This window comes from Mesoflavibacter zeaxanthinifaciens subsp. sabulilitoris (assembly GCF_014191595.1).
GTDB lineage: Bacteria > Bacteroidota > Bacteroidia > Flavobacteriales > Flavobacteriaceae > Mesoflavibacter > Mesoflavibacter zeaxanthinifaciens.
This window is the reverse complement of the sequence record NZ_JACHWV010000003.1, coordinates 1-230,686: the sequence shown is the minus strand read 5'-3', so window position 1 is coordinate 230,686 and position 230,686 is coordinate 1. Positions and strand designations below refer to the sequence as shown.

Annotated in this window: 201 protein-coding genes and 2 tRNA genes (1 of these 203 cut by a window edge); 113 read left to right on the top strand and 90 right to left on the bottom strand. The window is 31.2% G+C overall.

Annotation, left to right across the window (positions count from 1 at the left end; genetic code table 11):
* A protein-coding gene (gene sucC / locus FHS04_RS05775) for an ADP-forming succinate--CoA ligase subunit beta (RefSeq protein WP_106679278.1) crosses the window boundary here: on the top strand, positions 1-1,059 show its 3' portion. The gene continues 135 nt to the left of window position 1, outside the view; 1,059 of the gene's 1,194 nt are visible here — the last part of the coding sequence; its start codon lies off the left edge, out of view; the stop codon is at positions 1,057-1,059.
* A gap of 71 nt (positions 1,060-1,130) precedes the next feature.
* Here the strand turns inward: sucC and FHS04_RS05770 are convergent, their stop codons facing one another.
* Both FHS04_RS05770 and FHS04_RS05765 read right to left on the bottom strand, forming a co-directional pair.
* The gene (locus FHS04_RS05770) at positions 1,131-1,832 is read right to left on the bottom strand and encodes a phosphoadenylyl-sulfate reductase (protein WP_106679280.1); all 702 of its coding nucleotides are present in this window, start codon (positions 1,830-1,832) and stop codon (positions 1,131-1,133) included.
* Between the two features lie 149 nt (positions 1,833-1,981).
* A complete protein-coding gene (locus FHS04_RS05765; RefSeq protein ID WP_106679282.1) occupies positions 1,982-2,302 on the bottom strand; it encodes a DUF1456 family protein in 321 nt (106 codons plus the stop codon).
* Between the two features lie 165 nt (positions 2,303-2,467).
* On the opposite strand from FHS04_RS05765, the gene FHS04_RS05760 reads away from it, so the two are divergent.
* The gene (locus FHS04_RS05760) at positions 2,468-2,869 is read left to right on the top strand and encodes a hypothetical protein (RefSeq protein ID WP_106679284.1); all 402 of its coding nucleotides are present in this window, start codon (positions 2,468-2,470) and stop codon (positions 2,867-2,869) included.
* Here the strand turns inward: FHS04_RS05760 and uvrB are convergent.
* The 8 genes from uvrB to FHS04_RS05720 form a co-directional block, all read right to left on the bottom strand.
* Positions 2,866-4,869 (bottom strand): excinuclease ABC subunit UvrB, encoded by a 2,004-nt coding sequence (gene uvrB / locus FHS04_RS05755; protein WP_027880784.1) that lies wholly within the window; start codon positions 4,867-4,869, stop codon positions 2,866-2,868. The two genes, FHS04_RS05760 and uvrB, sit on opposite strands and share 4 nt — an antisense overlap.
* 46 nt (positions 4,870-4,915) lie before the next feature.
* Positions 4,916-8,254, bottom strand: coding sequence for a T9SS type B sorting domain-containing protein (locus FHS04_RS05750; protein ID WP_106679287.1), 3,339 nt, complete (start codon positions 8,252-8,254; stop codon positions 4,916-4,918).
* A 66-nt stretch (positions 8,255-8,320) separates the two neighbouring features.
* Positions 8,321-10,648: a T9SS type B sorting domain-containing protein gene (locus FHS04_RS05745; RefSeq protein WP_106679289.1), complete on the bottom strand. Its 2,328-nt coding sequence runs from the start codon at positions 10,646-10,648 to the stop codon at positions 8,321-8,323.
* Between the two features lie 60 nt (positions 10,649-10,708).
* A complete protein-coding gene (locus FHS04_RS05740) occupies positions 10,709-15,547 on the bottom strand; it encodes a T9SS type B sorting domain-containing protein (RefSeq protein ID WP_106679292.1) in 4,839 nt (1,612 codons plus the stop codon).
* Positions 15,548-15,651: 104 nt separating this feature from the next.
* Positions 15,652-17,493 (bottom strand): T9SS type B sorting domain-containing protein, encoded by a 1,842-nt coding sequence (locus FHS04_RS05735; protein ID WP_106679294.1) that lies wholly within the window; start codon positions 17,491-17,493, stop codon positions 15,652-15,654.
* A 33-nt stretch (positions 17,494-17,526) separates the two neighbouring features.
* Entirely contained in the window at positions 17,527-20,850 is a 3,324-nt protein-coding gene (locus FHS04_RS05730; RefSeq protein ID WP_106679296.1) for a T9SS type B sorting domain-containing protein, read from the bottom strand.
* A 70-nt stretch (positions 20,851-20,920) separates the two neighbouring features.
* Positions 20,921-21,757, bottom strand: a complete 837-nt coding sequence (locus FHS04_RS05725) for an ABC transporter permease (protein ID WP_106679298.1) — start codon at positions 21,755-21,757, stop codon at positions 20,921-20,923.
* 27 nt (positions 21,758-21,784) lie between these two features.
* Positions 21,785-22,684, bottom strand: coding sequence for an ABC transporter ATP-binding protein (locus FHS04_RS05720; protein ID WP_106679672.1), 900 nt, complete (start codon positions 22,682-22,684; stop codon positions 21,785-21,787).
* 98 nt (positions 22,685-22,782) lie between these two features.
* Here FHS04_RS05720 and FHS04_RS05715 point away from each other — a divergent pair, with 98 nt between their 5' ends.
* Complete coding sequence (locus tag FHS04_RS05715) at positions 22,783-23,841, top strand: hypothetical protein (protein ID WP_106679300.1); 1,059 nt, start codon at positions 22,783-22,785, stop codon at positions 23,839-23,841.
* Here the strand turns inward: FHS04_RS05715 and FHS04_RS05710 are convergent.
* The 5 genes from FHS04_RS05710 to FHS04_RS05690 are packed head-to-tail and all read right to left on the bottom strand — an operon-like array spanning position 23,838 to position 28,376.
* Positions 23,838-24,353 carry an IS1096 element passenger TnpR family protein gene (locus tag FHS04_RS05710; protein WP_106679302.1) on the bottom strand — a complete coding sequence of 172 codons (516 nt, stop codon included), beginning with the start codon at positions 24,351-24,353 and terminating at the stop codon, positions 23,838-23,840. The two genes, FHS04_RS05715 and FHS04_RS05710, sit on opposite strands and share 4 nt — an antisense overlap.
* A 39-nt stretch (positions 24,354-24,392) precedes the next feature.
* Positions 24,393-25,412, bottom strand: a complete 1,020-nt coding sequence (locus tag FHS04_RS05705) for a COX15/CtaA family protein (RefSeq protein WP_106679304.1) — start codon at positions 25,410-25,412, stop codon at positions 24,393-24,395.
* A gap of 2 nt (positions 25,413-25,414) precedes the next feature.
* Positions 25,415-26,830, bottom strand: coding sequence for a CCA tRNA nucleotidyltransferase (locus FHS04_RS05700; protein WP_106679307.1), 1,416 nt, complete (start codon positions 26,828-26,830; stop codon positions 25,415-25,417).
* A 9-nt stretch (positions 26,831-26,839) separates the two neighbouring features.
* Positions 26,840-27,400, bottom strand: coding sequence for an L-threonylcarbamoyladenylate synthase (locus FHS04_RS05695; protein WP_106679309.1), 561 nt, complete (start codon positions 27,398-27,400; stop codon positions 26,840-26,842).
* A 1-nt stretch (position 27,401) separates the two neighbouring features.
* The gene (locus tag FHS04_RS05690) at positions 27,402-28,376 is read right to left on the bottom strand and encodes a polysaccharide pyruvyl transferase family protein (RefSeq protein ID WP_106679312.1); all 975 of its coding nucleotides are present in this window, start codon (positions 28,374-28,376) and stop codon (positions 27,402-27,404) included.
* Between the two features lie 124 nt (positions 28,377-28,500).
* Between FHS04_RS05690 and FHS04_RS05685 the strand changes: the two genes are divergently transcribed.
* Complete coding sequence (locus tag FHS04_RS05685) at positions 28,501-29,283, top strand: glycosyltransferase (RefSeq protein WP_106679314.1); 783 nt, start codon at positions 28,501-28,503, stop codon at positions 29,281-29,283.
* Here the strand turns inward: FHS04_RS05685 and FHS04_RS05680 are convergent.
* Entirely contained in the window at positions 29,280-30,347 is a 1,068-nt protein-coding gene (locus FHS04_RS05680) for a glycosyltransferase family 2 protein (protein ID WP_106679316.1), read from the bottom strand. The two genes, FHS04_RS05685 and FHS04_RS05680, sit on opposite strands and share 4 nt — an antisense overlap.
* Before the next feature lie 108 nt (positions 30,348-30,455).
* On the opposite strand from FHS04_RS05680, the gene FHS04_RS05675 reads away from it, so the two are divergent.
* From FHS04_RS05675 to FHS04_RS05665, 3 genes are read left to right on the top strand one after another with little or no spacing between them, the layout of a single operon-like run.
* Entirely contained in the window at positions 30,456-31,580 is a 1,125-nt protein-coding gene (locus tag FHS04_RS05675) for a glycosyltransferase (RefSeq protein ID WP_106679319.1), read from the top strand.
* Between the two features lie 11 nt (positions 31,581-31,591).
* On the top strand, positions 31,592-32,506 hold the full coding sequence (locus FHS04_RS05670; protein WP_106679320.1) for a hypothetical protein: 915 nt from the start codon (positions 31,592-31,594) through the stop codon (positions 32,504-32,506).
* Positions 32,507-32,515: 9 nt separating this feature from the next.
* Positions 32,516-33,442, top strand: coding sequence for a glycosyltransferase family 2 protein (locus FHS04_RS05665; protein ID WP_106679322.1), 927 nt, complete (start codon positions 32,516-32,518; stop codon positions 33,440-33,442).
* Here the strand turns inward: FHS04_RS05665 and FHS04_RS05660 are convergent.
* Both FHS04_RS05660 and FHS04_RS05655 read right to left on the bottom strand, forming a co-directional pair.
* Positions 33,434-34,498, bottom strand: coding sequence for a glycosyltransferase family 4 protein (locus tag FHS04_RS05660; RefSeq protein WP_106679324.1), 1,065 nt, complete (start codon positions 34,496-34,498; stop codon positions 33,434-33,436). The two genes, FHS04_RS05665 and FHS04_RS05660, sit on opposite strands and share 9 nt — an antisense overlap.
* The gene (locus tag FHS04_RS05655) at positions 34,499-35,245 is read right to left on the bottom strand and encodes a glycosyltransferase family 2 protein (RefSeq protein ID WP_106679326.1); all 747 of its coding nucleotides are present in this window, start codon (positions 35,243-35,245) and stop codon (positions 34,499-34,501) included. It abuts the gene before it with no gap.
* 78 nt (positions 35,246-35,323) lie between these two features.
* Between FHS04_RS05655 and FHS04_RS05650 the strand changes: the two genes are divergently transcribed.
* Entirely contained in the window at positions 35,324-36,040 is a 717-nt protein-coding gene (locus tag FHS04_RS05650; RefSeq protein ID WP_106679328.1) for a polysaccharide deacetylase family protein, read from the top strand.
* Between the two features lies 1 nt (position 36,041).
* Here FHS04_RS05650 and FHS04_RS05645 read toward each other — a convergent pair whose 3' ends face one another.
* Entirely contained in the window at positions 36,042-36,779 is a 738-nt protein-coding gene (locus FHS04_RS05645) for a glycosyltransferase family 2 protein (protein ID WP_027880136.1), read from the bottom strand.
* A 115-nt stretch (positions 36,780-36,894) separates the two neighbouring features.
* On the opposite strand from FHS04_RS05645, the gene FHS04_RS05640 reads away from it, so the two are divergent.
* Both FHS04_RS05640 and FHS04_RS05635 read left to right on the top strand, forming a co-directional pair.
* The gene (locus tag FHS04_RS05640) at positions 36,895-37,716 is read left to right on the top strand and encodes a glycosyltransferase family 2 protein (protein ID WP_106679330.1); all 822 of its coding nucleotides are present in this window, start codon (positions 36,895-36,897) and stop codon (positions 37,714-37,716) included.
* 1 nt (position 37,717) lies between these two features.
* On the top strand, positions 37,718-38,536 hold the full coding sequence (locus FHS04_RS05635) for a glycosyltransferase family 2 protein (protein ID WP_106679674.1): 819 nt from the start codon (positions 37,718-37,720) through the stop codon (positions 38,534-38,536).
* Here FHS04_RS05635 and FHS04_RS05630 read toward each other — a convergent pair.
* Together FHS04_RS05630 and FHS04_RS05625 are read right to left on the bottom strand one after the other, a co-directional pair.
* Positions 38,529-39,119: a class I SAM-dependent methyltransferase gene (locus FHS04_RS05630; RefSeq protein ID WP_036227388.1), complete on the bottom strand. Its 591-nt coding sequence runs from the start codon at positions 39,117-39,119 to the stop codon at positions 38,529-38,531. The genes FHS04_RS05635 and FHS04_RS05630 overlap by 8 nt on opposite strands.
* Positions 39,120-39,134: 15 nt before the next feature.
* Positions 39,135-40,193 (bottom strand): glycosyltransferase family 9 protein, encoded by a 1,059-nt coding sequence (locus FHS04_RS05625; protein WP_106679332.1) that lies wholly within the window; start codon positions 40,191-40,193, stop codon positions 39,135-39,137.
* 90 nt (positions 40,194-40,283) lie between these two features.
* Here FHS04_RS05625 and FHS04_RS05620 point away from each other — a divergent pair, with 90 nt between their 5' ends.
* Positions 40,284-41,048 carry a lipopolysaccharide kinase InaA family protein gene (locus FHS04_RS05620; protein WP_106679335.1) on the top strand — a complete coding sequence of 255 codons (765 nt, stop codon included), beginning with the start codon at positions 40,284-40,286 and terminating at the stop codon, positions 41,046-41,048.
* 64 nt (positions 41,049-41,112) lie between these two features.
* On the opposite strand, the gene FHS04_RS05615 is transcribed toward FHS04_RS05620, so the two are convergent.
* A complete protein-coding gene (locus FHS04_RS05615; RefSeq protein ID WP_106679337.1) occupies positions 41,113-41,928 on the bottom strand; it encodes a 2,3,4,5-tetrahydropyridine-2,6-dicarboxylate N-succinyltransferase in 816 nt (271 codons plus the stop codon).
* 191 nt (positions 41,929-42,119) lie between these two features.
* On the opposite strand from FHS04_RS05615, the gene ruvX reads away from it, so the two are divergent.
* The 4 genes from ruvX (at position 42,120) to mazG (ending at position 44,487) form a co-directional block, all read left to right on the top strand.
* On the top strand, positions 42,120-42,530 hold the full coding sequence (ruvX, locus tag FHS04_RS05610; RefSeq protein WP_106679339.1) for a Holliday junction resolvase RuvX: 411 nt from the start codon (positions 42,120-42,122) through the stop codon (positions 42,528-42,530).
* A 6-nt stretch (positions 42,531-42,536) separates the two neighbouring features.
* Positions 42,537-43,127: a peptide deformylase gene (gene def, locus FHS04_RS05605; protein ID WP_106679341.1), complete on the top strand. Its 591-nt coding sequence runs from the start codon at positions 42,537-42,539 to the stop codon at positions 43,125-43,127.
* 55 nt (positions 43,128-43,182) lie between these two features.
* The gene (locus FHS04_RS05600; protein WP_106679344.1) at positions 43,183-43,608 is read left to right on the top strand and encodes a DUF5606 family protein; all 426 of its coding nucleotides are present in this window, start codon (positions 43,183-43,185) and stop codon (positions 43,606-43,608) included.
* 105 nt (positions 43,609-43,713) lie between these two features.
* A complete protein-coding gene (gene mazG, locus FHS04_RS05595; RefSeq protein WP_106679347.1) occupies positions 43,714-44,487 on the top strand; it encodes a nucleoside triphosphate pyrophosphohydrolase in 774 nt (257 codons plus the stop codon).
* Positions 44,488-45,125: 638 nt separating this feature from the next.
* Here mazG and FHS04_RS05590 read toward each other — a convergent pair.
* The 18 genes from FHS04_RS05590 to FHS04_RS05505 all read right to left on the bottom strand — a co-directional run bounded on the left by FHS04_RS05590 (position 45,126) and on the right by FHS04_RS05505 (position 68,092).
* Positions 45,126-47,018, bottom strand: coding sequence for a DUF349 domain-containing protein (locus tag FHS04_RS05590; RefSeq protein WP_106679349.1), 1,893 nt, complete (start codon positions 47,016-47,018; stop codon positions 45,126-45,128).
* Between the two features lie 77 nt (positions 47,019-47,095).
* A complete protein-coding gene (locus FHS04_RS05585; RefSeq protein ID WP_106679351.1) occupies positions 47,096-47,830 on the bottom strand; it encodes a shikimate dehydrogenase family protein in 735 nt (244 codons plus the stop codon).
* Positions 47,823-48,839 carry a DUF368 domain-containing protein gene (locus tag FHS04_RS05580; protein ID WP_106679353.1) on the bottom strand — a complete coding sequence of 339 codons (1,017 nt, stop codon included), beginning with the start codon at positions 48,837-48,839 and terminating at the stop codon, positions 47,823-47,825. Before FHS04_RS05580 ends, FHS04_RS05585 begins: the two co-directional genes overlap by 8 nt.
* Positions 48,839-49,846, bottom strand: a complete 1,008-nt coding sequence (locus tag FHS04_RS05575; protein WP_106679356.1) for a DUF368 domain-containing protein — start codon at positions 49,844-49,846, stop codon at positions 48,839-48,841. Before FHS04_RS05575 ends, FHS04_RS05580 begins: the two co-directional genes overlap by 1 nt.
* A gap of 51 nt (positions 49,847-49,897) precedes the next feature.
* On the bottom strand, positions 49,898-51,289 hold the full coding sequence (locus tag FHS04_RS05570; RefSeq protein WP_106679358.1) for a tetratricopeptide repeat protein: 1,392 nt from the start codon (positions 51,287-51,289) through the stop codon (positions 49,898-49,900).
* 146 nt (positions 51,290-51,435) lie between these two features.
* A complete protein-coding gene (locus FHS04_RS05565) occupies positions 51,436-52,617 on the bottom strand; it encodes an aspartate aminotransferase family protein (RefSeq protein ID WP_106679361.1) in 1,182 nt (393 codons plus the stop codon).
* 4 nt (positions 52,618-52,621) lie between these two features.
* Complete coding sequence (locus FHS04_RS05560; protein ID WP_106679363.1) at positions 52,622-54,445, bottom strand: OstA-like protein; 1,824 nt, start codon at positions 54,443-54,445, stop codon at positions 52,622-52,624.
* Between the two features lie 128 nt (positions 54,446-54,573).
* A complete protein-coding gene (locus FHS04_RS05555; RefSeq protein WP_106679365.1) occupies positions 54,574-55,845 on the bottom strand; it encodes an adenylosuccinate synthase in 1,272 nt (423 codons plus the stop codon).
* A gap of 5 nt (positions 55,846-55,850) precedes the next feature.
* A complete protein-coding gene (locus FHS04_RS05550) occupies positions 55,851-56,309 on the bottom strand; it encodes a Fur family transcriptional regulator (RefSeq protein ID WP_027880118.1) in 459 nt (152 codons plus the stop codon).
* Between the two features lie 95 nt (positions 56,310-56,404).
* Entirely contained in the window at positions 56,405-58,618 is a 2,214-nt protein-coding gene (locus FHS04_RS05545; RefSeq protein ID WP_106679367.1) for a RelA/SpoT family protein, read from the bottom strand.
* A gap of 128 nt (positions 58,619-58,746) precedes the next feature.
* Positions 58,747-59,724: a carboxypeptidase-like regulatory domain-containing protein gene (locus tag FHS04_RS05540; RefSeq protein ID WP_106679368.1), complete on the bottom strand. Its 978-nt coding sequence runs from the start codon at positions 59,722-59,724 to the stop codon at positions 58,747-58,749.
* A gap of 17 nt (positions 59,725-59,741) precedes the next feature.
* Complete coding sequence (locus FHS04_RS05535) at positions 59,742-60,980, bottom strand: DEAD/DEAH box helicase (protein ID WP_027880115.1); 1,239 nt, start codon at positions 60,978-60,980, stop codon at positions 59,742-59,744.
* Positions 60,981-61,163: 183 nt separating this feature from the next.
* Positions 61,164-62,462, bottom strand: coding sequence for an MFS transporter (locus tag FHS04_RS05530; RefSeq protein ID WP_106679370.1), 1,299 nt, complete (start codon positions 62,460-62,462; stop codon positions 61,164-61,166).
* Positions 62,463-62,562: 100 nt separating this feature from the next.
* Complete coding sequence (locus FHS04_RS05525; RefSeq protein ID WP_181256120.1) at positions 62,563-62,736, bottom strand: hypothetical protein; 174 nt, start codon at positions 62,734-62,736, stop codon at positions 62,563-62,565.
* Between the two features lie 24 nt (positions 62,737-62,760).
* Positions 62,761-63,192 (bottom strand): hypothetical protein, encoded by a 432-nt coding sequence (locus FHS04_RS05520; protein ID WP_027880111.1) that lies wholly within the window; start codon positions 63,190-63,192, stop codon positions 62,761-62,763.
* Complete coding sequence (locus FHS04_RS05515) at positions 63,189-63,557, bottom strand: PadR family transcriptional regulator (RefSeq protein WP_317173460.1); 369 nt, start codon at positions 63,555-63,557, stop codon at positions 63,189-63,191. The genes FHS04_RS05520 and FHS04_RS05515 overlap by 4 nt, the downstream gene beginning before the upstream one ends.
* A gap of 85 nt (positions 63,558-63,642) precedes the next feature.
* Positions 63,643-65,529: a molecular chaperone HtpG gene (gene htpG, locus FHS04_RS05510; RefSeq protein WP_106679372.1), complete on the bottom strand. Its 1,887-nt coding sequence runs from the start codon at positions 65,527-65,529 to the stop codon at positions 63,643-63,645.
* Positions 65,530-65,689: 160 nt separating this feature from the next.
* Positions 65,690-68,092 (bottom strand): alpha/beta hydrolase family protein, encoded by a 2,403-nt coding sequence (locus FHS04_RS05505; protein ID WP_106679374.1) that lies wholly within the window; start codon positions 68,090-68,092, stop codon positions 65,690-65,692.
* A gap of 168 nt (positions 68,093-68,260) precedes the next feature.
* Between FHS04_RS05505 and FHS04_RS05500 the strand changes: the two genes are divergently transcribed.
* Entirely contained in the window at positions 68,261-69,271 is a 1,011-nt protein-coding gene (locus FHS04_RS05500; protein WP_106679376.1) for a 3-oxoacyl-ACP synthase III family protein, read from the top strand.
* 356 nt (positions 69,272-69,627) lie between these two features.
* On the opposite strand, the gene FHS04_RS05495 is transcribed toward FHS04_RS05500, so the two are convergent.
* Positions 69,628-72,102 (bottom strand): outer membrane beta-barrel family protein, encoded by a 2,475-nt coding sequence (locus FHS04_RS05495; protein ID WP_106679379.1) that lies wholly within the window; start codon positions 72,100-72,102, stop codon positions 69,628-69,630.
* Positions 72,103-72,209: 107 nt separating this feature from the next.
* On the opposite strand from FHS04_RS05495, the gene FHS04_RS05490 reads away from it, so the two are divergent.
* Positions 72,210-72,572 carry a CoA-binding protein gene (locus tag FHS04_RS05490; RefSeq protein ID WP_106679382.1) on the top strand — a complete coding sequence of 121 codons (363 nt, stop codon included), beginning with the start codon at positions 72,210-72,212 and terminating at the stop codon, positions 72,570-72,572.
* A 2-nt stretch (positions 72,573-72,574) separates the two neighbouring features.
* Here the strand turns inward: FHS04_RS05490 and FHS04_RS05485 are convergent, their stop codons facing one another.
* The gene (locus FHS04_RS05485; protein WP_221184958.1) at positions 72,575-75,838 is read right to left on the bottom strand and encodes a VCBS repeat-containing protein; all 3,264 of its coding nucleotides are present in this window, start codon (positions 75,836-75,838) and stop codon (positions 72,575-72,577) included.
* 96 nt (positions 75,839-75,934) lie between these two features.
* Positions 75,935-77,380, bottom strand: coding sequence for a sodium:solute symporter (locus tag FHS04_RS05480; protein ID WP_106679384.1), 1,446 nt, complete (start codon positions 77,378-77,380; stop codon positions 75,935-75,937).
* Between the two features lie 190 nt (positions 77,381-77,570).
* Between FHS04_RS05480 and recR the strand changes: the two genes are divergently transcribed.
* From recR to FHS04_RS05465, 3 genes are all read left to right on the top strand, one after another.
* Entirely contained in the window at positions 77,571-78,188 is a 618-nt protein-coding gene (gene recR, locus FHS04_RS05475) for a recombination mediator RecR (RefSeq protein ID WP_027880102.1), read from the top strand.
* Positions 78,189-78,197: 9 nt separating this feature from the next.
* Positions 78,198-79,295 carry a glycosyltransferase family 2 protein gene (locus FHS04_RS05470; RefSeq protein WP_106679387.1) on the top strand — a complete coding sequence of 366 codons (1,098 nt, stop codon included), beginning with the start codon at positions 78,198-78,200 and terminating at the stop codon, positions 79,293-79,295.
* Between the two features lie 92 nt (positions 79,296-79,387).
* Positions 79,388-80,701, top strand: a complete 1,314-nt coding sequence (locus tag FHS04_RS05465; protein WP_106679389.1) for a dihydrolipoamide acetyltransferase family protein — start codon at positions 79,388-79,390, stop codon at positions 80,699-80,701.
* 109 nt (positions 80,702-80,810) lie between these two features.
* Here FHS04_RS05465 and FHS04_RS05460 read toward each other — a convergent pair whose 3' ends face one another.
* Both FHS04_RS05460 and FHS04_RS05455 read right to left on the bottom strand, forming a co-directional pair.
* Positions 80,811-81,371, bottom strand: coding sequence for a hypothetical protein (locus tag FHS04_RS05460; protein WP_106679391.1), 561 nt, complete (start codon positions 81,369-81,371; stop codon positions 80,811-80,813).
* A 64-nt stretch (positions 81,372-81,435) separates the two neighbouring features.
* Positions 81,436-82,074, bottom strand: coding sequence for a glutaredoxin family protein (locus FHS04_RS05455; RefSeq protein ID WP_106679394.1), 639 nt, complete (start codon positions 82,072-82,074; stop codon positions 81,436-81,438).
* 69 nt (positions 82,075-82,143) lie between these two features.
* Here FHS04_RS05455 and FHS04_RS05450 point away from each other — a divergent pair, with 69 nt between their 5' ends.
* The 9 genes from FHS04_RS05450 to FHS04_RS05410 all read left to right on the top strand — a co-directional run bounded on the left by FHS04_RS05450 (position 82,144) and on the right by FHS04_RS05410 (position 88,840).
* A complete protein-coding gene (locus FHS04_RS05450; protein WP_106679396.1) occupies positions 82,144-82,920 on the top strand; it encodes a 3'-5' exonuclease in 777 nt (258 codons plus the stop codon).
* Positions 82,921-83,048: 128 nt separating this feature from the next.
* Positions 83,049-83,660 carry a fumarylacetoacetate hydrolase family protein gene (locus FHS04_RS05445; RefSeq protein WP_106679399.1) on the top strand — a complete coding sequence of 204 codons (612 nt, stop codon included), beginning with the start codon at positions 83,049-83,051 and terminating at the stop codon, positions 83,658-83,660.
* Positions 83,661-84,002 (top strand): Hpt domain-containing protein, encoded by a 342-nt coding sequence (locus FHS04_RS05440; protein WP_106679401.1) that lies wholly within the window; start codon positions 83,661-83,663, stop codon positions 84,000-84,002.
* Positions 84,002-85,252, top strand: coding sequence for a competence/damage-inducible protein A (locus FHS04_RS05435; RefSeq protein WP_106679403.1), 1,251 nt, complete (start codon positions 84,002-84,004; stop codon positions 85,250-85,252). Before FHS04_RS05440 ends, FHS04_RS05435 begins: the two co-directional genes overlap by 1 nt.
* An 80-nt stretch (positions 85,253-85,332) precedes the next feature.
* On the top strand, positions 85,333-85,569 hold the full coding sequence (gene rpmB, locus FHS04_RS05430; protein ID WP_027880094.1) for a 50S ribosomal protein L28: 237 nt from the start codon (positions 85,333-85,335) through the stop codon (positions 85,567-85,569).
* A 30-nt stretch (positions 85,570-85,599) separates the two neighbouring features.
* Positions 85,600-85,782 carry a 50S ribosomal protein L33 gene (gene rpmG / locus FHS04_RS05425; RefSeq protein ID WP_027880093.1) on the top strand — a complete coding sequence of 61 codons (183 nt, stop codon included), beginning with the start codon at positions 85,600-85,602 and terminating at the stop codon, positions 85,780-85,782.
* Between the two features lie 36 nt (positions 85,783-85,818).
* Positions 85,819-85,968: a DUF4295 domain-containing protein gene (locus FHS04_RS05420; RefSeq protein ID WP_081653195.1), complete on the top strand. Its 150-nt coding sequence runs from the start codon at positions 85,819-85,821 to the stop codon at positions 85,966-85,968.
* Positions 85,969-86,132: 164 nt separating this feature from the next.
* A complete protein-coding gene (gene ftsY / locus FHS04_RS05415) occupies positions 86,133-87,107 on the top strand; it encodes a signal recognition particle-docking protein FtsY (protein WP_027880092.1) in 975 nt (324 codons plus the stop codon).
* Between the two features lie 80 nt (positions 87,108-87,187).
* Positions 87,188-88,840, top strand: a complete 1,653-nt coding sequence (locus tag FHS04_RS05410) for an amidase family protein (protein WP_106679406.1) — start codon at positions 87,188-87,190, stop codon at positions 88,838-88,840.
* Here FHS04_RS05410 and FHS04_RS05405 read toward each other — a convergent pair.
* Positions 88,833-89,918: a serine hydrolase domain-containing protein gene (locus FHS04_RS05405; protein WP_106679408.1), complete on the bottom strand. Its 1,086-nt coding sequence runs from the start codon at positions 89,916-89,918 to the stop codon at positions 88,833-88,835. The two genes, FHS04_RS05410 and FHS04_RS05405, sit on opposite strands and share 8 nt — an antisense overlap.
* A 123-nt stretch (positions 89,919-90,041) precedes the next feature.
* Between FHS04_RS05405 and rimO the strand changes: the two genes are divergently transcribed.
* Positions 90,042-91,346 (top strand): 30S ribosomal protein S12 methylthiotransferase RimO, encoded by a 1,305-nt coding sequence (rimO, locus tag FHS04_RS05400; protein ID WP_106679410.1) that lies wholly within the window; start codon positions 90,042-90,044, stop codon positions 91,344-91,346.
* A 1-nt stretch (position 91,347) separates the two neighbouring features.
* Here the strand turns inward: rimO and FHS04_RS05395 are convergent, their stop codons facing one another.
* The gene (locus tag FHS04_RS05395) at positions 91,348-92,604 is read right to left on the bottom strand and encodes a carboxypeptidase-like regulatory domain-containing protein (RefSeq protein WP_106679412.1); all 1,257 of its coding nucleotides are present in this window, start codon (positions 92,602-92,604) and stop codon (positions 91,348-91,350) included.
* A gap of 128 nt (positions 92,605-92,732) precedes the next feature.
* Here FHS04_RS05395 and bshC point away from each other — a divergent pair, with 128 nt between their 5' ends.
* The 9 genes from bshC (at position 92,733) to FHS04_RS05350 (ending at position 104,762) form a co-directional block, all read left to right on the top strand.
* Positions 92,733-94,346 (top strand): bacillithiol biosynthesis cysteine-adding enzyme BshC, encoded by a 1,614-nt coding sequence (gene bshC / locus FHS04_RS05390; RefSeq protein WP_106679414.1) that lies wholly within the window; start codon positions 92,733-92,735, stop codon positions 94,344-94,346.
* Positions 94,339-95,712: a pyridoxal phosphate-dependent decarboxylase family protein gene (locus FHS04_RS05385; RefSeq protein WP_106679416.1), complete on the top strand. Its 1,374-nt coding sequence runs from the start codon at positions 94,339-94,341 to the stop codon at positions 95,710-95,712. The genes bshC and FHS04_RS05385 overlap by 8 nt, the downstream gene beginning before the upstream one ends.
* A gap of 79 nt (positions 95,713-95,791) precedes the next feature.
* Positions 95,792-97,327 (top strand): glutamine-hydrolyzing GMP synthase, encoded by a 1,536-nt coding sequence (gene guaA / locus FHS04_RS05380; RefSeq protein ID WP_106679418.1) that lies wholly within the window; start codon positions 95,792-95,794, stop codon positions 97,325-97,327.
* Between the two features lie 143 nt (positions 97,328-97,470).
* A complete protein-coding gene (locus FHS04_RS05375; protein WP_106679420.1) occupies positions 97,471-99,414 on the top strand; it encodes a PBP1 and LysM peptidoglycan-binding domain-containing protein in 1,944 nt (647 codons plus the stop codon).
* Positions 99,415-99,443: 29 nt separating this feature from the next.
* Positions 99,444-99,986, top strand: coding sequence for a DUF922 domain-containing protein (locus tag FHS04_RS05370; protein WP_106679423.1), 543 nt, complete (start codon positions 99,444-99,446; stop codon positions 99,984-99,986).
* Positions 99,986-100,216: a DUF3820 family protein gene (locus tag FHS04_RS05365; protein WP_027880082.1), complete on the top strand. Its 231-nt coding sequence runs from the start codon at positions 99,986-99,988 to the stop codon at positions 100,214-100,216. Before FHS04_RS05370 ends, FHS04_RS05365 begins: the two co-directional genes overlap by 1 nt.
* Before the next feature lie 63 nt (positions 100,217-100,279).
* The gene (locus FHS04_RS05360; protein WP_106679425.1) at positions 100,280-101,896 is read left to right on the top strand and encodes a CTP synthase; all 1,617 of its coding nucleotides are present in this window, start codon (positions 100,280-100,282) and stop codon (positions 101,894-101,896) included.
* Between the two features lie 101 nt (positions 101,897-101,997).
* A complete protein-coding gene (gene yidC / locus FHS04_RS05355; protein WP_106679427.1) occupies positions 101,998-103,905 on the top strand; it encodes a membrane protein insertase YidC in 1,908 nt (635 codons plus the stop codon).
* 140 nt (positions 103,906-104,045) lie between these two features.
* The gene (locus FHS04_RS05350; RefSeq protein WP_106679429.1) at positions 104,046-104,762 is read left to right on the top strand and encodes a toxin-antitoxin system YwqK family antitoxin; all 717 of its coding nucleotides are present in this window, start codon (positions 104,046-104,048) and stop codon (positions 104,760-104,762) included.
* Positions 104,763-104,831: 69 nt separating this feature from the next.
* Here FHS04_RS05350 and FHS04_RS05345 read toward each other — a convergent pair whose 3' ends face one another.
* Complete coding sequence (locus FHS04_RS05345; RefSeq protein WP_244906287.1) at positions 104,832-106,232, bottom strand: fasciclin domain-containing protein; 1,401 nt, start codon at positions 106,230-106,232, stop codon at positions 104,832-104,834.
* Positions 106,233-106,422: 190 nt separating this feature from the next.
* Between FHS04_RS05345 and mnmA the strand changes: the two genes are divergently transcribed.
* From mnmA to FHS04_RS05310, 7 genes are all read left to right on the top strand, one after another.
* Positions 106,423-107,613 (top strand): tRNA 2-thiouridine(34) synthase MnmA, encoded by a 1,191-nt coding sequence (gene mnmA, locus FHS04_RS05340; protein WP_106679433.1) that lies wholly within the window; start codon positions 106,423-106,425, stop codon positions 107,611-107,613.
* Positions 107,614-107,641: 28 nt separating this feature from the next.
* Positions 107,642-109,252, top strand: coding sequence for a S8 family serine peptidase (locus FHS04_RS05335; protein ID WP_106679680.1), 1,611 nt, complete (start codon positions 107,642-107,644; stop codon positions 109,250-109,252).
* A 96-nt stretch (positions 109,253-109,348) separates the two neighbouring features.
* Positions 109,349-110,290, top strand: coding sequence for an NAD(P)H-dependent flavin oxidoreductase (locus FHS04_RS05330; protein WP_106679435.1), 942 nt, complete (start codon positions 109,349-109,351; stop codon positions 110,288-110,290).
* Positions 110,291-110,346: 56 nt separating this feature from the next.
* On the top strand, positions 110,347-111,723 hold the full coding sequence (locus FHS04_RS05325; protein ID WP_106679437.1) for an MATE family efflux transporter: 1,377 nt from the start codon (positions 110,347-110,349) through the stop codon (positions 111,721-111,723).
* A 167-nt stretch (positions 111,724-111,890) separates the two neighbouring features.
* Positions 111,891-112,175 (top strand): four helix bundle protein, encoded by a 285-nt coding sequence (locus tag FHS04_RS05320; RefSeq protein WP_106679440.1) that lies wholly within the window; start codon positions 111,891-111,893, stop codon positions 112,173-112,175.
* 92 nt (positions 112,176-112,267) lie between these two features.
* Entirely contained in the window at positions 112,268-112,495 is a 228-nt protein-coding gene (locus tag FHS04_RS05315; RefSeq protein WP_027880073.1) for a hypothetical protein, read from the top strand.
* Positions 112,496-112,499: 4 nt separating this feature from the next.
* Positions 112,500-113,072 (top strand): phosphatase PAP2 family protein, encoded by a 573-nt coding sequence (locus FHS04_RS05310; RefSeq protein WP_106679443.1) that lies wholly within the window; start codon positions 112,500-112,502, stop codon positions 113,070-113,072.
* A 3-nt stretch (positions 113,073-113,075) separates the two neighbouring features.
* Here FHS04_RS05310 and FHS04_RS05305 read toward each other — a convergent pair whose 3' ends face one another.
* Genes FHS04_RS05305 through FHS04_RS05295 form a run of 3 tightly spaced genes read right to left on the bottom strand, consistent with a single transcriptional unit; the run spans position 113,076 to position 116,040 of the window.
* Positions 113,076-114,710 carry an ArnT family glycosyltransferase gene (locus tag FHS04_RS05305; RefSeq protein WP_106679446.1) on the bottom strand — a complete coding sequence of 545 codons (1,635 nt, stop codon included), beginning with the start codon at positions 114,708-114,710 and terminating at the stop codon, positions 113,076-113,078.
* The gene (locus FHS04_RS05300; RefSeq protein WP_106679448.1) at positions 114,703-115,326 is read right to left on the bottom strand and encodes a lipid-A-disaccharide synthase N-terminal domain-containing protein; all 624 of its coding nucleotides are present in this window, start codon (positions 115,324-115,326) and stop codon (positions 114,703-114,705) included. Before FHS04_RS05300 ends, FHS04_RS05305 begins: the two co-directional genes overlap by 8 nt.
* The gene (locus tag FHS04_RS05295) at positions 115,327-116,040 is read right to left on the bottom strand and encodes a glycosyltransferase family 2 protein (RefSeq protein ID WP_106679450.1); all 714 of its coding nucleotides are present in this window, start codon (positions 116,038-116,040) and stop codon (positions 115,327-115,329) included.
* 98 nt (positions 116,041-116,138) lie between these two features.
* Between FHS04_RS05295 and FHS04_RS05290 the strand changes: the two genes are divergently transcribed.
* Positions 116,139-117,077, top strand: coding sequence for an NAD-dependent epimerase/dehydratase family protein (locus tag FHS04_RS05290; protein WP_106679452.1), 939 nt, complete (start codon positions 116,139-116,141; stop codon positions 117,075-117,077).
* Here FHS04_RS05290 and meaB read toward each other — a convergent pair.
* On the bottom strand, positions 117,074-118,156 hold the full coding sequence (gene meaB, locus FHS04_RS05285; RefSeq protein WP_106679454.1) for a methylmalonyl Co-A mutase-associated GTPase MeaB: 1,083 nt from the start codon (positions 118,154-118,156) through the stop codon (positions 117,074-117,076). The genes FHS04_RS05290 and meaB overlap by 4 nt on opposite strands.
* Positions 118,157-118,179: 23 nt before the next feature.
* Positions 118,180-118,740 carry a DUF2911 domain-containing protein gene (locus FHS04_RS05280; RefSeq protein WP_106679456.1) on the bottom strand — a complete coding sequence of 187 codons (561 nt, stop codon included), beginning with the start codon at positions 118,738-118,740 and terminating at the stop codon, positions 118,180-118,182.
* 111 nt (positions 118,741-118,851) lie between these two features.
* Between FHS04_RS05280 and FHS04_RS05275 the strand changes: the two genes are divergently transcribed.
* Positions 118,852-119,535 carry a peptidoglycan DD-metalloendopeptidase family protein gene (locus FHS04_RS05275; RefSeq protein ID WP_106679458.1) on the top strand — a complete coding sequence of 228 codons (684 nt, stop codon included), beginning with the start codon at positions 118,852-118,854 and terminating at the stop codon, positions 119,533-119,535.
* Here FHS04_RS05275 and FHS04_RS05270 read toward each other — a convergent pair.
* The 7 genes from FHS04_RS05270 to FHS04_RS05240 all read right to left on the bottom strand — a co-directional run bounded on the left by FHS04_RS05270 (position 119,532) and on the right by FHS04_RS05240 (position 128,390).
* Positions 119,532-119,942, bottom strand: coding sequence for an MFS transporter (locus FHS04_RS05270; RefSeq protein WP_106679460.1), 411 nt, complete (start codon positions 119,940-119,942; stop codon positions 119,532-119,534). The genes FHS04_RS05275 and FHS04_RS05270 overlap by 4 nt on opposite strands.
* A gap of 4 nt (positions 119,943-119,946) precedes the next feature.
* A complete protein-coding gene (locus FHS04_RS05265) occupies positions 119,947-120,372 on the bottom strand; it encodes a hypothetical protein (RefSeq protein ID WP_106679462.1) in 426 nt (141 codons plus the stop codon).
* 90 nt (positions 120,373-120,462) lie between these two features.
* On the bottom strand, positions 120,463-123,819 hold the full coding sequence (gene secA, locus FHS04_RS05260; RefSeq protein ID WP_106679464.1) for a preprotein translocase subunit SecA: 3,357 nt from the start codon (positions 123,817-123,819) through the stop codon (positions 120,463-120,465).
* Between the two features lie 221 nt (positions 123,820-124,040).
* Positions 124,041-124,262, bottom strand: a complete 222-nt coding sequence (locus FHS04_RS05255; RefSeq protein ID WP_006989959.1) for a DUF2795 domain-containing protein — start codon at positions 124,260-124,262, stop codon at positions 124,041-124,043.
* Between the two features lie 159 nt (positions 124,263-124,421).
* Positions 124,422-124,997: a cob(I)yrinic acid a,c-diamide adenosyltransferase gene (locus FHS04_RS05250; RefSeq protein ID WP_106679467.1), complete on the bottom strand. Its 576-nt coding sequence runs from the start codon at positions 124,995-124,997 to the stop codon at positions 124,422-124,424.
* Positions 124,998-125,475: 478 nt separating this feature from the next.
* On the bottom strand, positions 125,476-126,249 hold the full coding sequence (locus FHS04_RS05245; RefSeq protein WP_106679469.1) for an O-methyltransferase: 774 nt from the start codon (positions 126,247-126,249) through the stop codon (positions 125,476-125,478).
* Positions 126,250-126,527: 278 nt separating this feature from the next.
* Complete coding sequence (locus FHS04_RS05240) at positions 126,528-128,390, bottom strand: ABC-F family ATP-binding cassette domain-containing protein (RefSeq protein ID WP_106679471.1); 1,863 nt, start codon at positions 128,388-128,390, stop codon at positions 126,528-126,530.
* 911 nt (positions 128,391-129,301) lie between these two features.
* On the opposite strand from FHS04_RS05240, the gene FHS04_RS05235 reads away from it, so the two are divergent.
* Complete coding sequence (locus FHS04_RS05235) at positions 129,302-130,102, top strand: polysaccharide biosynthesis/export family protein (RefSeq protein WP_106679473.1); 801 nt, start codon at positions 129,302-129,304, stop codon at positions 130,100-130,102.
* A gap of 1 nt (position 130,103) precedes the next feature.
* On the top strand, positions 130,104-132,560 hold the full coding sequence (locus tag FHS04_RS05230; RefSeq protein ID WP_106679475.1) for an exopolysaccharide transport family protein: 2,457 nt from the start codon (positions 130,104-130,106) through the stop codon (positions 132,558-132,560).
* Positions 132,561-133,361: 801 nt separating this feature from the next.
* Here the strand turns inward: FHS04_RS05230 and FHS04_RS05225 are convergent.
* Positions 133,362-134,111: a hypothetical protein gene (locus FHS04_RS05225; protein ID WP_106679478.1), complete on the bottom strand. Its 750-nt coding sequence runs from the start codon at positions 134,109-134,111 to the stop codon at positions 133,362-133,364.
* 1,093 nt (positions 134,112-135,204) lie between these two features.
* Between FHS04_RS05225 and FHS04_RS05220 the strand changes: the two genes are divergently transcribed.
* The 34 genes from FHS04_RS05220 (at position 135,205) to FHS04_RS05055 (ending at position 170,197) form a co-directional block, all read left to right on the top strand.
* Positions 135,205-135,426 carry a hypothetical protein gene (locus FHS04_RS05220; RefSeq protein WP_106679480.1) on the top strand — a complete coding sequence of 74 codons (222 nt, stop codon included), beginning with the start codon at positions 135,205-135,207 and terminating at the stop codon, positions 135,424-135,426.
* Positions 135,427-135,650: 224 nt separating this feature from the next.
* On the top strand, positions 135,651-136,493 hold the full coding sequence (locus FHS04_RS05215; RefSeq protein ID WP_181256121.1) for an ABC transporter permease: 843 nt from the start codon (positions 135,651-135,653) through the stop codon (positions 136,491-136,493).
* A 165-nt stretch (positions 136,494-136,658) separates the two neighbouring features.
* Entirely contained in the window at positions 136,659-137,891 is a 1,233-nt protein-coding gene (locus FHS04_RS05210) for an ABC transporter ATP-binding protein (protein WP_106679484.1), read from the top strand.
* A 4-nt stretch (positions 137,892-137,895) separates the two neighbouring features.
* The gene (locus FHS04_RS05205) at positions 137,896-138,969 is read left to right on the top strand and encodes a DegT/DnrJ/EryC1/StrS family aminotransferase (protein ID WP_106679487.1); all 1,074 of its coding nucleotides are present in this window, start codon (positions 137,896-137,898) and stop codon (positions 138,967-138,969) included.
* Positions 138,966-139,670, top strand: coding sequence for a WbqC family protein (locus FHS04_RS05200; protein WP_106679489.1), 705 nt, complete (start codon positions 138,966-138,968; stop codon positions 139,668-139,670). Before FHS04_RS05205 ends, FHS04_RS05200 begins: the two co-directional genes overlap by 4 nt.
* Position 139,671: 1 nt before the next feature.
* Complete coding sequence (locus FHS04_RS05195; protein ID WP_106679492.1) at positions 139,672-140,331, top strand: acetyltransferase; 660 nt, start codon at positions 139,672-139,674, stop codon at positions 140,329-140,331.
* Between the two features lies 1 nt (position 140,332).
* Positions 140,333-141,268 (top strand): glycoside hydrolase family protein, encoded by a 936-nt coding sequence (locus FHS04_RS05190; protein ID WP_106679494.1) that lies wholly within the window; start codon positions 140,333-140,335, stop codon positions 141,266-141,268.
* Complete coding sequence (locus FHS04_RS05185) at positions 141,268-142,314, top strand: hypothetical protein (protein WP_106679497.1); 1,047 nt, start codon at positions 141,268-141,270, stop codon at positions 142,312-142,314. The genes FHS04_RS05190 and FHS04_RS05185 overlap by 1 nt, the downstream gene beginning before the upstream one ends.
* On the top strand, positions 142,315-143,232 hold the full coding sequence (locus FHS04_RS05180; protein ID WP_106679499.1) for a glycosyltransferase: 918 nt from the start codon (positions 142,315-142,317) through the stop codon (positions 143,230-143,232).
* Positions 143,225-144,361, top strand: a complete 1,137-nt coding sequence (locus tag FHS04_RS05175; protein WP_106679501.1) for a glycosyltransferase family 4 protein — start codon at positions 143,225-143,227, stop codon at positions 144,359-144,361. The genes FHS04_RS05180 and FHS04_RS05175 overlap by 8 nt, the downstream gene beginning before the upstream one ends.
* Before the next feature lie 5 nt (positions 144,362-144,366).
* Positions 144,367-145,266: a glycosyltransferase family 2 protein gene (locus FHS04_RS05170; protein ID WP_106679503.1), complete on the top strand. Its 900-nt coding sequence runs from the start codon at positions 144,367-144,369 to the stop codon at positions 145,264-145,266.
* Positions 145,260-146,150 carry a glycosyltransferase family A protein gene (locus tag FHS04_RS05165; protein ID WP_106679505.1) on the top strand — a complete coding sequence of 297 codons (891 nt, stop codon included), beginning with the start codon at positions 145,260-145,262 and terminating at the stop codon, positions 146,148-146,150. The genes FHS04_RS05170 and FHS04_RS05165 overlap by 7 nt, the downstream gene beginning before the upstream one ends.
* A 1-nt stretch (position 146,151) precedes the next feature.
* Positions 146,152-147,318, top strand: a complete 1,167-nt coding sequence (locus FHS04_RS05160) for a glycosyltransferase (protein WP_106679507.1) — start codon at positions 146,152-146,154, stop codon at positions 147,316-147,318.
* A gap of 4 nt (positions 147,319-147,322) precedes the next feature.
* Positions 147,323-148,351, top strand: a complete 1,029-nt coding sequence (locus FHS04_RS05155) for a glycosyltransferase family protein (protein WP_106679509.1) — start codon at positions 147,323-147,325, stop codon at positions 148,349-148,351.
* A gap of 4 nt (positions 148,352-148,355) precedes the next feature.
* On the top strand, positions 148,356-149,423 hold the full coding sequence (locus FHS04_RS05150) for a galactosyltransferase-related protein (RefSeq protein ID WP_106679511.1): 1,068 nt from the start codon (positions 148,356-148,358) through the stop codon (positions 149,421-149,423).
* Between the two features lie 3 nt (positions 149,424-149,426).
* The gene (locus FHS04_RS05145) at positions 149,427-150,581 is read left to right on the top strand and encodes a glycosyltransferase (RefSeq protein WP_106679513.1); all 1,155 of its coding nucleotides are present in this window, start codon (positions 149,427-149,429) and stop codon (positions 150,579-150,581) included.
* Positions 150,574-151,263, top strand: a complete 690-nt coding sequence (locus FHS04_RS05140) for a sulfotransferase family 2 domain-containing protein (protein ID WP_106679515.1) — start codon at positions 150,574-150,576, stop codon at positions 151,261-151,263. The genes FHS04_RS05145 and FHS04_RS05140 overlap by 8 nt, the downstream gene beginning before the upstream one ends.
* Complete coding sequence (locus FHS04_RS05135) at positions 151,263-152,174, top strand: glycosyltransferase (protein ID WP_106679517.1); 912 nt, start codon at positions 151,263-151,265, stop codon at positions 152,172-152,174. The genes FHS04_RS05140 and FHS04_RS05135 overlap by 1 nt, the downstream gene beginning before the upstream one ends.
* A 111-nt stretch (positions 152,175-152,285) precedes the next feature.
* On the top strand, positions 152,286-153,440 hold the full coding sequence (locus FHS04_RS05130; protein ID WP_106679519.1) for an acylneuraminate cytidylyltransferase: 1,155 nt from the start codon (positions 152,286-152,288) through the stop codon (positions 153,438-153,440).
* 10 nt (positions 153,441-153,450) lie between these two features.
* Complete coding sequence (locus FHS04_RS05125) at positions 153,451-154,326, top strand: N-acetylneuraminate synthase family protein (protein ID WP_106679522.1); 876 nt, start codon at positions 153,451-153,453, stop codon at positions 154,324-154,326.
* 10 nt (positions 154,327-154,336) lie between these two features.
* Positions 154,337-155,098 carry a sulfotransferase gene (locus tag FHS04_RS05120; protein WP_106679524.1) on the top strand — a complete coding sequence of 254 codons (762 nt, stop codon included), beginning with the start codon at positions 154,337-154,339 and terminating at the stop codon, positions 155,096-155,098.
* An 82-nt stretch (positions 155,099-155,180) separates the two neighbouring features.
* Positions 155,181-156,005 (top strand): polysaccharide pyruvyl transferase family protein, encoded by an 825-nt coding sequence (locus FHS04_RS05115; protein ID WP_106679526.1) that lies wholly within the window; start codon positions 155,181-155,183, stop codon positions 156,003-156,005.
* A gap of 303 nt (positions 156,006-156,308) precedes the next feature.
* Positions 156,309-157,709 carry a glycosyltransferase family protein gene (locus FHS04_RS05110; RefSeq protein ID WP_106679528.1) on the top strand — a complete coding sequence of 467 codons (1,401 nt, stop codon included), beginning with the start codon at positions 156,309-156,311 and terminating at the stop codon, positions 157,707-157,709.
* Positions 157,710-158,855: a glycosyltransferase family 4 protein gene (locus tag FHS04_RS05105; protein ID WP_106679530.1), complete on the top strand. Its 1,146-nt coding sequence runs from the start codon at positions 157,710-157,712 to the stop codon at positions 158,853-158,855.
* A complete protein-coding gene (locus tag FHS04_RS05100; RefSeq protein WP_106679532.1) occupies positions 158,852-160,414 on the top strand; it encodes a glycosyltransferase family 2 protein in 1,563 nt (520 codons plus the stop codon). The genes FHS04_RS05105 and FHS04_RS05100 overlap by 4 nt, the downstream gene beginning before the upstream one ends.
* Positions 160,407-161,432 (top strand): exostosin domain-containing protein, encoded by a 1,026-nt coding sequence (locus FHS04_RS05095; RefSeq protein WP_106679534.1) that lies wholly within the window; start codon positions 160,407-160,409, stop codon positions 161,430-161,432. The genes FHS04_RS05100 and FHS04_RS05095 overlap by 8 nt, the downstream gene beginning before the upstream one ends.
* A 2-nt stretch (positions 161,433-161,434) precedes the next feature.
* Positions 161,435-162,424 (top strand): glycosyltransferase family 2 protein, encoded by a 990-nt coding sequence (locus FHS04_RS05090; RefSeq protein ID WP_106679536.1) that lies wholly within the window; start codon positions 161,435-161,437, stop codon positions 162,422-162,424.
* Positions 162,421-163,224 (top strand): hypothetical protein, encoded by an 804-nt coding sequence (locus tag FHS04_RS05085; RefSeq protein WP_106679538.1) that lies wholly within the window; start codon positions 162,421-162,423, stop codon positions 163,222-163,224. Before FHS04_RS05090 ends, FHS04_RS05085 begins: the two co-directional genes overlap by 4 nt.
* Positions 163,208-164,035, top strand: a complete 828-nt coding sequence (locus tag FHS04_RS05080) for a class I SAM-dependent methyltransferase (protein ID WP_181256122.1) — start codon at positions 163,208-163,210, stop codon at positions 164,033-164,035. The genes FHS04_RS05085 and FHS04_RS05080 overlap by 17 nt, the downstream gene beginning before the upstream one ends.
* Positions 164,032-165,162 (top strand): glycosyltransferase family 4 protein, encoded by a 1,131-nt coding sequence (locus FHS04_RS05075; RefSeq protein WP_106679542.1) that lies wholly within the window; start codon positions 164,032-164,034, stop codon positions 165,160-165,162. Before FHS04_RS05080 ends, FHS04_RS05075 begins: the two co-directional genes overlap by 4 nt.
* Positions 165,163-165,328: 166 nt before the next feature.
* On the top strand, positions 165,329-166,408 hold the full coding sequence (locus FHS04_RS05070) for a glycosyltransferase (protein WP_106679544.1): 1,080 nt from the start codon (positions 165,329-165,331) through the stop codon (positions 166,406-166,408).
* Positions 166,408-167,757 carry an O-antigen ligase family protein gene (locus FHS04_RS05065; RefSeq protein WP_106679546.1) on the top strand — a complete coding sequence of 450 codons (1,350 nt, stop codon included), beginning with the start codon at positions 166,408-166,410 and terminating at the stop codon, positions 167,755-167,757. The genes FHS04_RS05070 and FHS04_RS05065 overlap by 1 nt, the downstream gene beginning before the upstream one ends.
* Positions 167,717-168,724 (top strand): glycosyltransferase family 4 protein, encoded by a 1,008-nt coding sequence (locus FHS04_RS05060; protein ID WP_106679548.1) that lies wholly within the window; start codon positions 167,717-167,719, stop codon positions 168,722-168,724. The genes FHS04_RS05065 and FHS04_RS05060 overlap by 41 nt, the downstream gene beginning before the upstream one ends.
* A gap of 78 nt (positions 168,725-168,802) precedes the next feature.
* A complete protein-coding gene (locus FHS04_RS05055) occupies positions 168,803-170,197 on the top strand; it encodes a sugar transferase (RefSeq protein ID WP_106679550.1) in 1,395 nt (464 codons plus the stop codon).
* Between the two features lie 125 nt (positions 170,198-170,322).
* Here the strand turns inward: FHS04_RS05055 and FHS04_RS05050 are convergent, their stop codons facing one another.
* Both FHS04_RS05050 and FHS04_RS05045 read right to left on the bottom strand, forming a co-directional pair.
* A complete protein-coding gene (locus FHS04_RS05050) occupies positions 170,323-171,474 on the bottom strand; it encodes a lipoprotein N-acyltransferase Lnb domain-containing protein (protein WP_106679552.1) in 1,152 nt (383 codons plus the stop codon).
* Positions 171,475-171,483: 9 nt separating this feature from the next.
* Positions 171,484-172,554, bottom strand: a complete 1,071-nt coding sequence (locus tag FHS04_RS05045; protein ID WP_106679554.1) for a putative type IX sorting system protein PorV2 — start codon at positions 172,552-172,554, stop codon at positions 171,484-171,486.
* Between the two features lie 122 nt (positions 172,555-172,676).
* Here FHS04_RS05045 and FHS04_RS05040 point away from each other — a divergent pair, with 122 nt between their 5' ends.
* Positions 172,677-173,426, top strand: coding sequence for a CDP-alcohol phosphatidyltransferase family protein (locus FHS04_RS05040; protein ID WP_036227347.1), 750 nt, complete (start codon positions 172,677-172,679; stop codon positions 173,424-173,426).
* A gap of 8 nt (positions 173,427-173,434) precedes the next feature.
* Complete coding sequence (locus FHS04_RS05035) at positions 173,435-174,256, top strand: TerC family protein (RefSeq protein WP_027880020.1); 822 nt, start codon at positions 173,435-173,437, stop codon at positions 174,254-174,256.
* 563 nt (positions 174,257-174,819) lie between these two features.
* On the opposite strand, the gene lptB is transcribed toward FHS04_RS05035, so the two are convergent.
* The 4 genes from lptB to FHS04_RS05015 form a co-directional block, all read right to left on the bottom strand.
* The gene (lptB, locus tag FHS04_RS05030) at positions 174,820-175,560 is read right to left on the bottom strand and encodes an LPS export ABC transporter ATP-binding protein (protein WP_027880018.1); all 741 of its coding nucleotides are present in this window, start codon (positions 175,558-175,560) and stop codon (positions 174,820-174,822) included.
* 74 nt (positions 175,561-175,634) lie between these two features.
* Positions 175,635-175,985, bottom strand: a complete 351-nt coding sequence (locus FHS04_RS05025) for a carboxymuconolactone decarboxylase family protein (protein WP_027880017.1) — start codon at positions 175,983-175,985, stop codon at positions 175,635-175,637.
* The gene (gene tatC / locus FHS04_RS05020) at positions 175,969-176,805 is read right to left on the bottom strand and encodes a twin-arginine translocase subunit TatC (RefSeq protein ID WP_106679558.1); all 837 of its coding nucleotides are present in this window, start codon (positions 176,803-176,805) and stop codon (positions 175,969-175,971) included. Before tatC ends, FHS04_RS05025 begins: the two co-directional genes overlap by 17 nt.
* The gene (locus FHS04_RS05015; RefSeq protein ID WP_106679560.1) at positions 176,805-177,770 is read right to left on the bottom strand and encodes a KpsF/GutQ family sugar-phosphate isomerase; all 966 of its coding nucleotides are present in this window, start codon (positions 177,768-177,770) and stop codon (positions 176,805-176,807) included. The genes tatC and FHS04_RS05015 overlap by 1 nt, the downstream gene beginning before the upstream one ends.
* Before the next feature lie 160 nt (positions 177,771-177,930).
* Here FHS04_RS05015 and recQ point away from each other — a divergent pair, with 160 nt between their 5' ends.
* Together recQ and FHS04_RS05005 are read left to right on the top strand one after the other, a co-directional pair.
* Positions 177,931-180,123: a DNA helicase RecQ gene (gene recQ, locus FHS04_RS05010; RefSeq protein ID WP_106679563.1), complete on the top strand. Its 2,193-nt coding sequence runs from the start codon at positions 177,931-177,933 to the stop codon at positions 180,121-180,123.
* A 336-nt stretch (positions 180,124-180,459) separates the two neighbouring features.
* A complete protein-coding gene (locus FHS04_RS05005) occupies positions 180,460-181,392 on the top strand; it encodes a peptidylprolyl isomerase (RefSeq protein WP_106679682.1) in 933 nt (310 codons plus the stop codon).
* 41 nt (positions 181,393-181,433) lie between these two features.
* On the opposite strand, the gene FHS04_RS05000 is transcribed toward FHS04_RS05005, so the two are convergent.
* Both FHS04_RS05000 and pepT read right to left on the bottom strand, forming a co-directional pair.
* Positions 181,434-182,264 (bottom strand): hypothetical protein, encoded by an 831-nt coding sequence (locus tag FHS04_RS05000; protein ID WP_106679566.1) that lies wholly within the window; start codon positions 182,262-182,264, stop codon positions 181,434-181,436.
* A 10-nt stretch (positions 182,265-182,274) separates the two neighbouring features.
* Positions 182,275-183,516 (bottom strand): peptidase T, encoded by a 1,242-nt coding sequence (gene pepT / locus FHS04_RS04995; protein ID WP_106679569.1) that lies wholly within the window; start codon positions 183,514-183,516, stop codon positions 182,275-182,277.
* 316 nt (positions 183,517-183,832) lie between these two features.
* Here pepT and FHS04_RS04990 point away from each other — a divergent pair, with 316 nt between their 5' ends.
* The 3 genes from FHS04_RS04990 to FHS04_RS04980 are packed head-to-tail and all read left to right on the top strand — an operon-like array spanning position 183,833 to position 186,416.
* On the top strand, positions 183,833-184,885 hold the full coding sequence (locus tag FHS04_RS04990; RefSeq protein WP_106679572.1) for a quinone-dependent dihydroorotate dehydrogenase: 1,053 nt from the start codon (positions 183,833-183,835) through the stop codon (positions 184,883-184,885).
* Entirely contained in the window at positions 184,886-185,512 is a 627-nt protein-coding gene (locus FHS04_RS04985) for a LysE family translocator (protein WP_106679575.1), read from the top strand.
* Between the two features lie 37 nt (positions 185,513-185,549).
* Positions 185,550-186,416 (top strand): hydroxymethylglutaryl-CoA lyase, encoded by an 867-nt coding sequence (locus tag FHS04_RS04980; RefSeq protein WP_106679578.1) that lies wholly within the window; start codon positions 185,550-185,552, stop codon positions 186,414-186,416.
* A gap of 54 nt (positions 186,417-186,470) precedes the next feature.
* On the opposite strand, the gene FHS04_RS04975 is transcribed toward FHS04_RS04980, so the two are convergent.
* Entirely contained in the window at positions 186,471-188,702 is a 2,232-nt protein-coding gene (locus FHS04_RS04975; protein ID WP_106679581.1) for a TonB-dependent receptor family protein, read from the bottom strand.
* Positions 188,703-188,884: 182 nt separating this feature from the next.
* Here FHS04_RS04975 and guaB point away from each other — a divergent pair, with 182 nt between their 5' ends.
* Positions 188,885-190,354 (top strand): IMP dehydrogenase, encoded by a 1,470-nt coding sequence (gene guaB / locus FHS04_RS04970; protein ID WP_106679583.1) that lies wholly within the window; start codon positions 188,885-188,887, stop codon positions 190,352-190,354.
* A 317-nt stretch (positions 190,355-190,671) separates the two neighbouring features.
* On the opposite strand, the gene FHS04_RS04965 is transcribed toward guaB, so the two are convergent.
* The 3 genes from FHS04_RS04965 to FHS04_RS04955 all read right to left on the bottom strand — a co-directional run bounded on the left by FHS04_RS04965 (position 190,672) and on the right by FHS04_RS04955 (position 192,201).
* Positions 190,672-190,908, bottom strand: coding sequence for a hypothetical protein (locus FHS04_RS04965; protein ID WP_036227340.1), 237 nt, complete (start codon positions 190,906-190,908; stop codon positions 190,672-190,674).
* Positions 190,908-191,366: an SRPBCC family protein gene (locus tag FHS04_RS04960; protein ID WP_106679586.1), complete on the bottom strand. Its 459-nt coding sequence runs from the start codon at positions 191,364-191,366 to the stop codon at positions 190,908-190,910. Before FHS04_RS04960 ends, FHS04_RS04965 begins: the two co-directional genes overlap by 1 nt.
* Positions 191,367-191,460: 94 nt before the next feature.
* Entirely contained in the window at positions 191,461-192,201 is a 741-nt protein-coding gene (locus FHS04_RS04955) for a T9SS type A sorting domain-containing protein (protein WP_106679589.1), read from the bottom strand.
* Between the two features lie 221 nt (positions 192,202-192,422).
* On the opposite strand from FHS04_RS04955, the gene FHS04_RS04950 reads away from it, so the two are divergent.
* From FHS04_RS04950 to FHS04_RS04910, 9 genes are all read left to right on the top strand, one after another.
* Entirely contained in the window at positions 192,423-194,369 is a 1,947-nt protein-coding gene (locus FHS04_RS04950) for a peptidylprolyl isomerase (RefSeq protein ID WP_106679591.1), read from the top strand.
* A gap of 7 nt (positions 194,370-194,376) precedes the next feature.
* A complete protein-coding gene (locus FHS04_RS04945; protein WP_106679594.1) occupies positions 194,377-195,228 on the top strand; it encodes a peptidylprolyl isomerase in 852 nt (283 codons plus the stop codon).
* On the top strand, positions 195,191-196,636 hold the full coding sequence (locus FHS04_RS04940) for a peptidylprolyl isomerase (RefSeq protein WP_106679596.1): 1,446 nt from the start codon (positions 195,191-195,193) through the stop codon (positions 196,634-196,636). The genes FHS04_RS04945 and FHS04_RS04940 overlap by 38 nt, the downstream gene beginning before the upstream one ends.
* Positions 196,637-196,643: 7 nt before the next feature.
* Complete coding sequence (locus tag FHS04_RS04935; RefSeq protein WP_106679598.1) at positions 196,644-197,597, top strand: AAA family ATPase; 954 nt, start codon at positions 196,644-196,646, stop codon at positions 197,595-197,597.
* A gap of 2 nt (positions 197,598-197,599) precedes the next feature.
* Entirely contained in the window at positions 197,600-197,794 is a 195-nt protein-coding gene (locus FHS04_RS04930) for a GldL-related protein (RefSeq protein ID WP_106679600.1), read from the top strand.
* A gap of 17 nt (positions 197,795-197,811) precedes the next feature.
* On the top strand, positions 197,812-198,933 hold the full coding sequence (locus tag FHS04_RS04925) for an acyltransferase family protein (protein ID WP_181256123.1): 1,122 nt from the start codon (positions 197,812-197,814) through the stop codon (positions 198,931-198,933).
* Between the two features lie 230 nt (positions 198,934-199,163).
* The gene (locus FHS04_RS04920) at positions 199,164-201,944 is read left to right on the top strand and encodes a bifunctional aconitate hydratase 2/2-methylisocitrate dehydratase (protein ID WP_106679605.1); all 2,781 of its coding nucleotides are present in this window, start codon (positions 199,164-199,166) and stop codon (positions 201,942-201,944) included.
* 224 nt (positions 201,945-202,168) lie between these two features.
* Positions 202,169-204,436 (top strand): aconitate hydratase, encoded by a 2,268-nt coding sequence (locus FHS04_RS04915; protein WP_106679607.1) that lies wholly within the window; start codon positions 202,169-202,171, stop codon positions 204,434-204,436.
* 65 nt (positions 204,437-204,501) lie between these two features.
* Positions 204,502-205,068: a TlpA family protein disulfide reductase gene (locus FHS04_RS04910; RefSeq protein WP_106679609.1), complete on the top strand. Its 567-nt coding sequence runs from the start codon at positions 204,502-204,504 to the stop codon at positions 205,066-205,068.
* On the opposite strand, the gene FHS04_RS04905 is transcribed toward FHS04_RS04910, so the two are convergent.
* From FHS04_RS04905 to FHS04_RS04875, 7 genes are all read right to left on the bottom strand, one after another.
* Positions 205,065-206,204 carry a lycopene cyclase family protein gene (locus tag FHS04_RS04905; protein ID WP_106679611.1) on the bottom strand — a complete coding sequence of 380 codons (1,140 nt, stop codon included), beginning with the start codon at positions 206,202-206,204 and terminating at the stop codon, positions 205,065-205,067. The two genes, FHS04_RS04910 and FHS04_RS04905, sit on opposite strands and share 4 nt — an antisense overlap.
* A gap of 5 nt (positions 206,205-206,209) precedes the next feature.
* The gene (locus tag FHS04_RS04900) at positions 206,210-206,659 is read right to left on the bottom strand and encodes a sterol desaturase family protein (RefSeq protein WP_027879994.1); all 450 of its coding nucleotides are present in this window, start codon (positions 206,657-206,659) and stop codon (positions 206,210-206,212) included.
* Between the two features lie 6 nt (positions 206,660-206,665).
* Entirely contained in the window at positions 206,666-207,505 is an 840-nt protein-coding gene (locus tag FHS04_RS04895; RefSeq protein WP_106679614.1) for a phytoene/squalene synthase family protein, read from the bottom strand.
* On the bottom strand, positions 207,502-208,968 hold the full coding sequence (locus FHS04_RS04890) for a phytoene desaturase family protein (RefSeq protein ID WP_106679617.1): 1,467 nt from the start codon (positions 208,966-208,968) through the stop codon (positions 207,502-207,504). The genes FHS04_RS04895 and FHS04_RS04890 overlap by 4 nt, the downstream gene beginning before the upstream one ends.
* Complete coding sequence (locus FHS04_RS04885; RefSeq protein WP_106679619.1) at positions 208,958-209,869, bottom strand: MerR family transcriptional regulator; 912 nt, start codon at positions 209,867-209,869, stop codon at positions 208,958-208,960. The genes FHS04_RS04890 and FHS04_RS04885 overlap by 11 nt, the downstream gene beginning before the upstream one ends.
* A gap of 117 nt (positions 209,870-209,986) precedes the next feature.
* A tRNA-Leu gene (locus FHS04_RS04880) sits at positions 209,987-210,072 on the bottom strand.
* A gap of 56 nt (positions 210,073-210,128) precedes the next feature.
* Positions 210,129-210,201 (bottom strand) — tRNA-Lys (locus FHS04_RS04875).
* A gap of 127 nt (positions 210,202-210,328) precedes the next feature.
* Here FHS04_RS04875 and FHS04_RS04870 point away from each other — a divergent pair.
* Positions 210,329-210,844 (top strand): shikimate kinase, encoded by a 516-nt coding sequence (locus FHS04_RS04870; RefSeq protein WP_027879990.1) that lies wholly within the window; start codon positions 210,329-210,331, stop codon positions 210,842-210,844.
* On the opposite strand, the gene FHS04_RS04865 is transcribed toward FHS04_RS04870, so the two are convergent.
* Both FHS04_RS04865 and FHS04_RS04860 read right to left on the bottom strand, forming a co-directional pair.
* Positions 210,836-211,339, bottom strand: a complete 504-nt coding sequence (locus FHS04_RS04865; protein WP_106679622.1) for a phosphoribosyltransferase family protein — start codon at positions 211,337-211,339, stop codon at positions 210,836-210,838. The two genes, FHS04_RS04870 and FHS04_RS04865, sit on opposite strands and share 9 nt — an antisense overlap.
* On the bottom strand, positions 211,340-211,714 hold the full coding sequence (locus FHS04_RS04860) for an RNA-binding S4 domain-containing protein (protein WP_027879988.1): 375 nt from the start codon (positions 211,712-211,714) through the stop codon (positions 211,340-211,342). It abuts the gene before it with no gap.
* Between the two features lie 80 nt (positions 211,715-211,794).
* On the opposite strand from FHS04_RS04860, the gene FHS04_RS04855 reads away from it, so the two are divergent.
* Positions 211,795-212,862 (top strand): FKBP-type peptidyl-prolyl cis-trans isomerase, encoded by a 1,068-nt coding sequence (locus tag FHS04_RS04855; protein ID WP_106679625.1) that lies wholly within the window; start codon positions 211,795-211,797, stop codon positions 212,860-212,862.
* A gap of 68 nt (positions 212,863-212,930) precedes the next feature.
* On the opposite strand, the gene FHS04_RS04850 is transcribed toward FHS04_RS04855, so the two are convergent.
* From FHS04_RS04850 to FHS04_RS04840, 3 genes are all read right to left on the bottom strand, one after another.
* On the bottom strand, positions 212,931-213,551 hold the full coding sequence (locus FHS04_RS04850; RefSeq protein ID WP_106679627.1) for a porin family protein: 621 nt from the start codon (positions 213,549-213,551) through the stop codon (positions 212,931-212,933).
* 126 nt (positions 213,552-213,677) lie between these two features.
* Positions 213,678-214,634 (bottom strand): transketolase family protein, encoded by a 957-nt coding sequence (locus FHS04_RS04845; protein WP_106679630.1) that lies wholly within the window; start codon positions 214,632-214,634, stop codon positions 213,678-213,680.
* A 13-nt stretch (positions 214,635-214,647) separates the two neighbouring features.
* The gene (locus FHS04_RS04840) at positions 214,648-215,499 is read right to left on the bottom strand and encodes a transketolase (protein ID WP_262497779.1); all 852 of its coding nucleotides are present in this window, start codon (positions 215,497-215,499) and stop codon (positions 214,648-214,650) included.
* Positions 215,500-215,714: 215 nt separating this feature from the next.
* Here FHS04_RS04840 and tgt point away from each other — a divergent pair, with 215 nt between their 5' ends.
* From tgt to FHS04_RS04790, 10 genes are all read left to right on the top strand, one after another.
* On the top strand, positions 215,715-216,845 hold the full coding sequence (gene tgt, locus FHS04_RS04835) for a tRNA guanosine(34) transglycosylase Tgt (RefSeq protein ID WP_106679634.1): 1,131 nt from the start codon (positions 215,715-215,717) through the stop codon (positions 216,843-216,845).
* A 3-nt stretch (positions 216,846-216,848) separates the two neighbouring features.
* Positions 216,849-217,922, top strand: coding sequence for an LptF/LptG family permease (locus FHS04_RS04830; protein WP_106679636.1), 1,074 nt, complete (start codon positions 216,849-216,851; stop codon positions 217,920-217,922).
* Entirely contained in the window at positions 217,909-218,817 is a 909-nt protein-coding gene (locus FHS04_RS04825) for a DMT family transporter (RefSeq protein ID WP_106679638.1), read from the top strand. The genes FHS04_RS04830 and FHS04_RS04825 overlap by 14 nt, the downstream gene beginning before the upstream one ends.
* Before the next feature lie 110 nt (positions 218,818-218,927).
* Entirely contained in the window at positions 218,928-219,881 is a 954-nt protein-coding gene (locus FHS04_RS04820; RefSeq protein ID WP_106679641.1) for an acetyl-CoA carboxylase carboxyltransferase subunit alpha, read from the top strand.
* A gap of 254 nt (positions 219,882-220,135) precedes the next feature.
* Entirely contained in the window at positions 220,136-221,665 is a 1,530-nt protein-coding gene (dnaB, locus tag FHS04_RS04815; RefSeq protein WP_027879980.1) for a replicative DNA helicase, read from the top strand.
* A gap of 30 nt (positions 221,666-221,695) precedes the next feature.
* Entirely contained in the window at positions 221,696-222,724 is a 1,029-nt protein-coding gene (locus FHS04_RS04810) for an AI-2E family transporter (RefSeq protein WP_106679643.1), read from the top strand.
* Positions 222,725-222,785: 61 nt separating this feature from the next.
* On the top strand, positions 222,786-224,045 hold the full coding sequence (locus FHS04_RS04805) for an asparagine synthetase B (RefSeq protein ID WP_181256124.1): 1,260 nt from the start codon (positions 222,786-222,788) through the stop codon (positions 224,043-224,045).
* Positions 224,046-224,052: 7 nt separating this feature from the next.
* Positions 224,053-224,478 (top strand): secondary thiamine-phosphate synthase enzyme YjbQ, encoded by a 426-nt coding sequence (locus FHS04_RS04800; protein WP_106679649.1) that lies wholly within the window; start codon positions 224,053-224,055, stop codon positions 224,476-224,478.
* A gap of 58 nt (positions 224,479-224,536) precedes the next feature.
* The gene (locus FHS04_RS04795; RefSeq protein ID WP_027879976.1) at positions 224,537-224,806 is read left to right on the top strand and encodes an EF-hand domain-containing protein; all 270 of its coding nucleotides are present in this window, start codon (positions 224,537-224,539) and stop codon (positions 224,804-224,806) included.
* A gap of 7 nt (positions 224,807-224,813) precedes the next feature.
* Positions 224,814-225,881, top strand: coding sequence for an adenylate/guanylate cyclase domain-containing protein (locus FHS04_RS04790; RefSeq protein WP_106679651.1), 1,068 nt, complete (start codon positions 224,814-224,816; stop codon positions 225,879-225,881).
* Here the strand turns inward: FHS04_RS04790 and FHS04_RS04785 are convergent.
* The 5 genes from FHS04_RS04785 to thrS all read right to left on the bottom strand — a co-directional run bounded on the left by FHS04_RS04785 (position 225,868) and on the right by thrS (position 230,006).
* Positions 225,868-226,689, bottom strand: coding sequence for an HAD family hydrolase (locus tag FHS04_RS04785; protein ID WP_106679654.1), 822 nt, complete (start codon positions 226,687-226,689; stop codon positions 225,868-225,870). The genes FHS04_RS04790 and FHS04_RS04785 overlap by 14 nt on opposite strands.
* Positions 226,690-226,791: 102 nt before the next feature.
* Entirely contained in the window at positions 226,792-227,136 is a 345-nt protein-coding gene (gene rplT, locus FHS04_RS04780) for a 50S ribosomal protein L20 (RefSeq protein WP_027879973.1), read from the bottom strand.
* 98 nt (positions 227,137-227,234) lie between these two features.
* Entirely contained in the window at positions 227,235-227,432 is a 198-nt protein-coding gene (gene rpmI / locus FHS04_RS04775) for a 50S ribosomal protein L35 (RefSeq protein WP_027879972.1), read from the bottom strand.
* A gap of 59 nt (positions 227,433-227,491) precedes the next feature.
* Positions 227,492-228,001: a translation initiation factor IF-3 gene (gene infC, locus FHS04_RS04770; protein WP_262497780.1), complete on the bottom strand. Its 510-nt coding sequence runs from the start codon at positions 227,999-228,001 to the stop codon at positions 227,492-227,494.
* A 70-nt stretch (positions 228,002-228,071) separates the two neighbouring features.
* A complete protein-coding gene (thrS, locus tag FHS04_RS04765; RefSeq protein WP_106679658.1) occupies positions 228,072-230,006 on the bottom strand; it encodes a threonine--tRNA ligase in 1,935 nt (644 codons plus the stop codon).
* Positions 230,007-230,686: the final 680 nt, after the last annotated feature.

Below are 230,686 nucleotides of genomic sequence, written 5' to 3'. Positions count from 1 at the left end.
TGGCACGTTATTAAAGCTCAAGTTCACGCTGGTGGACGTGGTAAAGGTGGCGGAGTTAAACTTGCTAAAAATCTAGACGAAGTTAAAGATATAGCTGGTCAAATTATAGGAATGGACCTTGTAACGCCTCAAACTTCTGCCGAAGGTAAACGTGTTCACCAAGTATTAGTAGCAGAAGATGTATACTATCCTGGAGATTCTGAACCAAACGAATTTTACATGTCTGTACTTTTAAATAGAGGTAATGGTCGTAACATGATTATGTACTCTACAGAAGGAGGAATGGATATAGAAGAAGTAGCAGAAAAAACACCTCATTTAATATTTACTGAAGAAATAGATCCAGCAACAGGAATTTTACCTTTCCAAGCACGTCGTGTAGCTTTTAACTTAGGTTTAAGCGGTACTGCGTTTAAAGAAATGACAAAATTTGTTACAGCATTATATACAGCTTACGACAAATCTGATGCTTCATTATTTGAAATTAATCCTGTATTAAAAACAAGTGATGATAAAATTATGGCAGTAGATGCCAAAGTAACTTTAGATGCTAACGCATTATACAGACATAAAGATTTAGCAGAATTACGTGACCTACGTGAAGAAAGCCCAATTGAAGTTGAAGCTGGAGAATTAGGATTAAACTATGTAGACCTTGACGGAAACGTTGGTTGTATGGTTAACGGTGCTGGTTTAGCAATGGCTACAATGGATTTAATTAAGCAAGCAGGTGGTGAGCCAGCTAACTTCTTAGATGTTGGTGGTACTGCAGATGCTGCTCGTGTAGAAGCTGCTTTTAGAATTATTTTAAAAGATCCAAACGTAAAAGCTATCTTAATTAATATATTTGGTGGTATTGTACGTTGTGACCGTGTAGCACAAGGTGTTGTAGATGCTTATAAAAATATGGGTGATGCAATACAAGTACCAATTATTGTAAGATTACAAGGTACTAACGCAGATATCGCTAAAGAATTAATTGACAACTCAGGATTAGATGTATTAAGTGCAACTGAATTCCAAGAAGCTGCAGATAAAGTACAAGAAGTATTATCTTAATACTTTAAATAGATATAAATTAAAAAGAGCAACTTAATAGTTGCTCTTTTTTTTTATTTGTTTTTATTGTCTTATAAATGTAAACCACATTCTGTTTTTGGGTTGTTATTCCATCGACCAGATCGGTCTTCTCCAGGAACAGTACAATGCTTGCAACCTATAGAGTGATACCCTTTAGATACTAAAGGATGAAAAGGAAGTTGATGCTCTTCAATATAAGCATCACGCTCTTCTTTTGTTACATCTAAAAGCGGATAAAATTTTAAAATATCACCTCTTAGTTCAAAAATATCCAAAGTAGCTCTGTGGTCACTTTGCCATTTCATTAAACCAGAAACCCAAACTTTATATTGGTTTTTAATAAGGTCTAAAGGCTTTACTTTGTTTATAGAGCAACAAAAGTCAGGGTTTTTTCGCCAAGTTTCGTCTTTGGTAGTAAACTCATGTTCTTCTTTTAAAGCACCTATAGAAGCAACATTTAAACCATATTTTTTAGTTAATGCTTCTTTATATTTTAAAGTATCTTCAAAATGATAACCTGTATCAATAAAATATACTTTTTGAGTTTTGTTTACATCAGAAACTAATTTTAATAAAAAAGCAGATGTTGCAGCAAAAGAGCTGGTTAACATCACGTCTTCTTGTTTAAAATCTTTATACAGTTCTGCTATTCTTTGAGTAACCGATAAGGTTTTGTACTTTATATTTAGCGCTTTTATTTCTTCTTCAGAAATGTTAGGCTTAACTATTGTTTTGGGAGTTGTCTCGAACATAATCAATCTTTACGAACTTGCAAGATAGCAATGATTTTTTGGATATGAAATTTGTCGAAAAATTTTTAAGTAATTACAATAAAAACTAAAGTTTAATTATTGAATTGTCTGTTTAATGGTGTTTTTAATACAATATAAAAACTTATTTATTAGTCTTTTTTTGACTTTGGCTTATTAAAGTTTTTCTTGTTATTAAATTTTTTTGGATTTGTTTTTGTTGTAGGATTACCTTTTGGTTGCTCTCCTTTTTTAGGCATTGGTCCACGTAAATGAATAATAAGACCGTTTAAAAAATTACGTAAGATTTGGTCGCCACATTCTACATAATTAGGATGATCTTCACGTCTAAAAAAAGCACTTAATTCAGACTTTGTAACTCTAAAATCAACAAGAGCTAAAATTTCAATTATATCAGTATCACGAAGCTTATGAGCGACTCTTAGTTTTTTGAAAATATCGTTGTTTGTCATGTTTAAGTATTTGAAAATCAATAATTAAAACTGTATTTTTATTGGGTTATAAAGATAAAATACGTTTAAATACGTTGTAAAACTACTCATTTTTCGATAAGTGGCACACTTTTAACGACTATAAAAAAAACATAATACGTAATTTTATAAAAGAAAAAAATAGTTATGTCTAACCGAGTTGAGAAATTAAGTCTTTTATCAGAAATGATTGCTTTTGCAAAAGAAGATGATACTTTAAAGCCTATTGAGTTTAATTTTTTATTAGGTGTATCTAAACAACTAAACATTTCTAGAGAAGATTTTGATTATTTAATTTCAAACCCGATAGGAGGTATTACTTTAAAATCTTATAGTGAACGTATTGTACAGTTTCATAGGTTAGTTTTATTAGCTCATTTAGATAGTAGTAAAAATCCAGCAGAAGAAGCTAAACTATTTAATTACGGACTTAAAATGGGCTTAAATCACGATTCTATATTGCGTGTTCTTTATCTTATGGACGGTTTTCCTGACCGTATGGTACCAGCAGCAGTTTTAATAGACATTTTTAGAACCCAGTATAACTAGCTTTTAATTGCCTCTAATTTTTCTTGATAGGCTTTAATCTCATCACGTAATTGTGCAGCAACAATAAAATCTAAAGCTTTTGCAGCTTGCTCCATAGTTTTTCGTTTTTCTCTAATTTTCTTTTCTAGTTCAGGTTTGCTTAAATATTCGCTTTCTGGTTCTGCAGCTTTAGCAGCTTCCAACTCATAACTATAAGTACTAACAGAGTTTTTAGCTAAAACACTATCTAAGTTTTTCTTTAAAGCTTTTGGTGTGATATTATTATCTGTATTGTAAGCAATTTGTTTTTGGCGTCTGTACTCAGTTTCGTCAATGGTTTGTTGCATGCTTTTGGTTATTTTGTCTGCATACATTATGGCTTTACCATTTAGGTTACGTGCAGCACGACCAACAGTTTGGGTTAAGGATCTGTTAGATCTTAAAAATCCTTCTTTATCGGCATCTAAAATAGCGACTAAAGATACTTCTGGTAAGTCTAAACCTTCACGAAGCAAGTTTACACCAACTAATACATCAAACAAACCTTTACGTAAGTCTTGCATAATTTCAACACGTTCTAAAGTATCTACATCACTATGTATGTAACGTACACGTATTTGAATTCGGCTTAGGTATTTTGTTAACTCTTCAGCCATTCGTTTTGTTAGGGTTGTAACTAATGTACGCTCGTCTTTTTCAACACGTTGCTGGATTTCTTCAATTAAATCATCTATTTGATTTAAGCTTGGTCTTACCTCGATAATTGGATCTAATAAACCTGTTGGTCTAATTACTTGCTCTACGTAAACACCATCTGTTTTTTCAAGTTCGTAATCTGCTGGCGTTGCAGATACATAAATCACTTGATTTTGTAATGCTTCAAACTCTTCAAATTTTAACGGTCTGTTATCCATTGCAGCAGGTAATCTAAACCCATATTCTACTAAATTTTCTTTACGACTTCTATCGCCACCATACATAGCGTGAACTTGAGAAATGGTCACATGACTCTCGTCTACGACCATTAAATAATCATCAGGAAAATAATCTAATAAACAGAATGGACGCGTACCAGGCTCGCGACCATCTAAGTATCTAGAGTAATTTTCTATACCAGAACAATAGCCTAATTCTCTAATCATTTCAAGATCAAATTCGGTACGTTCTTTTAGTCTTTTTGCTTCAAGATGTTTACCAATATCTTTAAAATAATCGTGTTGCTTAACTAAATCATCCTGAATTTGTCTTATTGCGCCTTGCAGTACATCTGGAGATGTCACAAACATATTGGCAGGATAAATGTTTAAGCGATCATAATGCTCTATGACTTCGTTAGTTTGGATGTTAAATTGCTCTATGTCTTCAATTTCGTCACCAAAAAAGTGAATTCTAAATGCATCATCAGCATAACTAGGAAATACATCTATGGTGTCTCCTTTAATTCTAAAATTACCATGTCTGAAATCTGCTTCGGTACGAGAGTACAAGCTTTGAACTAACATGTGAAGTAGTTTAGTGCGTGATATTTCTTGATCAACTTCTAAACTTATTACGTTTTTTTGAAATTCAATAGGGTTACCAATACCATATAAACATGAAACAGATGCAACTACTAAAACATCACGTCTACCAGAAAGTAAAGACGATGTTGTGCTAAGTCGCATTTTTTCGATTTCTTCATTAATTGATAAATCTTTTTCTATATAAACACCTGATGTTGGTATATAAGCTTCTGGTTGGTAATAATCATAGTACGATACAAAATACTCTACAGCATTATCAGGGAAAAACTGTTTGAATTCAGAATATAACTGAGCTGCTAAAGTCTTGTTATGTGCTAAAACTAACGTTGGTTTTTGTACTTCTTCTATAACATTAGCAACTGTAAATGTTTTACCAGATCCAGTAACACCAAGTAAGGTTTGGTATTTTTCATTATTATCTAAACCACTTGCTAATTGCTTAATAGCTTGTGGTTGATCACCTGTTGGCTTAAATTCTGATTTTATTTTGAATTTCATATTGTAAAATTACTGAATAAAAATCAGATATTTTCTTTTATAAAAGTTAACGTTTTAAGGTGAAGTGACCTTTAAGCTGTTCTCCAGATTTTAAGTTAATAAGATACCAATAATCGTTAGTAGGTAAAACGTTTCCGTTATACATACCATTCCAACTTAAATGAACAGTAGAAACTTGTTTTAATAATTTTCCATACCTATCAAAAATGTAAATTTCTTTTATGATTTGATTAGGATCTATAATTTGCCAAACTTGATTGTAAGCATCTCCGTTTGGAGTGAAATACTTAGGGATGAAAAGCTCATTTACAACAGAAACATTTATATCAAAATTTAACTGTCTAACTACACAGCCATTAATATCTCTTACAAATAATGTGTAAGTTCCGTTTGATAAGTTTGAAAAAATATTACTGTTTTGATAAGTTGTATTGTCTAAAGAATACTCATAAAATATAGTATTGTCTGACATAGAAACTGTTATAGTATCTTCAATAATTGTTATGTTGTTTTGATCTAAAGTGAAATCAATATTTAAAACTGTTACCGTAAAGCTAGACTCGTTGCTACAAGTATTTGGCGCAGTACCAATTTCATTATAAATATAGATAGTTTGTGATGTAGAAATAACATCTCCAGCGTTTAGCATGGTTCCGCTACCGTTAGCACCAGAAAAATAATTACCGTTAGTTAATGTTGGTAAAGTATAATCTTGACAAACGGTTTGGTCAGCAATCGTATCTACTGATGGATTACCAGATATTGTTACAGTAAAGCTAGACTCGTTGCTACAGGTATTTGGCGCAGTACCAATTTCATTATAAATATAGATAGTTTGTGATGTAGAAATAACATCGCCAGCGTTTAGCATCGTTCCGCTACCATTGGCACCAGAAAAATAATTACCGTTAGTTAAAGTAGGTAAAGTATAATCTTGACAAACGGTTTGATCTGAGATTGTATCAACAGGCGGATTACCGGATATTGTTACCGTAAAGCTAGACTCGTTGCTACAAGTATTTGGCGCAGTACCAATTTCATTATAAATATAGATAGTTTGCGATGTAGAAATGATATCGCCAGCGTTTAGCATCGTTCCGCTACCATTGGCACCAGAAAAATAATTACCGTTAGTTAGAGTAGGTAAGGTATAATCTTGGCAAACGGTTTGGTCTGAAAGAGTATCAACTTGTGGATTACCAGAAATTGTTACCGTAAAGCTAGACTCATTGCTACAAGTATTTGGCGCAGTACCAATTTCATTATAAATATAGATAGTTTGTGATGTAGAAATGACATCACCAGCGTTTAGCATGGTTCCGCTACCATTGGCACCAGAAAAATAATTACCGTTAGTTAAAGTAGGTAAGGTATAATCTTGGCAAACGGTTTGATCTGAAAGAGTATCAACTGGTGGATTACCAGAAACTGTTACAGTAAAGCTAGACTCGTTACTACAAGTATTTGGCGCAGTACCAATTTCATTATAAATATAGATAGTTTGCGATGTAGAAATGATATCGCCAGAGTTTAACATGGTTCCGCTACCATTGGCACCAGAAAAATAATTACCGTTAGTTAAAGTAGGTAAAGTATAATCTTGACAAACGGTTTGGTCTGAGATTGTATCAACAGGTGGATTACCAGAAATTGTTACCGTAAAGCTAGACTCGTTACTACAAGTATTTGGAGCAGTACCAATTTCATTATAAATATAGATAGTTTGTGATGTAGAAATAATATCTCCAGCGTTTAACATCGTTCCGCTACCATTGGCACCAGAAAAATAATTACCGTTAGTTAGAGTAGGTAAGGTATAATCTTGACAAACGGTTTGGTCTGAGATAGTATCAACTGGTGGATTCCCAGAAACTGTTACCGTAAAGCTAGACTCATTGCTACAAGTATTTGGCGCAGTACCAATTTCATTATAAATATAGATAGTTTGCGATGTAGCAATAACATCGCCAGCGTTTAGCATCGTTCCGCTACCATTGGCACCAGAAAAATAATTACCGTTAGTTAATGTTGGTAATGTATAATCTTGACAAACGGTTTGGTCTGAGATTGTATCAACATTTGGATTGCCTGAAACTGTTACCGTAAAGCTAGACTCGTTACTACAAGTATTTGGCGAAGTACCAATTTCATTATAAATATAGATAGTTTGTGATGTAGCAATAACATCGCCAGCGTTTAGCATGGTTCCGCTACCGTTGGAACCAGTAAAATAATTACCGTTAGTTAGAGTAGGTAAGGTATAATCTTGGCAAACGGTTTGGTCTGAAAGAGTATCAACTTGTGGATTTAAAATATAAAGTTGAGCGGTATTACTGTATAAATTGCAATCTGTAGAAACCATTTGACAGTAATATTGACTGTTATCTAAAGCAGTTGGTGCATTTGTAATCGATAAAGTATTAGTGTTAACTCCAGAAAAAATAGAGTCGTTATTTAATGGAACCCAAACACCAACAGAATTTAAAGTAAACCATTGGTAAGTATACGAACCTGTGTCTACATTTGTTGTAAAACTTATATTTGAATTATCACAAATTGTTTGAGAGTTTGGATGAGTTATCGTTGGGTTGCTATTATTAAAATTAGTTGTGTGGCTATCTAAATCACTACAATCTTCTGTTCCTGAGATAGACCAGTCTGATGCGTTAAAAATACTAATAGGAGCAATAGCGTTAGGGTTTCTTATAAAACTATAGCCTCTTTCGTTTAAAGCTTCAACAGCATCTATAACAACACCGTTTTTAAGTAATTTAAATTCATCATTATCGTTAAAACCAGAACCAACACTTTCGTCTGCAGAAACCGAACAGGTATTTCCATTGCTACCCATTTGCAAGATATAAGTTTGTTGTGGCCCAATGGTGTTAACTAAAGGAACAGTTATAGAAGGTGTAGCATTACCAATATCTCCGTAGCGTTCTATATCATAAATGCCATCTAAAGTTACAGTAGTGTTGGAAGGGTTGTAAAGTTCTATAACTCCATAACTTCCAGGTTCTGAGTCATATATTTCTGAAATATAAATTTCGCTAGTATTACAAGAAGAATCTAATACATTTATTTGCGTTGCTGCTGTTGTAGAACAACCACCAGAAGTATTTATTATTAAATCTGATAAACCATTAGTTCCTGTAGGAATAAAAACTTCTATATGAGTATTGTCAATAATGTTATAAGTCGCAGAAATGCCATCAATAGTAATTTGAGATGTTGTAGAAAAATTGCTGCCATTTATAGTAATTAACGTGTTTGCGGGACCAGAACTAGGGTTAATTGTATTAATTATTGGGTCTGGACAACTTGTAGCTAAAAGCGTATTACTAGAAAGAACTATTAATGCTAATAAAAAATAAATATGTTTCATTTGTATAAATTGGACGGCAAATAAAACAATATTTTATCTTATTTGTGTTAAGTAAAAGTTAGTTGTTTATCTTTTTAAAGCAAAATGACTTCTATATGTTCTACCATTGGTATCTGTAAGTAAAAACCAATAGTCATTTGCTGGCATTAACCTTCCTCTGTAAGTTCCGTCCCAGCCTTTTGTGTTTGGGTTAATAATATGTATAAGTTTACCGTAGCGATCAAAAATTTTAACATCAAGATTAGTGTTGTAACCATCTGTCATTCCGTATGGTTTCCAAAAATCATGTATTGTATCATTATTTGGTGTAAAGTATTTAGGAAAACCAATTATTGCTATTGTTTGCTCTACAGTTTGACAACCGTTAATTTCTGTAACATAAACAGTATGTAAACCAGCTGAAACATTAGTAAAAGTATTACTATCTTGATAAGGTTGACCGTCTATTGCGTAACTAAATTGACCAGTATTTTCTAAATTAATAGTTACTGTATTGTTATTAGAAAAGTCGGTGTAATCTATACTTTCTATTATTGGTGCTTCAATTGGATTTACAATTATATTTCTTGAGTTTGAGCAACCGTTAGGATCTGTAATAATTACGGTATAGGTACCAATTTCATTAATATCAATAAAACTTGTGTTAACTCCAGTGTCAACACCATTTAATAACCATTGGTAATAATAATTGCTTGGCGAGTCATTTAAAACACCACCATAAAGCGTGATAGTTTCAGGGTAACTATTTAAGCAGTAATCTAAAGATTGATCTGCTTCTATTTGTGGTGTGTATAACACAGATAAATCTACATTAGTAACTGCAAAACATTCATTACCATTACTAGTAACTTTAGCATATATAGTTTGAAAATTAACTTCGGTATTTTCAAAGCTTAAAGGTAAAGGGTTTGTTTCCGCGAAAGCGTTATCTAAATTTTGATAGAATGTTATTGTTGAATTTGCAGGAACAGCATTAGCAATTTGAGATTGTACTTGGGTTAAATCAAAGGTTGTAAAACCGTCTAATTCACCTTCATCGCAAGCGTCTAAAGAAAAACTTGGTAATGTATTATTTGAAATACTTAAGTTAACTTCTGCTATGCTAGAACAATTAGATTGAGTAGAGCTAACCAGTGCAAATACAGTTTGATTTATTTGTGTGTTATTAAAACTATCAGGTGTTTGTATTGGATTAATTTGTTGTTGCGCATCATTAAAATCAGTAAAATAATCTACTACAAATAAATTGCTATCATTGTTTATAATAGTCTGCTCTGCATAGTTTAGGTTAAATGTGGTATATCCATCTTGATCAATATCGCAATTTGTTAATGATGTGTTTTGAACAATAGGTTGTTGAAACTCTTCAATAACAACTTCACCATAAGAAATACATCCATTATTTAAAGTAACTTCTACACTGTAAGTTCCTGGAGAATCTACTAAAAAATCAGAAGTAATTTCGGGCTGTAAAACATTATCTTTAAACCATGTGTAAGTTGTTGCGTTTGGTTGTGAGGCGTCTAATGTTGTGGTGTCATTTTCGCATAATGCATTATTAGTGTCTTGCAATAGATTAGGACCTAAGTCTGTGTATAATTCAAAACTACTTGCTTCCAAAAATACTGCTGAATCATAACGGAAATTTTGCTCGTCTGCGATAACTAATTTAACCTCATAAGTAACATTAGGAGTTGTATTTGCAATAGCAGTAAGTACAGCTGTTTGACCATTAAAATTTATTGGTGCATTACTGTTATTCCAACTACCAAAGTAAGCTTGGTTTTCTTCTTGACAAGCACCAGGTATTCCTGGATGAACAGTCGTTACCTTTACCGGAGTATTGGTTTCCGGTACTAAAGCGATGTTTTCGTACTGTTGTGTTCCACTTTGCCTAATTAAAAATCCAAATAAATCTGAATATTGACAGGTGTTGGGATTACCTTCTTGATATTCTTCTGATGCAAATAAATATCTAAAGCTTATTTGGTTTGCAGGTGCAGTAAATTCAAACTCTATAATGGTAGCATTAATTGTATTGTTTTCATTTAAAATTTGTTCTAAATCTGTGTCTCCTTGCCAATTACTAGCATTATCATCGCTTAGTGAAGTGTTTGGTCCGTTTACGTTAGAGAGTTTACCTGTACTTAAAACAACACCTTCTTGAAATGGAAATGAAGATCCGTTTGCATTAAAATAACCGTAACTTAAATCGTTTGTGTTAAAATTACCACCAACAACATTAGTGACTTGAACATTAGATATACACGCATTACCTATTAAAACATCCTCAATTAATTGTTGTGGTGTGTAAGATGTCCAATCTGTAGTTACATTTTGTGATACAGCTAAATTTATACTTAGTAAAATAAATAAAATAAATGCTTGTCTCATACATTTTAAACTGGCATGCAAATGTACGTAACAAATCTAATTATTAGGACTATAAAAATGTTAAAGCTTTAAAGTGAAATGTCCTTTAATTTCAAATTCTATAGCGCCTTTTTTAACATTAGCAACATACCAATAATCTGTTGCAGGTAGTAGATTTCCGTTATAAGTTCCGTCCCAACCTTGAGAGGTATGACTTAGTGTTTTTAAAAGTTTACCGTAACGATCAAAGATATGTACTATTGTTCCTTCTAACTGCTCTACACCTGTAATATGCCAAGTATCAAAATAGCCATCATTATTTGGTGTTACAAATTTAGGTACATCAATAATTACTATGTCTTTTGAAGTCGAATTACATCCGTTTAAATCTATTACAGTTATTGTATGAGGACCAATTGGTACGTTGTTAAAGAAATTAGATTCTTGTGGATCTTCATCATCAAATTGATATAAATAATCACCAATCCCTGAAACTTCTACAGTAACATTGTTTGGGTCTGAAAAATCTATAGTTTCTGTAAAGTCAATAGTAGCAGCTTCAGATTGAGAAACAGAAAAACTTGTAGAAGTAGAACAACCAAATTGTGTTGTAACAGTTACAGAATATGTTCCAGTTTGATTAATTTCTATATAAGAATTTGTACTTCCGTTAGACCATAAATAGCTGTCTGTTGGTGCGTTGGTTTCAGCAGAAACTAACAAAGGTAAATTATCTAAGCAAAGTACTTGGTCTTCAATATCTAATTCTGGTTTTCTATGTACAATTGTATTAAAACTTGTTGTGTTATAGCAGCCTGTAGTGTTGTTTTCTATACGGATAAAATATGTTGTTCCATCTTCACTAAATACATTTAAATCTGTTAAGGCGTTTTCATTATTATTAGCATCTAATTGAGATGTATAATAGTTTACCGTAAAGTTTGAAGAGTTTTGATTACCCAATACAACCGGAGTTTGCTCGCCTAGATCAAAATTAGCAAACAAGTCGTAATCATCATCACAAGTTTCTAAATCTTGAATATTATTTGCTGTAGGTAAAGGGTTTACGCGTAGTGTAAAAGACTCTATGTTAAAACAGTTACTTCCAGTAAAATTAGCTCTTACAAAAATTGTCTGATTACCAACGTTGTAATTGTAATTTGAGTCTAAATTATTTTGTTGAAGTTGAGCATCGTTTAAAGATAAATAAAACTCAGTCTCTATAGCTTGTGTTGTGTCTACTAAATCTGGTAATGTATTGTTTAAATTATAAGAGAAAGTACTTTCTTCACAAATTTGAGTAGTTACATTTGGATTAATAACAGGTGGTACTTCAACAATTAAATCTAAAGGAATTTCTGCATAACAATTAGAAATAGTATTTACAACTTTAATAAACACTGTTTGCGGATTTACTGTGTTTGTAAAGTTTTCTGGGTTAGAAATCTGGTTTGTACCTTGCTCTAAATCTGTAAGGTTTGTGTAATATTCAATCTCTGTATTATTCTGTCTAATTGGCAATACTTCAATTTCTGAAACGGTTAAGTCAAAAGTTGTAAAACCGTCTGTATCATTATCGCAAGTCTCTAAACTATTTGGTGTGTTTGTTAACGGAACTTGTATAACATTAAACTCAAAGCTAGAAATACCTTTACAATAAGTACCATTATCTACAACAGCAAAAATCTGTTGAGGATTTACTGTATTTGTAAAAGAATTTGGTAAAGGATTAGTTTGCGCTTCAGCTTCAGCTAGAGATAAATGATAAGTAACCGTTAAATTTTCTAATGAACCTTGAGTGATTTCTGAAGTAATATCATCTAGATTAAAAGTTTCTGACCCATCATTAGAGTTGTCGTCACAAACAAATATATCTGTTGGAGTATTGTAAATTGGGTAAGCGCCTACTTCTATATCAAAAGAAGTTGTATCGTAACAGCTTTGATCTGTAATATTATGTACTCTAACAAAAATAGTTTGAGGCGAAGATGTATTTTGATACGCAACAGTTTTATCAATAGGAGCTACGTTGTTTATAGCATTTTGAGCAGTTTCAAAATATAAAACTTCTTTTCCTGATTGACCGTTTAAAATTTCTGCATCTTTTTCTTGAAAGATAAAGTCTGCGGTTTGATTACCATCATTTTCACAATTGGTATAAGTTTCTATTGGTGTAAATATAGGTAATGTGTTTACTATTATAGTAATAGATTGCACAGCGTAACAACCGGTATTAGTATTTTCTATACGGCAATATACAGTTTGTGTATTAGCATTATAATTTTGCGTATCTGTAATCGGACTGCTATTAGTTTCTGCATCAGTTAATGAGGTATGAAAACTAAAAGCTCTATCTGTAGTGGTATTAACAATTTCTGGAATTTTTGCGTCTAAATCTACTATAAAAAAGCCATCTTGATCATCATCACAAATTATAATATCTGAAGGTTGGTTAATGGTTGGAGCAGGTAATACTTCAATATCTAAAGAAGACGTTGCGTAACAACCAGTCATAGTATTTTGTACACGTACATATAATGTTAAAGGATTTGTCGTGTTAGTATAAAATGCAGGCAAGCTATTAGTATTATTATCTGCATCTGCTTGTGTTAAGAAGTAATCTACAGATGGATTAGGTATACCATTACCAGAATATGCATCAAAAGAGGTTAAGTCTATACTTGTAAATCCGTCGTCATCTGTATCGCAGTAAGTTTGTGTATCTGTTAAAATTACTTCAAAACCTTCGTTTATTAATAGTTGAATATTTGAAAAATGACTACAGCTACTACTATTTAAGGTTATGTATAATAGAGTAGGACTAGCATTAATTGTATATGGTACAGATTGATTAATAGCATTGGTATTATTGATTTGATCAGTTTCTGTTTCATAAAAATCAATAGTGACGTTTTCTAAATCATTAATAATTTCTAATCCAATATGATATAAATCAAAATCTACAATTTGATCATTTGATGTATCATCACACTCATAAAAATCGGTAATATTTGTGCCTGTTTCTAAAAGAAATGCGTGAAGCTCCATAGGTACAACAGAAGCACAACCAGTTGTATTGTCTTCCACACGCACAAAAACAGTTTGTACATCTTGGTCTATATTATCATAGCTTGTTGGATTAGCTATTGGGTTTGTTCCATTATTAGCATCTTCTTGAGACTCGTGATAAGTCACAGTTACGTTTGTTAACCCTTGTAGTATTTGATCAATTTCTTGAGTAAGATCAAATGTGTCAAAACCATCGCCATCTTGCTCGCAAGCATCTAATTGAATAGTTTCTGGGTTAATTTGCGGATTTGTATTAACCTCTATATCTAATGTTGTAGTTGTAAAACAGCCTGTAGTTATATCTACAACACGTACAAAAACAGTTTCGGTTGGGTTAGAAGGTGTATAAGGTTGAGGTATTGGATTGTCTCCTGTTAAAGCATCTGCATTAGAAAAATGATAAGACACTACATAATTGGTATTTGAAGACGTTATTTCATCATCTTTAACAGTCATATCTACATTGCCTCCACCATCAGAACAAACAAATAAGGCTGAAGGATTAATTATTATAGGAAAAGGATTAATTATTAAATTGAAAGTACCTATGTAAATACAACCAGACGTGGTATCTTGAGCATTGTAGAAGATAGGTTGAACAGTTGTAGTACTAGTTACAGATGTTGTTGGGTTTTGGTCATTAGTTGCATCATTTTGAGAGGTATGAAACGTAATGTCGTAAGTTGAAGGCGGAAGCGTAGCATCGATTTCAGAAGTTTTTGGTGTTAAATCAAATATTTCTGTACCATCATTTGAAGCATCATCACACACTTCAATATCAGAAATTGTTGGTCCATTTTGAACGGTGTTTAATACAACATTAATACTATCTTGAAAAGAACAAAAATCTGAGCTTAAAGGTACTGTAACTTCAACAGTGTAATTACCGTCTGTAGTAACATTTAAAGTACTACTAGTTTCGTTATTAATTATATTTCCGTCTAAAAACCATTGGTATGTAGCTTGTGGATTGTTAGTATTTGCATCTAAAGTTATAGATGCATCACAAGTTGTAATATCTTCACCTAAATCTACAGAGTCTGTAAAGCTGTTTCCTTCTATAAATACTGCAGTGTCAAAGTTTCTGTCTGTTTGATCGGCTACTATTAGTTTTATGCTATATTGTACGTTAGGTGTAATATTTGCAGAAGCTGTCATTACAGTAGTGCGACCATTAAAGTTAGTGTCTCCAATATTATAACCTTCAAAATAATTACTATTTTCTTCTGGGCAAAAACCAACTATTTCATCATGGATAGTGTTAGTGTTTACAGGTGTTGATGTACCTGGTACCAATGCAATATTTTGATACGGATTATTACTTCCTGTTTCTCTAATTAAAAAAGCAAACCCATCGGAGTATTGACAAGGGTAATCTGCAAAATATTCTTCTGATGCTAATATGTAATTAAAAGAAATTGTACTAGAGGTTGAAATAAAATCAAACTCAATAGATGTTGCATTTAGCGTGTTATTTATTCCAAGTGCAGCTTCTAAATCAGGATCTGTAGTCCAATTATCACTACCTTCGTTTAAGGCACTAGTGTTAGTTGTATTTCCAGCAGAAGTTACTTGTCCTGTAGATAAAACAATACCATTTTCAAATGGAAAGTTTGAGTTAGCTCTTTCAAAATATCCAAAACTTTGAAAACCATCAACTTGACCATTAAAGTTAGAATTTATGTTGCTAACCTCTACACAACCTTGTACTAAATTATTTTCAATAAGTTGTTGTGAGGTAAAACTTTCATTTACAGTTATTTGTTGTCCAAAAGATAAGTAACCAATAAGAAAATGAGTTATTGTTAGCCAAAATATTAGACTATTTTTGTAGGTTTTATGCGCTTTCATGCTATGTATCAGTCAATTAAATAAACTTGGGGTATGTTTATGTTGCGAACAAACGTATTTAAATAATCGATAAAATGCAAATTTTAGCGTTAAAATGTTATTAACTATTTATTAAGATATACCCAGCCAACCAAATCATCGTATTTAGGATCATGAAGTTTTAATACGTAAAAATATGTTCCTGTTGGTACAACATCACTAAAAGCTAATATGCCTTGATTGGTTTGACCATGCCACTTTAGATTATTATTGCCTTTAAAAATTAGCTTTCCATAGCGATTGTATATTAAAAGCTCGTGATTTTCAAATATATCATATAATCCTTGTATGTTGAAGAAATCGTTTTTTGAGTCTCCATTAGGAGAAAACCCTTGTGGAACAAAAGGTGGACAGTTTTCAGTTTGTAATTCAAATTGAAAAATATCAAAACACTCTTCTGTTTCTGCAGTTATATATATTGTTTGAGGCGTAGAGTTTGAAGCGTAATTTGCTGGTGAAAGAATTGGGTAATCTTCATTTATATCTTCTAAACTTTCAAAAAAACTAAAGCTGTTATATTCTGTTTCATTTATTTGGCTAAACACTTGTGTTAAATCAAAATTGGCTTTCTTTTTTCCTTGGTTACAAGCAGATATAGGGTTTAGTAATATCGTCTCTGGTAATGGGATTAATTGAATATTTTGAAACGTATTATTATTGTTTTCATTGGTTTCAGTAACAATTCCGTTGCCAGATCCATTATCATCTACTACGATTTCTAAAATAAAATTATCGGGATAATTAGGCGGTATTGTTAAGGTTGTTTGGTTATTTTCTGAAGCATTGATTGGTATGTCATTTTGTGTTGTACTTTGCCCAATTAGTGTATTGTTTATGTAGAATGAAATTGGTGTATTAACAGGTAAAATATCTGTGCTGTTAGTGTTATAAACGGTGTAATTTATATCTATTTCCCGATTTGCACAAAACACATCATAATTGTTTATTGCAATTGTGGCGTCTGGTAATTGACTGTTTAAAACCGTAATTATGTTGTTAAGAATAATTAAATCTGCTCTAAAAATTCCAAATTGGTCCACACCGCCAGTAGTCATTTTAATGGTAACCTGTGTGTCGCCTATAGATATGTTGTTTTCAATATTATAAACATCTAAATCTGCATTATGAAAGTTTGTCGAATTTGCAAAAGTGTTTGTGCCATTAAAAGCATTGTCTGGTAGGTTTAAAGGAGGATTGGATAGAATGTTTCCGTTAATAGAAAGACTTTCTCCGTAGTTTAAAGCATTGTCACCTTCCCAAGCTAAAAAACCAATTTTAGCATTGTCATTATCTAAAACATCAATGTTGTCTAGAATAATTGTTTTTTCTTGAACTTCAGAATTTATAATTTCTAAACCTTGAAAAAGATTAATTTGATTAAGAGGTAAGTTATTATCCTCGTAGATAACGTATAAACTCCAACCTGCATAATTAGTACGATTATTACAAAAGCCAGGTGTATTTATTAGGACCGAATTGACATCTAAATTAGAAAGGTTATATATTGTGTTACCTTCGTTAATTATTTGATTTGTCACATCTGCATAGCAGGCAAAGTAAGTGAGTTGTCCATTACTACCAGCATCATAATTTACGTTATAAGTGTCTTGAGCATTAATAGTTATATTGTTTAAGGAAACTTGAGTGTCTCCATTACCAGAGCCAGACCAGAACAGGTAAGCCGCAATTATATTAACATTATTTGGTAAGTTTAAATTAGCTGAAGCAGAAGTAGGCAACGTACAAAAACTATTGTCAAGGTTATTCTCTGCAGGATTTAAAGTATTACCAATAGCGGTATAATCATAACTACCATTAAATTGCTGAAATAATGTAATATCCTGAGCTTTTAAAGTATTAAAAAAGCAAAGTAAAATTACTAAGTATAAGAAAGTAAAGTTTTTCATATTTAGGACATTACTTTCTAAAATTACAAAAAACTACCTTTTTAAAGTAAAATGACTTTTAAAAACACGACCATCTTGTAGTGTTACAGAAAACCAGTAATCATTACTTGGCATTGGTTGTCCGTTATAAGTACCGTCCCAACCTTTACTTTTAGGATCTATTTGGGTTAATAATTTACCGTACCTATCAAAAATATATATTTTAGAATTTTGTTGAAATTGACTTGATACACCATAAACTTGCCAATAATCATTAATTGCATCGTTATTAGGTGTAAAAAATTGAGGGAAACCTATAACAGATAATGTGTCAGAAATTAATCCGCAATCATTTTTTACGTCAATTATATTAACAGTATATATTCCTGGTGTTACTTGAGTGAAAACAGAGTCACTTTGGAAGCCTGTACTTTCTCCTTCACTATTGATTAATTCGTATTCATAAGTACCTTCTCCAGAGGTTAAAATACTAACTTGATTATTTGTTGTATTTCCGTCTAAAATATCGATATTTTCAATTGTAGCTATGTTAGATGCTTCTACAGTAAAAGTTTTTACTTTTTCGCAACCATCAACCGTTGTTACAGTTACGGTATAAATACCTGGTTGGTTTACTTCTATGCTATTTGTGTTTTGTCCTGTTGACCAATTAAAATAATAGTTGTTATTAATAGGTGAAGTAGCACTTAGTGTAACAGTTTCTGGGAAGAAATTAAGACAGTAAAAAACTGTTTCGTCTTCATCTAAATCTGGTCTCTCATTAATAATTAAATCGACTTCGCTAATACCATAACAATTGTTATTATTTTCTGCACGAGCGTAGATAGTTTGAAAATAAGCAGAAGTATTGGTGAAAGTTGAAGGTAAGGCATTACTTTCTGTTAACGCATCATTGTAGTTCTCGTAAAAATTAATTGTAATATTTCCTGGTAATGCCGATGTCATGTTTGTGCTTATTTCATTTAAATCGAAAGTGTTAAGACCATCTTCAGAGCCTAACTCGTCACATACTTCAAATTCATAATTATTAATTTGAGTGGTACTAACTTCTAGTGTTAGTTCTGTAATGTTTACACAATCAGTATTACTGTCTTTTGAAACCGCATAAACTATTTGTGGGTTACTTAAGTTGTTATAAGATGTTGGGTTAGTAATTGGTGTAACTTCATTATTAGCATCGTTTAAAGTATCATAAAAAACAACAGTTAAATTAGCATTGTTGTTAGTTATGTTAGTTATTGCTTCTTCTAAATTAAAAATAGTGTACCCATCAGGTATACCATCTTCGTCACATTGTAATAACGTATGGTCAAAAGATGCTGGTACTGGATTGATAATTAAATTGAAGCTATTAACTGCATAGCAGTCTGTGTTATTACTGTTTTCTAGTCTTACATATACTTCTTCTTGAAAAGGTGTGTTGTTATAGTAGTTTAGGTTTAATGGACTTAAATTATTTTCTGCATCATTTAAATTAGCGTGATAACTAATATTGAATAAAGTAGTGTTTTGTCCGTTGTAAACTTGACTATTATAACTTGATAAGTCTACAGTTGTTTGACCGTTTGTATCATCACCATCAGATAAATCATCACAAACTTCAAAGTCATTTAAGCTATCTATTACCGGTGTTTGAAATACTGAAATATCAAAATTAGTTGTAGCATAACAGTTAGGGTTATTAATGTTTTCTACGCGAGCAATAATTGTTTCTTGAGGTAATGTGTTTTGGTAATTACCGGTAATTTCGTTTTGGTTATTATCTGCATCTGCTTGGTTTTTGAAGTATTTAACTTCGTAAACTGCAGCATCTTGACCATTTAATATTTCTGTGTTTAGAGAAGATAAGTTAAAGTCCCAAATATTGTCGTTATTATCATCACAAATTACAATGTTATTTGGTGTTGTTGCAGTAGGAATATCATAATAGGTTACAATTGCTTGTCCTTCTTTTGTATCACAATCACCATTATTTAAGTCTATTATAACTTCGTAATTTCCGTTTTGTGTCACTAATAATTCATTAGGAATTGCTGGTGTTGCTATCGCATTACCATCTTGAGTCCAAGTATATGTTGCACCAGGAATATCTTCTGCAATAAGTGTGTAGTCGTCTCCAGTGCATAATGGTAAATCTACAGTATTAGTATTGTCGGTTGGGATAATATCAATTTTTTCAACAAAAAAGGATGCGATAAATGGTGGTAAGCCTTGTCTAGAAACTAGTCCATTTAGATCTACAGATTGGTGTTGATAATCTGCTGCTTGCCCTAAGCTGTTAGGAGAATTTATTGTACTTAAAAAAGGCGTGCCTTGATTATAAGTAGCACTTAATGATCTATAAATTTTACCATCAGGTCCAAGTTGTAATGCACTTCTATACATAATTCTTTGGTCCAATACTTCTTGAGAATCACTTATGTTATTAGCGCTTAAATCGTATTGAAGTAAGGCTCCATATTGTGCATTAGCATTATTAAAGTCATCTTGAGGAGTTTCAAAATAGGTTGAAACATATAAGATTTGACTATTTGGAGAAAATTCTACACCGTAAGGTCTTTGCGTTTTTCCATTTGGATTTAAATTAATATTTATTTGTTGAGCATTAGAAGCTTGACCACTATTGGTGTCAAAATCAAAAAGATATAAGCCGGAAGCAATATTAGCACATGCTATTTTTGTCCCGTCTGGAGAAATTTTAAGATAACCTCTTCTTTCTGGAACAAGTATATTTAGGTCTGAAATTACAGGTGTAGTATTTACTCCTGTAGCAGTTACTTCGTAAGCAAATATAGAGTTGTTTAACTCGTCACCATTAATATCTGCAAATGTTATTACCCAAATATTTTCTGTTTGACAGTCTTTTAAGACAGCGCTTAGTTTTTCTGAAGTATTGTTTAAAAGATTAATATTTTTATTTGCAGTAACAGTGCCTAATCCACCATTAACTGTCATGTCTACTTCGGAATAATGAAAACCTTCGTCAGGATTTCCTTGAAACTCTGTATCTACAGTAAAAATATAATAGATATCAGCATCTTGAGGTTTTGGTATTATAATAGCAGATTGCGTACTAGAAGGGTTTCCTTTTAAACCATTTCCATTAGTCATTACCTGATGGTTTTTATTGTATACAGTTATTCCGTCTGTGTAAAATAATAAATCACCATTTCCATCAGAAATACTTGTACAGCCTTCATCTGTTGCTAGTTGTCCATCGGTAAGTGCTGTTACGGTATTTGTTGAAAGATCAAAATTTATTCCTGCATTGTTACCAAAGTACCAGTTGGAAGCTTCATTTTGAGAATGAACAAATGACACTAACAGCAAAAATGTTAGTAGTAATATCTTTTTCATAATCTAGTATAGCCAGATTTGTAAAGATATTACAAAAATGAAAAACGAAAAGATATAAAATGTTAAATACCTATAAATCTCTTTTTTGCAGTAGCTTGTATGAACCGTAAATAAATAAAGATGTCCATGCTAAAACAATAACAATTTGATACCAATGTACAGAGTAATCAAAATTAAAATCTTCGCCAACTTGTTTGGCTAGTTCTTTAGCTGCGCCAAGTCTTGAACCTGGTTCTACTATTAAATTAGACATGCTTTCTAAAGGAAAAAACTGTGTAATTGTTCTCCAAGAGTTTTCGGTTAACTCTATTTCCCAACGTAATAATCCGTATGCTATTTTTTCTATAATAAACCACACAAATAAAAAGCCTAACGCAAATGCAGATCGTCTTATTAAAATACCTAAAAACAAGCAGAAAGAAAAGAAACCTACTAATTTAACAAAGAATGCTAAAAGGTATTCTGTGTCCGAAAACACATGGTAAAGCTCTGTAATATCAGAAAATGCAAATCCTAATATTAGTGTAATTATAAATACGAAAACGGTTGATACTAGAGCAAAAACACTTACGGTTACAAACTTAGAGGCAATAAACTCTTTTTTGCTTAAACCATCTATTAAGTTTTGCTTAATGGTCTTGTTACTATACTCGTTAGCCATCATAGACACAATAACAATTGCTAAGAAAAATTTTAACGATGCAGCAACATAAGTATTAAAATGCCAAATGTAAGGAAAGTCAAAAATTCCTTGTTCTGCTAAATGAAACTTAACAGGTCCAATATCAAATTTGATTGAAGCTATTAATGCTATTGATGTTAATAATATAAAGTATGCTAAAATAAGCACCTTACTTGATCGGTTATTCCAAAGTTTGATTAATTCTATATTTAAAAGTCGTAACATTATTGTCTGTTTTTTGGTTGGGTTTGTTTAAGATAATTGGTCTGTAAGTTGTAAAAATTGTTCTTCTAAACTTTCTTTACGTAAAACTAAATGAGATAGGTTGATGCCATTATCAAAACACAGTTTGTTTAAAGTACTAGATAACATAGGTTGATCTAAAAACGCAGTTATTAGATCGCCATTAACTTTTACATCTTTAATGTTTGGATTGGTGTTTAAAAAGTTAATTAAATTGTTAGTGTTTTCAGCTTTTAATTCAAAAAAACCATTGCTAGTAATCATTTGGTCTACAGGACCTTCATATAGTTTTTCGCCTTTTCTTAAAACGACAACGTGAGTACAAACTTTTTCAACTTCGTCTAATAAATGAGATGCTAAAAGTATAGTTGTACCTTTACTTGCAATCTCTTTTATTAATGATCTAATTTGATGTATTCCTTGTGGATCAAGCCCATTTGTAGGCTCGTCTAAGATTAAAATTTCAGGATCATTAAGCAGCGCACTAGCTATAGCAAGACGTTGTTTCATCCCTAAAGAAAATGTTTTAAACTTACTATGTTTTCTTTCAATAAGTCCAACAAGTTCTAGTTTTTCGTCTATTTTTTCTTCAGCAATGTCTTTAATTTTACAAACTAGTTTAAGGTTTTTATAAGCAGACATATAAGGATAAAAATTTGGTCGCTCTATAATAGCTCCAACTTTTTTTAATGCTTCGTGTGTAGATAAATCTCCGTTAAACCATTGAAAAGTTCCTGAAGTTTTATTTACAACATTAAGTGTAATGCCTAAAGTAGTAGATTTACCACTTCCGTTAGGTCCTAAAATTCCGTAAACATTTCCTTTTTCAATAGTGAAAGAAAGATTGTTAACTGCGGTTAAATATCCGTACTTTTTTGTAAGGTTTGAGATGGTTAAAATTGTGCTCAAAATATTTTTGGTTTTTGATTGATATAAGTAAGACGATTGTAGCTTGGTTTTGTTACAATTTATAAAATTTGTCACTAAATTTGAGTAAATTAGGGGCTATGCAAGATTTAAAAATTTCTAAAAAGAAGCCATCATATCCTGTAAACGAAAAATTACATGAGTATTTAAATGAATATAATAGAAATTTAAAAATTTCGATTTTATATGAAGATTTGTTGCGTTTTCAAGGTTCTGTGACAGTTTATGATAAAGACGATAATGATACGCTTTGGATACGTGTGTATTATAACGAATTTGATCGCGCAGAAATTGATCTTAACCTAAAAAAAGTCTACACACAATTACACTCTGACGGAAACGAAAAAACCATTCCGTTTTTAAATGTAGATGCTGTAGATTATTGCACCTTTGGTAATAGTAAACCGTTTAGAGTAAAAGTTAGAAATATTTTAAATGATAATTACACTTATTTTTATGTAAAAAAAGCAGATGCTTCTAGAATCTATGGATTAGAATTAGAACATATGCTTTCGCCATACAATTTAAATTTTTTAGTCTATAAAAATACCTTAATAGAAGAGCATATTGCAGGTATACCAGGCGATGAGTTTATTCAAAATAAATTATCAGAGTGTTTACCTTCAGAAAAATCTCAAATTGCAAAAGAGTTTGTAAAGTTTAACGAGCGTTGCATGATTAGATTACTTGGTGATATGCGCGCATACAATTATGTAATTGTAACAACGCACGATTTTGATCACGTGGTGTTTAAAATTAGAGCTATAGATTTTGATCAGCAATGTTATGAAGGTAAGTTTAATGTTTACCGACCGCAATTTTTTAAAGAGAATAATAAAATGGTAGCATTAGTTGCAGAAAAACTTACTAAAGACTCTATTGATCAATATAAAATAGAAGAACGGTCTACCATAGCAAAACGTATGATTAGTTATCAAGATAGAATAGGAGAGTTGTTAGATTGTATGACTAACGATACTATTTCTATTGAAAAACATATCGAATTGCTTAAATCTAAAATCTATGAATATACTATGGATATAGAGTTTAAGCGCAGCAAAAATATGGGCGAAATCTTAAAAAATGCATTAGATTTTGTAAAACGAAATTATCAAGATGTTAATACCAAAGGGTATTAATTCCAGTTTTCGTCAAAATCTAAACTTTCATAATCATCAACATCATAGTCGTCGTCAAATTCATTAAAGTCGTCATCACTATCGGCTTCAAAAACTTTTTCTGGCGCTTCTGTAGGAACTTGACCTTGCACATACATTAGATTAGGATAATCTGTGCCTTGCGCTTCTTCAACAATTTCAGCTAATTCAACAAAAAATGTCCACATACTTAAAAAGTCGTAAACATAGATAAGTTTTGTTTGTGCTTCGTGTACGATGTCTGCAATGGTAGTTTCATTCATTAATTTAACTTGATTTAAACCATCGCTCATGTCAAAAAGGCTAATTTCTTCACCTTGATTCCATTCGTCATCACTAATATAAAAAGACGCCATTTCTGTACCATCAAACCCAAAAGATTGAGTGATAACATTGTGTAGATCTTCCATAGTATCGTTTTCACGAATTTCAAAATCTCTAAAGATATCTTCTTCTGTATCGTTGTCTAAAATAGCTCTAAAACGGTAAATCATAATTAAAAAAATAAGTTTACAAAGATAAGGTTTTAATCCTTATTTGCTAAATCTATGTAAAGTAAATGTCATTGCTGTTAATAAGAAAAATGCACCAACTTGATGTGCAACACCTAACCAAACCGGAACTTGTAATAATAGGGTCAATACACCTAAAACAAATTGTAAAAAGACTAAGCCTACAAGACTATTTAAAGCTAGTTTTTGGTATTTGGTTTCTATAAATTTTTGTCCTTTAAAAAATACGATTAGTATTAATGCAACTACAAAATAAGCAAGTGTACGATGTACAAACTGTACACCACTTTTACCTTCGGTTAGGTTTAATAAAAGCGAGTTTTGTTCGGTATACACAGTTTCATGAATAAATTTACCTTCACTCATCATTGGCCAATGGTTATGTATCCAACCTGCATCTAAACCAGCAACAAAAGCACCATAAATTATCTGTACTAATAGCACAAATGTAGTTACTCGTAACAAGTTTTTAAAAGCAGAATCTGTAACCTTGTTAAAAGGAAATATTAAATCTAATGCAACCCAAAAGGTTAAAGCAAAAGTGATAAATGCAGTGGTTAAATGCGCAGCCAATCTAAAATGACTAACATCTGGTCGATCTACCAAACCGCTTTTTACCATGTACCAACCCAAAAATCCTTGAAAAGCACCAAGACACATCAAGCCTATTGCTTTTTTTATAGTTTGTTTGGTGAGTTGTTTTGTAATTAAAAAGTATACAAAAGGAAAGAAAAATACTAATCCAATAACACGACCAATAACACGATGAATCCATTCCCAAAAGTAGATGTCTTTAAAATCTTCTAAAGTGAAATGGTTATTAAGTTTTTGATATTCTGGATATTGCTTGTAAAGGTCAAAAGCAGCATTCCATTCGGCGTCATTCATTGGAGGAATTGTACCAGAAATTAATTTGTAATTAGAAATTGATAAACCAGAATGGGTTAAACGTGTGATACCTCCAACAATAACCATTATAAAAATTAATAAACAGCCTGTTAGTAGCCAATAAATTACTTTTTTGTTGTCTTTCTTTTTCATAACTATTCAGTTTTTAAACCTAAAGCTTTACCTTTTTCAAGCATTAAATTAAAAGCAGCTTGATGTTCATTAGGAATGTCGCCTTCTAAAATTGCTTCTTTTATAGCTTCTTTTATTAATCCAACTTCTCTTGAAGGTTTTAAGTTGAAAGTCTCCATGATTTCTTCTCCAGAAACTGGTGGCTGAAAGTTTCTTACAGAGTCTTTTTCTTCAACTTCAACTAATTTTTCTCTTACAATTTTAAAGTTGTTATGATATTTTTTAAATTTTTTAGGATTTTTTGTCGTGATGTCTGCTTCACAAAGCGTCATTAAATCATCCACATAATCTCCAGCATCAAATAATAAACGTCTAACAGCCGAATCTGTTACGATGTCCTGAGCTAAAACAATTGGTCTAGAGCTCATAAAGACTAGTTTTTGGACGTATTTCATCTTATCATTTAAAGGCATTTTTAAGCGTTTAAATAAGTGATATACCATTTTAGAACCTTCAAATTCATGACCATGAAACGTCCAACCTACTTTTTTGTTAAACTTTTTTGTTGGTGCTTTACCAATATCGTGCAATAATGCAGCCCAACGCAACCAAACATTATCTGTATGTTTTGCGATATTATCAACAACTTCTAAAGTGTGATAAAAATTATCTTTGTGACGTTGTCCATCTTTTTCGTCAATACCTTTTAAAGCGGTTAACTCTGGTAAAATTATTTGTAAAAGTCCAGTTTTTTCAAGAAGTAAAAACCCTATTGAAGGTGTTGGACTTTCTAAAATTTTATTTAGTTCTACTACAATACGCTCTTTAGTGATAATTTTAATGCGTTCACTATTTTTAGAAATGGCTCTTAACGATTGATTTTCGATTTTAAAATCTAATTGTGTAGCAAATCGTATTGCGCGCATCATGCGCAATGGATCGTCACTATACGTGATGTCTGGATCTAATGGCGTACGTATTATTTTTTGTTCTAAATCTTCAATACCGTTAAATGGATCTAATAGGTCTCCAAAATTAGCTTCAGAAAGATTTAAAGCTAATGCGTTTATAGTAAAATCACGACGGTTTTGATCGTCTTCTAACGTACCATTTTCTACAACAGGATTACGACTATCTTCGTTGTAGGATTCTTTACGTGCACCAACAAATTCTATTTCGATATCTTCATACCGTAGCATTGCTGTTCCGTAGGTTTTAAATACTTGAACTTTTGGTTTGTTTGGTAATAATTTAGACACTTCTTTTGCAAGTGCTATACCACTACCAATTGCAACCACATCTATATCTTTTGCATTACCACGTTTTAAAATAAAATCTCTTACAAAACCACCTATTACATAACTATCTAAGTTAAGGTTTTTAGAGGCTTGAGAGATTATTTTAAATATTGGGTTTTGTAGTGCTTGTTTGTAATTCATCAGGTAAATTTACTCACGAATAATCTTTACTTCACCATTACTAGATAACTTGATAATTGTAGATGGTTTGGTATTGTTTTTTTCGTTTTGCAAATTTACAACATAATCCACACCTTTTAAAATAGGCGTGCTTATTTCTTTAAAGGAATTTGGTGTTGGTTCTCCAGCTATATTTGCTGAGGTAGAGACAATTGGTTTTCTAAATTGCTGGATTAGTTTTTGACAGAATTCGTCTTTAGGAATTCTAATAGCCAACGTGTTGTCTTCTGCAATTAGATTAGTAGCTAAACCAATTGGGTTGTCATAAATAATAGTTGTTGGTTTGTTACTAAATTCTATTATTTGGTAAGCAACTTCTGGTACCTCTTGAATATATTTTTCTAACATTTTTAAATCACTAACCAAGCATATTAATGCTTTAGAGGCTTCACGCAGCTTTAATTGATAGATTTTTTTTACTGCTTCAAAATTTGTGGCATCACAACCAATTCCCCAAACCGTATCTGTTGGGTAAAGTATGGTATTACCTTGTTTAAGGTGCTGTATTGTAGTAGCTATTAGCTGCTCCATTTTAAGAATTAATAAATTGACTAACGTCTTTTATAAGTTGTTCTCTGTATTTTAAATGTTCTGTTTTTACTATTTTACTTGAATTTGTAAATTGTTGTTGTAATTCTGTTTTTTCGGTATTTAAGATTTGGTCTATAGTAAAGGTGTTAAAAAAGTCTGTAATACCTTCAAATCTACTGGTATCTCTATCTGGTCTTACAAAAATTACAGGTGTACCAAAAGCTAAACATGGTAATGCAACATGAATTCTAGAAGTAACTACAAGTTTTGCTGATGCATAAAGGCTTAATAGCTGCTCTGCTTTTTTAAATTTTTCTTCATGCGTTGTTGCATTAAAATCTTGATTAGAAACGGTTATACTTTGCTCTAATATTGATTTAGGAATTAATTTTTCTATAATTTTTTTAGCCTCTTTTTTTTCTTTGTATTCTTTTAAAAAAGATTTAGTAGCATTTATAATAGGCTTGTGTGGATTTCTAATGGTTTTCCAAAGACTTTTTTTGTTAGTATCGGACACGTCGTTTTTATGTGATAAAATATCGCATAAAACAATAGCATTTGGTGTTGTTGTATTTTGATATTTTTCTTTCTCTAAAGTAAGTGTTAAACAACCAGAAAAGTAGGCTTCTACACCATTTTCTTCTAATTTTTGAAGTGTAAATTTATCACGACAACCAATAGGTTGATGCTTTTTGTAATAGGCTATAGCTTCTGGACTTGTTAATGGTTTTTTAGCAAAATCGTTGATATGAAACGAAACAAATTTAGGAAGTAAAGTCTCACTTGGTGGCCAATGTTCTGGGTGATGCATAAACCAACCGTTTAAAATAATTTTAGCATTTTCAGTGGTTTCATCCAATGCTTCACGACTAATCAACGCATCTACTTGTGGTAAAAAACGCTTTGCAGCTAGACTTTGTATGTAATCGCCAATGTTTGTTTCTTGATCTCTATATTTTAATAGTGCGTATTTCATTAACCTATTTATTTTGGTGTAAAATTATGGTAATAAAGCTTAAACGCCAATAATCTTAAAAAACAATTCTTTAAATTTTAATCTTAAAGTTTAAAAATTGTAATTTTGAACTTTAAAATTTTATATGGCTTTACCTATTATTCAATCTTTATGGATTGGCGGTTCTTTATCAAAAATAGAACAGCTTTGCATTAATTCTTTTTTAAAAAATAATCATGAGTTTCATTTATATACTTATGGAGAAGTGCAAAATATTCCTGAAGGAACAACAGTAAAAGATGCAAATGAAATTATTAATTCATCTGAAATTTTCACCTACAACGGTGGAAGTTATGCTGGTTTTGCCGATTGGTTTAGATGGGAATTGTTATATAAAAAAGGAGGTTTTTGGGTAGATACAGATGTGATATGTATTAAACCTTTTAATTTTGATGAAGATGAAGTGTTTGGCTCAGAATCTATAGATCTTGTTTGTCCTGCTGTTTTAGGATTTAAACCAGGACATGAGATGTGCAAATTTTTAAGTCATAATTGCGAATTCCCAAATACTATTTTACCTTACGATAGTAAACACCAAAAAAAGGTAAAGCGTAAACGTAAATTTTGGGGTAAAGGTAGAGAGCATATAGAATGGGGCGAATCAGGAGGACCAGAAGGTTTTACTAAAGCTTTAGATTATTTCAAAATAAAGGACAAAGCCAAACCATTTACCTATTTTTTTCCAATACATTTTTCTAACTGGCATACAGTTTACGATAACACTTTTAAAAATAGTGCGGATTTATTTAAAGATACTTACGCAATTCATCTTTGGAATGAAATGACTAGACGCGAGCCTAATTTTGATAAAAATGCAGATTTTGATTCGCAATCTTTAATAGAACAACTTAAAAGAAAATATCTTTAAGCCATCTTAGCTTGTATTAAGATTAATTGTCGTTTTATTATTTTTTTTAGACTTTTAGATTTATACCAACGCAAATAGTTAAGCGTTTTATCTAAGCCTAAAGGCAATACTGTTTTAAAATTTTGGTGCAATTGTTTTAAGCTGTTACTTAGATTATTGTAACTAGCTTCTGGTAGTTTTACAGCTTTAAAAGCATTTGTAATTAACGTGTTAACGTCTTCTTTATCTTGATTTGGCGTGTTAAAATAACAATGTGTTATTATGGTCATTTTAAAATAATTAAGATATAGATTTGTAACGTTTTTTGCTTCAGTTGATTCTGCGTTTAGATAATATTTTTGATAGATAGTATCTAAAATATCTAAATATGCTTTGGTGTTTTTAATGCTAAAATTATTGGTAATAGAGTTTTGATTTCCAGTATTGTAATAATATGTTGTTTGATCACTTAATATAATAGATTGGCAGTTAATTAAGGTTTCAAAAAACCATAATTCGTCTTCATGTAATAATCGGTCTTTAAAAGCAAGGTTATGCTTAGTAATAAAGGTTTTTTTGTATAATCTATTATGTGCAACACAACTTATTTTATCATTTAATACCATTGGTATTAACTTGTAATTGGTATTTGATAACTTATGGTTTACTGGTAGAAAATGTTCTAAATAACCAATAATGTTTTTGTTATGTCCATCTGTTAATGCAGTCTTGCCAAAGATAATATCTGTGTTGTGAGGTATTAAATTAACAAAATTTTGAAGCGTGTTTTTATCAATCAAATCGTCTGCATCCAAATAATAGATGTATTTTCCTTTGCTAATTTTTGTTCCAGAATTTCTAGAACCAGAAAGTCCTTGGTTATCTTGATAATAATAAATAATTCTATTGTCTAGATTTTCAAAAGCAGTAATAATTTCTTTAGAATTATCCGAGCTACCATCATCAACAACAATACATTCCCAATTTGTAAACGTTTGATTTATTATATGTTGAAGAGTTTTTTCAATATATTGTTCTCCATTATAACACGGAATTATTACTGAAATTAAAGGCGTTTCTTGCATGAAAATTAAAATAGATTGTAAAATTAAGTTGCAAATCTTCAAAAATAAAATATAATGGCTAATAAATTATAAAATGCTATTTTTGGAGCTGTTTCTGTAAGTAATTTAATGAAAGTATTATATTTTTTTCCAGGTAATCCGTTGGTGCGTTCACAAGGTAACCACGTAAGAGCTTTTACGCTTTTACAGTATTTTAAGGCTAAAAATATAACCTTAGATTTAGTAGCAGAAGCCGATAAACACTTTACAGAACAAGATGTAGAAGCACTTAAATCTGAAAAATTAGTTAATCAAGTACATTTTTTGCCAAAGCAAAAAAAAGGAGGTTTAAGTTATTTTTTTAAAGTCTCTATACCCAAATTGTTTAGTAAAATACCTAAACCTTTTGATCGTAGACAATTAAATCAACAACAAGCCTTTAATAAGGTGTTGCAAAATAACACATACGATAAAATAATTGTTAGTTATTCTTGTTGGGTACCTTTGGTTTTAGATAATCCATACTTAAAAGGAGCAACGACAATTGTAGATACACACGATTTTTTAACATCTCAATTTAAAAGCCGAAAAGATTTTAAGCTAGGTGAATTTTTTGAAGGCGAAATGAAACTTTTAAATAGTGTAGATCAAGTTTGGGCAATTTCTGTAGAAGAAAAATATCTGTTTGAGCAATTTATAAAAACACCAGTGCATTTAGTGCCACATTTAACAACTAGTAAAATACAAAACACAACAAAAACTATAGATGTTTTATACGTAGCTAGTGAAAACGAACATAATATAGCAGCAGCACAATGGTTTTTTAATAAAGTTTATCCTTTATTAGAGACTAAAATATCTATAACCGTAGTTGGAAAAATAAATAAGCATATTAAGGATTATCCAAACGTAATTAAAATTAATTATGTTGAAGATTTATCAGCAACTTACAATGCTTCAAAAGTTGTAATTTGTCCAATGCTAAGCGGTACAGGATTAAAAATTAAAGTCGTAGAAGCGTTATCCTTTAATTTGCCAGTTGTATGTAATACAAGAGGCGTAGATGGATTAATTAATAAAGTAGATAATGGTTGTTTAGTAACAGATAATGCAACTAAATTTGCGTCTTACACAACGCAATTACTTAATGATTCTAGTTTTTATGAAACCAACAAGCAAAAGGCAAATCTATTTTACGAAGAGTTTTTAAGTGAAAAAGCTGTGTATAGTACGTTAGACCAAATTTTAAATTAATCGACTGTTTTATGAACTCTGAAATATTAAAATTCTGGTATAAAATTACCAACAATAAAAGCAAATATTTAGAAGTTAAACATGCAAAACGCGAGCAGAAAAAACGTACTACTTTAAATCCTGAAGTTTTAAAAACTTTAAAACAGTTTAAAGATAATATCGATTCTAAAACCGAAATTAATTTATCACATTCTGGTCATTTAGGAGATTTGATTTATGCTTTACCCATTATAAAAGAGTTGTCAAAAACCAAAACTTGCAATTTAATAGTTAAAGTTAATCAGCCATATAACGGACAATATTTTAAACATCCATCAGGAAATATTATGATTTCCGAAAGATCTTTTAATATGCTTTTACCATTATTAAAAGAACAATCGTACTTAAATAGCGTGACAGTTTACACCAACCAAACTATAGATGTTGATTTAGATTTTTTTAGAGCTTTACCAATTTCAAATCAATTTCATTCATTTAGATGGTATTATCATCTTGTAGGAAAACAAGCAGATATGACATTACCTTATTTAGATGTAAAACCACATAACACTATTAAAGATAAAATTGTAATTGTACGTACCTTTAGAGCACGTAATGTGTTTATAGATTATTCATTTTTAAAACACTACGACAACTTATTGTTTTTGGGCACAAAAGATGAATATGAGGATTTAAAGCAAAGCGTACCAAATCTAGAATTTTATGATGTTAAAGACTTTCTAGAACTAGCACAAATAATAAAATCATGTAAGTTTTATTTAAGTAATCAAACTTTTGCTTATGCAATTGCAGAAGGATTAAAAGTGCCAAGACTATTGGAAGCATATCCAGATTATCCTGTAATGTTTCCAACAACACCTAATGGAGCAGACTTTTATTTTCAAGAGCATTTTGAAGCTTATTTTAAAACCATGTATAACGCTTAATATTTTTTAATGACTACGGTAGATGTATCTATAATTACAGTAAATTATAATAATGCAAAATTGACTTTAGATTTTGTAAACTCATTAGTAGCTAAGTTTCCTAAAAATTATACTTATGAAGTTATTGTAATTGATAATGCCTCTACAGAACCTTTAAGTTTACAATTAGAAACTACTTTTAAAGCTATAAATTATCCTGTAATATTTCATAAAAGCGCTATAAATTTAGGTTTTGGTGCAGGGAATATGTTAGGTGTTCAGTTTGCAAAGGGTAAATATTTAGCTTTTATAAATAACGATGTAATAATTACAGAAGATTGTTTTTCTCCTTTAATAGACTATTTAAAAGTAAACGATGATGTTGCAGTCTGTTCACCACAACAATTAAATATTGATAATAAACCTGTAATTGGGTTTGATTATTTTCAAGGGTTTAGAAAAGAATTATTTGGTAGAAGTTTTATAGAAAAATTTATAAAAAATCATCCAAAACGAAAAGATTTACCATATAAAACACCTTTTCAAGTACCAGCTTTACAAGGTTGTTTTATGTTTTTTAAAGCTGAAGTTTTTGCAAATATTGGAGGTTTTGACACTAATTTGTTTTTATATTTTGAAGAAATGGATTTGTGTTTTAGGTTAAAACAATTGGGTTATAAAAGTGTTTTAGTACCAACATCTACTTTTAAACATTTAGAAAGTGCAACCGTAAAAGCTAATCCTTTAATTAAGCAAGAGTTAATGATTTCTAGGCTTTATATATACCGCAAAAATTACTCTTATTTAAAATATAAATGTTTACAATTTATTATTTTACTAAAGTTAGCTTTAAAAGCGTTGACCAGTAAGAATAGAGCAAAATTATTTTGGATAGTTTTTCAAGGTGCGCCTTTAAAATATTCTTTAAAGCAGAAACAACAAATTGTTTTAAAATAAGCTTCTGTAGACGTCTGCATAGTGTAATGCAGCAGTATTCCAATTAAAACTTTTAGCACGGTTTTGATATGCATTTATATAAAAGTCTTTGTTGGTTTCATACTTATGTAATCCTTCTATCAAGACGTTAGCCATGTATTTTGAATCAAAATTATCCCAGTAAAAAGCATGTTTACCACCAATTTCTGGTAACGATGTAAGGTTGGATAAAAATACAGGTTTACCATAAGACATCGCTTCTATTGGTGGTAACCCAAAACCTTCTAATAATGAAGGAAACACCAACGCTTCACAATGTTTATAGTAATAATGTTTCTCGGTAGAACTAATTTTACCTAGAATATGGATTTGGCTTTTTGTATTAGTTTTTGCAATTGCAGTTTCTAAAACATTGGTTGTATAATCGTCTTTTTTTGATCCTGCAAGTACCAAATCAAAATCTGGTAAATGCTCTAACATTTGCACTAAAGTATGTGGATTTTTACGTGCTGTTAATCCGCCAATAAAAAATAAAAATGGTCGTTGGGTTACTGGTGTAACCACTTTAAAATCGGTTTGGAGTTTGCTTATAGGATTACCGTTGTAAATTACATATTCAGGAATGTTTGGAACATCAAAATATTTGTGAGTAGATTGTTTAGCAAATTCAGATATGTAAGTAATGGCATTACTTCTTTTTAATTTTTCTTTAAACCTAAGATTAACTTTATGATCCATATCGTTAGAAACTTCATCTACAAAATTTACGTCATGAATTGTTAATACATACGGAATATTAAAAAATGGTTCTACTTTTATATTTTGATTTAAACTATGCCAAACATCGTACTTCTTTTTTATTCTGAATAAAGGTTTTCGGCTTAAAGATTTATAAGTTTTATAGTTAAAATAATTACCGTATTTATCTTTTAAAGGCGTTGTGTTTTTAGCATTAAGTGTTATTTTAAAATCTTCAATTTGCGCATTATAAAGCCCATTAATTAGATGATAATTAAATTGCCCAAAACCGTTAAATTGATTTTTTATGTTATGAGATTCTAAAAAAACGTGTTTCATCTATTCAATATTTCTGTACATAGTCCAAAGCTGAATATAACGCTTAAACACCATAAAACCACTAAGATAAGATACTATAAAACCTTCTTTTCCATCTAAAAAACCAAGTCTTAAAAAGTATTGGTGCATAAATCTGTACCAAGGTCTAAATAAAAAATGATATAGATTTGGACGTACATTTTTATTATATAATTCTTCTGCTTTTAATTTACTGTATTTGGTAAGTTTTAAATTATAATCGTCAAAAGATTTATACGTGTAATGATCTACTTTATTTTTTAATTTTTTAATAGTTGAAGCTGTTTCTATAGCTTCATGTACTAATTTACCGTTGTATTTGCTGTTGTTTTTATTAAATAGTCTAACAACATAATCCGTTTGAAATCCGCTATATTTCAATCGTTTACCCATAAAATAAAAGTTTCGTTTTACTTTAAAAGCTTCATTTTTAGGGTTTGTTTTTATGGTGTTTGTAATTTCTTCAGCCAATTCAGGAGTCACAATTTCATCTAAATCAAAAAAAGTAACCCAATCGTTATTAGCCAAACTTAGTGTATAGTTTTTTTGTGTTGAAAAATCATCAAATTTACGTTGTATTACTTTTGCACCAAGTTGTTTAGCAAGATTTACAGTATTATCTGTACTAAAAGAATCTACTATGATAATTTCGTCTGCAAAAGATAAGCTTTTAATGTAGCGTTCTACATTTTTTTCTTCGTTATAAGTTATAGCTAAAGCGCTTATCATGTTATAGAAAATAAGATTTTAGGCAAATATAACCAATAGGCTTTATATATTTGTGAGTAGTTAAAAATCATTTTTGTTATGGCAAAATTACCGGTATTAATGTATCATTCTGTGACTTCTAAAATAGATGAAGCTAAAGGTTTGACTATACATGTGGATAAGCTGGAAAAACAGTTGCTGTATCTAAAAAATAACGGTTATAAAATGCTTCATTTTAAAGATTTAGAGCGTTTTAAAACTGCAAAAGATTTACCGAAAAATTCTGTAATTATTACGTTTGACGATGTGTATGTTAATCAATTAGAATTAGCATATCCATTGTTTGAAAAACATAATCTTAAAGCTTGTTTTTATGTGCCTTTTAAATTTGTTGGTAATAAAAATAATTGGGATGAAGGTAAAAAACCAATAATGTCTGTAGCACAATTAAAGCAACTAGATCCATCTATTATCGAGCTTGGTTGGCATAGTTACGGTCATATTAATTACCAATTATCTTCTATAGATACGATAGGGTTAGACTTAAAATCATGTCAAGAATTTATTAAAAACAATGAGTTAGAGTTGTCCAATACAATTGCTTATCCTTACGGAAAATTCCCTAGAAAAAATCCAATTAATAAGCAATTTGAAACTTTGTTAAAAGCAAACCATTTAGATTACGGTTTACGCATAGGTAATAGAATTAATAAATTTCCTTTTAAAAATAAATATCAAGTACAACGCTTAGATATAAAAGGAGAAGATACTTTGCTTAAATTTATTTGGAAACTTAAAGTAGGTAAGTTGTTTTAAACTATTTAATCCCTTTTTTTAGTAACATTAATTTGGCATATCTGGAAAATACACCGTAAGCGTTAATGCTAGCAACAGCAAGTCCAGGAATACCATCCATAAAACCGCGTCTTAAAATATAGCTACTAAAAAAACGATAAAACGGTTTAAATGCTAAATGAAAATAAGTTGCTTTTTTTCCTTTTTTAAGCATTTGTTCTGCCTGAAACCAAGCATAACTGTCTTTTTTGCTAATGTAGTGTTCTAGACCTTTGTAAGTAAAATGAAGTACAGGATTTTTAAGTTGACCAATACTACCATCAATAATCAATTTTTCGTGTACTAAACCTTCAAATTTACAATTAGCACGTTTAACTAATCGTAGTACAGAATCGTAATGATGATACAGAAAACGATTCATATAAAAATGCGGAAAGTTTAGCTTGTATCCAGCATGTTTCGGGTTTTTAATAACCTCTAAAATTTCTTGTTTTAAAGCAAAAGGAATACGCTCGTCAGCATCAATAAATAGTACCCATTCACCAGTTGCATATTGTAAGGCAAAGTTTTTTTGATTAGAAAAATTATCAAATTGTCGTTGCACAACGGTGCAATTATTTTTCTTAGCAATATCTACTGTTTTATCAGAGCTAAAAGAATCTACAACAATAATCTCATCAGCAAAACGTACAGAACGCAAAGCTTTTTCTATATAATTTTCCTCGTTAAAGGTAGGAATGATGACGGATAATTTCTTCATTTAAAACAATAAATAAAAGACAAATTTACGTTTTTATATTCTTCTTAAACAAAACTAAAGCATGCAATATTTTAAATATGTCTATCTTTGCAATTCAATTTGAAACAATACATTAATGAGTGGTTTACCTATATCTGTAATAATTAGTACTTATAACGCTGAAGCTTGGTTAGAAAAAGTTTTAGAAAGCTATAAATATCAAGACTATGATAATTTTGAAGTTATTATAGCAGATGATGGCTCGCGTGAAACAACTAAGCAGTTAATAGATCGTTTTAAAGCAGATTACCCTGTAAATTTACGTCATATTTGGCATGAAGACAAAGGTTATAGACGCCAAGAATTATTAAATAAGTGTATCATGCAAACAGAGTATGATTATATTTTAATGACGGATGGAGATTGTATTGCTCGTAAAGATTTTGTGTCAACTCATGCAAAATATGCAGAGAAAGGCTACTTTCTTTCTGGTGGTTATTTAAAATTAGATATGCCAACAAGTGAAACCATTGAGTTGAAAGATATTGAAAACGAAAATTGTTTTGATACTAAATGGTTAAAAGAAAACGGAAGTGTAAGTTTTAAACAAGCTTTAAAACTAAACGCTAACGGACTTTGGGCAGATTTTTTAGATGCTACAACACCAACAGGAGCAACATTTAACAACTGTAACTCAAGTGCCTGGAAAGAAGATTTGATTGCTATAAATGGTTATGATGAACGTATGCAATATGGTGGACCAGATAGAGAACTAGGAGAGCGTTTATTTAATTATGGAATTAAATCTAAACAAATAAGACATAAAGCAATTGTTTTGCACTTAGATCATCCAAGAGGCTACAAAACAAAAGAGTCTTTAGAGCGAAATTTAAAAATTAGAAAAGCAGTTAAAGACGAAAATCGTACTTGGACAGATTACGGTATTGTTAAAAAATAGTATGCCAAAAATCTCTGTAATTATAAGTACTTATAATCAGCCTAAATGGCTGTATAATGTCTTAGTTGGATATAACCAGCAAACCTTTACAGATTTTGAAATTATTATAGCAGATGATGGATCTACGGATAATACAAAAACTGTAGTAGACAATTTTATTAGTAAATCAAACTTAAAAATTAAGCACGTTTGGCAAGAGGATAAAGGCTTTAGAAAAACAACAATTTTAAATAAAGCCATTTTAAAGTCAAATGCAGATTATTTGCTATTTACGGATGGTGATTGTATTCCTAGAAAAGACTTTGTGCAAACACATTATGATTTAAAAAAAGATAATTGCTTTTTATCTGGAGGTTACTTTAAATTACCAAAACACATCTCTGAAATTATTACTGAAAAAGATATCATCAAGCAATCATGTTTTGATAAACACTGGTTATTAGATCATGGTTTAAAATCTTCATTTAAGCTAAATAAATTAACTGCAAAAGGAACAAAACAGTTTCTATTAAATAAGTTAACGCCAACCAAAGCTACTTGGGATGGTATGAATGCATCAGGTTGGAAACAAGATATATTAGCTGTTAATGGGTTTGATCAGAGAATGGAATATGGAGGCGAAGATAGAGAGTTAGGAGAACGTTTAGTTAATAAAGGTGTAAAGCCCATACAGATAAGATATAGTGCTATATGCGTACATCTTTATCATGAAAGAGGTTATAAAAATGATAAAGCTATAGCCAAAAACTTAGCCATTAGAAAAGAGACAAAAGCTAAAAAGACAACATGGACAGAGTTTGGTATAAAACAAACTAGTTAACACGGTAAGCACCAACTTTCCAATAGGTTTGTTCTCTATCTGTTTCAACTTTGTTAAAGTCAAGTTTTTCTATACTTGTATTTGCATCAATAATTTCCCAACAATCTAAACCTTCTTTGTAGATAGAAACTACTAGTAATCCATTAGGTTTAAGTTTACCTATAAATCTATTTAGGACTTCTTTTTTTAAGTTATGATGTACGTAATAATAAGCTTCATTAAAAACAATTACATCATAAGTCTTATTTGGATTGTAATTATGGATATCTGCAACTAAACTAGTAGAATTTGGAAGTTGCTTTTGTTTTGCTTTGTCTATAGAGTTCTTAGAGAAGTCTACATTGTAAAAGTGAGAATAACTATTTTTATCAAACTTTCCGTTTAAAACAGCTTCTCCAGCACCAAGGTCTAGAATAGTAGGGTTTTTAGAAGCGTACTTAGAAATAAATTCAACAATTTTTTGATATCTTAAGTCCTCACGATCGTTATTTAGATAATCCCATTTTCCCTTTTTATATTGTCTATTCCATCTGTTTTTTCTTCTCCAGTGATGAAATCGATCAATTAAACTTAGTTTACTCATTATTAGGTTTTTTATTTATTGAAAGTGTTGCCTTAAAAAAGCATCTAATTTTGGGATAATAATATCTGGTGTTAATTGTTTGTAAAGAAAAGTAGGGTCTTCTTCAATTTTTTTACGCTGTTCTCTATCTGTAGAAAATAAATCTGGTTTTTCATCTAAAAGGTGAATAGATGTGTGTTTTTTACCGTCTTCAAAACTTGCCCAATGTTCTTTTAATACATAAGGAGAAAAAATAGTAAATGTTGGTTTGTTTAAAGCTTTTGCAATGTGTACTGTGCCGCCTTCATTTGCAATTAATAGATTGCATTTATTCATAAGTAACACAAATCCACGAATACTTTCTTCATAAATATCAAAAATAATTTGTTCTTTGTGTTTACACTGATTATAGATAGTTTGCGCATCTTCTTTTTGATGTGGTGCATAGTTAAATAAAGCATATACATCATAATTTTCGGTTACAAAATCTATCAGCTTTACGATATAATCATAAGGCATAGATTTTTGTGGCGTGCTACCCAAAATACCAAACATGATAACAGGCTTGTTGTATTGGTTAAGCTTATCGTATTGTTCTTCTTTATCTGTTAAAAATATTTTGGGTTCGTAAACAGGGTTTTTAATATCATAAACCGAAGTCACCAAATGTACTCTGTCTTCAATAGATTTTCCGCAAGGTTTAGACTTTTCTTTTAAAAACGAAATATTGTGTGTGTAAAACGGTAAAGGTGGATTTTTTTCTCGTTTTTTAAATCCTATTCTAGTATTTGCTCCCGATAATAAAGTAATTACACGACTTTGAAATTTTGCGTAAGGATCTACAACAATATCATACTTTTTGCGTCGTACATTAAAAGCTGTTTTAAGAAGAACGGGTATTTTTTTTAGTTCTTTTTCCTTAATTTCAATAATATTATCAATTGCTGGGTTTTGTTCGATAACACCAGTTGTGTAATCGTAAACCATGTAATCTATTACAGAATCAGGAAATACTTTTTTTAAATTTGTAGCAATTAAAGAGGCTAATAGCACATCTCCAATTCTTTTATTTTGAATGATTAAAATCTTCTTCATCTAAATTGGCTTTTGCCTAAGTGCAAAATATAATTTTATCGGCTTTTATTAAAATTTAGTTTAACATATCTTTGAAGCAACTTAAAATTAATTAAAATCATACACTGTCATCCAAAATATCAACATTTAAAATCTGAAATTGAAAATTTAATTAAGGATTTTGATAACAAAGGAGAAGCTGTAACTATTGGCCAACGTAACGTTATAAAATCTTTTCAGATTGATGGTTTAAAGCTAAATATAAAGTCCTTTAAAAAACCAAATGCTTTTAATAGTTTTATTTACAAATGGATAAGACCAAGTAAAGCTAAACGGTCTTTTGAATATGCAAGCAGGTTAATAGATTGTGAAATATCAACACCTTTTCCTATTGCCTATATAGAAGAAACATCTGTTTTTGGATTAAAAAACAGCTATTATGTGAGTGAACATATTGATTATGATTTTGAATTTAGAGCATTAATACACAATCCAAAATACCCTAAAAGAGAAGAAATATTAAAGCAATTTGCTCGATTTACCTTCAAATTACATGAAAATAATATTAATTTTTTAGATCATTCACCAGGAAACACTTTGGTTGTTAAAACAGAGCAAGGTTATAAATTCTACCTTATAGATTTAAACCGAATGCGTTTTGAAAACATGACCTTTGATAAGCGTATGCATAATTTTAGACGCTTGTGGCTATCTAAAACGATGATTAAAGTAATTGCAGAAAAGTATTCAGAATTATATAAAAAACCATACCAAGAAACCCATGATTTAATGTTAAAGCATAGTATGGCGTTTCAACATAAAATAAACCGAAAAAAATTGCGTAGATCTGGACGTAAAATGCAATTTAAGTCATAATATAAAAAATCCTAAACTTTAAAGTTTAGGATTTTTTATATTCATTTTGTTATGTGATTTTCATTTAAACAGCCACATCATATTCGCGTAACGCATCGTTAAGCGATGTTTTTTTGTTAGTACTTTCTTTACGCTTACCAATAATTAAAGCGCAAGGTACGTTGTAACTTCCAGCAGCAAACTCTTTAGTGTAACTTCCAGGGATTACTACAGAACGTTCTGGTACATAACCTTTCATTTCAACAGGTTCGTCACCAGTAACATCAATAATTTTAGTACTCATAGTTAAAACAACATTTGCACCTAATACAGCTTCTTTACCAACTCTAACACCTTCTACAACAATACATCTACTACCAATAAAGGCACCATCTTCAATAATTACAGGAGCAGCTTGTAAAGGCTCTAAAACACCACCAATACCAACACCACCAGAAAGATGTACGTTTTTACCAATTTGCGCACAACTACCAACAGTAGCCCAAGTATCTACCATAGTACCTTCGTCTACATAAGCGCCAATATTTACATAACTAGGCATTAAAATAGTACCTGCAGATATGTATGCACCATGACGTGCCACAGCATGAGGTACAACTCTAATACCTTTTTCTTTATATCCAGTTTTTAAAGGGATTTTATCATGATATTCAAAAATACCAACTTCTAAAGTTTCCATTTTTTGTATCGGGAAGTATAAAACAACAGCTTTTTTAACCCATTCGTTAACTTGCCAACCATCTGTAGTAGGTTCAGCAACACGAAGTGTACCTTCATCTAAAAGCGCTATCACTTTTCTAATTGCTTCAATAGTAGATGTTTCGGTTAAAAGCTCTCGGTTATCCCAAGCAGTTTCAATAATTTGTTGTAAATCTTTCATTTTTTGTAATTTCAATTTTTTGGCGTGCCCTAAAGGTCAGGCTTTACGCTATATCTTTTTTTGCCATATATGGCAGCAAAAAAAGGATGTCGCTTCAATCCTTCACGCAAATATAATTCCTATAAATTAAAATATGGCATAATATTTAAGGTGTTAATCTATAAAACCATAAATTTGCATAAAATTTTAAGATGGCTCAAATATTAGCAATAGATTACGGTAAAGTAAGAACAGGATTAGCAGTTACAGACGATATGCAAATTATAGCATCAGGACTAGCTACTGTAGCTACAAAAGAGCTTTTAGATTACTTAAAAACATATACAGAAAAAGAGAATGTAGAGCTTTTTTTAGTTGGAGAGCCAAAACAAATGGATAATACAGCTAGCGAAAGCGAAGCTTTAATTAAACCATTTATTTCTAAACTAAGATCTACATTTCCGCACATTCCTATTGAAAGAGTAGACGAGCGTTTTACCTCAAAAATGGCAGCGCAAACCTTAATTGATAGTGGATTAAAGAAAAAACAAAGACAAAACAAAGCTTTGTTAGATGAGGTTAGTGCAACTATCATCTTACAAAGTTACCTTTATAATAAATAATAATTTATGATATTACCTATAGTTGCTTACGGCGATCCCGTTTTAAAAAAGCAAGCCAAAGAAATAACAAAAGATTACCCAAATCTTGACACATTAATAGATAACATGTTTGAAACTATGTATGGTGCATACGGTGTTGGTCTTGCAGCACCACAAATTGGGTTATCAATTAGACTTTTTATAGTTGATGCATCACCTTTTGCAGAAGATGATGATTTGTCTAAGGAAGAGCAAGAACAATTAAAAGATTTTAAACGTGTTTTTATTAACCCAATTATACTAGAAGAAACTGGAGACGAATGGGCATTTAACGAAGGCTGTCTTAGTATACCAGATGTTAGAGAAGACGTGTTTAGACAACCAAATATAAAAATACAATATCAAGATCAAGATTTTAATACACATACAGAAGAGTTGTCAGGTCTTGCAGCACGAGTATTTCAACATGAGTATGACCATATAGAAGGCGTGTTATTTACAGATAAATTATCTGCACTTAAAAAACGCTTAATTAAAGGAAAGCTAACCAATATTTCTAAAGGAAAAATAAACGTAGATTACCGAATGAAGTTTCCGTTAATGAAAAAGAAACGTTAAACGTTTGGAAAACCCAAAGTAACATTAGATATTTGCGACCCTTAAAAATAAATTTATGGCTTTAGAAAAAGTTTTAGCAATTTCAGGTAAACCTGGATTATACAAATTAGTAACTCAAACAAGAACGGGCTTTATAGCAGAATCTTTAATAGATCAAAAAAGATTATCTATTGGTATACAACAAAATGTAAGTGTATTAAGCGAGATAGCAATATATACTTTAACCGAAGAAGTGCCTTTAGCAGATGTTTTTAGAAAAATAAGCGAAAAAGAAAACGGACAAGAAACAGCTATTAGCCATAAAGACTCTAAAGATAAGTTAGAAGAATACTTCTTTGAAGTATTACCAGATTATGATGAAGATAGAGTATATGTTAGTGATATTAAAAAAGTAATTCAGTGGTATAATTTACTTGTTAAAAATGATCTTTTAAATTTAGAAGAAGAAGAAGTAACAACAAGTGATGAAGAAGAAGAATAAACTTGTTTATTAAAATATAAAAAAATCCAGCCTTAAAGCTGGATTTTTTTGTGCCAATGTTTTACGCAATAATAAATCATTGTACTTTTACCAAAACCCTTTTTTATGAATAGTAGACCTGATCAATTAAAAGCATTTGACCGTTTGTTAACCATTATGGATGAGTTACGCGAGCAATGTCCTTGGGATAAAAAACAAACCATGCAAAGCTTACGCCATCTTACTATAGAAGAAACTTACGAACTAGGTGACGCTATTTTGGATAACGATTTAGAAGAAGTAAAAAAGGAACTAGGAGACCTAATGCTTCACTTAGTTTTTTATGCAAAAGTAGGAAGTGAAACTAATGATTTTGATATAGCCGATGTACTAAATACTGTTTGCGATAAACTAATACATAGGCATCCGCATATTTATGGAGATGTAAAAGTTGAAAATGAAGAAGACGTAAAACGTAATTGGGAAAACCTTAAACTAAAAGAAGGAAAAAAAAGTGTTTTAGAAGGCGTGCCAAAAAGTTTACCAGCACTTGTTAAAGCAAGTAGAATACAAGATAAAGTTGCAGGTGTTGGTTTTGATTGGGAACAACCAGAGCAAGTTTGGGAAAAAGTAGAAGAGGAGTTATCTGAATTTAAAGAAGAAGTACAAAACGGTAATCAAGATGCTATGGAAGCTGAGTTTGGAGATGTACTTTTTTCTATGGTGAATTATGCGCGGTTTTTAAAAATTAACCCAGAAAATGCATTAGAAAGGACAAATAAAAAGTTCTCAAAGCGTTTTGTTTATTTAGAAGAAAAAGCAAAATCTTTAAATAAAGACTTAAAAGACATGACTCTTACTGAAATGGATGTTTTTTGGGAAGAAGCCAAAAAACTGTAATTGGAAAAATCTACTGATTTTTTCAAATATTACAATTTGGGAAGAAGCCAAAAAACTGTAATTGGAAAAATCTACTGATTTTTTTAAATATTACAATTTGGGAAGAAGCCAAAAAACTGTAATTAGAAAAATCTACTGATTTTTTCAAACATTACAATTTTGGGAAGAAGCCAAAAAACTGTAATTGGAAAAATCTACTGATTTTTTTAAATGTTACAATTAGGGAAGAAGCCAAAAAACTGCTATAATTTTTTAAAAAAAATAATTTATAAAAAGTTAATTGTAATTTGGTTAAGGTTTTAACTACTTGATTTACTTAAAAATATGTTAAAATCAACTTTTGTGTAATCTATAAAAATCCAAAACAATAAATGTATCGTATATAAGGCATATGACATTTAATCTTACCTTATTATAGAATAAAGTTGATTAATAGCATACATCATATTAGGTGTCATAGAAAATAAAATTATTTCTTGTAAGCGAAGAGAAATAATTGGTTAGTTTAGTTAGGAGCCAAAACCCTATTTCCTCTCAGAAATAGGGTTTGGTTTTTTTTATTAGAAAATGTTTCCTATAATTTTAATGATTATGAGTAATAGATTAATTAAATACTATATCATAATCGTTATTTTTAATTAATATAGAGACTTAATTTTTTTAAGTTTAGTTAGCCAAATGTCTAATTCCTCTTTATGCTTTTTTATGTTTTTATGTACTTCTTTAACAAGAGGATTATCAGATTTAACATTAGTAAAAAACTGTAAATTGTTTTCTAGTTGGTTAATTTCTCCTTTTATTTCATCTACTTTTTTCTGAATGTAAAAACGTTCGTTATCAATTACTTTTTGGTTGTCTGTAGATGATAAATCTTGAAGTTTATTTTCAAACTTAATCATTTCAGCTTCAGATTTGTTTAAATCTAAGTTTTTAAACAAACCATCTAATACATTATTAAAGTCACCTTCAATATGTTTTTTATTTTTAGGTACGCGACCTATATTTTTCCAATTATTAATTTGTTCTTTTATAGTAGCTAAGTCTTCCTTTTGGTCTCCGGTTAATTTTAACTCTTTAACTTTGGCTAGTAATGCTTCTTTTTCTTTAAAAGCTTGCTCTTCTTCTGCAGACGCTGCATTACGTTGGTCTTTTATTCTATTAAAATAGTGGTTACATGCAGTCTTAAATTGTTTCCAGATTTTGTCGCTGTCCTTTCTTGGTACATGTCCAATTTTTTTCCAATCTGCTTGGATTTTTTTCATTAAAGGTGTAGTTACTTCAAAATCTTCGTTGTCTTTGTTTTCTTCTGCAATTTTAACAAGTTCTTGTTTTTTCTCTAGGTTAACGTATTGTTCCTTTTTTAAGTCTTTGTAGAACTGATTTTTCTTTCTGTTAAAGGTGCGAACGGCTTCTTTAAATTTAGCCCAAGTTGCTTCGTTAACTTTAATAGGTACTTTTCCTGCTTTAAAAAACTCTTCTCTTAAAGCTTCTACCTCTTTAATTTTATTTTGCCAACCTTTATGTGTGTTTATATTTTCTGAAGAAATTTGAGCAATCTTATCTATAATAGCTTGTTTGTTTACAAGATTTTGCTCGTATAGTTTATCTAAGCTTTTAAAGTAATCTTGTCTGTTTTCATTAATTTTTTTTGTAGCTTCTTTAAATCGATCCCAGATTGGTTCTCTGTGTTCTCTTGCTACAGGACCAAGCTCTTCTTTCCAGATTTTATGAAGGTTTTGAAGTTCTCTAAAGGCTCTGTTTATATTATCGTCTTTAGCTAGTGCTTCTGCTTGTTCTATGATTTTTGTTTTTTGCTCTAAATTATGTTCAAAATCTTTATCGCGTAAATCTCGATCTAAGTGTAATAAATCATAGAAACGTTCTACATTAAAATGGTAGCTGTTCCAAGCGTTATTATATTTATCTCTTGGTATTGGACCAGCATTTCTCCATTGGTCTTGTAAATCTTTAAATGTTTTATATTTAGAACTCATTGAGTCTTCTGCATCTTCGGTAAGTGCTTTTATTTGCTCAATAATTTCTAGCCTATTATTTAAATTTTGCTTTAAGTTTTTTTCTAAATTTTTGTAGTGTGCAGTTAGACGTTGTTTGTAGTCTTTATAAGTGTCTCTAAAGCTACGTTGTAACGGAGAGTTGTATCTAAAGTCCATCTCTACACCGCCATTACTTAAAAACTCTTCTTTCTTTTCTTCAAGTAAGTCATTAAATTGTTTATCAAACTCTTGTTTTAAGGCATTAACATGTTTGTTTATAGCTTGTACTTTTTCGTTTTTTACCAAACGTTCAAGTTCTATAACCAATTGTTCCATGTTTAAAGACTCATAATCTTTTTCTTCAATATTATGTCTGTCTTTATTGCCTTCATCTTCGGCATCTTCTGCGTTAGAGTCTTCAATTTCATTTAAGACTTTATCATCGTCGTTGTTTGAATTGTCTTCTGTTGTTGGTTGTACAGTTTCTTTTTGTTCTTCCGTTCCGTCTGCGTTTTGCAGGTTATCTAGCTCTGACATCTTTAAAATGTTTTAAAATTTAGATTTTAAAGATAGTAACAAGTTGAAAAACTACAAACAAAATTCTAAGCTATGCGCTATTTATTCCATATTTTCCAAGCTTTTTCTGCTTGAAATACCAACATATCGTAACCATTAATGATTTTTGCGCCTTTTAGTTTTCCGTTTTTTAAGAACGTAGTTTCTGAAGGATTATAAATTAAATCGAATAAAATATGTTTTTTAGAAATGAAATTATAAGGTATGTCAGGAGCGTTATCTATATTGGGATAGGTGCCTACAGGTGTGCAATTAATGATTATTTTGTGGTCGTTTATGATGTCTTCTGTTAAATCTAAATACGTATAATCTGCTTTTGTTGAAGATGTTCTTGAAACAAATTTGTATTTAATCCCTAATTTTTTAAGAACAAATGCTATAGCTTTACTTGCGCCACCAGTACCTAAAATAAGTGCTTTTTTATGTCTTTTTTTAAGATGAGGTTTAAGTGATTTTTTAAAACCATAACAATCGGTATTATAACCCTTTGTTTTTCCTTTTTTTGAGATTTTTATAGTGTTTACAGCTCCAATTTTTTTTGCTTTTTTATCTAAGCTATCCAATTGTGGAATAATTTCTTCTTTATAAGGAATTGTAACATTTAAACCTTTTATATCTTGATTTAATACTTCAGTTTTAAATTGATTTATGTTTTCTATATCAAAATTTTCGTAAGATGCATCTTTAATATCTTCATCTTTAAATTTTATTGAAAAATAATTTTGAGAAAATGAATAGGAGATATCTCTACCGATTAATCCAAATCTACGCATTGGCTTGCCTTGTTTTTTGTCCGTAAAACTCTAAAGCTAAAACTATAGCTATACCAATTATTGTAAAAGCAATAGCATAGTAGGTTTCTGGTGTTAGTTCTGGTAAATAACGTTTGTAATTTTCGATGATTTTTTCTCCTCTTGAGTCTAGTACAAAATTATTATTACTGGTTTTATATATGGTTTCTTTAAATGGCCAAACGACACCTAAAGAGCCAACGATAAAGCCAATTATTGATGCGATAGTTACACTTTTATAATGTTTTAAAATATAATTTAATGCGTGAGAAAACGTGATTAATCCAACTATAGAACCAAGCGTAAAAACAGCCAAAACCTTAAGCATTCTTATACGCTCTAAGTTAGATGTAAAGCTAAAGTCTCCAGTAATAATTTCGGTTACAGTGTCATACAAAGCATTTACAGAATCCACTAGAAGTAACACGTAATTACCTAAAAGTATTAAAATGAAGGAACCTGAAAAACCAGGTAAAGTCATACCTGATACACTAATTATTCCGCAAAAAAATACAAATAATAAATTGTCATTTTGTGTTGCAGGATCTAAAAAGCTAATACTTAAACCAATAGCAACACCAATAGTTAATGCTATGTATGTTGTAGGTTTCCAGTCTTTGAAATCTTTACTTATATAATAAATAGATCCAATAATCATCCCAAAAAACACACTCCATACATATAGCTGATAGTGAGTTATTAGATAGTCTAATATTTTAGAAACGCTAAAGTAACTAATTACCATTCCTAAAAATAAGAGACTTAAAAATCTACCATTTATATAATTGTAAAATGATTTAAAACGACCATTAAATAGTAGTTTAAACGCTTTTATATTTACTTTTTGAAGAGAATAAATAAACTCTTCATAAAACCCTGAAACAAAAGCAACCACACCACCAGAAACACCAGGCACTTTGTTTGCTGCGCCCATTCCTAAACCTTTAAGAACTAAAAAAATACGATCTTTTAATGTTCTGGTGCTTTGCATTATTCTGGTTTGTTACCTACTTTTTCAAGTATAAAAATAGTTAAAAATCCTACAACCATTAAGCCAATTGCTAGCGGTAGTTGCGCATTGACTTGATTTATTTCGGCGTAATATGAAGGAGAAATACTTTGCTCTATTACCATTTTGTAACTGTCAAAATTCTGAATAGATTTTTGATAGATACCTAATGTGCCAAAGTTTGATACCGTCTCAAAATCAATAATATTTCCTGTGGTATCTTCCATAACCTTCAAGGTTTTTTTGTAAGGCCAAACTTTGTTTAAAGAGCCTAAAATAAAACCAGTTAATAACGCCAATGTTAGATTATGATAATTTTTAAATAGCCATTTAAGAACACGACTAAAAGATAAAAGACCAACTACAGCACCAGATGCAAAAAGAGCTATTTTTTTGATGTCAAAATCATGAAATGCATCACTTAATGTCTTGTAAGCACCTAGAATAACTAAAATAAAGCTGCCAGAAATCCCTGGTAAAATCATTGCACAAATAGCTATAGCGCCAGCAATAAAAAGAAAATAAGAATTAGTATTACTAGCTAAGGACGGTAAACCTGTAATGTAAAAAGCTATTACAGCACCAGCAATAAGAGCAATAATAGTAGATGATGACCACTTTTTTATTTGTTTGCCAACAAAGTAAATGCTTGCAATAATTAATCCAAAAAAGAAAGACCAAATAAGTACAGGATGTTCTTCTAAAAGAAATTTAGCCAACCTCATAAAGGAAATAAAGCTAATTATAATACCTGTTAAAAGCGCTAATAAAAAATTACCGTTTAACTGTTTCCAGAAAGGAAGAATGCCCTCTTTTTTTAAGGTTTTAAATAAAGAAAAGTCTACATTACTTATAGTTGTTACTAATTCTTCGTAAATACCAGAAATAAATGCTATAGTTCCTCCAGAAACACCAGGAACAGCATCTGCTGCGCCCATTGCAACACCTTTTAAGCTAATAAAAAGATAGTCTTTTAAACGTCTTTGCATCTTTTTTGTTTTAAAGCTTCAAAGGTATGTAAAATTAGAAACAAGATTACGTTATTGTACCTTTTTTAACGCCTTTTGAAAAGTAATAGAGTGATATACTTCAGGAAATAGCTCTTCTATAATAAACAAGAATTCTTTATTAAAAGTCATAGCGTTTTTAAGATGATAACTGCCTTTTTCGGTTTCTAAAACTTTATAGTATATACCGGTTAGTCTAAATTCTATTTCGGCATTTTCAGGATAAAATTCTGTTGCTTGTATTAAATTTAAACTAGCTGCATCTAATTCTCCTATCTGAATAAGTATATCTGTTCTTGACAACCAAGTGTTTAGTTCGTAATTACCTAATTCTATTGCTTTTTTATAACCTTTTTCTGCTTCTTCTAAAAAGTTAAGTCTTTGATTTATTTGGGCATAAAGTTTCCAATAGATTACATTTTCTGCATCAATATTTATTGCTTTATTGATGTAATACAATGCTTTTTGGTAATTATGTTGCTTTAAATAAAACTTAGTAATTGCAATCCAACCTTTATCTAGTAACGGATCTTCTTTTACTGTTTTGTAATAGTATTGTTTAGCTAAATCTAATTGACCTAACTTTTCATAACAACAACCCATTCTTAATAAAGCAAAGCTAGTTGGGTCATCAAGCTCTAGTGTAAGTAAATAGTTTTCTATCGCTTCTTTGTAGCGTTTTAATTTTTCTAAAACCTTACCTTTTTCTAAGTAAGCACCTATAAAACGGTCATCAGAAATTATTGCAAAGTCAAATGCGCTAAGCGCCTTTTTATAATCTTTAACAGAGAAGTATTGTTTGCCTAATTGATGCCATGCAACTTCACAATAAGGATTAGAATTTAAGTATTTATTTAAAAATGTAATTGCTTCTTCATTTTCATTTAAAAAATCAAAGCAGTATATAATGTTATATAGTGAAGAATAGTCTTCTGGTTGTTCTTCTAAACAGCTCATAAAGCTTTGCTTGGCTTTTTCAAAGTCGTCTAAGAGCAAGTATTCCATGCCTATTAAAGCGTGTATTTCTGAAACTTCTTCAGAAAAGTTTAATGCTATTTTTAATACTTTAATAGCATCTTCATGTTTATCTTCTTTAGAAAGAATATTAGCTTTTTGAATGTACACTTCTTCATTAGATGGTTCTAATACATAAAGCGCATCTAATAGTTGATTAGCCTCTTTTAATTTGTTTTCAAAAACATAAACTTCAACTTTAAATAATTTTAAATTAGTTGAAGATGGATGTTGTTCTAAACCTAATTTTATTGCTTTTTTTGCAAGAGCAACTTTACCTTGATTAAGGTAATGATGTATAATGTTTTCAAATTCTTCTGAATCAAAAAACAATACATTGTTTGTTTTTAGCATTGATTCGAATCTATTTAAAGAAACATTATTGTTAGGTCTATCTTGACTGAATTCCATAGGCGTTTTTAATTTCCTCGTAATAAATGTAATGTTCTATTGTACTTTTTTTAAACTTTTAGATGATTTGTTTTTAACAAAGTAATGAACAATTACTATTTCAATTGTTTTTTAGTTGAGCTTTAGTCGGTTAGAAGATAACTTTATTACAGTAATTTATTAAGGATGTCAATAATAATGCCACAGCCTTTTTTAAGCTCGTCTTTACTGATTGTTAGTGGCGGTGTTATACGTATGGCTTTTGGTTCAAATAGTAACCAAAATAGAATTAGACCTTGTTTTTGAGCTTCTAAAACTACATGGTTAGTAACCTCTGCAGACTTTGTAATTGCAGCTAACATTAAACCACGACCACGCACTTCTTTAATTAAAGGATGTTGTAAAAGAAGGTCTTTTACCAATTTTTCTTTTTCTAAAGTTTCTTGCATTAAATTGCTATTAACTACTTCTTTTAATGTTGCTAAAGCAGAAGCAGCAATTAAAGGATTACCACCAAAAGTAGTGATGTGTCCCATTTTTGGGTTGTCTTGTAATAGTGACATATGCTTTTTTGAAGCTGTAAAAGCACCAATTGGTAAACCGCCACCAAGACCTTTACCGGTAACGACAATATCTGGGATAACATTATAGTTTTCGAAACCAAAAAGTTTACCTGTTCTACCAATACCTGGTTGAATTTCGTCTAAAATTAATAAAGCGCCAACGCTTTGGCATTTTGCTTTTAATTTAGCTAAGTAATTATTAGTTGGCTCTATAAAACCTGCACCACCTTGAATAGTTTCTGCTATAACAGCTGCAGTTTTTTTAGTAATAAAATCTAAGTCAGTTTCATTATTAAAGTTAATATGATGCACATCAGGTATTAATGGTCTAAAAGGTGCTTTTCTTTCTTCATAATTCATTAAACTTAAAGAACCCATTGTATTACCATGATATGCATTTTTCATAGCAATAATTTGACTTCTTCCAGTAACGCGACGTGCTAGTTTTAGTGCACCTTCAATAGCTTCTGTACCAGAATTTACTAAATAAGTTTGTTCTAACGGATCAGGTAAATGGTCTGCTATAAACTGGCATAAATCTACTGCAGGACCTTGAGCATACTCGCCATAAACCATGACATGTAAATATTGATCGGCTTGCTGTTTTATTGCTTCTATAACTTTTGGGTGACAATGCCCTAAAGTACATGCAGATACACCAGCTACAAAGTCTAAATGAGCATTGTTGTTGGTGTCATATATATAACTTCCTTTGGCATGAGAAACTTCCATACCTAAAGGAAATGGCGACGTTTGCGCTTGATATTTAAAGAATAAATCTTTCAATAGTTTAATCCTTTTTTAAATCAGGTATTTTATTTAGTTTTTTGCCCGTTTTTTCTTTTGAAGTGTCTTTTTTGTTTAAAAACTTATTAGGTACGTTTCTTGACGCTTTTGGTTTTTCGTCTTTTTTAATCAAGTTTTTATCTTCGGCTTCTTGATCTGCTTTTTTTACACGACCAATTAAATCGTCGTTAAAAAATTCTTCTTCGTCATTGTAGGGCTCTAAGCCTTTTATTACTGGTAAATTTAATGGTGGATCATCTACAAAAAGATCTTCTACAGATGCAGGTCGCTCGTCTTCACGCCAATCAAATCCTCTTAACTTTCTTGCGTTTGCAGGAAAATCTTCTTCGGTGTAAAGTTTTCCGTCAAATTGACGAAGTTTTCTTAGTTCTGTTAATTCTTTATTCTCAAAATACATTTCAATATCTGCAGATTTTGACTTTTCAATACCTATTAATTCGCCATTTTCATTTCTACTATAATTGATAGATTCTGCATTTTTAAGAATATCAACTTGCTTCAGATTATTTTCATCATCAAAAAGACCGATTAATCGCTTTCCAGAAATTTGGTTGTAACCATCGTCACTTAATGTGTCTTTACTGATGACAAATGCATTATAAAATACAATTAAAGAGTCTAGTTTTTCGGTTTTTGGGTTGGATTTAAGATGAATAGTATCTCCAGTCATTTGGTTTTTTACATTCCAAAGAATAGGCTTTCTTGCAGCTGAAAATGCATCGCCTTTATTCATTCTTGCTAAATTGATTAGCTGTGTTAATCCTGTTTTTTGATCTACGTGTACCGAATCTGCTTTACCGCTAATATCTGATTTGTAAATCTTGGCATTATAATAAGCTCTAGTAATACGGTGTTCTGGTTTGCCTGTTACCATTAATGTATCTGCATGCATAAATATGCTATCCTTTTCTTGAAGTGTGATCGCTAATGCACGTTTTGTAATAAAAACAGAGTCTTTTGCACGGTAGACTTCGGCATAGTGACCTTTAACAATACTATTGTTTAATGTATCTGTGACTTTAATATTGTTTGTTGCAGAAGCGAAGTTTTTATTACGGTCAAAATACATGCTATCACCTTCAAAAACACGGTTGTCGTAATCTATTCTTGATTTCTTTACAAAGTAACCGGTGTCAGATTCGGTGTCGTAAAAACCGCGTTCGCAATAAATTTTACTTGCTGCATCTTCAATAGTTGATGGTCCGTACATATATGCATGACCTGTATCTGTATAGTAATCTAATATTTTTGTTTTTAAAGTATATTCTGGATTAACAAGCTTAACGCTATCTTGAAATCTATACTTTTTTCTTGGCATAAAATAGCGTCCAATTTTACTGGTAATTGTTCCAGAAGAATCTCTTACAACTTTACCGCCTGTTTTATAATAAGCTTCTTGTTTAGCACGGTTAAAGTATAAAGTGTCTGTAGTTAGAATAGATTGTGGCTCGGTTAAAATAACATCTCCAGAAGCAAATGCTAATTGGGTTTTTCCTGAATATTCTGCGTATTTTGAATTTAAATTTATGGTGTCGCCTTGTACCATTTTTACATTTCCGTAGGCTTCAACAAAATCTTCTTTTCCGTAAAAAATGGCTTTGTCGCAATACATGTCTATACCATCATGAAAAATATGAATTTGTTGTGCATCATTTCTGGTTAATATTTGTGCACCAGGAAATTTTTCTTCGTCTTTTTCTCCAAAACCAGCGTATTTAATCTCAATAGTTTTGCGTTGTGCAGATGCAAAATAAGATATAAAAACTATTAGAAAGAGTAGGAGATATTTTGTTTTTATTGACTTCAATTTTAATGTGTTTGATGCAAAAATAACGATTTAACTTACTTCGTATTATCAATTAGTATTTATTTAAGACTGAAAAACCTGCTAATTAAATTGTTAGCAGGTTTTTAAATCTTTTTTAAAAGAAATTTTTATCTAAAAATAGTTTGTTTTCTGTCTGGTCCAACAGAAACTATTGTAATAGGAATTTCTAATTCTTTTTCTAAAAATGCGATGTATTCATTTAGTTCTTTAGGTAATGTAGAGGCTTCAGACATCTCAGTTAAATCTTCTGACCAACCTTTAAACTCTGTGTAAACTGGTTCTACATTTTCAGGTTCGATATTGTATGGTAAATGCTTAATCTCTTCACCTTTATATTTATATGCTGTAGCTACTTTTAAAGTTTTAAAACCAGATAAAACATCTGCTTTCATCATCATTAATTGTGTAACGCCATTAACTTGACAAGCGTATTTTAATGCTACTAGGTCTAACCAACCACAACGTCTTGGTCTACCTGTTGTTGCTCCAAACTCATGTCCAACGCGAGCCATAGTTGCGCCGTCTTCGTCAAATAATTCTGTTGGGAAAGGTCCAGAACCAACACGTGTTGTATAAGCTTTAAATATACCAAACACTTCTTTTATTTTGTTTGGTGCTACGCCTAAACCAGTACAAGCACCTGCAGCAGTGGTATTACTAGATGTTACAAAAGGATATGTTCCAAAATCGATATCTAATAATGATCCTTGAGCACCTTCTGCTAAAATACTTTTCCCAGATTTTTGAGCTTGAAAAACGTACTCTTCAGAATCTATAAATGTTAAGCTTTTTAAAACGTTTACAGCTTCAAAAAACTCGCTTTCTAATTCTTTTAAATCGTATTCTATTTTAGCGTCGTAAAAATCTATCATAGATTCGTGTTTGTCTGCTAAACTACGGTACTTTTCTTGCCAATTATCTAATTCTAAATCTCCTACACGTAAACCATTACGACCTGTTTTATCCATGTATGTTGGCCCAATTCCTTTTAAAGTAGAACCTATTTTTGCTTTTCCTTTAGAGGCTTCACTAGCGGCATCTAGTAAGCGATGCGTAGGTAAAATGATATGCGCTTTACGCGAAATTAATAATGACTTTTTATAATCTACGTCTTGCTCTGCTAACTTGTCCAATTCCTTTTTAAAAATAACAGGATCTATTACAACACCGTTACCAACTAGGTTAGTTGCGTTTTTATGAAATATACCTGAAGGGATTGTGTGTAATACGTGCTTTTTACCATTAAATACTAATGTGTGACCAGCGTTTGGTCCTCCTTGAAAACGCGCAATAATATTATATTTAGAGGTTAAAACGTCAACAATTTTTCCTTTGCCTTCGTCGCCCCATTGTAAACCAAGTAGTAAATCTACTGCCATTATATTTAGTTGTTTTGTGATTTTTTTCGGTTACCGTAAAAGTATAAAGAGTGTTTATTAATTTCTATATCAAACACTTCTTCTATGGTTTTTTTGATTGCTTGAATGCGTGGATCGCAAAATTCTATAACTTCTCCTGTGTCTTGTAAAATAACGTGGTCGTGTTGTTTATCAAAATATGATTTTTCGTAGTGTGCTTGATTTTTTCCAAACTGATGTTTTCTAACCAAACCACAATCTAATAAAAGATCTATCGTATTGTAAAGTGTTGCACGACTAACACGATATTTTTTGTTCTTCATATTTAGATATAAAGATTCGATATCAAAATGCTCATTACTAGAATATATTTCTTGAAGTATAGCATAACGTTCTGGTGTTTTACGGTGTCCTTTTTCTTCTAAAAAAGCTGTAAACACATTTTTAACGATTTCTTGATTTTTTATGTCCGTATTTGCACTCATAATTATCCGACAAATTTACATTTTTTTTTGTGGTTAAATGCTATTTTTTGTTGGATTAAAAGATGTGTTATTAATAGTTATTAACAACTTGAAGATTAAATTCTTGAAACCTTATCTATACCGTTAATTTTTTTTAGGTTTTCCATTAACTTTTTTAGCAGTGTATTGTTACGAACCACTACATTTATTTTTCCTGAAAACACGCCATCATCACTACTAAAGTTAATGCTTTTCATATTAACGTGCATGTTTGATGAAATGACTTTAGTAATCTCGTTAACTAATCCTAAATTATCGATTCCTGAAAGCTTTATTTGAGCTGCAAATTCGCGTTGAGAAGAGTCTATCCACTTGGCTTGCATAATTCTATACGCATAATTAGCCTGAAGACTAACAGCGTTAGGACATGATTTTTTGTGTACTTTAATACCATCGTTTATGGTTACAAAACCAAAAACAGGATCGCCAGGAATAGGATTGCAGCAGTTTGCAAATTTGTAATCAAGTTTTTCTTCTTCTTTACCAAAGACTAATAAATCGTATTTGTGTGTGATTTCGTCTTTATTAATGTCTTCTTGATTAACGGTTTGTTTTCTGTTAATTTTATTTTTTATAAAACTAACTAAAGCATTACTACGTGATGCAGCATATTCTTTTAATGCTTTACTATCTATGTTTCCTGTACCAACGCGATAAAAAAGGTCTAAACTTGTTTTTAGTTTAAAATGATTAACCATTTCGTTAACCGATTTTTCGTTTAGCTCAATTTTAAGTTGTTTTAATTTTCTTCTTAAAATTTCTTTACCTTCTTCACCAATTATCTTAGTGTCTTCTTTTAGAAGTGATTTAATTTTACTTCTTGCCTTACCTGTAGTAGCATAATCTAGCCAGTTTGGATTTGGTTTAGCATTTTCTGAAGTAATAATTTCTACACGATCACCACTGCTTAAAACATGGCTTAATGGGACTAATTTTCCGTTAACTTTTGCGCCTCTTGTTTTGCTGCCTACTTCGGTGTGAATGCTAAAAGCAAAGTCTAAAGGTGTTGCGCCTTTTGGTAAGGATTTTAATTCGCCTTTAGGTGTAAAAACAAATATTTCTTTAGAGTATAGGTTTAGTTTGAATTGCTCTACAAAGTCTACAGCGTTTGTAGAGGCGTTTTCTAAAGCATCTTGTAGACGGTTAATCCACATATCAAGATTATCGTCGTTATCATCTACATTTTTGTATTTGTAATGAGCGGCGTAACCTTTTTCGGCTATTTCGTTCATACGTTCACTACGAATTTGTACTTCTACCCATCTGCTTTTTGGTCCAACTACAGTGATGTGTAATGCTTCGTAACCTGTAGATTTTGGTGAAGATATCCAATCGCGTAAGCGCGTTGGGTTTGGTCTAAAGTGATCTGTTACAATCGAATATATTTTCCAAGCTAGGAATTTTTCGTTATCACGGTCTGATTTATAGATTATTCTTATGGCAAATTTGTCATAAACCTCGTCAAAAGAAACACCTTGTTTATCCATTTTTTTCTTTATTGAAAAAATAGATTTAGGTCGACCTTTTATAATATAATTTAGACCTTCTTTATCTAAAGATTTTTTTAATAGATCACTAAATTCGTTTATGTATGCATCTTGCTCTTCTTTGCTTTCTTTCATCTTTAATAAGATGCTGTTGTATACTTCTGGTTCTGTATACTTTAAGCCAAGGTCTTCAAGTTCTGTTTTGATGTTATAAAGTCCAATTCTATGCGCTAGAGGTGCGTAAATGTAAAGTGTTTCGCTAGCAATTTTTTCTTGCTTGTCTGGACGCATAGAGTCCATAGTTTGCATATTATGCAAACGGTCTGCAATTTTTATGATAATTACCCTAACATCATCATTAAGAGTAAGTAACATTTTTCTGAAGTTTTCTGCTTGCAGAGAAACATTCATGTCTTTTTTTAAAGACGAAATTTTGGTTAATCCATCAACAATTCTAGCAACTGTTTCTCCAAACAGATCTTCTATATCTTTTATGCTATAGTTTTCGTTATCTTCTACGACATCATGAAGTAAAGCTGCGGCGATAGAAGTAGCGTCTAGACCAATTTCTTGCGCTACAATTTTTGCAACAGCAATAGGATGGAAGATGTAAGCTTCTCCACTTTTACGGCGTTGATCGCTATGTGCTTCTACAGCAACATTAAAAGCTTTTCTAATTAGTTGTTTGTCTTCTTTAGAAAGTGTGCGGTAGCTAACTTTTAAAAGCTCTTTGTAGGCTTTGGCAATTGCTGCATTTTCTTTTTCAATATCAACCTCTGTCATATAACTATAGCCTTATATTATTAAATGAATGAATATTAAAAATACTACAAAATTGTTAATGTACAAGCTGTAATCGTGTAATTTTAATTGAAACTAAATAGCTTTATCCAAGTTAAAAAATTGAAGTTTTATTTTTCTTTATAAACTTCTACTTCTAATCCCATTCCGTAGTTGTTTAAACCAGCTTTTAAAAGGTTAGAGTTGTTAATATTTTTTAAGTCGAATAACACCCATTTTCCGTTATTATGAAAGATTCGTTTTACAAAGGTTTGTTTGCTAGCAATCTTGTCTGTAAATGGTAATAAAGGTCTAAATGTTGTAGAAACTCTAACAATACCTCGTTTTGTTTCGACTTCTTTATATTTTTTGTTAGGTAATAATTTTCCGTCTTTATCGGTATATCCTAATACTTGGATAGATACGAAAATACCATCTTTGGGAATTATTATGTTGCTTTCGGTAACGTCTAATTCGAATATAGGATCTGTATCTTGATTGGCTATGAATAAAATCTTTTCGTAAGTTAAAACATCGCCTGGCATACCTTTATTATTTTCATAAAAATGAACTCTAAAAAGTGTTGAAAACGGTCTTTTTTCGTGTTTGTCTTTATGGCGTTTGTCCCAATTTTTTGCTTCGGTTTTTATAGGAAGTAAAAGTTTTGAAATTCGTTTTGTGTTTGGCGAATTATTTGGGAAATATACAGCAATTTCACTTTCTATTGTTGGTAACCAGCATTTAAAATAATCTTCGTGACCATTGGGTTTTATAGTTATTATTTTAAATTTTCCTTTGGGTTTCGCTGTAACTATAACTTCTTCTAACATTGACGCCTCGTGAGGCAATTTAATGGTGTCTGTTAGTTTGTTAGTAGCAATTTTTTTCTTCTTATATCCTAATGCCGAAATTATTAAAGTGTCAATACCTTTATAAAGTTTTTCGCTGTAATAAAATTTGCCTTCTTCGTCTGCAAAAGTCCCGTAACCATTACCAAAATCTATGGTTGCAAAAGATACAGGTTGATTGTTTAAACTGTCTTTTACAAAGGTTTGGCTAAAGCCTAATTGTATTGAAATTATGCCAATTAAAAATGATAAGTATTTCATCTAAAAAGAATTCTATTTTAATACCAGCGTTTTTTCTTTTGTTTACTACCTTTTCCTTTTCGTCCTTTTTTGTGCTTACTTTTTTTATTAGACGTATGCACAATAGGTTTTGCTTTTGGGTCTAAAGGATATGGATGATCGTCTATAACATCAAGTTGTAAACTAATTAATTGTTGGATGGTTTTAATATAAGATTTTTCGTCTGCACTACAAAATGAATATGCTACACCAGTTTGACCAGCACGTGCTGTACGACCTATTCTATGGACATAAGTTTCTGGTATATTTGGTAAATCAAAATTGATTACTGCATCTAAACTATCAATATCTATACCACGTGCAGCAACATCTGTAGCTATTAAAATGTTAACTTCTTTTTTTGTGAATTTATTTAGCGCTTCTTGTCTTGCGCTTTGACTTTTATCACCATGTATACTATCTACTTTATAACCGTTTTTTAGTAGCGTTTGTTCTAATTTACTGACGCCAAATTTGGTACGTCTAAATATGATAATATGTCCTTTTATAGTGTTGCGTAGTAAGTGTAAACACAGTTCTATTTTGTTGCGTTTTGGTACGTAGTATAATAATTGTTCTAACTTTTTTGAAGTTGAAGCATTTGGAGCAACCAAAATACGCTCTGGATTATTTAAAATGGTTTTTGCTAAATCTTCAACTTTATGAGGTATTGTTGCTGAAAATAAAAGTGTTTGTTTTTCGGTAGGACATAGGCGTTCAATTTTTCTTACATCATCAATAAATCCCATGTCTAGCATTAAATCGGCTTCATCTAAAACCAATACTTCAACTTGATCTAAATGTAAAGCTGTTTGCTTATGTAAATCTAACAATCTACCTGGTGTAGCAATTAAAATATCTACACCTTTTTTTAGTATATCTTTTTGAGGCTCTACAGATGTACCACCAAAAACCACCGTTGTTCTTAGGTTGGTATAAGTAGAGTAGGTTTCGAAGTTTTTTGCGATTTGTACAGCTAATTCGCGTGTAGGACTTACAATAAGCGCTTTAATTTTTTTACCGCGTTTTGGTGCGTCTTGTTGATCAAAAAGTAATTGTAAAATTGGTAATGCAAATGCAGCTGTTTTACCAGTACCTGTTTGCGCAGAAACAACAACGTCTTTTTTATCTAAAATAGCAGGTATTGCTTTTTCTTGCACCAAAGTTGGGTTGTCGTAACCAGCTTCTGCAACAGCACGACGTAAAGGTTTGTTTAATTGTAAGTCTTTAAATGACATTTAGCTAATTTATTTGTACAAAGGTAGCTAAATTATTTACGATTATTTAGTGACCTTTACAGTATAGGTTGCAACAACATCATCACCAATAGCTAAATGTACATCGTAAAACCCTTTGTGTTTAAATGTCGTTGAAACAATTCATCTTAAAAATAAATTATGCTATGTGTTTTGTTTAGCTGTTTATTTTTCTACGTTAGGAAGTAAGTAACTTCTGTATGCACCAATTAACCCAAAAATAGAGAGAATTAGAATCACAATTTCTATAGAAAGTAAAGATACAAGCGCACTTAATCCGCCAGTTACTAATAAGATTAAGCCAATTATTGTATTACTAACCGAAACATAATCTGTTCTTTGGTTGCCTTTAGCCATATCTACAATATATGTTTTTCTGCCTAATCTAACGCCGCCATGTGCAATACCTAAAATAAAAAAGGATAGAGGATAAATCCAGTTTATTGTTCTAATCGTTTCAAAATAACTAATAATTATAAATATCATTATTCCTAAAACTGAAGCAATTAAAACAGCAATAGCCATTACATTTTTACTTGATTTATCGGCTAATTTTCCCCAAAAAGGCGAGCTGATTATTGATGCAACACCTTTTGCGATAATAAATAAGCCTAATAAATAACTTTCTTTACCAACGTACTTTTGTGCTAAAATTACGTAATACGGAGCAGTTAAAGCAGAGCAGAGAAGTAGTGATCTAGCAATCACAAAGTTTCTAAAATTAGTGTCTGTTTTTAAAAGTTTTAGTTTTGATATAAAATTAGATTTGTCTTTAGAGTCTTCGTCTACATCATTAGGAAATTCTTTAATTCTAGAATAAATAATAGCAGAAATCAACCAAGTTAGAGCCGCAAAAAAGATTAAATAACTGTAAAAATCTATGGTTGCATTGCTTTTGGATTTGTACATAATAAGCAAACCAGCAGCTAGAACTAAAACACCGGAAACAGAAACAGTGTAACCTTTTAGTCGTCCTCTTCTTGTTTTGGGAATGGTTTTTCCTATAATATCTTTAGAAGTTAAAGAGCTTAAGCTTCTAGCCAAACTAAAAATAATTACTGCAAGTATAATTAAATATCCAGCAGTTTCATTTTTAAAATTTAATACGATAATTCCAATAGAAGCAATTGCTAAAAACTGGATTATAGCACCAATAACCCAAAACCATTTTCTTGTAGAATGTTTGTTAATATAAGAAGCAATAAATATTTGCGGTACCATAGATCCAGATTCTCTAATAGGTACAATTAAGCTTATTAAAAAAACAGGAGCGTTAACATAACTCATTAACCAAGTAAGTACAGTTTTAGGATTACTAAGTGTATCACCAAGCTTGGTAAATACATTACTTAGTAAAATAATGAAGTAATTTTTTGGGACGTGTTTGCAAGCGTCCTCAGTAATATCTTTACAGGTTCGTTTTTCTTTTTCGTTATTTAAAAACTTGTAGAGTTTTTCTAACATGAAATAGGTTGGTTTGTCCTCTAAATTACATTATTTTAAATGATATTATGTTAGAAATTTCCTAAATGAAAAAGCCACTTGTTTTAAAGTGGCTTTTATTTTAATTGCTTTTGTATAATCTATAAAAAAGTGTTGGTAAGAACATAAAGTTGAAAAGGACAAATCCAATTACGGTAATAATACCAGCAAAAGGCCAATGCATACTTTTAAACATAAGTCCTGTACTTAAGATAAACAAGGCGATAAAGCCTAAAACATAAACTGATTTTTTCATTTTTTGATTGATTTATAATTAATATTAAGATTGATATTTTAAAATGGTGTCTTTATATTTCGTGTAGAAAAATAAAGGTAATGTGATGAAAATTAGAACAGCAAAGCCCGAAACCATAATGATACCCGCAAACGGAAAATGCATTATTTTGAAAATACTTCCTACCGAAATTAATACCGCTGTAATAAACCCAATGATAAACAAAAACTTAGTTCGGTTTTTAGCCGATTTAAAATATAATTGAGCATTGGTTTCTTTTTGTAATTGATTGATATTTAGATAACCACCAAATTGATTAATTGCATTTTGATAGGCAATATCAAAGTTGGTTTCTTCTGTGTTTTCAATATACGTACAGATATGGTCTAAAATATCTTCTTTAAGTGTTTGGTTTTTTAATCCATACAACTGTAAATTTTTATCTATATAGTTAATTTGTTGTTCTGTAAGTATCATTTTAATGTTGGTTTAGGATTAAAAATTAATGATAATGTGTTTATAAAATCATTGATTTGATTGGTTTGCTCGGCAATGACTTGTTTGCCACTATTGGTTACCGAATAATATTTTCTTACACGTTTGCCAATAAATACCTTTTCTGTAGTTAGTACATTATCCTTTTCTAATTTGTGTAAAATAGGGTATAATGCACCTTCAGAAATGTCTATTTTTCCTTTGGTAATGTCTTTTACTTTTTGTGTAATCTCATAACCATACATTTTATCGCTTTGGCTTAAAAGCTTTAAAATGATTGGTTTAAGTGTTCCTTTTGTGAGTTCTTTGCTATACATGTTGCTAATATACATATTTTTTAAATACATTTTAATAAAATGTATTTAATTTTTAAAAATAAAAAACCACTTCGGTTAAGAAGTGGTTTAAAATCTTCTGCAAAAGCAGAAATGATTATTTTATCATATCGTAGCTACGTTTTATAAAGTCGCTAAGTTCTTTTCCTTTTAAAAGTCCTTGCGATAAACGTGCTAAATCTAAGCTTTGATTTATTAAGCGTTCTTTATCCTCTTTTGTTTCGGTATTTAAAATGTCGCTAATTAAATTGTGATTAGTGTTTACAATTAAATTATACATTTCAGGCATATTGCCCATACCAAACATACCGCCGCCACCAGTTTGTTGCATCTCTTTCATACGACGCATAAATTCTGGTTGCGTGATCATAAATGGTGTTGCGTTACTATCCATAGCTTCTAATTGCACCATAAATTTTTCTGAAGGAATCACTTCTTTCAATAACTCGTCCAACTGTTTTTGTTGGTCTTCGTCTAATTTAGAAATTGTGTTTTCTTCTTTCTGAATTAACTTATCAATATGATCTGCATCTACACGAGCAAATGAGATATTTTCTTTAGAACCTTCTAATTTTTGCATTAAATGCGAAACAATAGGACTGTCTAATAAAAGGACTTCGTAACCTTTGTCCTTAGCAGCTTCAATATAACTGTGTTGCTCATCTTGATTACTTGCGTAAAGGATAATTAACTTATCGTCTTTATCGGTTTGTTTTGCTTTTATTGCATTGTAAAGCTCGTCGTAAGTGTAGTATTTACCGTCTACAGTTGGGTATAAGGCAAAAGCTTCTGCTTTTTCAAAGAATTTTTCTTCAGACAGCATTCCGTATTCAATAACAATTTTAATGTCATTCCATTTTGCTTCAAAATCTTCACGGTTACTATTAAATAACGACTTTAATTTATCGGCAACTTTACGGGTAATGTAAGAGCTAATTTTTTTAACTGCGCCATCTGCTTGTAAGTAAGAACGAGATACATTTAAAGGAATGTCTGGACTATCTATAACACCACGTAGCATTGTTAAAAATTCGGGAACAATACCTTCTACATTATCTGTTACAAATACTTGATTTTGATATAGTTGAATTTTATCCTTTTGTATTTGCATATCATTAGATAACTTAGGGAAATACAAGATTCCTGTTAAGTTAAATGGATAATCTACATTAAGATGAATGTTGAAAAGAGGCTCTTCAAACTGCATTGGATACAACTCACGATAGAAGTTTTTATAGTCGTCTTCTTCTAACTCGGTTGGTTGTTTGGTCCAAGCAGGATTTGGATTGTTTATAATATTGTCTACTTCTTTTGTAGGCGCAGGATCGTCTTCTTTAGCGTCTTCAGGTTTTGGTAAAGTTTCTGTTTTAGTGCCAAATTTAATTGGTATTGGCATAAACTTGTTATACTTCACTAAAAGCTCTCTAATTTTACTGTCTTCTAAAAATTCTTCTTCACCTTCAGAAATATGAAGAATAATTTCTGTACCTCTTTCGGTTTTATCGGCTTCTTCTAAAGTAAATTCTGGGCTACCATCGCAAACCCAATGTGCAGCAGGTTCGTCTTTAAAAGATTTTGTAATAATTTCTACTTTATCTGCTACCATAAAAGCCGAGTAAAAACCTAGTCCGAAGTGACCGATAATTCCGCTATCCTTAGCGCTGTCTTTGTATTTGTCTAAAAACTCTTCAGCACCAGAAAAAGCAACTTGGTTAATGTATTTTTCTACCTCTTCGGCAGTCATACCTAAACCTTGATCAATGATGTGTAATTTTTTTCCTTCTTTATCAATTTTTACTTCGATAATAGGATTACCATATTCGGTTTTTGCTTCACCAATGCTTGTTAAATGTTTTAATTTAAGCGTAGCATCTGTTGCGTTACTAATAAGCTCACGTAAAAAGATTTCGTGATCGCTGTACAAGAATTTTTTAATTAAAGGGAAAATGTTTTCTACCGAAACGTTAATATTTCCTTTTGCCATAATATTTTGTTTTATGTTTAGTTTCCGCGAAAGCGAAAAAATATTATTAATTATACGTGTTGCATTAGACAACAAAAATGCCAATTAAGGTTGTGTGACAATATGACATAAAAAAACCGTTTAATTTAATTAAACGGTTTTTTGTAATGATGTTGTAATGTTATTTTTTGTTTTTTACATGTTTTTCTAACCATTGATCTTGTTCCCAAAGCATGTGCATAATAGATTCTTTAGCTCTATAACCATGACTTTCTTTAGGTAACATTACTAATCTTACAGGCGCGCCTAATCCTTTTAAGGCATTAAAGTAACGTTCGCTTTGTAAAGGATAGGTACCAGAATTGTTATCTGCAACACCATGAATTAGTAATAATGGTGTTTTTATTTTATCGGCATTCATAAAAGGCGACATTGTGTTGTATATTTCTGGCGCTTCCCAATAACTACGCTCTTCACTTTGAAAACCAAAAGGCGTTAATGTTCTGTTATACGCACCACTTCTTGCAATTCCTGCAGCAAAAAGGTTAGAATGAGATAGTAAATTTGCTGTCATAAACGCACCATAACTGTGTCCGCCAACAGCAACTTTGTTAGGGTCTATATAACCAAGGTTATCTACTGCATCTATTGCTGCTTTTGCGTTAGCTACAAGTTGTGTTATAAATGTGTCGTTTGGTTCTTTGTTGCCTTCTCCAACAATTGGGAAAGCAGCATCGTCTAATACGACATAACCTTTAGTAACCCAATAAATAGGTGATCCCCAATATGGGTAAACAAACTCGTTAGGGTTTGCTGTGCTTTGGGATGCGCTTGCTTTATCTTTATACTCTCTTGGATAAGCCCATAAAATCATTGGATATTTTTCTCCTTCTTTGTAATCTAATGGCAGGTATAATGTGCCTTCTAAATCTAAGCCATCATTACGCTTATAATTAATAACGCGCTTATCTACGCTTTCTAAACTTTTAAAAGGATTATCAAAATCTGTAATTGCGGTAAGTTTATTCTTTTTAATATTTCTAATGTAATAATTAGGGTAATCTGTTTTAGATTCTATACGAACAAGGATGTCTCCTTTTTTCATATCAATAGCAAAGTTTAAACTTTCTAGTTTATCTGTGTATTTAGATTTGTATAAGCGTTTTGTTTTACCAGTTTTAATATTATACTCGTCTATAAAAGGAAATTGTCCTTCTTTAGAATAACCATCGCCCATTAGATAAAGATTGTCTCCATTAATGGTTAATGTGTAGCTGCCATATTTGTTTTTTGAAGAGACAAAATCGCCTGGATCACTGTATACATCTTGATAATTTCTATCAGAAATTATTTTAGCTTCAGCTGTAGTAGGATTAAATAAGTAAGTTTTTAAGTTTCTGGTATTCCACCAATAATCAAAAGCAATAGCAATATTATCATTACCCCATCTAATACCAGAAAAGCGTTGTTTTGTTTTAAGTATTTCTTTTGGTTGACCATTAAAAGGCGCATCTAATTGATACACTACATCTCTATAATCTACTTTTACTTCAGGATCACCTTTGTCTAATGCTTCTGCCCAAACTATAGTTGCAGGCTTGTCGCTTCTCCATTGCATACTGCGTTTACCTGTTCTTGTAGCCATAAAACCTTTTGGTCTTACTTCGTCTAACGGAACATTGTTTACTGTTTTTACAAATTTACCGTTAAGGTCATATATGTTACTTTCACTAGGGAATCTAGAATAAGTTACTAAATAAGAGAATGGACGTTTAATTTTTGTGACCATTATATAATTTCCGTCAGGAGAAAAACTTATACCACGATACATGTCTGCATCTAAAAAATCTGTAATTTCTCCATTTATAGATAGTTTTTTAATTTCAGAACGTGCTAATTGTTCAAAGTTAAACTCGTCATTAGGTGTTTTTAGTAGATCTTGATAAGTTCTGTTTTGTGCTTTTGCACCATTACTAACAGAAACGGTTGGACCAGAAGGAACAGCTGTAGCAGTATTTATAAGTTCTTTTCGGTCGTTTGGAAGCATTTTTACAAGAAGGTGTTTATTATCTTTAAACCAATTAATTGTACTTCTCATATTAGCGTTAACATTGGCGTTAGAAATTTTATATGCATTAGCGTTTTCTATGTTTACAATCCAAACTTCAACTCCTTTAGGTGTTGTATTTAAGCAAGCTATAAGACTTTCGTCAGGAGACCAACTAAAATTAGATAAACGCGCATTGTCTGGTAAGCCTTTAACTTGTTTAGCCTCTTTGTCTTTAACTTGTTTAACTTTTAAATTTGTATAGTAATTGGTACGACTTCCAATGTTAGTAACAGGATTAATTCTTAAACCAGCTAATCTTAGTTCGGTTTCAGAGAGTTCTTCAATAGATTTATATTGGTTACGATATAATAGTACCATATGCTCTCCTTTGCTATCTATTTGTACACCAGGAGCAAGATCTGCATCTGCTAGTTCTAAAATTTCTTTAGAAGGTTTTTGATACGTTAAGTTTTGTTGTGCATATCCGTATAGACACACAAAAATAAGTAGTAGTTTAATTAATGATTTTGCCATTTTATTTAAAATTAATTAGGACTTCAAGATACCTAAAAATGAAGTTTATGACTTAAAACGATTTGTTAAACTTGTGTGAAAGGCTTATTGGTAAAAATGGTTAATTATAGATTATTTTAATTATAATTTATTGAAATACTTTAAATTTGTACCATAAATATTAAGTATATGTACAATTCAAAAATTATAGGAATTGGTAAGTATGTGCCAGATAATGTGGTGACTAACCAGGATTTGTCCAAAATAATGGATACTAGCGACGAGTGGATAACAGAGCGCACAGGTATTAAAGAGCGACGTTGGGTCGTAGAAGGTAGCGATGATACTACAGCTACAATGGGTGTAAAAGCAGCAAAACAAGCTATAGAACGCTCTGGTTTAGATAAAGACGATATAGATTTTATCATTTTTGCAACATTAAGTCCTGATATGTATTTTCCTGGTCCAGGCGTACAGGTGCAACATGCTTTAGATATAAAAACTGTTGGTGCATTAGATGTGCGTAATCAATGTTCTGGATTTATTTATGCATTATCTGTTGCAGATAATTTTATAAAAACGGGTATGTATAAAAACATACTTGTTATTGGTAGCGAGTTACATTCTCACGGATTAGATAAAACCACACGAGGAAGAGGTGTTTCTGTTATTTTTGGTGACGGTGCAGGCGCAGTTGTAGTGAGTAGAGAAGAAGATAATAGTAAAGGAATATTATCTACACATTTACATAGTCAAGGTGAACATGCAGAAGAATTAGTGGTAAAAGCACCAGGTATGGGTACACGCTGGGTTACAGATATTATTGCAGATAATGATGAGAATGACGACAGTTATTTTCCGCATATGAATGGTCAATTTGTATTTAAAAATGCAGTTGTACGTTTTAGCGAAGTTATTATGGAAGGCTTGATAAAAAATAATCTTCAAAAGGAAAATATAGATATGTTAATTCCGCATCAAGCTAATTTGAGAATAGCTCAATTTATACAAAAGAAATTTGGCTTGACAGATGATAAAGTGTTTAATAACATTATGCGTTATGGTAATACAACCGCAGCTTCTATACCTTTAGCTTTATGTGAAGCTTGGGAAGAAGGAAAAATTAATGAAGGTGATACGGTAGTCTTAGCTGCTTTTGGAAGCGGATTTACTTGGGGAAGCGCTATTATTAAATGGTAGTTAAAATAATTTTATAACTGAAAAATCCGAAACTTACGTTTCGGATTTTTTTATAACTAAACTTAACTAACTAAACTTATGTTTTATAGGTTGAGGACTAATTCAAATAAATATAAAACTTTTGGTTTGCTTTGTTTATTACATGACGCTTAATTCTTGTTTTTATTACATTGATTATCAATGTTTAACGATTATTTAACAATGAAGATGTGTTAAACCAAAAAATATCTTAAAAAAATAGTTTTTAAAAATAGAAAACCCAAAGTCGATCAGGCTTTGGGTTTTCCTTTATTTAGCAAATTTACCTTAACACTAACCATCAACTATTAAGTAAACTGCTAAACTTCTAGAAGATTTTACATAAATCCGCCACCACCAGACGATTCGTTGTCATCACGTTGTTTACGTTGTAATGCTCGGTATTTTCCTCCTCCAAATCTATAAGATAGTGCAACATTCCAAGTGTTACTTTCCCAATTAAATTGTCCAGTAGAAGGATAAGGTGTGTCGGTATCAAACTCAAACCTCATTGTATTAAATATGTCGTTGTAATTAATGCTTAGAGTGGCTCTATTGTTTTCCATAAAAGAGTAGCGTATACCAGTGTTAACAAAATACATAGGTTTTCTTAAAAACTGAACGCCTTGTTCTTCACCACGATACATAGCAAATAAAGACAAGCTTAGGTTTTTAGTGGCTTTAAAGTTGTTAAACATTCTAAAGTTCCAAACTAAATTTTCGACTTCAGTTTTACGTGTTTCAATATCATCAACTGTTGCTGTACTTAAATCGTTAGCATCAATAAATTCTGTAATACCAGTTTGAGACTGAGAATATAAATCAAAACTTGCGTTAAAGTTCCACCATTTTGTTGGTCTATAGTTGCTAGAAAGTTCTATACCGTACGCAGATGTATTATCAAAATTATCATAAGATAAAATAGAGTTACCAGCAGAAATATTTGTTCTGTCAATTGCTACAAATCTGTTTATGTTATCTTCAATTATTCTGTAAAACACGCCTGTAGTAATGCTTCCTTTTTTTAATTGTCTTGTATAGTTTGCTTCTGCAGAGTTGGTGAATTGAGGTTGTAATTCAGTATTTCCAAAAGATGAAACTCTTGGTGTGCTCCATTCTCTAATTGGGTTAACTTGTTGTAATCCTGGTCTGTCAACACGTCTGCTTAGGCTAAATTGATATGAGTTTTTATCTGAAGCAGCATAAGTTAAAAATGCAGATGGATATATTTGAAAATATTCATTTGTAAAAGGTAACACTTGTGTTGTCCCATCTGTAAACATGTTTAAAGCTTCGGCTTCTACTTTTACTTGTTCTGCACGAGCGCCAACTTGATAGCTCCATTTTTCGTTAATAGTTTTTCCAAAAGTTATGTAAGCAGAAAAAATATCTCTTTTATAATCAAACGCTGTACTTGGTGTAGGTATAATTGTTCCAGTACTAGAAAATGTTTGACCAGTAGATTTGTATCCTAAATCGGTATTAAAAAGTCTTGCTTCTGCACCAATTTCTAATTTAGAGTCTTCGTTTATTGGTTTTACATAATCTACGTTTATTGTGGTTTGATCTCTTTCTGTATCAACAAAATCATTGTAATCTGGCGGAAAACTAAAATTGATGTAGTTAAAATCTGCTACTTCTGTATTAGTAAAATCGTTGTAATCTACTTCAATATCTAAAGTTTCGTTTTCGTCTTTAAAAAGGTGTTTGTAGACAAAGTTGTATTGACCTGAATTATTCTCTGAGTCACTACCAAAAATTTGTCTTTGATATAGATTTTGGTCAGGAAAACTTAAATTGGTAGTACCAACACCATTGCCTTCAAAAATATTTTGATTGGTAAAGAAAGATAATGTGTTGTTATCGTTTAAATAATAATCTACACCAACTTTAAATAAATGAGATTTATTATTGTTGAAAAATTGAAAATCTTGTCTAGAGTTGTCGTTAGATTGGTCGATATATCCAAAATTATCATATTTACCAATGTTATTACCGTAACTACCGTAAAAGTTGAATTTTCCGTTACGATAATTTAAGTCTATAGAGCTATTAAATTTTGCATAAACCTCATTAGTAAGACCAATGTTTAAATTACCATTAAAACCTAATTTGGTGTTTTTATGAAGTTTAATGTTAATAATTCCGCTCATTCCTTCTGGGTTATATTTTGCCGAAGGATTAGTAATTAACTCGATGCTTTTAATTGCTGTAGATGGTATTTGTTTTAATAATTGAGCAATTGGTACGTTAGATAATTTACCATCTACCATAACACGTACGTTTTCGTTTCCGCGTAAGCTAATATTACCTGTTTGTTGGTCTACGTTAACAGATGGTATATTATTCATAATATCACTTGCGTTAGCACCAGCGGTTTGTAAATCTTTACCAATAGTAATAACTTTTCTATCTATTTTTTGTTGAATGGTTGAGGTTTCTGCAACAACGGTTACTTCTTCTAAGCTTTCAGCAGATTCACTTAAATTAATAGTACCTAGGTTGATGTTTTTATTACTGTTAGTAATTTCGATAGTTTTACTTTCGGTTTTATAACCTAAAAATTCAATACTTACTATGCTTTTGCCTAATGGTATTTGATTAACATTAAAGCTTCCGTCTTCACTTGTAATTCCGCCAGTTATAATATTTTGATTTACATCTTTTATAACGACATTTACATACGGTAAGGGTTGTTGTAAATTTACGTCTAATACTTTACCGGTAACAGTTCCGATTTTGGGTAAAGTTTTGTCTTGGGCATTTATACTAAAGGCTACCAATAGCATAACAATGGAGAATAGTTTTTTCATTTTTGGTTGTAATGATTATTTGATTGATGAAATTGTTTATGCTATTAAGACTAAATTTTACTTGTATTGTTACGGATAAAATTTAATTTTAAGAATATTTAACATTTATGAATAAAAAAACTTTAGTGCTAGGAGCGTCATTAAATCCAGTGCGTTATTCTAATACAGCTATTAACAAATTGGTAGCTAATAATATACCAACTGTAGCATTTGGATTAAGAGAAGGAGAAGTGGCTGGTGTTAAAATTGATACAGATTTAAAAATGTATACTGATTTAGATACTGTAACATTATATTTAAATCCAACCAGGCAAAAAGAGTATTATGATTACATAGTAAGTTTAAATCCTAATCGTGTGATTTTTAACCCAGGAACTGAAAATCCTGAATTTTATAAAATTTTAGATAAAAACAATATTGCTTACGAGGTTGCTTGTACGTTAGTTTTATTGTCTATTAATCAGTATTAAATTTACTTAACCGCGTAACAGTCTACCTTATCATTGTTTGAAATTGTTAAAAGGTATTTGTTGTTTTTTGTGTTAATTTTCTCAAAAGATTTCACTTGTTTTTTAAAAGGTTTAATACCTAAATTAGATACAGGTGTTATGATATCTAAGGAATAAAAAGTATAACCTTGAAGCGAGTTGTATTGTCCATGATAGGTAGTTACATTTAGGTTGTTACCTCCAATTAGTATTTGTTCTTTGGTGTCTATAGAAATATTTTCGAAAGAAGTTATTGGAGATAACTGTAATTGAACTGGGAAAGGGACAAATTGATCAAAAGAGCCATTATTATTTTGTAAAATACCAGATTTTAAATTATCCACATAGAACAGTTGAGCGCTTTTTACAGATTTTGGCGTTAATACTTCCTCTACTGTTTTTAAAGAAAAATCACTATGTTGAACAAATCGTTTGCTTATTACATTCATTTGCGAAGCTAATTCATCTTTAGTATTTAAAGGGTAATATTGACCGTCAATATTATAAGCTATTATAGTTTCTTTAATATTGTTATTGTCAAAATCACCAAAATACATGTGTAATGGTTTTTCTTTTGTTGCCTTAAACCTTGTGTTTAATCCCCAATTACCTAAAAGTATATCTTTATCTCCGTCATGGTCATAATCGTAAGTTATAGCAGTTTGCCATAAGCCGTTTAGGTTTTCTGGAATTTTTATTAAATCTAGAGAACCGTTATTATTTAAATAAATTTTAGGAGTATCCCATTGACAAGTAACGATTAAATCTTTAACACCATCGTTATTGAAATCTTCCCAAATGGCATCTGTAACTTTTGAAGATAATTTAAAGTTTAGATCTTTTTTAAAATTACCTTTTCCGTCATTAATAAGTATGTAAGATTCAGTAGATTCTCCAAATACATCTGGGTTAGATAGATTGCCTATAAAAATATCTATATCACCATCATTATCATAGTCGTAGGTAACAACAGTAGATGTGTTTAAATAATTGTCTGGAAAGTTAGTAGATTTCTTAAATGTATTGTTTTCGTTTATGTAAAGTCTGTCGTTTTCGTATTTTTTTATTCTATTAGTATTAATTCCAGAACCTACATATAAATCTAAATCACCATCTCCGTCAGCGTCAAATAAAGATGCAGAGTTGTCTTCGCAATAAATATCTTCTTCAAAGACGTTATGGTTTTTAGGGTTTAGTTTATATCCATTATTTAAATATAATTTTGAAGATTTTCCTGAAGCGCCTCCTATAAAAATATCTTCATATTTGTTATTGTCTACGTCTGCAACAGCTACTGCAGGTCCTACTGTTGATACTTTATAAGGGATTAATTTTTGGTTGAAAAAGTCATTAAAATTATCTTCTTCATGTTTATAGTTAATTATGTCTTTGTTATTAAAGACTGTGTTTTCGGTTTTTCCTTTTAAGTAATAATTTTGTGATGTATTGCGGTTAGGAGAATAATTTATGTTTAAAACCGTGTTTATTTCAGGGTTTTCAATAGTTTGAACTTTTAAGTCTGGCCAAATTATTACTAAAGAGTCGACTTTATTTTCTTCGTTTAAACCAAAATGAAGTTTTTTTTCTGTTGAAGAAAGAAATCCTCTAGATTTAAATAGTTGTTTTAATTGTCTTGTTTTATTAGTGTATACAATTGCTTTGCTACCAATAGCTTCTTTATTTCCTTTTAAAAATTTTAAATCTAAGCTTACAGAGTTTTTTGATTGGTCTGTGTTATTTTTGTATATGTATGGATAGTCGTTTAAGTTGTTTGTAATAATGTCTAGATCACCGTCGTTATCTAAATCTGCATATATTGCACCGTTAGAAAGTGATGGTGTTTTGTCTATCCATTGACCTGTTTTGATGGTTAATTTTTCAGAATCTCCTTGGTAAATTTCATTTGCAACTTCACCTCTTGGCATTTCATTTATAGATTTAAAAAGCCATTCTAAGCCATCGCTTCTTGATCTGCTTTTAAAAGCATTAGCTACATATTTTCTAAAATCTAATCCGTTAGGTCTTCTTAAGATTCCGTTTGCAATAAATATATCTTGATGACTATCATTGTTAAAGTCTGCAATTAATGGTCCCCAACTCCAATCTGTATTTTCTATATTATTAACAATTGCTGCATCGTAAAAATAAGCACCATTTTGGTTGTTTATTTGAAGCATATTTCTGGAATACTGATTTGAATACCCTAGTCTTTTAAGCTGACTTTGTTTATTAAGCATAGCTTCGTCACCTTCAGTTTCTTTAATTACCTTTTCGTCTTTAGGTAACATATCTAATGTTATTATATCTTGAAGTCCATCTGCATTTATATCTGCAGCATCACTACCCATAGAAAATCTGCTTGTAGCAGTAAAAGCCGATTTTAAAGATTCTTTAAAAGTACCGTCCTTTTGGTTGATGTAATAATAATCATCTTCATGAAAATCGTTACAAATATATAAGTCATCCCAACCGTCATTGTTAAAATCTGCAAGAGAGGCGCTTAATCCGTAACTGTTAGCGCCACCATATATGTTAGCCTCTTCACTTACATCTATAAATTTACCGTTGTCATTTCTCAATAAAACATCTCCAACTAACGGTGTACGATTAGATCTTATGCTTGCTGGACCATGGGAGATTGATGTGTGTATTGCGTGATTAACTATATAGACGTCTAAGTCTAAGTCTTTGTCATAATCAAAAAAATACGCTTGAGTAGAATAACCTGTAAAGTCTAATCCGAATTCTTCAGCTTTTTCTGTAAAAGTTCCATCACCATTATTAATAAAAAGTTCATTTCGACCTGTAAAATCTAATAATCCAGAAACTGAACATAAATAGATATCTAAAAACCCATCATTATTAATATCTACCATAGTAACACCAGTATTCCAGCTAGAATTACTGTTAATATTAGCGCTTTCAGAGATGTCTTCAAATTTAAAGTTGCCTTTATTTAAATACAGTTTATTTCTGTTTTGGTTAGAAGCAAAATATAGATCAACTAATCCGTCATTATTTATGTCTCCAGCAGCTACACCGCTACCGTTATAAAAATAAATGTAATTAATAATGCTGTGATCGGTGTTTTCAGAAATAATATTTTTAAAGGTAATACCTGTGTTTTCTGGTTGTAATCTCTCTAATAAATATGTTTCTGCTGTGATGTTTTGTTTGTTCTGATCTGTTTTTTTATTACAAGAGAATAATGTAATAATCACTATAAATACTGAGATATATCTTTTCAAAGCTAAAAATCTGTTAATTTATGTTAAATTATTAACACAAACTTAACAAATTATTCTAAAAACAACTAAAACAACTGTGTTTTGTTTAATAAAATGTTAATTATTCTTCTTTTTAAGAATAAGCATTAAACCTAAAAACGTCAAAAAGCCATTAAGTATTAAAATGAAAAAGCCAAACTCAAAACCAAGCCATTTTAAGCTATTTACACTAATAATGTAAGATAGAATAGGAGATAGAATGGCGATTATTGGTATAAATTTATCCTTAACATTCCATTTTGTAAATAAACCAAAAGCATAAAGACCAAGTAAAGGACCATAAGTGTATCCAGCAAAGACAAACAGTTTAGAGATTACACTTTCGTCTTTAATAATGTATTTAAAAGCTATAATAACTAATATTAATAATAATGAAATTAAAACATGTATACGTTTTCTTATTTTTACTTGCTTGTTTTGGTTATGTTTTTTTTCGATGTCTAAAATGTCAATACTAAAAGATGTTGTTAAAGAAGTTAAAGCACTATCTGCACTGCTGTAAGCAGCAGCAATTAATCCTAGTAAGAAAAACATAAAAACACCAAAACCTAAATGATTTTTAGCAAGAATAGGGAACAAATCATCTTTATGTGCGTCAATTCCGTTTTGCTGTGCGTAAACAGTAAGTAGTAGTCCTAAACTTAAAAATACAAAGTTAACTACAGTTAGAACTAATGTAAACCAAAACATGTTTTTTTGTGCATCTTTTAAAGATCTACAAGTTAGGTTTTTTTGCATCATATCTTGATCTAATCCAGTCATTACAATAGCTATAAATGCACCAGAAATAAACTGTTTCCAAAAATAATCTCCGGATTTAATATCCTCAAAGAAAAATATTTTACTAAGCTCGTTATCGTTAACAAAAGCAAAAATACTTTTCCCGCTTAAATCCATTTCAGAACTTACAAAATAGATAGCGACACCAACAGCAATAAGCATAAAAAGCGTTTGTAAGGTATCTGTCCAGACAATTGTTTTTATACCAGATTTAAAAGTATATAACCAAATTAAAGCAACTGTTATACTTACTGTTTGCCAAAACTGAATACCTAAATCATCAAACAAAATAAGTTGTAAAACATTAGCTACTAAATACAGTCTAAAACTTGCGCCTACTATACGAGATATCAAAAAAAAGGAAGAGCCAGTTTTGTACGCATAATTACCAAAACGTCCTTCTAAATAGGTGTAAATAGAAGTTAAATTCATTTTATAATATAGTGGAAGCAACACCGTGCCAATAACCAAATAGCCCAGCATATACCCAAAAACTACTTGCATGTAGCTAAATTTAGAGGCTTCAATCCAACCAGGAACCGATATAAAAGTAACACCAGATAAGGAAGCACCAATCATCCCAAAAGCCACTACATACCAAGGTGATTGCTTATTGCCTTTAAAAAAAGCATCGTTGCCAGATTTTTTTCCGGTGAAATAAGAAATTAAAATTAGTACACCAAAATAGGCAGCGATTAATAAAATGATTTGAGTAGATGTCATAAATTAAATTTTCTGATTGCCAAAATACGAAATAAGTTTTGACTTCAGTTAGTGGTGATTAGTTAGTAGTAAGTAACAAGTGGTTTTGCGCTTTACTTAAAAAATAGTGTCAATTCGTGAAACTCATGTCTAACTATTAATTTATCCAAAAATGTAAAATAATATCTTGCAATGTCGTAAATTCGCAACTATGGAATTTTCTTCAAAATTATTAGAAAACGCAGTTAACGAAATCTCGCAATTACCAGGTATAGGCAAGCGTACCGCATTGCGTTTGGCACTACATTTATTGCGTCAACCTAAAGAAAATACCCATGGTTTAAGTAAAGCGTTAAACCAAATGGTGGACGATTTAAAGTTGTGTAAATCATGTCACAATATTAGTGATACCGAGCTATGTGATATTTGTGCAAACCCAATGCGTAAAACAGATGTAATTTGCGTAGTCGAAGATATTAGAGATGTTATGGCGATAGAAAATACAGCATCTCACAAAGGGTTGTATCATGTTTTAGGCGGAAAAATATCGCCAATGGATGGTGTTGGTCCACATGATTTAAACATTTCTAGTTTAGTAGAAAAAGTAAAAAGCGGAAGCGTAAAAGAGCTTATTTTTGCACTAAGCCCAACTATGGAAGGCGATACCACAAACTTCTATATTTACAAACAAATTAAAGAGTTTGAAGTAGAGACTTCTACCATTGCACGAGGTATTTCGGTTGGTGACGAGCTTGAATATGCAGACGAAATAACCCTTGGGAGAAGTATTTTAAACCGAATTCCTTTTGAAAACTCTTTAAAATTATAAACTCTACTTTTGAAGTTATCCATCATCATACTTAACTACAACGTGCGTTATTTTTTAGAGCTTTGTCTGCAAAGTGTAGAAGCAGCAATCCAAAATTTAGATGCCGAAATTATTGTGGTAGACAACAACTCTTCAGATGAAAGTTGTACGATGGTAAAGCAAAATTTTCCGAAGGTTAAATTAATCGAGAATAAAGAAAATCTAGGTTTTTCAAAAGGAAATAATATAGGTGTACAACATGCAAAAGGCGAGTATCTGTGTATTTTAAATCCAGATACCGTTGTGCCAGAAGATTGTTTTACAGAGTTATTTGAATTTTCCGAAATCAAAAATGATTTGGGTTTATTTGCTTGCCGATTAATTGACGGAACAGGCACATTTTTACCCGAAAGCAAACGCTATATTCCAACACCAAAAGTGGCAATTAAAAAAATGTTAGGCTTTACTAAAAGCTATTATGTAACAGACGTTGAAGAAGATTCTACGGGTATTGTACCAATTCTTGTTGGTGCATTTATGATGGTAAAAACATGTGTATATAAGCAAGTACAAGGTTTTGATGAAGACTATTTTATGTACGGAGAAGATATCGATTTGTCATATAAAGTCACTAAAGCAGGTTACGATAACATGTATTACGGACCAATACAAGTCATACATTTTAAAGGAGAAAGTACATTAAAAGACCGTATTTACGCTAAACGTTTTTACGGTGCTATGCAGATATTTTATCAAAAGCACTTTAAAAGCAGTGTGCTAACCAAGACTATAGTTAATTTGGGTATAAAATTGGCAAAACTCCTTAAAGATAACACTTCCGTAGAAAAAATGCCTGTAGATAGATATGTGTTAATTAGCGATAAAAATTATCCAAAATTGACAGAAATTTTTAAAAAACCATTCAGAGTTCAAACAAAAACAGAAGTGTTTGAAGTCAATACACAAGTTGTTCTAGATGCAAATTATTTAAGTTTCAAGCAGATAATAATATGTATGTCAACTTCAGAAAAAAACAGAAACATATCATTTAAAATTATCCCAAAAAACTCTAATTTTATACTCGGAAGTAATTCTTCAAAAAATAGAGGAGAAGTTATTCATTTTTAAAAATTCAAATTGATAAATAATAAACAGTAAATTAGGTTATTTTTTATTAATTTTGCAAAACAAAACAATAAAACTACATTTCAATTATTAATATGGCAAGATTTGAACTAAAATTACCAAAAATGGGAGAAAGTGTTGCAGAAGCAACAATTACCTCTTGGCTTAAAGAAGTTGGCGATACTATTGAAGCAGATGAAGCAGTCTTAGAGATTGCAACAGACAAAGTAGATAGCGAAGTACCAAGTGAAGTAGACGGTGTTTTAGTAGAAAAACTGTTTAACGTAGACGATGTTGTAAACGTTGGACAAACCATTGCAATTATAGAAGCCGATGGTGACGCATCAGAAACTGCTGCTGCACCAAAAGAAGAAAGCACACCAGAACCAGAAGCAGCTCAAGAAGTTGCAAAAATAGTTGAGGTTGCTAAAGAAACTGCTGAGCCAATCACATCTAACGGAGATCGTTTTTACTCGCCATTAGTTAAAAATATGGCTAAAACCGAAGGAATAAGTCAATCTGAGTTAGACGCTATTCCAGGAACAGGTAAAGATGGTCGTGTTACTAAAAACGACATGATGGCTTATCTTGATAATAGAGGTAATCAACCTGCAACAGCACAAGCTGCGCCAGCAACACCACAAAAAACAGAAGCGCCAAAAGCAGCACCAAAAACTGCTGCACCAGTTAGTGTAAATGGTGGTGATGAGATTATTGAGATGACCAGAATGGGCAAGTTAATTGCACATCACATGGTAGAATCGGTACAAACTAGTGCGCACGTACAAAGTTTTATAGAAGCCGATGTAACTAACATCTGGAACTGGCGTAAAAAAGTTAAAAACGACTTTGCGAAGCGAGAAGGAGAAAACTTAACATTTACACCAATTTTTATGGAAGCGGTAGCAAAAGCGTTACGTGATTTCCCGATGATGAACATCTCTGTTCAAGGTGATACAATTATTAAAAAGAAAAATATTAACCTTGGTATGGCAGCAGCTTTACCAGATGGTAATTTAATTGTACCAGTTATAAAAAATGCAGACCAATTAAACTTAGTTGGTATGGCAAAACAAGTTAATGATTTAGCAGGTAGAGCTAGAGAAAACAAGTTAAAACCAGACGATATACAAGGTGGAACATACACTGTAACTAATGTTGGTACTTTTGGTAGTGTTATGGGTACACCAATAATTAACCAACCACAAGTAGGTATTTTAGCTTTAGGCGCTATACGTAAAGTACCAGCAGTTATAGAAACACCAGATGGCGACTTTATAGGTATACGTTACAAAATGTTCTTATCACATAGTTACGACCATCGTGTAGTAAATGGTGCGCTTGGTGGACAATTTGTACAAGCAGTTAAAAATTATTTAGAAGCTTGGGATATTAATAGAGAGATTTAAAAAATACCTGCGCAGGCAGGTATCTCAATGATATAAAAAAAGCACAACTTTTGGGTTGTGCTTTTTTATTTGTTATATAAAGTAATTGTAATTAATATAAGAAAATTATTTATGGTGTTTGTTTAATTTTATGTCTATAAACTTCACAATTGTAAAAAAGAAATAGGTTTAATTCGTTTTTATAATTTTCTTTAAAATCAACACTATATTCCTTCATGATTTTTTCCTTATTTTCGATATTTATTTTTTCAATTATAGAGTTTATTTTTTCCTTTGAATATTCTTGTTTTAGTTCTGAACAAACTTGTATTCCTATTTCTTTTACAGTTGAATTTAATGAATTCGCACCTAATATTTCAGCCATTAAATTTCGGTATTCAGTACATTCATTAGTCATAGTGTAATCAAAAACATTTTGTAAATAATTAAAGACATCATTACCATCTATAGAATTTTTACCCGTAAATTTTTTTACTACTTTTTCTGTGTAACTTCTATTTTTTTTAAAAGCGTTCAGGCTACAGCTCATGATAGATTTTTTCTTTTGATCTATAGAAATGTTTTTTTCTATAGTTTTTACGCAGTTACAGTTGTCTTCTATTAGCTGTTCCTCATTTTGTGAATATGCAACAGTAGAGAAAAGTAATATAAAGCAAATCAATTTTTTCATAGTTTTTAAATCTTTTTTTGAAAGGTAAAACGAAGTTAGAATAAAAATTCATTCTAAACAAATCCTAATTAAACCCATCACGCAAAGCTTCAATAAAATCTTCCAAACTTTCAATTTGGTTATATACTTTATCGTCCACTTTTAAAATCGGGATATGGTTAACAGCGCTATTGGGTTTTAAGGCTTTAAATTCTTTAATTAATTTGTTGTAATGCGTTGTGTCTTGGTCTATGTTATACTCTTGGTAACCAATTTTATTTTTGGTTAAAATACGCTTGGCATCAGGACAGATACTGCAATCGTTTTGGGTATAAATTTCAACAGTTTTAAATGTTAATGCTTCGTCTAATTTGGTGTTTAACAGCTCAAAATCTTTATCAAATTTTAAGGCGTAAGCTACTTCGTTAATCACTAACGTGTATGTGTATTCACCTTCTTTTCCGTTTAAAATAACCATAGTTAGCACGCGTTGTTTGGACTTTGGTGGTATGGTTTTTAAAATAGGTCTTTCGCTACTGCGTCTAAAATCTTCTGTATCTACTTTTAAAAAAACATCATAAGAGATTGAGTCTGTATTTTCTATATACAACTCATAGCGTTTACCTTTAATTTCTTCAATAAGTCTAACGTGTTTATGGTCGTTTTGTGCTTTTGTTCCGATTACAAAAAAGATTAGAAGAGGAAGAAGTAAATAGTTTTTCATTATTTAAAAAGCTTTACAAAGTAAAAGTAACAGATTACATTTATATTTGCATAAATCAAAGCAAAATTCATGTCTTTAAATTTAACAAAACCACTTTGTTTTTTCGATTTAGAAACTACCGGAATCAATATTACAACCGATAGAATTGTCGAAATTTCAATTTTAAAAGTCTATCCAAACGGGAATAAAGAAAGCAAAACTTGGCTAGTTAATCCTGAAATGCCAATACCAGCAGAAGTCTCAGCAATACATGGTATAACTGACGATAAAGTAGCAAACGAGCCAACGTTTAAGCAACTAGCAACAGAGATTAACAACATGATTAAAGATGCAGATTTGGCAGGTTTTAACTCTAACCGTTTTGATATTCCGTTGTTAGCAGAAGAAATGTTACGTGCCGATATGGATTTTGATATGAAATCGCGCCTTGCGATAGACGTACAAACTATTTTTCATAAAATGGAACAACGTACACTTAGCGCAGCGTACAAATTTTACTGCGATAAAACTTTAGAAAATGCTCATACAGCAGCAGCAGATACGTTAGCAACTTATGAAGTATTAGAAGCACAAGTAGAACGTTACGAAGATTTAGAGAACAATGCTAAGTTTTTAGCCGAGTTTAGTTCGCGTAAGCGTTTTGCAGATTTTGCTGGTTTTATTGCGTTTAATAAAGAAGGACAAGAAGTGTTTAGTTTTGGTAAACATAAAGGCAAATTAGTAACCGATGTTTTAGAAACCGAACCAGGTTATTTTGGATGGTTGTTAAATGCAGATTTTCCGTTATATACTAAAAAAGTACTAACTGCAATTAAGTTAAGAGCGTTTAATAATAAGTTGGGTTAGATCAATAAACAATTAACAATAAACAGTTGTCAGGTCGAGTGCAGTCGAGACCTAATTTTAGCTAATAAAATATAAGTCTAAACAATCGTAAACAAAATCTAAAAATCCAATAATCTAGTAATCTAAATATGAAATTAATCTGCATAGGTCGTAATTACACCAAACATATAGAAGAATTACAAAACGAGCGTCCAACAGAACCAGTAGTCTTTATCAAACCAGATACAGCTATATTATTGAAAAAACAACCGTTTTTTATACCAGATTTTTCAGAAGATGTACACTACGAAGTTGAAGTATTGGTAAAAATAAATCGTGTAGGTAAACACATTGATAAAAAATTTGCCCACAAGTATTATGATAAAGTTGGATTAGGTATAGATTTTACTGCAAGAGATCTTCAGCAAAAACTAAAAGAAAAGGGATTACCTTGGGAAAAAGCTAAATCTTTTGATGGTGCAGCTGTAATTGGTAACTGGATAGATAAGTCAGAAATTTCAGATATTAACAACTTGAATTTCAGTCTGCAAAAAAATGAAATTACCGTACAAAAAGGTAACACTAGTCACATGCTCTATAAAATTGACGAGATTATCGAATATGTGTCTAAATATTTTACATTAAAAATAGGAGACATTATCTTTACGGGTACGCCTGCAGGAGTTGGCAAAGTTGTTGCTGATGACGCACTAAAAGGATATATAGAAGACAAAGAAATGTTTTCGATTAAAGTTAAATAAATGGAACAGCATTATAAATTAGAAAGAATAAAAGAGCTAGCAGATAATGACCAAGATTTTATCATGGCATTAGCACAAACATTTTTAGAAGAAGTCCCAGAAGATGCAGCTGTTTTAAAAACAGCGGTAGAAAATAAAAACTACAAGTTATCTTACCAAACAGCTCATAAAATGAAACCAACTGTAGATATGTTTGAGCTTGGCGTACTTAACGATTTAATCGAAGTGCAAGATTGGGGTAAATTTGAACAAACAGATAAAGATATTTCAAGTAAATTAACTGTTGTGCTTACAGCAATAGATAACGCAGTTAAAGAAATTAAAGAAGATTTTAATTTATAATGCAAGCCGAAATAATTACCATTGGAGACGAGATTCTCATTGGTCAAATTATAGATACAAATTCAGCTTTTATAGGTAAAGCATTAAACTCCATAGGTGTATCTGTATATCAAATAACGTCTATTCAAGATGAAAAAGATCACCTAATAAAAGCCTTTAAAGAAGCAGAAGAAAATGCCGATATCATTATTGTTACAGGCGGATTAGGACCAACTAAGGACGATATTACGAAGCATACTTTAGCTGAGTATTTTAATGATACTTTGGTGCAAAACGATTTAGTATTAGCACACGTAGAGCAACTTTTTGAAAAATATATTACAACTCCAATTTCAGATTTAAATCGAAAACAAGCATTAGTACCCTCAAAAAGTAAAGTGCTAATGAATAAGTATGGTACAGCGCCTGGAATTTGGATGGAAAAAGGAGATAAAGTTTTTATATCTCTACCAGGTGTTCCCTACGAAATGAAAGCGCTAGTAGAAGATGAAGTACTGCCAAAATTAGTGCGCAAATACAAAAGACCTTATATTTTACACAAAACCATTTTAACCTATGGTTTAGGTGAAAGCGCAATTGCACAACGTATAGAGCATATAGAAGACCAATTACCAAAACATATTAAACTGGCATATTTGCCTAGTTTAGGTCGTGTGCGTTTAAGATTGTCAGGTAAAGGCAACGATGAAGATGTTTTAAATAAAGACATCCAAACGCAAGTTGAGAATATCTTACCATTAATAAAAGATATTTTTGTTGGTTTTGAAGACAATAATAATAGTATAGAACAAATTATTGCCAATCAATTAGTAAAAACTAACCAGACATTGGCAATTGCCGAAAGTTGTACAGGCGGAAAATTAACCCAAACTTTTACACAACATTCTGGCGCATCGGCATATTTTAAAGGCGGATTAGTCACTTATGCTACACAAAGTAAAGTAGATATTTTAGGTGTAGATCAAGCTATTATAGAAAAACATTCTGTTGTTAGTGAAGCTGTTGCAAAAGCTATGGCTATTAATGTAAGAGAAAAGCTGAATGCAGATATTGGGATATCAACAACAGGTAATGCAGGACCAACAAAAGGCGATTCAGATGCAGAAGTAGGAACAGTTTTTATTGGATTTGCCACTAAAGAAGGCGCAAAAGCCTTTCAATTTAATATGGGTAATCATCGTGAGCGTGTAATAAATAAAACCGTAAATAAGGTTTTAGAGCTACTTCAAAAAGAAATTTTTGAAAATTAATTATTTAGCTATTGTCAAATAGTAAATAATTAGTATATTTGCACCTCGATTTTTAATAACACTTTTAAAGTTATATAGTAATGTCAAGAGTTTGTGAACTTACAGGAAAGAAGGCAATGGTTGGAAACAACGTGTCTCACGCAATGAATAAGACAAAGCGTACATTTGGAGCTAATTTAATTAAAAAACGTTTTTATATTCCTGAAGAAGATAAGTGGATAACTTTAAAAATATCTACATCAGCGTTAAAAACAATTAATAAAATCGGTATCTCTGCTGCATTAAAAAAAGCAAGAGCTAACGGATTTGTAAAATAATATTAGCCTAATAGGTAAATAATAGTAATTATGGCAAAGAAAGGTAACAGAGTACAAGTAATATTAGAGTGCACAGAGCACAAAGAGTCTGGTAAACCAGGAACATCTCGTTATATTACAACAAAAAATAAAAAGAACACGCCAGACAGAATGGAGTTAAAGAAATTTAACCCAATCTTAAAGCGTATGACAGTTCATAAAGAAATTAAGTAACATTCTTTATTGCAAAGAATTTAAAAAAGATAAAAGATGGCAAAGAAATCAGTAGCATCGTTACAGACAGGATCAAAAAGATTATCAAAAGCTATAAAGATGGTAAAATCTCCTAAAACAGGAGCTTACATGTTCGTAGAGTCTATTATGGCGCCAGACTTAGTAAACGACTGGTTAAAAAAATAAGAATTGCGCTTTCGCAATACTATTAAGCTACTTTCTGCCCGAAGGTGGCTTTTTTTATTTTAAAATATTGCGTTTCTTTACACTGTAATTATGACAATTTAGCAGTAAAACTATTTGGCTCTATTATTGTAATTGCATCGCTAACAAACAAATATTAAAACTATATGAGTTTTTTTAAAAGAATATTTTCTTCAGAAAAAAAAGAAACACTAGACAAAGGACTAGAAAAGTCTAGTACAAGCTTCTTAGGTAAGCTAAGTAAAGCAGTTGCAGGAAAATCTAAAGTAGATGATGATGTTTTAGATAACCTAGAAGAAGTTTTAGTGACTAGTGATGTTGGTGTTAATACGACATTAAAAGTTATAGAGCGTATTGAAGAGCGTGTAGCTAAAGACAAGTATTTAGGTACAGACGAATTAAACCGAATCCTACGTGAAGAAATTGCAGGATTACTATCCGAAACCAATTCTGGAGAAGAAACAGAATATACAATACCAAATTTACCAGCACAATCAAACGGACAAAAGACTCCATATGTGTTGATGGTAGTAGGTGTAAATGGTGTTGGTAAAACAACAACTATTGGTAAATTAGCTTATCAGTTTAAAAAGAAAGGACTTAAAGTTGTTCTTGGTGCAGCAGATACCTTTAGAGCAGCAGCGATAGATCAATTACAAGTTTGGGCAGATAGAGTAGATGTACCGATGGTAAGACAAGAAATGGGATCTGATCCTGCAAGTGTAGCTTTTGATGCTTTGCAATCTGGTGTATCTCAAGATGCAGATGTTATAATTATTGATACTGCTGGTCGTTTACACAACAAAATTAACTTAATGAACGAGTTAACTAAAGTAAAACGTGTCATGCAGAAAGTAGTTGGTGATGCGCCACACGATGTATTACTAGTTTTAGATGGTAGTACTGGTCAAAACGCTTTTGAGCAAGCAAAACAATTTACAGCAGCTACAGAAGTTACAAGTCTAGCAGTAACTAAATTAGATGGTACAGCAAAAGGTGGTGTTGTAATTGGTATAAGTGACCAATTTCAAATACCAGTAAAATATATTGGTGTTGGAGAAGGTATAGAAGATTTACAAGTGTTTAATAAATATGAATTTGTAGATTCTTTCTTTAAATAGAAATTTTTCAACATAAATTATTACAAAAAAAGCCTCTTATTTAAAGAGGCTTTTTTCGTATTTTTATTGAAAACAAAATCATGAAACTAGCTAAACTCCTAATTATATTTCTTTTTTTATTTAATAGTTGTAAAGAAAATAATAAAACTGTAAAAGAAGACGAAGTTGAAAATGATATGAGCTCCATTTCAACAAAAGATTTTAGAGAGTTTAAGGTTTTAGATTCTAAATACATATCTAATACTTCAATTTGGGAGCAATTAAATTCGCAATTAGAAGATTTTTCAGAAGAAAATTATGAACAATTAAAGCCATTAATTTTAGACCAAGATATACCGACGCTTCAGCAGCATATTATTGATGGCAAACTAACTTATGAAAGTCTTACAAAATTCTATTTATATCGAATTAGAAAATTTGACAGAGAAAATGATTTGGCATTAAATTCAGTAATAGCTGTCAATCCTAATGTGATAATGGAAGCTAAAAATAGAGATGAATCTTTTAAAAATATGGATGTTAACGTACGTGATTTATTGATGTCTGTTTATGGTATGCCAATTCTTTTAAAAGATAATATTAATACCTCAGATATGGTAACTACTGCTGGTGCTGTTGCTTTAAAAAATAATAAAACCGAAGACGCATCAATTGTTAAACGATTAAAAGAAAAAGGCGCGTTAATTATAGGTAAAGCTAATTTAAGCGAATGGGCATACTTTTTCTGCGGAGATTGTCCTAGCGGTTATAGTGCAATTGGTGGACAAACATTAAATCCATACGGAAGAAGAGTTATTGATACAGGTGGATCTAGTTCTGGTAGTGGCGTAGCGGTAGCGGCTAATTTTTGTGTTGCAGCTGTTGGCAGCGAAACTGCAGGGTCAATTTTATCGCCAGCAAGTCAAAACTCGGTTGTAGGTTTAAAACCTACTATTGGATTGGTAAGTAGAAGTGGTATTGTACCTATTTCATCTACACTAGATACAGCAGGACCAATGTCTAAAAATGTAATTGACAATGCTATACTTTTGGATGCTTTAGTTGGTTTTGATAATGCTGATAGTAAATCTATTGAAGCAGGTTCAAGCATTATAAATTATGATGAATTGAAAAATTTTTCTGTAGAAGGAAAACGTCTAGGAGCAATTAAATCTCTTATGAAAGATTCTTTATATCTAAGAGCAGTAAAGGATTTAAAAGCTATTGGTTTTGAAGTAGTAGAAATAGAAATGGAAAACGTTGAATTACCAGACTTTATAAGACTGCTAAATTTAGATATGCAAAAAGACTTACCAGAATATTTTAAAACATACGCTGATGCATCTTTAGGTTTTAAAACTATATATGATATTATCGAATTCAATAAAAAAGATTCATTAAATAGTATGCCTTACGGACAGAAGTTATTTGAAGGTGTAGTTGCAGATGAAGCTTCGGTTAATGAATTGGAGGCAATTAAAGAAAAATTAAAAGCCAATGGTAAACTATTTTTTGACAAACCAATGGAAGCAAGTAATGTAGATGTGGTTTTGTCAATTAATAATTATCATGCTGCACATGCTGCTGTAGCAGAGTATCCAGCTTTAACAGTTCCTATGGGATATGAAGAAAATGGAGCGCCTAAAGGACTAACTTTTATAGGAAAACCTCTAACAGAAAATAAGTTATTACAAATAGGTTTTTCTTTTGAAAACAAGACAAAGTATCGTCAGTCTCCAAAAGAACTTAATTAATTACCGCATTAATTTTTTGCCAAAGGTCGTTGTCAAAATTAGATAAACCAAAAGAAGAATTGTCAGTATTAGCAACTTCTCCCATTCTTATGACTACTAGGTTTTTACTAGGTACAACGTAAACTTTTTGATCGTTTTTACCTAAACCGGCAAACATATCTGCTGGTGCATTTGGTATTAATTCACCTGTAAATTCTGTTTGCGTTGTTGGTAATTGAAAGCTTGATTTACCATTTAACCACCATAAATATCCGTAAGCTAAATTAATGTTTTGAGATGTGTTAGTGGCTTGGTTGGTATAACTTTCACTAATAATTTGCTGGTCTTCCCATTTACCGTTAGCTAACGTCATTAAACCAAATCTAGCCATGCTTCGTGTGTTACTCCAATACACACTTAACGCATTTAAATTTACCCAGCTACCAGTCATTCCAATTTTGTTACGTAATTTTTCATTAAAATAGGTGTCCCAATCTTGTCCTGTAGCTTGCGCAACAACATCTTGCATTTTTACATATACATTATGATAGGCCCAACGTGATCCAGCATCTGCTAAATATTGAAGATTTTCAGGAGAAACATCATCTCCAGTTTCATCGTCTAAACCAGAAGTCATTGATAATAAATGTTTGCAAGTAATTAGGTTTTCTTTGTTTAATGTAGCGCTTGTCCAACCTGTACCAATATAATCAGAAACTTTATTTTCAATATTTAAAAAACCTTCGTCTTGAGCAATACCAGAAACAGTTGCGGTTAATGTTTTACCTGCGCTTGCCCAATACCAAATACTATTGGCGTTATGACCATTCATATAAGATTCTATAACTATTTTACCGTTGTGCAGCATAATAAAACCTTTTGTGTTTTTTTCATCTAAAAAATCTAATAAAGGTTGAAGTTGGCTTTCATTCCAACCTGCTTCTGCTAAAGTTTTAGTTTCCCAAGTGTCTGAATTTATAGGTGGAAAATATAAACTCTCTTCATTGGTAGTTGGTGTTTCATCAATTTGATTATTGTCATTACTGCTGCAATTCAGTATTAAAAAAGAAAATGAAAATAGAAAAAGCAGTTTTTTCATAACAGTTTGGTTTTCAACTTTAGACTAAAGTATATAAAAAAGGTTTAATGTCTGATTTTTAATATTATTTCGACACTTAAAAATCGTAAATCATTACGTATCTTTGCCATCCAAAATTAAGGTATGAGAACTAAATCACTTAAAAAAAATAAAATAAACGTTGTTACTTTAGGTTGCAGTAAAAATGTGTACGATAGTGAAGTATTAATGGGGCAACTTAAAGCAAATGGAAAAGAAGTTGTGCATGAGCAAGAAGGTAACGTTGTGGTTATTAATACCTGCGGATTTATTAACAACGCCAAAGAAGAAAGTGTAAATACTATTTTACATTATATGCAGAAAAAGGAAGATGGCGAAGTTGATAAAGTATTTGTAACTGGTTGTTTAAGTGAGCGTTATAAACCTGATTTAGAGAAAGAAATTCCTAATGTTGATCAATATTTTGGGACTACAGAATTACCTGGTTTACTAAAAGCTTTAGGTGCAGATTATAAACACGAATTAATTGGTGAACGCTTGACAACAACACCAAAAAACTACGCCTATTTAAAAATTGCTGAAGGTTGTGATAGACCTTGTAGTTTTTGTGCAATACCTTTAATGCGTGGTAAACACAAGTCTACACCAATTGAAGATTTAGTAGTTGAAGCTGAAAAGTTAGCAGCAAATGGCGTTAAAGAATTAATTTTAATAGCTCAAGATTTAACCTATTATGGATTAGATTTATATAAGAAAAGAAATCTTGCCGAATTACTTGAAAACCTTGTAAAAGTTGAAGGTATAGAATGGATAAGATTACACTATGCATTCCCAACTGGTTTCCCGATGGATGTTTTAGATGTTATGAATCGCGAGCCAAAAATTTGTAACTATTTAGATATTCCTTTACAGCATATTTCTGATAAGATTTTAAAAAGCATGCGTCGTGGTACAACACAAGAAAAAACAACTAAGTTGTTAAAAGAATTTAGAGCTGCTGTGCCTGAAATGACTATTCGTACCACTTTAATAGTTGGTTATCCTGGTGAAACAGAAGAAGACTTTGAAACCTTAAAACAATGGGTAACAGATATGCGTTTTGAACGTTTAGGTTGTTTTACATATTCTCACGAAGAAAATACACACGCGTATAATCTAGAAGATGATGTGCCTGAAGAAGTAAAGCAAGATCGTGCGAATCAAATTATGGAAATACAGTCGCAAATTTCTTGGGAACTAAACCAAGAAAAAATAGGACAGACCTTTAAAGTGGTTATAGACCGCAAAGAAGGTAATTACTTTGTTGGTCGTACCGAGTTTGATAGTCCAGATGTGGATAACGAAGTGCTAATCGACGCAACTACAACTTACCTTAAAACAGGAGATTTTTATAATGTAAAAGTTGTAGAAGCAGAAGATTTTGACTTGTATGCACAAGTTGTAGAATAGTTTAAGACTTGTCTAAGTGCCTACTAATTTTTCTAATGGCGCTTTCAATAGATTTTTCGGGTTCAATAATATTATATTCGCCCCAAAATTCTGGGTCAGTAAAACCAGAAACTTCATCTTGAAGGATACTAGATGGTCTTAATCTTTTATTTTCATTAGAGCTTATAGTATTGTTGTCTAAATTCCAATCTGTAATAGCCATTTCACTATTTAATGTGTATTTGCTATTAAAAAGTTTACCCTTCCAATCTACTATAAAAGTTAACAACATATTGGTGTAACTGTAATACCACTTTCCGTTTTTAACTCTGTAAGTTACTTTATAATTAGCTTCTGTAGGAGTTATCTCGACTCTATTAGGTTTTTTCTTTACAAAAAATGAAGATGCTTTAGCTTTGTTTTCAACATTTAAGTTGTAATCAGCACTTGTAAGTGCGTAAGTTTGAGAATCTATATATAGTTTGCCATAGTAAAGCGGCATGGTATAATTAGAGTTTTGTTTAAAGTTAACAACGTAAACCATTCTGCCATTTTTTTCAGTTGATTGTTCAAAACTAAAATCATAATATTTGATAGTTTCGTTATTAAAAACATAATCTGGGTATTTGATCATATCTGCGTATAAAGATCCAAATGGTCCACCTTGTAGCTTTAAAGCAAGAGTGTCTAATCTGTTATAGTTGGTCTGCTTTCTGGACTTTATTAAGGTTATTTTATCAGATTTATAATTAGTGTAAGGTTGTTTTTCTATGCTTACAATAGCTTCTGCTAGAGAAGCATTTCGGTTTCTCTTTTTTATCGATTCGCGATAAAAACCTGTCATATACGCGTTCTCGGTTAAATAATTTTCACCTTTTAAGGATAGTGTTTTTTTTACTAAATCATAAGCGTCTTTAGGTCTAACAATATCAACAGAAGCTAATATGGTTGCTGCTGGTGCTAGGTATATTTTAGCATTATCATTATCTATTTCAGATAGTTTTACTTTTTGCTGTTTATAACCTAAAAATGAAATTATTAAACTTTCATTTAGTTGATTTTTTGGAACTTTGATAGAAAATTCTCCCTCTTTATTAGTAATAGTACTAATATTACTGTTTGTAAGCGATACATCTGCTAGAGCTAATTCTTTTTTGTTGTTTTGGTCTAAAACAACACCTTTATACTCCATTAAATTTTGAGAATAACTTACCGAAAAAAAGAACGTAGCAAGTAATAAAAATAGAGCTTTTGAGGTGTTAAATTCAATCTTTTTCATAATATTTTTATTTAAAGTGCTATCTATAAATATACGTAAAAAAGAAACATGAATTATAAGGATTTATGTTAATTTTAAGACAAGTAATAGTCCTTTGTGTGTTATATTTGTAGTAGAATTTTTTACTTATGCCAACAGACTGTATTCCATTTAAAGACACAGGATATTTTTCTACTTTAATAACCGATTATCTCTCAGAAAAAGAAGAGTTAAAACCATTTTATAACCGCTTTCCAAATCTTAAAAATTTTAAGTTTCAAATAGAAGAAAAGAAAGCGTCATTTCCTTTACAAAACAGAAAGGTACTTGCAGAGACTTTAATAGATCAATATCAGTCTTTTGATGCGTCCTTACAAACTTTAAACAACATTGAAGCACTGCGTAAAGACAACACGTTTACGGTAACTACAGGACATCAACTTAACTTGTTTACAGGACCTTTATATTTTTTATATAAAATTATTTCAACCATAAATCTTACTAAAAATTTAAAAGCAACCTATCCAGAGTATAATTTTGTTCCTGTCTATTGGATGGCAACCGAAGATCATGATTTTGAAGAAATTAACTATTTTAATTTCAATGGAAAAAAAATAAGATGGAATAAAAAGGCATCAGGTGCAGTTGGCGAATTATCTACAGAAGGTTTGCAAGATGTTTTAGAGGTATTCTCTCAAGAGTTAGGACTTGGTAATAATGCAAATAAACTAAAGCAATGGTTTGAAAAAGCATATTTAAAACACAGTAATTTAGCCGAAGCAACCTTGTTTTTAGCAAACCAACTTTTTAAAGATTATGGATTAGTAATTGTTGATGCCAATCACAAAAAATTAAAGCAATTATTTGTTCCTTATATAGAAAAAGAACTTGTAGAGCAAACGTCTTTTAATAAAGTGATGCAGACCAATGCAGAAATTGAAAAAACGTCAGAAAACTATAAAATACAAGTAAATCCAAGAGAAATTAACCTGTTTTATATAGGCGAAAATCTAAGAGAACGTATTGTTTTTGAAGATGAAACTTATAGCGTATTAAACACAAATATTACGTGGACAACTCCTGAAATTAAAGAAGAAATTAAAAATCACCCAGAACGTTTTAGTCCAAATGTAATTTTACGTCCGTTATATCAAGAAGTTATTTTGCCAAATCTATGTTACATTGGTGGCGGCGGAGAATTAGCCTATTGGTTCCAATTAAAAGAAAATTTTAAGGCAAACAATGTAGTTTTTCCTATGCTGCTATTGCGTAATTCGGTACTGTTAAAAACCGAAAGGCAAGCCAAAAAACTAGACAAACTGAATATTAATAATGCTTCATTATTTTTAAAGCGTGATACATTCATAAACATACGTGTACGCGAAATTTCAAATATAGATATCGATTTTGCACCTCAAATAAAGCATTTAAAACAACAGTTTGAAGATTTATATGCATTGGCAGAACAAACCGATAAATCATTTATTGGCGCAGTAGATGCGCAAAGACGTAAGCAAGTAAAAGGTTTAGAACATCTTGAAAAACGCCTTCTTACAGCACAAAAAAGAAAGCTAAAAGACCATGTGCAGCGCATTACAGATTTGCAAAATCAACTATTTCCAAATCAAAGTTTGCAAGAGCGTAGCGTAAACTTTTCTCAATTTTATTTAGAGTATGGAGATAGCTTAATACCACAATTAATTAATAATTTAGAGCCTTTAAAAAGCGAATTTTTAGTTCTTCAATTACAAGATAATGCATAAGATAGATATAGATTTAGTAGAAATGACGCTAGACGTCATGAAATACACAATAGACCGAATCTCTAAAACAGAAGATGTTATCGGTAAACCTCAAAAAGCAGAAACTTTAAAAGCTTTAGTAGGAGAAACTATTACAGAAAAAGGAATTGGAGGCGAAACCGCATTTAATATGTGGAAAAAACATTTAATGCATGCTAATGTAAAAATTGATCATCCGCGTCATTTAGCTTTTGTACCAGCATCACCAACAAGAGCTGCAGTAATGTTTGATTTAGTAACATCAGCGTCAAGTATTCATGGTGCGTATTGGATGGAAGGTGCAGGAGGTATTTTTTGTGAAAACGAAGCTATGAAGTGGATCGTATCCTTAACGGGTTTACCAGAAGGAGCATTTGGTGTATTTACAAGTGGCGGTACTGCTGCTAATTTATCTGCAATAGTAACTGCGCGCGAATATTGGAGAAGCCTAAATGAGCAAAACAAAAACGAAAAAGGATTAATTATAACCTCTATTGGTGCTCACTCTTCAATAAAAGCTATGGCAAAAGTGGTGGATGTAGATGTTTTACTGGTAGAAACAGAAGATAGATTAGAAGGAGACGCTTTGCAAAGTACCATTAACAGTTTAACCCAGCACCAACGTCAACGTTTATTTGCAGTTGTTGCAACTGGTGGTACAACAAATGCGGGTATTATTGATAATTTAAGCGCAATTGCAGATATCTGTCAAAAAGAAAAGTTATGGTTTCATGTAGATGCTGCATATGGTGGAGGCGCTTTGGTGGCAGATTCTGTAAGACACTTATTTAACGGAATTGAACATGCAGATAGTATCACAATAGATCCCCATAAATGGATGTTTTCTCCGTATGATTGCGGAGCAGTAATCTACAAACAACCAGAATTAGCAAAAAAAGCACACTCTCAAGAAGGATCATATTTAGAAATATTTAAAGATGAAGGTGCGCATGGATTTAACCCAACAGATTATCAAATACAATTAACACGTCGTGTTAGAGGTTTACCACTTTGGTTTAGCTTGGCAACACACGGTACCGATAGATATAAAGAAGCTGTAGAGCGTGGTATAGAATTAGCCAATATAGCAGGAAAAATGATAGAAGATTATGATCATGTAGAGTTGGTTAGAGAACCAAGTTTATCGTGCGTATTGTATAGAAGAAAAGGTTGGAATCCAGAAGACTATCGTAATTGGACATTTACAAATCACGATAAAGGTTTTGCATTAGTCACTCCTACAAAATGGAAAACAGGCAATACTTTTGAAACCGTCTCACGTTTCTGCTTTATAAACCCAGATACTACAGAACAAGATATAAAAGCAATATTAGAATCGATGCTTTAGTTGATAGTTTTGTTAAAAAATAAGTTGAAATTTAATATCACATAAATAGTAATTTTCAACGCAATTATTATTTTTGTGCATGCAACACGACAAAGTACTTATTTTAGATTTCGGATCGCAATACACACAACTAATTGCGCGCAGAGTTAGAGAACTTAACATCTATTCCGAAATACACCCATTTAACAAGATTCCAAACAACTTAGAAGACTACAAAGCGGTAATACTTTCTGGTAGCCCAATGTCTGTAAGATCAGAAGACGCATATCATCCTGATTTGTCAGATATAAGAGGTAAAAAACCAATGCTAGCGGTATGCTACGGTGCACAATATTTAGCACATTTTTCTGGTGGCGAAGTAGCAGAATCCAATACGAGAGAATACGGTAGAGCAAACTTAAGTTACGTTGAAGAAAACGAAACTTTTTTAGAAGGCATACATATTGGTAGTCAAGTTTGGATGAGTCATAGTGATACAATCAAGATTTTGCCAGAAAATGGTGTGCTTTTAGCAAGTACAAACGATGTGCAAAATGCAGCTTATAAAATAGAAAATGAAACAACTTACGCTATTCAATTTCATCCAGAAGTATATCATTCAACAGATGGAAAATTACTGCTAGAAAATTTCTTAGTAAAAATAGCAAAAGTTAATCCAGATTGGACACCAAATGCTTTTATAGAAGAAACTGTAGAAGATTTAAAAACAAAGTTAGGTAACGATAAAGTAGTTTTAGGATTATCAGGTGGTGTAGATTCATCTGTAGCAGCAATGCTTTTACACAAAGCAATAGGTAAAAACCTATATTGCATCTTTGTAAATAATGGATTGTTACGTAAAAACGAATTTTCAGACGTATTAGAACAATACAAAGGAATGGGCTTAAACGTAAAAGGTGTAGATGCTTCGGCACGCTTTTTGGATGCCTTAAAAGATGAAAGTGATCCAGAAAAAAAACGTAAGGCTATTGGACGTGTATTTATCGAAGTTTTTGATGACGAAGCTCATTTAATAGAAGACGTAAAATGGTTAGCACAAGGTACAATTTATCCAGATGTGATAGAAAGTGTTAGTGCAACAGGCGGACCAAGTGCAACAATAAAAAGTCATCATAACGTTGGAGGATTACCAGACTTTATGAAACTTAAAGTTGTAGAACCATTAAAAGAATTGTTTAAAGACGAAGTAAGACGTGTTGGTGCATCAATGGGTATGGATAAAAACCTTTTAGGTCGTCATCCATTTCCAGGTCCAGGTTTAGCTATCAGAATTTTAGGAGACGTAACAGCAGAAAAAGTTCGTATCTTACAAGAAGTAGATGCTATTTTTATCAACGGATTAAAACAAGCAGGATTGTATGACAAAGTATGGCAAGCAGGCGCCATGTTGCTTCCAGTAAACAGTGTAGGAGTAATGGGAGATGAGCGTACTTACGAAAAATGCGTAGCATTACGTGCTGTAGAAAGTACAGACGGTATGACTGCAGATTGGGTAAATTTACCATACGAGTTTTTACAAAAAACAAGTAACGATATAATAAATAAAGTAAAAGGCGTTAATAGAGTAGTTTACGACATTAGTAGTAAACCACCAGCAACAATAGAGTGGGAATAAAATTTCTTTGTAAAAAGAAATCTAATAAAATTAGTGGCGTTACCACAAGGGTCGGGCTTTCACTACTCGCTTCCCAACAAAAGTTGGGAGAGCTCAAACAAACCGTTCAATCCCTAACGCACTTTTACAACGTATAATTAGATATGAGAAAATTACTATATATTTTAGGCTTATTAATGGTCTTTAGCTGTGCTTCCGCGAAAGCGCAAAATTACAAAACCCATAAAGTCCAAGCAGGAGAAACTTTAGAGCAGATAGCAAAGCAATACAACGTCTCAAAATCTTCTGTTTTAGCCTTAAATCCTGATGCAAGAAAAGGGTTAAAAGTAAGTTCTGTTTTAATAATACCAAAAAAAGGTGTAGTTGTAAAAGAACCAGAAACCAAAACAAAAGAAACAAAAACGCTGTTAGGGTTTAAAACTCATAAAGTAAAACGTAAAGAAACGCTTTATAGTTTATCTAAAGAGTATGACGTTACTCAAGAAGATATCAAAAAACACAATCCAGAATTGTATGCTAACAATTTGCGTAAAGGCGACCGTATAAAAATTCCAGAATATAAAATTGTAAAAGAAGTTGTTGAGACTAAATCGCCTTTAACAACATATACCGTTCAACCAAAAGAAGGTAAATGGCGTATTGCTTATAAATACGGAATTACGGTACAAGAACTTGAAGATTTAAATCCTGAAATGAATGATGTTTTACAACCAGGTGATGTTGTAAATGTACCAAACAAAGAAGCTGAAACCATAAAAGAAGTAGATGAAAAGTATAGCTACTATACAGTTTTGCCAAAAGAAGGTTTTTATCGTATTAAATTAAAAACTGGGTTAACCCAAGAAGACCTTGAGAAATTAAACCCTGAACTAGAAGAAACTGGATTAAAAGAAGGTATGGTTTTAAAAATACCTTTTAAAGGAAGTAACTCGACAATAGAAGGTGTTGTAAGTAGTATGACTACAAATGCAGGAAAAGTAGATCTAACAAAAAGTAATATAAATCCTGAAACTAAAAAGATAGCAATCATGCTTCCTTTTGGTTTAAATAAGGTAAATACAGATTCTATTTACGACACCAAAAAACAAATCGAAACAGATAGATATTTAAGTGTGTCTTTAGATTTTTATACAGGTGTAAAAGTAGCATTAGATTCTTTACAAGAATTAGGAGTAAACCTAAAAGTTGATGTGTTTGATACGCAAAATAGAGAAAGCGAAGTGGCTTCAATTTTAAGAAGTAATGATTTTTCAGAAACTAGCGCAGTCATTGGACCAATGATGAAAGATAATTTTAACACAGTAGCTTCACAATTAAGCAATCAAAAAATACCCGTAGTTTCACCATTAACAAAAACGGTAAATTTAGGAGACAATGTTTTTCAGTCAAGACCATCTGAAGATATGTTAGAAGACGCTATAATTAATTACTTTAAAAAAGACTCAACAGCACATGTTATTATTATTTCAGATAAAAAACATAAATCTATAAGTGATAAATTAAAAAGAGAGTTTACAAGAGCATCAATTTTATCTTCAAGAACAGAAAGAAAAACAGGAAAAGATGCGTATTATGTATTAGATCAAGATATAATTAACGTGTTAAAACCAGGAAAAAATGTGGTGTTTTTAGAAACAGATAATCCAGGTTTTGTATCTAATGTTTCAAGTCTTTTAAATTCAAAAATTGTAACAGGAACAAATATAATTTTAACTACTACAAAAATGGATAAGGCGTTTGAAGATGAAGAAGTAAGAAACACACACTTATCTAATCTTAGCTTTACGTATTCAGATATTAAAAAATCTTTTAACGAAGACGAAAACAATAGTTTCGCAAAACGCTACAAAAGTACTTATAATGAATTGCCAAATAGTTATGCAACAAGAGGCTTTGATATAACTATGGATATAGTGTTACGTTTAGTTACATCAGAAGATTTATATATGTCTGCAAACCAATACCCTTTAACAACCTATGTAGAAAATAAGTTTGCTTACAAGAAAAAGCTATTTGGCGGTTATTACAATGATGCTGTTTACTTAGTAAAATACAGTGATTTAAAAATAGTAGAAGTAACCGAGTAATTTTTTAATTAACTTAGCGTTAATTGGTTATGTTAAAATTTATTTCAATATTAAGTTTGTTTATTCTATTTCATAGCGATGTTATAGAAGAAGTTTCTTGGAATGAAAATTACAAATTAACTTGGTCAGATTTTAAAGGTGCACCAAATAATCAAACAGATGCTGTAGCTATCACAGCTTCAGGGATTACTTTTAGCTATTCTATAAAGAAAACATCAAATAAGGTGCATAGTTTTAAAACATTGGTTAAAGCTTATTTTTATCCAGAGCATTCGTGGTGTAAAAAAGAAATGGTAGATGATAATATTTTGAGACATGAACAACTTCATTTTGATATTACAGAGTTACATGCTAGATTATTTAGACAACAAATAGCCAAAATAAAGCCAAGTTTAGACATAGATAATCAGTTAGACCAATTACATCAAAGTATTAATAAGCAATTATCTTTAATGCAAAATTCTTATGATGAAGAAACTAATCATTCTATAAATACCGAAGCACAAATTAAATGGCAAGAAAGTGTTGCTAAACAATTAAAAACTTTAGAAAAATTTAAATCTAAATCTTAGTGCTAGAGCCAGACAAAGACTTTCTCATAAAATTAGCACATACTAAAATGCCTTTTGGTAAGTATAAAGATAGGTATTTAATAGACCTGCCAGAACATTATGTAGTTTGGTATTATAATAAAGGTTTTCCAAAAAATAAATTAGGGCAAATGCTAGAAACTGTTTATACATTAAAAGTAAATGGACTAGAATATTTGGTACGAGAGATACAGAAAAGATACTCAAAATAAATCCTAAATTCATCCTAAGTTTTCAACTAAAAATTGTAAATTTGCCCGCGTTAACAACGCAACATGACAACTAAAACTAAGTACATATTTGTAACCGGAGGTGTAACTTCTTCATTAGGAAAAGGTATAATCGCAGCATCTCTAGCCAAGTTACTTCAGGCGCAAGGTTATAAGACAACAATTCAAAAATTAGATCCTTACATTAACGTAGATCCAGGAACTTTAAACCCATACGAGCATGGCGAATGCTATGTAACCGATGATGGTGCAGAGACCGATTTAGATCTTGGGCACTACGAACGTTTTTTAAACGTACCAACAAGCCAAGCTAATAATGTAACTACTGGTCGTATTTACCAAAACGTAATAGAACGCGAACGTCGTGGCGAATTTTTGGGTAAAACCGTACAAGTAGTACCTCATATTACAGACGAAATTAAACACCGAATCCAGATTTTAGGTAATTCTGGAGACTACGATATAGTTATTACAGAAATAGGAGGAACTGTTGGTGATATAGAGTCTTTACCTTATGTAGAAGCAGTAAGACAATTAAAATGGGATTTAGGCGAAAACAATGCAATTGTAATACATTTAACATTAGTTCCTTTTTTATCTGCAGCAGGAGAGCTTAAAACAAAGCCAACACAGCACAGTGTTAAGACTTTAATGGAAAGTGGTGTGCAAGCAGACATATTGGTATGTCGTACAGAGCACGAATTACCAAGTGATTTAAGACGTAAGTTAGCATTATTCTGTAATGTACGTGAAGAGGCGATTATTCAATCTATAGATGCATCTACAATTTACGATGTACCAAACTTGATGTTAGAACAAGGTTTGGATAAAGTAGTGCTTAAAAAACTAGCATTAAAAAGCGATACGCCAGATTTAACAAAATGGAATAAGTTTTTACAACTTCATAAAAATCCAAAATCAGAAATTACAATAGGATTAATAGGTAAGTATGTAGAGTTACAAGATTCTTACAAATCTATTTTAGAAGCTTTTATCCATGCAGGTGCAGAAAATGAAGTTAAAGTAAATGTAGAATCTGTACACTCAGAATATCTAAACGAAGACAATATTAAGATGAAATTATCTCATCTTGATGGTGTACTTGTTGCACCAGGTTTTGGAGAACGTGGTATAGAAGGTAAAATAGACGCTATTAAATTTGTAAGAGAAAATAACATTCCGTTTTTAGGAATTTGTTTAGGAATGCAAATGGCTGTAATAGAGTTTTGTCGTAATGTACTAGGATTAAAAGATGCTAACTCAACAGAGATGGATCCTAAAACATCTAATCCAGTAATAGACATTATGGAAGACCAAAAAAACATCACCGATATGGGCGGAACAATGCGTCTTGGTGCTTGGGATTGCCACATAGAAAAAGATTCTATTGCATACAATGTGTATCAATCTCAAGATATAAAAGAGCGTCATAGACATAGATACGAGTTTAACAGCGATTATAAAGAAAAAATAGAAGCTGCTGGATTAAAAACTACAGGTTATAATCCAGAAACTAAATTGGTAGAAATTGTCGAAAACCCAAGCCATCCTTGGTTTGTTGCTGTACAGTATCATCCAGAATATAAAAGTACAGTTGCAAATCCACATCCATTATTTGTGGCATTTGTAAAAGCTAGCTTAAAACATCATAACACAAAATAGTGTCACTTTGACATTAAAATAAAAAGTGGTCGTATATTTGACCAAAATTTTAGACCTGCTAGATTTTATTAAATTTGGCAGGTCTTAAACTGAAGAACAGAATGGAAGAAAAAAAACTAGACATTAATTCGATAATTGGATTTATTTTAATTTTCGGAATTTTATTATTCATGATGTGGCAAAATGCACCATCTGAAGAAGAATTAAAAGCGCAAGAGGCAGAGAAGCAAGCGCAAATAGATGCTCAGAAAAAAGCTGAAGCTGAAAAAGAAGACACAAAAATAGTAACAGAAACAGATTTTACAGAAGCAAAAGATTCTGCACAGGTAGCTACATTACAATCTAAAATAGGTGCATTTGCTTATTCTGTAGCAACAGCAACATCTTCAGAAAAAGAAATTAATGTTCAAAACGAAGTTTTAGATTTAAAATTTAATACAAAAGGAGGACATCTTTCAGAAGTAAGATTAAAACAATTTGTAGATTTTGATTCTGTGCCAATTTACATCGTAAAAGACGGTAATTCGGTATTTAATCTTCAATTTCAAACAACAGATAACCGTACTTTAAATACTAAAGATTTATACTTTCAACCAACAGTTACAAAAAGTGGAGCCAACACTATTGTATCTATGAAGCTTAAAACTGCTCAAAATAAGTTTTTAGAATACAATTACGTTATTAAGCCAAACGAGTACATGGTAGATTTTACTATCAAATCTCAAGGTATAGAGACAGATATTAATACATCTAACCCAATTACTTTAGATTGGTCTCAAAAATTATACAGACACGATCAAAGTATTTCTTACGAGAATAGATACACACGTTTAACTTACCAAAACGATGGTGATGTAGATAAATTATCACAAATGAGTGATGATGATGAAACTGTAGACGAGCTAGAATGGTTAAGTTACAGACAGCACTTTTTTAGCACAATTCTAGTAGCAGATCAACCTTTTAATAATGTTGCATTACGATCTAAAAATCTTGTAGAAGACGAAGAAGTAGATTCTATTTACACAAAGCAATTTTCAACAAAATTAGATTTACCGTTAAGCGGAGCAAACTTAAACAGTAATTTAAAATTATATTACGGTCCAACAGATAGTCAAATACTTAAACAATACGAAGGAAATATTGTAGAAAGTATACCATTTGGATGGGGAATTTTTGGATGGATTAACAAGTTTTTATTCATACCATTATTTAGTGGTTTAAGTAGCTTCTTACCTTACGGTATAGCAATTATTGTAATGACGGTTTTAATCAAATTAGCCATGTCTTTTGTGCAATACAAGCAGTATTTATCACAAATGAAAATGAAAATTTTAAAGCCAGAATTAGATGCTATTCGCGAGAAGTACAAAGACAACAAGTTAAAAGCGCAACAAGAAACTATGGCGCTTCAAAGCAAAGCAGGCGCTAGTCCTTTAGCAGGTTGTTTACCAGCATTAATCCAAATGCCAGTGTTTTATGCCTTGTTTATGTTTTTCCCAACAGCATTTGCTTTAAGACAGAAAAAGTTTTTATGGGCAGACGATTTATCATCGTATGATGTAATAGCAGAATTACCTTTTAACATTCCATTATATGGTGATCACGTAAGTTTATTCCCGATTTTGGCAGCAATTGCTATTTTCTTCTACATGAAGTTAACTACTGGGCAAAACCAAATGTCTGCGCCACAACAAGAAGGCATGCCAGACATGACAAAGATGATGAAGTACATGATTTACTTTGCACCAATTATGATGCTTATTTTCTTTAACCAATATGCATCTGGTTTAAGTTTGTACTACTTCATTTCTAACTTAATTAGTATTGGTATTTTATTAGTCATCAAGAATTTTATTTTAGATGAAGACAAAATCCATGCTAATATCCAAGTGAAAAAAGCACAGCCTAAAAAGGAAAGTAAATTCCAAAGAAAAATGAAAGAAATGATGGAGCAGGCTGAAAAGCAAAAACAAATGCAAGAGCAACAAAAGAAGAAACGTAAATAGTATTTATAATTTCAAAAAATAAAAGCTGTCAAAAAATAAATTAAATTTGGCAGCTTTTTTGTTATAACAAAAACAGACTATAGTACGTTAACAACTAATAAGATTAATTCAATTTCAGCGAAAGCGAAACAATATTAAAAATGAAATACATATTAACTTTTTTCATATTTACATTATCTGCAACAGTAATGTTTGCACAACAGCTTAATCAATTTGATAGTAATGGTAAACGTCACGGAAAATGGAAAAAAAACTTTGAAGGTACAGAAGTATTAAGGTACGAAGGACAATTTGAACATGGTAAAGAAGTTGGTGTGTTTAAATTTTACCAAAATCTTGAGAATAAAGCTGTTTTAGCAGCAACACGTACGTTTAAAAAAGATACAGACATTGCTCAAGTTGTATTTTATACATCTACAGGAAACAAGGTTAGTGAAGGTGCAATGCGAGGAAAAACTTATGTAGGTAAATGGTTATACTATCATAAAAATAGTGATCAATTAATGACTTCAGAATTTTATAATAATAAAGGAAAATTAGAAGGCTTAAGAACAACATATTACCTTAACGGAAATGTGGCAGAAAAAGCAAACTACAAAAACGGAAAACTAGATGGATTATCGCAATGGTTTTCTGGAGAAGGCGTTTTAATTAGAGAATATACTTATAAGGACAATATGTTACATGGTGCTTACAAATCTTATGACGAAAAAGGAAACTTAATATTAGAAGGACAATACCAAAATGATTACAGACATGGTATCTGGAAAACTTACAAAGACGGAAAGCTTATTGAAGAAAACGATTTTACTAGACGCAGTAAAAATCCATATAAGAACAATAAAAAAACGCCTTAATTAAGGCGTTTTTTTTAAGAATAAACTGTTTATTTCAATTTATTCAACTTAACATCAATCATCTAAAAACTATTGTGGCGGTAAAATAACGTTATTGTCAATTACGTGAACAACTCCATTTACTGCTTGTATGTCAACTAAGCTAGTAACTATATCACTTACTCTTCCATTAGCATCTGTTAAAGTAAAGTTTGTAGCGTCTGCTGTAATATTTCCTCCTAGTGTAGTAACAGTTCCGCTAGTTAACATAGAAGACTGTATATTACCACTTACAATGTGATAAGTTAGAACAGCATCAACAGTAGATGTTGATATATCTGTTAAAGCAGACACATTTAATTCGATTAATAAATTTCCAAAAGCATTATCTGTAGGAGCAAAAACTGTAAAAGGACCAGCTTCTGCATCAGAAACAGTGTTTATGTATGGTACGGTAGGCATACCTGTATCTGCATATTGTAAAGCAGCTACAAGATTAGATAATGCAGGATTAGTAGTAGCAAATGTTGCTATAGTAGGTAAATCAATTACAGTGTCTACTGTGTGAATAATTCCGTTTGTACCTACAATATCTGCTGTTTCTACTGTAGACGCACCATTAAACATAACACCATTAGAAGTGCTAAAGTAGATGCTTAAGTTATTCATGTTAGGTCCAGAAGCGTTTGTATTGGAATAACCTTCACCTAAAGCTACTAAATCTGTAGAAGTGATTGCGCCACTAATAACATGATTTAATAAGATTTGAGATAATATAGCTGTATCAACATCGGCAAGAGCCGCACCATCTAAAAATGTTGCAAATGCTGTATCATCTGGAGCTAAGACAGTAAAAGGTCCTGTTCCTGATAATACATTTACTAAGTCTCCGTCTGCAGCTCCTAAAGCAGCAACAAGATTTGAATAATTTGTGTTATTAACAGCATGATCAACAACAGTAGGTAATGTAATTACTTCATCAACAACATGAACAATTCCATTAGATGCTTCTACATCTGCAACTGTAACTTCTGCACTATTATTAAAAACAACACCGTTATTTGTGTCAAATAGAAGGCTAATTTTATTGTTAGAAGGACCATCAGCTAAAGTATTAGTATAACCTCTACCCATACCAGTTAAATCTGTAGATGTTACAGTTCCAGAAATAACGTGGTTAAGAAGTGTTTGTGTTAACGCTTCGTCAGGTATGTCTTGTACAGTAGCCCAACCGTTATCAGACAAAAATTCTGCAAAAGCTTCGTCTGTAGGAGCTAAAACAGTAAAAGGTCCTGGTCCACTAAGTGTTGCAGCTAGATTAGCTTCAACAACAGCATCAACTAAACTTGATAAATTAGGATTAGATTGTGCTAATTCTACAATGTTTAGAGATTGTTCATCAATAATAATAGTTCCGTCATCGTCATCACTACATGACCAGAAAACGATAGTTGTTAATAATAACAACGATAAAAGTTTTAAATTTTTCATAGCAATTTTTATTGGTTTGTAAATTTTGTTTAACAAATCTAAATAAAGTTTAAACAGAATATATCTAATATTTTGTTAAACTTTTTAACTTGCTGTTTTTTAAGTGTTTGAATTGGTGATAATAAGGTCTTATTGATTTAATATGAGTTTAAAAAATGACGTATCTTTGCAATCCAAAAAAAGATTTTAGATGAAAAAAAGAGTTGTTGTAGGACTTTCAGGAGGTGTAGATTCTAGTGTTGCTGCTTATTTATTAAAAGAGCAAGGTTATGAGGTTATAGGTCTTTTTATGAAAAACTGGCATGACGATTCTGTAACAATATCAGATGAGTGTCCTTGGCTAGAAGATAGTAATGATGCAATGTTAGTTGCCAATAAATTAGGTATTCCTTTTCAAACTGTAGATTTAAGTGAGCAGTATAAAGAACGTATTGTAGACTATATGTTTAACGAATATGAAAAAGGTCGTACACCAAATCCAGACGTACTTTGTAATAGAGAAATCAAATTTGATGTCTTTATGAAAATTGCTTTAGATCTAGGTGCAGATTACGTAGCTACTGGTCATTATTGCAGAAAAAGTACGATTGAAAAAGACGGAAAAGAAATTCATCAACTTTTAGCAGGTAAAGACGATAATAAGGATCAATCTTATTTTTTATGTCAATTATCTCAAGACCAATTAGCAAAAGCATTATTCCCGGTTGGCGAACTTTTAAAACCAGAAGTTAGAGCAATTGCTAAAGAGCAAGACTTAATTACAGCAGATAAAAAAGACTCGCAAGGTTTATGTTTTATAGGTAAAGTGAGATTACCAGAATTTCTTCAACAACAATTAAAACCAAAAGAAGGTGTAATTGTTGAAGTTGAAAAATCTAATCAAATCTATAATCAAACACAGCCAAACTTCAATAATAAATTAGAAGAATTAGACTACTTAAGTCAGAAAAAAAGCTACGCGGTATCCGATGGAAAAGTGGTAGGTAAGCATCAAGGTGCACATTATTTTACTAAAGGACAACGTAAAGGATTAGCTGTTGGCGGAACAGTTGAGCCACTTTTTGTGATTGAAACAGACGTAAATGAAAACGTAATTTACACAGGTCAAGGTAAAAACCATCCTGGTTTATTACGTAATGTGTTATTTGTGTCTAATGACGAATTACACTGGATCCGAGAAGATTTAGCAATTAATGAAGGTGAAACCATGCAGGTTAAAGCTAGAATACGTTACAGACAACCCTTACAAGATGCCACTTTACACAAAGTAGACTCTGGTTTGTATGTTGAATTTAAAGACGCGCAATCTGCAATTACCGAAGGTCAATTTGTAGCTTGGTATTTAGATGAAGAATTAGTTGGTTCCGGAGTTATTTCTTAAATTGCAGTAACTATAAATGGTTACTGAAATGAAGCAGACTTTACTTATAATTGCTTTTCTAATAAGCTATTCGGTTTTTGCTCAAGAACACGCTTGGGTATATTTAAACGACAAGCCAAATAGTGCAACTGCGTTAGCAAATCCAATTTCAATTTTAACTCAAAAAGCGTTAGACCGTAAAGCAGCGCATAATGTTGCTGTAGATTATAATGATGTACCTGTAGACGAAGGATATATAACTCAAATAAAAGCACAAACAGGAATTACAGTTCTTGCTAAATCCAAATGGTTAAACGTGGTTCATGTATTAGGAACCGAAACCGATATTAATGCGTTAACAGGATTAACCTTTGTTGATCATATCGAATTTGCAGATAATAATCTTAATGCAAGACAATCTCAAAATCAAAACAAATTTGATATCGAAACAAACCAAACAGTTTTTAATTACGGAAGCGCTACCAACCAAATAGAAATGTTTAATGGCGACGATTTGCATCTTGCAGATTTTACAGGAACAGGAATGACGGTAGCTGTTTTAGATTCAGGTTTTCCTAATGTGTCAACCATGTCAGGATTTAATCGTATAAATACGAATAACGGAATTTTAGGTGGTTATGATTTTGTAGATAGAAATCCAAACGTGTATGCGTACACTGGAAATGCTCATGGTACTTGGGTTTTAAGCGATATGGCAGGTTATGTACAAGACCAATTTGTTGGTACAGCTCCAGATGCAGAGTATTATTTATTTAGAACCGAAAACGCAGCTACAGAAACACCAATAGAAGAAACGCTTTGGGTTGAAGCTGCAGAACGTGCAGATAGTTTAGGAGTAGATGTCATTAATACATCACTTGGTTACACCACTTTTGATAATCCAAATTATAGTTATACTCCAGCTGAAATGGATGGACAAACCGCGTTTATAACTCGTGGTGCTAATTTTGCAGCCCAAAAAGGAATGTTGTTGGTTAATTCTGCAGGAAATTCTGGTAATTCTTCTTGGCAAATTGTTGGTGCGCCAGCAGATTCGCCTAACGTATTAAGTGTTGGTGCAGTCAATGCATCTGGTAATTATGCATCGTTTAGTTCTCAAGGTAGTAGCGCACAACCAACACAAAAACCAGACGTTGTAGCACAAGGTCAGGCAAGTTTTGTAATCAATACTAATGATAATCTTATAACACTTAACGGTACATCGTTTAGTGCACCAATATTAGCTGGCGGCGTTGTATGTTTGTGGCAAGCATTACCAACATTAAACAATCAGCAAATTATGCAATTGGTTCGTGAGTCTGCTTCGCAATTCAATAATCCTGATAATTTTTTAGGTTATGGTATTCCTGATTTATCATTAGCATTAGCAAATGGATTGTCTTTGGTCGAGTTTCAGAATGAAACTACTAAACTAAAAGTATATCCTAATCCAGTAAGTAGTTTACTATATGTTGAAATTCCTAGTCAATATGATACTGCAAACGTAAAATTATATGATATTTTAGGGAAAAAAGTGCTTGAAAAAACAGTGTCTTCAACACAGAAAAAAATCAATGTAAGTAATCTATCTAAAGGTGTTTATTTAGCAAAAATTGAAGCTACTGGATTAAGTATCACCAAAAAAATTATAAAAAATTAGGTTTAAAAAAACTTAAATTTTCACAAAATTAGAAGTGAAATCCAATTCACCTCGCGCACAGTCGAGAGGTCATAAATTAACAACTCAATAATAAAAATGCAAAATAGAATTACAGACTTATTCAATATTAAATATCCAATAGTACAAGGCGGAATGATTTGGAATAGCGGTTGGCGATTAGCTTCTGCTGCAAGTAATTCAGGAATTTTAGGTTTAATAGGCGCAGGAAGTATGTATCCAGATGTGCTAAGAGAACATATTCAAAAATGTAAACAAGCAACCGATAAACCTTTTGGAGTAAACGTGCCAATGTTATATCCTAACATTGAGGAAATTATGAATATTATTGTTGAAGAAGGTGTAAAGATTGTATTTACTTCTGCTGGAAACCCAAAAACTTGGACTAAATGGTTGCAAGACAAAGGAATAACCGTCGTACACGTAGTTAGTAGTGTAAAATTTGCATTAAAAGCTCAAGACGCTGGTGTAGATGCTGTTGTTGCAGAAGGTTTTGAAGCTGGCGGACATAACGGTCGTGACGAGACAACAACACTTACGCTAATACCAATGGTTAAAGAACATTTAAAAATTCCTTTATTGGCAGCAGGCGGTATTGCAACAGGAAAAGCCATGCTTGCATGTATGGTTTTAGGTGCAGATGGCGTACAAGTTGGTAGTCGTTTTGTGGCGAGTACAGAAAGTAGTGCGCATCAAGCGTTTAAACAAGTCGTTGTAGATGCCAAAGAAGGCGATACGCAATTAACTTTGAAAGAATTAGCGCCAGTAAGATTAATAAAAAATAAGTTTTTTAATGATGTTGAAGCGTTGTATAAATCAGCACCAACACCAGAACAACTTAAAGAATTATTAGGTCGTGCTCGAGCAAAAAAAGGAATGTTTGAAGGTGATTTAGATGAAGGTGAGCTTGAAATTGGACAAATTTCAGGATTAATTCATGACATTAAACCAGTTGCTGAGATTGTAAAAGAGATGGTTGAAGACTTTGAAATGGCTAAAAAAGAAGTGGCTAATTTTTAAGTGAATTTAAGTTGATTTCTTATAAATAAATTTTCTCAAACCACTACTTTTGCAAAATGGTTTTGAGCAACTACACAAAAGAGTTTAAATACAATTGGCAACTAGCAGCACCAGTAATGTTAGGTATGTTAGGACATACCTTTGTTAGTTTTATAGACAACATTATGGTTGGTCAATTAGGTACGGCGCAGTTAGCAGCAGTATCTTTAGGTAATAGTTTTATGTTTATAGCTATGTCTTTAGGTATTGGTTTTAGTACAGCCATTACACCTTTGGTAGCCGAAGCAGATGGAGCAAACGATTTTGCTAAAGGAAAATCTGCTTTTAAACACGGATTATTTTTATGTACTGTTTTAGGTGTATTGTTGTTTCTGTTAGTGTTTTTTGCCAAACCATTAATGTATTTAATGAAACAACCAGTTGAGGTTGTAGAATTAGCTATTCCGTATTTAGATTTGGTAGCATTTTCTTTGATACCATTAGTCGTCTTTCAAGCATTTAAACAATTTAGTGATGGATTGTCTTTAACCAAATATCCAATGTATGCCACTATAGTAGCTAACGTGGTTAATGTGGGTTTTAACTATGTGCTTATTTTTGGTAAGTTTGGTTTTCCAGAAATGGGTATAGTTGGTGCAGCTTATGGGACTTTAATTTCTCGTTTTGTAATGGTAGCACATATTTGGTGGTTGTTAAAAGGACGAGAAAAATCAAAACATTTTGTCACCAATATTAAAATATTAGTTTTAGACAAAACAATGATTAATAAACTTATTGGTCTTGGTGCGCCAAGTGCAATGCAAATGTTTTTTGAAGTTGCCATTTTTACCGCAGCAATCTGGTTAAGTGGCTTGTTAGGTAAAAATCCGCAAGCAGCAAATCAAATTGCTTTAAATTTAAGTTCTATGACCTTTATGGTTGCAATGGGATTAAGTGTAGCGTCTATGATTAGAGTAGGTAACCAAAAAGGACTTCAAAAATATTTTGAGTTACGTCGTATTGCATTCTCATTATTTTTATTAGGATTTATTTTTGCAGTAGTATTCGGAATTTTATTCTTGATTTTTAATGAAGCTTTACCAAAACTATACGTAGATTTTGACGATGTTATTAATTTTAAAGACAATACTGAAGTTGTCACAATAGCATCACAATTACTAATTGCGTCGGCTATTTTTCAGATTAGTGATAGTTTACAAGTTATTGTTTTAGGCGCTTTACGAGGCTTGCAAGATGTTAAAATACCAACATTAATTACCTTTATTGCCTATTGGTTAATAGGTTTTCCTATAAGCTGGATTTTAGGAAAAGAAGATGCGTACGGAAGCTTTGGAATTTGGATTGGCTTATTAGCAGGCTTAACTAGTGCAGCAATTTTATTGTTTATTAGGTTTAATTATCTTACAAAAAAACTTTTAGTTACTCATTCTTAAAGTGCCTAAAGTTATAAGTGTCTAAAGTATTTAAAGTATTGGATAATACTCAAGATTAATTATTTCTGTTGGTTATATTTGTTTAAACAATAAGTGATTATGACCAATAAAGAATTTGCTAAAGTTTTAGAAAAAAGAACAATAACATTTGCTATTAAAATCTTAAAATTATCAGGAAGTTTACCCAATACGCAGAAGCACTTGTATTGAGAAATCAATTATCAAAATCAGGAACTAACATTGGAGCAAATTATAGAGAAGCCAATAGAAGTAGAAGTACAAAAGACTTTTCTAATAAACTAAAAATATCTTTAGCAGAAGCTAGCGAAACAGATTATTGGTTAGAAATTATAGAAGAATTAGGTTTTGTTGAAAGTAAAAATTTAAAAGAAATAAGAAATGAAGCAAAAGAACTACTCGCACTTTTCACTTCTATCGCAAATAAGTTTTAACTTTGAAAAATAAACATATTAAAAATTTAATATACTCTAAATACTTTTAACTTTAGCCACTTTAAATACTTTCAACTTTAGACACTAATTAAATGGAACTACCAAAATACATATTAGGCGACAATACAGATTTTCCAAACGCTATATTTGTAATACATACCGATTTTCCTCGGTTTATTATTAATTTAGAAGACGATGAAGTAGAATGGCTTGAAGATTTTGATCAACATGATGAAAAAGAATTAGAGCTAGAAATGGAAAATTTAATCAACGAAGCTACTGCATTTTATGACAGAGAAGTAGCACGATACGAAGACTAATTACATGTTAGAACAAATTTTAGAATTAGATAAACAAGTTTTTTTATTCCTTAATAATCTAGGTAATCCTTCTTGGGATGGATTTTGGATGTTTTATACAGATAAATTGCATTGGATTCCTTTTTATGCAGTGCTTTTCTTCTTTATGTATAAAAAAAGAAATGATAAATCCATTATTCTAACTGCAGTAGTTATTGCTTTAATGATCCTGTTTACAGATCAAATTACAAACTTATTTAAATATGGTTTAAAACGCCCAAGACCTTGTCATGAAGCAGATTTGATAGATGTTATGCGTCTAGTTAAATCTTGGTGTGGCGGTGCTTATGGTTACTTTTCTGGTCATGCCAGTAATAGTATGGCAGTAGCTATTTTTTCAGGTTTTATGTTAAAACAACGTTTTAAATATTTAATATATATACTAATTGTTTGGTCTTTAGCAATGGGTTATAGCCGTATATATATTGGTGTGCATTACCCGTTAGATGTTTTATCAGGTATGATTTTTGGCGGATTTTCAGGTTATATGTTCTATAGATTTGAAAGCTACTTACATAAACGCTTTACACTAAGGTAATTTTTATTTCCTTTCTAGTTCGTAATAATCAAAAGTTAATCTGTCTCTGTATTGCCTGCTACCTGGCTCAGCTTCATTTAAATCATAATGATTTATCTTTTTAACATTGAAATAGGAGCTTAAAAATGAAATTTTTTCTTCAGAAAGACCATAAGTTAATAATCCAAATTTTGAGTCCTTTGGAAGATTTTCAATAGTATTCAAATTAATAATTGTCGGAATCTTTTCGCCATATTGCCAAACGGTTTCAGGCGTTGCTTCACCTAAGCTATAAGTTTTAATAGCGTTGATTTCATTTTGCTTTAATAACCTAGACACTGGTTTATAATTTTTGCTAGTAAATGTTTTAAATACAGGTAATCCAAAAACAAAAAGACTCGCAAAAAAGACTACTGTTAATAAGAATACGTGCTTAATTTTCTTTTTGTATAGTTGTATTAAAATAAAAAATGAAATAACTATAGAAACTAGACCAAAAATTGAAAAAGCAACAATGTTATTATGGAATTGCTCATAAAATAAATAGGCTAATCCAAAAGGGGAAACTATACCGATAATAGCAATTAATGTAAAATTGAAGTATACAGGTAAAGTTTCTTTTTTATTATTTAAGTACTTAAATTTTCTAATTAAATACTCTATATAAAATCCTGTGTTTAATGCTAACGGAATTAAGACAGGCATTAAATAACGTGACTTTTTTTCAGGAATTATTGAGAGTAAAATTACAGCAGCAATAGTCCATAAAAACGTGAATTTATAAGCTCTGTAATGTATTGCTCTATGTTTCATATATGGATACAATAATCCTATAAATGCTGGAATTGTCCAAATTCCGCTTTGCGTAAAAAAGCTCCAATAATAATAGAAAGGTCTAACATTGTAGCTTGTCCAATTAGCGGTTTCTTTACTAGTTATAGCTTCAAAAGTATGAGGATCTTCTAATCTTACATAAAGATACCACCAACCACCTAAAATAACAGCAAGAATTAATATGATTATAAAAGGAATAATTTTAGCTTTTAAGTTTTTATAATTGAAAGAAAAACTAAAAGCAATTATAAAGGGTAATAATAACGCGTAAAAAGACACAGGACCTTTGCTTAATAATGAAGCAGCAATACCTAAACTTGCTAAAAAAATGTGCTTCCAATTAACTGTTTCGCTTTTAAATAGTAGAAATAAATAGTAAATAGCAATCATCATAAATCCGTGAGTAAAAATATCCCAAGGCGCTTCTATAGTAATACCTATAACGTAAAAAGATGTGATTAATATTAATGCATTTATTAAACTATGTGCTCTACTTTTAAGTATGAATTTTGACAATTTATAAGTGAAAATACCTAAAACCATAACCATTAATACAGCAGGTAAACGCATTCCAAATACGCTTTTAATCCCAAATATTAATGCAGACAATGCAGTAATCCAAGTTGGTAATGGTGGTTTTTGATAACGTGGTACACCATTCATAGTAGTTAATAACCAATTGTTATCTGTAACCATTTCTCTAGCAGTAATAAAATTACGCGCTTCCATAATAGTTACCTGCATACTGTCTAAGTTAGGCAATAACATAATTGCAATAAAAAGACATAGTAAAATTAATGGATAGTTTTTTAAAAGTTTAGGCATCTTGCTTTTTTAAAATTAAAAGATTTCTAACATAAATAGTTGCGCCTAGTAAATGGCCAACTAATAATACAGGATCTTTTCTAAATATAGCATAAATCAAAATAAGTAAAGATCCAACTAAGCTTAGTGCCCAAAACCCAAAAGGAAGTGAAGATTCTTTGTTTTTTTCAGAATACATCCATTGGTATATAAACCTTAACGTAAATACTATTTGAGACACTATTCCTAAAATTAATAACCATAACGGAATAGCTTCATTTTTAAAAAGCTTAACTGTGTCAATTTCGTTATTGTTAAAGTAGAAAATAGTTACAAATACAGGCATAAATAATAATACCCAACGCATAAATATTGGATATTTTCTCCATTGATTTTGTAACTGAAGATTTCTTATATAAATATAATATGTAAGACCTTGACCAAGCATAATAGCAAAATCATTACGTAAGTAACCATAAATAAAAAGTAAAAAGGAAGCGATTAAACTAAGTGTCCAAAATAGAGTAGGTGTAATGACTTTTTTTTGTTTTTCGCTAGTTATCCATTGTATAACTAACCTTGACGAAAATAGGATTTGAGCTAAAAAGCCAATACTATATATTAACCATTTACTCATTTATTTTTTCTTAGCTACTTCGTAATTAATGTACTTTTTCTTCATCCATAAATAAGCAAAACAATCCATTAAAGGACCTAAAAGCCTATTCCAAAGTCCAAATTTAGCTTGACCTGCAATACGAGGAAAATGCTGAACAGGTACTTGCTTTATAGTTCCGTTTTGCAACAAAATCAAAGCAGGTAAAAAACGATGTAGACCTTTAAACATAGGAATGCGTTTGGCGTAATCTGTTCGTATTACTTTTAAAGGGCAACCAGTGTCATCCATACCATCTTTTGTAAAAGCACGTCTTATACCGTTAGCAATTTTAGACGACATATTTTTAACAAAACTATCCTTACGGTTGGCACGTACACCAGTTACTAATGCGTTGTCTTTAATATGTTCTAAAAGCAGATTGAAGTCTGATGGCGCCGTTTGTAAGTCAGAATCTATATAACCAACCAAAGGTGTGTCTGCATGATCAAAACCAGCTTTTATCGCAGCGCTTAATCCTCTATTTTCTTTAAAAAGAATATAGAAAAAAGCATCATTACGAGTGCAAATATCTTCTATTAATTGCTGGCTTTTGTCTTTAGAGCCATCGTTAACAAATAATATTTTGGTGGGTTTACTAGCTATTTTTGTGTAAGCTAAAAGCTCTTTTTCAACTCTAGCTAAATTATCCTCTTCGTTATAAACAGGAACGATAATCGTAAATTCGTAACTCATTATGCTTTGCTTAGTCTTGCAAAAGTATTATTTTTTATCAATAGCAATTTATGTTTCACTTAAAAGTTGTTATTTTGTAAAACATTTCAAAATTTTTTATGAAGATATTAGTCACTGGAGCAGTTGGTTTTATAGGTTCTCATACAGCAGAAAGACTCCAAAAAATGGGGCATGAGGTTGTTGGAGTAGATAACTTTAATGATTATTATAGTTTAGAATTAAAGCAATTAAATGAAAAAGCTTTAAATGAAAAAGGAATTACAGTTTTAAAGTTAGATTTAAGAGAAATTACAGATATAAATAAGCTGCCAAAAGACATAAATTATATCTTCCATTATGCGGCACAACCTGGTATATCCTCAACATCTACTTTTGAAGATTATTTTACAAATAATGTTATAGCAACAAAAAATTTAATTGATTATGCTTTACAATTAGACGATTTAAAATTGCTTGTAAATATCGGGACATCTTCAATTTATGGCTTAGAGGCTACGTTTCCTGAAGATGTTGCACCAAAACCAGCATCGCATTACGGTGTAACTAAGTTAACTGCAGAGCAATTAGTGCTTCAAAAAAGTAGAGAACAGCAGTTTAAAAGCTGTTCTTTAAGACTATACTCTGTAATAGGACCAAGAGAACGTCCAGAAAAAATGTATACTAAACTAATCGCTTGTGGTTTAAATGGTGAAGCTTTTCCTCTTTATGAAGGTAGTGATAAGCATTTACGAAGTTTTACTTATGTAGGAGATATTGTTGATGGCGTAGTAAGCGTTATAGGAAATGAAGACAAAGTAAATGGCGAAATTATTAATCTTGGAACAGAAGTAGAACATACTACACAAGATGGTATTGATGCTGTAGAAAAAGTTTTAGGAAAGCCAATTAAAATTAATGTTATTGCCAAACGAGCAGGTGACCAATTACGTACAAAAGCTAATATTGATAAAGCTAGAAAGCTACTTAATTATAACCCGAAAACTACGCTACTAGAATCAGTAGAAAAACAAGTAGAATGGTATAAAGCTAACTTTTAATTTTTTAAGTTTAATAAATATTCAGCTGCAACAAAAGGAGTAGTTTTATTAGCTTCAATTAAAGCTAATTGTTTTTGTAATTCAATTTTTATAGTTGGGTGATTAAAGAAGTCGCTCTTTAATTGTTCTTCTATAGTTTGAATTAACCAGTATTTATTTTGCTCATTACGCTTTGAGCTAAAGTAATTATTAGATTTTGTAATTTCTAAATACTCTTTTATAACTTTCCAGATATCGGCAATACCTTCATTTTGTAAACCACTACATAAAGTTACTTTTGGTTGCCAATTAGAAGCTTTTGCAGGATAAAGATGTAATGCGCGGTTAAATTCTACTTTAGCTAGCTTAGCAGCTTTAAGATTATCGCCATCTGCTTTGTTAATAGCAATAGCGTCTGCCATTTCAATAATACCACGTTTAATACCTTGTAGCTCATCTCCAGCACCAGCTAATTTTAAAAGTAGAAAGAAATCTACCATGCTGTGTACAGCTGTTTCACTTTGTCCTACACCAACGGTTTCAATAATAATAGTATCAAAACCAGCAGCTTCACAAAGCGTAATAGTTTCTCTGGTTTTTCTGGCAACGCCACCAAGCGATTCTCCTGAAGCCGAAGGACGTATGTAGGCATTTTCATTTTTAACTAAAGATTCCATACGCGTTTTATCGCCTAAAATACTTCCTTTAGTTAAAGAACTACTTGGGTCTACAGCTAATACTGCAACCTTTTTGTCTTGTGTAGTTAGATAATTACCAAAAGCTTCAATAAATGTACTTTTACCAACACCAGGTACGCCGGTAATACCAATTCTAACTGATTTGTTAGCATGAGGTAAGCAAGCTTTAACAATTTGATGTGCTTGTTCTTGATGTTTGGTGTGTTTACTTTCTATAATTGTAATAGCTTGACTTAAAGCTGTAATATTTCCATCAAGAAGCGAGTTAATTAAGTCTTGTGTGTCCCTTTTAGATTTGCGTTTTGCTTTTAATTTAGAAACAGCTTCGGCATTAGTAATTTCAGAAGATGTAACACCTTCTTGTTCAGATAACGCCGATTTTTTTATTTCTTTTTTAGCCAAAAGTGAATTTATTTATGTTGAAATTATCTATTTAAAGGAATTTCAATTTTTACATCATCCCAAGCCATTGTCATTTTTAAGTCGTCTGTAGAGTTGTCAAAAGCAATCGTAAATTGTTCTACAGGTTTATCTAAATCCTTGACAGGCACTTCTGCCTCAATAACATCAAAATTTGGATCCCACATAGGTTCCATTTTTTCATTTACTCCCCATTCGTATTGCTTAGAGTTAAACATTACTTTCCAAGTGTCCTCCATAGGGACTGTCCAAATAGTATATTTACCTTTTGGTAAATACATGCCTTGTACGGTTAAATCTTGATTAGTTTCAAAAGTAGTAGCTTCGTTTGCTCCAGTACGCCAAACTTGGTTAAATGGTACTAATGCGCCAAAAACTTCACGATCACGTTTTGAAGGACGATTGTAAAACACTTCTAAATTTAAATCGTCTACTTTAAAAGCAACTGTTTTTGGCGGACTTAAACGTTGCTCAAAAACACCTGTTTTAGTAAAAAATTGATAGCCTAAAACAAGTACAGCTACTGCAATTAGGGCATATATTATCCACTTTAAAAAATTATTCATTGTAGAATTAAGGATTTATTGAATATAAAAGTATAGCAAATTTATTGAATATAAGTATAACGAAAAATTAATTTAGATGTTATCTTTATTCTCTAAAATAAGAATAGCGTAATGGATTTAAATAAGATTTTAGATGCTTCAAATCAAGAAGAAATTTTTGTTGTTGATTATTCAATTTCAATTGATGATTATGTTGCAATAGATTTGTCAAAACAGAATGAAGATTTAAAGTTATTTGATGTGTCTTCTTCTAAAGCATGGGAGATTTATATTAATAATTATCTTAAAAAAGCTAATAAAAAAGTAGCATATGGTGGCTATTTAGAGCATAGAAATCTTTATGACCGTAGTGATTACTTTTCTTCTCAAACCGAAGAAGCGCAACGTAATATTCATTTGGGTTTAGATTTATGGTGTCCTGCTGGAACAAATATACTTGCTGCTTTTAATGGAGTAATCCATAGCTTTAATGATAATACTAATTTTGGAGACTACGGACCAACCATAATTTTAGAGCACAGCTTAGGAAATGATATGTTTTATACACTTTATGGTCATTTATCGCGTGCTTCAATTAAAAATATTAAAGTTGGTCAAAGTGTAAAACAAGGAGACATTATTGCGCAATTAGGAGATGCAAAGGTAAATGGAGATTATGCGCCGCATCTTCACTTTCAAATTATAAAAGATTTACAAGGTAAAGTAGGAGATTACCCAGGTGTTTGCAATGTTAAAGAATTAGAGTTTTATAAACAAAATACAATAGATCCAAAACCAATACTTGGATTGGTTTAATCAAATTGTTTTAAGTCTCTTTTTATTCTTGCTTCTGTAGGAATAAGTAGAGCTAAATAAATAATTAATAATATTCCAAAAAGAAGAAATTCTGGATAGATTAATAAAATTAAAAAAGCTGCGCCTTCCAAAATTGCCCATCTTATAATTGATGCAGTTTGATAACTAACCAATTTTTGTTGTACAGAAAGGTTGTTATCTATTTTAGAAACAAAATGTTTAAATAATAGATTGCTAACTATAAATGCAGCTATTGGGATAAATAAATAAATGTAATTTTTACTGTTAACTGTTGGGAAAGTTAGCTCTGTTAAATTCCCTAAATCACCTAAAAAGTAATACGCCAAAATTAATCCTGCAATTAAAGCTAGATGAATGATTTTAAAAACCTTTAATTGTTGCTCCATATTTTTATGATCTAATTGTTTCTATTTTTCCATAAATGTGACGTCTTGCTAAAGGTTTGCCAAATAAAAACCCAGCTATTACACTAATACCATCTGCAATATAAAACCAAGTTGGAGAAGGAATCATAAACCAATTAGCAATTGTAGCTACAACCATAAAGCCAGCGACAATATATGCAGGAATTATAGATGTTTTAGCAATAAGTCCTGCTATAAACATACCAACAGCTATCCCAACACCATGTGCAATGATAACAGCTATCATAGAGCCACGAGGAATAAGATCTATATTGTTTTTTATCCATTCCATATCCATAGGTTTAGCGCCTTCAGGATATGGGAACAAAGTATGACCTAAGGTTTCAATAAGATAAATAGATAGACTTGCAGCTATAATACCAGCAATTGTGGCTAATATTTTTCTTAGCATAATTAAAGATTTTAGTTAGTTAAATAAAAATACAAAAAAATCCCAAAGCATTACACTTTGGGATTTTTAATATTATTTAATATATATTATTTATTCATTTACCAAAACCCATTCGCCTTTAGCAATTAATGGTTCTGCTTGTTTGTATTTAAGAGTTTTGTTCTCGCCACTCATTACATTTTTTATAGTCACTCTGTCATTTCGACCAATTTTTGGTTGCTCTCTAACAATAGTTTCTACAACTTGTGGTTGTTGTTGTGTGTTACCAGCAGCTCTATTTTGGGCAGCACGTTCGTCTAAATTAGGAATTTCTTCCTTTTCAGTTTTTAGATTATCTTTTTGACGTACTTGTTTAGCTTCACTAATAGCATTAGTTGTTTCTGTCGGTAATTCACCTTTAAATAAGAATGAAATTACATCTTTATTAACTTGAGAAATCATGCTTTTAAACAATTCAAAAGCTTCAAACTTGTAAATTAATAATGGATCTTTTTGCTCGTGAACAGCTAATTGAACTGACTGTTTTAACTCGTCCATTTTACGTAAATGAGTCTTCCATGCATCATCAATAATGGCTAATGTAATGTTCTTTTCAAAGTCAGTGATTAACTGTTTTCCTTTACTTTCGTAAGCTTTTTCTAAGTCAGTTACAACTTGTAACGTTTTAGTGCCATCAGTAAAAGGTACTACAATACGTTTGTAGCGATCACGTTGATTTTCGTATACGTTTTCTATAACAGGGAAAGCAATTTCGGCGTTGCGTTCCATTTTATTTTTATAGTGATCAAAAGCTGTTTTATAGATGTTTTGTGCAATCTCTAAAGCAGACATTTTGTTAAACTCAGCTTCACTAATAGGTGAAGACATAGAGAAGAAACGGATTAGTTCAAACTCGAAGTTTTTAAAATCGTTAGTATCTTTATTGGTCTCTGCAATTAACTCAGAAGTATCATAAATCATGTTAGCTAAGTCTACACGTAAACGCTCTCCAAATAATGCGTGGTAACGACGTTTGTAAACTACTTCACGTTGCGAGTTCATTACATCATCATATTCAAGAAGACGTTTACGAACACCAAATTGGTTTTCTTCTACTTTTTTCTGTGCACGCTCAATAGATTTTGAAATCATAGAATGCTGAATAACTTCACCTTCTTGTAATCCCATTCTATCCATCATTTTGGCAATACGCTCACTACCAAATAAACGCATTAAATTATCTTCTAAAGACACATAGAATTGCGAGCTTCCTGGATCACCTTGTCTACCGGCACGACCACGTAACTGTCGGTCTACACGACGCGAGTCATGACGTTCTGTACCAATAATAGCTAATCCACCAGCAGCTTTAACTTCGTCACTTAATTTAATATCTGTACCACGACCAGCCATGTTTGTTGCAATGGTTACTTGTCCTGGTTTACCAGCTTCAGCTACAATATCTGCCTCTTTTTTATGAAGTTTTGCGTTAAGTACGTTATGAGGTACTTTTCTAATGGATAGCATTTTACCTAGTAACTCAGAAATCTCTACACTAGTTGTACCAATAAGTACTGGTCGACCTGCTTGAGATAATTTGGTAACCTCATCAATAACAGCGTTATATTTTTCGCGTTTTGTTTTATACACTAAATCTTCACGGTCATCTCTTGCAATGGGTCTGTTAGTTGGTATTTCAACTACATCTAACTTATAGATTTCCCAGAATTCTCCAGCTTCTGTTACCGCAGTACCTGTCATACCAGCTAGTTTACGGTACATACGGAAGTAGTTTTGTAAAGTAATTGTTGCAAAGGTCTGTGTAGCGTCTTCAATCTTTACATTTTCTTTAGCTTCGATTGCTTGATGTAAACCGTCTGAATAACGACGACCATCCATAATACGACCTGTTTGCTCGTCTACAATCATTACTTTGTTGTCCATGACTACGTATTGAATGTCTTTTTCAAACAATGCGTAAGCTTTTAACAACTGGTTTAAGGTGTGGATACGTTCTGATTTAACAGCAAAGTCACGGAATAAGTCTTCTTTTAGATTAGCTTCTTCTTCGCTAGATAGATTTTGATTTTCTATTTTAGCAATTTCTACACCAATTTCGGGCATGACAAAAAAGTCTGGATTGTCTTTACCTGAAAGATAATCTACACCTTTGTCTGTTAATTCTATCTGATTATTTTTTTCTTCAATAACATAGTATAATTCCGCGTCTACTCTTGGCATCTCACGGTTATTATCTTGCATGAAGTAGTTTTCTGTTTTTTGAAGTAATTGTTTTACACCTTCTTCACTTAAAAACTTAATTAACGCTTTATTTTTTGGCATACCACGGTACACGCGTAATAATTGAAAACCTCCTTCTTTAGTGTCTCCGTCAGCGATAAGTTTTTTAGCATTGGCTAAAACCATAGTTAAATATTTACGTTGTACGCTAACAATATCTTCTACTTTTGGTTTTAATAATGTAAACTCGTGTTCGTCACCTTTTGGTACTGGACCAGAAATGATTAATGGTGTACGTGCATCGTCAATTAAAACCGAATCTACCTCATCTACAATAGCGAAGTGGTGTGGGCGTTGTACTAAATCGCCAGGTGCATGCGCCATATTATCACGTAGGTAATCAAAACCAAACTCGTTATTGGTACCATAAGTTATATCTGCATTATAGGCTTTACGACGTGCGTCGCTATTTGGTTGGTGATAATCTATACAGTCTACACTTAATCCATGGAATTGGAAAATAGGTGCCATCCAAGCGCTATCACGTTTAGCTAAGTAGTCGTTTACTGTTACTAAGTGTACACCTTTGCCAGCAATAGCGTTAAGGTATACAGGTAAGGTTGCTACTAGCGTTTTACCTTCACCAGTTTGCATTTCGGCAATTTTACCTTGGTGCATTGCAACACCACCAATTAACTGTACATCGTAATGTACCATATCCCATGTTACTTCTTTACCTGCAGCATCCCAAGAATTTGCCCAAGTTGCTTTATCTCCTTCTAGAGTAACGTAGTTATGTTCTCCAGAAATTAAACGGTCAAATTCGTTAGCTTCAACGGTAATTGAAGTATTATCTTTAAAACGTTTTGCTGTTTCTTTAACAACAGCAAAAGCTTCTGGAAGGATGTTGTTAAGTACATCTTCTGTAGCGGCGTAAGCATCGTCTTTAATTTTATCAATTTCTTGATAGATATCTTCTCTTCTGTCTATGTCATCAGATGCTTCTGCTTCTTGTTCTAATGTTTCGATTTGAGAATAGAATGGCTGACGTGCTTCGGCAATTTTTGCTTTAAACTCTGCTGTTTTTGCTCTAAGTTGATCATGCGATAAGGCTTCTAAAGCACTTTCAAAAGATTTGATTTTTTCAACTATTGGCATGATGGTTTTTACGTCTTGTTTAGACTTATCACCAACAAATACTTTTAGTATTGAATTTAAAAAATTCATAATTTAATATGTGTTAATTTGAAATCAAAATGAAGCAGCAGTGTGCTGAGCCAAAGATTTCATTAGCTTTTGGTTTTTAGTATTTTAGTTCTGTGCTAATTAGGGCATACAGAACTATGCCTTTTTAAAAAAGGGCTTAAATATACGTTTTTAGCTGTGTAAAGCTAAATTTTAAGTACAAAAAAAGTCTCTATGTTGAGACTTTTTATGCTTTATTTATTTTAGTATTCGTCCTCATTCCAGAGGTAATCTTCGTCAGTTGGATAATCTGGCCAAATTTCTTCGATAGAATCGTAAGAATCTCCTTCGTCTTCAATAGATTGTAAGTTTTCAACAACTTCTAAAGGCGCACCTGTACGGATTGCGTAATCGATAAGTTCGTCTTTGGTTGCTGGCCAAGGTGCATCACTTAAATAAGATGCTAATTCTAATGTCCAATACATTCTTTTATCGTTTTAATTTTTTGCAAAAATAAATTTTTAGTTCAAATAGTCAAGAAAAAAGTGAATTATTTTTTCAGTATAAATAGGAACGTTTGTTTTTATTTAAACTACTTGACTTTTAGGTCTTTTGCAGTATTAATAAATGCTTTAAAGGTAAATTTATTCTGTTTTTTTAGGAATCCACTTTACCTCATCTGCTTGTAAGTCTTGTGACAACTTTCGTGCCAATACAAAAAGGTAGTCAGATAGACGGTTTAGATAGGTTAGTGTTTCTGGTTGAAATGGTTCTAAATCGTTAAGTGCTGATGCTAAACGTTCTGCACGTCTGCAAACTGTACGTGCAATGTGACAGAATGACACGGTTTGGTGTCCGCCAGGTAATACAAAATGCGTCATTTGTGGTAATTGCGCATCCATGCTATCCATTTCTTGTTCTAAAACATTAATGTCAGCTTCATTTATTTTAGGAATGTTTAAGCGTTCTTTACCATTTTTTAAAGTGGCTTTTTCTGGATCTGTTGCTAATATAGCACCAACGGTAAACAGTTTGTCTTGTATGTTTATCAAGGTGTCTTTGTATTTTTGATCTATGTCTTGGTCTCTTATTAAACCAATATAGCTGTTTAATTCGTCGACAGTTCCGTAGCTATCAATACGTATATGATGTTTAGGTACGCGTGTTCCACCAAATAAAGCGGTTGTACCTTTGTCTCCTGTTTTTGTATATATTTTCATAGTACCAAATTTAGGAGTTTAAAGTTTAAAGTGAAAGTTTTTTAGAAGATTAGATGTTTCGATTACTCGATTTATAGATTTTACGATTATTAGATAATTTTACTCACTACTTACTCTTGTGTGATTTCTCGCTGTGCTCGATATGACTTAGGGATACTTCTCGATGCAAAGCCTCATGCTTCGTCATCACTCAAACTGACGGTTTTTCGATTGTTGGATTGCTCGATGTTTCGATTTATAGATTTTTGGATTGTTAGATTATATAAGATTTATGAGATTCCTCAATCGTACCTCATTTCGGAATGACAAGGAAATTGCTTTTGGTATATAATTATCAAGTTATTAATCTTCTAACTTGGAATCTTTTCTGTTTGTCTTGTTGAAGGAGCTCTTTTAAAATCTCTTTTTTTCTTGTAGTGTTTCCTTTATATAGAGAGATTTAAATAAAACCTAATAATTAAAATTAATAGTATAGGACTTAAATTCTAATAGTGAAGTGTTCTTTGGCTTGTTCTTTTCTAAAGCTTACAAATCCCCAAAAAAATGTGTCTATAGTAACTGTAACTTGCGGATGTTTTTTTATTGTTTCCCAAGCTTCTGTCATGCCTTTTGACCAATAGATATCATCAAAAATAAAAATGGTATTGTTATTAATTGTAGGTATTAACATATTGAAATACTCTATAGTAGCTTCTTTTTGATGGTTGCCGTCAAAATAGATTAAATCATATGTGTTTGATGTTAATGTTGGAATAACCGCTTTAAAATCTCCTGTTAATGAAGTAATGTTATTTAAGCCTAATTTATTAAAATTGTCTTTAGTAAATTTTGAAATATTTGGACAACCTTCGATAGTAGTAATTTGTGTTTTGGGGTTACCTAAACTTATGGCATGTGTGGCAATACCCATAGATGTACCTAATTCTAAAACTTGGTTGAATTTAAAATAACGAGATAATCTGAAAAATAGTTTTGCTCTTTTAACTGTTGTGCCAGCATTTTTAGTAATATCTGATACTTTTCTTGTATTAGATTTATCTACTTGAGAGCCAGCACCTAAATCTGTGACTTCTATAGTTGTTTTATTTTGAAGCAAGTCTTTTCGGTAAGTTTTTAGTTGATTGTAGGTGGAGTATTTTGTCTTGTCATAAAAGCATTTTGTCACTAAATTATAAACAAAAGGAGAGTGGACGCCATGTTGATTTTTAGAGCGTAATAAGAATTTTATATAGGCTATGATTAGTTTTCTCATTAGGAGTAATTTGGACGTGATAAATATAGTAGTTTATTCTTTAGCTTCTCGATACAATGCCTCATGCTTCGGCATCACTCGAAGTGACGATTTTTTAGATTACTGGACTATTAGATTTTTGGATTATTAGATATTTACTAACTGCTAACTCTTCCTTGGTCTGAGTACATCTAGTTTTATGCTTTTTGTGTGATTTCTCGCTGTGCTCGAAATGACTAAAGGAATTTTTTATAGTCATCAGTTATCAATCATTAGTGATCAGTTATTAATCACTAGTTTTACTCGTTTTCCATTTTTTCTGCTAGTTCTAACCAACGTAATTCTTTTTCTTCTATACTATCTATAATAGTTTGCATTTTATTAGAGAGTTCTGTGATTTGGTCTTGTGTTAAGTCAGGATTTAAGAATTGTTGTTCTAATTCTTTTTTATCAAACTCTAGAGATTTAATCTTGCTTTCTAGGTTTTTATATTCTTTTTGTTCGTTGTAAGACAGATTACTATTGCTGTCTTTTTTCCAAGTTTTCTTTTCCTTTTTATCTTCAGAAGCTATTTCTGGTGGTTTACTGTCTTCATAAATGCGGTAATCTGTATAATTACCAGGGAAATCTTCAATTTTACCTTCACCTTTAAAGACTAGCAGATGGTCTACAATTTTATCCATAAAATAGCGGTCGTGAGAGACCACAATTAAACAACCAGGAAAATCTAATAGAAAGTCTTCTAAGACATTTAGAGTGACAATATCTAAATCGTTAGTCGGCTCGTCTAAGATTAAAAAGTTAGGGTTTTGAATTAAAACGGTACATAAGTATAGACGTTTACGCTCGCCACCACTAAGTTTTTCGACAAAATCATATTGTTTTTTACGGTCAAATAAGAAGCGTTCTAATAATTGTTGCGCACTAATTTGACGTCCTTTTTTTAGTGGAATATAATCACCAAATTCTCTAACAACATCAATTACTTTTTGTCCTTCTTTTGGGTTAATTCCTGCTTGAGTGTAGTATCCAAATTTAACCGTTTCTCCAATGATAATCTTGCCGCTATCTGGTTGTGCGGTTTCTGTAAGGATATTTAAAAAGGTGGATTTACCTGTTCCATTTTTGCCAATAATTCCAACACGCTCACCTTTTTGAAAGTTGTAGCTAAATTGGTCTAAAATGATCTTGTCTTTAAAAGATTTTGAAAGTTTTACTAGCTCTACAATCTTACTACCTAAGCGCTCCATGTTTATCTCTAACTCGACAACATGATCTTTACGGCGTTGGTGTGCTTTGTGTTTTATTTCGGCAAAGTCGTCTATTCTAGATTTAGATTTGGTGGTACGTGCTTTGGGTTGTCTGCGCATCCAACCTAGCTCTTTTTTATAGAGTTGTTTTGCTTTATTAACTTCGGTTTGTTCTCTTAAAATACGTTCTTCTTTTTTCTCTAAGTAATAAGAGTAGTTGCCTTTATAGGTGTAAAGCTCTCCGTGATCTAATTCTATTATTTCGTTGCAGACGCGTTCTAAAAAATAACGGTCGTGCGTTACCATAAACAAGGTGATGTTTTCTTTAGCAAAGAAGCCTTCTAACCACTCAATCATTTCTAAATCAAGATGGTTGGTAGGCTCGTCTAGGATTAATAAATCTGGTTTATTGATTAATGCGTTTGCTAAGCTTAGACGTTTTTTTTGTCCTCCAGATAAGTTATTTACTTTTTGGTCTAAGTTGTCTAGTTTTAACAAGAAAAGAATTTGCTTGTATTGAGTTTCAAAATCCCAAGCTTGATGCCTTTCCATTTGCTCAAACGCTGTTTGGTAAGCTTCTGTGTCTTCTGGATTTTGTAAAGCTTTTTCGTAATTAGCAATAATGTCTAATATAGGGTTATCTGCATTAAATATAGTTTGCTCTATAGTTAAATTAGGATCTAGATTAGGTTCTTGCGGTAAAAATGCTACTTTTATGTCTTTACGGTAGATAATTTGACCAGTATCTGGAGCGTCAAAACCAGCTAGAATATTAAGAATGGAAGTTTTTCCGGTACCATTTTTTGCTACAAATGCAATTTTTTGATCCTTGTGTACACTAAAAGAGAGGTCTTTAAACAATGTACGCTCTCCATAGGATTTAGAAATATTTTCTACAGTTAAGTAATTCAAAGTGTTCTTTTTTGCAAAGATGGGAATATTAGTTTTAAGTTGAAAGGCGAAAGTTTGTGGATTTGGTTTTTTGTTGCTTCTCGATACAATGCCTCATGCTTCGGTATCACTCGAAGTGACGATAGCTCGATTGTGGATTGTTAGACTATTTGAGATTTTTACTCATTGCTCGTGTGAGATTTCTCAGTCGTGCCTTCATCGAAATGACAAGGATAAATTCATTTTATTTAATGATTTGAAAAGTGTGTTATTATTCATATTCATGCTTCTAACTACGTGCTTCAAGCTTCTTGTGAGATTTCTCAATCGTGCCTGATTTCGGAATGATAAAGGATTTTTTTTGTATATAGTTATCATTCATTAGTTGTTGGATTTCTAGATTGATGGATAATTGGACTGTTAGATTATTTGAGGTTTTTACTCATTACTCATTACTTATTACTCATTGCTCGTGTGAGATTTCTCAGTCGTGCCTTCATCGAAATGACAAAGGATAAATTCATTTTATTTAATAATTTGAAAAGTGTGTTATTATTCATCTTCATGCTTCTAACTACGAGCTTCAATCTTCTCGTGAGATTTCTCAATCGTGCCTCATTTCGGAATGACAAGTTTTGTTGGTTTGTGGATTTGTTGCTGAGTTGCTTGTGTGATTTCTCAGTCGTGCCTTCTTCGAAATGACTTGGAGATGCTTCTCGATACGATTTACTTATGTTTCGTAATTACTTGAAGTGACAATAGTTTGATTGTTTGGTTTCTAGATTATTGGATTGTTTGAGATGTTAACCAATAATTAATTTACAATTGCTAATCTATAATTTTAGTAAAACAGTTAAGCGGTTGAAATGTTCGGTAAAAGTTTTATTTTTCAGGTTGAAAAACTATATTTGTCACTTATCAAATGCCTCAATATGAAGCCACTTATTGCTTGTTTACTGCTTGTTTTAGTTCTTTTTAGTTCTTCTTGTATCACAAATAAAGACGTTGTTTACTTACAAAATAAGGGGACAATAGCAAATGACTCGTTACAGATTAAAGCGTTAGCACAACCGTACCGTGTGCAAATAGATGATATTTTAAGTATTAATGTGAAAGCTTTAGATGAAGAATTGGTTAAGATTTTTAATCCAACTAATACTAATGCTGGAGGTAATATTGGGCAGTCTGAGCAAGGTCTTTATTTTAATGGTTTTACTGTGGATTTACATGGTAATATCGAATTTCCAATATTAGGAGAGATTAACGTGTTAGGATACACTGTAGAAGAAATTGAAGATAAGGTGAAGGACTTGTTGTTAGAGAAGTATTTTAAAGAAACAGCTCAAATCTTTGTGACTGTAAAATTAGCAGGTTTAAGATACACCACACTTGGTGAAATTGGTAATAAAGGGACACAGGTATTATATAGAGAACGCGTTAATATACTTGAAGCGGTTGCTAATGCAGGTGATATTGCACAAACAGGAGATCGTAAAGATGTACTAATTGTTAGGCAGTATCCTGATGGGCAAAAAATACATCATATAGATTTGACTGATATTGCTGCAATGGAATCTGAGTTTTATTATATACAGCCTAACGATATTATTATGGTTAAACCTTTAAAACGAAAGGCTTTAGGAGCAGGTCAAACCGCAACACAAACTATAACTACGGTAGCAAGTATCTTTTCGGTATTAGTTAGTACTTACTTTTTAGCAAGAAATTTATAATATGGAAAATCAAATCCAAGAGCAAGATGTGCAAATGTTTGATTTTAAAGCTTTTGTTTTTAGAGCTTTAAGTTATTGGAAGTGGTTTTTGTTGGCTTTAATTGTTGGAGTTTATATTGTATATCAACAAAATATCAGAGAAGAGTTTCCGTATACTTTAGATGCTAAGATTACGGTACAAGATGATAAAAACCCATTATTTACTTCTAATACAAGTTTAATTTTTAATTATGGTGGTATTTCTGGTAAAGTACAAGAAGTACTTCTTAACTTAAAATCTAGAGAACATCATGAAAAGGTCGTTGATAGTTTAGATTTATATTTAAGTTATTTGACTCAGGGTCGTTTTTATAAAACGGATATGTACGGCAGTGTTCCTTTTAAATTTGTAGGATTAGATAGCGCATATCAGGTTTTAGGACATCCTATTAAGGTAGAGTTTGTTGATGCTACTTCTTTTGATTTATCTTACGATTTTGTTGAAGCAGAAACTATTGCAACTCAGAATTTTGTAAGTAAAGAAGTGAAACGCTTACCAGTAACTCAACCAATATTAAAAAAACGGTATCAAATAGGGGAGTATATTAATTTACCTTTTTTAAAGGGAAGTATTGAATTACGTGAAGATTTTAGTATGCCTGTAGGTAAAACTTACTTTATACAATATACTAGTTTTAATAGTGCTGTTTCGGGCTTTTTAAGATCTTATGTTGTCGTTAATGAAGAGCGTTCTCCTTTGCTTAGTATTAGGTTGACCAATAAAAATAAAGCTAAAATAGTTGATTATTTAAATACGTCTATAGTCATATTAGATCGTGACCAACTAGAAAAGAAAAACCAATATGCAGTTAATACTATTAACTTTATAGATAAGCAGTTAGCAAGGGTAAAAGGAGACTTAACAAAAAAGGCAGACTCTTTAAATGAGTTTAAACGAGATAATAAGCTGTATAATCTGGAAAATGAAACCAACGAGTTGTCTAATAAGATTTTAGATTATGAGAAGCAAAAAGAAGGTTATGAAAAGCAATTGATGTCTTATGACTTATTAAAAAATTATTTAGAAACTAGTGATGACTTTACGAGTTTTCCTGCGCCAGTTATTGAAGGTATTAGTGATGGAAATATACAAGGGTTAATTTCTCAAATGATACAAATTTCATCAGAAAAATCTAAATTAGAATACTCTGTACGAGATAATGTGTCAATTTTTGATGATTTGAACCGTCAAATTGATGGGTTAAAAAAGGTGATGTTTGAAAGTATTTCTTCAGCAAAAACTAATATCAGGTATCAAATTCAATCTATAAATAATAAGATATATAATGTAGAGCGCGAGTTTTCTACGTTACCAGAAAGTCAGCAACAACTACAAGCCATAGAGCGCGAGTATTTGTTAAGTCAAAATACTTACAATTTATACTTGGCAAAACGCGGTGAGGCAGAATTGGTTAAAGCTTCTAATGTATCTGATATTAATTTACTTGAGCCAGCTAAAGATACGGGGCAGGGTAGAGTGACTAGAAACTTAAATATACGATATGTTTTTGCTGTTTTAGGCGCTTTAATCCCTATACTAATCCTTGCTTTTTTAGTGACGTTTTTTGATCATAAGTTACATAGTCCAAACGATTTAAAAGACTTAACTAAAATACCATTGCTAGGTGTAGTTGGTAAAAATGAAAGTGAAAATAATTTGGCTGTACTTAATAAACCAAAATCTGCTATAGCAGAAGCGTTTAGAGCTGTACGCTCTAGCTTACAGTTTATGTACAAAAAGCATGATATAGAAGGTTCTAAAACGGTAATGATTACATCTTCTATTAGTGGTGAAGGTAAAACCTTTTGTTCAATTAATATTGCTTCTGTATTTGCGCTTAGTGGGAAGAAAACTGTCTTGGTAGGTTTAGATTTGCGTAAGCCTAAAATATTTGGAGATTTTGACATTAATAATAACATTGGTGCGGTAAATTACTTGATTGGTCAGATGTCTTTAGAGGAAGTTACCCAAAAGACTATGATGGAAGATTTGGATGTTATTACCTCTGGACCGATACCTCCTAATCCTTCTGAGTTATTGATTGGTGAAAAAATGGATGCGCTTATCGAAGAGCTTAAATCTAAGTATGATTATATTATACTAGACACGCCTCCTGTTGGTCTAGTTGCAGATGCGCTAGAACTTATAGAATATGCAGATGCTACCTTGTATGTTGTGCGTCAGGATTACACCAAAAAAGATATGTTACAATTGATTAAAGATAAACATCAAAAAGGAGAGGTGAAGAATATTAGTATCTTATACAATTACTTTAATCAAAAAGGGACATACGGTTACGGTTATGGATACGGATATGGCTATGGTTACGGTTATGGTGCTTATGGTAATAGGTATCATGATAACGGACCTAAGAAAGCATCTTTGCTGGATAGAATGAAAAGGATTTTTAGAAAGTAGATTTTTAGATTATTCGATTGTTAGATTGCTCGATTACTCGATGCTTCGAATTTTAGATTCTTCGCTTTGCTCTGAATGACATGTTGTGTTGATTTTTGGATTTGATTAGAAGAGCTTCTTTTGTGATTTCTTAGTCGTGCCTTCTTCGAAATGACTTAGGGATGCTTCTCGATACTATTTACCCATGCTTTATAAATCACTCGAAGTGACGATCTGTAGATTGTTGGATTGCTTCGTACTGCCTCCTCGCAATGATATGTTGTGTTTATTTGTTGATGAGTTGCTTGTGTAATTTCTCAGTCGTGCCTTCTTCGAAATGACTTGGGGATGCTTCTCGATACAATTTACTCATGCTTCGTAAATCACTCGAAGTGACGGTTTGTAGATTGTTGGATTGCTTCGTCCTGCGTCCTCGCAATGACATGTTGTGTTTATTGGTGGATTTGTTGATGAGTTGCTTGTGTGATTTCTCAGTCGTGCCTTCTTCGAAATGACTTGGAGATGCTTCTCGATACGATTTGCTCATGCTTCGTAAATCACTCGAAGTGACGGTCTGTAGATTGTTGGGTTGCTACGTCCTTTGTTCTCGAAATGAAGTTTTGTGTTTATTTGTTGATATGTTGATGAGTTGCTTGTGTGATTTCTCAGTCGTGCCTTCTTCGAAATGACAAAGGGATTGTTGGATTGTTGGATTATGAGATTGCTTCGTTCTGCGTCCTCGCAATGACAAGTGGTTTAAAATGTTGAAATAAAAAAAAGAGGAAGTATTGCTTCCTCTTTTTTGTCTGTGTAGTTGTTGTACTACTGAATCTCTAAGATTTGCATGACGTTGTAAGCTCCATTGTTTAAGGCATATTGCATACTGTTGATTTCTTGATAAAAGGCTAGTTTTAATAAGAAATAGGTTTGCCCTGTGCCTGTTGGTACACTTGCAGGTATTGGATTAATATCTACTACCGTACTGTTTAATGGATTATTAATTTCTGTACTCATGACTAATTCTTTTTCTCCTGTTTGGAAATCAAGATTTAATACTGCAGCGGTAAAACTTACATGTGTGGCTCCGGATGGTGCATTAATTTGTTGTAACGGGTTTAGGTTACTTATTAATACCCCTCCTGTAGCAGTGTCAAGTGTTAGGTCGGTTAACAGAATGCTATCTAGTCGTGCATTTTGATTGAAGTCGAATGCTTTAATTGCATTTTGCCCTTCAGGAGTTGCTATGCCTATACCAACATTTCTGTTTCCTCTGCTGGATGTTGTATCTGCATTTTTAACTAAAGATAGTGTTTTTGTTAATCGGCTGACTAATCTACCGTCTTTAACATCTGCTAATAGTGGTGTTAAAGCTTGTCTTAATACCTTACCGCTTTTAGCTACGTGACCAAATTCGGTTCCGTTTTCTCGGGTTCTAATAAACGCGGGATCGTTTTGGATTCTGCTTTTAGAGATTCCTCCTTTTGTGCGGACTAAATATCCGTCTTTTCCTTTGTAGAAGGTCATCCCATCTAGGGTTCCTTCAATTTTTAATAGGCTTGATAATTTTGCCATCTGCTAATTGTTTTTATGTGCTTATTTTCATTTAGCACGTTATTAAAATTATACATATTAAATATGTTATGTACCTTTTTACATTGGGTACGTTATTATTAATAAGCTTTGATAGTAAAATGCATGAGCTCCTACATCGTTCTATTTTAGCTTTGAGACGGCAATGTACTATGGGATTGAAACCTGTATTTTGTTTTTTACGGTTCTGCTAGTTCTTTGTTGAAAGTTGCTTGATATTATTGTTTTAGCTTGATTTATATGGTTTTACGGTTTTGTGCTGTGATTTACGTTTTTTACGTTTTTTGCTGTTTTTTGTGTCTTTTTAGGGTTTCTGTTTTTTTAACAGGCATACCTTTGGGTGGGCTTTGAGTGGGCTTTAGTATGGGGTTGGGTGGTGGTTGCTTGCTCGATTGTTAGATTTTTCGATTTCTAGATTATTAGATTGTGAGATTGTTTCGTTCTGCGTCCTCGCAGTGACGTTTTGTGTTTATTTGTAGATTTGGTTACTTGTTTCTTCTCGATACAATTTACTCATGCTTCGTAAATCACTCGAAGTGACGGTCTGTAGATTGTTGGATTGCTTCGTCCTTTGTTCTCGCAATGACGTTTTGTGTTGGTTTGTGGATTTGTTGATGAGTTGCTTGTGTGATTTCTAAGTCGTGCTTTACTTCGACTTCGCTCAGTACATCGCTTTTGAAATGACTAAGGGATTGTTAGATTTTTCGATTTCTAGATTATTAGATTGTGAGATTGCTTCGTTCTGCGTCCTCGCAATTAAAAGTGATTTAAAATGTTGAAATTTTTCTTTGTCTTAAACGCAGGATTGGTGCGTGATTTTTTATTGAATTATAATTCTGTTTTTGGTTTTTGTGTGTTTTAATGTAGTTTGAATGTTTGTTTAGGTTAGTGTTAATGTGGGGTAAGGAGATGTTGATAAATATGTGGAAAACAGTTGTTTAAATAATTATAGCTTAATTATAAAACATTGTAAATTGCGATAAGCTATTAATCAATAAAACATTCACAATGATGAAAAATAAGAGTAACCACATTGTAGCATTTTTTTATGCTCATCATCAAAAACATAAGATTCATGAAGAGAATCACAATTTATCCGGCAGAAGCTGCCATCATATTAGGAAAAAGTCAATCTTCAGCACAGAAGTTAATCAAAGCCATTAAAGATGCTCATGGAAAAAAGAAGCATCAACCTATTACTATCCGAATGTTTTGTGACTATATGGACTTACCTTATGCGGAGGTGTTTAATATGGTGAATCATATTAATGATGCGTCTACTTCAAAATCTGCCTAAGACCATCTCTTCTTCTTTAAGACCATCTCTTCTTCTTTAAGACCATCTCTTCTTCTTTTAGAGATATATCTCTTATCATCTTTCCTTTACTTTTTTAATATTTTTCTCTACAAAACGTTAGATTTTTGCGTTAAAACACCAAAAAAAATCGTTTATTTGTGTTTGTAAGGTTAACCTACTTTAATTATTGGTTGGCTTACAATTAACAAAAAATAGAGTATCCTTTGGAAACCAAAGTTTATCAAAAAAACAATACCCTAAGTCTTTTTAAGCTGTTTTCTGCGAGTTTAAAAGATATTTATGCCTCACGTTTTTTGTCAAGACAATTGGCAGAGCGTGATATAAAAGCCCAATACCGTCAGTCTTACTTAGGTATATTTTGGGCGTTTTTTACCCCTTTAGCGACTGCTTTGGTTTGGATTGTACTTAACAATAGTGGTACAGTTAGACTAACCGATACGGGTATGCCCTATCCGTTGTTTGCTTTTTCAGGAACATTAATCTGGTCAATTGTTACAGAGTCTATTAAATCGCCTATGCAAAGTACTAATGGCGCTAGAAGTATCTTAACCAAAATCAATTTTCCTAAAGAGGCTTTAATTGTTTCGGGTATTTATAAACTGCTGTTTAATACGTCTATTAAGTTACTAATGTTGTTAATTTTTGTATTTTTTTATGGTGTTGGTTTAAGTTGGTCTTTACTATTAGTACCTGTTGCCGTTATTGGAGCAGTATTAGTAGGGACTACCATAGGTTTATTTATTACGCCTATAGGCTTATTATATACAGATATTAATAAGATTATATCGTTTGGGTTACAGTTTTTAATGTATGCCACACCTGTGGTCTATGCATTACCGAAACAAGATGGTTTGCTTAAAACTTTAATGACCTATAATCCTTTAACACCTATTATATTAACGACTAGAGATTTTGTAGTAGGAACAGTGTCTAACTATGGTTACCAGTTTTTAATTGTTATTGCTTGTTGTCTCCCGTTGTTGTTAATTGGGTTGGCGATGTATAGATTGTCTATACCGATTATTGTGGAGCGATTGAGTGCGTAGTTAGTAATGAGTAGTGAGTAATGAGTAATAAGTAATAAGTAGTTAGTTGCTTGTGTGATTTCTCGCTGCACTACGACTTTGCATTTCGACAGGCTCAATGTGACACTCAGTGTGACACTCGAAATGACTAAGGAGGCTTAAAAAAATAAAAGATAAAAAAGGTTGATGAACCCAGAACAAAACACACAAACCGATAATGAGGTTTTAGTAAAGGTAGAAGGCTTAAGCAAAAAGTTTTGTAAAGACCTAAAGACTAGCCTATGGTATGGTGTTAAAGATTTAATGACCGGTATTGGTGGTAGCACCAACGAGCGTGAGTTACGTCCTAAAGAGTTTTGGGCAGTCAAGGATATTAATTTTGAGTTACGACGTGGTGAGTGTTTGGGCTTAATAGGTCATAATGGCGCAGGTAAATCTACCTTGCTTAAAATACTAAATGGGTTGATTAACCCAGATGCAGGTAAAGTAACCATTAAAGGACGTGTAGGCGCCTTAATCGAGTTAGGTGCAGGTTTTAATCCCATTTTATCTGGTCGTGAAAACATTTATAATAACGGTGCTATATTAGGCTTTACACGTCAAGAGATTGACCAAAAATTAGACGCTATAATTGCTTTTGCCGAGCTGGAAGAATTTATAGATATGCCAGTACAGCATTATAGTAGCGGGATGAAAGTACGCTTAGGTTTTGCCGTAGCCGCACAAATGGAACCCGATGTTTTGATTATTGATGAGGTATTGGCAGTTGGTGATTTAGGGTTTGTTTTAAAATGTTTCAAAACTATTGATCGTATTTTACCAAATACAGCAGTGATTTTTGTGTCACACAGTATGCCAATGATATCTCGAATGTGTAATCAAATTATTTTGATGGAAAAAGGACAATCAAAGTTTCAGGGAGAAGATGTTGGTAAAGCTATTGACTTATATTACACTAGGTTTTCTAATAGTGAAAGTAATGTGATTTTTGATGATGGAACATTAAATTTAGAAAAAGCAGAGATAATAGGAGGAGAAATAAGAGATAATCTAAAACAACTACATTGGAAAGAAGATTTTAAAGTCCATTTAAAATTTAAACTTTTAAAAGAGTTAAAAGATTTTGAATGTTTTATTATCATTTTAGATAAGGAACAAAGACCTGTAGCATCTTTAGAAAGAAATAAAAGAAATAATAACTTTACTGTAAATAACAATGCTATTAACCTGTTAGTAGTGCACAAAAATATTCAATTATCAAAAGGAGTATATTCAGTAAATGTTGCAATCAGAAATAAGGGTAATAAAGAGCCTATTTTTAGAATGAATAGTGTTTTAAGTTTTCAAATAGTACATCATGAAGAAACATGGGAACCATTTTTACTTGAATCTGAATTTATAGATTTTAAAACTATTTAGAATCATGATTAACGTTACCAAAACATTTTTACCGCCACAAGAAGAGTATCAAGCTATTTTAAAACGAGCTTGGGATACAGGTTGGATGACTAACCGAGGTGTTTTGGTTAAAGAACTAGAAGATCAACTTAAATCTTATCTAGGAGTTAATCAAATGATAGCTATGACCAACGGTACTTTACCGTTACAAATAGCTATTAAAGCTTTAAATTTAGAAGGAGAAATTATAACTACACCATTTAGTTATGTGGCTACGACCAGTAGTATTGTTTGGGAAGGATGTACACCTGTTTTTGTAGATATACATCCTGAATATTTAACTATAGACGAGACCAAAATTGAAGCAGCGATAACACCAAAAGCAACAGCCATATTAGCAACACACGTATTTGGTAACCCTTGCCATATAGAAGCTATAGAGGCTATTGCAAAAAAATATAATTTAAAAGTGATTTATGACGCAGCACACTGCTTTGGAGTGACCTATAAAGAACAATCTATTTTTAATTACGGTGATGTAAGTACCTGTAGTTTTCATTCTACAAAATTATTTCATACAGGAGAAGGCGGTGCTATATTTTGTAATGATGCACATTTGCTTAATAGCCTATTTTATCACCATAATTTTGGTCATAAAGGAAAAGAAGATTTTCAAGGAATAGGCATTAATGGTAAAATGAGTGAGTTACAAGCTGCACTAGGCTTATCTGTGTTGCCTTATATGGAACAAATAATTGCTTCACGAAAAAATGCAATTGAAGTTTACAATTCTCTCTTGGAAACAATAAATGTTAAAACAATAACAATAAGACCAGAAACAGAATGGAATTTTAGTTATTACCCTATTCTTTTTGAAGAAGAAGCTCAATTATTAAAAGTTGTAGCTGCATTAAATAAAAAAGAAATATATCCAAGACGTTACTTTTACCCTAGTTTAAACACTTTGCCTTACATTATTCATTCAAGTTTGCCATTGTCGGAAGCTATATCCAAAAGAATTTTATGTTTGCCTTTATATTATAGAGTTGATGAAAATATTCAAATACTAATTGCTAATATTATAAAAAGTAGTCTATGAAGATAGGAATTATGCAGCCATATATATTTCCTTACCTCGGTTATTTTCAATTAATAAAAGCAGTTGATGTATTTGTTTTTTATGATGATGTAAACTTTATAAAACGAGGTTGGATTAATAGAAATAAACTCTTAGTTAATGGAGAAGAGTATATGTTTACCATTGCTTTATCTAAAGCCTCACAAAACAAACTAATAAATGAGGTTTTACTTTTAAATAAAGTTGAAACTAAAAACCAATTATTAAAAACGTTAAAGCATAATTATAAAAAAGCTCCTTATTTTGATAATGTATATTTTCTAGTGGATGAAATTTTAAGTAAAGAAACTAATAAAACAATCGCAGATTTAGCAATCAATAGTGTTGTAGGTGTTTCAGAATATTTAGGACTAAACAAAACTTTTGAAAAAAGTTCAATTAGTTGCAATGATACAAAAGGACAAAATAAAGCTGATAGACTTATAAATATTACTAAAGACAGAGGTGGAGATTTTTATATAAATCCCATCGGTGGTCTTGAATTATACAACAAAGATTATTTTTTAAAGCAAGGAGTGACTTTAAAATTTATAAAAAATGAATTAACATCATATAAGCAATTTGAAAACCAACATGTTAAAGGGTTATCAATAATAGATGTTTTGATGTTTAATTCTAAAGAAGAAACGATAAAACTAATAGAAAACTATAAATTAATATAATATGGCAAAAGTTATCATTTTTGGCCTTTTAGATACGGCAGAACTAGCACATTATTATCTTGAAAATGATAGTGAACATGAAGTAGTGGCATTTACAGTCTCAAAAGAATATATAGACAAAAATGAATTTAAAGGGTTGCCTGTAGTGCCTTTTGAAGATATAGAAACTATTTATCCACCAGATCAATATCATTTGTTTGCGCCAATGACTGCTAAACAAATGAATCAATTGAGGGAAAAAATTTATTTAGAAGGAAAATCAAAAGGTTATAAATACATTTCTTACATAAGTAGTAAAGCTACTGTTTTTGATAACGAAATTGGAGAAAACTGTTTTATACTTGAAGACAACACAATACAACCATTTACTAAAATAGGTAATAATGTTGTTTTATGGAGTGGAAACCATATTGGGCATCATGGAGAAATTAAAGACCATGTCTTTTTTACGTCTCATGTAGTTATGTCAGGACATTGTATTATTGAGTCTTATTGTTTTTTTGGGGTTAATGCAACTATCAGAGATTACACGCACTTAGCTAAAGGTACATTATTAGCTATGGGTGCTAGTCTTACAAAACAAAAAACAGACGAATGGAGAGTATATGTAGGTAATCCCGCAAAAAAATTAGAAGGTAAATTAAGTTATAAAATGTATTAATATGAAATGGGATAAGAAAGGATTGATTTTTAACCCTGAAGAGAATAATGTAAATTGGATAAAAAGTTATGCTGCTTTACCTGTATGTGACTTGGTTTCAGATAATGTATTAAGAATATATTTTTCTACCAGAGATTCAAAAGGAAGAAGTATTCCTACTTTTATTGATGTTAATCCAGAAAATCCGAAGCAAATATTAAATGTATCTCCAAAGCCAATATTAAATTTAGGTGACCAAGGTACTTTTGATGATAATGGTATAATGCCATCATCAATAGTAAATTTTGAAGGAAAAAAGTATTTGTACTACATAGGTTGGAATCCTCAAGTAACAGTTTCGTATAGACTTTCCATAGGCTTAGCAATAAGCGAAGATGGAGTTAATTTTAAAAAATATTCTTTGGGTCCTATTCTAGATAGAGATAAACATGAGCCTTTTTTTAATACAGCACCTAACGTAATTATAGATAAAGGTATTTGGAAAATGTGGTATGTATCATGTACTGGTTGGAAAAATATTAAAGATTGGCCTGAGCCATTTTATTTAATTAGATATGCTGAGTCAAAAGATGGAATAAATTGGGAAAGAAAAAATGTTGAATGTATAGGCTATGATGATTTTACTCATGCGATAGGAAAACCTTGTGTATTTAAAAAGGATGATATGTATCATATGGTTTATTCATACAGGAATTCTGTTGATTATAGAATTGATAGTGAAAAAAGTTATAGACTGGGTTATGCTACATCAAATAATGGTATAGATTGGGAAAGAAAAGATAATGAAATAGAATTGAAGCACCCAAGCGAAGATTGGGAATCAATAATGCAAGAGTATAGTACTACTTATATTCACAAAGGAAAAAGATATTTAATTTATAATGGTAATAGTTTTGGAAAAACAGGGTTTGGATATGCCATTTTAAAAGAGAATTAATGAAAACTAAATACATTCATATTGGGTTACCAAAAAATCTGTCAACAACACTTCAAAGAGATTTTTTTAGCAAACATCCAGAAATACATCATCTAGGAGTAGGAGTAGGCTCAAATATAGATTATATTAATCCTAATATAGCTACAGCATGTGAAAATCATTTTCAGTATAGTAAGAACTTTTCATACAATAGACAAAAAGAAAAAATAGTAAATGCTTTTAATTCAGAATTTAAAAATTTTGAAACAAACGTTAAAAAGAAAGCTTGTGGTATATCTTTAGAATTGCTCTCTTTTACATTTACTCCAGACCAAATAGAAATTGAAGAAAAGGCTAGAAGAGTTTTTGAGTCTTTTGGAAAAGACACTAAAATTATAATAATTGTAAGACAACAATTCAAACTTATTGAGTCACTATATAAAGAAGCTATTAAGATAGGATATTATGGTACATTCAAAAATTATCTTAATTACATTTATTTATCAAGAGATAGAAACTTTATTTACGATTTTCAATATGATTATTTAGTTGAAATATATTCCAAGTATTTTGGTATGGAAAATATAGAACTTTTGACTATTGAAGATTATCGTCATTCAACAGGTGATTTAATTTACGATGGGGATGAATGCATGTTAACAAAAAGATTATCAAATATTTTAGGTTTGTCTGATTTTAATTTTAAGTTAGGGCACTATAATAAACCATTAAGTATTACAGAGTTAAATACAATGATGGAGTTAAATTTTAAAGAGCATCACGGTATTGGTAATCAAGCTTACAGTACTGCAACGAACTTTCATAGGTTAAAAGATTATTTCAAATTTGAATTAGGGATAAATTTAGCAGATGAAGTTTTATTTAAAGATGCTAGAATCAAAAATAAGCACATTGAATTATCAAAAGAAATTGATAATAAAAAAGCAATTGAGTTTGATTATCCTACAGAGATAAGAGAATTTTTAAAGGATTTGTTTTACGAATCTAATTTACGTTTAGAAAAACTCCTTGATATAAAATTACCACAAACATATTACAATAATTAAATGTCTTTGCCTGTAGTTAGCATAGTTGTAACAACCTATAATCATCAAGATTATATAAAACAATGTTTAGATAGCATTTTAATGCAAAAGACAAACTTTGCTTATGAAATTATTTTAGGAGAGGATGAAAGTAGTGATGGGACAAGAGAAACTTGTCAAGATTATGCTAATAGATTTCCTGATATTATTAAGTTGTTTTTGCGTTCCAGAAAAGACGTTATATATATAAATGATAGACCAACGGGACGTTATAATTTTATTGAATCTTTAAAATCAGCAAAAGGGAAATATATAGCACTTTGCGAAGGTGATGATTATTGGACAGATCCTGATAAATTACAAAAGCAGGTTGATTTTTTGGAACAACATAAGCAATATGGTTTATGCTCACATAATGCTGAAGAAATAGATTTTAAAAAACCAGAAGAAAAAATAATAATACCTAATACAAATTTAGATTTAAAAATAGAAGATTTTATAAGAGCGAATAGGTTAGCAACTTGTTCAATAATGTTTAGAAAAGATAGTTTTAAATTTGGTTTGAGTTGGTTTGAAAAAATACCATTTGGTGATTTGTGCGTTATTTTAAATGTGTTAAAAAACACTAATCAGAAGGCTAAAGTTTTAAATGATACTATGGCTGTCTACCGTATACATTCTAGTGGAATTCATGGGAGTTTGAAGAGTAATAATACAAAACTAATTAAAGCTTATTTACAACATATAAAGTTTTTTAAGATTATAAAAAAAGAATTGTTATTTGAGCAAATTTTTCAAAAACCAATTTATAATAAGCTAATAAAAACGTACAGTATATTAATGAGTTTGAGTTTAAAAGAGAAAAAAAAAATAATGTATTTCAAGTTTCGTTTTTTAGAGGTGTACTTTAAAATTATAAAAAAAATAAAGTATGTTTAATAATATTCTCTTCATCACTCATGAGTCAAGTCTTACAGGCGCACCAAAGATGTTACTGCATTTTATAGAATGGTTGAAAAAGCACCATCCTAAAATGGTTGTTACTGTATTGTCTTTAAAAAGAGGACTATTAGAAACCGATTTTAAAACCGTATCTGATTATTATTACGAAATAGAAGATTATAAAAAGCCACCACCAACACTAACACAGCGTGTTTTAAATAAATTATTTAAAAGTAAACCTAAGCCAACACCAAAAGAGTTGCTAGTAGAACAATTACAAGCCACAGCGTTTGATGTTATTTACGCTAATACAGTAATTGCATTGCCAATAGCAGCAACTATTAATCATGGTAACGCGTCTAAATTAATAGTCCATGTGCATGAGCTTAGTGCTATTATAAGGCAATTATTACCCAATTTATCAAGTTATACAGCGCAAGTTGATCACTTTATAGCGGCTTCAAACCTTGTTAAGTCTAATCTTATAGATCAATTTAAGGTTAATGCAAGTAAAATAACACGGGTTTATGAGTGTTCTACAGTTAAGCCTAATAAAGTTGCACGTTTTGAAAACAACATTTTTAATGTTGGTGCTTCAGGTACTGCGCACTGGCGTAAAGGGTCTGATTTGTTTATTTTAGTTGCTAACTATATAAAGGCAAATTATCCAGATTATAAAATTAAATTTACTTGGGTAGGAGATGTGTCTAAAAACGAGCGTATTATAATAGAGGAGGATTTAAGGAAGTTGCATTTAACTAGTAATGTGCAATTTATTGGTAAACAATCTGATCCTACAAATTTTTATAATGAGTTTGATGTGTTTTTAATGTGCTCTAGAGAAGATCCTTTTCCTTTAGTGTGTATAGAAATGGGTATGTTAGCTAAGCCAATTGTGTGTTTTAAAGGTGCAACAGGTACAGAAGAAATTATAGAACAAACAGGAGGTGGATTTGTTGTGCCTTACTTAGATATTAAAGAAATGGCAGAAAAAATAGTGTTTTATTACCAAAACCCAGACCGTGTTAAGACACATGGAGAGATTAATGCAGATGTATTTAGTCAGTTTCATCCAGATATTATTGCGCCTCAAGTATTAGAGGTTATTACAGAAACCTTAAATTAATATTAATGGTCAAACCAGAAGTAAATACTGTTTTAGTTTCGATTTGTATTCCGACCTATAATGGTGCAGAATATTTAAAAGAGACTTTAGACTCTGTAAAACAGCAAACTTTTAAAGATTTTGAAGTAATAGTTAGTGATGATAACTCTAAGGACAATACACTAAACATTGTAGAGCAATTTAAAAAATGTGTAGATGTGCCTGTAAAAACATATAATCATGAGCCACAAGGTATTGGAGCAAACTGGAATTTTTGTGTGCAAAAAGCAACAGGAAAGTATATAAAATTTTTGTTTCAAGATGATATTTTAGCACCTACTTGTCTTGAACAAATGGTGATATTGGCAGAAACTAATGAAGCTGTTGGTTTAGTCTATGCAAAAAGAGATTTTTTATTTGATACAGATGCTAGTCATTATACAAGTTGGTTAAAAAAATGTGGTGTGTTACATGAAAGCTGGGCAAGTCTAGATGTTGAAGAAGGTATAATGCCAGGTAAAGCTTATTTAAGGGATAAAAATTTATTAGATATGCCAAATAATAAAATTGGTGAACCATCATTAGTTTTATTAAGAAAAGACGTGTTTGATAAGGTAGGTTTTTTTAATACTGAATTAAGTCAGACCTTAGATTTTGAGTATTGGTATAGATTAATGCCTTACTATAATGTAGGTTTTGTAAATGATTATCTGTTAACATTTAGACTACATCAAGATCAAGCAACACAAAAAAACAATACTAAAAAAACTAAGGATGCTGTTTTATTACCAAGATTATTAATGAAAAATTTGTTTTGGTATCTACATGCTAGACAAAGAATTTATTTAATAAAAGAGGTTTTTTATATTTCTTATTTTTTTAAACAGATAAGAAAGATTAAGAAGAAAATTTTAAAGATTTGGTAGTATCTATAATCATACCAGTACATAAGACCATACCTTATTTTAAAGACTGTGTGTTAAGTGCTTTAAGCCAAAGTTATAAGGATATTGAAGTTATAATAGCTTGTAATCATACTTTAACACGTAAGGCTTGTGAAGAGTTTTTAGCTATTAAAGATACTAGGTTGGTTTTTATTGAGACCAAAAAAGGACGTCATCATGCTCGTAATGAAGCGCTTCAAATAGCTAAAGGTGACTACATACAATTTTTGGATTATGATGATTATTTATATCCTGAGAAAATAAGTTTGCATTTAAAGGCATTTGTTACTGATAATAAACATCTAGCAGTAGGTTTATGTCAATGGAAAAAATTTACTAATCATATAAATGAAGCCTATAGTTTTCCTTTTTCCTATTTATTTACGGAACAGCCAAAACATCTATTAGATGTTATAGAATTATTGGGTGAGAAAGGTGGGTTTGTAGCAACAATAGCTTGGCTTTTTCCTAAAGACTTAATTAAAAACATTAAATGGATAGATGCCCCAAATGATGATGCTGTTTTTATTTCTGATTTAATTAAAAAAAAACCTGAAGTTAGTTTAATAAATAGCACTTTAGCAGGGTATAGGATACATGATTTTAATACTAGTACTCTAACAGAAAAGAAGGAGCTTGATTTGCTCTTAAAAGGTTGGCAACACATTAGTATTAATTTGAAGACATATGCCTCTGTAAAAGTTTATCAATATCTTTATAGAGCATATGTAATAATTTTAAAACAATCAAAAGTGTTTAATTATTACAAATATTTTAAGGTTTTGATGTTAGTGATTAGCTATGGTTTTAAGTCTAAACAATCTTTTATAAAGATTTTAAAAGATATAAAAAGAAGTCTGTATTAGTTTGAAAAAAAATAACATACTCATATTTGGGCCTTTTGGAGATTTTGGAGGTAGAGATGTAGAAGTAAACATTATAGCCAGAGCTTTATTAGATCAATATAAAGTAGATATAGTGTCTTCTGAATATATGACATCTGGATCATTCGCTATAAAAGATATAGCTTATAAAGTGTCTTATACCACCTTAGATGAAATTTTATTTGACAACTCTATTTTAATAAGAATTTTAGCTTTGTTAAATGCATGTAAGCATGGTTTTAAAAACAAAAACTATGGGTATGTGTCTAATCAATTTTCTAAAAAATATTTAGATTATCACTCTAAGTGCAAACAAGTATTATACGATCTTTTAAAAACATATGATTTAGTTATACTGCCAGTACAATTAAGTACTCAGTTTTTAAAAGAAACCATCTTATTTTGTTCTGATAATAATATTAAGATAGTTATTAGAACAACTGGTACCGTGTTTAACGTTTCTAAAAACATTAATTCTTTATTAAAAAAGGTAGATTTGTTTATACATCATTCTAAGTCTAATAGTGATAATGTTACAAAGTACCTTAGACATAACTACAAAATAATAGACCAGTGTACTTTAAAAGAAAAGGATTTGTTACAGTTGAATATAAATAAACAACATCCCTTAAGATATGGGTATTTAGGAAGATTAAGTGAAGAAAAGCAAATCCTACAAATATCACAATTGTTTGCAGATATAGATGTACCATTGGTAATAGCAGGAGATGGTCCGCAAAAAGAAAAAGTATTATCTATTGCAAAAAACAGTAAGAATGTGAAGTATTTAGGACTTATAGATAGTCATGCTATAGATGATTTTTTTAATGAGATAGATGTGCTAATTATCGCATCAAAAGAAGAAACAGGACCATTAGTAGGTGTAGAAGCTATGGCGGCAGGAAAACTAATAGTCTCTACCAAAGTAGGAGCAATGCCAGAACGATTAGAACCTATAAAAGAGAGCTTTTGGTTTGATATTGAAGATGTAAAAACATTATTGCCTATTATTGACCAATTAAATCAAACTTCTGTTAAAGACATGGAAGCTATAGCTTTAAAAAATAGAAAGATATATTTAGATAAATATTCTGAACATAACATATTTAATGCTTATTTAAGCGCTATTAAAAACTGTATAAAAGATTAATGTATTGAGACAAGGTAATAACATATCTAAAGATGTATTATTAAAATTAACACCGTGTATGCACCGTGTTATAATACCTTTATATATACCTGAAGAAACAGAATATTACAAGGATTCGTTTGATGTTTTTAGTATGTGTTTAGAGTCACTTCATAAGACCTCCTATACGACACTTAAAATATCAGTGGTTAGCAATGGGTGTAGTGCTGGTATAAATTCTAAATTATTAGAGTTACAACAACAAGGTTTAATAGATGAATTAATTATAGAGCGTGAAGCTATAGGTAAAATAAATAGTTTGCTGAAAGTATTAAGAACGGTAGAAGAGCCCTTTATAACTATTACAGATGGTGATGTTTTGTTTTTAAATGGTTGGGAAGATAAAGTGTTTGAAGTTTTTGAAGCATTTCCTAAAGCAGGAATGGTAAGTCCTGTACCTGTTTTTAGAACTCATTTTAGATTGACTAGTAATATTTGGGTACGCTACTTGTTTAATAAACGTCTTTATTTTAGAGAAGTTAAGAACCAGAACGCATTAACCAAATTTGCTAATAGTATAGGTTGGTCTAGATTAGATGAAAAATGGAAAGAAACTATACTTACATTACAAGGAAAACAAGATGTTACGGCTGTAGTAGGTTGCTCTCATTTTGTTGGGACATATAAACGAGACATTTTTAAATATTTACCAAAAGTCAATAGTAACTATAAGTTGGGCGGAAATAGCGAGTTTTTGTATACTGATAAACCAGTGATTGATGCTGGAGGATATCGATTAGCAACCTATGATAATTATGCATATCACATGGGTAACACTATTGAATCATGGATGTTAGAAACGTATAATGCGTTAGATATAATAGAGCATAAAATGCCATTAAAAAATAATAATGATTTTTTGCTCAAGGATAATTTAATAATGAAGTTAGCTCGTTTTTTATTTGAAAAATTACTTTATTTTAAACCTTTTAAAAGGTATTTATTGAAAAAGAAGGGACTAACAACAAAACAGATTGAAAATTTTATAAGTTAAGCTATTGACTACTATTGTATTAACATATAGAGATCGAGATATCAAGATTGTAAAACATAGTCTAGACACCTTACAACATCAAAACAGTAAGCTATTTAAAGTTATATTGGTTAATTACGGAAGTAGCGCAAGTTATACGGTCTTGATACAAGATTTATGTGAAGAATATGACTTTGTAAACCTTATACATTGTCAAACTGAAGGTGAGTTATGGTGTAAAAGTCGTGCTATTAACATAGCTTTAAAGCAAGTAGATACTTCTTATGTGTTTATTGGAGATGTAGATATGTTATATCATCCGGATTTTGTAAATCAATTAGACAATTTTAAACAGAAGGGAACAGCGACCTACTTTCAGGTTGGCTTTTTAAGTGAAGCAGAGAGTAAAGCGGTAAAAGCTTTTGATGACTACCATATTAACTTTAGATCTAATCCAGAAGCTACAGGTATGACTTTAATGTTTACTGACGATTTAAAAGCGATTAACGGATTTGATGAGTTTTATCACGGTTGGGGTAGTGAAGATACAGATGTACATGTCAGGTTAAAAGCTAACGGTGTAAACGTTAACTATTATGATCAAGAGGTGTTAATGCTTCACCAGTGGCATCCTAAAGCATATCGTAGTGTTACGAGTAATGCACCATTTCATTCCTCTTTAGAACAAATAAATCATGCTTATTTAGCATTTACTAAAGCCTCTAAAAAAACAAAGGTAAATCTTAATTTTAAGTACGGTGATTATAATTACGGTATGTATAAAGCTTTACAAACCGTTGATGCTACATATACGTTAACTAACAGATTATCTGATGTTAAAGGGTTTGTTAATAATGTATTATTACAAACAACTAATCAAACTTTAAAAGTAACTGTTAGTTTAGATGTAAATTATAAGTCTTTTAAAGAGCAATTAAAGGGGTGTTTAGGTAAGAAAACTATTCCTTTTTTGAGTATGCAAGTTGTAAATGATTTGCTATTGGAAACCTTTATTACAAGTTTAAGAGATTGTGCTTATAGCTATAGTTTTAATCAACAAGCTGCTATTATTGTTTTTACTATTAGATTATAATTTATGAAACTTTTAATTGTATCGATGCCCTCTATACATGTTACCCGATGGGTGTCTCAGTTAGAGCATGCTGGTTTTGATGTGTACTGGTTTAATGTGCATGGTACAGATAAAAATACGAAGTTGCCTTGGGTACAACAGAAAGTTAATTGGAAGTTGAAATGGGATTATCCTGGACGTACTTTTTTAAAAAAACGCATACCGATTTTACATAAGGTATTACAACGTTTATTTAGTAATGACACTGCTGTTGTTTTTGAATCTTATTTAAAAGATGTACAACCTGACGTGGTACATAGTTTTGCATTATATGTAGCAGCTACACCTATCGTTGAGGTTATGGAACGACATACACACCTAAAATGGGTATATTCTTCTTGGGGTAGTGATTTGTTTTATTTTAAGAACTTACCTGCCTATCTAAAAGATATAAAACGAGTGCTACAACGTGTTGATTATTTGTTTACCGATTGTAATAGAGATTATCAAATAGCCAAAGATTTAGGGTTTAGAGGAACATTTTTAGGAGTGTTTCCTGGTGGTGGTGGATTTGATTTTGATAGCTATAATCAATATATACAACCTGTTACTGAGCGCTCTGTAATTTTAGTTAAAGGCTACCAAGGACGTTCTGGTCGTGCTATATCTATATTAAAGGCTTTGCAAGACGTTTCAGTAATGTTAAAAGATTATCACGTAGTTATATTTGGTGCAGATCCAGACGTTGTTGACTATCTTAAAATTTATGAACCTAGTTATAGTTTTAAGGTGTTTGAGAAGTCTGCTTTTTTACCCCATGAAGATATTATGAAGCTTATGGGGCAAGCTTTATTGTATATAGGAAATAGTAATAGTGATGGGATGCCAAATACGTTGCTTGAGGCTATTTGTATGGGAGCTTTTCCGATACAATCTAACCCAGGCGGTGTAACAGAAGAAGTTATTACTGATAAAAACAATGGTTTGTTGATTGATGATTGCGAATCGGTAACCCTTATTGCAAAGCAGATTGATTATGCGTTTCAGCATCAAAAGCTAATAGAGCAAGCTTTTATATATAATCAAAAAACAATCAAACCCGAATATGATATTGATTTAATAAAAAACAAGGTTGTAGAAGCTTATAAGTCTATACAAAAAAGAAAGAATTATGATTAGTCATCAACATAAATGTATTTTTATTCATATACCAAAATGCGCAGGAACCACAATAAAGTATTTGCTTTTTCCTGATGAAACGGTAAGCTGGAAAGAAGCAGATTATGATAAATTACATGGATGGTGCCCTGAGAGAAAGTTTTTTATGCAACATGCTACAGCTAAGCAGTTAATAGAGACCGGTTTGGTAACACCAGAGATATGGAAGTCTTATTATAAATTCACTTTTGTTAGAAATCCATGGGATAGGGCTGTGTCGGATTACTTTTGGATGAAAAAAGATAGAAATATAGAAGACAGTTTTAAAAATTATTTACTAAAGCAAGGTAAATTTAAAGCTGTTTTAAATGATGTAGATCAAATATATTACAGAGGAGATCACACTACACCACAAACACAGTTTTTTGATATTGAAGGAGACTATCAAATGGATTATATAGGTCGTTTTGAGAATTTTAACCAAGACATGAAACATATTAGTAATGTGCTAAGTTTAAATTACTCTGAAAGTGTACATGTTAACAAGGCAAAAAAGAAGAAAAAACATTACTCAAATTATTATACAGAAGCATTAAAATTAGATTTTGAAGCCATCTATAAAGAAGATCTATTGAAATTAGATTACCAATTTGAAGCCCTTAAAGCATCAAAGTTTAGTTTAAAAAATATATTTAGATTTTAATGTCATATAACACAAAATTTAAGGTTAGCGTTTTCATTCTAGCTTACAATCAAGAAAAGTATATAGCTCAAACTATAGAGGCTATTCTTGCACAAAATACAAATTTTGAGTTTAATTTAATTATTGGGGAAGATTGTAGTACAGATACTACTTTAGACATTATAAAAGGGTATCAAAAAAATAACCCTAATCGTATAAAAGTTGTCACCTCTGATAAAAACGTAGGGTTAATAGAAAATTTTATACGAACTATAAAAGCTTGTGATGGCAAATATATAGCTATATGTGATGGTGATGATTATTGGATAGATCAAAACAAATTACAAACTCAAGTTGATTTTTTAGAAGAAAACCCAGATTATTCTTTAGTATTTACAGATAAAAATGATTTATATACAGATGGTACATTAATTAGTCCTACTTTAACAAAAGCCGATACTACTATTTTTGCAGATCTAGTAAAAAGTAATTACATTCCATCTGTAACCGTCCTTTTTAAAAATGTTTTTTATAATAAAAATTTGCCAAATTGGTTAGGTAAATACCCTTATGGAGATTGGCCAGTTTACCTAATGCTTTTAAAAGATGGAGGTAAAATAAAATATATAAAATTAATAACCGCAAATTATAGAAAAGACGCTGGTATTACTACTAGTTTAAGAAAAGACCCAAGTCGCGTTATTAAAGTTAATCTAAGTATTTTACAGGATATTTATAAAGACATTCAATTTAAGACTAATAAAAAAGAAATTAAATTAAGTATTAACCAGCATAAGATGGCTTTAATGAAAGCCGAAAATAAAGCAAAACACTATTTAAGTGCATTAAACATTTTAAAGTCGCTTGTTTTTAAAATGCCTACACATAAACTTTTGAGGCATTATTTTAGAAGTCTTTTAGTTAGAAAATAATATGTTTCTAAATAGTTTGTGGTTTATTCCCTTTAATCCGTAAAACATACACTTTCATCCAAAAAAAAATGTATTTTAGCGACTAATTAAGTACAAGAAATCTTACTTATTATGAAATCGATCGGCTTTATTCCTTTACGTCAAGGCTCCAAAGGTATTCCCGGAAAAAACAAACGAAAAATGGTAGGCAGACCTTTATTTACATGGGTTTTGGGTGAAGCTTTGCACTCTGATTTGGACATTGTTTATGTGTATACTGATGACGCCTGGATTATTAATTTTATAGAAAAAGAATATTATTATACAGATAAAGTAAAAGTGTTACAACGTAGTGCATCTAGTGCAACAGACACTGCTTCGACTGAAAGTGCCATGCTAGAATTTGCCGAGACGATTAACTACGATTTTGATGTGTTTTGTTTGCTACAAGCCACATCGCCATTTACAACTGCAACCGATATTAATACTAGTTTGTCAAAGTTACGTGATGGGCATGATTCTACAGTATCTGTAGTAAGTACACATCGTTTTACTTGGAATAGTGATGGAACACCACAAAATTATGATTACAATCATAGACCGAGACGTCAAGATTTTGAAGGGTTGTTAGTAGAGAATGGTGCGGTATATACCTGTACTAAAGCAGTGTTACAACATAAACAGAATCGCTTAGGTGATAAAGTAGGCATCGTACATATGCCTGAAGAAAGCTTGCAAGAGATAGATAGTGAAAATGACTGGTTAGTAGTAGAGCAACTTTTAATTGCTAGGCAACAAGGTCTTAAAAAAGCTGAAAAAATAACTCACTTAGTCTTAGATGTAGATGGTGTATTTACTGATGGTACGATTACTTATACTAAAGATGGAGAACATACCAAGCAATTTGATATGCGTGATGGTATGGGATTAGAAATATTAAGACAGTTTGGTGTTACCGTTATGATTATGACTAGTGAACGTTCTGAGCTGGTGGCTAAACGTATGCAAAAGCTACAAATAGAACAGGTCTTTCTTGGTGTAAAAGATAAGTACACATTGTTAACCTATTTAGCCAAAGCGCAAGGCTTTAATCTAAATAATGTGGCTTATGTGGGTGATGATGTTAATGATCTAGCTAATATATGTAGTGTAGGTTGGTCTTTAGCACCAAGCAATGCTATGAAAGAAGTGACCAATCAAGCCGATATTATTTTACCAAAACCATCAGGAGACGGAGCTATACGTTCTGCTTGTCAATTTATAAAACAATATAACAAAAGATTTTAAAAGGAAATACATGATTAATTATAAGAAACCATACGTTATTGCCGAGATTGGATGTAACCATAAAGGGGATATGGAGATAGCAAAAGAATTAATTAAGGTAGCTAAAATCTTTTGTAATGTTGATGCTGTAAAGTTTCAAAAAAGACATAATAAAGAGTTGTTAACCGAAGCACAATACAATGCGCCACATCCTAATCCTGTAAATTCTTATGGCGATACTTATGGCGCTCACCGTGAATTTTTAGAGTTTGATGTGAATCAACATCAAGAGTTGAAAGACTATTGCGAAGCCATGGGCTTGGATTATTCAACATCAGTTTGGGATTTGACGTCTGCTAAAGACATAGCAGGATTACAACCCAAGTTTATAAAAATACCATCAGCATGCAATAACAATATGAAGATGTTAACTTGGTTGTGTGAGCATTATGAAGGTGAGTTACATATTTCTACAGGAATGACGACTAAAGACGAGATTGATGATTTAGTATCGCTATTTAAAACTCATAATCGTGCAAAGGATTTGGTACTATATAATTGTACCTCTGGTTACCCAGTTCCTTTTAAAGATGTTTGTTTGTTAGATATTAATATTTTGAAAGAGAAATATGGGGCTGAGGTGAAGCATATTGGTTTTTCTGGTCACCATTTAGGCATTGCTGTAGATATGGCAGCTTATACGTTAGGCGCTAATGTGATAGAAAGACATTATACCTTAGACCGTACCTGGAAAGGAACCGATCACGCTGCTTCTTTAGAGCCTGCTGGGTTAAGAAAGTTATCTAGAGACTTAAAAGCCGTATATGAATCGTTGACCTATAAAATACAAGATATTTTACCCATAGAACAGGTGCAACGTGATAAGTTGAAGAACAAAAAAGGATAATTTTAATTAGATGAAAAATAAATTAAAATCAATTAATAGAAATTATTTAAGGCAAAAAATAAAAATTAAAAATTTTCTTTTTGGAGATCATAATTATAAAAAATTTGTAATTATAAGTAGGTCTAGAACAGGTTCTACATTGCTTAAGGCTTTATTAAATGATCATCCAAATATTATTTGTGAAGGAGAATTGTTTAAGGTGTTAAATGATAAAAGTTGTAAAACGATATGGAAAACTTTTTATGGGAAAAAACCAAAAAAAATCCAGCAAGTAGGTTTTAAATTATTTTATTATCATCCATTTGATGAGGATAAGCAGGTTTGGGATTTTATTAAAAATGAAAAGGATGTTACTATAATTCATTTAGTTAGAGAAAATATGTTGAGAGCTTTTGTGTCTCAAAAAATTGGTGAAAAAACTAAAAAATGGACTGAAAATATAAATAGACCACATAAACTAGAACTTGATAATAAAAAAGTAAGCTTAGACTATGATGAATGTTTAGAAACATTTACTAAAATTAGTTCATACGAAAGTCAGGTAAGAAAAGATTTCAGAGATTTTAATTTTGTTGAATTAAGTTACGAAGATTTAAATAAGGATAAAGATAATGCTATTAAACCTATATTTAAAGCTTTAGGTGTACCATATAAAAAAGTTAAAACTGTAATGAAAAAGCAAAATTCTGAGCATTTGTATGATTTAATACAAAATTATAATGAATTATTAAATAAGTTTAAGGATACGGAATGGGAATATCTATTTAAATAAAATTATTTAAACATTTATTCCTAATTTTTTAGATGAATTACCTTTTGTCGGTTTTAATTTATTATTTATAAAAAATAAAAATATGTTTAAAGGGGATAAAATTCCTTTGTTTTGGTGGAGTGAAAAGGTTTTAATGGGTAAATCTTTAGAAAACTATGGTGATTTATTAGGTAAGTACCTAGTAGAAAAAATCTCAGGACGCCAAGCTATCTTTAAGCATACCAAACAAAAGCATTGGTTAGATACAGGTAAAGTTTTAGTAACTATTGGAAGTATCCTAGCACATATTAATAAGCGCTGTGTGGTTTGGGGAAGTGGTATTATTTCTAAATCTGAGCCTGTTAAAAACGCAACGTTTTTAGCGGTTAGAGGTCCACAAACCAGAGCTTTTCTATTGGAAAAAGGCTATGATGTACCTGAGGTATATGGCGATCCTGCTATTCTATTGCCTAACTATTACAAGCCAATAGTAGAACCAATTTATAACATAGGTGTTATACCACATTATTCAGATTATAAGATGGTTAAAGATTGGTATCATGATAATGAAAATGTTATTGTTATAGATTTGATGACCAATGATATAGAAGCAACAACAGATAGCATATTACAATGTAAGCATATAGTTTCTTCTTCTCTACATGGGGTTATTGTCGCTCAAGCTTATGGAATACCAGCAGTTTGGCAAAAGTTTTCTGATAATTTATTTGGAGATGATATTAAATTTCAAGATTATTTTGAGTCCGTAGATATTGATAGTTATCAGCCAGAAATTATTGATCAGCTATTAGATCAGAATAGCTTAGAAATGCTTTTAAAAAAGTATCCGGTGTTACCCAATAAAACTATTGTTGAAGGTTTACAAAAAGGGTTGTTGGAGGCGTTTCCTTTGGAAGTAAATGAATAGTAAGTAGTAGCTAGAAGTAGGAAGTAAGAAGAAAAAGAAAATAGAGCATAGAAAAGAGAGAAAAGAAGTCTGATAAGAGTTTAATAACAGGGTCTAAGTCATTTCGAAAAGCATGAGAAATCACATTATTAGGATTTAACGATTGATGATTATAAAAGAAGAGATTGATCGTCCTCGCAATGACAATGAGGTTTTTTAGTTTAGAGACAAGAGACAAGAGACAAGAGACAAGAGACAAGAAGATTGAAGATTAACAGTAAATATCTAACAACAAAAAACTAAAGTCTAAGAATAAAAACATAAATGAGTAAAAAGGTATTTGTATTTTTTCCTGATGGTGTAGGATTGCGCAATTTTGCATTTACAAAGTTTAAGTCTATAGGTGAAGAGATGGGTTTTGATATTACCTATTGGAACAACACCATCTTTGATTTAGAATCTGAATTGGGTTTTAAACAAGTCACTATTGAAAATCATCAAATACATCCGTTAACACCAATATATTCTAGAGCAAGAAAACGTGCCGAATTAAACGTTTCTAGAGATAAGTTTAACGATGATGTCTATCCAACTTATAAATTTCCGTTTAGTTATAAAGGGTTAAAGAATACTTTTAAAAGTTTATACACGCGATTGTTGATTGGGTTATACTCTTCGGAACAAGGCGTAGAAAAAATAAGACATAAAATAAATGCTTTAGAGCGTAAAAATCCAAAGTACGCCTACTGTAAAGCCCAATTAGAACAACATCAACCAGATTTAATTTTTTGCACCACACAACGTGCGACACAGTCTATTAGTGCTTTATTAGCGGCTAAAGATTTAGGGATACCAACCGTAGCATTTGTCTACTCCTGGGATAATGTCCCAAAAGCCATGCAAGTTGTTGAGACTGACTATTATTGTGTGTGGAGTGAGCATATGAAGCGCGAAGTATTGCAATACTATCCATTTGTAAAACCAGAGCAAGTTTTTGTAACAGGAACACCACAATTTGAACCACATTATAATCATAGTTTAAAAGAAACACGTGAGGACTTTTTTAATACCTATGGATTGGATGTTAATAAGCAATACATTTGCTATTCTGGAGATGATGAAACCACTTCGCCTTTAGATCAGTACTATTTAGAAGACTTGGCTAATGCGGTACGTAGCTTAAATACAAAAGGTTATAATTTGGGAATTATTTACCGAAAATGTCCTGTGGATTTTACGAACCGCTATGATGCGGTTATAAAAAATAATGCAGATATCATTGAAGTCTTAGATCCTATTTGGAAGCAGGTAGGTAGTCAATGGAATCAAGTATTACCATCTCCTGAAGATTTTAAAATGTTGTATAATGTCTGTGAGCATAGTGCTTTTGTTACTAATGTGTGTTCTAGTACCGTATTTGATTTTGTCGCTCATGATAAAGCCTGTATTTATTATAATTACGAGCAACCACAATTAAAAGAAGGTATAAGAGATATAGGTCAAAACTACAAGTATGTGCATTTTAGAAGTATGCCTAGCGAAAAAGCAGCTATTTTTTGCACTGATAAAAATGAATTAGAACATCAAGTTAAACAAATTTTAGATGGTCAATTAACCAATGTTCCAGAAGGTAAAGCATGGTTTAAAATTATTGTAGGCCCAACACCAACAGAAGCCTCTAAAAAAATTTGGGAAGCAATTTTAAATATATTAAATCACAAATAGATGCATATAGGCTACATCACACCTGAATATCCACACCCAGAAGTTAGTCATGCAGCAGGTATAGCGACTAGTATTAAAAACCTAGCTAATAGTTTGGTTAAGCAAGGTGTAAGAGTAACTGTGTTTGTATATCATCAATCCAAGGATGCTGTTATTGAAGCTGAAGGTGTTACTTTACATTTAATAAAAAAACAGTCGTTTAAATTTTTAACTTGGTACTATTATAGAAAATTAGTAAACCGCTATGTCAATACTATTGTTAAGCAAGAACAAATCCATCTTTTAGAAGCACCAGATTGGACGGGTATTACAGCATTTATGCAATTTAAAGTCCCGTTAGTTATTCGGTTTCATGGTAGTGATGCTTATTTTTGTAAGCTTGAAGGAAGGAAACAAAAGTTTAAAAATTTTGTATTTGAAAAACTAGCGTTACAAAAAGCTAAAGCCTATATCGCGCCAACCAGCTATGCCGGAGAAGAGACTGCTAAAATCTTTGGTTTAAAACGTAATAACATTAAAACTATCCATTACGGTTTAGATCTAGATCGGTTTGTTAATACTCATCCTGAGCAATTTCAACCTAAAACCTTATTGTATATTGGGACTATTATTAGAAAAAAAGGAGTTTTGGAGTTAGCAGAAGTATTTAATCGACTTATTGATAAAGACCCTAATGCTCAATTGCTATTAATAGGTGGTGATTCTGGCGATATTAAAACAGGTTCCACATCAACCTATGCCTTAATGCAGTCTCTATTTTCTGAAACGGCAAAATCAAAGGTTAATTATTTAGGAAAAATACCTTATTCAGAAGTTCAAGAACATATAAAAAATGCGCATGTCTGTACTTTCCCAAGTTTTGCAGAAACATTAGGTATGGTGACTATTGAGAGTATGGCACTACAAAAGCCTGTAGTGAATACTAGTTTAGGTTGGGCGCAAGAACTAATAGATGATGAAGTAAACGGTTACTTAATTTATCCTAAGGATACAGCTGCTTATGCAAAGAAGATTATTACATTATTTGAAGATAAAGCGTTATGCCTTAAGTTAGGTCAAGCTGCAAGAAAAAAAGTAGAGCTTAATTTTGATATACAAAAGCAAGTAAAAAAGAATATAGATTATTATCAAAGCTTATTATTATGATTTATTTAATTCACAATAATGAGCAAGCAGTAGAGGTTTTAGATGATCATTTACAAGTTATGAAGGTAGATTTTACATCAAATCAACTAACAACACAGTTATTTGAACTTGCTTCACTTTATCCTAAACAGCTAATAGCTTGGTGTTATTTAGAATTAAAACCATCTTTAAACCCTGATGGGTTTAACAAGGTGTTTCATCATGAAAAAATCATGGCGAGTTTTAATCCTTCCAATCATAACTATCTTTTAGATGCACTTGGGTATGTAGATCGAAGCTATTTTTACAAAGCAAACAAGTCTGTTATGTATCCAACTTGGTTAATGTCTAGCATGGTTGGAGGTGTGCATGCTTCAGTACTTCATACAGTGAGGCATCACATAGATATATCAAGTAATTTTAATTATTTTTTATTAAGTTTTGCAAAACAAGGTATGCCGCAAGGTCTATTTTGTTATTCTTCACCCGAGCTTTTATTGAAAGATACCATTGTAGAAGTTAAAAAAGTAGCTTTTGAAGAGGCTACAGAAGCAATACTTTTTAAATTTGTAAAGCAGCATTATAAATGGGTTTGGGTGTTTTTTTTAGCATTAGCTTATGTTGTTTATGAAAAACAATTGCCAATTGTAGCCTTATTAAAATCGCTATTTTTTAAGCAACAACATCTTGACTTTAATTTAGAGAAATTAAAAATAAATAGTTTAAAACAAGTTAACTCAACGTCTACGGTAGATGTAATTATACCTACCATAGGAAGAAAACAATATTTGTATGATGTGTTGGTAGATTTATCTAAACAAACTTTATTACCTAAAACTGTAGTCATTGTTGAACAAAATCCAGAACCAAACTCTATATCCGAATTAGATTATTTAACCATACAAGATTGGCCATTTGTTATAGATCACACATTTACTCATCAAACCGGTGTTTGTAATGCTAGAAATATAGCTTTGTCTAAAACACAAAGCGAATGGGTATTATTAGGTGATGACGATAATAGATTTGATGCTAATTTGATAGAAAATTTATTAGATTCTGCAATAAATTATGGTATAAAAGCAGCAACAACAGTGTATTTGCAACCACATGAAAAACAAACTTTTATGGATACAGCTCAAACAAGTATTTTTGGAGCTGGTAATACATTAATTCATTCTAGTCTATTAAAAACAGTCAAGTTTGATATGCGTTATGAATTTAATTATGGCGAGGACACAGATTTTGGAATGCAAATTAGATATCAAGGTGAAGATGTTGTGTTTTTTTCAGATATTAAAATAACACATTTAAAAGCTCCGTTTGGAGGTTATAGAACAAAAGTAAAACAGCTTTGGGAAGATGATTTAATCCAACCTAAGCCATCACCAACCATTTATTTATTACAAAGTACTTATTTTACACCTAAACAATTAAATGGTTATCAATTATTGTTAGGACTTAAAGAATATAAAGGTAGTAATATAAAAAATCCTTTTAAGTTTGTTAAGCAATTTAAGGCGAAATGGAAGAAAAGCGCTGAATGGAGTCAAATACTTACCCAGTCTATAAATGCTTAAACTTTACACCAATACCGACTTTTTAACAGAAACGTATCGACGTCAAGTCTTTCCGTTGCTGTTTGATTTGGTATTTAAGCCAAACAAAGATCTGCTTAGTTTGTATCATATTACCGATACCATTACAGATGCAGATGTAGTTGTGTTTCCTATAGATTATGAAGTATTTATTAAACATGAACAAGCTAGTCAGGAACTATTGCAGCTTGCTAAACAACATCAAAAGCCATTATGGATTTATACTGCAGGGGATTATGGATATACTAACTACATCAAAAATAGCTATACGTTTAGATTAAGCGGTTTTGATAGTTTGTTGTCTAAAGCAACTTTTATATTGCCTTCATTTATAAATGATCCTTATTCGACTTTTTTAAATTTAGAATTTAAACGTTTAGACAAAACAGAACAACCTACTATTGGTTTTGTAGGGCACGCCCAATTAGGGTTTAAAAAGTGGTTAAAAGAGTTAGTTAACCATTTAAAATACAGTGTTAAGCGTTGTTTTAAAGGCTGGTTGGTAGATAAGCAATCGTTTTATCCTTCAAGTATTAAACGCGCTAGATATTTACAAACATTAGCAGTAAACAATAAAGTAAACACCAATTTTATATTGCGAAATCAATACCGCGCAGGATTACATAATGAAGCCACTAGACGCGACAGTAGTATTGCATTTTACGACAATATTTATAATACTGCTTATACCTTTTGTATTCGTGGTGTTGGCAATTTTTCGGTGCGTTTTTATGAAACTTTAGCAGTCGGACGTATCCCTATTTTATTAAATACAGATTGTAGATTACCATTAGCAGATACTATTGATTGGCAAAAACATTGTGTGATTATTGATGCTAAAAGTAAGGTGCCAATGATTAAACAAATCCTTGATTTTCATCAGTCATTAAGTGAAGCTGAATTTAAAGCATTACAACAGGCTAATAGAGAGCTATGGTTACAGTATTTACAACGTGACGCCTATTTTAAAGCCATTTATAAACAATTTAAAGCAAGTTAGTTATGAGGTTTTCTTTAATTGTTTGTACATATATGCGTCCGCAAGCCTTACTTAGCCTATTGCAATCGGTAAGAGCACAAAGTTTATATCCAGATGAAATTTTAATTATTGATGGCTCTATAGATGATGCCACGCAAGTTGTTTTTGAACAGTCATTATTTAAACACCTGCGTTATTACAAAGTCGAAGACAAAGATAGAGGCTTAACCAAACAACGTAATTTTGGTATTAAACAAGTAGGAGACACTATAGATGTGGTTTGTTTTTTGGATGATGATATTGTTTTAGAGCCTGATTATTTTAAACACTTAATATCAACATATAATCAATATCCTGATGCATTGGCAGTAGGAGGATATATTACTAATGAAGTTAGTTGGGATTTCTCCGATGAAAAAAAGAGTAATGATAAATTTTACTATGATGGCTTTATGCGTGCAGAGCCTTTGCGATTTAAAATTAGGCGTCATTTTGGATTGTTACCTGATGTGCCACCGGGTTTTATGCCTAGCTTTTCTCATGGTCGATCAGTGAGTTTTTTGCCGCCATCTGGTAAGATTTATGAAGTAGAGCAAATTATGGGAGGTGTATCTAGTTATAAAAAAGAAGTCTTTAACATGTTATCATTTTCAGAATTTTTTGAAGGTTATGGTTTATATGAAGATGCAGATTTTTCTTTGAGGATAGCAAAAAAAGGCTCGTTATATATTAATACAAATGCTAAATTGGCTCACTACCATAATGGTTCTGGCAGACCCAACCAATTTTACTATGGTAAAATGGTTATAGAAAATGGTTGGTATGTTTGGCGTGTTAAATATCCAAAACCTAGTTTTAAGGCCAAATTTAAATGGTATGCCACAGCTAAGCTATTGTTGTTAGTTAGATATAGTAACATAATCACTTCTAAAGAGAAGAAAAAAGCATTGTCTGAATCTTTAGGAAGAACAGTTGGATTAATAGCTTGTTTTTTTAATATAAATAAACGATGAAATTAAACTCGATACTTAATAAAAGAAATTACTCTTATTTATATCATTATTTGAAACCCTATCCTCGTTCAGTTACTGATAGAAAGGATAGATACAAGACCATTTCAAGTATTTCTAATTTAATAGAACAACTATCACTTAGAAATTATAAAAAAATAATTGTTGTAGCAAGTGGTCCATCTTCAAAAAAGTTAAAAAAAGAGGCAGATGCTATTTATTTTTCAACTAACAATGCGATACATTTAGTTAAAGATTTCCCCTTTATTTATATGGTTAATGATTCTTATTATCTTGTAAAATATTTAAAAGGGTTTGATGTAAATTCTAATTTAAAAGGAAGTTTGTTTTGGTATTATATAACTAATCCAATAAAAGCTAGTAGAAGTTATCAATTATTAACATATTATTTGTCTAATAAAAAAAGACCGCAACCTGAGGTGTTAATGTGTAATGATACAATAGATGTAGCTTCTTCTAATTTACATAAAGAAATAACTACATTTTTAAAAAAGGAATTAAAGTTTGATTTTTATGGGGTTAATTCAGGTTTTGTAACTGTCGTTTTAGGTTTTGTTTTGGCTTATCATAGTGGCTTAGAATTAAATATCTACGGATTGGATATGGGTGAAAATGGGGAAGGCTATTATAATAAAAAGCATGTAAGTGTAGGCACAAGTATTAAAGGAGATTTTAGTAAAACCACTGTTAGTGATTTTTTTAATTTAGTATATAACCAAACGAAGGTAAATATCCATAACTATTCATATTTTAAAACAAAAAATGATGGAACAAGAATATAAAGACTGCAAATCTTGTCAAGGTAAAATAGAAGATATAAATGATACGCATAAACTTGTTAAGTGTAATAATTGTCATTTAGTCTTCTGTAAAACCATTTATACTGTAGATCAATTTGAAAGTGTTTATAATAATTTATACAATGATTCTGTAAATCCCAAATATCTTAAACACGCAATTATAGAATTTGAAAATTTAAAAAAGGGAATTGTTAAGATAGGTTTTAATAGGCGTGTTTTGTTAAATAGATTTGTAAAAACTAAAGATAAAGTCTTAGAAATAGGTTCAGGTATAGGATTAATTGGGTACTATCTAACTTTTAATAAGAAAATTAAAAATTATTTAGGTGTTGAGATAGATATGACATCTCATGAAAAAGCAAAATCATTACATATAAATTCTATACAAGGAGATTTTAAAATTATGACAACATTATCTAATGATTATGATGTTATTATGTTATGGGAAGTATTAGAACATATTCAAGAATTGGATCAATTTTTTAAATTAGCACATTCAAGATTAAAAAAAGGAGGTAAATTAATAGTATCTGTTCCTAATTATGATAAAAGACGTAACTATAAACTAACATCAGATAAACTGTATCAAAGTGGACCTCCGATACATTTAAATTTTTTCACAAAGCAATCTTTGACTTTAAATTTTGAAAACAATGGGTTTAAAGTGATTTATTTTAGAGTAAAAAAATTACCATATTTTAATAAAAGTTTATCATTTATTAAAACTGCTTTCAAAGCGTTGTTAGGAAATTATCATGGAGCCACTCTATACTTAGTTGCCCAAAAAAAATGAGTAAATTTTTAATCATTTCACATGTGTCTCATAAATACCAAAATAAGAGTTGGTATGGCTATGCCCCTTATGTACGTGAGATGAATATTTGGTTGAAGTACGTGAATGAGTTAACCATTGTAGCACCTATATCTCAAGATCTACCTACAGCAATTGATTTAGCGTATCAACATGACAGCATAGTAGTGAAACCTATTCCTAAAATAGCTTTTGTAAATCTAAAAAGAGTTCTAACCTCTTTATTTGCAATGCCTGTAATTATTTTTAAGTTATTTCTAGCTTGTAAACGCGCTGACCACATTCACTTACGCTGTCCTGGTAATATAGGTTTATTAGGTTGTTTGGTTCAGTTGTTTTTTCCTAAGAAAATAAAAACCGCCAAGTATGCTGGTAATTGGGATCCGAATTCTAAACAACCTTTAAGTTATCGTTTGCAAAAATGGTTATTATCAAATACTAGTTTGACTAGAAACATGACTGCTTTAGTCTACGGTGATTGGCCTAATCAAACTAAAAATATTAAATCGTTTTTTACAGCCACCTTTACCGAAGCTGAAAAAGAACCCTTAAAAGTAAGAGACTACAGTGGTACTTTAGAGTTTATATTTGTAGGTAGTTTAGTAGAAGGGAAGCGTCCTTTGTTTGCTATCCAGTTAATAGAGCAGTTATTAGATAATGGACAAGAAGTTCGTTTACATATATTTGGTGACGGTGTTTTAAGATCAGAATTAGAACACTATATTAAAACACATCAATTAGAATCTCATATCGTTTTACATGGAAATCAGCCAAAAGATGTTATAAAAACCTACTATGAAACATCCCATTTTTTAATTTTAGCGTCAAAATCTGAAGGTTGGCCAAAAGTGGTTGCAGAAGCGATGTTTTTTGGAGTCATTCCTTTATCTACGAGAGTTTCTTGCGTTCCAACGATGTTAGGTCATGGACAACGAGGCATACTTATAGAGGCTGATTTAGATCAAGCAGTTAAAGTTTTTAATAGCTATACTGAAGCAAATTTTAAGTCGATGTCAATACAAGCTTTAGAATGGTCGCAAGCATATACTTTGGATCGTTTTGATAGGGAAATTAGGGATTTGATTTTGTTTGAAGAAAATAGAGAATAGAAAATGGAGAATAGAGAATAGAGAATAGAGAATAGAAAATAGAACCAAGAGACAAGAGACAAGAGGTAAAATTATGCAGTCAGCAGTCAGCAGTTTGCAGTAGGTAGCTGGTAGATAATAGAAGTAAGAAGTTGTATGGTTAAAGTAATGAATAGTAATTAGAAAAATGAAAGTATTACAACTTATAGATAGTTTGGAAGCAGGAGGCGCAGAACGTGTTGCGGTAAATATCGCTAATGCTTTATCGGCTGAAATTTCTAAATCTTATCTATGTAGTACAAGACAAGAAGGTATACTTAAAGCATCCTTAGACCCAAAGGTTGATTATTTTTTTTTAAATAAGAAACGAACATTTGATTTAAAAGCAATTATAAAGCTTAAAAGTTTTATTAAACAAGAACAAATCGATATTATTCATGCACATTCTAGCTCTTATTTTACTGCTACTTTAGTTAAATTATTGTATCCAAAAATTAAAATTATTTGGCATGATCATTATGGGAATAGTGAGTTTTTACATCAGCGACCTAAACAGGTTTTAAAATTATGCTCTTATTTTTTTAATCATGTATTTAGTGTTAATCAGTTATTAGCTTCTTGGGCTGAGAGAAAATTATATGTAAAGTCTGTGAATTACTTACCTAATTTTTCAGTTGAAAATAAACAGTCGTTAGTGACTCAATTAAAAGGCGTAGAAGGAAAACGAATAGTTTGTTTAGCTAATTTAAGACCACAAAAAGATCATATTAATTTGTTACATGCTTTCAAGGCAATAAGTCATAAACACCAAGATTGGACTTTGCATTTGGTAGGTAAAGATTTTGAAGATGATTACACTCAATCTATTAAGCAATACATCAAAGATTTTATGTTGTCTGGAGGTGTATTTCTTTACGGGAGTTGTCCTGATACATCTGCTATTTTAAAGCATTGTGATATAGGTGTGCTATCTTCAAAATCTGAAGGTTTACCTCTAGCTTTAATTGAATATGGATTAGCCAGTTTGCCAACAATAGCTACTAATGTAGGACAATGTAAAGAAGTAATCATTAATGAACAAACCGGACTTTTAGTGCCTTCAGAAAACTCAAACGCATTGAGTGAAGCTCTGGAATCTTATATTAATAATTCTTCAAAACGTGAAGTGTTAGGTCATTCATTATATCTTCATATTGATAAAGACTTTTCAAAAAAGGCTGTTATTTCAACTATTAAAGGGATATATTCTAACTTTGTGCCTCATTAATGGATAAACAGTATTTAAATATATTAGGACTACATGTGGTTTTAGGTTTGTTGATGTTTTTCTTCAGATCTTTTGGTGACATCTATTTTTATGGGTTAGTTGCTTATTTCTTCTTTAGAGTTATCAGTGCAAAACCTAATTTAAAAGCATTTGAGATTATTAAAGCTTGTGCTTATGTTTTGGGTGCTGAGGTTATTTTAAGGATGACAGGTAGTGGGTTATTTTATGAGTCTAGCAAATATCTTGTGATAGTTTTTTGCATAATGGGACTTTTTTACAGAGGATTTCATTTTAAAGCAAGTTCTTACCTTCTTTATATACTATTATTAATACCAAGTGTTTATGTCTCTTTGTATGTGCTTGATGTAAGTACTAATATTAGAAAGGCGATAGCTTTTAATTTAAGTGGGCCAGTAACTTTAGGTGTTGCAGCGTTATTTTGTTATAAAATACAATTGAGTAAAAGTCAGCTTAAAGATGTTGTTAATCATATTGTATTTCCTTTAGTTAGTACATTAATTTATATTATTACCTATAACCCTAATGTATCCGAAGTTGCTACCGGAACTGCTTCAAATTTTGCAGCATCAGGTGGTTTTGGTCCAAATCAAGTATCAACCGTTTTAGGCTTAGGCTTTTTTCTATTTACGGTTCGTTTCTTTTATTTTTCTAAATCAAAATTAGTAAAGTATCTAGATTTATTATTTATTTTGCTTTTTGCCTTTAGAGCCATAGTTACCTTTAGTCGTGGAGGAGTATTTGCAGCTATAATAATGATAGTAGCTTTTATATTTATTCAATATAAAAGTATGGATAAGGTTAATAAAGCTAGAATGCTATCTTCTGTAATAGTTTTTTTGGTTCTGGGAGCTGCAACTTGGATTATCTCTACCATACAGACTAATGGAATGATTGAAAAGCGCTATGCCAATCAAAATGCTATAGGCGTAGAAAAGGACGATATAACAACAGGACGTACAGATTTATTTTTAGCTGAATTTGAAGAGTTTTTAGAACATCCTTTTATAGGTGTAGGTGTAGGACGTATTAAAGATTTACGATTTCAAGAAACAGGTATACATGCTGCCTCACATAACGAAATGAGTCGTATCATATCTGAACATGGTATATTAGGCGTAATGGCGTTTAGTATCTTACTTTTAGTTCCTTTATTTTTAAGACTAAAAGATAGAAGTAACGTACTCTTTTTCTCTTTTTATCTGTTTTGGTTTTTAACCATAAACCATTCTTCTATGCGTATTGCAGCACCAGCGTTTATATATGCTTTAAGTTTAATTCATATTAAAGATGACTCATCTCGTTTATATAGGAAACAAGTTAGCGCATAAAGGAAATACAGCGTCTACTATTGATACCTTGGGTCTTCATTTTGAAGATTTAGGTTATAAAGTGACTTATGCGTCTTCTAAAAGTAATATTTTTTTACGTTTATTAGACATGTTATTAACCGTTTTTAAACAGCGTAAAACAGCCAATTATGTATTAATTGATACTTATAGTACTTTAAATTTTTATTTTGCTTTAGCTGTTAGTCTGTTGTGTCGTCTTTTAAAGTTGAAATATATACCCATTTTACACGGCGGAAACCTGCCTAACCGTTTGTCAAATAACCCTAAGCTTAGTCAACTAATATTTAAGTATTCTTACATTAATGTATCACCTTCAGAGTATATCAAGCATCATTTTGAAACTAAAGGTTATACATGCAAAGTCATACCAAATAGTATTGAGATTAGTCAATATGAGTTTAATACTCGAGTTATAGATGAGGTAAAACTACTTTGGGTTCGCTCTTTCTCTAAAATTTATAATCCTACTTTAGCGATAGATATTTTAGAGACCTTGAAAGCAAAAGGGTATAATGCCTCTTTATGTATGGTAGGACCTGAAAAGGATGGCAGTTTAGAGACAACCAAAGCTTACGCTAAATTTAAGGGCTTAGATGTTACATTTACTGGTGGTTTAACCAAATCTGAGTGGATTTTACTATCTAAAAATTACAATATATTTATAAATACGACTGACTTTGATAATATGCCAGTAAGCGTGATAGAAGCTATGGCATTAGGTTTACCTGTAATTTCTACTAATGTTGGTGGGTTACCGTTTTTAATCCACCACCAAAAAGATGGTTTATTAGTAAAATCAAGACAAGTTGAAGGTTTTGTAATTGCTATACAACAACTTAAAGACGATTCTGTATTACTATCATCTATTACAAAACAAGCTAGGGTAAAAGCCGAAAGTTATGATTGGTCTACCATACAGCAATTATGGTTATCTGTCTTAAAATGATAATTATAAATTTGACGATACACTTGTTTAAGATTTATATGTTTTTATCTTTGGTAAAATTCTTCCAACCAATAGCCAATGGATAATACAAGTGGCATACATTTTGAAATTTCTGAGCGTAAAATTCTACTACGTTTTTTCGACTTGCTCTCTATAGGTGGCTCTTTGTACTTGGTGAGTACTATATTTAATTTTGATTATTTTTTGGTAAACAAAGAGCATTGGGCATGGATGCTTGTGCTAGCACTTTATATATCTGTTTTTGGAACCGTTTTAGAACTGTATGATTTACAAAAATCTAGCCGAATGGAAACTGTGGTAAGCACTATTATTTTAACCACTTCGGTAACCGTATTATTTTATTTATTAACTCCTTTTTTTACACCATCTTTACCAGATAATAGGTTACAAATTATCTATTTTTATATTGCTATTTTATTAGGTTTATTTGTTTGGCGTTGGGCTTATATAACCTTTATTTCTTCACCACGTTTTTACAAGCGTGTTTTACTAATAGGAGAGACCTCTAATATTAAAAGTATTGTTAAGGCTTTTAATGAAGCAGATCCAAATTATGTTATTGTAGGTTATATAAATTGCGAGAGTGATAAAAAAGATGCAGTTAAGTTTACTGCAGTTAAAGAATTTAGCTCTAAGCAAATTAGAAAGGTGATTAAAGATGAAGGAATTTCTGAAATTGTAGTTGCAAGTTATAATTCAGAAAATATAACGCCAACGATATATTCAGAGCTTATGTCTTTGCTTGAAAAAGGCTTTCCAATTAAAGAGTACACACAAGTTTATGAGGATATTACCTATCGTGTCCCTGTGCAATTTGTAGGTAAAGACTTTTATAAATACTTTCCTTTTAGTAGAAATAATAAAAACAAATTTTACCTTGCTTATAGACGATTATTAGATATAATTTTATCTGTAATAGGATTGGCTATAGGAGTTTTGTTCTTACCTTTAAATTTAATAGGAAACGCACTTGGTAATAGAGGTAAACTGTTTTATACACAAGAGCGCGTAGGTAAAAACGGAAAACCTTTTACTATATATAAATACAGAAGTATGGTGAAAAACGCCGAATCTGCAGGAGCTGTTTGGGCAAGTAAAAATGATAGTCGTGTCACGCCTTTTGGACGTTTTTTACGTACGTCTCGCTTAGATGAAATTCCGCAATTTATAAACATCTTAAAAGGCGATATGAGTTTGATAGGACCAAGACCAGAACGACCTGTTTTTGTTAAAGAGCTGTCTCAAGTTATTCCTTTTTATGAAACTAGACATATTGTAAAACCAGGACTAACAGGTTGGGCTCAGGTTAAAGCACGTTATGGATCTAGTGTAGATGATAGTTTGTTAAAACTACAGTATGATTTGTTTTATATTAAACATCGTAGTTTTATGTTAGATATAAATATTGTGATAAAAACCTTAAGTACTGTTATTTTCTTCAGAGGACAGTAGGTTTATTTAAGTTCAAAAGTTCAAAAGTTCAAGAGTTCAAGAGTTCAAAGTTGAAAGTTTGAAAGTTGAAAGTTCTCGTCAGTTCGAGTGTTTTACGAGGTAAGAGTAAAATTTATCGATAACTACTATTTCTTTAAAAACTTCAATAGAAATATATATCGTATGAATAGCGCAATTAAAAGCGGAATTAAAGTTGGAGCAAATTGTTGTACACCACTAATCCAATGTACAGTAAGCAAGCATAGCATTAATACACAAAACTTAATATATCCAATAAACCATTTTTTTGGTTTTGCTTTATAAGCTTGGATTACCATAACTAAACTTAAAGGGAAAGCCCATAATAAGTTATAGTTGTAACCCGTAGCGGTATGATCTGTACCGAACCATAGTAAAGTTAAAAGTATACCTATTACACCTAAAATTAACTGTATAAAAGCATCTAACCCTTTTGTTCTGCGCTGTTTTTTATGATCGTTAAAGGTTATATAGATGATTAATATAGCAATAAGACTTAAAACAAAAATTGGACTTAATAAAAAAGTTCCGTTTTTAAATTTAGTATCAGAATTAATAATTATTTTACTATTACTAACCAATTGTATATTATTTATTGTAGCCTTACTGTAAAATGAATGTATGTTTTTAGGTAAAAACATGTGCTCTCTTGGTGTTGCGGTTCGGTCTATAATAGCTCCTAATGCAATATCTATTCCTAAGCTTCCCCAAGTATTAGGATGCAATTCATCTTGAATTAATGTGCGGAAGGTTTTGTCTTCGTAATTACCAGGTAATTGGTAGTCAATATTTCCGTTAGTAGCATTTTCTATAACATCTCTAATTTTTGTAGCACAATTATCATAGAAAAAATCATATAAATAAGCTCCTTGATTTTTTGCGTAATTAGTTTCTAAAAATGTATAAACGCTTTGCTTTTCTTCAGCAGAAAGATTAAGAATTTGTTCTTTAATACTTCTGTTTTGTTGTTTGTAAAAATTAACTAAGTTATTGTAATTAGCTTTACCTTGTAAGTAGTTAAGTTTTCCTCTAGCGAAGTTGAGGTAAAAGTTTGGGTCTTCAAAATTATAACGACCAAAGTCGTATACAATATCGCTGTAACTTGTTTTTAGTCTAATACCACTATGTCCAAACGCATCATTAAGGTTATTACCAGGACCAATGGTTAATACACTAATTTGTGTGTTGTTAGGGATGTTTTTTTGTGAAAAAGCAACTGTAACACAAATTAGAAAAAGGAAGCGTAAAAGTAGTTTCATAAGATAGGGTTATCTAAAGATACTAAAATCTAATTTTAAAGAAAATACGTTAGAATATAATGCTACACTTTGGTCACCAATATCTGTAAAAGCATAATCTACCTGAATACCGTTGTATTTAAACCCAACTCCAAAAGTAGGCTGGAAAGTTAATTGTTCTGAATTATCTATCTGTAATTCATTTTGAAAATTACCCATTCCGCCACGAAGATATATCATGTCAATATATCCAAACTCAAACCCAAATGCAGGGTTAATGCTAGCAAAAGAGGTAGAGATCACATCATTATTTTGTTCAAATCTTACATTTAAATCTATTTCTGCTTCTAATGTATAATCGTAGTGAAAGCGGTATAGTTTTGCAACACCAATTTGTAGTTTAGGTATTGTAATTTCGGTAGTTTCTGGTAATTCTTGGTTTTGACCTTCAACAGCATTCTGTACTTTGGCAAATTCTTCTTCGTTAATTGACCATGAGTTGTAGGTTGTTGTGATGTCTCTTGCCATAACACCAAACTTCCAATTGTTATCTGTTTCAAATTGAATAGCAGCATCAAGACCTACGCCCCAACTTGAAGCAAAATCTCCAATAATACGGCGTATAATTTTGGCATTTACTCCATAACTTAGACCTTGTATAGGTAAGTTTCTTGAATAAGAGACAGTTAATCCATAATCTGCAGTAGAGAAGAGGCTTATACGATCGTAATTTACATTACCTTGCTCGTCAATTAACTGAGTAGTATCTAAAATGTCGTCTACCGCAAATCTAATTAAAGACACTCCAAAAGCGCTATTATCATCTAAAGGCATAGCAAAACCGGCATAGTCATAATTTGCAATGTTAGCAAAGTAACTAGAGTGCATTAAAGCTAATTGATTGTCTTCTAAATTGATTAACCCAGCAGGATTCCAGTAACCGGCATTTACATCGTTAGATCTTGCTACAACAGCGTTACTTTGCCCCAAAGCAGCAGCATCTACACCTATATTCATAAATTCGTTAGAATATTTACGGGTGGTTTGTGCGTTTAATGGGATGAACACCAATAATATAAGAGAAGCTAAAAGTAATCTCAATTTCAATTTTTTTTACAAAGATGCTATATTTTTTCTACATATTAAACTTCAATTTTAATAGTATATTGTTTGTAAGTTGTTTTAGACCAAAATTCTTTACTATTTTTACAAAAAACTAATGCATGAATATTAAAGCCTTTATTCCTAATTTTGTCACACTTCTTAATCTTTTATGTGGAAGTATAGCTGTGGTTTTTGTTGTAAATAATCACTTTACATTAGCAGCAATTTTTGTTTTTTTAGGTATATTTTTTGATTTTTTTGATGGGCTTTTAGCAAGAAAATTAAACGTACAAAGTGAGTTAGGAATACAATTAGATAGTTTAGCAGATATGGTTACTAGTGGTTTAGTGCCAGGTCTGATTATGTATAAATTGTTAGAATTAGCAACTAATACAAATGGAATAACTATAACTGATGATTGGTCTGATAGTTTATATTGGTCTGGCGTTAATGTTAGCTTTTTGCCTTTTTTAGGGTTACTAATTACGTTGTCTTCAGCCTACAGATTAGCACGTTTTAACATAGACGAAGATCAACAAACCTATTTTAAAGGTTTACCAACACCAGCTAATGCTTTGTTGGTATTGTCTTTACCTTTAATTTTAGAATTTCAGAACAACGATTTGATAAATGCGACTATTTTAAACCCTTGGTTTTTGGTGGTTTTAACTTTGTTAAGTACTTATTTATTGAATTCGCCAATTAAATTGTTTGCCTTAAAATTTAAAAGTTACGGTTTTAAAACCAATGCTGTGCGTTACATTTTTTTAATACTTAGTGTTGTATTACTAATAGTCTTACAATTTGCAGCAATCCCTTTAGTTATCTTACTTTACATTTTATTATCATTATTTAATACTATCAATTAATAACTATTATGTTAGAAAACATTTTTACCCTTCTAATGCTTATAATGTTACAAGCAGTTTTAGGTTTTGACAATTTACTTTACATCTCTTTAGAATCTAAAAAAGCACCAAAAGACTCTCAAAAGCGCGTTAGAAAAGTAGGTATTTTAATCGCTATAGCTTTAAGAATAGTGCTGTTATTTGTGTTAGTATCTATTATTGGTTTTTTTAAAGAGCCATTTTCATTCTTAACAGGAAGTGTAGAAAATGTAGTAGATTTTGCATTTAACGGTCACAGTTTAATTGTTCTTGCAGGTGGCGGATTTATAATTTATACTGCTATTAAAGAAATTTGGCATATGATTGGTACACCAGATATACATGAAACCTTAGAAAAAGAAACCAAAGGTTTTAAAAGTGCTAACGCAGTAGTTGTTAGTATTGTTATTATGAATTTGGTGTTTTCTTTTGATTCTATTTTGGCAGCAATAGGCTTAACTAGTGATATTGAAAGCTCTACAACAGCTTTTATAATTATGGCAATTGCTATTGTATGTAGCGGTTTATTAATGCTATTGTTAGCAGATAGAATTTCAACATTTTTATCTAAAAATAGAATGTATGAAGTTTTAGGTTTATTTATCCTTTTTATAGTTGGTATAATGCTAGTGACAGAAGGAGGACATCTAGCACATATCAAATTTTTTGGTAATGAAATTACACCAATGAGTAATACTACATTCTACTTTGTTATCGCTGTTTTAGTTATTGTAGATATTGTACAAGGACGCTATCAAAAGAAATTGTTAGTAGAGAAGGCAAGTGTAGAGAATAAAAAAGAAGAAAATTAATTATCTGATTAGATGATAATTTTCAATTATATTTTCTTTAGTATATATAAAAGCATATCAATTACAAATAATTGGTGGCCAAAAAAATCTACAATAAGTGCTATTACTGTTTTATTATATTTTAATCTTTTGACGATTGTAGCATTCTTAAATGAAGAGATATTAAAAACTAAAATTTTATTTTTTTTTATTTTTATAATAACTTTTGTACTACCACACTTTTATTATTACAAAAAAGGAAGGCTTGAAGAAATAATTGAAAAATTTGAAGAAATAAACAGGAAAAAACTATTTAAATATGACTTATTAGTTTTGACATACGTTTGTGCTTCAGTTTATCTGTTTTTTTATAGTTTGAATGTTGGTAATGAAATACCTTTTATTTTAATAAGTATTATTTTAATTACATCATTATATTCTTATCTTAAAATAGTAAGGTTTGATTAGAAACTAATTTAGTAATGACTTTTTCGGATTAACGAGAAAAGCTAAAGCTAATTTTTACTGCGTATTGCTGACTGATTACTGCGTACTGCCAACTGAAAACTGCCAACTGAAAAAACCTACTCGCGTATTTTCTTTTTACGTAACTCGAAGTTTTGACCTAGGTATACTTTACGTACCATTTCATCATTAGCTAATTCTTCTGGTTCACCAGCTTTAAGTATACTACCTTCAAACATTAGGTATGTACGATCTGTAATAGCTAACGTTTCTTGTACGTTATGGTCTGTAATTAAGATACCAATATTCTTTTTAGTTAACTGTGCTACAATACGTTGTATGTCTTCTACAGCAACAGGATCTACACCAGCAAAAGGCTCATCTAATAAAATAAAACTTGGGTTTGTAGCTAATGCACGTGCAATTTCTGTACGACGTCGCTCTCCACCAGATAATAAGTCTCCACGATTTTTACGTATGTGACCTAAACTAAACTCTTCAATTAACGCTTCCATACGCATTAATTGTTCTTTTTTACTAAGTTTAGTTAGCTGTAATACGCTTAAAATATTTTCTTCAATACTTAATTTTCTAAATACAGAAGCTTCTTGGGCTAAGTAACCAATACCATTTTGAGCACGTTTGTACATTGGGTAATTGGTAATATTAGTATTGTCTAAAAAAATATTTCCGCCATTAGGTTTAATTAAACCAACAATCATGTAAAAAGACGTTGTTTTACCTGCACCATTAGGTCCTAAAAGCCCAACAATTTCACCTTGATTTACTTCAAGGGATACGTCTTTTACTACTTTTCGTCCGTTGTAGGACTTCATTAAATGTTCGGCTCTAAGCTTCATCTGTTGATTTAATTTTGCTAAAAATAGTCATTTCAATATAACTATTAAAGTGTCACTTTTATTTTATATAAAGTTTAACCCTTTTGGTTTTCAAGTTCTTCCCAATACTCGTAAGCACGACGTAAGTGAGGAATTACTATTGTACCGCCAATTAGTGTACCAATACTTAAAGTTTCCATTACTTCTTCTTTTGTTACACCTTCTTTATAACAAGACTCTAAATGGTATTTTACGCAATCGTCACAACGTAATACTGTAGAGGCAACTAAACCAAGTAGCTCTTTAGTTTTTACGTCTAATGCACCTGCAGCAAAAGCATTGGTGTCTAAGTTAAAAATACGTTTTATTATTTTGTTGTTATCACCAAGAATTTTATCGTTCATCTTGGCTCTGTAATCATTAAATTCTTTAACTAGATCTGACATGTGATTTGGTTTTTTTTCTTTCTCTTTTTAATACAATTCTAGAAATATGAATACTAATTTCGTATAAAATTATTACCGGAATAGCTACTATTATTTGACTAGCTATATCTGGCGGAGTGATTACTGCTGAAATAATTAAAACAATAACCAGCGCAAACTTTCGGTATTTGCGTAAAATTTCTGGTGTTACTAAACCTAATTTGGTTAAAAAGTAAATTAAAATAGGTAGTTCAAAAATAATTCCTGATGCAATTACAGATGCTCTTACTAAACTTATGTAAGATGAAATGTCAATCTCGTTAGATACTTCTGCACTTACCGTGTATGTTCCTAAAAAGTTTATAGATAAAGGTGTTATTACATAATATCCAAATAAAACACCTAAAAAGAATAACAAAGATGAAACTATAATAAATCCTCTTGAAGTATTACGTTCATTATCATTAAGTCCAGGACTAATAAACTTCCATAGTTGATATATAACATAAGGAAAAGCAATAATAAAGCCTGCATAAATAGACGTCCATATGTGTGCAGAAAACTGACCAGCCATCGTCCTGTTTTGGATGATAAACGGGAAAGATTCTCCGCAAAAAGTAGAGTCTTCTACACTAACCAAGTTTGCAAGAGCGCATAACCATTGGTAGGTAGGGAATTCCATTTTTTTAGGCGCAAAAATGATATTGTCAAAAATAAATCCCTTAAAGATAAAAGCTACTGTGCCACAAAGTATAACGGCACCAACAATACGTATAAGATGCCATCTTAAATCTTCAAGATGATCTAAAAAAGACATCTCGTTTACATCCTTTTTTGCCATTATATAATACCTTCTTTTATTAAATCGTGTAAATGTACAACACCAGCATAATAACCATCTTTTTCAACCAGTAATTGAGAGATTCCATTCTCCTCAAGTACTTCCATAGCATCTATAGCCATAGCATCTTCTGCTATACGTTTTGGGTTGCTGCTCATAATATCTTTTGCTGTAAGCGAAGAAAAATCGTCTACTTTACTAAGCATACGTCTTAAATCTCCATCTGTTATGATGCCCACAATTTTTTTGTCTTCTACAACAGCTGTAACACCAAGACGTTTTTCAGAAATTTCAACAATAACATCTCTAATGCTTGTATTTAACGTAACTTGAGGTTTTTCGTTTACAGAAGAAATATCAAGTACGCGCAAGTATAGTTTTTTACCTAAAGCGCCACCAGGATGGTATTTTGCAAAATCTCGGCTAGTAAATCCGCGTAATTCTAATAACGTAACAGCCAACGCATCACCTAAAACTAATTGAGCTGTAGTACTTGTTGTTGGTGCTAAATTATTAGGACATGCTTCTTTTTGTACGTAAGAATTTAACACGTAATCTGCATGTTGTCCTAAAAAAGAATCTTTGTTACCAGTTAAGGCAATCATTTTATTTTTAGCGTTTTTAATAAGTGGAACTAAAACTTTAATTTCAGGAGTATTTCCGCTTTTAGAAATGCAGATCACAACATCATCTTCTAAAATTAAACCTAAGTCACCATGTATAGCATCTGCAGCGTGCATAAACACAGCTGGTGTGCCAGTAGAGTTTAATGTAGCAACAATTTTAGTAGCTATAATAGCACTTTTACCTATGCCTGTTATAATAACACGACCTTTAGAGTTGTAGATTAATTGGGTAGCGTTAACAAAATCATCGTCTAATAAAGATTTTAAATTTAGTATGGCTTGTCCTTCTAATTCTATGGTCTCTTTAGCACTCTTTAATATGGAGGCATTATTTTTCAAAGTATTTTATTTTTTTGGTTTATAAAGATTTTAGTATCTTTAATTTTAAAGCAGCAAATTTAGGGATTATTTCATTAGTGAAATATTTAAACTCTTAAATTATTTTGCTGTTTTATGTGTTAAATGTAACTAATTAATAAAATTTCAAATCGTTCGTATAGTGAAAAGTGATTTGCATGCAGCATTAAAAAAATATTTTGGCTTTGGTGAGTTTAAAGGCTTACAAGAGCAAGTAATAAAAAGTATATTAGATCAAAACAATACCTTTGTTATTATGCCTACTGGTGGCGGTAAAAGTTTATGTTACCAACTACCAGCATTAATGCAAGAAGGTACAGCAATAGTAGTTTCTCCTTTAATAGCTTTAATGAAAAACCAAGTAGACGCCATAAGAGGTGTCTCTAATGAAAATGGTATTGCACACGTTTTAAATTCTTCATTAAATAAAACGGAAGTAAAACAAGTAAAAGCAGATATTACCAAAGGTGTAACTAAATTGCTTTATGTAGCTCCAGAATCTTTAACAAAGGATGAGTATGTAGAGTTTTTACGATCTGTAAAAATATCTTTTATGGCAGTTGATGAAGCCCATTGTATTAGCGAATGGGGACACGACTTTAGGCCAGAATACCGTAACCTAAGAAACATTATAAAACGTATAGGCGATAATATACCTATTATAGGTCTAACAGCAACAGCAACACCTAAGGTGCAAGAAGATATTCTTAAAAACTTAGGGATGACAGATGCTAATACTTTTAAAGCATCTTTTAATAGACCTAATTTATATTACGAAATACGCCCAAAAACCAAAAATGTAGATTCAGACATCATTAGATTTATCAAACAACATGAAGGTAAATCTGGTATTGTTTACTGTTTAAGTAGAAAACGTGTTGAAGAATTGGCACAAGTACTACAAGTTAATGGTATAAAGGCTGTACCTTATCACGCAGGTTTAGATGCTAAAAAAAGAGCGTCTCACCAAGATATGTTTTTAATGGAAGATATTGATGTAGTGGTAGCAACAATAGCATTTGGTATGGGAATAGATAAACCAGACGTACGTTTTGTAATTCACCATGATATACCAAAAAGTATAGAAAGCTATTATCAAGAAACAGGTCGAGCTGGAAGAGATGGCGGCGAAGGACATTGCTTGGCTTATTATTCTTATAAAGACATAGAAAAATTAGAAAAGTTTATGTCTGGTAAACCAGTAGCAGAGCAAGAAATTGGTCATGCATTGTTACAAGAAGTAGTTGCTTTTGCAGAAACATCTATGTCTAGAAGAAAATTCATTCTTCATTATTTTGGAGAAGAATTTGATAACGAAACAGGAGAAGGAGGCGATATGGATGATAACATGCGTCATCCAAAAGAAAAAGAAGAAGCAAAAGACAATGTCGCTATTATATTAGATGTTGTAAGTAAAACAAATGCAAAGTACAAGTCTAAAGAACTTGTAAATGTTATAGTCGGTAAATCTAATGCCTTAATTAATTCTCATAAAACAGATACACAACCTTTCTTTGGTGTAGGAAAAGACAAAGAAAAAAGTTACTGGATGGCATTAACACGACAAATGCTAGTCGCTGGATTACTAAAAAAAGATATCGAAACCTATGGTGTTATAAAACTTACAGATGAAGGAAAAAACTTTTTAAGTAACCCAACATCTTTTATGATGACAAAGGACCATGATTTTAGTGAAGATAACACAGATAATGTTATAACAGCATCTAAAGGAAGTGGAGCAGTAGTAGATGAGCAATTAATGAAAATGCTTAAAGACCTGCGTAAAACAAACGCTAAAAAATTAGGTGTACCACCATTTGTTATTTTTCAAGATCCTTCTTTAGAAGACATGGCACTTAAATACCCGATTTCTATAGAAGAATTATCTAACGTGCATGGTGTTGGCGAAGGTAAAGCAAAAAAATACGGTAAAGATTTTGTAAAACTTATCTCCAAATATGTAGAAGATAATGATATCATAAGACCAGATGATATGATTGTAAAATCTACAGGAAGTAATTCTGGAATAAAATTATACATTATTCAAAATGTAGATAGAAAGCTACCATTAACAGATATAGCGTCTGCAAAAGGCATGGAAATGCCAGCATTTATAAAAGAAATGGAAGCTATTGTCTATTCTGGAACCAAATTAAATATCGATTATTGGATAGATGAAATTTTAGATGAAGACCAGCAAGAAGAACTACACGACTATTTTATGGAAACTGAAACCGATAAGATAGATGTAGCTTTAGACGAATTTGATGGCGATTACGACGACGAAGAATTGCGTTTATACCGAATAAAATTTATTAGTGAAGTCGCTAATTAGTTTTTTTAGTTAGCAGTTAGCGGTTAGTGGTGACTTAAGGTTTAAGTTTAAATGTTGTGTCAGTTCGAGTGTTTTACGAGGAACGAGTAAAATGTATCGAGAACTTTTTAACTTCAACAAAATTATTAGTTAGTAATTTGTAATTATGTGTTTATTACTTAAAAGAAGTAAACTACAAAGCTTTATCAATACATCTTAGTGTTCTGAATAGAATTAGTGTCAATTCGTGAAATTCGTGTCTAAATAGAAAGCATTAATTCATTTCAAAAAAGTAATTCCAAATTAGTAAATCTTAAATCATTACGTATCTTTGCAATTCATTAAAAAAATATGACAATGCAAGACGGTTTATACGCAAAATTTAATACTTCAAAAGGAGCAATTCTTGTTAATTTAGAATTTGAAAAAACACCAGGAACAGTAGGTAACTTTGTAGCTTTAGCAGAAGGGAATATGGAAAACTCTGCAAAGCCACAAGGAACACCTTATTACGATGGGTTAAAATTTCACAGAGTAATTAGTGATTTTATGATTCAAGGTGGTTGTCCTCAAGGTACAGGTACAGGTAATCCAGGTTATAAATTTGATGACGAAATTCATCCAGATTTAAAACATGATGGGCCAGGAGTTTTAAGTATGGCAAATGCAGGACCAGGAACAAATGGTAGTCAGTTTTTTATCACTCACGTTGCAACAGATTGGTTAGACGGTAAGCATACCGTTTTTGGAAAAGTTGTAGAAGGACAAGATGTAGTAGATGCTATCCAACAAGGAGATGTTATTGAATCTTTAGAGATTGTAAGAGAAGGTGATGCAGCAAAAAACTTTAACGCTATTGAAGCTTTTAGAGTATTTGAAGGCGCTAGAGAAAAACGTATTGCTGAAGAACGTGAAGCAAAGCGTGCTGAGTTAGATAAATTAGCAGCAGGTTTTGATGAAACTAAAAGTGGTTTACGTTACCAAATCATACAAAAAGGAAGTGGTAAAAAAGCCGAAAAAGGAAATCAAGTTTCTGTACACTATAAAGGACAATTAGCAGACGGAACTGTATTTGATAGTTCTTACAAGCGTAACCAACCAATAGACTTTCAAGTTGGAGTAGGACAAGTTATACCAGGTTGGGACGAAGGTATTTTGTTATTAAACGTTGGTGATAAAGCACGTTTTGTAATACCAAGTGATTTAGCTTATGGTGCGCAAGGTGCTGGTGGCGTTATTCCTCCAAATGCGACTCTTATTTTTGATGTAGAATTAGTAAATGCTAAGTAAACTTTAGCTTACAAACTCAAAATAAAAAAAACCTCACGGGATTAGTCTTGTGAGGTTTTTTGTTTTATATAATTTTCTTCTAATTGTTTAGCTATAATTCTTAAATATGAGTGCTCTGGAAAACAACCATAAACAGAATTAATTAATGTATCTCCTCTAAGACTAGTCCAGTTTATTGTATTTTCAATTTCGTCTCTTTTATCTGTAAATTTTTCTGAATTTAAATAATAATATTTAATGGTATTAAGTCTACTAACAGGGTTTTTACTATATAAAAGTTGAAGGATAACATCACTAGTTAATTGGTCTTCTAAATCGAGTAATAATTTCCAGTTTTCTATTGGAACAGCATAAATACCAACAACTTCTCCATAATACAAACCTGATTCTGTAGACATAAAATGGTCTATTTCAGGGTTAGAAATCCGTTTGCCTTTATAATATTTTAAAGGCTTGTAAAACGTTTCATAATTATAAAACAGAGGTTTTATTGTGTTATCTTCTGTAACTTCAAAAGTGTTATTGTAAAACTTTAAGTGTTTTTTTTGAAGCCTTTTACTATTTGGTAATTTTGGTTTTAAAACGTAACTAATTAAAGAATCTTTTAAATAAAGAAAATCACATGTTATAACAAGTTTTCTTCTATAGATGACAGAAGAATATATCTTATAATTAAAACCTAAAGATTTATAATTCTCATTATTACTTTTTAAGAATAAACTTTCAAGAGATTTGGGATTTTTTAAACTATCTAAAACACTTTCAATAATCTCTTTATCATTTTTATGAGAAAAGAAGTTTTTATCCTTAAATTGAGAAAACACAGGAAGTGTAAACCAAAACGAAAAGATTATAAAAAGTGTTTTAGACATTGTTTTTTTATTACTTATACTTTTCAGCGGTCAACTCAGCAATTTTGCAAATCACTTCTGTTGCTTTTATCATACTTTCTACAGGAACATACTCATAACGTCCATGAAAATTATGTCCGCCAGCAAAAATATTAGGACAAGGTAGGCCCATATAACTTAATTGTGATCCATCTGTTCCACCACGAATTGCTTTTATTAAAGGTTTAATGTCTAATTGTTTCATAGCTTCTTCAGCAATATCAACAATATGCATTACAGGTTCTACTTTTTCTTTCATGTTGAAGTATTGATCCTTAATTTCAATCGTTACTACTTCTCGTTCGTATTGTTGGTTAAGCTCGTCGGTAAGCTTTTGCATCACTTCTTTTCTAGCTTCAAAATGCTCTTTGTCGTGATCACGAATAATATACTCTAGTACGGTTTCTTCAACTTCACCTTTTACAGAATATAAATGAAAAAATCCTTGGTAACCTTCTGTATGTTCAGGTGTTTCTAGTCTTGGTAACGAGTTGATAAACTCTGTTGCAATGTACATAGAGTTAACCATTTTTCCTTTAGCATAACCAGGATGTACAATTTTTCCTTTCACTTTAACTACAACACCAGCAGCGTTAAAATTTTCGTATTCTAACTCACCAATTTGACTTCCATCCATGGTGTAAGCCCAATCCGCACCAAACTTTTCGACATCAAATTTATGTGCGCCACGACCAATTTCTTCATCTGGAGTAAATCCAACTTTAATGGTTCCGTGTTTGATTTGAGGATTTTTAATTAGGTATTCCATTGCAGAAATAATTTCGCAAATACCAGCTTTATCATCAGCACCTAAAAGGGTTGTACCATCTGTTGTGATTAAGGTTTGACCTTTGTAAAGTAATAAATCTTCAAAATAATCAGGAGATAAAACAATGTTTTCAGCTTCGTTTAAAACAATATCTTTACCATCATAACGCTCTACAATTTGCGGATTAACATTTGCACCAGTAAAATCTGGCGACGTATCAAAATGCGAGATAAATCCAATAGTTGGCACGTCATGATCCACATTACTTGGTAATGTCGCCATGATATAAGCGTTTTGGTCAATACTTACATCTTGCATACCGATATGTTGTAATTCTTGCACTAATGCATTGGCAAGATCCCATTGTTTTTTGGTACTTGGTGTTGTGTCGCTATTTGGATCAGATTCGGTATCTACAGTAACGTAGCTAACAAATCTTTTGATGATGTCTTCTTTTGAAATCATATTTTGAGTGTTTATTTTATTTGAAAGTATAAAAGTACAATTATTCAAGATTTTCAGTAGTACATTTAATGGTAAAATTAAATAAACGTCAGTTCGAGTGATTTTTGAGTGGCAACTGAGCGTAGTCGAAGTTGTGCGAAGAAATTTTATCGAGAACTAATAATACATTTAAAATTCTTGTTTTCGATACAAATTTTTATTCATTTCAATCATAAAAATTCACTCAAACTGACGAATTTTATTAAAAACAGTTAAGAGCTTCAACATAAATTGTAAATCACATTTTTTCACACTACTTTTGTGCAAACATTACACGATGTACAAATCCCTTCTAAGACCGTTTTTTTTTAGTTTCGATCCTGAAAAAATTCATCATTTTACATTTAAGCTTGTTAAATTAACCTCTAAAATACCAGGAATGACTTCGGTATTTAGACGTTTATATGTTGTAGAAGATAAGCAACTACAACGCAACCTTTTTGGATTAACCTTTAAAAATCCAGTAGGATTAGCAGCAGGTTTTGATAAAAATGCAGTGCTGTATAATGAATTAGCAAACTTTGGTTTTGGATTTATAGAAATAGGTACCGTAACGCCAAAAGGACAAGCTGGAAATCCTAAAAAACGTTTATTTAGGTTAAAAGACGACCAAGGAATTATAAACCGTATGGGTTTTAATAACGAAGGTTTAGAAGCTGCAATTACACAATTAAAACTAAATAAAGGACAGTTAATTATTGGTGGAAATATTGGAAAAAACACCGATACAGCACCAGAAGATTACACCAGAGATTATCTAGAATGTTTTAAAGGTTTACATCCTTATGTTGATTATTTTGTGCTTAATGTAAGTTGTCCAAATGTTGGAAGTCACGCTAAATTAACCGATAAAGATTATTTGTTAGAGCTGATTAGCGAAGTGCAAAAAGCTAACGAAGAATTGTCAGGTCGGGCGCAGTCTAGACCTAAAAAACCAATTTTACTTAAGATTGCTCCAGATTTAAATACCATTCAGTTAGATGAAATTATAGAAATCATCAAAGAAACAAAACTAGATGGAGTTATTGCTACTAACACATCTGTAGATCGCACGGGATTAAAAACGTCACAAGAGCGTTTGGAAGCTATCGGAAATGGCGGTTTAAGTGGTCAACCTATAAAAGAGAAATCTACAAAAGTGATTAAGTACCTAGCAGAAAAAAGTAATAAAGCTTTCCCAATTATTGGTGTTGGAGGAATCCACAGTGCAGAAGATGCATTAGAAAAACTAGAAGCTGGAGCAGATTTAGTACAGATTTACACTGGTTTTATTTATGAAGGACCACGATTAATCAAGCAGATTAATCAAGCTATTCTAAACCAAAATTAAATGACTATCGAAACCTTATTTGGGTTTGTTGTAGCGACTTCGGCTTTAGCCATATCGCCTGGACCAGATAATATTTATGTGTTAATGCAAAGCATTACTAATGGTCGTAATTATGGTTTAGCAACAGTAGCAGGTTTAATTTCTGGTTGTTTGGTACACACAACATTGGTTGCTTTTGGTGTGTCTGCTATTATTAAAAATAACGATACACTTTTTCTAATACTTAAAATTTTAGGCGCTGTTTACTTATTGTATTTGGCTTATAAAGTATATCAAAGTGATGCTGAAGTTGCTTTAACCACTAAAAACACACCAAAAAGAAGTTTGTGGCAACTATTTAAGCAAGGTGTAATAATGAATGTGTTAAACCCAAAAGTGTCTATATTCTTTTTGGCATTTTTTCCTGGGTTTTTATTCTCTGATACTTTATCAACAGTAACGCAATTTTATGTGTTGGGTTTACTGTTTATGCTCACATCTTTAATTATATTTTCTGCAATCGCAGTGCTTTCAGGATTTATTTCGGAGTATTTAAAACAGAATAAAAATACCGGATTAGTACTAAAATGGTTGCAAATAGTTGTGTTTGTAGGAATTGCTATATTCATCTTTTTTCAGAAGAAATAAAGCCAAAAATCTATTTCTTTTTTATCTTTGAAAGACCATGAAAAACGACTTAGTTAAAGTAATCGAATGTCCGCGAGATGCCATGCAAGGCATTAAGCAATTTATTCCTACCGAAAAAAAAGTACAGTACATACAATCTTTATTACGTGTAGGTTTTGATACGATAGATTTTGGAAGTTTTGTGTCACCTAAAGCTATACCTCAAATGGTAGATACAGCCGAAGTGTTAGCGCAATTAGATTTAAGCAAAACCAAAAGTAAATTATTGGCAATTGTAGCAAATTTACGTGGTGCTCAAGATGCTTGTCAACATCCAGAAATTGATTATTTGGGTTATCCTTTTTCTATTTCAGAAAACTTTCAAATGCGTAATACGCATAAAACAATAGCACAATCTGTAGACTTGTTAAACGATATTTTAAATACAGCAGATCAATCTAATAAAAAGGTTGTAGTTTATATTTCCATGGGATTCGGAAATCCTTACGGTGATCCTTGGAATGTCGAAATAGTAGGCGAGTGGACAGAAAAGTTAAGTAAAATGGGTGTAGAAATTTTATCCTTAAGTGATACGGTTGGTACATCTAATCCAGAAAATATAGATTATCTGTTTTCAAATTTAATTCCGAAATATCAAAATATCGAATTTGGTGCGCATTTACACACTACGCCAAGTACATGGTTTGAAAAAGTAGATGCAGCTTATAATGCAGGTTGTAGACGTTTTGATGGAGCTATACAAGGTTTTGGTGGTTGTCCTATGGCTAAAGATGAATTAACCGGAAATATGCCAACAGAAAAAGTCTTTTCTTATCTAACTACAAAAAAGGCGCATGACCTAAATGCGATGTCTTTTGAAAGCGCATATAATGAGGCGAGTAAAATTTTCAATTTTTATCATTAAAAAAAGAGCTTGTATATTTTACAAGCTCTTTTTTTTTAACTAATTTTTTACTTTTTAAAACTGAAATTCTAATCCAGCATAGATACCAAAAGGATGACCAGGTCTTAATCCTGCAGGTACCCTTGATACTGCGTATTCATTATCTAGTAGGTTAATAATGTTAGCTGTTGCACTTAATTTTGAAGTGATATGGTAACGACCAGCTAAATCTAAAACGATAGCCGATTCTACTTTTTGATTATCAGGAATAGATCCAGTACCAGATACTGTTCTAAAAGCACCGTTATATCTTCCGTTTAAGTTAATTGAATATTTTTTGTGTTCTAAACCAATACTTGCATTTAATTGATGCTTTGCAATATATGGTATTTCATCTCCTTCAGAAACAGTTCCCCAAATACCATCATCACTACCAAAACTGTTTAAAAACTCAGTATCAGTATAAGTGTAACCTACAGTAATAGGTAAAGAAAAGTTGGTGTTATTTTGAAGTGCATCATAATTTAAAAGAACTTCTAGTCCTTTTACGGTAGATTCTCCTGCGTTAAACACATCTAAACTACCTGTTCCGCCACTAGCAGCAAGATCACTACCTAAAAGGTTGCTGTAGTCGTTGTAAAAGGCAACAACTTCACCTTGAATGTCTTTAAAGTTAAATCTAGAACCTAACTCGTAGTTAATACTTTCTTCAGGTTTTTGACCATCTTCATTTCCTGGAGGCGAAAATCCTTTATGTACTCCACCAAAAACAGAGTAGTTGTTATTGAATTTGTAATTAAAACCAATACCAGGAATAAAAATATCTACTTTGTTTTCTCTTACAGATAAATTGCTACCTGTTCTGCTTATATCACTTGTACCATAGTTTTCACGTTTAAGCACAATGTTTTCGTAACGTAAACCAGGAGTTAATGTTAAGTTTTTATATTTAAACTTATACATAATGTATGAAGCAAAAGCATTTGCACTACTAATCCTGTTAGCATCTGTACCAGGTATACCTTTAGTGGTTAATTGCATAGAATTATTTTCAATGCTGTAGTAGTCTTTCCATTGAAAACGATCTTCTTCATCATAGTGATATCTTAACCCTAGTTCAATATCATGAAATGTGTTTTCACCATAAAAATGATAATCTAATTTAGTTTGAACACCTTTAGAAATGTACTTACGGTTATTTGCTTTAACCGTTAAAGCATCTGCTGGTGAGTTTTCTAAACCTGTCATGTAACTAAAATGGGTAGGATATAAATCTGGATTAGATACAATGTTAGCAATACTTACATTATCACCATTAGCTGTAATATCGTTTAATTTATACCAGTTTCTTTCAAATCTATTAAAGTAACCATTGGTTGTAATGGCGAAATTTTTAGAAAACTCAATGTTATGAGTTAATAATAATTGAATATGCTCATTAGTCATTTTATCTTCTTGAGAACTTGCGTATCTATCAAAAGGATTATTCTTAAAATCTGTGTCTGTTAATCCTAGGTAGGTCTCATTAGACACTTCATCTGCAAACTGAAATTTAGTTTCAAAACTTTGTTGAATTTTTGCTTCTTTATCTGTGTTCAATCTAAATTTAGCAACAACGTCATTCTTGTCAAACCCAGTATTTGCACCGTTTAATAGATTTTTAAATCCATCAGAATTAAAGTTTAAATATTCAACATTATATCCAAAATTTTTGTTGCTGTCTCCAACAGACGCATAAACTTGTCCGCTGTTAAAGCTTCCGTAAGAGGCATTAATTCTACCAGAAAAATGATCAGGAATTTGTGTAGACACCATATTTATAGCACCACCAGAAGTAAAAGGACCATATTGCACTTGGCTACTACCTTTTAAAATTTCTACAGCTTCCATTCGTGCAACAGAAGGAAAGTAATAAGCAGCAGAAGCACTGTATGGTGCAGGAGCAATCAATACACCATCTTCCATTAAGCTAATTTTTGCACTACGTTCTGGAGAAGTACCTCTTAAACTAATGTTAGGACGTAGACCAAAACCATCTTCTTCTACAATGGTTACACCAGGAACAGTTTTTAAAACACGGTTAATATCTGTGTAACCTAGTTTTTTTAATTCTGTTGGCGAAATGTAATATGCAGAACCTGTGCGGTTTTTTGCCATGTATTTGTTACCAAATATTACATTTGTTTTAATTAAAACTTCTTCTAATTTTTGAATAGAATCTGTATTGTTGGTAATAGAATCTTTTGTGTTTTGAGCTATTACACTACTAGTAATTAATAAGATGAAGAATAAAAATTTAGTTCTCATTTATTTAGACTGATTAAAAATAATTTGTTTTCAGCGTGCAAAAATAATACTCATTTTTAGTTTTTCAAAACTTATTTAGAATAAATAAAGATAATTTTCGGAAAGATTTTATAAGAGAAAAAATTTCGAGATAGTTTCATATATAAGTCGTATCTTTACGCGCAATTAATTCTAATTGCAACATGACAGCACACAACAATAAAATAGTAGGCGAAGGATTAACTTACGATGATGTCCTACTAGTTCCAGCGTTTTCTGAAGTACTTCCACGCGAAGTCAATATTCAATCAAAATTTACAAGAAATATAACTATTAATGTACCTATAGTTTCTGCAGCTATGGATACAGTTACCGAAAGTCGTATGGCAATAGCTATGGCTAGAGAAGGTGGTATTGGTGTGTTGCATAAAAACATGACCATAGAAGAGCAAGCGACTAAAGTGCGTAAAGTAAAACGTGCCGAAAGCGGTATGATTATAGATCCAGTAACCTTGCCAACCACAGCAATTGTTGCAGATGCTAAACAAGCTATGAAAGAGCATAGTATTGGAGGTATTCCTATTGTTGATGCCACAGGAAAATTAAAAGGTATTGTAACTAATAGAGATTTACGTTTCGAGCATCAAAATTCCAGACCAATTGTAGAAGTAATGACTAGCGAAAATCTAGTAACAGCGCCAGTTGGTACGTCTTTAAAAGACGCAGAAAAAATACTTCAGCAAAATAAAATTGAAAAGCTTTTAATTGTAGAAGGTGATAAACTTGAAGGATTAATTACGTTTAGAGATATCACCAAAGTTACTCAAAAGCCTATTGCTAATAAAGATAACTACGGAAGATTACGTGTTGCTGCAGCAATTGGAGTAACAGGTGATGCAGTAAATAGAGCAGAAGCGTTAGTTAATGCAGGTGTAGATGCAATTGTTATAGATACAGCACATGGACACACAAAAGGTGTAGTAAATGTTTTAAAAGAAATAAAGAAAAAATTCCCTCAATTAGAAGCAATTGTTGGTAATATAGCAACAGCAGAAGCTGCAAAATATTTAGTAGAAGCTGGTGCAGACGCAGTAAAAGTAGGAATTGGACCAGGATCTATTTGTACAACACGTGTTGTTGCAGGTGTTGGTTTCCCTCAGTTTAGCGCTGTTTTAGAAGTTGCTGCAGCAATAAAAGGAACAGGTGTTCCTGTGATAGCAGATGGCGGTATAAGATATACAGGAGATATACCTAAAGCTCTTGCAGCTGGTGCAGATACTGTAATGTTAGGATCTTTATTAGCCGGAACAAAAGAAAGTCCAGGAGAAACTATTATTTACGAAGGACGTAAGTTTAAGTCTTATCGTGGTATGGGTTCTGTAGAAGCGATGAAACAAGGTAGTAAAGACCGTTATTTTCAAGATGTAGAAGACGATATTAAAAAATTAGTCCCAGAAGGAATTGTTGGTCGTGTGCCTTACAAAGGAGAACTTTACGAAAGTATACATCAATTTATTGGTGGTTTACGTGCTGGTATGGGATATTGCGGTGCAAAAGATATTGCAACTTTAAAAGAGTCTGCACAATTTGTAAAAATAACATCTTCAGGAATTAATGAAAGTCATCCACATGATGTTACAATCACTAAAGAAGCACCAAATTATTCAAGATAATTTTAATTATTAATAGATAGTTAAAAAGCACAACATAATTGTTGTGCTTTTTTATTTGTGTTTTGTTAGAAACTGTTTTCTAATCACTAAAAAACTAACAATTACAATTGATAAAATTCCAATAGCTAATAAACCATATTTAATAAATCCTGAAAAGAAAAAGGTGAGAAATCCTTGGTATTTGGAGTTTTTGGTCTTCTCTAAAATTGTAGGTATTACAGTTGTCGTATCCAATAAGTAATAACAAAAAATACTTAACAGACTTAAACTGTATATTTTAATTAGCTGGATTGTATTGTGATTCAATAAAAGAGGTATTACGGATTATAAATCTGTCCACGATGTGGTTTTAAAGCATCACGTATTGGTTTCATTTCAATTTCATCAACAACCATAAAAGCAATGCTGTGCATGGGTGATAATTCTTGATAACCAGTAATGTTTAGATTGGTGTTTTGAAGAGTTATATATTCTTTAAGATGTATTACATGGTGTTCTGCAATTTTTAAAGCATCAGGACCTCTAAAATCCCAAATTAGTTTTAATTGTCTCATTATTTTTTAATTATTGAGGTGCCGTTTTCTACGTAGTTTTTAAAGTTAATTAAGTACTTTTTACTTTGTTTTTTAAATGCTTTGGGCATTAAAAAAAGCATTATTCTTGAAGTGAAATTTCTTGGTAAAAATTGATTGTGACTAATCCACTTTGTAGTATCATCATCTATAATTTCAAAGAAATTTTGCTGCACGTTATGCATCATTTTAGTATCAAAATTAAAATGAATAGAATGATTATCTTTTCTGTGGGTAACACTTTCTGTAAGTTCCATTTTTCGTTTACCAAATTGATAATTAAGTTGAATAGTAGAACCTATTTTTCTTGGTGTACCCGAGATATGCGCAAAACTAATTAAGCCTTCTTGCCAATGCTTCATACTATCAAGGTTAACAATTTCTGTAAAGCAAGTAGTAATAGGTTTATTAATTAGTATTTCAGAAGTATAACTTAGCATCAAATTTCAATTTCTAAATTAAAGTATAAAAAAAAAGCGATTGAAAAAATTTCAATCACTTTTATTATGCAAAATACCAGTATTGTAGGATTAACTACAATAATACTTTAATGGTTTTGGTCATATCTTTTGTTTCTAAAACTACTATATAGATGTTGTTTTTTGGTAGATCTAATGCGTGTTTGTATGAATTGTTAACCTGTATGTTTGCGTTATTGTCAACAATTTTCCCTAAAATGTCGTAAACTTTGATGTTTAAATCTCCATTGTAATTATTAATCAATAACTCGTTAGATATAACTTTTATACTAGCGTTTTTAATATTGTTGTCTGTTGTGCTAAGTGTGCTGTCTTTTTCTGCATCAACTAGATTTATATAAAAATCTACTGTTTGGTTATTGCCACCGCCACCAAATTGGTTTTGAAAAAGTAAGTTAAATCCATAAACCATAGTGCCGTTAGGGACACCAGTATATAGCTGAGCGAGATTAATAGTAATGCTGTAGGTATTAGGTCCTGCATTAACATCTGTATCTGTAGGAACTAATGTTAATTGCGGTTGTGATGCAAGATCACTAAATCCTGGAGCACCTTGAAAACTTCCACTATCGGTATCTAAACCACCATACATGTGGATGAAAGCTTGTCCATCAGAATAAAAGTTATTGATGATATCTTGATCTTCAAAAACAATAGTTATTTCATCATTAACTGTTGCTGTTGTTGCAGTTAGTGTAGTGGTGTTTCCGTTGTAACTAGAAAACGTCAGAGTTTCTTGTGCTTTAGTTATACAACTAATAGAAAACAAAAGAGAAAAAAAGTAAATATGTTTCATGTTATAAATGTTAAATTTTTATAAATATATTATTATAATGGTTAAAAAATAAGAATACCTTTAACTCAAACGTTTTCGTGTTGATAAATAGTTAATTTAAATAGTTTATTCACTATTAATTAATACTAAAAAACTAGCTACTAGCGTTACCATTTTAAACTTGTGTAATTAGGTAATATTGCTATTTTTGCATGTACTTCAAAAAACAAGTCTCAATTCATATGAAATCAAGACATTTAATTGCTTTAATAGTCATAGTTTTTTTAGCATTTTGTAAAGTCAGTGCGCAAGAAAAACAAGTTCTATTTACTGTAAACGAAACACCTGTTTATGCATCAGAATTTGTAAGAGTTTACAAAAAGAATTTAGAATTGGTTAAAGATGAGTCTCAAAAAGACATAGATAATTACCTTGATCTTTTCATAAAATATAAACTAAAAGTAACTGAGGCTAAAGCCTTAGGTTTAGATAAAAAACAAGCTTATTTAAGAGAATTTGAAAGTTATAAAAGACAGCTTTCATCTAATTTTTTAAGTAATAACGAGGTTACAGAAAAGCTTATAAAAGAAGCTTACGATAGATTAACCCAAGAGGTTGATGCGCGTCATATATTAGTTAAAATAGACAAAAACGCTCCAGAAGAACAGCTTAAACTAGCTAAAGAAGAGATAAACAAACTAAGAGATAGAGTGTTAGAAGAAGGTTTTGAAGCTGTTAAAAAAGACATACATAACGGTCGTACGCTTTTTGCAGAAGAGTTAGGTTATTTTACTGCGTTTAGAATGGTGTACGAATTTGAAACAGCAGCTTATAATACCAATGTAGGCGAATGGTCACAACCTTTTCAAACACAATTTGGTTATCATATTGTCTATGTTAACGATAAAAGAGAAAATAGAGGAGAAGTCACAGTTGCTCATATCATGCTTACAAATAAGGATAGTCAAGATTCTGAGTCTCAAGAAGAGCGTATTAATGATATTTATAAACGAATTAAGCAAGGAGAAGACTTTGAAGCGTTAGCAAAACAGTTTTCAGAAGATAAAAGCTCTAGCAAAAAAGGAGGTAGATTAAATACTTTTTCTGCAGGACAATTAAGCTCAGAGATTTTTGAAGAAAAAGCTTTTGGTTTAGAAAGAAAAGGAGAAATTACAGAACCTTTTAAAACAGAATTTGGCTACCATATTGTTAAGTTAATAGACAAAAAAGGGTTAGCTACTTTTAAGGAGATGGAAAACGAGCTAAAAGCTAAAGTAAAAAAGGATTCTAGATCTGTTGTTATAAACAACTCCAGAATAAACAATTTAAAAGAAAAGTATAATGTAAAAGATAATCCAGAAGCTTTGCGTTACTTTACTTCAATTTTAAATGAAAATTACTACCAAAGATCTTGGAACACACCAGGAAATTTTGAGGGCAAAAAGGTGTTGTTTACTATAAAAGATAAAGAAGTTACCTATAAAGAATTTGCAGAGTTTTTATATAATACACAACGTCGTAGACAAGCTAGACAACCATTTGATAAATTAGTAGCAAGTAATTATAAAATGTTTTTAGAGTCTAAACTAATACAGTATCAAGAAGATAATTTAGAGTTTGAAAACGAAGAATACGCACATATTTTAAACGAATATCGTGACGGACTTTTATTATTTGATTTAATGGAGTCTAAAGTTTGGAATGCTGCTAGAGAAGATAGTATTGGGTTAGCAAATTATTACAAACAACATCAAGATAAATACTTTTTTGATGCTAGAGCAGATGTTATAATAGCATCTTCCGTAAACAAAAAAGACATAAAAAAAGTAGCAAAAATGTTAGAAAATAATACTAGCATTGATGTTATAAAACAAAAAATAAATTCAGAAAAAAATATTAGTGTAAGCTTTATAAAAGATACAGTTACAACTTCTCATCAAGCATTGCCAAAAGACTTTAATATGCAAAAAGGCACATCTAAAGTCTTTAAGCACAACGACGCTTACAGTGTTGTTAAAGTCAATACGGTATTACCCAAAACACAAAAAACTTTTGAAGAAGCAAAAGGAAATGTGATTAGCGATTTTCAAGAGTATAAAGAAAAAAAGTGGTTAGAAGAGCTTTCTAATAAATACAAAGTCAAGCTTAATAAAGACGTTTTAAAACAAGTAAAACAGGATTTAAATTAATACATATTTGAAGCAATATATATACATAGCAATAATTTTAAGCCTCTTTCAATCTTGCGATTATTTTAGGTCTACAGAGGAAGAAGAAGCTATAGCTAGAGTTAATGATGTTTATCTTTTTAATGAAGATTTAAAAAAAGCATTACCCGAAAATCTTTCGGTAGAAGACAGTACAATTTTTGCAAATAATTTTATTAATCAATGGGCAACCCAACAACTCTTGGTACAAGGAGCAGAAGTTAATTTAAGTGATAAAAAATTAGAAAAGTTTGATCGTTTAGTTCAACAATACAAAAACGATTTATATAGTAAAGCATATTTAGAAGCTTTGGTTGCTAAAAACTTAGATACCGTAGTGTCATTAGAAGCTGCATCTACGTATTACGAAAGCAATAAAGAAGCCTTTAAATTAAACGAAAATTTAATCAAATTTAGATACATAAACGTAGAACCAAATCGTTTAGATTTAGAAGATATAAAGAAAAAGTTTAAACGATTTAATACTAAGGATAAGAAAGAGTTAGACTCGATAGCAATTCAGTTTAAATCCTTCACTTTAAACGACTCTGTTTGGATTAGATTAGATCAAGCCATCAATAAAATTCCAGTAGTAACTATTGAAAATAAAGACGAATTGTTAAAAAAATCTAATTTTATACAACTCAAAGATTCATTAGGACTATATTTGATGCAAATAAATGACGTGTTGTTGCGCAACAGTACAGCACCGTTAGAATACGTAAAGCCAACTATTAACCAGATTGTTATCAATAAACGCAAGCTGGAATTAATAAAGCAATTAGAAAAGGATATTAAGAAAGATGCCATTAACAACAAACAATTTGAAATTTACAATTAAACCTAAAGCGTTATATGTATTAACGTTTTTATTTGCAGTAGCTAGTACCAGTGTAGCACAAGAAATTATAGACGAAACAAAACCAGAAGTAAGCAAAGATACTGTTACAGATTCTGGTGCAACAAAAATCGATGGTGTAGCTGCAGTAGTAGGAGATTACATAGTTTTAGATAGCGATATTGATAAAACCATGTTACAATTAAAAGATCAAGGTGCATCTATGGCAAATTTTGATCGTTGTCAATTATTTGGTAAACTTTTAGAAGATAAATTGTATGCACATCATGCTATACAAGATAGTATTGATGTTAATGATGCCGAAATTAGATCTAGAGTAGACCAACAAATCAATCAATTTTTGCAGCAAACTAACGGAAGCATGGAAGAGCTTTTAGAGTTTTACAGAAAAGATGACGAAGTTAGCTTTAGAGAAGAAATGTTCGAAATCAATAAAAGTAACATGCTAGCTACTGAAATGAAAAAGAAAATTATTGATGAAGTTGAAGTAACGCCAGAAGAAGTACGTCAGTTTTTTAATAAAATTCCAAAAGAAGAACGTCCAACTTTTGGAACAGAACTTAAAGTAGCACAAATAGTTATAGAGCCTAAAGTATCTGATGAAGAAGTACAACGTGTTATAGATCGATTAAACGAATTTAAACAACAAGTAGAAGAAGAAGGAAAAAGTTTTACTAGTAGAGCGGTATTATACACAGAAGACGGTGGATCTAAAAAAACAGGTGGATTATATACTTTAGACAGAAGTAAACCACGTATGGTAAAAGAGTTTAGAGAAGTTGCTTTTTCATTACAAGAAGGACAAATTTCAGAACCATTTAAAACAGACTATGGTTACCATATTATTTACTTAGAAAAAATTAGAGGTCAAGAATACGATGTACGTCATATCTTATTAATGCCTAAAGTGTCTGAAAAAGAAATAGAAGAAGCCAAGAAAGAATTAGAAAAAGTAAGAGAGCTTATTGTTAGCGGAGATATGACTTTTGCAGAAGCAGCAAAAGAATTTAGTGACGAAAAAGAAACTAAATTTCAAGGCGGGCAATTAATAAATCCACAAACACAGGATTATAATTTTGAGCTAACAAAAATGGATCCAGAATTATATGGGCAAATCCAAGAATTAGAAAATAACGAAATTAGTCCTGTTATTACAGACCAAGATCGTACAGGAGCTATTAAGTTTAAATTAGTTACGGTAACAGATAGAACGGATGAGCATGTAGCAGATTATGCACGTGATTATTTAAAAATTAAAGAATTAGCTTTAAACGAAAAGCGTCTTAAAGCAATCGAAGATTGGCAAGAAGAAAAAATTGATGAAACTTATATTAAAATTAGTAGTGCATACAGAAACTGCGATTTTAAAAGTAATTGGTTAAAAAAATAAAACATACATGTCAGACGTAACTGCAGTAAAAAATCTAGTCTCAAAATATAATAGCTTAAAACAAGAAGTAGCCAAAGTAATCGTTGGTCAAGACGATGTAGTTAACCAAATATTAATTTCTATATTTTCTGGTGGTCATGCCTTATTAATAGGTGTACCAGGATTAGCAAAAACATTAATGGTTAATACTATTTCTCAAGCATTAGGATTAGATTTTAAACGCATTCAGTTTACGCCAGATTTGATGCCAAGTGATATTTTAGGTAGCGAAATTTTAGATGAAAATAGACAGTTTAAATTTATTAAAGGACCAATATTTTCTAATATTATTTTAGCAGACGAGATTAACCGTACGCCACCAAAAACACAAGCAGCACTTTTAGAAGCGATGCAAGAAAGAGCAGTAACTGTTTCTGGACATCATTACAAATTAAACTTACCATACTTTGTATTAGCAACACAAAACCCAATTGAGCAAGAAGGAACCTATCCATTACCAGAAGCACAATTAGACCGTTTTATGTTTGCTATTAATTTAGAATATCCAACTTTTGAAGAAGAAGTGCAAGTGGTAAAAGCAACAACAACAGATGCCAAACCAACAGTAAATGCACTATTTACAGCACAAGAAATTACAGATTTTCAGCAATTAATTAGACGTATACCTGTTGCAGATAATGTTATAGAATATGCTGTGAAAATGGTTGGTAAAACAAGACCAAATAGCAATGCAGCTTCAGACTTAGTAAAGCAATACGTAGATTGGGGCGCAGGACCTAGAGCATCACAAAATTTAATTTTAGCAGCAAAAACACACGCTGCTGTAAATGGTAAGTTTTCACCAGATATAGAAAATGTACAAGCTGTTGCAACTAGTATTTTACGTCATAGAATGATTAAAAATTACAAAGCAGAAGCAGAAGGTGTTACTATAGAAGAAATAATTAAAGATTTATTTTAACCATGAGTTTGAAAAAGTTTTTAATCCCTTTAATTTTATTACTCCTTGGTTTTGGATTAACAATTGTTGGCGCATTATTTAAAATACAACATTGGCCATACGGAAATGTAATTTTAACCATCGGGACTTTTGTAGAGTTTGCTGCACTTTTTTATGCTATTATTGTACTAATTAAGATTTACCGCAATAAGTACTAAAAACTCTTTATTATATTTTGAAAGCGATTACAACATATAAAAACCGTGTTTTTGGTTTAGATGTTGTAAGAGCAGTCGCTATTTTACTTATACTTTGTTCACACTCTACAATTTTATTGTTTCCAAATTCTGAAGCTGTAGTACTAAGATTTATCCAGTTTTTTGGTACAATTGGAGTAGACATATTCTTTGTCTTAAGCGGGTTTTTAATAGGCACAATTCTTATAAAGCACATAGAAAGTAATCGAACTAAACCTAAACATTTCTTACAGTTTTGGATAAGACGTTGGTTGCGTACATTACCTAATTACTACCTAATTTTACTAATAAATATTGGGTTAGCTTTTTTTTATAAAAATGAAATCCCAAACCAGTTGTATAAATATTTCTTTTTTCTTCAAAATGTCTTTGATGAAATGCCTGATTTTTTCACAGAATCTTGGAGTTTAACTATTGAGGAGTTTGCTTATCTATTAGGACCAATATTATTAATGCTTTTTGCTTTAATTTTTAAAAACCTTAATAAATGGATGTTTTTATTAATGACAACTTTAGTGATAGTATACTTCATTGTAAATAAGCTAATATTTCACAATAGTTATACAAATATTCCTCAGGATTTTAATTGGAGTCATTCGCTACGTAAAGTAGTTTTTACCAGAATTGATAGTATTTACTTTGGATTTTTAGGAGCATTTATAAGCTATTACTATGCTCAGTTTTGGTCCAAAACCAAATGGTTTAGCTTTGGTTTTGGTAGTGTTTTATTTTTAGGACTTCATTATTTCATTTATAAAAATCAGTTGCAACCTAATCAGTTTTCTTTCTTTTTCAATGTTTGGTATTTACCATTAGTTTCAATAAGTATTTTATTGTTTTTTCCTGTGTTTTCAACTTGGAAAACCAAACAAGTAAATTTTGTGACCAAAATAAGTTTATGGTCATATTCATTGTATTTAGTTAATTATTCTATAGTGTTATTAACTTTAAAACATTTTGTTAGTCTAGAGCATAGTTCAATCCTTTTCAAATTAATTATTCTAATAATTTTTTGGATTGCCTCTTTTGTATTGTCTTATATTTTATATGCTTATTTTGAGCGTCCTATCATAGAATTTAGAGACAATCTAAATAAATAGCAGCTTCCTTATTAAGCATAATATTGTTAATTTATTATTTTAAAGCTGTTCAAATTATTGTTATTATAAAAATTGCATTAAATTTTGATTATATATTGAAAATAATTTAGTATTTCTCTCTTTTTGTTATACATTTTCTATCTTCTTTAAGATTTCTTACTTTTGCAAAACTTTAAATTGCCTATTCTATAATTGCAATTTTCAGTAAAACTAACACTGAATATATTTATATGAATACTTACAACGACTACCTTAAAGAAATTGAAGCTCGTAAACTTCAAGGATTACATCCAAAGCCTATTGATGGCGCAGAATTATTAAGCGAAATTATAACGCAAATAAAAGATGAAAATAACGAGCATAGAAAAGATTCTTTAAACTTTTTTATATATAACGTTTTACCAGGTACAACAAGTGCTGCACGTGTAAAAGCAGATTTTTTAAAAGAAATTATTTTAGGTGAAACTAAAGTAGAAGAAATTACTTCAGAATTTGCTTTCGAGCAATTATCTCACATGAAAGGTGGACCATCTGTAGAAGTACTTTTAGATTTAGCTTTAGGTGAAGATAAAGCAATTGCTGAAGCTGCAGCTAAAGTATTAAAAACACAAGTATTTTTATACGAAGCAGATACCGAGCGTTTAGAACAAGCAATGAAAACTGGTAACGCAATAGCAAAAGAGATAATCGAGAGCTATGCACAAGCAGAATTTTTCACAAAACTTCCAGAAGTTCAAGAAGAAATTCAAGTTGTAACTTATGTCGCTGGTGTTGGTGATATTTCTACCGATTTATTATCACCTGGTGCAGATGCGCACTCAAGATCAGATCGTGAGTTACATGGTCAATCTATCTTTGAACATAACAAAGAGATGCAACAAGAAGTGTTAGCTTTAAAAGAGCAACATCCAGATAAACGTATTATGCTTATTGCAGAAAAAGGAACAATGGGTGTAGGATCTTCTCGTATGTCTGGTGTAAATAACGTGGCATTATGGACAGGAATTCCATCATCACCTTATGTGCCATTTATCAATATTGCACCTGTAATTGCAGGTACTAATGGTATTGCTCCAATCTTCTTAACTACAGTTGGCGTAACAGGAGGAATTGGAATTGACCTTAAAAACTGGGTAAAACAAAAAGATGAAAACGGTAACACAGTTGTAGATGCAGATGGCGAGCCAATTTTAAAAGAGGTTTATTCTGTAAAAACAGGTACGGTTTTAACAATTAATACAAAAGAGAAAAAATTATATAACGGAGATCAAGAGTTTAAAGATATTTCAACAGCATTAACACCACAAAAAATGGAGTTTATCAAAGCTGGTGGCTCTTACGCTGTGGTTTTTGGTAAAAAATTACAAACCTTTGCATGTAAAGCTTTAGGTATCGAAATTCCTCAAGTGTACGCAGCTTCTAAAGAAATTACTGTAGAAAACCAAGGGTTAACAGCAGTAGAAAAAATCTTTAATAAAAACGCTGTTGGTACAACACCAGGAAAAACATTACACGCTGGATCTAACGTTCGTGTAGAAGTAAACATTGTAGGTTCTCAAGATACTACAGGTTTAATGACGTCTCAAGAATTAGAAATGATGGCAGCAACGGTAATTTCACCAATCGTAGATGCTGGTTACCAATCTGGTTGTCATACAGCTTCAGTTTGGGATGACAAATCAAAAGCTAATATTCCGCGTTTAATGAAGTTTATGAACGATTTCGGTTTAATTACTGGTCGTGATCCTAAAGGTCATTATCACGCAATGACAGACGTAATTCATAAAGTATTAAACGATATTACAGTAGATGATTGGGATATCATTATTGGTGGAGATTCGCACACACGTATGTCTAAAGGTGTTGCTTTTGGTGCCGATTCTGGTACTGTAGCATTGGCTTTAGCAACTGGTGAAGCAACAATGCCAATTCCAGAGTCTGTAAAAGTAACGTTTAAAGGTAGCATGAGAAGCTTCATGGATTTCCGTGATGTGGTACATGCAACGCAACAACAAATGTTAAAGCAATTTGATGGCGAAAACGTATTCCAAGGTCGTGTTATCGAAGTGCACATTGGTACATTAACATCAGATCAAGCCTTTACATTTACAGATTGGACTGCAGAGATGAAAGCAAAAGCATCTATCTGTATTTCTGAAGAAGAAACGTTAATCGAATCTTTAGAAATTGCTAGAGATCGTATCCAAATCATGATTAAAAAAGGTATGGATAACGAAAAGCAAATGTTACAAGGTTTAGTAGATAAAGCAAACAACAGAATAGAAGAGCTTAAATCTGGTTCTAAACCAGCATTAAAGCCAGATGCAGATGCTAAATATTATGCAGAAGTGGTTATCGATTTAGATGAAATCGCAGAACCAATGATTGCAGATCCAGATGTAAACAACGAAGATCCTTCAAGACGTTATACACACGATACCATTAGACCATTATCTTACTATGGCGGAACTAAAAAAGTAGATTTAGGTTTCGTTGGATCTTGTATGGTACATAAAGGTGATATGAAAATTTTAGCGCAAATGCTAAAAAATATCGAAGCTCAACACGGTAAAGTAGAATTTAAAGCGCCATTAGTAGTAGCGCCACCAACATACAATATTGTAGACGAGCTTAAAGCTGAAGGTGATTGGGAAGTGTTACAAAAGTACTCAGGATTCGAGTTTAACGACGACGCACCAAAAGCAGCTGCACGTACTAAATACGAAAACATGTTGTATTTAGAGCGTCCTGGTTGTAACCTTTGTATGGGTAATCAAGAAAAAGCTGAACCTGGAGATACAGTAATGGCTACATCTACACGTTTATTCCAAGGTCGTGTAGTAAAAGATGCCGATGGTAAAAAAGGTGAATCATTATTATCATCAACACCAGTTGTAGTATTATCAACTATTCTTGGTCGTACACCAACTATGGAAGAATACGAAGCTGCAGTAGATGGTATTGTATTAACTAAATTCAAACCATCTCAAAAGCAATTAGTAATGGCGTAATAGTCATAATAACTTATATTCAAAAGCTCGAATTTTTAATTCGGGCTTTTTTTTGCTTTTCAATTTAATAATGAAATTAATTGGTAATTGGTATTATTAACCTTTTCTTATGATAAAAATGAAAGAATTTTATTAAATTAAAAATCTATAAAAATGATAGTATTTGGACTCAAATCATATCATTTTTTTTAATAAATTTAAGACAAACAAAAAAAACAAAACTTATGGCATTTGATATTGATATTATTAAAAAGGTATATAGCCAAATGGCAGAACGAGTAGACGCTGCTCGTGACGTTGTAGGTAAACCTTTAACACTTTCTGAAAAGATTTTATACAATCACCTTTGGGACGGAACTCCAAAAACAGCTTTCACAAGAGGTAAAGATTATGTAGATTTTGCACCAGATAGAATTGCTTGTCAAGACGCAACAGCACAAATGGCATTATTGCAATTTATGCAAGCCGGTAAAGATAAAGTAGCTGTACCAACAACTGTACATTGTGATCACTTAATTCAGGCTAAAGATGGCGCAGAAAAAGATTTAAAGCATGCAAACGATGTAAGTAAAGAGGTTTTTGAATTTTTAGAATCAGTTTCTAATAAATATGGTATTGGCTTCTGGAAACCAGGAGCAGGTATTATTCACCAAGTGGTATTAGAGAATTATGCGTTTCCTGGAGGAATGATGATTGGTACAGATTCTCATACCGTTAACGCTGGTGGATTAGGTATGGTAGCTATTGGTGTTGGTGGTGCAGATGCTGTAGACGTAATGGCAGGAATGGCTTGGGAACTTAAATTTCCTAAGTTAATAGGTGTTAAGTTAACAGGTAAATTGTCTGGTTGGACAGCGCCAAAAGACGTTATTTTAAAAGTTGCCGAAATATTAACTGTAAAAGGTGGTACTGGTGCAATTGTAGAGTATTTTGGTCCAGGAGCAACATCTATGTCTTGTACAGGAAAAGGAACTATTTGTAATATGGGAGCAGAAATAGGAGCAACTACTTCTACTTTTGGATATGACGATTCTATGGAGCGTTATTTACGTGCAACAGATAGATCTGATGTAGCAGATGCAGCTAATAAAGTGCGTGAATATTTAACAGCAGATCCTGAAGTATATGCTAATCCAGAACAATATTTTGATCAAGTGATTGAAATTAATTTATCTGAATTAAATCCATTATTAAACGGACCATTTACACCAGATTTATCAACTCCGGCTGGTAAAGAAATGACTAAAAAAGCAACAGATAACGATTGGCCTTTACAAGTAGAATGGGGATTAATTGGTTCTTGTACAAATTCGTCTTACGAAGATTTATCAAGAGCGTCATCTATTGCGCAACAAGCATTAGATAAAAAGTTAAAAACTAAAGCAGAATTTGGTATCAATCCTGGTTCAGAGCAAGTAAGATATACTACAGAACGAGATGGTATTTTAGAAATCTTTGAAAAATTGGATGCTACAATATTTACTAATGCTTGTGGACCATGTATTGGTCAATGGGCTAGATATAGCGATCCTAAAAATGCACCAAAAAACAGTATAGTTCATTCGTTTAATAGAAACTTTGCTAAGCGTGCAGATGGTAACCCAAATACACATGCTTTTGTGGCATCTCCAGAATTAACAGCAGCTATTGCAATTGCTGGTCGTTTGGACTTTAATCCAATGACAGATAAATTAATTAATGAAGATGGAGAAGAAGTGATGTTAGACGAACCAACTGGATGGGAATTACCACCAAAAGGTTTTGAAGTTAAAGAAAACGGTTATTTAGAACCAAGAGAAGATGGTAGTAGCGTTGTTGTTAAAGTTGCCGATGATTCTGAAAGATTACAATTATTAACACCATTTACACCAATCGGTGATTCTATAACAGGTGCTAAATTATTAATTAAAGCTTTTGGAAAATGTACCACAGACCATATTAGTATGGCTGGACCTTGGTTACGTTTTAGAGGTCACTTAGATAATATTTCTAACAACTGTTTAATTGGAGCAGTAAATGCTTACAATAAGAAAACTAACTTTGTTAAAAACCAATTAACTGGTGAATATGGCGGCGTACCAGATACACAACGCGAATACAAAAAAGAAGGTATTTGGACGGTTGTAGTTGGTGATCACAATTACGGTGAAGGTTCTTCACGAGAGCATGCTGCGATGGAGCCAAGACACTTAGGTGTAGCTGCTGTAATTGTAAAATCTTTTGCTCGTATACACGAAACAAACCTTAAAAAACAAGGTATGTTAGGTTTAACGTTTGATAATGAAGCAGATTACGATTTAATACAAGAAGATGATACATTTAACTTCTTAGATTTAAATGAATTTGCGCCTAATAAACCACTTCATATTGAAGTCGTACATTCAGACGGAAGTAAAGACACTATTAAAGTAAATCATACGTATAACGAAGCTCAAATAGAATGGTATAAAGCAGGTTCTGCTTTAAATTTAATTGCAGCTCAAAACGCATAGTTTATTAAATTAAATAATAAAAAACTCCTGAATATTCAGGAGTTTTTTGTTTCATCTATTTTAAAATGAAATCTGTTAAACCAAAATTATCTTTAAGTAATATTCTGTTTGGGTTATTTATTGTGTTAATGATAATTCCGCAATCAAGACAGTTTATACAAATCCAATTACAAAAAGGCTTGTCTGTATTTTCTCCTAGTATAGAAGATGAAGATGAACGAGTCCAGTTGCAAACTTATCAATGGACTTTACAAGATGTAAACGGTAATATTTATGACTTTTCTTCAGCTAAAAATAAAGTAGTATTTATTAATTTTTGGGCAACTTGGTGTCCGCCATGTATTGCAGAAATGTCTGACTTAGATCAACTTTATAGCGATTATAATAATAAAGTTGAATTTTTATTTGTAACCAATGATGATAGCGAAAAAGTGAAAGCATTTTTGACCAAAAATGGTTATAGTTTAGAGGTGTATTATCCAATGTCAAATCATCCAGATTTTGAAGTGTCAAGTATACCACGTACTTTTTTAATTGATAAAAACGGTAAGATTGTTATTGATAAAACAGGAGTTGCTAATTGGAACGGAGATAAAGTTAGAGCAACTCTAGATAAGCTTTTAAACGATTAAAGCGTTTTAAAAAAAGCTTTAATAAAACTAAAACTAAATAACGACCACATAATTTTAATGTCTTCAAAAAGTGAAGACTCTTCATCTAAAAATTTAAACATAGTTGGTGTGCTATTTTTACTGTAAAATTGTTTAAAAATCCATTCGCCTTTTTCATTATTATCTTTTAAAACTTGTAAAAATACTTTGTCGTAAAATTTATACTTGTTTTTAAAAAATCCGTTTGTGGTTGGTTGATTGGTTTTTATATTCTCAATAATTTTTGCAACTCTTTTTTCTGTGAGTTTAAAAGAGTATCCCGTAGAAGGTTTTACCCAACCGCCAGCTGTACCAATTTTAGTGATTTTTGATGTGTTAAACGATTGAAAATTAAAAGTTGTCATTGGTATTTGACCAACTTCAGTTTCGACAATATTATAATTATTAATGTTTAAATATTCTGAAATATATTGCTTTAAATAGTTGTCGTAATGATCATTTTTAACAGTGTTTTCCGTAAAATATGTGAATTCGACTAACGCTTTATTTTTTGTATGCGGTAATAGATACATAAAGGTTGTTTGATTATTATCTTTTAATCGATAATCCATCATTGTTAAGCTGTTTTTATTAAAAACATTGTCTTCAGCTTCTATAATCCAGCCTTTAAAATGTTGTATTAAAGTTGTGGCTTTTTCATCTTTAAAAAACGCGTCTGGAATCCGACTATCAAAAACATGATTTGTCGTATAGTTGTTTGTTTTGGTTGTGACTTCAACTATTTCTTTTTCTTTAACCGAAGTCACGGTTTCCACCAAAAATGTAATATTGTCTTGCTGATTGAGTTGAGCTTTAGCTTCCGCATAAAAGTCTATTGCACGTATAGATTTATAAGTATAAGGTTTTAGATTTAAGCTTATTTTTTGGTTTTCTGCATAGATAGTTGCATGTTGCCAGGATTGGTAAGCTAAATGACTAAAAGTGCTATTGTTTTGTTCCCAAAAACTCCAAGTTTTATCATTTTCAGTTTTAGTAGAAGCGTCTATTAAAGCAATGGATTTATGATTAAAATATGAATCCTTGGCAAAAGCTAAGGCTAATTGAAGTCCAGCTAAACCATTGCCAACTATGATATAATCATAATGTTTTTGAGACATTTAGTCTATTTTTTGAAGTACTTAAATGGTACGACTAACATGCCAAAGTTTTCTCCATCTTCTTTGCCAATATGCTTGTGATGTATTTTGTGTGCACGTCTAACACCACGTGCGTACCAATTATTAGCATTTCTAAACATTTTAAAGCGTTGATGGATAAATATATCGTGTACTAAGAAGTAAGCTGCACCATAAGCCATAATGCCTAAACCTATTGGTAATGTATACCAGATATCTTCGTAACTCCATAAGTAAAAGCAAGTCATACTTACTATTGCGTAAAAGATAAAAAAGGCATCATTACGCTCAAACCAGCTATCGTGATCTTTTAGATGATGGTCTTTATGTAGTGACCATAAAAATCCGTGCATAATGTATTTATGTGTAAACCATGCCATAAATTCCATGATAGAAAATGTGCCTAAAAATATTAATATCCAATACAATGTTTTCATGTCTAATTATAATAAATTTAACTGATACTTTACGTAGCTTCTAGTTAAAAGTTCTGCCTTTTTGTAGTTTGGTACTCTTATTCTTGTATTTTTAATTTCTAATGCTGGTGTTTTTTTAAGCTTTGCCAGTAACTGGTGATAGTATCTATAAGCCATAAATACTCCAAATTTAGCCTCCATAGGTAGTTGTTTTATACCTTCTAAGCCTTTTTTAAAATCGTTTTCAATATCATTAATGATGAATAGTTTATCTTCTTCGGTTAGGTTATTTAAATCTGTATTTGGGAAATAAGTTCTATCAAGTAATTCGTGATCAGCTTTTAAGTCTCGTAAAAAATTCACCTTTTGAAAAGCAGAACCTAATGACATAGCTGTGTCTTTAAGTTTTTCGTATTGATCATTATCTCCTTTAACAAAGACTTTTAAACACATTAGTCCAACTACGTCTGCAGAACCATAAATATAATCTTTATACTCTTGGTCTGTAGTGTATTTAGTTTTAGATAAATCTAGACGCATACTTTTCATAAAAGCATCAACCATATGTTTTTCGATGTTATGCTTGTGATATGTATGTTGAAACGCATTTAATATTGGATTTAGGCTAATTTTGTTTTTTAGAGCTAATTCTAAATCGTTTTCAAAATTGTTAAATAAAGTTTCTTTATCATAATCATGAAAAGTGTCTACAATCTCATCTGCAAACCTCACAAAACCATAAATATTATAAATATCCTGTCTGATAGACTTTGCAAGCATTTTTGTAGCTAAAGAAAACGAAGTGCTGTAAGATGTAGTAACAACTTTACTACAATTGTACGACACAGAATCAAATATTGCTTTCATAGTTTTTGGTGGTGTTTTTGGATTAATTCTGCTACTAATTTTCCAGATATAAGTGCTGGTGGCACACCTGGACCAGGAACAGTTAATTGTCCTGTAAAGTAGAGGTTGTTAACTTTTTTACTCTTTAAATTTGGTCTTAGAAAAGCGGTTTGCGTTAGCGTATTAGCCATTCCGTATGCGTTTCCTTTGTAGGAATTATATGCTTCAATAAAATCTTTAACACAAAAGCTTTCTTTAAAGATAATACTATTTTTAACATCTTGTTGTGTTAATTTTTCAAAACGAGACATGATTATATCAAAATATTGCTCTCTTAATTGAGGTGTATCTTCTAAGTTAGGAGCAATTGGTATTAAGAAAAAACCATTTTCTTTACCATTAGGCGCCATGCTGTTATCTGTTACAGATGGGAAATTGGCATAAAATAGAGGCTCTTTAGGCCATTTTGGATTATCGTAAATATCTTCTGCATGCGTTTCAAAGTTGGTATCAAAAAATAAGTTATGATGGTTTACATTTTTCAATTTCTTATCAAAACCTACGTAAAATAGGAGAGAAGAAGGAGCAAAGGTTTTATTGTTCCAATATTTTTCTGAATACTGTCTATATTTTCTATCTAACAACGTTTCTGAGTGATGGTAATCTGCGCCACTTAAAACAACATCAAACTTTAAAGTTTTACCATTAACTGTAATTGATGTTGATGTATTATTTTCAACATTAATATTAGTAACATTAGAGTTTACATTTATTGTAACACCTAATTCTTCTGCAAGTTGTCTCATTGCAAGAATTATTTGATACATTCCGCCTTTAGGATGCCACGTACCTAAGCCAAAATCGGCGTAATTCATAAAACTATAAAAAGAAGGTGTATTGCTTGGTTTTGCACCCAAAAACAAAACAGGAAACTCTAAAGTAGATATTAGTTTAGGGTTTTTAAACTGGCGTCTAACATCACTGCTTATTGTTTTAAAAAATTGATCTAGTCTAGTAACAGTATCTTTAGTAACCAATTCTAAGGGTGAAACACCTGGTTTTAATACAATTTTGTTTATGGCAATGTTATAATTATCTGCAGCTTTATTTATAAATTTTTTAAGAGGAATTGAACTTCCTTTTTCTATGCGTTCAAATTCTTCGCAAATTTTCTCCATTGTATCTCCTATGGTGATAACTTCATCATTAAAGAAAATTTTATATGCAGGAGCTAGTTTATCTAATTGATAAAAATCTGAAGTTTTTTTATCAAAATCATTAAAAAACTTATCAAATATATCAGGCATCCAATACCAGCTTGGTCCCATATCAAAAGTAAATCCATCTTTTTTAAACTGTCTACAACGTCCTCCTACAGTATCATTTTTTTCAAAAACTGAAACATTAAATCCATCCTTAGCAAGATAACATGCAGCAGATAAAGCAGAAAATCCAGAACCTATTATTGCTATTTTATTTTTCATTATTAATATGATCAATTAAGTCTTTTGTAGATTCAAAAGTTTTAATGTTTGAGTTAGAAATGTTAGGCTTTGTACCTAATAGTCTTCCTGATACTAAAAGTTTGCATTTATTGTTTTTTAATAAAGTGCTAGAGAAATTATTTAAGTAATCTTCTACGTTTTCGTTTTCTGGGCTTACTGTAAAATTTGAAATAAAAGTTATGTCTTTATGTTTTGTTAATAAAAACTCTAAACTTTTAATAGGCACAGATTGACCTAAATAAATAACATGTTTACCTTTTAAAGTTAGCTCTAGATTCGTAAATAATAAACCAAGCTCGTGCATTTCATTATCTGGTAAGAATAAAGCATATGGTTTTTGACTTAAGTCGGGTGTATTAATCTTGTAAGCTTTTTCTGTTTCGACTAAAATCTTCTTTTTAATAATTTCAACAACAAAATGTTCGTGAGCAGGTGTTATTGTATCTGTTTGCCATAATAATCCTATGTGATCTAAAAGAGGAATAAAAACATCAAAAAAAATGGTTTTAAATGACATTTCTTCCTCCAGTTTGTAGAAGGTTTTATTAAAAAGACTTTGATCAAAATTAATCATAGCCAATTTTAATAAATTTATAGAATGATTGTTAGGATCTTTACTTTCTGCTATTTCTTTTACAAGTGAAGAAATTTCGTTTTCATCAAGACTTGCTATTTTAGATATTTTATATCCGTTTTTATTTAAAAAACTAATATTTAATATTTTTTGAAGACTAGCAGTGCTGTAATATCTAATATTGGTATCAGTTCTGTTAGGTTTAAAAAGGTTGTAGCGTTTTTCCCAAATTCTTATGGTATGCGCTTTTATTCCCGAAAGATTTTCGAGATCCTTAATACTAAAGTTTGTTTTAATACTGTTCATTGTTTTGTAAAAATAGTTAAACAAAACGTAAAACTGATAAAAAACATTTTATTTTTTTGAAATAATTAACAATTAAAAACTAATGAAGACAAAATAAAAGATTTTAAGGAGTAGTAGTGCGCACGAGAAGACTCGAACTTCCACGATTAATAACAATCACTAGCCCCTCAAGCTAGCGCGTCTACCAATTCCGCCACGTGCGCTAAATTTTAAAATAAAGATAAAAAAAAAAGTTAAGCTTTAAGCTTAACTTTTTTTGTGACCGGGCTGGGGCTCGAACCCAGGACCCTCTCCTTAAAAGGGAGATGCTCTACCAACTGAGCTACCCGGTCATTGTTTGTTGTTTGCGGGTGCAAATATAAGAGCTTTTATTAATATTCCAACCCTAAATTGCATTTTTTTTTGTTTTTTTGCTACACTTTATGATAAGATGTTTATAATCAGCAAATAAGACTTAAAATGAATTTGATTTTAATAGGATATATGGCTTCAGGGAAGTCTACAATAGGTAATTATTTAGCTAAAGTGTTGAATTATAGCTTTATTGACTTGGATAATTACATTGAAAAAAAAGAAAACTTATCTGTAAAAGAAATATTTAGTCAAAAAGGAGAGATTTATTTTAGAAAATTAGAAAACACAGCTTTAAAAGAAATAGTTAATAATAAAGAAAATTATGTGCTTTCTTTAGGAGGAGGAACACCATGTTTTTATGATACCATGGAATGGTTAAAAAGTAACACTAATACTAAAACCATATATTTAAACGTAAATTTAAATGTTTTAACGCAGCGATTATTAAAAGATAATACGCGCCCCTTAATTAGTCATCTTAATAATGAAGAAGAAATAAAAGAGTTTATAGCTAAACATCTTTTTGAGCGTTCTTATTTTTATAATATGGCAGATGTTAGGATTAATGCTTCAGAAAGAATAGAAGATATAGCAGAAAAAATAATTCTTAAACTATTCTAAGTAAGCTTTCCAATCGTTATCTTTTAGATCTACTTGTACGTGCTCATTTAAAGAAGTAGAGAGAGAAATGCCTTTAAAATCTGCTTTTACAGGAAATTTTTTATGATTTCTATTTACTAAAACAGCAGTTTTAAATTGTTTTAAAGGTACATCCAGAAAATGTTTTACACCGTAAATTAATGTAGATCCAGAGTTTAAAACATCATCTATTAATACAATAGATTTATTAGTGTAATCTTCTGCTTTGATAGAAGTCCTAATTGGATTTAATGGTTTTTTCTTATCAATAGTAACCTTACATAAAACAGGATTAATAGGAGATATTTTAGTAAGTTTTGTTTTTAGTTTTTTAGCAAGAATATAGCCATTAGCCTCTATTCCAGCTAAGATTATTTCACTTTCATTAACATTTGCTTCATAAATTTGATAAGCAATGCGGGTTAATTTTTGATCAATTTCTGAAGCTGTTAATATAGTATTATTTAAAGTTGTCATTTATTGTTGGTTTTTATAATCCAAATCGTCCAAATCTCTCCTGTCTTTTTTGGTAGGACGACCACTTCCTTTTTTTCTGTAATAATCTTTTGCTAATTTAAGTAATTCTTGAGTTTCAAAAGCAGATTTTGGTGTAGTATCTAATCTGTAAATATCAACAATTTTAGCTCCGACACGATTCTTAGGGATGTCAAGAACAGTAACTTGATAATTTACCTGATTTTTTCTTAGCTCTATTTTATCTGTAGCATATACTTCTTTACTTGGTTTTACAATATCACCATTTACTCTAACATGACCTTTTTTACAAGCAATAGAAGCTTGGTTTCTTGTTTTGTAATACCTTACACACCATAAATATTTATCAACTCTCATACAAAAAATCTAAAATAGACGTTAACGTTATTGTGCAAAATACTATTAAAATGTATCTTGCAAGCTCAAAAATAACAATAATGAAATTAAGAAAAATCACTTTAGCTGTTTTACTATTAGCAATATTTAATTTTGCTTGTAATGATGATGATGATAATACTACCGTAATTGAAGAGAGAGATGAAACAGAAGTTTACAATGAAAATATTTTAGAAATAGAAGAGTTTTTATCAAACTATACCTATAACTACGAAGAATTTGATTTTTCTGATCCGTATAATCCATCAAATGATGATTTTGAAGTAGAGTTTACTCTTATAGATGACTCAAATCCTGATGCAGATGCATTAATTGATAGACCAGAATTAACTTATAAAATCGTAGAACAAAACGGTATTGATTACAAGTTGTACATCTTGTCGTTAAGAGAAGGTCTAGGTAATACTATAAACCCATTGGATAGAGCAGTAGTTACTTACAGAGGAGAAACTTTAGATGGAGAGTCTTTTGATTTTAATGTTAACCCTACAAACCTTAATTTAACAACAGGATATAATGCTAGTGGTACAATTGTAAATGGTGTTGTAACTGGATTTAGAGAAGGTGTAATTGAATTTAAGACAGCATCTAATTATTCAGAAAATAATGACGGAACTGTAAATATAACAGGTCAAGGTAAAGGAGTTGTGTTTATACCTTCTGGATTAGCATATTTTTCAAATTTTGTAACAGGAATAGACGCATACTCTCCAATATTATTTAAATTAAATATTATTGAAAGAAATCATACAGATTTTGATCAAGATAATATTCCTTCTTATATAGAAGATTTAGATCAAGACGGTGATGGTTATAATGATGATACCGATGATGATGGTATAGCTAATTTTATAGATATAGATGATGATGGAGATGAAATTTTAACAGAAGATGAAGTCGAGCCAATGCAATACGAGGAAGATAATAGTATGGCGCCTTTTACAACAAAAGCTGAAGCGCAAGCTTTTTATGATACTAATGCTGCCGAAAATGAAGTTTTTGTTAAAATAGAGTTTGTTTCAGCGACAGGTAATTATAGACTACATACAACGATATTAACAGATAGTAATAATGATGGTACACCAGATTACTTGGATCCATCAATGTAATGTCTATATACAATAAACAAAAAAAGCCACTTTTAGTAAGTGGCTTTTTTTGTTTATAACATGTTTTATTATAACATAATAGATAAACTTAAAATAAGTTGTTCTGGTCTAGTGTCTAATCTGTTAGGATTATTAATGGTTATGTTATTATTAATTATAGTAGCTTCGTTATCATTAAAACCACGTTCGTATCTTAAATCTACACCAATATTATTAAAGCTTAAGCCAACGCCAAAGTTTAACCCTACAGAAAAATCATCTTCAATATTGCTAACTGTAGCATTTTCAAAATCAGAATCTAAGATATATTGTAGGCTTGGTCCACCAAAAACGTGAATAGGTCCTAATACTTTTACACCAACTAATAATGGCATATCTAGTTTTTTTAAATCAAAATCACCTGCATTATAATCACTTTTAGTCGATGTGTAAACAAGTTCTGGTCTAAAGTAAAGTTGTTTACCTATTTTACCAAAAACACCAACATGGTAACCAATAGTTCTATCTGGGTTTTGATAATTATTAGAAACAGATTCAAAGTAATCACCGTTACCATTGTAATTTAAGCCACCTTTAAAGCCAAATCCGCTATTTGTTTGTGCGTAAATTGATATTGAAGATAATAATACTAAACAAAAAATTATAAGTTTAAATCTTTCTGCTCTGTTTTCACTGTTTAGAATTTTCATAATAGTTGTTTTTTGATGTGAATACTTTTTTAAACGAAAATTGTGCCAAATTATTTTTAAGCTTAAATTAAAAAAGGCTTAAAACAATTGTTTTAAGCCTTTAAATTAATTAAAGTATTAACTTAATTATTTTCTTTTAATTACTTTTTCAGAAGCTTTAACAATTGCTTCAGCATTTAATCCGTATTTGTCCATTAACTGAGCAGGTGTACCAGATTCTCCAAAAGTGTCATTTGTAGCAATAAACTCTTGCGGAGTTGGTTTGTGTTGTGCTAAAACACGTGCAACACTTTCACCTAAACCTCCTAAATAATTATGTTCTTCAGCAGTTACTATACATCCAGTTTTTGTTACAGAATCTAAAATAGCTTTATCATCTAAAGGTTTAATGGTGTGAATATTTATAACTTCTGCAGAAATTCCTTTTTCGTTTAAAGTTTTTGCAGCTTCTAACGCTTCCCAGACTAAGTGTCCTGTAGCAACAATAGTTACGTCTGTACCAGATTGTAAGTGTAGCGCTTTTCCTATTTCAAACTTCTGGTCTTCTGGAGTAAAATTTGCTACTTTTGGTCTACCAAAACGTAAATAAACAGGACCTTCGTATTCTGCAATAGCTATTGTAGCAGCTTTAGTTTGATTATAATCACATGGATTAATGACTACCATTCCTGGTAACATTTTCATTAAACCTATGTCTTCTAATATTTGGTGTGTTGCGCCATCTTCACCTAAAGTTATACCTGCGTGAGATGCACATATTTTTACATTTTTACCTGAGTATGCAACACTTTGTCTAATTTGATCGTAAACACGACCTGTAGAGAAGTTAGCAAATGTACCAGTAAAAGGTATTTTACCGCCAATAGTTAAACCAGCAGCCATACCAATCATATTTGCTTCTGCGATACCTACTTGAAAAAAACGTTCTGGATGGTTTGCTTTAAAATCATCCATTTTTAATGATCCTGTAAGATCTGCACATAGTGCAACTACATTTTCGTTAGATTTTCCTAATTCTGTTAATCCAGCTCCAAAACCAGAGCGTGTATCTTTACTTCCTGTATTTGTGTATGTTTTTGTCATTGTTTTGTGCTGTTTAGTAGTCTCCTAGTGTTTCTGGGTTTTGGTTTAATCCTATTTCTAATTGTTCGTCATTAGGTGCTTTACCATGCCAAGCATGTGTATGCATCATAAAGTCTACACCATTACCCATTACGGTTTTAAGTAAAACACAAACAGGTTTTCCTTGTCCAGTTAAGGTTTTAGCTTTAGTCATTCCTTCTAATATAGCTTCTATATTGTTTCCGTTTTCAATCTCTACAACAGTCCAACCAAAAGCTTCAAATTTTGCTCTTACGCTACCTAAGTTTAAAACTTGATCTGTAGATCCATCTATTTGCTGACCATTTAAGTCTACAGTAGCAATTAAATTATCTACTTTATTAGCAGCAGCATACATAATAGCTTCCCAGTTTTGTCCTTCTTGTAATTCGCCATCACCATGAAGACTATAAATTAAATGATTATCCTTATTTAATTTTTTAGCTTCAGCAGCGCCAATAGCTACAGACATACCTTGACCTAGTGATCCTGAAGCAATTCTAATACCAGGTAAACCTTCGTGAGTTGTTGGATGACCTTGTAGTCTAGAGTCTATTAGCCTAAACGTGTTAAGCTCATCAACAGGAAAATATCCAGCTCTAGCTAGTACACTGTAATATACAGGTGAAATGTGTCCATTGGATAAGAAAAATAAATCTTCATTTTTACCATCCATGTCAAAGCCTTCTTTACGCTCCATAATTTCATTATAAAGCGCTACAAAAAATTCTGCGCAACCTAAAGATCCTCCAGGATGACCAGAATTAACTTTGTGTACCATACGCAAAATATCTCTGCGTACTTGTGTTGTTAAATCATTTAATTGTTGTGTACTTGCCATTTTAATTTTGTTAATCGTGTTGTTTATGGGGTTCAAAATTATGATATTAAATCACCTTATCAAAATAGAAAAAACACAGTTATTAACTTATTTTCATATTTTGCTAACAATATTTAGATTTTAAAATAAAAAACTAAATATTCAGTTTAAATTTTATAATCTATTTAAGACCCATTGTCTAATTCTTGGTTATATTTGCTAGCTGAAGATTTTACACATATATGACTTTCGATTTAAAAGCTAAAGATACTCAAAGTAAAGCTAGAGCAGGAGTAATAAAAACAGACCATGGTGTTATAGAAACACCTATTTTTATGCCTGTTGGTACTGTTGCATCTGTAAAAGGAGTACATCAAAGAGAATTAAAAGAAGAGATTAATCCTGATATCATTTTAGGTAATACTTACCACTTATACTTAAAACCACAAACTGATATTTTAGAAAAAGCTGGTGGTTTGCATAAATTTATGAATTGGGACAGAAATATCTTAACCGATTCTGGAGGATATCAAGTATATTCTTTATCAGCTAATAGAAAGATAAAAGAAGAAGGTGTAAAATTTAAAAGTCATATTGATGGTAGTTACCACACGTTTACTCCAGAAAATGTAATGGAAATACAACGTACAATTGGTGCAGATATTATTATGGCGTTTGACGAGTGTACACCATATCCATGTGATTACAACTACGCAAAACGATCTATGCATATGACCCATCGTTGGTTAGAGCGTTGTTTGGCACATTTAAAGAAAACACCTTTTAAATACGGCTACTCTCAAGCATTTTTTCCAATTGTTCAAGGTAGTACCTATAAAGATTTACGTAAGCAATCTGCAGAGTATATTGCTGGTGTAGGAGCAGAAGGGAATGCAATAGGAGGACTTTCTGTAGGAGAACCAGCAGAAGAAATGTACGCTATGACAGAAGTAGTAACAGATATACTTCCTGAAGATAAACCACGTTACCTTATGGGTGTTGGTACACCAATTAATATATTAGAAAATATTGCATTAGGTGTAGATATGTTTGATTGTGTTATGCCAACAAGAAACGCAAGAAATGGTATGCTGTTTACAGCTCACGGTACAATTAACATCAAAAATTTAAAATGGCGTGACGACTTCTCTCCAATTGACGAAATGGGCATCACTTTTGTAGATACAGAATATAGTAAAGCCTATTTAAGACACCTTTTTAATGTAAATGAGTTATTAGGGAAGCAAATAGCAACTATACATAACCTAGGGTTTTATCTATGGTTAGTGAGAGAAGCTAGAAAGCACATTATAGCAGGCGACTTTAGAACCTGGAAAGATAAAATGGTAAAACAAATGGACAAGCGTTTGTAATACATGAAAATACTAGATTGGTACATATTAAAACGCTATCTATTAACATTTGTAATGATGTTAATTCTGTTTGTTCCTATTGGAATAACAGTTCACTTAGCAGAAAAAATAGGGAAAATAATAGAAAACGAAGCTCCTTTTGGAGAGGTAATGATGTATCTATTATATTTTACAATCTATTTTGCTAACCTTTTATTTCCTTTATTTTTATTCTTATCTGTTATATGGTTTACTTCAAAATTAGCCAACAATACAGAAATTGTTGCTTTTTTAAGCTCAGGAGTTTCTTTTACTCGTTTTTTAAGACCATATTTAATAGGTGGAGTTATTGTAGCGTTGTTTTCTATACTAATGGGAATGTATTTAGCACCAAATGCAAGTAAAGGTTTTTATGACTTTAAATACAAATACCTTTCTGGTAAAAAAAATAATAACAACAGAAACGTTTTAAAACAAATAAACGAAAACGACATTATTTATGTAAGTAGTTTTGATGCTTCAAAAAATATGGGAGTAAATTTTACTCTAGAACATTTTGAAGATAATAAAATGACTTACAAGTTAACTTCAGCAAATATTAGATATGTAGAAGAAGATTCTGTTTACGTTTTAAGAAATTACGAAAAACGTATAATAGGAGAAACAAATGATAAAATTATACTAGAAAGAAGAAAAGACACTATTTTTCCTTTTGATTTAGAAGATTTAACTCCAGAAGATTTTATTGCTGAAACTTTATCATACCCTAAACTCTTAAAATTTATAGAACGTGAAGAAAAACGAGGTTCTAAATTTTTAGGCAGATATAGATTAGCAAAATATCAAAAATGGAGCTTACCTGTATCAGTATTTATCTTAACTATAATTGCAGTTGCGGTGTCATCAAGAAAACGTCGTGGCGGAATGGGAGTAAACCTAGCAATAGGTATAACAATAGCAATGGTATTTGTCTTTTTTGACAAAATTTTTGGTACACTAGCATCTCAATCAGACTTTAGTCCATTACTAGCGGTTTGGTTACCAAATATTATATTCGGTATTCTAGCTTTCTTCTTATTACAAAATGCTAAACGATAAATTAAAAAACTATCTTCACCTGCATTTCTTGGTTTTTATAGCAGGTTTTACAGCAATATTAGGTAAGCTAATTTCTATTAATGCTGTAAGTTTAGTTTGGTATAGAATGTTGTTTGCAACAATTCTAATGATAGCATATGTAAAATTATTTAAGGTAAATCTACAAATAACCAAAAAAGAATTAATTAAGCTTTGTTTAGCAGGAGTTATAATTGCATTACACTGGATTACTTTTTATGGAGCAATAAAAGTAGCTAACATTTCAATTGCATTAGCTATGTTTTCAACAGGAGCTTTTTTTGCCTCATTTTTAGAGCCTATTTTTTATAAAAGAAAGATTATTCCTTACGAGATATTTTTTGGTCTTATTGTTATTTTAGGTGTGTATTTAATTGTTCAAAGTGAAATTCAACACTTAAAAGGAATGATTTTAGGAATTGTCTCAGCATTCTTATCTTCTTTATTTGCAGTTTTAAATGGAAAGTTTTTAGAACAGCACTCAGCAACCAAAATATCTTTTTACGAGTTTTTAAGCGGTGTTATTTTTATTACAATATATATAGCTTTGTTTGGAGAAGGTTTTACCGCTTCATTTTTTAGTATAAACGCTTCAGATATCGGATATTTACTTTTATTGGCTTCTATCTGTACTGCTTATGCGTTTATAGCTTCTGTTTATGTGATGCGTTATATTAGTCCTTATACAGTAGTTTTAACCTATAATTTAGAGCCAATTTACGGGATAATTTTAGCATTAATTTTATTTCCTGAGACCGAAATTATGTCATCTTCGTTTTACATAGGTGCTTTTGTAATCCTTGCAGTTGTATTATTTAATGGAATTATAAAAAACCTAAAATATTTAAAGAGAAAAAGAAAACATAAACCATTATAACTCTATATTTTAACGTATAAAAGAAGCCAATTTTTAAAAATATTGGCTTTATTTCAACTAAAAAAATGTAATTTTGTGCGCTAACAAATAAACTAAAAGACACATTCCCTATGGAATATTTAGAATTTGAATTACCAATTAAAGAGCTAGAAGAGCAATTAGATAAGTGTCAAGTCATTGGAGAAGAGAGTGATGTAGATGTGACTCAAACCTGTAAACAAATAGAAAAAAAGCTACTAGCAACAAAAAAAGAAATTTATAAAAACCTTACACCTTGGCAGCGTGTACAACTGTCACGTCATCCAAATAGACCTTATACATTAGACTATATAAATGCTATTTGTGGCGATAGTTTTTTAGAACTTCATGGAGATAGAAGTTTTAAAGATGATAAGGCTATGATTGGTGGATTAGGTAAAATAGGAGACCAAACATATATGTTTATTGGTCAGCAAAAAGGATATAATACCAAAACAAGACAATACCGTAACTTTGGTATGGCTAATCCAGAAGGATATCGTAAAGCATTACGCTTAATGAAATCTGCAGAAAAATTTGGAATACCAGTAGTGACACTTTTAGATACACCAGGTGCATATCCAGGATTAGAAGCAGAAGAGCGTGGACAAGGAGAAGCTATTGCAAGAAATATTTTAGAAATGACTAGATTAAAAGTACCAATTATAACAATAGTTATTGGTGAAGGTGCTTCTGGTGGTGCATTGGGTATTGGTGTAGGAGATAAGATTATGATGCTAGAAAATACATGGTATTCTGTAATATCTCCAGAATCTTGTTCTTCAATCTTATGGAGAAGCTGGGAATTTAAAGAGCAAGCAGCTGAAGCTTTAAAGTTAACAGCAAAAGACATGAAAAAAGTTAAGATAGTTGACGATATTATTAAAGAACCATTAGGTGGTGCTCATACAGATAGAGAGACAACTTTTAAAACAGTAAGCAAAGCAATTGAAGATGCTTATGAAGAGTTTAAAAACTTATCACCAAAAGATTTAGTAAATAAAAGAATTGAAAAATATTCTGAAATGGGTGTATTTAAAGGTTAACCCTTATAAAATCATTTGCTCAAAAAATCTGAAACTTGAGTTTCAGATTTTTTTGTGCTTATTAACAAAAAAAATGAGTTATTAACAACCGTATTGTTAATGACCTGTTGAGATTAGCTCAATTTCTAATTAAGGTTTTCTTAACAATTTATTTACTTTCGTTAACTCGAAAAAAAAATCAAATTTCTTGAGATTTACACTCAAAAAATTAACTGTAAATCGTTATATTTTAATCTATTATTTTATATCAATAAATGAAACAACCAAATCAATTAAAAGGTTACCAAGTAGATAAAAGCACCTTGATAAATCTAGAAAGAGGTAAGGTGCCACCACAAGCTATTGACTTAGAAGAAGTAGTTTTAGGTGCTATGATGATTGATAAAAAAGGTGTAGATGAAGTTATTGATATTTTAAGCGCAGAAGCATTCTATAAAGAAGCACATCAACACATTTTTGAAGCTATCTTTATGCTGTTTCAAGAAAGCCAACCAATAGACTTATTAACAGTTTCAACACAATTAAAGACTAACGGTAAGTTAGATATGGTTGGTGGTGACTTTTACTTAATATCTTTAACGCAAAAAGTATCTTCTTCTGCGCATATCGAGTTTCATGCACGTATTATTTTACAAAAATATATTCAGCGAAGCTTGATTAAAATTTCAAGTGAAATTATTGAAGATGCCTATGACGAAACTAAAGATGTTTTTGATCTGTTAGATAGTGCAGAATCTAAATTATACGAAGTTACACAAGGTAACATTAAAAAATCTAGTGAAACTGCTCAAGATCTTGTAATACAAGCAAAAAAGAAAATTGAAGAAATCTCTAAAAAAGAAGGAATGAGTGGTATTCCTTCTGGTTTCGATAAACTAGATAAGTTAACTTCTGGTTGGCAAGAAAGTGATTTAATTATCGTAGCAGCAAGACCAGGTATGGGTAAAACTGCATTAACGCTAACTATGGCACGTAATATTGCCGTAAACTCTAACATACCCGTGGCGTTTTTCTCATTAGAGATGGCATCTGTACAGTTAATTACTCGTCTAATTTCTAGTGAAACAGGATTATCTTCAGAAAAATTAAGAACAGGAAAACTAGAAAAACACGAGTGGGAACAACTTAACGTAAAAGTAAAATCTTTAGAAAAAGCACCACTTTTTATTGACGATACACCTTCGCTTTCAATTTTTGACCTACGTGCAAAAGCTAGACGTCTAGCGTCACAACATGGTATAAAAATGATTATTATTGATTATTTGCAGTTAATGACAGCGTCTGGTACAGGTGGTAACCGTGAGCAAGAAATTTCAACCATTTCACGTAACTTAAAAGCTTTAGCTAAAGAGTTAAGTGTACCAGTAATTGCTTTATCACAGTTATCCCGTGCGGTAGAAACACGTGGAGGAAGTAAACGTCCATTATTATCAGATTTACGTGAATCTGGAGCAATCGAGCAAGATGCAGATATTGTAAGTTTTATTTATCGTCCAGAATATTATAAGATTGACGAATGGGATGATGAAGAACGATCACCAACAGAAGGTCAAGCAGAATTTATTGTTGCAAAACACCGTAATGGTGGACTAGAAAACATAAGGCTTAAATTTATTGGTCATCTTGGTAAGTTTGACAATTTAGACGACTTTGATACACCTTTTGGACAAGAATATCATAGTAAAATGAATGAAACAAATGATGATCCTTTCCCACAATCTAATTTCCCATCTGCTAATGATGCTTTTGGAGCACCAGATGAAGATAATGATGTACCATTTTAATTAATACATTTTTAGCAACAACGACCAACGATGGATAAAATAAAAACTACTAATTATTTACTTTTAATAATTGTAATTCCAATACTATTCTATCTTTTAAAGATTTTGTCATTTATCTTTATTCCATTAGTGTTTTCAATGTTCATTGCATTATTATTCTTACCTATATTAAGAAATTTAAGAAGACGTAAAGTACCTAAATATTTAAGTATAGTATTAGTTTTATTACTTATAGTTGCAGGAGTTTGGATGGGTATAGAGTTAATTAAATTATCAAGTAAAGAAATATTAACTTCAGATTCTCACTTTTTTGATAAAGCTCAATTAAAAATAAATAGTTTAGTTGGTAGCCTCGAATCTTTTTTTGGAATTCAACAAGTAGAAGGAGTAAAGACTATAAATAAGTATTTAAATAAAGATGTTATTTTAAATAACTTATCTCCAACAGTTAGCTTTATTTCTAAATTTTTAACAGCTTTACTTACTACAACATTTTTTGTGGTATTGTGGTTAGCAGAATCTATTAATGTAGAGCGATTAATTAATAGAACACTTTTAAAACAAAAACACACTTCTATAAAAACCTTTAGAAAGATTGAAAAAGACTTAATAAAATTTATAAAAGTTAAGTTTTTGGTTAGTTTTCTTACTGGTATTGGTACTGGTTTAGCGTGTTACTTTTTTGATGTTAGTTTTCCTATATTTTGGGGCTTATTTGCATTTATTATCAATTTTGTGCAAATGGTAGGCTCTTTTATTACCGTAATTTTATTATCTATTTTTGCTTTTGTAGAATTAGAAATATCTAGTATTTTACTCTTTTTTATTATTTCTATTACATCTGTTCAAATATTATTTGGCGCTATTTTAGAACCAATTTTTATGGGAAAATCATTTTCTATAAATATTATTGCAGTTTTAGTAATGCTTATGTTTTGGGGATTTATATGGGGCGTACCAGGTTTAATTATGGCAATTCCTATTACTGTTTTTATTAAAATAATTTTAGAACAGTTTCCTCGAACAAAAATAATTTCAGATATACTTTCAGGTTCTTAAACCTTACTTAAAATGATATTAAAAAATTAAAAAAAGCACTTTTTTTGTTTATCTTTCATCTATGAAGAAAACACTTTTTTTAATACTTTTTTTATCAATCACGTTTCAAAGTTTTGCGTCATATGTTCTAATTCCTATGGATGCAGATACGCAAAAAAATCACTTAAAAGCTTATGGTATTACGTATTGGACTTTAAGCCAGCAACTAAAAGTTAAATGGTTACTTAATTATCGTGGTGGTTCTTTTTTATTACCAGATTCAGAAAGAATTCAACGCGAATGTCAAATAAGAGGCGTAAGTTTTGAAGTCATTTCTGATGTTAAAGCCGAAAGTATTTTAAAAGAAATAAGCAGTCCAAGTAAAAATATGGAAGCAGTAGTTTTAGAAAAAGCTCCTAAAATTGCTGTTTATACACCTAAAGGAAAATTACCTTGGGATGATGCTGTAACAATGGTATTAACTTATGCAGAAATACCTTATGAAACTGTATATGATGAAGAAGTTTTAAAAGACGAATTATTACTTTATGACTGGTTACATCTTCATCATGAAGATTTTACAGGTCAATATGGTAAATTTTATGCTAGATATAGGCAAGCTGCTTGGTATATTGAAGAAAAAAAATCAGCAGAAGCCTTAGCTACAAAATTAGGTTACAAAAAAGTTTCTGAAGAAAAACGAGATGTAGCTTTAAAAATAAGAGATTACGTAGTTGGTGGCGGATTTATGTTTGCTATGTGTAGCGCAACAGATAGTTTTGATATTGCATTATCTGCAGACGGCGTAGATATTTGCGAACTAATGTTTGACGGCGATGCAAGCGATGCAAATTATCAAGCAAAAATTGATTTCAATAAAACCTTTGCTTTTAAAGATTTTACTTTAGAGCGTAACCCATTGGTTTACGAATTTTCTAGTATAGATATGACTACAAAACGTAAAATACCTAAAGAAACAGACTACTTTTCTTTAATGGATTTTTCAGCAAAATGGGATCCAATTCCAACCATGTTATGTCAAAATCATACTGCGTTGGTTAAAGGTTTTATGGGACAAACCACTTCTTTTGACAGAGAAGAAATAAAATCTAATGTATTAGTTATGGGCGAGAATAAGACCAATGGAGAAGCAAAATATATACACGGTATAAAAGGTAAAGGTTTTTTTACGTTTTATGGAGGTCATGACCCAGAAGATTATACACATAAAGTTGGTGATCCAAAAACCGAATTAGATTTGCATCCAACATCTCCTGGCTACAGATTAATTTTAAACAATGTGTTATTTCCTGCAGCAAAAAAGAAAAAGCAGAAAACTTAATATTTAGATGAAATTTTTTCAAAAAGAAATAAGTTTAACACCACAAAAAAGAGGATTTCATTTAATTACTTCAGAAATTTTAGATAAAATTTCAACTGAAATTCAAAGTATAAAAATTGGTCAACTTCAGGTATTTATTAAACATACTTCTGCAAGTTTGACCATAAATGAAAATGCAGATCCAACCGTTAGAGTAGATTTTGAAAGCTACATCAATAGGTTTGTTCCAGAAAATGAACCTTATTATAAACACACTTATGAAGGTTCAGATGATATGCCAGCACATATTAAAGCGTCATTATTTGGAGCTTCTGTAACTATTCCTATAACAAACGGAAAACTCAATTTAGGGATTTGGCAAGGTATTTATTTGTGTGAACATCGTAATTACGGAGGTAGTAGAACAGTTGTAGTAACAGTATTTGGTAATTAACGTTTCTTTACAATCTTGCAAACTTTCATTTTGTATCTTTATTAAAAAGGAAAGTAATATGTCAACCAAGGAAACCATTTTAAAAAAAATAGAAATACTAATCACTAACCATTTTAAAACTCCAGAAGAAGCATTTGCTTTTTTTGATAAAGATGGCAATAAAACATTATCTATTTCAGAAATTAAAGAACTTTTAAAACAAGCTGAAATTAGTGGTTTTATAAGAGGTATTGTTGCAAGTAAGCTTATTGAAGGTTACGATAAAGATGGAGACAAGCAAATAAATTGGGCAGAATTTAAGGCTGCAATAGACGAGATTTCTAAATAAAAAACAATTGAGATATTATTTTGTTCAATTTATAAAACTACTATTTTCTACCACTTTATTCTGGTCTGGAGCATTTTGTTTATTTATCACTATAAGATATTTTGCAATAGGAGCAGAAGAAGGTATTGCAATAACTGATTTTTCTTTTGCAAAACTCTTAAAGTTTGGGTTGTACTTAGGAGGTTTAATAGGTCTTTTGTATGCTATTGTAGAGTTTGTTTTTGACAAATTTGTAGCTAAAAACCTATCGCTTTCAATTATAATTTTCTTAAAATTTTTAGTGTATTTAGTTGGTATGATTTTGTTCTTATCAATTATATATGCTAGAGCAGAAGTAGAGCTAGATTTAAATTTATCTAACGATTTAGGTTGGTGGCAACAAAACCAAGTGTTTTGGTTGTTGGTTGGGTATTTTATTATCTGTTCTCAAGTTTTTACATTTATTAAAATAGCCAATGAAAAATTTGGTCAAGGTGTCTTTTTTAATTTTTTAATAGGAAAATATAGAAAGCCAAGAGAAGAACGACGCGTTTTTATGTTTTTAGATTTAAAAGATTCGACCAAGTTAGCAGAACAATTAGGACATTATAAATACAGTAAATTAATACAAAGCTGTTTTTATGATTTAAACCGAGTTATTGGACGGTACGATGCAGAAATCTATCAATATGTTGGGGATGAAGCTGTATTAAGTTGGACTTATAAAAGAGGTGTACATCAAAATAATTGTATAAAACTGTTTTATAAATATAAAGAAGTACTTAAAAAAAAGGAGAAATGGTATTTAAAACAATTTGGAGTAATACCAACATTTAAAGCAGGTTTACACGGTGGTAAATTAATAGTAACAGAAGTTGGTACTGTAAAAAAGGAAATTGCTTATCATGGAGATGTTATTAATACTACAGCAAGAATACAAGGTGAGTGTAATAAGTATGAACAATCATTATTAATTTCTGAAAGTTTATACAAAACCATGTATAACCTTCAGAAATATGATATAAAATCAATAGGTGAAATTCCTCTAAAAGGAAAAGAGGAACTAGTTAAAATATACGCTGTTAACCTTGTTTAGAAAGTTTTATCTTTTCTAATAGTGAAGCTAATACCATCTCTACACCAGCTTCATTATTGCTTTTTGTTATAAATCTAGCTGCTTTTTTTACATTTGGATGTGCGTTTTCCATTGCATAGCTATAGTAGGAACGTTCCATCATTTCTAAATCATTATTATAATCTCCAAAAACCATTGTTTCTTCAGTAGTAATACCTAAATTATTTTGAAGTTGTGATAAAGCAAATCCTTTATTAGCATTTTGATGAGAAATATCTAACCAAACTTGACCAGAAACTTTTACTTTATAATCTGCTTCTAGATGTTTTACATGCGGGTATAATTGTTCTTCAGATCCATGTTTACAGTAAACTGCTATTTTTAAAAAGTCATCATTCTCAATAGATGTTAAATCTTCTACTTGTTTGTATTTGGAGTAAAACTCCTTGAAGAAGTTTATAAAACTTTCATTTTTTGTTTCGATATAAGCAGACTTTTTTCCGCAAAGAACAATTTCAATATCATCAAAAGATCTTAGTAGTAAAATTAAATCTTTTATTTCTTCTTTAGGAATTTTGATTAAAAGCAAATCTTTACCTTGCTGTTTTGTTATAGCTCCATTTTCTGCAATAATGGTAATGTCGTTTGCTATACCATTAAGCTTTTCTGTAATACTAAAATACTGTCTACCACTTGCGGCAACAAAGTGTATGTTTTCTTTTTTTAAAGCTTCAAATATATTAAAAAAGTTTTGACTTACTTCTCCTTGATTGTTCAGTAATGTCCCATCCATATCAGAGACTACAAGTTTGACTTGAGATAATTTCATAAATTCAATTTTTAAAGTTAGGTGAATAAAAAAATCCGATTCAAAAAAGAATCGGATTTAATTTATATAAGCGAAGTATTGTTATACAATTGGCAAAAAGCCTTATTTTACTTTATTCACAATTGCTTCAAAAGCTTCTGGGTTGTTCATAGCTAAATCTGCTAAAACCTTACGGTTTAATTCGATATTATTAGCTTTTAATTTACCCATAAACTGAGAATAAGACATACCGTGTAATCTTGCACCTGCGTTAATACGCGTAATCCATAATGCACGGAATGTTCTTTTTTTGTTTCTACGGTCTCTGTATGCATATTGCATAGCTTTGTCAACCGCATTTTTTGCTACTGTCCAAACGTTTTTACGACGTCCAAAGTAACCTTTTGCTTGTTTAAGCACCTTTTTTCTTCTGGCTCTTTTAGCTACAGAATTTACTGATCTAGGCATAATTTAATTGTTTTTTTGTAGTAGGCGGTTAATTGTTTAACACTTTGATTGAGCCTAACTCCAGGGTTTATAAATAATTTTAACCGGTTAAAGTCTTGTTACTTTAAACGTAACATGATTTTAACATTGTTCTCATCTGCATCATGTACTAATGCATCGTGAGTTAAAGCTAACTTACGTTTTTTAGACTTCTTTGTTAAGATGTGACTTTTAAACGCGTGCTTTCTTTTAATTTTACCAGTACCAGTAAGCTTAAAACGCTTCTTAGCACTAGATTTTGTTTTCATTTTAGGCATTTTGTTTCCTAGTTTTTATTATTTCGCTTATATTATTTTGACTCTTATTAAGAGTTTAATTATTTTTTTGGAGCAATAAACATTGTCATACGTTTTCCTTCAAGTTTAGGCATTTGTTCTACTTTTCCAAATTCTTCTAAATCTTGAGCTAAACGTAATAATAATATTTGTCCTTGCTCTTTAAACACTATAGAACGTCCTTTAAAGAATACAAATGCTTTTAGTTTTGCACCGTCTTTTAAAAACTTTTCTGCGTGTTTTTTCTTAAATTCATAATCATGATCGTCTGTTTGAGGACCAAATCTTATTTCTTTAATAACAACTTTAGATGCTTTAGCTTTTAAAGCTTTTTCACGTTTTTTCTGTTCGTAAAGAAATTTCTTATAATCCATTACTTTACAAACTGGTGGATCTGCTTTAGGTGAGATTTCTACCAAATCAAGTTCTTGCTCTTCTGCTATTGCTAAAGCTTTTTTAATTGGGTAAATACCTACTTCTACATTATCTCCGACTACACGTACTTTTTCTGCTCTAATTTTAGAGTTAATTCTGTGTTGGTCTTCTTTAATAACTCTTGCTGGTCCTCTTGATCTTTTTCTACGTATTGCTATGGCTTTTCGTTTTTAGTTAAACTTAAATTTAAAATTGTTTTTTTGTTTTATTAATTTCTTTTTTAATAATTTCTGCAAATTCATCTACACTAATCGTGCCTAAATCTTCACCTCCGTGTTGTCTTACAGAAATTTTATTTTCTTTTTCTTCTTGCTCTCCTATGATAATCATGTAAGGCGTTTTATTCATTTCTGCCTCTCTAATCTTTTTACCAATAGTCTCGCTTCTATTATCTATAAGGGCGCGAATTTCGTGATTTTCTAGCAAAGTTAAAACATTTTGACCGTAATTTTCATATTTTTCACTAAGAGTTAACACAGAAACTTGTGTTGGCATTAACCAAAGTGGGAAATTTCCTCCTGTATGTTCTAGTAATATTGCTATAAATCTTTCTAGACTTCCAAATGGTGCACGGTGAATCATTACAGGTCTGTGCGATTCGTTATCACTTCCTTTATATGTAAGGTCAAATCGTTCTGGTAAATTATAGTCTACTTGTATAGTGCCTAATTGCCATTGTCTACCTAAAGCGTCTTTTACCATAAAATCTAGTTTAGGTCCGTAAAAGGCAGCTTCACCTGTTTCTATAATATAATTTAAATTTTTCTCTTTTGTTGCATTTAGGATTGCTTTTTCTGCTTTCTCCCAATTTTCGTCACTTCCTATGTATTTTTCTGGTTTTTCAGGGTCACGTAAAGATACTTGTGCTGTAAAGTTTTCAAAACCTAAAGATCCAAATACATATAACACTAAGTCTATTACATTTTTAAACTCTTGATCCAATTGGTCTGGCGTACAGAAAATATGCGCATCATCTTGAGTAAAGCCTCTTACACGTGTTAACCCATGTAATTCTCCGCTTTGCTCATATCTATATACAGTCCCAAACTCAGCATAACGTTTTGGTAAATCTTTATAGGACCATTGTGTGTTGTTGTATATTTCGCAGTGATGAGGACAATTCATTGGTTTTAATAAGAATTCCTCATCTTCTTTAGGTGTTGTTATTGGTTGAAAACTATCTTCACCGTATTTGGCGTAATGACCAGAAGTAACATAAAGTTCTTTTTGGCCAATATGAGGTGTGACAACCATCTCATAACCAGCTTTTTTTTGAGCAGCTTTTAAGAAGTTTTCTAATCGTTCTCTTAAAGCAGCACCTTTAGGAAGCCATAAAGGTAAACCTTGTCCCACCTTTTGTGAAAAAGCAAATAACCCTAATTCTTTACCAAGTTTTCTATGGTCACGCTTTTTAGCTTCTTCTAAAAGTTCCAAATATTCTTTTAAATCCTTTTGTTTAGGAAATGAAATACCATATACACGTGTTAATTGAGGGTTGTTTTCATCACCACGCCAATAAGCTCCTGCAACAGACAATATTTTGACAGCTTTTATAATACCAGTATTAGGTATGTGTCCTCCTCGACATAAATCTGTAAAAGTAGAGTGATCACAAAATGTTATTTCGCCATCCTCTAAATTTTTTATTAATTCTGTCTTATATCTATTGTCTTTATATAAAGATAGTGCATCAGATTTACTAACAGTACGCATATTAAAATTATGTTTACCTCTAGCAATTTCAAGCATTTTATTTTCTATACTTTTAAAATCTTTATCACTAACCACGTTCTCTCCAAAATCTACATCATAATAAAAGCCATTATCTATAGCAGGACCTATGGTTAACTTGCATCCAGGATATAATTCTTCTAAAGCTTGAGCAAGTACATGTGCAGAACTATGCCAGAATGCTTTTTTACCCTCATCATCATTCCAGGTGTAAAGCACAAGAGAACCATCGGTGGTTAATTTTGTAGAAGTTTCTATAGTTGTACCATTAAAGTTTGCTGAAATTACGTTTCTAGCTAAACCTTCACTAATGCTTTTAGCAACATCCATTGGGGTAGATCCTATATTAAAGGCTTTAACACTACCATCAGGTAAAGTAATATTTATCATGAATTATTTAAATTAGGATACAAATATAGTAGTATAATAATAGAGAAGCAATATAAATGTATGTAACAATATCATTAGTTTTTTATGTGGTATTATTTCATATCGAATAAATATAAGCAAGATATTTTAGAGTCTTCCTTAATATTAACAAGAGTAATTCCTAATTATAAATTAAAAGTATAATATAAGAGGAGTGTTAATTTGAGTTATATAACATATAGTACGTAACAATATATGTATACTCTACATAAAAGTATAAGATTTAAAAGGAGCATTAAGTGTATTATATAGGTTGAAAAAACAGATTTAAAAAAAAGATAAAAAAAAGTTAAGTTGTAAAACACTGAAAACAAGGTGTTAAAAAGCAAGAGTAAAAAAAAAGCAAAAAAAGTTTCAAAAAAGGGTTGTGGGAATGAAAAAGGGTCTTATATTTGCACCCCGAAACAATAACAACTGAGCAATCAGGGATAAGATTTCGAGAAAGTTCTAGATAAAATATTGATTAAGCAAAACGGTGAAAAAAAATTTTAAATTTTTTTTTAAAAAAAGTTTGCAAGGTTTAAAAACTTGTTTTATATTTGCACCCGCTTAGGAAATAAACGTCTTAAGAATTAAGAAAAAGTTCATAAACATATTGAATTGACAGCGTAAGATTTTTGCTGGAAACGGTAAAAATCGAT

What these genes read in the sequence shown, in the direction of transcription:
- FHS04_RS05060 (WP_106679548.1), top strand. Translation starts at nt 167,717, where the DNA reads ATGACTCATCTCGTTTATATAGGAAACAAGTTAGCGCATAAAGGAAAT.
- tgt (WP_106679634.1), top strand. Translation starts at nt 215,715, where the DNA reads ATGACTTTCGATTTAAAAGCTAAAGATACTCAAAGTAAAGCTAGAGCA.
- FHS04_RS05555 (WP_106679365.1), bottom strand. Translation starts at nt 55,845, where the DNA reads ATGGCAGTAGATTTACTACTTGGTTTACAATGGGGCGACGAAGGCAAA.
- FHS04_RS05700 (WP_106679307.1), bottom strand. Translation starts at nt 26,830, where the DNA reads ATGAATTACAAACAAGCACTACAAAACCCAATATTTAAAATAATCTCT.
- FHS04_RS04990 (WP_106679572.1), top strand. Translation starts at nt 183,833, where the DNA reads ATGTACAAATCCCTTCTAAGACCGTTTTTTTTTAGTTTCGATCCTGAA.
- FHS04_RS04800 (WP_106679649.1), top strand. Translation starts at nt 224,053, where the DNA reads ATGAAATTTTTTCAAAAAGAAATAAGTTTAACACCACAAAAAAGAGGA.
- FHS04_RS05200 (WP_106679489.1), top strand. Translation starts at nt 138,966, where the DNA reads ATGAAGATAGGAATTATGCAGCCATATATATTTCCTTACCTCGGTTAT.
- FHS04_RS05180 (WP_106679499.1), top strand. Translation starts at nt 142,315, where the DNA reads ATGTCTTTGCCTGTAGTTAGCATAGTTGTAACAACCTATAATCATCAA.
- FHS04_RS05615 (WP_106679337.1), bottom strand. Translation starts at nt 41,928, where the DNA reads ATGAAAGATTTACAACAAATTATTGAAACTGCTTGGGATAACCGAGAG.
- FHS04_RS05545 (WP_106679367.1), bottom strand. Translation starts at nt 58,618, where the DNA reads ATGACAGAGGTTGATATTGAAAAAGAAAATGCAGCAATTGCCAAAGCC.
- recR (WP_027880102.1), top strand. Translation starts at nt 77,571, where the DNA reads ATGGAATTTTCTTCAAAATTATTAGAAAACGCAGTTAACGAAATCTCG.
- FHS04_RS05420 (WP_081653195.1), top strand. Translation starts at nt 85,819, where the DNA reads ATGGCAAAGAAATCAGTAGCATCGTTACAGACAGGATCAAAAAGATTA.
- FHS04_RS04955 (WP_106679589.1), bottom strand. Translation starts at nt 192,201, where the DNA reads ATGAAACATATTTACTTTTTTTCTCTTTTGTTTTCTATTAGTTGTATA.
- FHS04_RS05070 (WP_106679544.1), top strand. Translation starts at nt 165,329, where the DNA reads ATGAAAGTATTACAACTTATAGATAGTTTGGAAGCAGGAGGCGCAGAA.
- FHS04_RS05350 (WP_106679429.1), top strand. Translation starts at nt 104,046, where the DNA reads ATGAAATACATATTAACTTTTTTCATATTTACATTATCTGCAACAGTA.
- FHS04_RS04805 (WP_181256124.1), top strand. Translation starts at nt 222,786, where the DNA reads ATGAAGAAAACACTTTTTTTAATACTTTTTTTATCAATCACGTTTCAA.
- FHS04_RS05655 (WP_106679326.1), bottom strand. Translation starts at nt 35,245, where the DNA reads ATGATAAGCGCTTTAGCTATAACTTATAACGAAGAAAAAAATGTAGAA.
- FHS04_RS05640 (WP_106679330.1), top strand. Translation starts at nt 36,895, where the DNA reads ATGAGTGGTTTACCTATATCTGTAATAATTAGTACTTATAACGCTGAA.
- FHS04_RS05125 (WP_106679522.1), top strand. Translation starts at nt 153,451, where the DNA reads ATGATTAATTATAAGAAACCATACGTTATTGCCGAGATTGGATGTAAC.
- FHS04_RS04920 (WP_106679605.1), top strand. Translation starts at nt 199,164, where the DNA reads ATGAATACTTACAACGACTACCTTAAAGAAATTGAAGCTCGTAAACTT.
- FHS04_RS05715 (WP_106679300.1), top strand. Translation starts at nt 22,783, where the DNA reads ATGCAAGATTTAAAAATTTCTAAAAAGAAGCCATCATATCCTGTAAAC.
- FHS04_RS04860 (WP_027879988.1), bottom strand. Translation starts at nt 211,714, where the DNA reads ATGAGAGTTGATAAATATTTATGGTGTGTAAGGTATTACAAAACAAGA.
- pepT (WP_106679569.1), bottom strand. Translation starts at nt 183,516, where the DNA reads ATGATTTCAAAAGAAGACATCATCAAAAGATTTGTTAGCTACGTTACT.
- FHS04_RS05730 (WP_106679296.1), bottom strand. Translation starts at nt 20,850, where the DNA reads ATGAAAAAGATATTACTACTAACATTTTTGCTGTTAGTGTCATTTGTT.
- FHS04_RS05740 (WP_106679292.1), bottom strand. Translation starts at nt 15,547, where the DNA reads ATGAAAGCGCATAAAACCTACAAAAATAGTCTAATATTTTGGCTAACA.
- FHS04_RS04865 (WP_106679622.1), bottom strand. Translation starts at nt 211,339, where the DNA reads ATGACAACTTTAAATAATACTATATTAACAGCTTCAGAAATTGATCAA.
- FHS04_RS05205 (WP_106679487.1), top strand. Translation starts at nt 137,896, where the DNA reads ATGATTAACGTTACCAAAACATTTTTACCGCCACAAGAAGAGTATCAA.
- guaB (WP_106679583.1), top strand. Translation starts at nt 188,885, where the DNA reads ATGACAGCACACAACAATAAAATAGTAGGCGAAGGATTAACTTACGAT.
- FHS04_RS05040 (WP_036227347.1), top strand. Translation starts at nt 172,677, where the DNA reads ATGAATATTAAAGCCTTTATTCCTAATTTTGTCACACTTCTTAATCTT.
- FHS04_RS05220 (WP_106679480.1), top strand. Translation starts at nt 135,205, where the DNA reads ATGAAGAGAATCACAATTTATCCGGCAGAAGCTGCCATCATATTAGGA.
- htpG (WP_106679372.1), bottom strand. Translation starts at nt 65,529, where the DNA reads ATGGCAAAAGGAAATATTAACGTTTCGGTAGAAAACATTTTCCCTTTA.
- FHS04_RS05175 (WP_106679501.1), top strand. Translation starts at nt 143,225, where the DNA reads ATGTTTAATAATATTCTCTTCATCACTCATGAGTCAAGTCTTACAGGC.
- FHS04_RS05120 (WP_106679524.1), top strand. Translation starts at nt 154,337, where the DNA reads ATGAAAAATAAATTAAAATCAATTAATAGAAATTATTTAAGGCAAAAA.
- FHS04_RS04795 (WP_027879976.1), top strand. Translation starts at nt 224,537, where the DNA reads ATGTCAACCAAGGAAACCATTTTAAAAAAAATAGAAATACTAATCACT.
- FHS04_RS05530 (WP_106679370.1), bottom strand. Translation starts at nt 62,462, where the DNA reads ATGTTAGAAAAACTCTACAAGTTTTTAAATAACGAAAAAGAAAAACGA.
- FHS04_RS05310 (WP_106679443.1), top strand. Translation starts at nt 112,500, where the DNA reads ATGTTAGAACAAATTTTAGAATTAGATAAACAAGTTTTTTTATTCCTT.
- FHS04_RS05170 (WP_106679503.1), top strand. Translation starts at nt 144,367, where the DNA reads ATGGTCAAACCAGAAGTAAATACTGTTTTAGTTTCGATTTGTATTCCG.
- FHS04_RS05665 (WP_106679322.1), top strand. Translation starts at nt 32,516, where the DNA reads ATGACTACGGTAGATGTATCTATAATTACAGTAAATTATAATAATGCA.
- FHS04_RS05370 (WP_106679423.1), top strand. Translation starts at nt 99,444, where the DNA reads ATGTTAAAATTTATTTCAATATTAAGTTTGTTTATTCTATTTCATAGC.
- FHS04_RS05535 (WP_027880115.1), bottom strand. Translation starts at nt 60,980, where the DNA reads ATGTCATTTAAAGACTTACAATTAAACAAACCTTTACGTCGTGCTGTT.
- FHS04_RS05435 (WP_106679403.1), top strand. Translation starts at nt 84,002, where the DNA reads ATGCAAGCCGAAATAATTACCATTGGAGACGAGATTCTCATTGGTCAA.
- FHS04_RS05445 (WP_106679399.1), top strand. Translation starts at nt 83,049, where the DNA reads ATGAAATTAATCTGCATAGGTCGTAATTACACCAAACATATAGAAGAA.
- FHS04_RS05495 (WP_106679379.1), bottom strand. Translation starts at nt 72,102, where the DNA reads ATGAAAAAACTATTCTCCATTGTTATGCTATTGGTAGCCTTTAGTATA.
- FHS04_RS05670 (WP_106679320.1), top strand. Translation starts at nt 31,592, where the DNA reads ATGAACTCTGAAATATTAAAATTCTGGTATAAAATTACCAACAATAAA.
- FHS04_RS05500 (WP_106679376.1), top strand. Translation starts at nt 68,261, where the DNA reads ATGTACAATTCAAAAATTATAGGAATTGGTAAGTATGTGCCAGATAAT.
- FHS04_RS05600 (WP_106679344.1), top strand. Translation starts at nt 43,183, where the DNA reads ATGGCTTTAGAAAAAGTTTTAGCAATTTCAGGTAAACCTGGATTATAC.
- FHS04_RS04985 (WP_106679575.1), top strand. Translation starts at nt 184,886, where the DNA reads ATGACTATCGAAACCTTATTTGGGTTTGTTGTAGCGACTTCGGCTTTA.
- FHS04_RS04885 (WP_106679619.1), bottom strand. Translation starts at nt 209,869, where the DNA reads ATGAACAGTATTAAAACAAACTTTAGTATTAAGGATCTCGAAAATCTT.
- FHS04_RS05190 (WP_106679494.1), top strand. Translation starts at nt 140,333, where the DNA reads ATGAAATGGGATAAGAAAGGATTGATTTTTAACCCTGAAGAGAATAAT.
- lptB (WP_027880018.1), bottom strand. Translation starts at nt 175,560, where the DNA reads ATGAAGCTTAGAGCCGAACATTTAATGAAGTCCTACAACGGACGAAAA.
- FHS04_RS05335 (WP_106679680.1), top strand. Translation starts at nt 107,642, where the DNA reads ATGAAGCAGACTTTACTTATAATTGCTTTTCTAATAAGCTATTCGGTT.
- FHS04_RS04900 (WP_027879994.1), bottom strand. Translation starts at nt 206,659, where the DNA reads ATGAAAACATTGTATTGGATATTAATATTTTTAGGCACATTTTCTATC.
- FHS04_RS04980 (WP_106679578.1), top strand. Translation starts at nt 185,550, where the DNA reads ATGAAAAACGACTTAGTTAAAGTAATCGAATGTCCGCGAGATGCCATG.
- FHS04_RS05750 (WP_106679287.1), bottom strand. Translation starts at nt 8,254, where the DNA reads ATGAAACATATTTATTTTTTATTAGCATTAATAGTTCTTTCTAGTAAT.
- FHS04_RS04810 (WP_106679643.1), top strand. Translation starts at nt 221,696, where the DNA reads ATGGATAAAATAAAAACTACTAATTATTTACTTTTAATAATTGTAATT.
- FHS04_RS05290 (WP_106679452.1), top strand. Translation starts at nt 116,139, where the DNA reads ATGAAGATATTAGTCACTGGAGCAGTTGGTTTTATAGGTTCTCATACA.
- dnaB (WP_027879980.1), top strand. Translation starts at nt 220,136, where the DNA reads ATGAAACAACCAAATCAATTAAAAGGTTACCAAGTAGATAAAAGCACC.
- FHS04_RS05460 (WP_106679391.1), bottom strand. Translation starts at nt 81,371, where the DNA reads ATGAAAAAATTGATTTGCTTTATATTACTTTTCTCTACTGTTGCATAT.
- FHS04_RS05005 (WP_106679682.1), top strand. Translation starts at nt 180,460, where the DNA reads ATGCAAGACGGTTTATACGCAAAATTTAATACTTCAAAAGGAGCAATT.
- FHS04_RS05635 (WP_106679674.1), top strand. Translation starts at nt 37,718, where the DNA reads ATGCCAAAAATCTCTGTAATTATAAGTACTTATAATCAGCCTAAATGG.
- FHS04_RS05130 (WP_106679519.1), top strand. Translation starts at nt 152,286, where the DNA reads ATGAAATCGATCGGCTTTATTCCTTTACGTCAAGGCTCCAAAGGTATT.
- bshC (WP_106679414.1), top strand. Translation starts at nt 92,733, where the DNA reads ATGCCAACAGACTGTATTCCATTTAAAGACACAGGATATTTTTCTACT.
- mnmA (WP_106679433.1), top strand. Translation starts at nt 106,423, where the DNA reads ATGAAAAAAAGAGTTGTTGTAGGACTTTCAGGAGGTGTAGATTCTAGT.
- FHS04_RS04825 (WP_106679638.1), top strand. Translation starts at nt 217,909, where the DNA reads ATGCTAAACGATAAATTAAAAAACTATCTTCACCTGCATTTCTTGGTT.
- FHS04_RS05490 (WP_106679382.1), top strand. Translation starts at nt 72,210, where the DNA reads ATGAATAAAAAAACTTTAGTGCTAGGAGCGTCATTAAATCCAGTGCGT.
- def (WP_106679341.1), top strand. Translation starts at nt 42,537, where the DNA reads ATGATATTACCTATAGTTGCTTACGGCGATCCCGTTTTAAAAAAGCAA.
- FHS04_RS04870 (WP_027879990.1), top strand. Translation starts at nt 210,329, where the DNA reads ATGAATTTGATTTTAATAGGATATATGGCTTCAGGGAAGTCTACAATA.
- FHS04_RS05770 (WP_106679280.1), bottom strand. Translation starts at nt 1,832, where the DNA reads ATGTTCGAGACAACTCCCAAAACAATAGTTAAGCCTAACATTTCTGAA.
- FHS04_RS05465 (WP_106679389.1), top strand. Translation starts at nt 79,388, where the DNA reads ATGGCAAGATTTGAACTAAAATTACCAAAAATGGGAGAAAGTGTTGCA.
- FHS04_RS05680 (WP_106679316.1), bottom strand. Translation starts at nt 30,347, where the DNA reads ATGCAAGAAACGCCTTTAATTTCAGTAATAATTCCGTGTTATAATGGA.
- FHS04_RS05705 (WP_106679304.1), bottom strand. Translation starts at nt 25,412, where the DNA reads ATGAAAAAGAAAGACAACAAAAAAGTAATTTATTGGCTACTAACAGGC.
- FHS04_RS04785 (WP_106679654.1), bottom strand. Translation starts at nt 226,689, where the DNA reads ATGAAATTATCTCAAGTCAAACTTGTAGTCTCTGATATGGATGGGACA.
- secA (WP_106679464.1), bottom strand. Translation starts at nt 123,819, where the DNA reads ATGAATTTTTTAAATTCAATACTAAAAGTATTTGTTGGTGATAAGTCT.
- FHS04_RS05690 (WP_106679312.1), bottom strand. Translation starts at nt 28,376, where the DNA reads ATGAAATACGCACTATTAAAATATAGAGATCAAGAAACAAACATTGGC.
- FHS04_RS05185 (WP_106679497.1), top strand. Translation starts at nt 141,268, where the DNA reads ATGAAAACTAAATACATTCATATTGGGTTACCAAAAAATCTGTCAACA.
- FHS04_RS04960 (WP_106679586.1), bottom strand. Translation starts at nt 191,366, where the DNA reads ATGCTAAGTTATACTTCTGAAATACTAATTAATAAACCTATTACTACT.
- FHS04_RS05330 (WP_106679435.1), top strand. Translation starts at nt 109,349, where the DNA reads ATGCAAAATAGAATTACAGACTTATTCAATATTAAATATCCAATAGTA.
- FHS04_RS04910 (WP_106679609.1), top strand. Translation starts at nt 204,502, where the DNA reads ATGAAATCTGTTAAACCAAAATTATCTTTAAGTAATATTCTGTTTGGG.
- FHS04_RS05480 (WP_106679384.1), bottom strand. Translation starts at nt 77,380, where the DNA reads ATGACATCTACTCAAATCATTTTATTAATCGCTGCCTATTTTGGTGTA.
- FHS04_RS05265 (WP_106679462.1), bottom strand. Translation starts at nt 120,372, where the DNA reads ATGCTAAGAAAAATATTAGCCACAATTGCTGGTATTATAGCTGCAAGT.
- FHS04_RS05735 (WP_106679294.1), bottom strand. Translation starts at nt 17,493, where the DNA reads ATGAAAAACTTTACTTTCTTATACTTAGTAATTTTACTTTGCTTTTTT.
- FHS04_RS05315 (WP_027880073.1), top strand. Translation starts at nt 112,268, where the DNA reads ATGGAACTACCAAAATACATATTAGGCGACAATACAGATTTTCCAAAC.
- FHS04_RS04935 (WP_106679598.1), top strand. Translation starts at nt 196,644, where the DNA reads ATGTCAGACGTAACTGCAGTAAAAAATCTAGTCTCAAAATATAATAGC.
- FHS04_RS05660 (WP_106679324.1), bottom strand. Translation starts at nt 34,498, where the DNA reads ATGAAACACGTTTTTTTAGAATCTCATAACATAAAAAATCAATTTAAC.
- FHS04_RS05585 (WP_106679351.1), bottom strand. Translation starts at nt 47,830, where the DNA reads ATGCGTAGATTTGGATTAATCGGTAGAGATATCTCCTATTCATTTTCT.
- FHS04_RS05235 (WP_106679473.1), top strand. Translation starts at nt 129,302, where the DNA reads ATGAAGCCACTTATTGCTTGTTTACTGCTTGTTTTAGTTCTTTTTAGT.
- FHS04_RS05095 (WP_106679534.1), top strand. Translation starts at nt 160,407, where the DNA reads ATGCTTAAACTTTACACCAATACCGACTTTTTAACAGAAACGTATCGA.
- FHS04_RS05550 (WP_027880118.1), bottom strand. Translation starts at nt 56,309, where the DNA reads ATGAGTGCAAATACGGACATAAAAAATCAAGAAATCGTTAAAAATGTG.
- thrS (WP_106679658.1), bottom strand. Translation starts at nt 230,006, where the DNA reads ATGATAAATATTACTTTACCTGATGGTAGTGTTAAAGCCTTTAATATA.
- FHS04_RS05210 (WP_106679484.1), top strand. Translation starts at nt 136,659, where the DNA reads ATGAACCCAGAACAAAACACACAAACCGATAATGAGGTTTTAGTAAAG.
- FHS04_RS05115 (WP_106679526.1), top strand. Translation starts at nt 155,181, where the DNA reads ATGTTTAAAGGGGATAAAATTCCTTTGTTTTGGTGGAGTGAAAAGGTT.
- FHS04_RS05110 (WP_106679528.1), top strand. Translation starts at nt 156,309, where the DNA reads ATGAGTAAAAAGGTATTTGTATTTTTTCCTGATGGTGTAGGATTGCGC.
- rpmI (WP_027879972.1), bottom strand. Translation starts at nt 227,432, where the DNA reads ATGCCTAAAATGAAAACAAAATCTAGTGCTAAGAAGCGTTTTAAGCTT.
- FHS04_RS05360 (WP_106679425.1), top strand. Translation starts at nt 100,280, where the DNA reads ATGACAACTAAAACTAAGTACATATTTGTAACCGGAGGTGTAACTTCT.
- FHS04_RS05675 (WP_106679319.1), top strand. Translation starts at nt 30,456, where the DNA reads ATGAAAGTATTATATTTTTTTCCAGGTAATCCGTTGGTGCGTTCACAA.
- FHS04_RS05375 (WP_106679420.1), top strand. Translation starts at nt 97,471, where the DNA reads ATGAGAAAATTACTATATATTTTAGGCTTATTAATGGTCTTTAGCTGT.
- FHS04_RS05695 (WP_106679309.1), bottom strand. Translation starts at nt 27,400, where the DNA reads ATGGAGCAGCTAATAGCTACTACAATACAGCACCTTAAACAAGGTAAT.
- FHS04_RS05295 (WP_106679450.1), bottom strand. Translation starts at nt 116,040, where the DNA reads ATGAGTTACGAATTTACGATTATCGTTCCTGTTTATAACGAAGAGGAT.
- FHS04_RS05405 (WP_106679408.1), bottom strand. Translation starts at nt 89,918, where the DNA reads ATGAAAAAACTGCTTTTTCTATTTTCATTTTCTTTTTTAATACTGAAT.
- FHS04_RS05645 (WP_027880136.1), bottom strand. Translation starts at nt 36,779, where the DNA reads ATGAAGAAATTATCCGTCATCATTCCTACCTTTAACGAGGAAAATTAT.
- FHS04_RS05505 (WP_106679374.1), bottom strand. Translation starts at nt 68,092, where the DNA reads ATGGCAAAATCATTAATTAAACTACTACTTATTTTTGTGTGTCTATAC.
- FHS04_RS05765 (WP_106679282.1), bottom strand. Translation starts at nt 2,302, where the DNA reads ATGACAAACAACGATATTTTCAAAAAACTAAGAGTCGCTCATAAGCTT.
- tatC (WP_106679558.1), bottom strand. Translation starts at nt 176,805, where the DNA reads ATGGCAAAAAAGGATGTAAACGAGATGTCTTTTTTAGATCATCTTGAA.
- guaA (WP_106679418.1), top strand. Translation starts at nt 95,792, where the DNA reads ATGCAACACGACAAAGTACTTATTTTAGATTTCGGATCGCAATACACA.
- FHS04_RS05745 (WP_106679289.1), bottom strand. Translation starts at nt 10,648, where the DNA reads ATGAGACAAGCATTTATTTTATTTATTTTACTAAGTATAAATTTAGCT.
- FHS04_RS05575 (WP_106679356.1), bottom strand. Translation starts at nt 49,846, where the DNA reads ATGCAAAGACGTTTAAAAGACTATCTTTTTATTAGCTTAAAAGGTGTT.
- FHS04_RS05625 (WP_106679332.1), bottom strand. Translation starts at nt 40,193, where the DNA reads ATGAAGAAGATTTTAATCATTCAAAATAAAAGAATTGGAGATGTGCTA.
- FHS04_RS05085 (WP_106679538.1), top strand. Translation starts at nt 162,421, where the DNA reads ATGAAATTAAACTCGATACTTAATAAAAGAAATTACTCTTATTTATAT.
- rpmG (WP_027880093.1), top strand. Translation starts at nt 85,600, where the DNA reads ATGGCAAAGAAAGGTAACAGAGTACAAGTAATATTAGAGTGCACAGAG.
- FHS04_RS05050 (WP_106679552.1), bottom strand. Translation starts at nt 171,474, where the DNA reads ATGAAACTACTTTTACGCTTCCTTTTTCTAATTTGTGTTACAGTTGCT.
- FHS04_RS04975 (WP_106679581.1), bottom strand. Translation starts at nt 188,702, where the DNA reads ATGAGAACTAAATTTTTATTCTTCATCTTATTAATTACTAGTAGTGTA.
- FHS04_RS05195 (WP_106679492.1), top strand. Translation starts at nt 139,672, where the DNA reads ATGGCAAAAGTTATCATTTTTGGCCTTTTAGATACGGCAGAACTAGCA.
- FHS04_RS05025 (WP_027880017.1), bottom strand. Translation starts at nt 175,985, where the DNA reads ATGTCAGATCTAGTTAAAGAATTTAATGATTACAGAGCCAAGATGAAC.
- yidC (WP_106679427.1), top strand. Translation starts at nt 101,998, where the DNA reads ATGGAAGAAAAAAAACTAGACATTAATTCGATAATTGGATTTATTTTA.
- FHS04_RS05515 (WP_317173460.1), bottom strand. Translation starts at nt 63,557, where the DNA reads ATGTATTTAAAAAATATGTATATTAGCAACATGTATAGCAAAGAACTC.
- FHS04_RS05145 (WP_106679513.1), top strand. Translation starts at nt 149,427, where the DNA reads ATGAAACTTTTAATTGTATCGATGCCCTCTATACATGTTACCCGATGG.
- FHS04_RS05275 (WP_106679458.1), top strand. Translation starts at nt 118,852, where the DNA reads ATGGATTTAAATAAGATTTTAGATGCTTCAAATCAAGAAGAAATTTTT.
- FHS04_RS04820 (WP_106679641.1), top strand. Translation starts at nt 218,928, where the DNA reads ATGGAATATTTAGAATTTGAATTACCAATTAAAGAGCTAGAAGAGCAA.
- FHS04_RS04915 (WP_106679607.1), top strand. Translation starts at nt 202,169, where the DNA reads ATGGCATTTGATATTGATATTATTAAAAAGGTATATAGCCAAATGGCA.
- mazG (WP_106679347.1), top strand. Translation starts at nt 43,714, where the DNA reads ATGAATAGTAGACCTGATCAATTAAAAGCATTTGACCGTTTGTTAACC.
- FHS04_RS04855 (WP_106679625.1), top strand. Translation starts at nt 211,795, where the DNA reads ATGAAATTAAGAAAAATCACTTTAGCTGTTTTACTATTAGCAATATTT.
- FHS04_RS05280 (WP_106679456.1), bottom strand. Translation starts at nt 118,740, where the DNA reads ATGAATAATTTTTTAAAGTGGATAATATATGCCCTAATTGCAGTAGCT.
- FHS04_RS04895 (WP_106679614.1), bottom strand. Translation starts at nt 207,505, where the DNA reads ATGAAAGCAATATTTGATTCTGTGTCGTACAATTGTAGTAAAGTTGTT.
- FHS04_RS05450 (WP_106679396.1), top strand. Translation starts at nt 82,144, where the DNA reads ATGTCTTTAAATTTAACAAAACCACTTTGTTTTTTCGATTTAGAAACT.
- FHS04_RS05065 (WP_106679546.1), top strand. Translation starts at nt 166,408, where the DNA reads ATGGATAAACAGTATTTAAATATATTAGGACTACATGTGGTTTTAGGT.
- FHS04_RS05395 (WP_106679412.1), bottom strand. Translation starts at nt 92,604, where the DNA reads ATGAAAAAGATTGAATTTAACACCTCAAAAGCTCTATTTTTATTACTT.
- FHS04_RS05685 (WP_106679314.1), top strand. Translation starts at nt 28,501, where the DNA reads ATGGCTTTACCTATTATTCAATCTTTATGGATTGGCGGTTCTTTATCA.
- FHS04_RS05255 (WP_006989959.1), bottom strand. Translation starts at nt 124,262, where the DNA reads ATGTATTGGACATTAGAATTAGCATCTTATTTAAGTGATGCACCTTGG.
- FHS04_RS04950 (WP_106679591.1), top strand. Translation starts at nt 192,423, where the DNA reads ATGAAATCAAGACATTTAATTGCTTTAATAGTCATAGTTTTTTTAGCA.
- ruvX (WP_106679339.1), top strand. Translation starts at nt 42,120, where the DNA reads ATGGCTCAAATATTAGCAATAGATTACGGTAAAGTAAGAACAGGATTA.
- FHS04_RS05305 (WP_106679446.1), bottom strand. Translation starts at nt 114,710, where the DNA reads ATGCCTAAACTTTTAAAAAACTATCCATTAATTTTACTATGTCTTTTT.
- FHS04_RS05630 (WP_036227388.1), bottom strand. Translation starts at nt 39,119, where the DNA reads ATGAGTAAACTAAGTTTAATTGATCGATTTCATCACTGGAGAAGAAAA.
- FHS04_RS05520 (WP_027880111.1), bottom strand. Translation starts at nt 63,192, where the DNA reads ATGATACTTACAGAACAACAAATTAACTATATAGATAAAAATTTACAG.
- FHS04_RS05650 (WP_106679328.1), top strand. Translation starts at nt 35,324, where the DNA reads ATGGCAAAATTACCGGTATTAATGTATCATTCTGTGACTTCTAAAATA.
- FHS04_RS04890 (WP_106679617.1), bottom strand. Translation starts at nt 208,968, where the DNA reads ATGAAAAATAAAATAGCAATAATAGGTTCTGGATTTTCTGCTTTATCT.
- FHS04_RS04940 (WP_106679596.1), top strand. Translation starts at nt 195,191, where the DNA reads ATGCCATTAACAACAAACAATTTGAAATTTACAATTAAACCTAAAGCG.
- FHS04_RS05345 (WP_244906287.1), bottom strand. Translation starts at nt 106,232, where the DNA reads ATGAAAAATTTAAAACTTTTATCGTTGTTATTATTAACAACTATCGTT.
- FHS04_RS05000 (WP_106679566.1), bottom strand. Translation starts at nt 182,264, where the DNA reads ATGTCTAAAACACTTTTTATAATCTTTTCGTTTTGGTTTACACTTCCT.
- FHS04_RS04830 (WP_106679636.1), top strand. Translation starts at nt 216,849, where the DNA reads ATGAAAATACTAGATTGGTACATATTAAAACGCTATCTATTAACATTT.
- FHS04_RS05075 (WP_106679542.1), top strand. Translation starts at nt 164,032, where the DNA reads ATGAGTAAATTTTTAATCATTTCACATGTGTCTCATAAATACCAAAAT.
- FHS04_RS05540 (WP_106679368.1), bottom strand. Translation starts at nt 59,724, where the DNA reads ATGAAATACTTATCATTTTTAATTGGCATAATTTCAATACAATTAGGC.
- FHS04_RS05230 (WP_106679475.1), top strand. Translation starts at nt 130,104, where the DNA reads ATGGAAAATCAAATCCAAGAGCAAGATGTGCAAATGTTTGATTTTAAA.
- FHS04_RS05760 (WP_106679284.1), top strand. Translation starts at nt 2,468, where the DNA reads ATGTCTAACCGAGTTGAGAAATTAAGTCTTTTATCAGAAATGATTGCT.
- FHS04_RS04905 (WP_106679611.1), bottom strand. Translation starts at nt 206,204, where the DNA reads ATGTCTCAAAAACATTATGATTATATCATAGTTGGCAATGGTTTAGCT.
- FHS04_RS05725 (WP_106679298.1), bottom strand. Translation starts at nt 21,757, where the DNA reads ATGTTACGACTTTTAAATATAGAATTAATCAAACTTTGGAATAACCGA.
- FHS04_RS05325 (WP_106679437.1), top strand. Translation starts at nt 110,347, where the DNA reads ATGGTTTTGAGCAACTACACAAAAGAGTTTAAATACAATTGGCAACTA.
- rimO (WP_106679410.1), top strand. Translation starts at nt 90,042, where the DNA reads ATGAGAACTAAATCACTTAAAAAAAATAAAATAAACGTTGTTACTTTA.
- FHS04_RS05270 (WP_106679460.1), bottom strand. Translation starts at nt 119,942, where the DNA reads ATGGAGCAACAATTAAAGGTTTTTAAAATCATTCATCTAGCTTTAATT.
- FHS04_RS05590 (WP_106679349.1), bottom strand. Translation starts at nt 47,018, where the DNA reads ATGTCAGAGCTAGATAACCTGCAAAACGCAGACGGAACGGAAGAACAA.
- FHS04_RS04845 (WP_106679630.1), bottom strand. Translation starts at nt 214,634, where the DNA reads ATGACAAAAACATACACAAATACAGGAAGTAAAGATACACGCTCTGGT.
- FHS04_RS05250 (WP_106679467.1), bottom strand. Translation starts at nt 124,997, where the DNA reads ATGAAAATATATACAAAAACAGGAGACAAAGGTACAACCGCTTTATTT.
- FHS04_RS04850 (WP_106679627.1), bottom strand. Translation starts at nt 213,551, where the DNA reads ATGAAAATTCTAAACAGTGAAAACAGAGCAGAAAGATTTAAACTTATA.
- FHS04_RS05385 (WP_106679416.1), top strand. Translation starts at nt 94,339, where the DNA reads ATGCATAAGATAGATATAGATTTAGTAGAAATGACGCTAGACGTCATG.
- FHS04_RS04965 (WP_036227340.1), bottom strand. Translation starts at nt 190,908, where the DNA reads ATGAGACAATTAAAACTAATTTGGGATTTTAGAGGTCCTGATGCTTTA.
- FHS04_RS05580 (WP_106679353.1), bottom strand. Translation starts at nt 48,839, where the DNA reads ATGCAAAGCACCAGAACATTAAAAGATCGTATTTTTTTAGTTCTTAAA.
- FHS04_RS05090 (WP_106679536.1), top strand. Translation starts at nt 161,435, where the DNA reads ATGAGGTTTTCTTTAATTGTTTGTACATATATGCGTCCGCAAGCCTTA.
- FHS04_RS05035 (WP_027880020.1), top strand. Translation starts at nt 173,435, where the DNA reads ATGTTAGAAAACATTTTTACCCTTCTAATGCTTATAATGTTACAAGCA.
- FHS04_RS04930 (WP_106679600.1), top strand. Translation starts at nt 197,600, where the DNA reads ATGAGTTTGAAAAAGTTTTTAATCCCTTTAATTTTATTACTCCTTGGT.
- rplT (WP_027879973.1), bottom strand. Translation starts at nt 227,136, where the DNA reads ATGCCTAGATCAGTAAATTCTGTAGCTAAAAGAGCCAGAAGAAAAAAG.
- uvrB (WP_027880784.1), bottom strand. Translation starts at nt 4,869, where the DNA reads ATGAAATTCAAAATAAAATCAGAATTTAAGCCAACAGGTGATCAACCA.
- FHS04_RS05225 (WP_106679478.1), bottom strand. Translation starts at nt 134,111, where the DNA reads ATGGCAAAATTATCAAGCCTATTAAAAATTGAAGGAACCCTAGATGGG.
- FHS04_RS05245 (WP_106679469.1), bottom strand. Translation starts at nt 126,249, where the DNA reads ATGAGAAAACTAATCATAGCCTATATAAAATTCTTATTACGCTCTAAA.
- FHS04_RS05055 (WP_106679550.1), top strand. Translation starts at nt 168,803, where the DNA reads ATGGATAATACAAGTGGCATACATTTTGAAATTTCTGAGCGTAAAATT.
- FHS04_RS05440 (WP_106679401.1), top strand. Translation starts at nt 83,661, where the DNA reads ATGGAACAGCATTATAAATTAGAAAGAATAAAAGAGCTAGCAGATAAT.
- rpmB (WP_027880094.1), top strand. Translation starts at nt 85,333, where the DNA reads ATGTCAAGAGTTTGTGAACTTACAGGAAAGAAGGCAATGGTTGGAAAC.
- FHS04_RS05140 (WP_106679515.1), top strand. Translation starts at nt 150,574, where the DNA reads ATGATTAGTCATCAACATAAATGTATTTTTATTCATATACCAAAATGC.
- FHS04_RS05410 (WP_106679406.1), top strand. Translation starts at nt 87,188, where the DNA reads ATGAAACTAGCTAAACTCCTAATTATATTTCTTTTTTTATTTAATAGT.
- FHS04_RS05525 (WP_181256120.1), bottom strand. Translation starts at nt 62,736, where the DNA reads ATGAAAAAATCAGTTTATGTTTTAGGCTTTATCGCCTTGTTTATCTTA.
- FHS04_RS05080 (WP_181256122.1), top strand. Translation starts at nt 163,208, where the DNA reads ATGGAACAAGAATATAAAGACTGCAAATCTTGTCAAGGTAAAATAGAA.
- FHS04_RS05135 (WP_106679517.1), top strand. Translation starts at nt 151,263, where the DNA reads ATGTCATATAACACAAAATTTAAGGTTAGCGTTTTCATTCTAGCTTAC.
- ftsY (WP_027880092.1), top strand. Translation starts at nt 86,133, where the DNA reads ATGAGTTTTTTTAAAAGAATATTTTCTTCAGAAAAAAAAGAAACACTA.
- FHS04_RS05100 (WP_106679532.1), top strand. Translation starts at nt 158,852, where the DNA reads ATGATTTATTTAATTCACAATAATGAGCAAGCAGTAGAGGTTTTAGAT.
- FHS04_RS05570 (WP_106679358.1), bottom strand. Translation starts at nt 51,289, where the DNA reads ATGGAATTCAGTCAAGATAGACCTAACAATAATGTTTCTTTAAATAGA.
- FHS04_RS05455 (WP_106679394.1), bottom strand. Translation starts at nt 82,074, where the DNA reads ATGAAAAACTATTTACTTCTTCCTCTTCTAATCTTTTTTGTAATCGGA.
- FHS04_RS05710 (WP_106679302.1), bottom strand. Translation starts at nt 24,353, where the DNA reads ATGATTTACCGTTTTAGAGCTATTTTAGACAACGATACAGAAGAAGAT.
- FHS04_RS05105 (WP_106679530.1), top strand. Translation starts at nt 157,710, where the DNA reads ATGCATATAGGCTACATCACACCTGAATATCCACACCCAGAAGTTAGT.
- FHS04_RS05300 (WP_106679448.1), bottom strand. Translation starts at nt 115,326, where the DNA reads ATGAGTAAATGGTTAATATATAGTATTGGCTTTTTAGCTCAAATCCTA.